Origin of the sequence: Rhizobium laguerreae, assembly GCF_019778565.1 — a bacterium.
GTDB lineage: Bacteria > Pseudomonadota > Alphaproteobacteria > Rhizobiales > Rhizobiaceae > Rhizobium > Rhizobium laguerreae.
The window spans coordinates 1-219,324 of record NZ_JAAXQT010000006.1 but is presented as its reverse complement, the minus strand read 5'-3'; the positions used below and the strand labels follow the sequence as shown (position 1 = coordinate 219,324).

227 protein-coding genes, 1 tRNA gene and 6 pseudogenes (1 of these 234 only partly in view) are annotated in these 219,324 nt (G+C 61.6%); 81 read left to right on the top strand and 153 right to left on the bottom strand.

From position 1 onward, the window contains the following. The 8 genes from HFO71_RS19900 to HFO71_RS19865 all read right to left on the bottom strand — a co-directional run. A protein-coding gene (locus HFO71_RS19900) for a LysR family transcriptional regulator (protein ID WP_168337772.1) crosses the window boundary here: on the bottom strand, nucleotides 1–417 show its beginning. Its footprint begins 504 nt before the window's first position; 417 of the gene's 921 nt are visible here — the first part of the coding sequence; the start codon lies at nucleotides 415–417; its stop codon lies off the left edge, out of view. 110 nt (nucleotides 418–527) lie between these two features. Then, nucleotides 528–1,523, bottom strand: a complete 996-nt coding sequence (locus HFO71_RS19895) for a P1 family peptidase (RefSeq protein ID WP_221988331.1) — start codon at nucleotides 1,521–1,523, stop codon at nucleotides 528–530. A 237-nt stretch (nucleotides 1,524–1,760) separates the two neighbouring features. Continuing rightward, the gene (locus tag HFO71_RS19890; RefSeq protein WP_003544544.1) at nucleotides 1,761–1,955 is read right to left on the bottom strand and encodes a hypothetical protein; all 195 of its coding nucleotides are present in this window, start codon (nucleotides 1,953–1,955) and stop codon (nucleotides 1,761–1,763) included. Nucleotides 1,956–2,476: 521 nt separating this feature from the next. Further along, nucleotides 2,477–5,398 (bottom strand): aminotransferase, encoded by a 2,922-nt coding sequence (locus HFO71_RS19885; RefSeq protein WP_221988389.1) that lies wholly within the window; start codon nucleotides 5,396–5,398, stop codon nucleotides 2,477–2,479. Nucleotides 5,399–5,510: 112 nt separating this feature from the next. After that, nucleotides 5,511–6,395: a formyltetrahydrofolate deformylase gene (gene purU, locus HFO71_RS19880; protein WP_065281836.1), complete on the bottom strand. Its 885-nt coding sequence runs from the start codon at nucleotides 6,393–6,395 to the stop codon at nucleotides 5,511–5,513. Nucleotides 6,396–6,611: 216 nt separating this feature from the next. Next, nucleotides 6,612–7,631 (bottom strand): acyltransferase family protein, encoded by a 1,020-nt coding sequence (locus tag HFO71_RS19875; protein ID WP_221988330.1) that lies wholly within the window; start codon nucleotides 7,629–7,631, stop codon nucleotides 6,612–6,614. A gap of 57 nt (nucleotides 7,632–7,688) precedes the next feature. Beyond that, complete coding sequence (locus HFO71_RS19870) at nucleotides 7,689–8,969, bottom strand: hypothetical protein (protein WP_077977225.1); 1,281 nt, start codon at nucleotides 8,967–8,969, stop codon at nucleotides 7,689–7,691. A 2-nt stretch (nucleotides 8,970–8,971) separates the two neighbouring features. Further along, nucleotides 8,972–10,021, bottom strand: a complete 1,050-nt coding sequence (locus HFO71_RS19865) for a glycoside hydrolase family 5 protein (RefSeq protein WP_077977705.1) — start codon at nucleotides 10,019–10,021, stop codon at nucleotides 8,972–8,974. Nucleotides 10,022–10,156: 135 nt separating this feature from the next. Between HFO71_RS19865 and HFO71_RS19860 the strand changes: the two genes are divergently transcribed. Beyond that, complete coding sequence (locus tag HFO71_RS19860) at nucleotides 10,157–11,764, top strand: GumC family protein (protein ID WP_077977226.1); 1,608 nt, start codon at nucleotides 10,157–10,159, stop codon at nucleotides 11,762–11,764. A 160-nt stretch (nucleotides 11,765–11,924) separates the two neighbouring features. Further along, a complete protein-coding gene (locus HFO71_RS19855) occupies nucleotides 11,925–12,257 on the top strand; it encodes a hypothetical protein (RefSeq protein ID WP_131640016.1) in 333 nt (110 codons plus the stop codon). A gap of 13 nt (nucleotides 12,258–12,270) precedes the next feature. On the opposite strand, the gene HFO71_RS19850 is transcribed toward HFO71_RS19855, so the two are convergent. The 5 genes and pseudogenes from HFO71_RS19850 to HFO71_RS19830 form a co-directional block, all read right to left on the bottom strand. Continuing rightward, the gene (locus HFO71_RS19850; RefSeq protein ID WP_077977228.1) at nucleotides 12,271–12,924 is read right to left on the bottom strand and encodes an LbetaH domain-containing protein; all 654 of its coding nucleotides are present in this window, start codon (nucleotides 12,922–12,924) and stop codon (nucleotides 12,271–12,273) included. Between the two features lie 10 nt (nucleotides 12,925–12,934). Beyond that, on the bottom strand, nucleotides 12,935–13,768 hold the full coding sequence (locus HFO71_RS19845) for an NAD-dependent epimerase/dehydratase family protein (protein WP_131640015.1): 834 nt from the start codon (nucleotides 13,766–13,768) through the stop codon (nucleotides 12,935–12,937). Between the two features lies 1 nt (nucleotide 13,769). Continuing rightward, entirely contained in the window at nucleotides 13,770–14,261 is a 492-nt protein-coding gene (locus HFO71_RS19840) for an acyltransferase (protein WP_131640014.1), read from the bottom strand. 38 nt (nucleotides 14,262–14,299) lie between these two features. Beyond that, nucleotides 14,300–15,547, bottom strand: coding sequence for a glycosyltransferase family 2 protein (locus tag HFO71_RS19835; protein WP_221988329.1), 1,248 nt, complete (start codon nucleotides 15,545–15,547; stop codon nucleotides 14,300–14,302). A 248-nt stretch (nucleotides 15,548–15,795) separates the two neighbouring features. Next, a pseudogene (locus tag HFO71_RS19830) lies at nucleotides 15,796–16,115 on the bottom strand (methyltransferase C-terminal domain-containing protein); the annotation flags it as partial. A 196-nt stretch (nucleotides 16,116–16,311) separates the two neighbouring features. Here HFO71_RS19830 and HFO71_RS19825 point away from each other — a divergent pair. After that, entirely contained in the window at nucleotides 16,312–16,677 is a 366-nt protein-coding gene (locus HFO71_RS19825; protein WP_312876017.1) for a hypothetical protein, read from the top strand. 6 nt (nucleotides 16,678–16,683) lie between these two features. On the opposite strand, the gene HFO71_RS19820 is transcribed toward HFO71_RS19825, so the two are convergent. The 10 genes from HFO71_RS19820 to HFO71_RS19775 form a co-directional block, all read right to left on the bottom strand. Then, complete coding sequence (locus HFO71_RS19820; protein WP_077977233.1) at nucleotides 16,684–17,358, bottom strand: GNAT family N-acetyltransferase; 675 nt, start codon at nucleotides 17,356–17,358, stop codon at nucleotides 16,684–16,686. 24 nt (nucleotides 17,359–17,382) lie between these two features. Then, nucleotides 17,383–18,141 carry a cephalosporin hydroxylase family protein gene (locus HFO71_RS19815; RefSeq protein WP_027669193.1) on the bottom strand — a complete coding sequence of 253 codons (759 nt, stop codon included), beginning with the start codon at nucleotides 18,139–18,141 and terminating at the stop codon, nucleotides 17,383–17,385. Between the two features lie 32 nt (nucleotides 18,142–18,173). Then, nucleotides 18,174–19,322, bottom strand: coding sequence for a DegT/DnrJ/EryC1/StrS family aminotransferase (locus tag HFO71_RS19810; protein WP_077977235.1), 1,149 nt, complete (start codon nucleotides 19,320–19,322; stop codon nucleotides 18,174–18,176). A 76-nt stretch (nucleotides 19,323–19,398) separates the two neighbouring features. Then, nucleotides 19,399–20,637, bottom strand: coding sequence for a glycosyltransferase family A protein (locus HFO71_RS19805; protein WP_131640011.1), 1,239 nt, complete (start codon nucleotides 20,635–20,637; stop codon nucleotides 19,399–19,401). After that, entirely contained in the window at nucleotides 20,634–21,176 is a 543-nt protein-coding gene (gene rfbC / locus HFO71_RS19800; protein ID WP_131640010.1) for a dTDP-4-dehydrorhamnose 3,5-epimerase, read from the bottom strand. Before rfbC ends, HFO71_RS19805 begins: the two co-directional genes overlap by 4 nt. After that, entirely contained in the window at nucleotides 21,173–22,408 is a 1,236-nt protein-coding gene (locus tag HFO71_RS19795; protein ID WP_077977238.1) for a class I SAM-dependent methyltransferase, read from the bottom strand. The genes rfbC and HFO71_RS19795 overlap by 4 nt, the downstream gene beginning before the upstream one ends. Continuing rightward, nucleotides 22,405–23,469 (bottom strand): CDP-glucose 4,6-dehydratase, encoded by a 1,065-nt coding sequence (gene rfbG / locus HFO71_RS19790; RefSeq protein ID WP_221988388.1) that lies wholly within the window; start codon nucleotides 23,467–23,469, stop codon nucleotides 22,405–22,407. Before rfbG ends, HFO71_RS19795 begins: the two co-directional genes overlap by 4 nt. Beyond that, entirely contained in the window at nucleotides 23,460–24,233 is a 774-nt protein-coding gene (gene rfbF, locus HFO71_RS19785) for a glucose-1-phosphate cytidylyltransferase (protein ID WP_077977240.1), read from the bottom strand. Before rfbF ends, rfbG begins: the two co-directional genes overlap by 10 nt. A gap of 545 nt (nucleotides 24,234–24,778) precedes the next feature. Next, the gene (locus HFO71_RS19780; RefSeq protein ID WP_131640008.1) at nucleotides 24,779–25,066 is read right to left on the bottom strand and encodes a poly(hydroxyalkanoate) granule-associated protein; all 288 of its coding nucleotides are present in this window, start codon (nucleotides 25,064–25,066) and stop codon (nucleotides 24,779–24,781) included. 239 nt (nucleotides 25,067–25,305) lie between these two features. Continuing rightward, nucleotides 25,306–25,392 (bottom strand) — tRNA-Leu (locus tag HFO71_RS19775). A 167-nt stretch (nucleotides 25,393–25,559) separates the two neighbouring features. Here HFO71_RS19775 and HFO71_RS19770 point away from each other — a divergent pair. Beyond that, complete coding sequence (locus HFO71_RS19770) at nucleotides 25,560–25,982, top strand: BA14K family protein (protein ID WP_131662034.1); 423 nt, start codon at nucleotides 25,560–25,562, stop codon at nucleotides 25,980–25,982. 4 nt (nucleotides 25,983–25,986) lie between these two features. Here the strand turns inward: HFO71_RS19770 and HFO71_RS19765 are convergent, their stop codons facing one another. Next, entirely contained in the window at nucleotides 25,987–26,280 is a 294-nt protein-coding gene (locus HFO71_RS19765) for an Rdx family protein (protein WP_003544579.1), read from the bottom strand. Between the two features lie 89 nt (nucleotides 26,281–26,369). Here HFO71_RS19765 and HFO71_RS19760 point away from each other — a divergent pair, with 89 nt between their 5' ends. From HFO71_RS19760 to HFO71_RS19750, 3 genes are all read left to right on the top strand, one after another. Continuing rightward, nucleotides 26,370–27,146 carry a type 1 glutamine amidotransferase gene (locus HFO71_RS19760; RefSeq protein ID WP_183594491.1) on the top strand — a complete coding sequence of 259 codons (777 nt, stop codon included), beginning with the start codon at nucleotides 26,370–26,372 and terminating at the stop codon, nucleotides 27,144–27,146. A gap of 11 nt (nucleotides 27,147–27,157) precedes the next feature. After that, nucleotides 27,158–27,706, top strand: coding sequence for a sugar O-acetyltransferase (locus HFO71_RS19755; RefSeq protein WP_077977244.1), 549 nt, complete (start codon nucleotides 27,158–27,160; stop codon nucleotides 27,704–27,706). An 87-nt stretch (nucleotides 27,707–27,793) separates the two neighbouring features. Further along, nucleotides 27,794–28,246: a GFA family protein gene (locus HFO71_RS19750; protein ID WP_077977245.1), complete on the top strand. Its 453-nt coding sequence runs from the start codon at nucleotides 27,794–27,796 to the stop codon at nucleotides 28,244–28,246. 2 nt (nucleotides 28,247–28,248) lie between these two features. On the opposite strand, the gene HFO71_RS19745 is transcribed toward HFO71_RS19750, so the two are convergent. The 4 genes from HFO71_RS19745 to tenA all read right to left on the bottom strand — a co-directional run bounded on the left by HFO71_RS19745 (nucleotide 28,249) and on the right by tenA (nucleotide 31,543). Continuing rightward, nucleotides 28,249–28,548 carry a CcdB family protein gene (locus HFO71_RS19745; protein WP_077977246.1) on the bottom strand — a complete coding sequence of 100 codons (300 nt, stop codon included), beginning with the start codon at nucleotides 28,546–28,548 and terminating at the stop codon, nucleotides 28,249–28,251. A gap of 98 nt (nucleotides 28,549–28,646) precedes the next feature. Further along, on the bottom strand, nucleotides 28,647–28,877 hold the full coding sequence (locus HFO71_RS19740; RefSeq protein ID WP_077977247.1) for a type II toxin-antitoxin system CcdA family antitoxin: 231 nt from the start codon (nucleotides 28,875–28,877) through the stop codon (nucleotides 28,647–28,649). Between the two features lie 58 nt (nucleotides 28,878–28,935). Continuing rightward, complete coding sequence (lepA, locus tag HFO71_RS19735; protein WP_003544593.1) at nucleotides 28,936–30,768, bottom strand: translation elongation factor 4; 1,833 nt, start codon at nucleotides 30,766–30,768, stop codon at nucleotides 28,936–28,938. Nucleotides 30,769–30,844: 76 nt separating this feature from the next. Continuing rightward, nucleotides 30,845–31,543: a thiaminase II gene (gene tenA / locus HFO71_RS19730; RefSeq protein ID WP_077977249.1), complete on the bottom strand. Its 699-nt coding sequence runs from the start codon at nucleotides 31,541–31,543 to the stop codon at nucleotides 30,845–30,847. A 138-nt stretch (nucleotides 31,544–31,681) separates the two neighbouring features. Here tenA and HFO71_RS19725 point away from each other — a divergent pair, with 138 nt between their 5' ends. Both HFO71_RS19725 and HFO71_RS19720 read left to right on the top strand, forming a co-directional pair. Beyond that, complete coding sequence (locus tag HFO71_RS19725; protein WP_077977250.1) at nucleotides 31,682–32,248, top strand: helix-turn-helix domain-containing protein; 567 nt, start codon at nucleotides 31,682–31,684, stop codon at nucleotides 32,246–32,248. Between the two features lie 24 nt (nucleotides 32,249–32,272). Further along, nucleotides 32,273–32,791 (top strand): GNAT family N-acetyltransferase, encoded by a 519-nt coding sequence (locus HFO71_RS19720; protein WP_077977251.1) that lies wholly within the window; start codon nucleotides 32,273–32,275, stop codon nucleotides 32,789–32,791. 15 nt (nucleotides 32,792–32,806) lie between these two features. Here the strand turns inward: HFO71_RS19720 and HFO71_RS19715 are convergent, their stop codons facing one another. Beyond that, entirely contained in the window at nucleotides 32,807–33,418 is a 612-nt protein-coding gene (locus HFO71_RS19715; protein ID WP_077977252.1) for an HAD-IA family hydrolase, read from the bottom strand. A 133-nt stretch (nucleotides 33,419–33,551) separates the two neighbouring features. On the opposite strand from HFO71_RS19715, the gene HFO71_RS19710 reads away from it, so the two are divergent. The 3 genes from HFO71_RS19710 (at nucleotide 33,552) to HFO71_RS19700 (ending at nucleotide 36,143) form a co-directional block, all read left to right on the top strand. Beyond that, nucleotides 33,552–34,577, top strand: a complete 1,026-nt coding sequence (locus tag HFO71_RS19710; protein WP_077977253.1) for a histone deacetylase family protein — start codon at nucleotides 33,552–33,554, stop codon at nucleotides 34,575–34,577. A gap of 9 nt (nucleotides 34,578–34,586) precedes the next feature. After that, nucleotides 34,587–35,162, top strand: coding sequence for a recombination regulator RecX (gene recX / locus HFO71_RS19705; protein WP_077977254.1), 576 nt, complete (start codon nucleotides 34,587–34,589; stop codon nucleotides 35,160–35,162). Nucleotides 35,163–35,234: 72 nt separating this feature from the next. Continuing rightward, nucleotides 35,235–36,143 carry an EamA family transporter gene (locus tag HFO71_RS19700; RefSeq protein ID WP_077977255.1) on the top strand — a complete coding sequence of 303 codons (909 nt, stop codon included), beginning with the start codon at nucleotides 35,235–35,237 and terminating at the stop codon, nucleotides 36,141–36,143. A 6-nt stretch (nucleotides 36,144–36,149) separates the two neighbouring features. Here the strand turns inward: HFO71_RS19700 and HFO71_RS19695 are convergent, their stop codons facing one another. Next, nucleotides 36,150–36,617 (bottom strand): group III truncated hemoglobin, encoded by a 468-nt coding sequence (locus HFO71_RS19695; protein WP_020052469.1) that lies wholly within the window; start codon nucleotides 36,615–36,617, stop codon nucleotides 36,150–36,152. A 170-nt stretch (nucleotides 36,618–36,787) separates the two neighbouring features. Between HFO71_RS19695 and mbfA the strand changes: the two genes are divergently transcribed. Beyond that, on the top strand, nucleotides 36,788–37,771 hold the full coding sequence (gene mbfA / locus HFO71_RS19690; protein WP_025396747.1) for an iron exporter MbfA: 984 nt from the start codon (nucleotides 36,788–36,790) through the stop codon (nucleotides 37,769–37,771). 473 nt (nucleotides 37,772–38,244) lie between these two features. Here the strand turns inward: mbfA and HFO71_RS19685 are convergent, their stop codons facing one another. After that, entirely contained in the window at nucleotides 38,245–38,844 is a 600-nt protein-coding gene (locus HFO71_RS19685) for a transglutaminase-like cysteine peptidase (protein ID WP_077977256.1), read from the bottom strand. Nucleotides 38,845–39,009: 165 nt separating this feature from the next. Then, nucleotides 39,010–39,864 carry an alpha/beta hydrolase gene (locus HFO71_RS19680; RefSeq protein ID WP_131662025.1) on the bottom strand — a complete coding sequence of 285 codons (855 nt, stop codon included), beginning with the start codon at nucleotides 39,862–39,864 and terminating at the stop codon, nucleotides 39,010–39,012. 177 nt (nucleotides 39,865–40,041) lie between these two features. Here HFO71_RS19680 and infC point away from each other — a divergent pair, with 177 nt between their 5' ends. The 5 genes from infC (at nucleotide 40,042) to pheT (ending at nucleotide 45,208) form a co-directional block, all read left to right on the top strand. After that, nucleotides 40,042–40,578: a translation initiation factor IF-3 gene (gene infC / locus HFO71_RS19675; protein ID WP_072640862.1), complete on the top strand. Its 537-nt coding sequence runs from the start codon at nucleotides 40,042–40,044 to the stop codon at nucleotides 40,576–40,578. Nucleotides 40,579–40,889: 311 nt separating this feature from the next. Next, the gene (gene rpmI / locus HFO71_RS19670; protein ID WP_003544621.1) at nucleotides 40,890–41,093 is read left to right on the top strand and encodes a 50S ribosomal protein L35; all 204 of its coding nucleotides are present in this window, start codon (nucleotides 40,890–40,892) and stop codon (nucleotides 41,091–41,093) included. Between the two features lie 38 nt (nucleotides 41,094–41,131). Then, nucleotides 41,132–41,536, top strand: a complete 405-nt coding sequence (gene rplT, locus HFO71_RS19665) for a 50S ribosomal protein L20 (RefSeq protein WP_003544622.1) — start codon at nucleotides 41,132–41,134, stop codon at nucleotides 41,534–41,536. Between the two features lie 149 nt (nucleotides 41,537–41,685). Further along, complete coding sequence (gene pheS, locus HFO71_RS19660) at nucleotides 41,686–42,768, top strand: phenylalanine--tRNA ligase subunit alpha (RefSeq protein ID WP_077977258.1); 1,083 nt, start codon at nucleotides 41,686–41,688, stop codon at nucleotides 42,766–42,768. Between the two features lie 16 nt (nucleotides 42,769–42,784). Continuing rightward, on the top strand, nucleotides 42,785–45,208 hold the full coding sequence (pheT, locus tag HFO71_RS19655; RefSeq protein ID WP_221988328.1) for a phenylalanine--tRNA ligase subunit beta: 2,424 nt from the start codon (nucleotides 42,785–42,787) through the stop codon (nucleotides 45,206–45,208). Between the two features lie 54 nt (nucleotides 45,209–45,262). Here pheT and HFO71_RS19650 read toward each other — a convergent pair whose 3' ends face one another. Then, entirely contained in the window at nucleotides 45,263–45,622 is a 360-nt protein-coding gene (locus tag HFO71_RS19650) for a nuclear transport factor 2 family protein (RefSeq protein WP_017962862.1), read from the bottom strand. Between the two features lie 107 nt (nucleotides 45,623–45,729). Next, the gene (locus HFO71_RS19645) at nucleotides 45,730–46,725 is read right to left on the bottom strand and encodes an aldo/keto reductase (RefSeq protein ID WP_221988327.1); all 996 of its coding nucleotides are present in this window, start codon (nucleotides 46,723–46,725) and stop codon (nucleotides 45,730–45,732) included. Nucleotides 46,726–46,852: 127 nt separating this feature from the next. On the opposite strand from HFO71_RS19645, the gene HFO71_RS19640 reads away from it, so the two are divergent. Next, the gene (locus HFO71_RS19640; RefSeq protein ID WP_221988325.1) at nucleotides 46,853–47,761 is read left to right on the top strand and encodes a LysR family transcriptional regulator; all 909 of its coding nucleotides are present in this window, start codon (nucleotides 46,853–46,855) and stop codon (nucleotides 47,759–47,761) included. Nucleotides 47,762–47,806: 45 nt separating this feature from the next. On the opposite strand, the gene HFO71_RS19635 is transcribed toward HFO71_RS19640, so the two are convergent. After that, complete coding sequence (locus HFO71_RS19635) at nucleotides 47,807–48,304, bottom strand: YciE/YciF ferroxidase family protein (RefSeq protein ID WP_131621138.1); 498 nt, start codon at nucleotides 48,302–48,304, stop codon at nucleotides 47,807–47,809. 146 nt (nucleotides 48,305–48,450) lie between these two features. Between HFO71_RS19635 and HFO71_RS19630 the strand changes: the two genes are divergently transcribed. Then, nucleotides 48,451–49,068 carry a hypothetical protein gene (locus tag HFO71_RS19630; protein ID WP_221952973.1) on the top strand — a complete coding sequence of 206 codons (618 nt, stop codon included), beginning with the start codon at nucleotides 48,451–48,453 and terminating at the stop codon, nucleotides 49,066–49,068. On the opposite strand, the gene HFO71_RS19625 is transcribed toward HFO71_RS19630, so the two are convergent. Both HFO71_RS19625 and HFO71_RS19620 read right to left on the bottom strand, forming a co-directional pair. Next, on the bottom strand, nucleotides 49,058–49,501 hold the full coding sequence (locus HFO71_RS19625; protein ID WP_221988323.1) for a GNAT family N-acetyltransferase: 444 nt from the start codon (nucleotides 49,499–49,501) through the stop codon (nucleotides 49,058–49,060). The genes HFO71_RS19630 and HFO71_RS19625 overlap by 11 nt on opposite strands. Nucleotides 49,502–49,515: 14 nt before the next feature. Next, the gene (locus tag HFO71_RS19620; RefSeq protein WP_025396756.1) at nucleotides 49,516–50,463 is read right to left on the bottom strand and encodes an aldo/keto reductase; all 948 of its coding nucleotides are present in this window, start codon (nucleotides 50,461–50,463) and stop codon (nucleotides 49,516–49,518) included. Nucleotides 50,464–50,641: 178 nt separating this feature from the next. Here HFO71_RS19620 and HFO71_RS19615 point away from each other — a divergent pair, with 178 nt between their 5' ends. Then, the gene (locus HFO71_RS19615) at nucleotides 50,642–51,628 is read left to right on the top strand and encodes a Gfo/Idh/MocA family protein (RefSeq protein ID WP_025396757.1); all 987 of its coding nucleotides are present in this window, start codon (nucleotides 50,642–50,644) and stop codon (nucleotides 51,626–51,628) included. A 16-nt stretch (nucleotides 51,629–51,644) separates the two neighbouring features. Here HFO71_RS19615 and HFO71_RS19610 read toward each other — a convergent pair whose 3' ends face one another. Both HFO71_RS19610 and HFO71_RS19605 read right to left on the bottom strand, forming a co-directional pair. Next, entirely contained in the window at nucleotides 51,645–52,022 is a 378-nt protein-coding gene (locus tag HFO71_RS19610; protein WP_025396758.1) for a GtrA family protein, read from the bottom strand. Beyond that, nucleotides 52,019–53,026 carry a glycosyltransferase gene (locus tag HFO71_RS19605; protein ID WP_025396759.1) on the bottom strand — a complete coding sequence of 336 codons (1,008 nt, stop codon included), beginning with the start codon at nucleotides 53,024–53,026 and terminating at the stop codon, nucleotides 52,019–52,021. The genes HFO71_RS19610 and HFO71_RS19605 overlap by 4 nt, the downstream gene beginning before the upstream one ends. A gap of 159 nt (nucleotides 53,027–53,185) precedes the next feature. On the opposite strand from HFO71_RS19605, the gene HFO71_RS19600 reads away from it, so the two are divergent. Then, the gene (locus HFO71_RS19600; RefSeq protein WP_221988322.1) at nucleotides 53,186–55,054 is read left to right on the top strand and encodes a hypothetical protein; all 1,869 of its coding nucleotides are present in this window, start codon (nucleotides 53,186–53,188) and stop codon (nucleotides 55,052–55,054) included. A gap of 67 nt (nucleotides 55,055–55,121) precedes the next feature. Here the strand turns inward: HFO71_RS19600 and HFO71_RS19595 are convergent, their stop codons facing one another. After that, a complete protein-coding gene (locus HFO71_RS19595) occupies nucleotides 55,122–55,367 on the bottom strand; it encodes a hypothetical protein (RefSeq protein ID WP_025396761.1) in 246 nt (81 codons plus the stop codon). Nucleotides 55,368–55,709: 342 nt separating this feature from the next. On the opposite strand from HFO71_RS19595, the gene xseA reads away from it, so the two are divergent. Then, entirely contained in the window at nucleotides 55,710–57,290 is a 1,581-nt protein-coding gene (gene xseA / locus HFO71_RS19590) for an exodeoxyribonuclease VII large subunit (protein ID WP_221988320.1), read from the top strand. Nucleotides 57,291–57,292: 2 nt separating this feature from the next. Continuing rightward, entirely contained in the window at nucleotides 57,293–57,886 is a 594-nt protein-coding gene (locus HFO71_RS19585; RefSeq protein WP_221988318.1) for an NAD(P)H-dependent oxidoreductase, read from the top strand. A gap of 3 nt (nucleotides 57,887–57,889) precedes the next feature. On the opposite strand, the gene HFO71_RS19580 is transcribed toward HFO71_RS19585, so the two are convergent. Beyond that, nucleotides 57,890–58,390 carry a MarR family winged helix-turn-helix transcriptional regulator gene (locus HFO71_RS19580; RefSeq protein ID WP_168337752.1) on the bottom strand — a complete coding sequence of 167 codons (501 nt, stop codon included), beginning with the start codon at nucleotides 58,388–58,390 and terminating at the stop codon, nucleotides 57,890–57,892. Nucleotides 58,391–58,471: 81 nt separating this feature from the next. On the opposite strand from HFO71_RS19580, the gene HFO71_RS19575 reads away from it, so the two are divergent. Beyond that, nucleotides 58,472–59,383 (top strand): EamA family transporter, encoded by a 912-nt coding sequence (locus tag HFO71_RS19575; protein WP_221988317.1) that lies wholly within the window; start codon nucleotides 58,472–58,474, stop codon nucleotides 59,381–59,383. On the opposite strand, the gene HFO71_RS19570 is transcribed toward HFO71_RS19575, so the two are convergent. Together HFO71_RS19570 and HFO71_RS19565 are read right to left on the bottom strand one after the other, a co-directional pair. Then, the gene (locus HFO71_RS19570) at nucleotides 59,331–60,584 is read right to left on the bottom strand and encodes an aminopeptidase (RefSeq protein WP_221988316.1); all 1,254 of its coding nucleotides are present in this window, start codon (nucleotides 60,582–60,584) and stop codon (nucleotides 59,331–59,333) included. The genes HFO71_RS19575 and HFO71_RS19570 overlap by 53 nt on opposite strands. 128 nt (nucleotides 60,585–60,712) lie before the next feature. Then, nucleotides 60,713–61,393 carry a glutathione S-transferase family protein gene (locus HFO71_RS19565; RefSeq protein WP_221988315.1) on the bottom strand — a complete coding sequence of 227 codons (681 nt, stop codon included), beginning with the start codon at nucleotides 61,391–61,393 and terminating at the stop codon, nucleotides 60,713–60,715. Between the two features lie 82 nt (nucleotides 61,394–61,475). Between HFO71_RS19565 and HFO71_RS19560 the strand changes: the two genes are divergently transcribed. Further along, the gene (locus tag HFO71_RS19560; protein ID WP_221988314.1) at nucleotides 61,476–61,919 is read left to right on the top strand and encodes a MarR family winged helix-turn-helix transcriptional regulator; all 444 of its coding nucleotides are present in this window, start codon (nucleotides 61,476–61,478) and stop codon (nucleotides 61,917–61,919) included. On the opposite strand, the gene ybaK is transcribed toward HFO71_RS19560, so the two are convergent. The 4 genes from ybaK to HFO71_RS19540 all read right to left on the bottom strand — a co-directional run bounded on the left by ybaK (nucleotide 61,920) and on the right by HFO71_RS19540 (nucleotide 64,650). Beyond that, nucleotides 61,920–62,393, bottom strand: coding sequence for a Cys-tRNA(Pro) deacylase (ybaK, locus tag HFO71_RS19555; protein ID WP_221988313.1), 474 nt, complete (start codon nucleotides 62,391–62,393; stop codon nucleotides 61,920–61,922). A 32-nt stretch (nucleotides 62,394–62,425) separates the two neighbouring features. After that, nucleotides 62,426–62,776 carry an ArsC family reductase gene (locus HFO71_RS19550; RefSeq protein ID WP_017962882.1) on the bottom strand — a complete coding sequence of 117 codons (351 nt, stop codon included), beginning with the start codon at nucleotides 62,774–62,776 and terminating at the stop codon, nucleotides 62,426–62,428. Between the two features lie 119 nt (nucleotides 62,777–62,895). Then, entirely contained in the window at nucleotides 62,896–63,957 is a 1,062-nt protein-coding gene (locus HFO71_RS19545; protein ID WP_221988312.1) for a M14 family metallopeptidase, read from the bottom strand. 75 nt (nucleotides 63,958–64,032) lie between these two features. Beyond that, nucleotides 64,033–64,650, bottom strand: coding sequence for a 2'-5' RNA ligase family protein (locus HFO71_RS19540; RefSeq protein ID WP_221988311.1), 618 nt, complete (start codon nucleotides 64,648–64,650; stop codon nucleotides 64,033–64,035). 240 nt (nucleotides 64,651–64,890) lie between these two features. Between HFO71_RS19540 and HFO71_RS19535 the strand changes: the two genes are divergently transcribed. After that, on the top strand, nucleotides 64,891–65,454 hold the full coding sequence (locus tag HFO71_RS19535) for a methylated-DNA--[protein]-cysteine S-methyltransferase (protein WP_131662008.1): 564 nt from the start codon (nucleotides 64,891–64,893) through the stop codon (nucleotides 65,452–65,454). A 111-nt stretch (nucleotides 65,455–65,565) separates the two neighbouring features. Here HFO71_RS19535 and HFO71_RS19530 read toward each other — a convergent pair whose 3' ends face one another. Genes HFO71_RS19530 through HFO71_RS19520 form a run of 3 tightly spaced genes read right to left on the bottom strand, consistent with a single transcriptional unit; the run spans nucleotide 65,566 to nucleotide 67,640 of the window. Further along, nucleotides 65,566–66,300, bottom strand: coding sequence for an SDR family oxidoreductase (locus HFO71_RS19530; protein ID WP_221988310.1), 735 nt, complete (start codon nucleotides 66,298–66,300; stop codon nucleotides 65,566–65,568). A 55-nt stretch (nucleotides 66,301–66,355) separates the two neighbouring features. Beyond that, nucleotides 66,356–67,207: an oxidoreductase gene (locus tag HFO71_RS19525; RefSeq protein WP_170269627.1), complete on the bottom strand. Its 852-nt coding sequence runs from the start codon at nucleotides 67,205–67,207 to the stop codon at nucleotides 66,356–66,358. 58 nt (nucleotides 67,208–67,265) lie between these two features. Beyond that, entirely contained in the window at nucleotides 67,266–67,640 is a 375-nt protein-coding gene (locus tag HFO71_RS19520; RefSeq protein ID WP_131639973.1) for an Atu4866 domain-containing protein, read from the bottom strand. A 107-nt stretch (nucleotides 67,641–67,747) separates the two neighbouring features. On the opposite strand from HFO71_RS19520, the gene HFO71_RS19515 reads away from it, so the two are divergent. The 3 genes and pseudogenes from HFO71_RS19515 to HFO71_RS19505 all read left to right on the top strand — a co-directional run bounded on the left by HFO71_RS19515 (nucleotide 67,748) and on the right by HFO71_RS19505 (nucleotide 70,282). Beyond that, complete coding sequence (locus HFO71_RS19515) at nucleotides 67,748–68,644, top strand: LysR family transcriptional regulator (RefSeq protein ID WP_131639972.1); 897 nt, start codon at nucleotides 67,748–67,750, stop codon at nucleotides 68,642–68,644. Nucleotides 68,645–68,844: 200 nt separating this feature from the next. After that, nucleotides 68,845–69,678: pseudogene (locus HFO71_RS19510) on the top strand (helix-turn-helix transcriptional regulator); the annotation flags it as partial. Between the two features lie 58 nt (nucleotides 69,679–69,736). After that, nucleotides 69,737–70,282 (top strand): YbhB/YbcL family Raf kinase inhibitor-like protein, encoded by a 546-nt coding sequence (locus HFO71_RS19505; protein WP_132610923.1) that lies wholly within the window; start codon nucleotides 69,737–69,739, stop codon nucleotides 70,280–70,282. Nucleotides 70,283–70,385: 103 nt separating this feature from the next. Here HFO71_RS19505 and HFO71_RS19500 read toward each other — a convergent pair whose 3' ends face one another. Further along, nucleotides 70,386–70,877 (bottom strand): GNAT family N-acetyltransferase, encoded by a 492-nt coding sequence (locus HFO71_RS19500; RefSeq protein WP_077977282.1) that lies wholly within the window; start codon nucleotides 70,875–70,877, stop codon nucleotides 70,386–70,388. 288 nt (nucleotides 70,878–71,165) lie between these two features. Between HFO71_RS19500 and HFO71_RS19495 the strand changes: the two genes are divergently transcribed. Further along, nucleotides 71,166–72,047 carry an AraC family transcriptional regulator gene (locus HFO71_RS19495; RefSeq protein WP_131639968.1) on the top strand — a complete coding sequence of 294 codons (882 nt, stop codon included), beginning with the start codon at nucleotides 71,166–71,168 and terminating at the stop codon, nucleotides 72,045–72,047. A gap of 220 nt (nucleotides 72,048–72,267) precedes the next feature. Then, a complete protein-coding gene (locus HFO71_RS19490) occupies nucleotides 72,268–72,798 on the top strand; it encodes a dihydrofolate reductase family protein (RefSeq protein ID WP_221988309.1) in 531 nt (176 codons plus the stop codon). A gap of 253 nt (nucleotides 72,799–73,051) precedes the next feature. Here the strand turns inward: HFO71_RS19490 and HFO71_RS19485 are convergent, their stop codons facing one another. Continuing rightward, nucleotides 73,052–73,699: a hydrolase gene (locus HFO71_RS19485; protein WP_077977285.1), complete on the bottom strand. Its 648-nt coding sequence runs from the start codon at nucleotides 73,697–73,699 to the stop codon at nucleotides 73,052–73,054. 152 nt (nucleotides 73,700–73,851) lie between these two features. On the opposite strand from HFO71_RS19485, the gene HFO71_RS19480 reads away from it, so the two are divergent. After that, nucleotides 73,852–74,745 carry a LysR family transcriptional regulator gene (locus HFO71_RS19480; protein WP_221988307.1) on the top strand — a complete coding sequence of 298 codons (894 nt, stop codon included), beginning with the start codon at nucleotides 73,852–73,854 and terminating at the stop codon, nucleotides 74,743–74,745. A gap of 162 nt (nucleotides 74,746–74,907) precedes the next feature. Here the strand turns inward: HFO71_RS19480 and HFO71_RS35865 are convergent. The 12 genes and pseudogenes from HFO71_RS35865 to HFO71_RS19425 form a co-directional block, all read right to left on the bottom strand. Continuing rightward, nucleotides 74,908–75,017 (bottom strand): annotated as a pseudogene (locus tag HFO71_RS35865) (LysR family transcriptional regulator); the annotation flags it as partial. A gap of 312 nt (nucleotides 75,018–75,329) precedes the next feature. After that, on the bottom strand, nucleotides 75,330–76,058 hold the full coding sequence (locus HFO71_RS19475; RefSeq protein WP_338150487.1) for an NrsF family protein: 729 nt from the start codon (nucleotides 76,056–76,058) through the stop codon (nucleotides 75,330–75,332). An 84-nt stretch (nucleotides 76,059–76,142) separates the two neighbouring features. Then, a complete protein-coding gene (locus HFO71_RS19470) occupies nucleotides 76,143–76,700 on the bottom strand; it encodes a chlorite dismutase family protein (RefSeq protein ID WP_244735303.1) in 558 nt (185 codons plus the stop codon). Between the two features lie 6 nt (nucleotides 76,701–76,706). Next, on the bottom strand, nucleotides 76,707–77,342 hold the full coding sequence (locus HFO71_RS19465; RefSeq protein ID WP_077977289.1) for an NrsF family protein: 636 nt from the start codon (nucleotides 77,340–77,342) through the stop codon (nucleotides 76,707–76,709). Continuing rightward, a pseudogene (locus HFO71_RS19460) lies at nucleotides 77,339–77,894 on the bottom strand (sigma-70 family RNA polymerase sigma factor). Before HFO71_RS19460 ends, HFO71_RS19465 begins: the two are co-directional and overlap by 4 nt. A 108-nt stretch (nucleotides 77,895–78,002) precedes the next feature. Further along, nucleotides 78,003–78,617, bottom strand: a complete 615-nt coding sequence (locus HFO71_RS19455; protein WP_221988305.1) for a TetR/AcrR family transcriptional regulator — start codon at nucleotides 78,615–78,617, stop codon at nucleotides 78,003–78,005. Nucleotides 78,618–78,734: 117 nt separating this feature from the next. Then, a complete protein-coding gene (locus tag HFO71_RS19450; RefSeq protein WP_221988303.1) occupies nucleotides 78,735–78,944 on the bottom strand; it encodes a hypothetical protein in 210 nt (69 codons plus the stop codon). Further along, on the bottom strand, nucleotides 78,941–79,711 hold the full coding sequence (locus tag HFO71_RS19445) for a hypothetical protein (protein WP_221988301.1): 771 nt from the start codon (nucleotides 79,709–79,711) through the stop codon (nucleotides 78,941–78,943). The genes HFO71_RS19450 and HFO71_RS19445 overlap by 4 nt, the downstream gene beginning before the upstream one ends. Further along, nucleotides 79,711–80,808: a Rieske 2Fe-2S domain-containing protein gene (locus tag HFO71_RS19440; RefSeq protein ID WP_221988300.1), complete on the bottom strand. Its 1,098-nt coding sequence runs from the start codon at nucleotides 80,806–80,808 to the stop codon at nucleotides 79,711–79,713. Before HFO71_RS19440 ends, HFO71_RS19445 begins: the two co-directional genes overlap by 1 nt. After that, a complete protein-coding gene (locus HFO71_RS19435; protein ID WP_221988298.1) occupies nucleotides 80,805–80,969 on the bottom strand; it encodes a hypothetical protein in 165 nt (54 codons plus the stop codon). Before HFO71_RS19435 ends, HFO71_RS19440 begins: the two co-directional genes overlap by 4 nt. Nucleotide 80,970: 1 nt before the next feature. After that, entirely contained in the window at nucleotides 80,971–81,186 is a 216-nt protein-coding gene (locus HFO71_RS19430) for a hypothetical protein (RefSeq protein WP_077977294.1), read from the bottom strand. Between the two features lie 7 nt (nucleotides 81,187–81,193). Further along, on the bottom strand, nucleotides 81,194–81,913 hold the full coding sequence (locus tag HFO71_RS19425) for an SDR family NAD(P)-dependent oxidoreductase (RefSeq protein ID WP_245006946.1): 720 nt from the start codon (nucleotides 81,911–81,913) through the stop codon (nucleotides 81,194–81,196). 250 nt (nucleotides 81,914–82,163) lie between these two features. Between HFO71_RS19425 and HFO71_RS19420 the strand changes: the two genes are divergently transcribed. The 5 genes from HFO71_RS19420 to HFO71_RS19400 all read left to right on the top strand — a co-directional run bounded on the left by HFO71_RS19420 (nucleotide 82,164) and on the right by HFO71_RS19400 (nucleotide 88,098). Continuing rightward, nucleotides 82,164–83,492 (top strand): tetratricopeptide repeat protein, encoded by a 1,329-nt coding sequence (locus tag HFO71_RS19420; protein WP_168257132.1) that lies wholly within the window; start codon nucleotides 82,164–82,166, stop codon nucleotides 83,490–83,492. A 25-nt stretch (nucleotides 83,493–83,517) separates the two neighbouring features. Next, nucleotides 83,518–84,000, top strand: a complete 483-nt coding sequence (locus tag HFO71_RS19415) for a hypothetical protein (protein ID WP_077977296.1) — start codon at nucleotides 83,518–83,520, stop codon at nucleotides 83,998–84,000. A gap of 116 nt (nucleotides 84,001–84,116) precedes the next feature. After that, nucleotides 84,117–85,748 carry a thiamine pyrophosphate-binding protein gene (locus HFO71_RS19410; protein WP_221988296.1) on the top strand — a complete coding sequence of 544 codons (1,632 nt, stop codon included), beginning with the start codon at nucleotides 84,117–84,119 and terminating at the stop codon, nucleotides 85,746–85,748. After that, nucleotides 85,720–86,877 (top strand): OpgC family protein, encoded by a 1,158-nt coding sequence (locus tag HFO71_RS19405; RefSeq protein ID WP_077977298.1) that lies wholly within the window; start codon nucleotides 85,720–85,722, stop codon nucleotides 86,875–86,877. Before HFO71_RS19410 ends, HFO71_RS19405 begins: the two co-directional genes overlap by 29 nt. Before the next feature lie 9 nt (nucleotides 86,878–86,886). Continuing rightward, a complete protein-coding gene (locus HFO71_RS19400) occupies nucleotides 86,887–88,098 on the top strand; it encodes a CaiB/BaiF CoA transferase family protein (RefSeq protein WP_077977299.1) in 1,212 nt (403 codons plus the stop codon). Here HFO71_RS19400 and HFO71_RS19395 read toward each other — a convergent pair. From HFO71_RS19395 to HFO71_RS19370, 6 genes are all read right to left on the bottom strand, one after another. Next, nucleotides 88,095–88,319, bottom strand: a complete 225-nt coding sequence (locus HFO71_RS19395; RefSeq protein WP_077977300.1) for a hypothetical protein — start codon at nucleotides 88,317–88,319, stop codon at nucleotides 88,095–88,097. The two genes, HFO71_RS19400 and HFO71_RS19395, sit on opposite strands and share 4 nt — an antisense overlap. 58 nt (nucleotides 88,320–88,377) lie before the next feature. After that, complete coding sequence (locus tag HFO71_RS19390; RefSeq protein ID WP_077977301.1) at nucleotides 88,378–88,836, bottom strand: YHS domain-containing (seleno)protein; 459 nt, start codon at nucleotides 88,834–88,836, stop codon at nucleotides 88,378–88,380. A gap of 184 nt (nucleotides 88,837–89,020) precedes the next feature. Then, entirely contained in the window at nucleotides 89,021–89,557 is a 537-nt protein-coding gene (locus HFO71_RS19385) for a class I SAM-dependent methyltransferase (RefSeq protein WP_276522908.1), read from the bottom strand. 45 nt (nucleotides 89,558–89,602) lie between these two features. Further along, nucleotides 89,603–90,058: a DoxX family protein gene (locus HFO71_RS19380; RefSeq protein WP_077977302.1), complete on the bottom strand. Its 456-nt coding sequence runs from the start codon at nucleotides 90,056–90,058 to the stop codon at nucleotides 89,603–89,605. A 65-nt stretch (nucleotides 90,059–90,123) separates the two neighbouring features. After that, complete coding sequence (locus HFO71_RS19375; RefSeq protein WP_221988294.1) at nucleotides 90,124–90,666, bottom strand: hypothetical protein; 543 nt, start codon at nucleotides 90,664–90,666, stop codon at nucleotides 90,124–90,126. Nucleotides 90,667–90,798: 132 nt separating this feature from the next. After that, nucleotides 90,799–91,608 carry a CE1 family esterase gene (locus tag HFO71_RS19370; RefSeq protein WP_168337747.1) on the bottom strand — a complete coding sequence of 270 codons (810 nt, stop codon included), beginning with the start codon at nucleotides 91,606–91,608 and terminating at the stop codon, nucleotides 90,799–90,801. 873 nt (nucleotides 91,609–92,481) lie between these two features. On the opposite strand from HFO71_RS19370, the pseudogene HFO71_RS19365 reads away from it, so the two are divergent. Continuing rightward, a pseudogene (locus tag HFO71_RS19365) lies at nucleotides 92,482–92,759 on the top strand (helix-turn-helix transcriptional regulator). A gap of 61 nt (nucleotides 92,760–92,820) precedes the next feature. Here HFO71_RS19365 and guaA read toward each other — a convergent pair. Continuing rightward, a complete protein-coding gene (gene guaA, locus HFO71_RS19360) occupies nucleotides 92,821–94,383 on the bottom strand; it encodes a glutamine-hydrolyzing GMP synthase (protein WP_020052549.1) in 1,563 nt (520 codons plus the stop codon). A gap of 284 nt (nucleotides 94,384–94,667) precedes the next feature. On the opposite strand from guaA, the gene HFO71_RS19355 reads away from it, so the two are divergent. The 3 genes from HFO71_RS19355 (at nucleotide 94,668) to HFO71_RS19345 (ending at nucleotide 98,897) form a co-directional block, all read left to right on the top strand. Further along, nucleotides 94,668–95,750, top strand: a complete 1,083-nt coding sequence (locus tag HFO71_RS19355) for a substrate-binding domain-containing protein (protein WP_026265552.1) — start codon at nucleotides 94,668–94,670, stop codon at nucleotides 95,748–95,750. A 116-nt stretch (nucleotides 95,751–95,866) separates the two neighbouring features. Further along, on the top strand, nucleotides 95,867–98,122 hold the full coding sequence (locus tag HFO71_RS19350; protein WP_221988292.1) for an ABC transporter permease: 2,256 nt from the start codon (nucleotides 95,867–95,869) through the stop codon (nucleotides 98,120–98,122). Next, complete coding sequence (locus HFO71_RS19345) at nucleotides 98,115–98,897, top strand: ATP-binding cassette domain-containing protein (RefSeq protein ID WP_077977306.1); 783 nt, start codon at nucleotides 98,115–98,117, stop codon at nucleotides 98,895–98,897. Before HFO71_RS19350 ends, HFO71_RS19345 begins: the two co-directional genes overlap by 8 nt. Before the next feature lie 334 nt (nucleotides 98,898–99,231). On the opposite strand, the gene HFO71_RS19340 is transcribed toward HFO71_RS19345, so the two are convergent. Both HFO71_RS19340 and HFO71_RS19335 read right to left on the bottom strand, forming a co-directional pair. Next, on the bottom strand, nucleotides 99,232–99,870 hold the full coding sequence (locus HFO71_RS19340; RefSeq protein WP_018485266.1) for a 5'-methylthioadenosine/S-adenosylhomocysteine nucleosidase: 639 nt from the start codon (nucleotides 99,868–99,870) through the stop codon (nucleotides 99,232–99,234). Continuing rightward, nucleotides 99,867–100,316 (bottom strand): PaaI family thioesterase, encoded by a 450-nt coding sequence (locus HFO71_RS19335; protein WP_003544704.1) that lies wholly within the window; start codon nucleotides 100,314–100,316, stop codon nucleotides 99,867–99,869. The genes HFO71_RS19340 and HFO71_RS19335 overlap by 4 nt, the downstream gene beginning before the upstream one ends. Before the next feature lie 270 nt (nucleotides 100,317–100,586). Between HFO71_RS19335 and HFO71_RS19330 the strand changes: the two genes are divergently transcribed. Next, complete coding sequence (locus tag HFO71_RS19330; RefSeq protein ID WP_077977307.1) at nucleotides 100,587–101,663, top strand: DUF2252 family protein; 1,077 nt, start codon at nucleotides 100,587–100,589, stop codon at nucleotides 101,661–101,663. Between the two features lie 17 nt (nucleotides 101,664–101,680). Here HFO71_RS19330 and HFO71_RS19325 read toward each other — a convergent pair whose 3' ends face one another. The 9 genes from HFO71_RS19325 to HFO71_RS19285 all read right to left on the bottom strand — a co-directional run bounded on the left by HFO71_RS19325 (nucleotide 101,681) and on the right by HFO71_RS19285 (nucleotide 111,846). Next, a complete protein-coding gene (locus HFO71_RS19325) occupies nucleotides 101,681–102,760 on the bottom strand; it encodes a DUF1513 domain-containing protein (protein WP_077977308.1) in 1,080 nt (359 codons plus the stop codon). Nucleotides 102,761–102,764: 4 nt separating this feature from the next. Continuing rightward, nucleotides 102,765–103,865 (bottom strand): imelysin family protein, encoded by a 1,101-nt coding sequence (locus tag HFO71_RS19320; protein WP_221988290.1) that lies wholly within the window; start codon nucleotides 103,863–103,865, stop codon nucleotides 102,765–102,767. Further along, nucleotides 103,865–105,403, bottom strand: coding sequence for a di-heme oxidoreductase family protein (locus HFO71_RS19315; RefSeq protein WP_168286197.1), 1,539 nt, complete (start codon nucleotides 105,401–105,403; stop codon nucleotides 103,865–103,867). Before HFO71_RS19315 ends, HFO71_RS19320 begins: the two co-directional genes overlap by 1 nt. Before the next feature lie 47 nt (nucleotides 105,404–105,450). Continuing rightward, the gene (locus tag HFO71_RS19310; RefSeq protein ID WP_168286198.1) at nucleotides 105,451–106,728 is read right to left on the bottom strand and encodes an imelysin family protein; all 1,278 of its coding nucleotides are present in this window, start codon (nucleotides 106,726–106,728) and stop codon (nucleotides 105,451–105,453) included. Between the two features lie 179 nt (nucleotides 106,729–106,907). Then, on the bottom strand, nucleotides 106,908–108,197 hold the full coding sequence (locus tag HFO71_RS19305; protein ID WP_221986038.1) for an RsmB/NOP family class I SAM-dependent RNA methyltransferase: 1,290 nt from the start codon (nucleotides 108,195–108,197) through the stop codon (nucleotides 106,908–106,910). A gap of 144 nt (nucleotides 108,198–108,341) precedes the next feature. After that, nucleotides 108,342–108,704: a septal ring lytic transglycosylase RlpA family protein gene (locus HFO71_RS19300; RefSeq protein WP_017962911.1), complete on the bottom strand. Its 363-nt coding sequence runs from the start codon at nucleotides 108,702–108,704 to the stop codon at nucleotides 108,342–108,344. A 407-nt stretch (nucleotides 108,705–109,111) separates the two neighbouring features. Next, nucleotides 109,112–109,984 (bottom strand): SDR family oxidoreductase, encoded by an 873-nt coding sequence (locus tag HFO71_RS19295; RefSeq protein WP_221988289.1) that lies wholly within the window; start codon nucleotides 109,982–109,984, stop codon nucleotides 109,112–109,114. After that, complete coding sequence (gene queG, locus HFO71_RS19290; protein ID WP_221988288.1) at nucleotides 109,984–111,141, bottom strand: tRNA epoxyqueuosine(34) reductase QueG; 1,158 nt, start codon at nucleotides 111,139–111,141, stop codon at nucleotides 109,984–109,986. Before queG ends, HFO71_RS19295 begins: the two co-directional genes overlap by 1 nt. Before the next feature lie 12 nt (nucleotides 111,142–111,153). Next, on the bottom strand, nucleotides 111,154–111,846 hold the full coding sequence (locus HFO71_RS19285) for a glutathione S-transferase family protein (protein ID WP_020052564.1): 693 nt from the start codon (nucleotides 111,844–111,846) through the stop codon (nucleotides 111,154–111,156). 230 nt (nucleotides 111,847–112,076) lie between these two features. Between HFO71_RS19285 and HFO71_RS19280 the strand changes: the two genes are divergently transcribed. Further along, nucleotides 112,077–112,874, top strand: a complete 798-nt coding sequence (locus HFO71_RS19280; protein WP_131621190.1) for an undecaprenyl-diphosphate phosphatase — start codon at nucleotides 112,077–112,079, stop codon at nucleotides 112,872–112,874. 247 nt (nucleotides 112,875–113,121) lie between these two features. Here HFO71_RS19280 and HFO71_RS19275 read toward each other — a convergent pair whose 3' ends face one another. The 8 genes from HFO71_RS19275 to dnaN form a co-directional block, all read right to left on the bottom strand. After that, complete coding sequence (locus HFO71_RS19275) at nucleotides 113,122–113,274, bottom strand: hypothetical protein (RefSeq protein WP_003544729.1); 153 nt, start codon at nucleotides 113,272–113,274, stop codon at nucleotides 113,122–113,124. Between the two features lie 304 nt (nucleotides 113,275–113,578). Then, nucleotides 113,579–114,559, bottom strand: a complete 981-nt coding sequence (locus HFO71_RS19270; RefSeq protein WP_221988287.1) for a complex I NDUFA9 subunit family protein — start codon at nucleotides 114,557–114,559, stop codon at nucleotides 113,579–113,581. Between the two features lie 112 nt (nucleotides 114,560–114,671). Continuing rightward, nucleotides 114,672–114,959, bottom strand: a complete 288-nt coding sequence (locus HFO71_RS19265; RefSeq protein ID WP_003544731.1) for a DUF1330 domain-containing protein — start codon at nucleotides 114,957–114,959, stop codon at nucleotides 114,672–114,674. A 29-nt stretch (nucleotides 114,960–114,988) separates the two neighbouring features. Next, nucleotides 114,989–115,696, bottom strand: coding sequence for an orotidine-5'-phosphate decarboxylase (pyrF, locus tag HFO71_RS19260; protein WP_012759833.1), 708 nt, complete (start codon nucleotides 115,694–115,696; stop codon nucleotides 114,989–114,991). A 6-nt stretch (nucleotides 115,697–115,702) separates the two neighbouring features. Then, nucleotides 115,703–116,284, bottom strand: a complete 582-nt coding sequence (locus HFO71_RS19255) for a histidine phosphatase family protein (RefSeq protein WP_131661988.1) — start codon at nucleotides 116,282–116,284, stop codon at nucleotides 115,703–115,705. 1 nt (nucleotide 116,285) lies between these two features. Continuing rightward, nucleotides 116,286–116,885, bottom strand: coding sequence for a phospholipid N-methyltransferase PmtA (pmtA, locus tag HFO71_RS19250; protein ID WP_077977318.1), 600 nt, complete (start codon nucleotides 116,883–116,885; stop codon nucleotides 116,286–116,288). Between the two features lie 95 nt (nucleotides 116,886–116,980). Beyond that, complete coding sequence (locus tag HFO71_RS19245) at nucleotides 116,981–117,892, bottom strand: DUF72 domain-containing protein (RefSeq protein WP_221988286.1); 912 nt, start codon at nucleotides 117,890–117,892, stop codon at nucleotides 116,981–116,983. A 54-nt stretch (nucleotides 117,893–117,946) separates the two neighbouring features. Then, on the bottom strand, nucleotides 117,947–119,065 hold the full coding sequence (dnaN, locus tag HFO71_RS19240) for a DNA polymerase III subunit beta (RefSeq protein WP_077977319.1): 1,119 nt from the start codon (nucleotides 119,063–119,065) through the stop codon (nucleotides 117,947–117,949). A gap of 93 nt (nucleotides 119,066–119,158) precedes the next feature. Between dnaN and HFO71_RS19235 the strand changes: the two genes are divergently transcribed. The 9 genes and pseudogenes from HFO71_RS19235 (at nucleotide 119,159) to HFO71_RS19195 (ending at nucleotide 125,665) form a co-directional block, all read left to right on the top strand. Continuing rightward, nucleotides 119,159–119,329 carry a hypothetical protein gene (locus HFO71_RS19235; RefSeq protein ID WP_165503850.1) on the top strand — a complete coding sequence of 57 codons (171 nt, stop codon included), beginning with the start codon at nucleotides 119,159–119,161 and terminating at the stop codon, nucleotides 119,327–119,329. Next, entirely contained in the window at nucleotides 119,326–120,243 is a 918-nt protein-coding gene (rsmI, locus tag HFO71_RS19230) for a 16S rRNA (cytidine(1402)-2'-O)-methyltransferase (RefSeq protein WP_131661985.1), read from the top strand. The genes HFO71_RS19235 and rsmI overlap by 4 nt, the downstream gene beginning before the upstream one ends. After that, entirely contained in the window at nucleotides 120,233–120,601 is a 369-nt protein-coding gene (locus HFO71_RS19225; protein ID WP_025396805.1) for a YraN family protein, read from the top strand. The genes rsmI and HFO71_RS19225 overlap by 11 nt, the downstream gene beginning before the upstream one ends. A gap of 114 nt (nucleotides 120,602–120,715) precedes the next feature. Then, nucleotides 120,716–121,219, top strand: a complete 504-nt coding sequence (locus tag HFO71_RS19220; protein WP_025396806.1) for a cupin domain-containing protein — start codon at nucleotides 120,716–120,718, stop codon at nucleotides 121,217–121,219. A gap of 85 nt (nucleotides 121,220–121,304) precedes the next feature. Continuing rightward, nucleotides 121,305–122,252, top strand: a complete 948-nt coding sequence (gene gshB / locus HFO71_RS19215; RefSeq protein WP_221959014.1) for a glutathione synthase — start codon at nucleotides 121,305–121,307, stop codon at nucleotides 122,250–122,252. 183 nt (nucleotides 122,253–122,435) lie between these two features. Next, nucleotides 122,436–123,968 (top strand): YifB family Mg chelatase-like AAA ATPase, encoded by a 1,533-nt coding sequence (locus HFO71_RS19210; RefSeq protein WP_020052577.1) that lies wholly within the window; start codon nucleotides 122,436–122,438, stop codon nucleotides 123,966–123,968. An 11-nt stretch (nucleotides 123,969–123,979) separates the two neighbouring features. Then, nucleotides 123,980–124,276 (top strand): annotated as a pseudogene (locus HFO71_RS19205) (magnesium chelatase domain-containing protein); the annotation flags it as partial. Between the two features lie 123 nt (nucleotides 124,277–124,399). Then, nucleotides 124,400–125,383 carry a hypothetical protein gene (locus HFO71_RS19200; RefSeq protein WP_312895123.1) on the top strand — a complete coding sequence of 328 codons (984 nt, stop codon included), beginning with the start codon at nucleotides 124,400–124,402 and terminating at the stop codon, nucleotides 125,381–125,383. Between the two features lie 144 nt (nucleotides 125,384–125,527). Then, nucleotides 125,528–125,665 carry a hypothetical protein gene (locus HFO71_RS19195; RefSeq protein ID WP_221988392.1) on the top strand — a complete coding sequence of 46 codons (138 nt, stop codon included), beginning with the start codon at nucleotides 125,528–125,530 and terminating at the stop codon, nucleotides 125,663–125,665. Nucleotides 125,666–125,739: 74 nt separating this feature from the next. Here the strand turns inward: HFO71_RS19195 and cysK are convergent, their stop codons facing one another. Beyond that, a complete protein-coding gene (gene cysK / locus HFO71_RS19190; RefSeq protein WP_163882336.1) occupies nucleotides 125,740–126,702 on the bottom strand; it encodes a cysteine synthase A in 963 nt (320 codons plus the stop codon). Between the two features lie 144 nt (nucleotides 126,703–126,846). After that, nucleotides 126,847–127,464 carry a LysE family translocator gene (locus HFO71_RS19185; protein WP_221940778.1) on the bottom strand — a complete coding sequence of 206 codons (618 nt, stop codon included), beginning with the start codon at nucleotides 127,462–127,464 and terminating at the stop codon, nucleotides 126,847–126,849. A 277-nt stretch (nucleotides 127,465–127,741) separates the two neighbouring features. Between HFO71_RS19185 and HFO71_RS19180 the strand changes: the two genes are divergently transcribed. Then, nucleotides 127,742–128,260, top strand: coding sequence for a Dps family protein (locus HFO71_RS19180; protein ID WP_221940777.1), 519 nt, complete (start codon nucleotides 127,742–127,744; stop codon nucleotides 128,258–128,260). A 90-nt stretch (nucleotides 128,261–128,350) separates the two neighbouring features. Here the strand turns inward: HFO71_RS19180 and HFO71_RS19175 are convergent, their stop codons facing one another. Next, the gene (locus HFO71_RS19175) at nucleotides 128,351–129,265 is read right to left on the bottom strand and encodes a DMT family transporter (protein ID WP_221988285.1); all 915 of its coding nucleotides are present in this window, start codon (nucleotides 129,263–129,265) and stop codon (nucleotides 128,351–128,353) included. Nucleotides 129,266–129,364: 99 nt separating this feature from the next. Between HFO71_RS19175 and HFO71_RS19170 the strand changes: the two genes are divergently transcribed. Continuing rightward, nucleotides 129,365–129,829, top strand: a complete 465-nt coding sequence (locus HFO71_RS19170; RefSeq protein WP_168314644.1) for an Lrp/AsnC family transcriptional regulator — start codon at nucleotides 129,365–129,367, stop codon at nucleotides 129,827–129,829. 86 nt (nucleotides 129,830–129,915) lie between these two features. Here the strand turns inward: HFO71_RS19170 and HFO71_RS19165 are convergent, their stop codons facing one another. The 3 genes from HFO71_RS19165 to dut are packed head-to-tail and all read right to left on the bottom strand — an operon-like array spanning nucleotide 129,916 to nucleotide 132,104. Beyond that, on the bottom strand, nucleotides 129,916–130,686 hold the full coding sequence (locus HFO71_RS19165) for a hypothetical protein (protein WP_221988284.1): 771 nt from the start codon (nucleotides 130,684–130,686) through the stop codon (nucleotides 129,916–129,918). 48 nt (nucleotides 130,687–130,734) lie between these two features. After that, nucleotides 130,735–131,634, bottom strand: coding sequence for a GNAT family N-acetyltransferase (locus HFO71_RS19160; protein ID WP_221988283.1), 900 nt, complete (start codon nucleotides 131,632–131,634; stop codon nucleotides 130,735–130,737). Then, the gene (gene dut, locus HFO71_RS19155; RefSeq protein ID WP_077977330.1) at nucleotides 131,634–132,104 is read right to left on the bottom strand and encodes a dUTP diphosphatase; all 471 of its coding nucleotides are present in this window, start codon (nucleotides 132,102–132,104) and stop codon (nucleotides 131,634–131,636) included. The genes HFO71_RS19160 and dut overlap by 1 nt, the downstream gene beginning before the upstream one ends. 91 nt (nucleotides 132,105–132,195) lie before the next feature. On the opposite strand from dut, the gene HFO71_RS19150 reads away from it, so the two are divergent. Continuing rightward, nucleotides 132,196–133,779 (top strand): peptide chain release factor 3, encoded by a 1,584-nt coding sequence (locus HFO71_RS19150; protein ID WP_221959005.1) that lies wholly within the window; start codon nucleotides 132,196–132,198, stop codon nucleotides 133,777–133,779. Nucleotides 133,780–133,893: 114 nt separating this feature from the next. On the opposite strand, the gene HFO71_RS19145 is transcribed toward HFO71_RS19150, so the two are convergent. The 4 genes from HFO71_RS19145 to HFO71_RS19130 all read right to left on the bottom strand — a co-directional run bounded on the left by HFO71_RS19145 (nucleotide 133,894) and on the right by HFO71_RS19130 (nucleotide 142,189). Next, nucleotides 133,894–135,228 (bottom strand): HlyD family type I secretion periplasmic adaptor subunit, encoded by a 1,335-nt coding sequence (locus HFO71_RS19145; protein WP_221988282.1) that lies wholly within the window; start codon nucleotides 135,226–135,228, stop codon nucleotides 133,894–133,896. A 20-nt stretch (nucleotides 135,229–135,248) separates the two neighbouring features. Further along, a complete protein-coding gene (locus HFO71_RS19140; protein WP_221988281.1) occupies nucleotides 135,249–136,973 on the bottom strand; it encodes a type I secretion system permease/ATPase in 1,725 nt (574 codons plus the stop codon). 80 nt (nucleotides 136,974–137,053) lie between these two features. After that, nucleotides 137,054–140,599: a DUF5801 repeats-in-toxin domain-containing protein gene (locus HFO71_RS19135; RefSeq protein ID WP_221988279.1), complete on the bottom strand. Its 3,546-nt coding sequence runs from the start codon at nucleotides 140,597–140,599 to the stop codon at nucleotides 137,054–137,056. Nucleotides 140,600–141,298: 699 nt separating this feature from the next. Further along, the gene (locus HFO71_RS19130; RefSeq protein ID WP_221949574.1) at nucleotides 141,299–142,189 is read right to left on the bottom strand and encodes a LysR substrate-binding domain-containing protein; all 891 of its coding nucleotides are present in this window, start codon (nucleotides 142,187–142,189) and stop codon (nucleotides 141,299–141,301) included. Between the two features lie 114 nt (nucleotides 142,190–142,303). On the opposite strand from HFO71_RS19130, the gene HFO71_RS19125 reads away from it, so the two are divergent. Continuing rightward, nucleotides 142,304–143,011, top strand: a complete 708-nt coding sequence (locus HFO71_RS19125) for a glutathione S-transferase family protein (RefSeq protein WP_221988277.1) — start codon at nucleotides 142,304–142,306, stop codon at nucleotides 143,009–143,011. A 45-nt stretch (nucleotides 143,012–143,056) separates the two neighbouring features. On the opposite strand, the gene HFO71_RS19120 is transcribed toward HFO71_RS19125, so the two are convergent. Then, complete coding sequence (locus tag HFO71_RS19120; RefSeq protein ID WP_221988276.1) at nucleotides 143,057–143,443, bottom strand: RidA family protein; 387 nt, start codon at nucleotides 143,441–143,443, stop codon at nucleotides 143,057–143,059. A gap of 27 nt (nucleotides 143,444–143,470) precedes the next feature. On the opposite strand from HFO71_RS19120, the gene HFO71_RS19115 reads away from it, so the two are divergent. After that, nucleotides 143,471–144,052 carry an Lrp/AsnC family transcriptional regulator gene (locus tag HFO71_RS19115; RefSeq protein WP_025396821.1) on the top strand — a complete coding sequence of 194 codons (582 nt, stop codon included), beginning with the start codon at nucleotides 143,471–143,473 and terminating at the stop codon, nucleotides 144,050–144,052. 26 nt (nucleotides 144,053–144,078) lie between these two features. Here HFO71_RS19115 and HFO71_RS19110 read toward each other — a convergent pair whose 3' ends face one another. The 4 genes from HFO71_RS19110 to HFO71_RS19095 all read right to left on the bottom strand — a co-directional run bounded on the left by HFO71_RS19110 (nucleotide 144,079) and on the right by HFO71_RS19095 (nucleotide 148,145). Further along, a complete protein-coding gene (locus HFO71_RS19110) occupies nucleotides 144,079–144,480 on the bottom strand; it encodes a GFA family protein (RefSeq protein ID WP_221978750.1) in 402 nt (133 codons plus the stop codon). A 66-nt stretch (nucleotides 144,481–144,546) separates the two neighbouring features. After that, a complete protein-coding gene (locus HFO71_RS19105; protein ID WP_221988275.1) occupies nucleotides 144,547–146,079 on the bottom strand; it encodes a S10 family peptidase in 1,533 nt (510 codons plus the stop codon). 99 nt (nucleotides 146,080–146,178) lie between these two features. Further along, nucleotides 146,179–147,471, bottom strand: a complete 1,293-nt coding sequence (locus HFO71_RS19100; RefSeq protein ID WP_221988274.1) for a CynX/NimT family MFS transporter — start codon at nucleotides 147,469–147,471, stop codon at nucleotides 146,179–146,181. After that, nucleotides 147,468–148,145, bottom strand: a complete 678-nt coding sequence (locus tag HFO71_RS19095; RefSeq protein ID WP_221988273.1) for a FadR/GntR family transcriptional regulator — start codon at nucleotides 148,143–148,145, stop codon at nucleotides 147,468–147,470. The genes HFO71_RS19100 and HFO71_RS19095 overlap by 4 nt, the downstream gene beginning before the upstream one ends. A gap of 522 nt (nucleotides 148,146–148,667) precedes the next feature. On the opposite strand from HFO71_RS19095, the gene HFO71_RS19090 reads away from it, so the two are divergent. After that, entirely contained in the window at nucleotides 148,668–149,480 is an 813-nt protein-coding gene (locus HFO71_RS19090; RefSeq protein ID WP_077977341.1) for a class II glutamine amidotransferase, read from the top strand. 49 nt (nucleotides 149,481–149,529) lie between these two features. On the opposite strand, the gene coaBC is transcribed toward HFO71_RS19090, so the two are convergent. Continuing rightward, entirely contained in the window at nucleotides 149,530–150,735 is a 1,206-nt protein-coding gene (coaBC, locus tag HFO71_RS19085; protein WP_131661811.1) for a bifunctional phosphopantothenoylcysteine decarboxylase/phosphopantothenate--cysteine ligase CoaBC, read from the bottom strand. A gap of 140 nt (nucleotides 150,736–150,875) precedes the next feature. Continuing rightward, a complete protein-coding gene (locus HFO71_RS19080) occupies nucleotides 150,876–151,640 on the bottom strand; it encodes an SDR family oxidoreductase (RefSeq protein WP_206987549.1) in 765 nt (254 codons plus the stop codon). A gap of 126 nt (nucleotides 151,641–151,766) precedes the next feature. On the opposite strand from HFO71_RS19080, the gene HFO71_RS19075 reads away from it, so the two are divergent. After that, complete coding sequence (locus tag HFO71_RS19075) at nucleotides 151,767–152,672, top strand: LysR family transcriptional regulator (protein WP_206987552.1); 906 nt, start codon at nucleotides 151,767–151,769, stop codon at nucleotides 152,670–152,672. A 1-nt stretch (nucleotide 152,673) separates the two neighbouring features. Here HFO71_RS19075 and HFO71_RS19070 read toward each other — a convergent pair whose 3' ends face one another. Next, on the bottom strand, nucleotides 152,674–153,552 hold the full coding sequence (locus HFO71_RS19070) for a LysR family transcriptional regulator (protein WP_131661812.1): 879 nt from the start codon (nucleotides 153,550–153,552) through the stop codon (nucleotides 152,674–152,676). Nucleotides 153,553–153,643: 91 nt separating this feature from the next. Here HFO71_RS19070 and HFO71_RS19065 point away from each other — a divergent pair, with 91 nt between their 5' ends. Together HFO71_RS19065 and HFO71_RS19060 are read left to right on the top strand one after the other, a co-directional pair. After that, nucleotides 153,644–154,894 (top strand): MFS transporter, encoded by a 1,251-nt coding sequence (locus HFO71_RS19065; protein WP_206987554.1) that lies wholly within the window; start codon nucleotides 153,644–153,646, stop codon nucleotides 154,892–154,894. After that, the gene (locus tag HFO71_RS19060) at nucleotides 154,891–155,277 is read left to right on the top strand and encodes a VOC family protein (protein WP_131661814.1); all 387 of its coding nucleotides are present in this window, start codon (nucleotides 154,891–154,893) and stop codon (nucleotides 155,275–155,277) included. Before HFO71_RS19065 ends, HFO71_RS19060 begins: the two co-directional genes overlap by 4 nt. Before the next feature lie 142 nt (nucleotides 155,278–155,419). Here the strand turns inward: HFO71_RS19060 and HFO71_RS19055 are convergent, their stop codons facing one another. The 9 genes from HFO71_RS19055 to ubiE all read right to left on the bottom strand — a co-directional run bounded on the left by HFO71_RS19055 (nucleotide 155,420) and on the right by ubiE (nucleotide 165,629). Continuing rightward, nucleotides 155,420–155,638 carry an antitoxin gene (locus HFO71_RS19055; protein ID WP_131639902.1) on the bottom strand — a complete coding sequence of 73 codons (219 nt, stop codon included), beginning with the start codon at nucleotides 155,636–155,638 and terminating at the stop codon, nucleotides 155,420–155,422. Nucleotides 155,639–155,685: 47 nt separating this feature from the next. Then, nucleotides 155,686–157,347: a urocanate hydratase gene (locus HFO71_RS19050; RefSeq protein ID WP_131661816.1), complete on the bottom strand. Its 1,662-nt coding sequence runs from the start codon at nucleotides 157,345–157,347 to the stop codon at nucleotides 155,686–155,688. 33 nt (nucleotides 157,348–157,380) lie between these two features. Then, nucleotides 157,381–157,710: a TfoX/Sxy family protein gene (locus HFO71_RS19045; RefSeq protein ID WP_025396834.1), complete on the bottom strand. Its 330-nt coding sequence runs from the start codon at nucleotides 157,708–157,710 to the stop codon at nucleotides 157,381–157,383. A 3-nt stretch (nucleotides 157,711–157,713) separates the two neighbouring features. Then, nucleotides 157,714–158,811 (bottom strand): DUF917 domain-containing protein, encoded by a 1,098-nt coding sequence (locus HFO71_RS19040; RefSeq protein ID WP_131661817.1) that lies wholly within the window; start codon nucleotides 158,809–158,811, stop codon nucleotides 157,714–157,716. After that, nucleotides 158,792–160,072: a Zn-dependent hydrolase gene (locus tag HFO71_RS19035; RefSeq protein WP_221988272.1), complete on the bottom strand. Its 1,281-nt coding sequence runs from the start codon at nucleotides 160,070–160,072 to the stop codon at nucleotides 158,792–158,794. Before HFO71_RS19035 ends, HFO71_RS19040 begins: the two co-directional genes overlap by 20 nt. Next, complete coding sequence (locus HFO71_RS19030; RefSeq protein ID WP_131661819.1) at nucleotides 160,069–161,448, bottom strand: dihydroorotase; 1,380 nt, start codon at nucleotides 161,446–161,448, stop codon at nucleotides 160,069–160,071. Before HFO71_RS19030 ends, HFO71_RS19035 begins: the two co-directional genes overlap by 4 nt. 23 nt (nucleotides 161,449–161,471) lie before the next feature. Further along, nucleotides 161,472–163,058: an aromatic amino acid lyase gene (locus HFO71_RS19025; RefSeq protein ID WP_131661820.1), complete on the bottom strand. Its 1,587-nt coding sequence runs from the start codon at nucleotides 163,056–163,058 to the stop codon at nucleotides 161,472–161,474. A gap of 151 nt (nucleotides 163,059–163,209) precedes the next feature. Continuing rightward, complete coding sequence (gene ubiB, locus HFO71_RS19020) at nucleotides 163,210–164,784, bottom strand: 2-polyprenylphenol 6-hydroxylase (protein ID WP_077977354.1); 1,575 nt, start codon at nucleotides 164,782–164,784, stop codon at nucleotides 163,210–163,212. Nucleotides 164,785–164,852: 68 nt separating this feature from the next. Continuing rightward, complete coding sequence (ubiE, locus tag HFO71_RS19015; protein ID WP_077977355.1) at nucleotides 164,853–165,629, bottom strand: bifunctional demethylmenaquinone methyltransferase/2-methoxy-6-polyprenyl-1,4-benzoquinol methylase UbiE; 777 nt, start codon at nucleotides 165,627–165,629, stop codon at nucleotides 164,853–164,855. A gap of 149 nt (nucleotides 165,630–165,778) precedes the next feature. On the opposite strand from ubiE, the gene mutM reads away from it, so the two are divergent. From mutM to HFO71_RS18990, 5 genes are all read left to right on the top strand, one after another. Next, the gene (mutM, locus tag HFO71_RS19010) at nucleotides 165,779–166,684 is read left to right on the top strand and encodes a bifunctional DNA-formamidopyrimidine glycosylase/DNA-(apurinic or apyrimidinic site) lyase (protein WP_221988271.1); all 906 of its coding nucleotides are present in this window, start codon (nucleotides 165,779–165,781) and stop codon (nucleotides 166,682–166,684) included. A 38-nt stretch (nucleotides 166,685–166,722) separates the two neighbouring features. After that, nucleotides 166,723–167,496, top strand: a complete 774-nt coding sequence (locus HFO71_RS19005) for an enoyl-CoA hydratase (protein WP_077977357.1) — start codon at nucleotides 166,723–166,725, stop codon at nucleotides 167,494–167,496. Between the two features lie 192 nt (nucleotides 167,497–167,688). After that, complete coding sequence (gene rpsT / locus HFO71_RS19000) at nucleotides 167,689–167,967, top strand: 30S ribosomal protein S20 (RefSeq protein ID WP_003544819.1); 279 nt, start codon at nucleotides 167,689–167,691, stop codon at nucleotides 167,965–167,967. 858 nt (nucleotides 167,968–168,825) lie between these two features. Beyond that, nucleotides 168,826–170,376, top strand: coding sequence for a chromosomal replication initiator protein DnaA (dnaA, locus tag HFO71_RS18995; protein WP_017958684.1), 1,551 nt, complete (start codon nucleotides 168,826–168,828; stop codon nucleotides 170,374–170,376). A gap of 137 nt (nucleotides 170,377–170,513) precedes the next feature. Further along, on the top strand, nucleotides 170,514–171,596 hold the full coding sequence (locus HFO71_RS18990; protein ID WP_221988270.1) for a saccharopine dehydrogenase family protein: 1,083 nt from the start codon (nucleotides 170,514–170,516) through the stop codon (nucleotides 171,594–171,596). A 64-nt stretch (nucleotides 171,597–171,660) separates the two neighbouring features. Here the strand turns inward: HFO71_RS18990 and hemW are convergent, their stop codons facing one another. Genes hemW through rph form a run of 4 tightly spaced genes read right to left on the bottom strand, consistent with a single transcriptional unit; the run spans nucleotide 171,661 to nucleotide 174,659 of the window. Next, complete coding sequence (gene hemW / locus HFO71_RS18985) at nucleotides 171,661–172,863, bottom strand: radical SAM family heme chaperone HemW (protein WP_221988268.1); 1,203 nt, start codon at nucleotides 172,861–172,863, stop codon at nucleotides 171,661–171,663. A gap of 9 nt (nucleotides 172,864–172,872) precedes the next feature. After that, a complete protein-coding gene (gene rdgB, locus HFO71_RS18980) occupies nucleotides 172,873–173,517 on the bottom strand; it encodes an RdgB/HAM1 family non-canonical purine NTP pyrophosphatase (RefSeq protein WP_020048178.1) in 645 nt (214 codons plus the stop codon). After that, on the bottom strand, nucleotides 173,518–173,943 hold the full coding sequence (locus HFO71_RS18975) for a VOC family protein (protein WP_025392887.1): 426 nt from the start codon (nucleotides 173,941–173,943) through the stop codon (nucleotides 173,518–173,520). Beyond that, on the bottom strand, nucleotides 173,940–174,659 hold the full coding sequence (rph, locus tag HFO71_RS18970) for a ribonuclease PH (RefSeq protein WP_025392888.1): 720 nt from the start codon (nucleotides 174,657–174,659) through the stop codon (nucleotides 173,940–173,942). The genes HFO71_RS18975 and rph overlap by 4 nt, the downstream gene beginning before the upstream one ends. A gap of 128 nt (nucleotides 174,660–174,787) precedes the next feature. Here rph and hrcA point away from each other — a divergent pair, with 128 nt between their 5' ends. Both hrcA and grpE read left to right on the top strand, forming a co-directional pair. After that, entirely contained in the window at nucleotides 174,788–175,876 is a 1,089-nt protein-coding gene (hrcA, locus tag HFO71_RS18965) for a heat-inducible transcriptional repressor HrcA (protein WP_012755759.1), read from the top strand. Between the two features lie 110 nt (nucleotides 175,877–175,986). Further along, nucleotides 175,987–176,619, top strand: coding sequence for a nucleotide exchange factor GrpE (grpE, locus tag HFO71_RS18960; protein WP_003544834.1), 633 nt, complete (start codon nucleotides 175,987–175,989; stop codon nucleotides 176,617–176,619). 39 nt (nucleotides 176,620–176,658) lie between these two features. On the opposite strand, the gene HFO71_RS18955 is transcribed toward grpE, so the two are convergent. Continuing rightward, nucleotides 176,659–177,603, bottom strand: coding sequence for a nucleoside hydrolase (locus tag HFO71_RS18955; RefSeq protein ID WP_025392889.1), 945 nt, complete (start codon nucleotides 177,601–177,603; stop codon nucleotides 176,659–176,661). A 277-nt stretch (nucleotides 177,604–177,880) separates the two neighbouring features. On the opposite strand from HFO71_RS18955, the gene HFO71_RS18950 reads away from it, so the two are divergent. Further along, nucleotides 177,881–178,306 (top strand): Hsp20 family protein, encoded by a 426-nt coding sequence (locus HFO71_RS18950; RefSeq protein WP_017958691.1) that lies wholly within the window; start codon nucleotides 177,881–177,883, stop codon nucleotides 178,304–178,306. A gap of 47 nt (nucleotides 178,307–178,353) precedes the next feature. Further along, nucleotides 178,354–178,611, top strand: coding sequence for a BQ00720 family protein (locus tag HFO71_RS18945; RefSeq protein WP_003544838.1), 258 nt, complete (start codon nucleotides 178,354–178,356; stop codon nucleotides 178,609–178,611). A gap of 53 nt (nucleotides 178,612–178,664) precedes the next feature. Here the strand turns inward: HFO71_RS18945 and HFO71_RS18940 are convergent, their stop codons facing one another. The 17 genes from HFO71_RS18940 to HFO71_RS18860 form a co-directional block, all read right to left on the bottom strand. Continuing rightward, nucleotides 178,665–178,931 carry a DUF2277 domain-containing protein gene (locus HFO71_RS18940; protein WP_017958692.1) on the bottom strand — a complete coding sequence of 89 codons (267 nt, stop codon included), beginning with the start codon at nucleotides 178,929–178,931 and terminating at the stop codon, nucleotides 178,665–178,667. A gap of 234 nt (nucleotides 178,932–179,165) precedes the next feature. Then, the gene (gene trmB, locus HFO71_RS18935) at nucleotides 179,166–179,867 is read right to left on the bottom strand and encodes a tRNA (guanine(46)-N(7))-methyltransferase TrmB (protein ID WP_221988266.1); all 702 of its coding nucleotides are present in this window, start codon (nucleotides 179,865–179,867) and stop codon (nucleotides 179,166–179,168) included. Continuing rightward, nucleotides 179,864–181,117, bottom strand: coding sequence for a methionine adenosyltransferase (metK, locus tag HFO71_RS18930; protein ID WP_025392891.1), 1,254 nt, complete (start codon nucleotides 181,115–181,117; stop codon nucleotides 179,864–179,866). The genes trmB and metK overlap by 4 nt, the downstream gene beginning before the upstream one ends. 177 nt (nucleotides 181,118–181,294) lie before the next feature. Beyond that, nucleotides 181,295–181,711, bottom strand: coding sequence for a helix-turn-helix domain-containing protein (locus tag HFO71_RS18925; protein WP_020048186.1), 417 nt, complete (start codon nucleotides 181,709–181,711; stop codon nucleotides 181,295–181,297). Nucleotides 181,712–181,863: 152 nt separating this feature from the next. Further along, entirely contained in the window at nucleotides 181,864–183,468 is a 1,605-nt protein-coding gene (lnt, locus tag HFO71_RS18920; protein WP_221988265.1) for an apolipoprotein N-acyltransferase, read from the bottom strand. 80 nt (nucleotides 183,469–183,548) lie between these two features. Next, nucleotides 183,549–184,682, bottom strand: coding sequence for a hemolysin family protein (locus tag HFO71_RS18915; protein ID WP_072639865.1), 1,134 nt, complete (start codon nucleotides 184,680–184,682; stop codon nucleotides 183,549–183,551). Next, the gene (ybeY, locus tag HFO71_RS18910) at nucleotides 184,679–185,194 is read right to left on the bottom strand and encodes an rRNA maturation RNase YbeY (protein ID WP_017958697.1); all 516 of its coding nucleotides are present in this window, start codon (nucleotides 185,192–185,194) and stop codon (nucleotides 184,679–184,681) included. Before ybeY ends, HFO71_RS18915 begins: the two co-directional genes overlap by 4 nt. Next, a complete protein-coding gene (locus tag HFO71_RS18905) occupies nucleotides 185,194–186,243 on the bottom strand; it encodes a PhoH family protein (RefSeq protein ID WP_025392894.1) in 1,050 nt (349 codons plus the stop codon). Before HFO71_RS18905 ends, ybeY begins: the two co-directional genes overlap by 1 nt. Nucleotides 186,244–186,261: 18 nt before the next feature. Then, the gene (gene miaB / locus HFO71_RS18900) at nucleotides 186,262–187,671 is read right to left on the bottom strand and encodes a tRNA (N6-isopentenyl adenosine(37)-C2)-methylthiotransferase MiaB (protein ID WP_221988264.1); all 1,410 of its coding nucleotides are present in this window, start codon (nucleotides 187,669–187,671) and stop codon (nucleotides 186,262–186,264) included. Nucleotides 187,672–187,767: 96 nt separating this feature from the next. Beyond that, a complete protein-coding gene (olsA, locus tag HFO71_RS18895) occupies nucleotides 187,768–188,565 on the bottom strand; it encodes a lyso-ornithine lipid O-acyltransferase (protein WP_221988263.1) in 798 nt (265 codons plus the stop codon). 27 nt (nucleotides 188,566–188,592) lie between these two features. Continuing rightward, nucleotides 188,593–189,021, bottom strand: coding sequence for a Fur family transcriptional regulator (locus tag HFO71_RS18890; RefSeq protein ID WP_003544875.1), 429 nt, complete (start codon nucleotides 189,019–189,021; stop codon nucleotides 188,593–188,595). 83 nt (nucleotides 189,022–189,104) lie between these two features. Next, complete coding sequence (locus HFO71_RS18885) at nucleotides 189,105–189,605, bottom strand: GNAT family N-acetyltransferase (protein WP_206116856.1); 501 nt, start codon at nucleotides 189,603–189,605, stop codon at nucleotides 189,105–189,107. After that, a complete protein-coding gene (gene tsaB / locus HFO71_RS18880) occupies nucleotides 189,602–190,264 on the bottom strand; it encodes a tRNA (adenosine(37)-N6)-threonylcarbamoyltransferase complex dimerization subunit type 1 TsaB (protein ID WP_221988262.1) in 663 nt (220 codons plus the stop codon). The genes HFO71_RS18885 and tsaB overlap by 4 nt, the downstream gene beginning before the upstream one ends. 88 nt (nucleotides 190,265–190,352) lie before the next feature. Next, nucleotides 190,353–190,919, bottom strand: a complete 567-nt coding sequence (locus HFO71_RS18875; RefSeq protein WP_012755783.1) for a NifU family protein — start codon at nucleotides 190,917–190,919, stop codon at nucleotides 190,353–190,355. A gap of 218 nt (nucleotides 190,920–191,137) precedes the next feature. Beyond that, on the bottom strand, nucleotides 191,138–191,629 hold the full coding sequence (locus HFO71_RS18870) for a universal stress protein (RefSeq protein ID WP_003544884.1): 492 nt from the start codon (nucleotides 191,627–191,629) through the stop codon (nucleotides 191,138–191,140). Nucleotides 191,630–191,736: 107 nt separating this feature from the next. After that, on the bottom strand, nucleotides 191,737–192,801 hold the full coding sequence (gene trpS / locus HFO71_RS18865) for a tryptophan--tRNA ligase (RefSeq protein ID WP_221988261.1): 1,065 nt from the start codon (nucleotides 192,799–192,801) through the stop codon (nucleotides 191,737–191,739). A 130-nt stretch (nucleotides 192,802–192,931) separates the two neighbouring features. Next, a complete protein-coding gene (locus HFO71_RS18860; protein WP_025392899.1) occupies nucleotides 192,932–193,330 on the bottom strand; it encodes a VOC family protein in 399 nt (132 codons plus the stop codon). A 188-nt stretch (nucleotides 193,331–193,518) separates the two neighbouring features. On the opposite strand from HFO71_RS18860, the gene HFO71_RS18855 reads away from it, so the two are divergent. Then, entirely contained in the window at nucleotides 193,519–193,947 is a 429-nt protein-coding gene (locus tag HFO71_RS18855; protein ID WP_025392900.1) for a YcbK family protein, read from the top strand. 82 nt (nucleotides 193,948–194,029) lie between these two features. Here HFO71_RS18855 and HFO71_RS18850 read toward each other — a convergent pair whose 3' ends face one another. Continuing rightward, nucleotides 194,030–194,623, bottom strand: a complete 594-nt coding sequence (locus HFO71_RS18850) for a TetR/AcrR family transcriptional regulator (protein WP_221940754.1) — start codon at nucleotides 194,621–194,623, stop codon at nucleotides 194,030–194,032. Between the two features lie 108 nt (nucleotides 194,624–194,731). Here HFO71_RS18850 and HFO71_RS18845 point away from each other — a divergent pair, with 108 nt between their 5' ends. Further along, the gene (locus HFO71_RS18845) at nucleotides 194,732–195,814 is read left to right on the top strand and encodes an SDR family oxidoreductase (RefSeq protein WP_077977367.1); all 1,083 of its coding nucleotides are present in this window, start codon (nucleotides 194,732–194,734) and stop codon (nucleotides 195,812–195,814) included. 165 nt (nucleotides 195,815–195,979) lie between these two features. Continuing rightward, entirely contained in the window at nucleotides 195,980–196,384 is a 405-nt protein-coding gene (locus HFO71_RS18840) for a nuclear transport factor 2 family protein (protein ID WP_221956159.1), read from the top strand. Between the two features lie 20 nt (nucleotides 196,385–196,404). Here the strand turns inward: HFO71_RS18840 and murJ are convergent, their stop codons facing one another. From murJ to mutS, 4 genes are all read right to left on the bottom strand, one after another. Further along, the gene (murJ, locus tag HFO71_RS18835; RefSeq protein WP_221988259.1) at nucleotides 196,405–197,985 is read right to left on the bottom strand and encodes a murein biosynthesis integral membrane protein MurJ; all 1,581 of its coding nucleotides are present in this window, start codon (nucleotides 197,983–197,985) and stop codon (nucleotides 196,405–196,407) included. A gap of 24 nt (nucleotides 197,986–198,009) precedes the next feature. After that, on the bottom strand, nucleotides 198,010–200,916 hold the full coding sequence (locus HFO71_RS18830; RefSeq protein WP_221988258.1) for a [protein-PII] uridylyltransferase: 2,907 nt from the start codon (nucleotides 200,914–200,916) through the stop codon (nucleotides 198,010–198,012). 135 nt (nucleotides 200,917–201,051) lie between these two features. Beyond that, nucleotides 201,052–201,327, bottom strand: a complete 276-nt coding sequence (locus tag HFO71_RS18825) for a hypothetical protein (protein WP_017958713.1) — start codon at nucleotides 201,325–201,327, stop codon at nucleotides 201,052–201,054. A gap of 12 nt (nucleotides 201,328–201,339) precedes the next feature. Next, entirely contained in the window at nucleotides 201,340–204,066 is a 2,727-nt protein-coding gene (gene mutS, locus HFO71_RS18820; RefSeq protein WP_077977371.1) for a DNA mismatch repair protein MutS, read from the bottom strand. 113 nt (nucleotides 204,067–204,179) lie between these two features. On the opposite strand from mutS, the gene HFO71_RS18815 reads away from it, so the two are divergent. Then, entirely contained in the window at nucleotides 204,180–206,462 is a 2,283-nt protein-coding gene (locus HFO71_RS18815; protein WP_077977372.1) for an NADP-dependent malic enzyme, read from the top strand. Nucleotides 206,463–206,604: 142 nt separating this feature from the next. Here HFO71_RS18815 and olsB read toward each other — a convergent pair whose 3' ends face one another. From olsB to HFO71_RS18785, 6 genes are all read right to left on the bottom strand, one after another. Then, nucleotides 206,605–207,483, bottom strand: a complete 879-nt coding sequence (olsB, locus tag HFO71_RS18810; protein ID WP_077977373.1) for a l-ornithine N(alpha)-acyltransferase — start codon at nucleotides 207,481–207,483, stop codon at nucleotides 206,605–206,607. A 108-nt stretch (nucleotides 207,484–207,591) separates the two neighbouring features. Then, on the bottom strand, nucleotides 207,592–209,874 hold the full coding sequence (locus HFO71_RS18805; protein ID WP_077977374.1) for a PAS domain-containing hybrid sensor histidine kinase/response regulator: 2,283 nt from the start codon (nucleotides 209,872–209,874) through the stop codon (nucleotides 207,592–207,594). Nucleotides 209,875–209,929: 55 nt separating this feature from the next. Further along, nucleotides 209,930–210,433 (bottom strand): signal peptidase II, encoded by a 504-nt coding sequence (gene lspA, locus HFO71_RS18800; RefSeq protein WP_077977375.1) that lies wholly within the window; start codon nucleotides 210,431–210,433, stop codon nucleotides 209,930–209,932. Then, a complete protein-coding gene (locus HFO71_RS18795) occupies nucleotides 210,430–211,290 on the bottom strand; it encodes a TrmH family RNA methyltransferase (RefSeq protein ID WP_168337735.1) in 861 nt (286 codons plus the stop codon). Before HFO71_RS18795 ends, lspA begins: the two co-directional genes overlap by 4 nt. Beyond that, nucleotides 211,287–212,384: a class I SAM-dependent methyltransferase gene (locus tag HFO71_RS18790; protein ID WP_132610817.1), complete on the bottom strand. Its 1,098-nt coding sequence runs from the start codon at nucleotides 212,382–212,384 to the stop codon at nucleotides 211,287–211,289. The genes HFO71_RS18795 and HFO71_RS18790 overlap by 4 nt, the downstream gene beginning before the upstream one ends. Before the next feature lie 186 nt (nucleotides 212,385–212,570). Next, a complete protein-coding gene (locus tag HFO71_RS18785; RefSeq protein WP_132610815.1) occupies nucleotides 212,571–213,161 on the bottom strand; it encodes an NUDIX hydrolase in 591 nt (196 codons plus the stop codon). Between the two features lie 124 nt (nucleotides 213,162–213,285). On the opposite strand from HFO71_RS18785, the gene HFO71_RS18780 reads away from it, so the two are divergent. Both HFO71_RS18780 and HFO71_RS18775 read left to right on the top strand, forming a co-directional pair. Then, nucleotides 213,286–213,741 (top strand): SRPBCC family protein, encoded by a 456-nt coding sequence (locus HFO71_RS18780; protein ID WP_131661829.1) that lies wholly within the window; start codon nucleotides 213,286–213,288, stop codon nucleotides 213,739–213,741. 37 nt (nucleotides 213,742–213,778) lie between these two features. Further along, nucleotides 213,779–214,213 carry a GNAT family N-acetyltransferase gene (locus tag HFO71_RS18775; protein WP_077977380.1) on the top strand — a complete coding sequence of 145 codons (435 nt, stop codon included), beginning with the start codon at nucleotides 213,779–213,781 and terminating at the stop codon, nucleotides 214,211–214,213. Nucleotides 214,214–214,251: 38 nt separating this feature from the next. Here HFO71_RS18775 and HFO71_RS18770 read toward each other — a convergent pair whose 3' ends face one another. From HFO71_RS18770 to sppA, 3 genes are all read right to left on the bottom strand, one after another. Beyond that, entirely contained in the window at nucleotides 214,252–214,584 is a 333-nt protein-coding gene (locus tag HFO71_RS18770; RefSeq protein ID WP_017958728.1) for a LapA family protein, read from the bottom strand. Between the two features lie 160 nt (nucleotides 214,585–214,744). Beyond that, nucleotides 214,745–215,044, bottom strand: a complete 300-nt coding sequence (locus HFO71_RS18765; protein WP_003544934.1) for an integration host factor subunit beta — start codon at nucleotides 215,042–215,044, stop codon at nucleotides 214,745–214,747. A gap of 29 nt (nucleotides 215,045–215,073) precedes the next feature. Then, nucleotides 215,074–216,024, bottom strand: a complete 951-nt coding sequence (gene sppA / locus HFO71_RS18760; RefSeq protein WP_221988257.1) for a signal peptide peptidase SppA — start codon at nucleotides 216,022–216,024, stop codon at nucleotides 215,074–215,076. A gap of 225 nt (nucleotides 216,025–216,249) precedes the next feature. Here sppA and lptC point away from each other — a divergent pair, with 225 nt between their 5' ends. The 4 genes from lptC to HFO71_RS18740 all read left to right on the top strand — a co-directional run. Then, nucleotides 216,250–216,915, top strand: a complete 666-nt coding sequence (lptC, locus tag HFO71_RS18755; protein ID WP_131639893.1) for an LPS export ABC transporter periplasmic protein LptC — start codon at nucleotides 216,250–216,252, stop codon at nucleotides 216,913–216,915. A gap of 15 nt (nucleotides 216,916–216,930) precedes the next feature. Then, on the top strand, nucleotides 216,931–217,569 hold the full coding sequence (locus HFO71_RS18750; RefSeq protein WP_017958731.1) for an LptA/OstA family protein: 639 nt from the start codon (nucleotides 216,931–216,933) through the stop codon (nucleotides 217,567–217,569). A 40-nt stretch (nucleotides 217,570–217,609) separates the two neighbouring features. Beyond that, a complete protein-coding gene (gene lptB / locus HFO71_RS18745; protein WP_003556077.1) occupies nucleotides 217,610–218,386 on the top strand; it encodes an LPS export ABC transporter ATP-binding protein in 777 nt (258 codons plus the stop codon). Nucleotides 218,387–218,559: 173 nt separating this feature from the next. Continuing rightward, the coding region (locus HFO71_RS18740; RefSeq protein WP_478385035.1) for an RNA polymerase factor sigma-54 at nucleotides 218,560–219,324 on the top strand (765 nt) is incomplete at its 3' end.

Genomic DNA, 219,324 nt, shown 5'->3' with positions numbered 1-219,324 from the left:
GGCGCTGTTGACGGCATCGACCGCCTGCCGCGCGCTGGTGATCGTCACGTTAAAACGCAGTTTTGGATATTTCAGGCTGAATTCGGCAAGCGCAGGCGCCAACAGATTGGCGACGGTGGCGCCATTGGCATAGATGCTGACACGGCCGCGCTGCAGGCCCTTCAGGTCTTCGATCAACTGCTGCACATGATCGAGCTCGCGCAGCGTCCGGCCGGCGCGGGCGGCAAGCAGCTCGCCGGCGGCCGTCAGCTTGACGCCGCGGGCGCTGCGTTCGACGAGCGGCGCGCCGAAATGATATTCGAGGTTCTCGATCTGCCGACTGATCGCCGTCGGCGCGACATTGAGGTTCTCGGCCGCCTGGCGCATCGAATTGGTCCTGACCAGCTCGTCGAAATACATCAGCGCCCGGATCTGCATTCACGTCTCTCCGCCATTCGGCACGTTGTGGGGTCCGGTTCCGACCCTAATGCATGTCGCCCAAAAGTGCGCAGCGGTTTGGGCGACAGGCATAAAAACAAAGATCTCAATCAACGACCATTCGGATAGCGGTCGCGCCATGCCTTTTGCGCGCCCTCGACCGGAAGGGCGGTCGCCGCGTAGACGCCACGGGCGATCGCCCGCGCCATGACGATGGTGGCAAGGTGGCACAGCTCCATCAGGCTTGCCATGTCGTCTCTTCGATGCTTGGCCGTCGAAGCGGCAAAGACGGTATCGCCGTCGAGCGGCAGGTGCGCCGGCAGCAATGCCCTAGCAAAACCGTCATGGCCGGCAAGCGATAGCCGGTGCGCCTCGGCCTTCGTCAGCTGCGCATCGGTCACCACTGCGCCGATCGTCGTTGCCGGCGTGTTCATGCCCTTGAGCCGCATCCGATGGTCGGCCACCGCAGGCATGCCGAGCCCGCCGAATTCCGCGTCTTTTTCAAAGGGTGCCGCCCAGAAATGCGCCCCGTCGCCGATCGTTGCCGAACCGAGCGCATTGACGGCGACGATCGCCGCGACGCGATGCCCGGCGCTGCTGACGGCGCTGGCAGAGCCGAGCCCGCCCTTGACGGTGGCCGTCGTCGCTCCCGTCCCGGCACCTGTCGTGCCGAGCGCGAATGTGCCCTTGGCCGCAGCCTGCAGTGCCGTATAACCCATGTCGCGATAGGGCGAGTGAAGGCCCCAATCCTTGTCGCCGCCGTTCAGCAGGTCCATCAGGATCGCCTGCGGCACGATCGGAATGCGCACCGACCCGACGGCAAAGCCGCGGCCGAGTTCGCGCAGGCCCGCCTGCACGCCGCCGGCGGCATCCAGCCCGAAAGCCGAGCCGCCGGAAAGCACGAAGGCATCCACGGCATTGACGGTCATCGACGGATCGAGCAGGCCGGTGTCGCGCCCGCCGGGCGCACCGCCGAGCACCGTGCCGGATGCGACGGCCGGTTCGTCGAAAACGATGACCGTGACGCCGGAACCGAGCGCAAGGTCGGTTGCATGGCCGACGGAAACGCCTTCGATGTCGGTGATGAGGTTCAGAAGATCGGGCACGGGCGGATCCTTATCACGGAAAGGCTGCCGATAGGACTGTACTGCATAATTTTATCCTTAAATCGGAATCGATTTAAGGATAAAATTATGCAGCAATTCAAAGTGTTACAGCGTCCTTTGCGCGTCTGATAAAGACCCGCGGCGCTGTAATGCCCTCAAAAAACAAGACCGGCCCCATTTGGCGGGACCGGTCGGACATCGGGAAAAGCCGCGAATGCAGATCGCGGCCTCATGCCCTCAGGCATGAAGCGGCTTCGGATGACGGCGGGTCATCAGGTCATGGATGGCCAGCCGCACCTCGTCCGGCGAGCCGAAACGCTGCTCGTCGAGGTCGTGGACATGAAATTTCACGGCGATGAATTTCAGCCGGTCTTCATCGGGAATGACGATCCCGACGGGAACGCCTGCATATTCGATAACTTGCTTCTTCATAGATAGAACTCCTGCCGCACAATATGCGCAGCCATGGCGAATTGACTTGTCTGGTACCGTTGAAAGGAGGACGAACGTCACATTCGACAGTTCGGGCGGGAGAGGGCGCCCGGACGGTCATTGCCAAGCACAGATCGCCTAAGGAGATCGGCGAGAATATCGATGTCTATCATGCTCGTTCCTTGTGTTGGCGTTGCACTTGAGTGGTCCCGGTTGAGCCCGGGGCCGGTGAAGGTTGCTTTCGATAATCCACTAACTTGGTAGAGATTACCCGGCAGCCTATCAGAAACATATTCCGAAACGTGTCAAAATATCGACGATCCGAAAAAATTCATTCCGTCAAAGCCCGAACTTACAGAAAGAAACATATCAGCTCTTCGTTAAATTCGTATGACAGAATCGGAAGTTCGATTGATCACAGCGGCAGACATAGGAAGCCTTGCTGTATCCGGCAATGGCCGTTTCATTAAAAATCGACATGCCTCGAAATGACCGATTTGGTTAATGTTGGAAGCCCTGTGTCACCAGCCTTCTTCGAGCACTTTCTCCAGCATGTCCGCGAAGAAATCGGCGCTGTCGATGCTGAGGCAGAGCGGTGGTTTGATCTTGAGCACATTTTGGTGATCGCCGGTCGGCTGCATGATGACGCCGAGTTCGAGAAGCCGGTCGCAGATTGCAGCCGTCTCTTCCGTCGCCGGCTCCAGCGTCGTTCTGTCGCGGACGAATTCGAGGCCGAGATAGAGGCCCATGCCGTGCACGGCGCCTGCAATCGGATGGCGGTCGATCAGCGCGGCAAGCCGCGCCTTCAGGTGATCGCCGACCGTCCGGGCATTTTCCTGCAGCTTTTCCTCGGCCATGATGTCGAGCACCGTCATGCCGGCGACGCAACTGACCGGGCTGCCGCCGGTGGAGGAAAAGAAAGTGCCCTCCTTCTCCAGCGATTGCGCGATCTCCCGCGTTGTGATGACGGCGCCGAGCGGATGGCCGTTGCCCATGCCCTTGGCGATAGTGATGATATCGGGCACGACCCCTTGCTGCTCGAAGCCCCAGAAATAATGTCCGAGCCTGGAATAACCGACCTGCACCTCATCGGCGATGCAAAGGCCGCCGCGGGCGCGCGCTTGCGCATAGATTTCCCTGAGATAACCGTCCGGCAGTGGAATGCCACCGGCATTGCCGTAGACCGATTCGGCGATGAAGCCTGCAAGGCCTTCGCCCGCAGCATCAATTGCCTCCAGCACCGGCGTCGCCATGCCGAGATAATCCGCTGCCGTATCGGGACCACGGAAGTCGCCGCGATAGGTATTCGGCGAAACGACGGTATGCACCCAGTCCGGCCGGGTGGTCGGTGCCTGCGGATTGTCGGCGATCGAGGTGGAGACGGCATCGCTCGCCGCCGACCAGCCATGATATGCTTCGAGCAGGCAGAGCATGTTACGCGCGCCGCTATGGGCTTGCGCGAGCCGAAGCGCCAGATCGTTCGCCTCCGAGCCGCTGTTGACCAGGAAGACCGCGTCGAGCCCATCCGGCGCCAGGGCGGCGAGGCGTTCGGAAAATTCGGTGATCGCGGCATAATGGAAGCGCGAATTCGTGTTGAGCCGCAGCCATTGCGCGCCGATCGCCGCCGCGAGCTTGGGATGGCCATGGCCGAGAATGGTGACGTTGTTGACCATGTCGAGATAGGCGCGGCCCTCGACATCGAACAAATGCTCCTTCCAGCCGCGCTCGATCTGCGGCGGCGCCGCATAATAATTCTTCTGCGGTCTTGCGAGATGCGCCTTCCGCCTGGCGAAGAGCGTGGCGGTTTCAGGTTGCGGCGCATCCGCTTGCGGGCTGAGAAGCAACGAAGGCGAAGGGCAGAGCACCGACCAGGCCGCCGCCGCGCGCGGTGAGGCAAAGAGCGGCGGTTCGAGACCGGCGACGCTGCAAAGCTGGACGCGCAGCCCGCCGAGCGACGACGCCTCTCCGAAAACCGTGCCGAGCGAATCGCCGGCGGCAATCTCGGCTCCATCCTCGACCGAGAGGTCGAGCCCATCGAGATGCAGGGTCATGTTGTCGCCGGCGAGCGTCAGATGCTGGTCCTTCCAGCCGATGCGGCCGGCAAAGGGCGCGGCAATCGCGCTGCCTGCGGCAAGGCATATGTCGACATGCAGGGCGCAGGTCGCCTGTCCCTTCGCAGTTCCCGCGCGGGAAAGCCGATATTCGCCGTAGCGCGTCGCTGCCGTACCGTTTTCGGTTGCCATGCGGGCAAGCAACCGCCAGTCCATGTCGGTATTCAGCCAATTGCCGGCGGAAAAAAGCGGGCTCCGCACCCCAAGATCGACATAGGCGATTCCGGCGGGATCGATGTCGGGCAGCAACGGCAGCCATCCCGATGTTTCCGGCGCGGCGACATCTGCGCCGGCTGCCTTGAGGATCGCCGCTTCCATAAGATCGAAGGGAACCGACATCGCCGTATCGAAGATCGCCCGCTCGCGGTCGAGATTGTCGCGGACATAGTCATTGTCGGGATCGACCGAAATCTGCTGTTCGCCGCTGGCGACGAGAATGACCGCGCGGGCGACGATCAGTGGCCAGAGCGCCTTCAGTTCCTCGTCGCTCAGCGGATAGATCGCCTGATAGGCGGTGACAGCGGGCAGGATATGAAAAGGGTCGCCATCTGCCTGATGCAGCAGCGAAGCGCAGGTGACGGCGAGGTCGCCGACCAGCCAGCCGCGGATGATGTCGCCGAAATCGATCACCCCGTCGGGGATGATATGGCCACGGGCGTCACGGTGGCCGACGACATTGTCGCCGGTGACGTCGTGATGGACGGCCTGCAGCCGAAGCGACGGCGCCAACGGCTGAATGCGGCGAACAGCCATCACCATGGTCTTGGCAATCCGGTCGCGCGCGGCGCTGTCGGTGATGGCCGAAAGCAGCTGCACCGCAACGGGACCTGCCCGTCTGAGGTCCCATTGCAGGCTGCGGTCGAGACCGGGATGATCGAAATCGGCAAGCGCCTGCGCCAGCCTGGCGCAGAGCGCGCCGAGGGCTGCAACGGAAGCCGGCGCCACATAGGTCAGCTCCGTCAGCCCCTGGCCTTCCAGATATTCGAGCAGCCGGACCTGATAACCCTGCCCGCGCACGGTAAGGACGACGATCTCCCGCCCGTCATTGGTGGCGATCACCTTCGGACCGCGCGGCGCATCTTGCTTGCTTTTGAGATGATGGATCGCCGCATTCTGTACTTCGAGCTCGCGGGTCTCGTAGGCTGCATGGCAGATCTTCAGGACGTAGCGGCCACGATCGCTATCGACGCGATAGTTCCTATCCTGCTGGCTGCCGAGTTCGACAAGCGTGCCGGAGAGGCTGTAATGAGCAAGGAGGATCTCTTCCGCGTCGCTGGAGGTCACGTCGGGGCGCGGCAGCGCCATGCGATCAACAAGCGCCTCGTCGGTCACGACACCCTCCCGCAGCATGATTCGATTACCTATTGAAGGCGATAATCAAGTACTTGCCGCTGGCAGGCAACGGGGATTGTTCATTTGCCAGCAAAAGAGATGTTGGCGGCGCTTACCCCATGCGTTCGGAGGCGTAGCCGCCGGGGCTGGCCGGGAAGACCACGGTGCGGTTGCCGTTCAGGAAGGTGCGGTGATGGATATGGGCGTGGATGGCGCGCGCCAGCACCTGGCTTTCGACATCGCGGCCGATCGAGACATAGTCGTCGGGCGATTGCGCATGGGTGATGCGCGCCGTGTCCTGCTCGATGATCGGGCCTTCGTCGAGATCGGCGGTGACGTAATGCGCCGTTGCTCCGATCAGCTTCACGCCGCGTTGATAGGCTTGCTTGTAAGGATTGGCGCCCTTGAAGCTCGGCAGGAAGGAATGGTGGATGTTGATGATCTTCCCAGACATCTTCTGGCACATCGCATCCGAAAGCACCTGCATGTAACGGGCCAGCACGATCAGTTCGGTGCCCGTCTGTTCGACGATCTCCATGATCTGGCCTTCGGCCTGCAGCTTGTTCTCCTTCGTCACCTTGATGTGGTGGAAGGGGATGTCATGGTTGACCACGACCTTCTGGTAGTCGAAATGGTTGGAGACGACACCGACGATATCGATCGGCAGCGCGCCGATCTTCCAGCGGTAGAGCAGATCGTTCAGACAATGGCCGAAGCGCGACACCATCAGCAGCACCTTCATGCGGGCATTGCCGTCATGGATCTCGGCATCCATGGCGAAGCGTTTGCAGATCGGCTCGAAACCTTCCTTGAGTTCGGCAAGCGGTACGCCTTCCTCGGAGATGAAGCTGACGCGCGTGAAGAACCTGCCGGTATCGAGATCGTCGAACTGCGAACTATCGACGATGTTGCAGCCCTTGTCGGCCAGATAGCTCGAAATCGCCGCCACGATGCCGCGCGTCGACTTGCAGGATACCGTCAATACGTAACTTGTCATGTCTTTCCCTCTTCCCTCTCCAAGGCCGCCGCTGTGCTTAGATCAAAGCCCGGACCGCGAATAGGCCGGCGCACTTTCATTCATGCGACAAATTGCAAGATAAACCATCACGTTTGTGCAAGTTCTGTCATTGCTCAGTCTGAAGCTTAGGAGAAGTTGCGCGAAAAACTGTACCGTCAGCGCCGCTTGGATGCGTATTCTCGCCTTCGACGCGCTTTAGGCAGGCGGCCGGCTCGCCACCGCAACCTTCCGGCGGCGCGGCGAGGTGATCTCATGGATGATCGCACCGCCGATCGACGAGAGCACCAGCGAGAGGATCACGAAGAGCACCGGCTGCTGCAGGATGCCGATCGGCAGGCGGTCGGCGGCGACCCTGAGAAAAGCCAGCGTGAAGGCGTGGGTGATATAGATGCTATAAGAGCAGTCGCCGAGATAGTTCAGCCATCCGATCAGCGGCAGCCTGGAAAAATCGGTGGAGATCGCGCCGTAGACGATGAAGATCGCCGGGATTCCCCAGGCATAAAACCGGCTTTCCGGTGGCATCAGCGCCTCGTTGATGGAGAGAAACGCAAAGCCCATGGCAAGGGCCGCCCAGGCCCAGCGGTTCGGCAGAAGCACCTTCTGTCCGTAGAGCCAGCCGAGCACGACGCCGGCGAGGAATTCCAGCATGATCGGCTCGCGGTAGAACCGGGTCATAGTCGTTTCCGGCAGCAGCCGGCAAGTGATCAGGATGACGGCAAAGACGGCAAACATCGCCGGGATGCGCCGTACTTCCTGTAGCGGCAATAGCAGCGCGAAGACGAAGTAGAAGAACATTTCGTAATTCAGCGTCCAGCCCGGAACGACCACCGGCGTGATCGTGCTCGGATCGGCAGGATTGGCCCATGGCAGGAAGAACAGCGAGGCGATGAGATGCGGCAGGTCGAACACCGTCGATTTGAGCAATGACGGTGCCACAAGCGCCACCGTCGCTGAAAACAGCGTTGCCAGCCAGTAGAGCGGCACGATTCTCTTGATGCGCCGCCGGGCGAAGTCGATCGGGCTCATCGCGCGTCCGCTCGTCGTCAGCCACATTACGAACCCGCTCAAGACGAAGAAGATGTCGACGCCGGTTTCGCCATAGACGAAGGCGGTGGCGTCGACTGCGGGATTGACCTTGGCAAGCTGCAAGACCGCGTGGAAATAGACGACCATCAGCGCCGCTATGGCGCGCAGATATTGAAGCTGGACAAGCATCGAGCGTCTTGCTCCCTCGGGCTCGCGCGGGCGTCGGTCTCAGCCGCGCCGCTGCGGTCAACTCAGTACATCTGCCGGACGATCCTGCCGGATGCGCGGGCTGTCGTGGAAACGCATATATCCGACGACGAACCAGAGGAGACCGGCGATCTTCATCGAGAAGACCGCGGTTCCTCCGATCATCATATTCAGAAAAATGAAAAGAGAAAGTGAATGGGCGCAGCGCCGCTGCGCTGCCGTGCGCCCGGCGGGAAAGAGGCAGACGAACAGCCACAGGGCGATGACGCCGAAGATCGTCGCCGCGTAGATCAGGTAGACATAGCCGCTGTCGGCGAATTCCGCGACCCGGTCGACCGCAAGCCCAAGGACGGCGAGCGCATCGAGCTCCATGATCTTCTTCATCGTCAGGTTGATGCGGCCGGTGAAATTGTCGCCGGTCGCGTTGGGTTTCAGGACATAGACGAGGAAGCCCGCGGCGACGATCAGCGGCATCAGCGCCAGATTGAAATTCTTCGGGATCTTCGGGAAGATGAAATAGCCGACGATGCAGGCAAAGCAGAAGATCAGCATTGTGCGCGTGTCGTTCGTCACCAGGATCAGCACGGCCGTGCCGATCATCAGCAACCGGTCCCCGCGGCCGAGCTTTTCCCACATGGAAATCAGGTAAACGGCGATCACGCCGCAGAAATTGGCAAGCGACACCTGCTCGAGGAAGATCGAGGAGGAACGGTGGTCGATGATGCCGAAGGAGAAGCGCTCGGGAAAGCCGAGCGCGTTTTGGAAGAGGCCCGTCGTGTTGTAGCTCAGCGGCAGCAGCCCGCGCGTATTGGCGAAATAATCGGACGGATGGACGATGCTGACGTAGAACGGCACGCTGACGATCTCGAAGATCAGGAAGATCATGACGGCAAGGCTTGCCCAGCGAAAGGCGAGCTTCATCGTTTTCTCGTTGCTCCAGCCCCCGAGTCCGGTAAAGCAGAAGATGATCAGCACGTTGCGGAAGTGATCGATGAACAGCATGCGGTTGAGTACGCTGACATAGATGGTCACGATCAGCGTGAACAGCAGGAACAGGAAGGCCGGCAGGTCGGTCTCGTAGATGCCCTTGTGCAGGATATAGATGATGGCGCTCGCCATGATCAGGCCTTCGCTGGCGGCGACATGCGTCATCGAGAGCGGCACGATGTTGTGGTTGATGAAGGCGAGAATGCCGTTGTAGAGCACGGAGAGCAGGCCGAGCCAGAGCACCGTATGATCGGTGCGCGATGCCCTGCCGGCGGCATCGAGCCGGTTACCGGCTACAGTGAATGTCGCTGCCCTGTGATCGACGACCGCCATGCTCATTTCCCCGCAGGCTTAATGGCGGAGCAAGTGCCGGCACCGGCTTTTGCCACCTCGGCAAGAAGCCGCATCTGCGGCCGCTCAGGGCCTTCGCGCGGCTGGACGTTGAACGGCTCGTTCGCCGGCCACCAATCGCCGGCGGCCCAATAGGACCAGCCGAGCCAGACATCGCTATTATCAGACATGGTGGTGTAGATTTCGGTCAACCCGCTCATGCAGTCCTTGTCGGCGGAGGCGCCGAATTCGCCGAGAAAGCCGCGCTTGTGGTTCCGCTTCAGCCAGGCGGTTACCCCAGCGATCGCCTCGACCGCAGCAGTCGAGCCTTCGCAGGTCGGATGGGTGCCGGAGGAGTCGGCGTCGAGATACTGGTGGACCTCATAGGCGTAGAAATCGAGCGGATCGCGCACGCCGAGCATCACCGTGCCATTGGCGCCGCCGATCACATCCTTTTCCCAGCTGCCCGCGCCACTCCATGCCGTGCCCGGCACCAGGATGAGGTTGCGCGCGCCGACGGCGCGGATACTGCGGATCGCGGCATTGGCGGCATCCAGCCAGTCCGTCGCCTTGATGTCGTGCGGTTCGTTCATCAGGCCGAAGAGAACGCCATCCTGATTGGCGAATTCGACGGCGAGCCTTGCCCAGAAATCCCCGAAGGCGGCATCCGTCGCCGGCGCCGTGCCGACCTGGGTCTTGTCGTAATAGCCGAAATTATGCGGGTCGAGCAGAACCGCCATGCCGTGTTTGCGGATCAGGCCGATCGTATCTTTGATCCGCTTGAGCTCATCCTCGTCGAGCCGCCCGCCGAGCGCCGGCTGCAGCCGTTCCCAACGGAAGGGCAGCCGGACGATCGTCATGCCTTTTTCGGCGAAATAGCCAATCGTGGATTCGCTCGGATAGGTGTAGTTGGTGCCGTAGATGCCGCCGCGCTCGCCATATTCGCCGCCGGACAGATTGACGCCGCGATAGCAGGGCGCACCAGTCGCAAGGGCCGGCGACGGGATCAGAGCGGCTGCAAGCAGCAGCGCTGTCAGATGTCGTGTCGTCTGCATGGCCATCCTCGCTATCGCGGCAAATCGCAACATCGGCGTCGCTGAGCTTATTTTAACGGTCCGTTAGCTAAGAATTTCTAAAGTATCGGCACCTCGGCTTCAGTCTTTCACGCTGGGCAGGACACGAGTGCGCGTATGAACCAGTATGACAGGAACAGGGTAAGCCGGCTCCCTGGCTGGCGCAGTTTTGAGCCATCTCAGACTGCGCCGGAAGGCGTGCGCATGCGCAGTCCTGTCATCCGCCCGGATGATTTCGTCCGGCCATCGCCCGAACCCGCCCCGCCCCCCTTCGTGCCGCCGGCAAGCATTGCGGAAACCCGCCAATATGAGCGTCCGGCTCCTCCGCCTGAAAAACAGCCTGTCGTGGACGCGCCGCCGAATGCAGCGTTCGCACCTGCCGCACCGCTTCTCGACCTCCGCTCGAGTATCGCCGCGATCTGGAGCCGGCGGCTGATCGTGTTTGGCCTGGCGCTTCTCGGAGCCCTCGCCGGCGGGGCGATGGCGCCGCTCATCGCCCAGAAATTCACCGCCGTCAGCAGCCTCTATTTCGACCCGCGCCAGATCGGCCTTGCCGATGCGGGAGCGCAATCGTCGGGTCCCTCGCCGGAAATGATCTCGGCGCTGATCGACAGCCAAGTGCAGATCCTGACCTCGGGCAATGTGCTGCGCCGCGTCGCCGAAGCAATGAAGCTCGACCAGGACCCCGAATTCACCGGCGGCCGGACCGATGGTGCCGCCGTGATCGGCACTCTGCAGAAGGCGCTTGTTATCACCCGTGAGGCCAGCACCTATGTCGTCTCGCTGGCTGCCACGACCAACGATCCCGAAAAATCCGCAAGGCTTGCCAATCAGGTCGTCACCTCCTTCACCGAGGAAGAAAACAGCGCCTCGAACGGCATTTACGAAAACACCTCCTCGACGCTCGATGGACGCCTCGACGACCTGCGCCAGAAGGTGCTGGAAGCCGAGCAGGCCGTCGAAACCTTCCGCGCCGACAACGACATGGCCGCGACCGAAGGCAACCTGATCTCCGATCAGCGGCTCGTCTCGCTGAACACGCTGCTGGTGACGGCGCAGGAAAAGACCATCCAGGCAAAGGCGCGCGCCGATGCCGTCGCCAATCTACGCGTCGAGGACATCGTCGCAGGCAACCAGATGGAGGGCGGAGTCACCTCGCCGCTCGTCAGCCTGCGTCAGCAATATGCCACCCAGGCCGCCGCCGTCGGCAGCCTCGAAAGCCAGATGGGCACGCGTCATCCGCGCCTGCAGGCGGCCCGCTCGTCGCTGCAGAGCATATCAGTCGAAATCAAGGGCGAATTGCAGCGTCTCGCCACCTCGGCAAGGGGCGAATACGAGCAGGCCAAGGCCGCCGAGGACAGCATTGCTAAGGAGCTTGCCGTGCAGAAGGCGCTGCACGCGAGTTCGTCCGACAAGCAGGTAGAATTGAACGAATTGCAGCGCAAGGCGACGGCGGCGCGCAATATCTACGAGACGGTGCTGAAGCGCTCCAGCCAGACGAGCGAGGAGCAGAGCCTCAACCAGAGTAACATTCGCGTCATCTCGCCGGCCGAGCCGCCGGTCAAGGCCGACGGTCCGGGAAAGAAAATCCTGCTGGTCGCCGGCATCATCGGCGGTTTTCTCGCCGGTTTCGTCGTCGGCGCCGGCTTTGCGATCCTCGCCGGCCTCTTCAGCCATCCCGTCATCAGAAGTTATTTCAGGAAGTCACCCGCTGCGGCCGCTTGATGACGGTCGTCGGTTTCCCTACATCGGGGAAGCGGCCTATAGAGCAATTCCAGGAAAAGTGCGAAGCGGTTTTCCGTCCGGAATTGGGTAAAACAAAACGTTAGAGCGGTTCTGCGTTTCCGTGAAAAGCTGAACCGCTCTAGCCGGCAGGAGAGTTACCATGCGGCTGTTGATGATGCTTCTGATATCGCTCGTCGCCGTGTCTGGCCTCGCCCCGGCCTCCGCCCTTGCCGTCGACTGGACGAAATCCGTCGATTCGGGCGTTCAACCCCTCTATCCCTACAAGGGTCTTCCCGGCGTCAAGGCGCAGCCGGACAAGAAGGAAGAGGAATCCTACAATTGCCGCACCGAAACCGTCCAGGTCCGCCGCCGTTACGACGAGATCTTCCGCTCGGGCGGCATGCCGACGCTGATGTATGTCTGCGAACGCGACGGCTTCGTTACCAAGGGTGGCAAAGTTCCGCTCCGAGGCCACTATCAGCCGGTGCGGTGAGGGGTAGGACCTGTCAGACGCTGCGGAAGAAGTCGGAAAGAATGTCGCGCCTGCTTTCCCTGAACACCAGCGTGTTTTCCGCTCCCTGATAAACGATCCTTTTTGGCTCCGTGTCACGATTTATGACGCTTACGCCCTGCGCAATGATGCTGCGCTCGCGCACTCGGCTGCCGCCGATCACCGCTGTATTCGGATAGAGGATGACGCCATCCTCAATCACGGGCGCAACGCCATTGTTCTTTCCGACGGTCGAGTTTTGATAGAGCACGAGGTGGTTGCCGTAGGTAGCCTTGGCAAGAACTATTCCCACAGAATGACCGATGAAGAAAATTTCGGGCATTTCGATTTCATAGAACACGTCAATGGCATTCAACTGCTTGTTCAACAGAAACAGCTTGGTGCATATCGCCGTCGCCTTTTCCTGCTTCCAGATCGTATTGGAGAGATAGTAGAGGAAAATGCAGTATTGCGAGGAATGCAGGATATCGAAGCGGCCGGCTTTCCAGATGGCGACGTTCGAGACGCAGTGATCGAGCCTTTGCAGCGCTTCGGGGAGGTGTTTTTCGACGAGCCCGAATTCGGTCTCGTCGCCGAACGGGATAAGCCTGCGGATCTGTTCGCAGCAATAGGCCGCAAGCCTGCCGGCTTCCAGGTTGACGATCTCCATCTTCGCTCCTTCAGTCCAAACCGGAAAGCAGCGGTGAAAGTTTACCGGCCACCGAATCCGGGCGCCAGCCGAATTCGCCGGCCATGCGTGTGACGTCTATGACAGGCGGATCGACCGGTGCATTCCCGGGTTCGAACCGGATGCGCCTTCCGCTTGTTTCTTGTATCAAGGAAGCCAGTGCGCCGTTCCGGAGGTTCTTGCCGGATGCGACATTGTAGATATCGGCTTTGCCTTTGGTTGCAATGTGAACGAGGCCCGCCACGACATCGTCCATATGGACATAGTCCCGCGAGAATGCCGGCGAGGAGGCAAGGCGGATTTCTCCGCCGCGTCGAGTCACGGCAATCTTGTCGAGAAGTTGCGGTAGGAATCCGTCATCGCCGCCGCGGCTGTCATAGACCGAGGCAAGCCGCGCAATCCGCGCACGTCCGGAGCCAAGTGCAAGGCAGGCGGCTTCGCCCATGAGCTTCGAAAGATCGTAAAGATGGCGCGGTTCCCGCGGAGAGACTGGGAAGCATAGATCTTCCGTCGCTTCGACGCCGGCAGGAAGGCCGTCGTAGAGCCTGGTGGACGAGAGATAGACGAGCGAATCATATTTTTCCGATTGCAGTACGCGCGACACGAGGCTCACATGGGCCTCGATCGTATCCGCAGGCCGTCGTGCGAAATCCGCCGTCAGCCCGGCACAGTAGAAGATATGGCCGTGCAAAACGCCACACTGCGGCCAAGCCACGTCGCGCGAGGGCAGGTGGCAGGTCCAGCCCGCGGCCTGCAAATGACGCGTGAGGGCCTGTCCGATGAAGCCGCCCGAGCCTATGATCGTGGCCGTACTGCGCTCGCCCATTTCAATGCCTCCAGCCGATCTGCCGCAGCGGCGAACCAATATTGACCGAATACGCTTCGACGTGGCCGCGAATGAGCGACATGGCGCCGATCACGGCTCCATCCTCCACGACGGCGCCGTCAAGAAGAACGCATCCCGCACCGATCCAGACATCCTTGCCGATGACGATACCGCCGCGCGATGGCTTGAATCGCTGGTCGCGGATCAACATGTCGCGCCGGCTGTACTCGTGATTGACAGGTGCAAAGACGCAATTTGCCGCTATCGCGCAGTCATCGCCGATGACGATGCCATTGCCGGTATACAGAACGCAGCCGGAATTTATCACCACGCGCTCGCCGATGAGGAGATCACCGCAGCCGCCGGCAGGCTTGATCTTAACGAAACTGTCGATGATCGAACCCGCGCCGATTGCGTACCGGGTTCCGCGTTGGCTCTCCTCAATGTCGGCGAGAGCCGAAATGCGGCTTGTCGGATCGGCGATTAAAGGCATCGGATATTCCTTGTATACCGCTTGACCGGCAGGCGAGGTTAGATCGCCAGCGGCTGGATGAGGTCTTCTTCACTGAAGACGAGGTTTTGCGGATGGCCCTTCTGTAGATAGATGATTCGATCTGCAGCATTTGGGACGAAGACGGCGGCACGCTCAGGCTCTGAAGGAGACGGTTCGTTTCCCCCGTAAACGACCTCGATGTCGGCTCTCAGCCCCAGTTCCCGGAGTAGCCCCTCGATTGACGCCGGATCTGCCATACCGTGAAGAACGAGCCGATTCACCTCCGCTGCGGAATTCGTCGCCCAGGCAAGCGTCTGCACTGCCGCCATCAGCGGCAATTGGCCCTGTACCCCGGTCACGTCGGGATGATCGCCGAAGCCACCGAAGCAGAGCCGGGAATAGAGCTCATATGATCTGAGATACTCCTTTCTTGCGAACCAGAAGCGCAACGCCACAGCCATTCTGTTCAGCGTAAAGTGCTTGATGAGCGACTCGTACTGAGCGATGAACTGCTGGTCGAAACGCAGCACGCCACGCTTGACGCCGAGATTGACGAAATATTCGAGTCCGCCCCGATAGCGGTCCCACGCTGTCAGCAGTTCGTCGTTGCCAGCCTGCGGCCGATCGCGTGGAATGGTTGACACCGTCACGGCGCGATAGAACGGCTTCTGGCGGAATGTCACTGCCCCTAGGTCCAGATAGTGCGCGAGATGGGAGAATGCCCAATAGGAAAAGTAGCGCGGCACCCAGGCAGACCGCAGGGCGGATGCGCGATAGATGCCGATTTCGGGAAAGACGTGACTTTCGACGAGGAAGGCGAAAACCCCGAGGAAGTCCCGCCGCTCATATTTCCGGTCGGCCTTCACGGTATAGAACAGCGTCTGGTCGACCTTCTGCACTTCGTCATGCAGATACCATGGAGCATAGCAGGCGGTAACATCGGGATTTGCATCGAGATATTTGATCGTGTCGACGATACCGTCAATGATGAGCATGTCGTCGTCTGCGAGATAGACGTTGTACTCTCCGCGGGCGTGACGGAACGCACTGGAAAGGTTTGGTTCATAACCAAGGTTTTCCGTGCGGCGGAAATACCGGATCGGCAACCCCTCGCTGATATAGGCATCCACGATTTCCCGCGTATTGTCTGTCGAGGCGTTGTCCGAGATCACAATCTCATATTCAAATGGAATCTTGTAGTCGGTGACGAAATAGGCAAGCGCCTTGTTGAGGAATACCGCACGGTTGAACGTCGGCAGGCAGATGCTGAGTTTTATGGCGCTCACGATTTTTCTCCGCTGTCGTAGAGGTCGTAGCTGGAATCGCGAGCGTTCATGGTGACGGGCTCGAAAGGCCAGTGGATTGAAAATGAGGGGTCATTCCAACGGAAGCCGCGTGAGAGTTCCGGTGCGTAGACCTCAGACAGCGGCGAAAGTTTCCGCACAGAAGGTTCGCGCAAACAGCCCGCAATCATCGGCGCGTTCCTCGACTTCAACGACCAGGGCTCCCGTAACCGCGGTCGGAATGAACTTGATCCCAGCACCGTCAATTCAGGCACGGCGACGGCGAAGCGACCGCCCCAACTGCCGACACTGCTGTTGCCAAAACTACCTCGTTCTTGGTTTCTTCCATCTTCTCAGGCGTATACATCTGCAGCTTGCAGCCAGGCAGGAAATGGCCCTGCTTGTGCGGGTTGCGGTCGACGACATATTCGATGAGATCGGTGCCCACGCCACAGAAATTTAGCAGCGTGTTGCCCTTGGCGGCCGCGCCATCGGCGGCGACTTTCTTGCCACTGCGTTTGGCTTGTTCGAGGAAGGCGATCAAGCCATCCTTGATCGACGTCACCAGCGAGAATTACGACTTTCATCTCAAGCGGACTCCAGAGTGTCTAGCCAGGTTTACCGACCACTCTCGGAGCCGCCCGGGCTCTTTACAGGCGGAACGGCCGTATGTTCATCCTTGTCCCGGTATCCGATTTCGTTCTTGTGCGAGGCTTACGGGGTGTCGGAACGGGCAGCCGCGCGTTTCGCAGGTCGTACGTTGAGCAATGGAACAGCTTGCCGTTCGGACATTCCGGTTTGGCCGAGGGCACGTCCTTCCAGTTTGCGAGGAGCGCCAAGCCATCCCGTCATCAGAAGCTATTTCAGGAAGTCGCCCGCTACGGCCGCTTGATGATTCGGGCGTTCAACCTCTCTATCCCTATAAGGGTCTTCCCGGCGTCAAGGCGCAGCCGGACAAGAAGGAAGAGGAATCCTACAATTGCCGCACCGAAACCGTCCAGGTCCGCCGCCGCTATGACGAGATCTTCCGCTCGGGCGGCATGCCGACGCTGATGTATGTCTGCGAACGCCACGGCTTCGTTACCACCGGTGGCAAAGTTCCGCTCCGCGGCCACTATCAGCCGGTGCGGTAAGACGCTTCAGGCGATCAGCAAAGCCGCTGGATGCGCCTGCCGGAAACGTTCGATCGGAAGCTCCATCCTCAGATAGTCGAAGCCGGCATTTGCTTCCGATCGATCGACGATCGAATATTTGACCACGCCTTCTTCCTCGGTGCGCCGCAGCGGCAAGTTTGCGGCCACCGCAAAGCCCAGCCGCTTGTAAAGGCCGATCGCTTTTTCATTGTGGGAGAACACATGCAGCTCGGCGGTTTCGACCCCAAGCCCGGAGAACATCCACTCCAGCAGTGCCATGCCGCAATGGAACATCAGATTGCGGATATCGCTCGCCCGCCCGCGGATGACGTTGTCGAATTCGGCCGAGCCGGGCTGGATGTTGCAGATGCCGAAATTGCCGAACCGGTTTCCGCCGGGATCGCAAATGACGAACAGGATTCGGTCGGCGGCGGGCAGTGAGATGGTTTCGAGCCACCGCCGCGTGCGTTCCTCGGTGGCGCTAAACTGGGTGAGGAAAAACGGCATCGACTGGTTGCGCCACGTCGTCAGATCGTCGATCAGGCCGGGCTCGTCGAGCATAGACCTGTCGATGCATTGCAGGTCGCCCACATGCCTGCCGTTATCGTCCCTGATCGGAAGTCGGAGCCGCCTGGCCGGATCCGCATTGTCCTTGAGGCTGACGATGTCGACCTGTGTCATGAACGACTATCCCCGCTTGTTCTCTCACGCCTTTCGGCAGATGCAGTAGCCGCCCGGCGAGGAAGACAGCACGAGCTTGCCGTTCAGAACCGGATCGACTTCGAAGCGGTCGGTTTCCGCCAGATAATCGGTGACTGCCTTCAGCGGCTCGTTGCCGCGCAGCCAGACCTTGGAGCGCTTTGTGAAGGCCTGTTCCTCGGTCAGGTGGCCGATGAGCGTGTCGGCGACGACGAGGTAGCAGCCTTCCGTCACCAGCGGACCGTAGGCGCGGCATTCCGCCAGAACATGCTCGTAGGAATGGTCGCTGTCGAGCACCACCATCACGCGGGCGCCCGGCGGGATCTCGGCCTTCACGGCGGCAAGCACGTCGTCGTCGACGGAACCGCCCTGGATCATCTTGATCCGGCTCGACATCGGATGGGATTCGATCGACTCGCGATTATGGGCGCGGATGTCGATGTCGACACCGACGACCTTGGCCTTGTCGTTGCCCATGGCGGCGAGGATCGACGCCATGAAGATCAGCGAGCCGCCGCGCGCAATGCCGGTTTCGATGATGACATCGGGCTTAGTCGCCCAGATGACCTCCTGGGTCGCCAGGATATCGACCGGAAGCTGGATGATCGGCACGCCCATCCATGACCAGAGATAGAAATAGTCGAACTTGTCGAGCCCGATCAGCGTGTTCAGCGATTGTTGGAAACTTGCCTCGTCCTTGCCGAGTGCAAGCGACATTTCCCGCTTGTGGGCTTCGAATTCGAGACGATCGTCCTTCGTGGTCATGACTGTTCTTTGTCCTTCGCTGTAGGGCTGTCTTAGACCGACTGCCGCAATGCCGTGCTGTTGTGGTAGATCCGCCCGGCCGCCATATCGAGCAGCGTTGCCGCTACCCGGTCGATATCGGCTTCGCTCATGTCGTGATAGCTCGGCAGGTTGATCGCACGGCCCGGAATGCTCCAGGCGTTCACGTTCTCGGGCCGATCTTCGAACATGGAGAGGCTGGAGAGGGGATAGAAGAAGACGCGCGCGTCGATATTGGCGGTCTCGAAGGTCTGCTGCATCATCTCGCGGGTAACGCCCGTCGACGGATGGAAGACGGCGGTCGGCATCCAAGCGCCGTTGATCGTGCCGGTGTATTCCGGGTTCATCGTGATGCCGGGCAGGGCCGAAAGCCGGATCATGTAGGAGGCCAGAATTTCGCGCTTGCGGTTGACGAGTTCCTCGATGCGCTCGAGTTGGGCGCAGCCGATGGCAGCCTGGATGTTGGACATCTTGTATTTGAAGCCGATCGCATCCGGCCAGAACTGCTTCGTCTGTCCGCGAGCCCGGCCGTGATTGCTGAGCGTCAGCACCTTTTCGTAAAGGGCGGCGTCATTGGTGACGAACATGCCGCCTTCGCCTGTCGTCAGCGTCTTGGTGCCATGGAAGGAGAAGGTGCCGAACGCGCCCATCGAGCCGGCGCGGCGGCCGTGCCAGAGGGAGCCGACCGCTTCAGCCGCGTCTTCGATCACCGGAATGCCCGTCCTCTTGCCGATCTCCAGCAGCGCATCCATGTCGCAGAGGTTGCCGTAGAGATGCGTGGCGATAATGGCCTTGGTCTTCGGCGTGATATGGCGCTCGACCTCCTCGGGATCAATGCACCAAGTGTCGGCGCGCACATCGACGAAAACGGGTCTTGCGCCGAGATGGACAATTGGGGAGACGGTCGCAACCCAGTTCGTATCGGCGAGGATCACTTCATCGCCAGCGCCGACGCCGAGCGCTGCAAGCCCCATGTGCATGGCGCCGGTGCAGCTCGAGGTCGCAATCGCAAAGCCGCTGCCGAGGTAGGTCTTGAAGTCGCGTTCGAAGCGGTTGAGATAGTCGTAGCAGCGCGCGCCCCAGCCGGTGGCGGCGGCATCGGCTGCATAATCCGTTTCGAGCTGGGTGATCGAAGGTTTGGTGTAGAAGATCCGGTTTGTCATGCCGCTAATTTCTGTTGAATTGAGATCGAGACCCAGGCGTCCGCAACGATGCTAGTTTTTGAAACTGGCGCGAGGCTCACATGATGATGTGCCGGGCGAGATCGTGCTCGTGGAACACCAGATTGGGCAGGTAGCCGAGTGCCACGAAATATTCTCGGTCGCTGTCGACGCTGACGAAGACGGCGGTGCTTTCCAGTGGACTGTCGCCGAGTTTCACCGTCACCTTGACCTTTTCGTTGAGGCCGAGCTCGCGCATCAGGCCTTCGAGCGCCGCGATATCCGTGAAACCGCCAAGAAGCAGCGTATCGATGCCGATTGCCGCATTCACTTCGCTCACCAGCGTCTGGATGGCGACCATCAGGGGCAGCCCTTCAAGGAACCTGCGGATTTCCGGGTGGTCCTGCATCCCGCCCCACGCGAGGCGGGTATAAAGCTCATAGGCCTTGATGAAATTCTTCCTCTCCGCCCAGAAGCGGAAGGCGACCGCCATACGATTGAGCGTGAAGATCTTGCACATCTCGTCATACTTGAGACGCGTCTCGGGCGTGAGCTTCAGCGCCCCGCGCCTGACGCCCGTATAGAGGAAGTACTCAAGCCCCCCCCGATAGCGATCCCAGCTCGTCATGACGTCGTTGGCGCCTTCCTGCGGGCGGTCGCGGACGATCGCCGAATTGCCGATGGAGCGGTAGAAGGGCCGCTGTAGGAAGGCGACCGCCCCCTGATCGAGGAAATGCGCAAGGAACGGGAACGGGTAGAAGCAGAATTCCCGCGGGATCCAGGCCGACCGCAAGGGTGACGAACGATAGATCGCGATTTCCGGAAAGATGTGGCGTTCGAAAATATACTGGAAGACTTCGCCGAAGCTGCCGTGCGGAAACTTCCGATCCTCCTCGACATCGTAGAATTTCGCGATGTCGGTTTTGGCGACTTCGTCGTAGAAGAACCACGGCGCATGGGCGCAGGTCACCTCCTGATTGTTGTCGAGATATCTGATGGTGTCGGCCACTGCATCGGCGATCAGGATGTCGTCGTCCGCGAGGTAGACGACGTATTCGCCCTTGCCGAGGCGCAGAGCGCTCGTGACGTTTGCCGCGGCGCCGGCATTGCTTTCGCGCTTGTAGTAGCGGATTGGCAGCCCGCGACCGATGAATTCCTCGACCACCTGCTGGGTGCCGTCCGTAGAGGCATTGTCGCAGATGACGATTTCGAAGGGAAAGTCGAACTTGTAGTCGTTCTCGCAGTAGATCAGCGAGTTTCTGAGAAAGGCTTCGCGGTTGTAGGTCGGAATGCAGATGCTGAGTTTGATGCCGCTCAAAGGTTTGTCTCCTGGCTGTAGCTCTCAAGCGCGGCGTCGCGCTCGCTGATGACGCTCGGCGGGAACGGCCAGGCGATGGAAAAGGCGGGATCGTCCCAGCGGACGCCACGAGCAAGTTCCGGTACGTAGGCTTCCGACATCTGGTAGAAGAGCTCGCAGTCGTCGTCGAGCGTCAGGAAGCCGTGCGCGCATCCGGCAGGTATATAGAAGGCGTTGTGACTGATGGCATCGAGCTCGACTGAGGCCCATTTGAGATAGCTCGGCGAATCCCGCCTGAGATCGAGCGCCACGTCGAAGACCTTGCCGCGCGTGGCACGCACCAGCTTGATCTCCGGCCGCGGCTCGGCCTGAAAGTGCATGCCGCGCAAGGTTCCGCGCTTGTGATTCTGCGAGACGTTGCACTGCGGGTAGGAGGGTACGAGACCATGGTCGGCAAAGCTCTTGGCGTCGAAGGTCCGCGCGAACAGTCCGCGCTCGTCTGAGCGGGCCTCGACCTCCACGACAAAAGCACCCGAAACCGCGGTCGGAACGAATTTCATCCGAGCACCGTCAGTTCCGGCACGGCAACGGCGAAGCGTCCGCCCCAGGCGCCGATCCTGCTGTTGGCCGCAACGACCTCGTTCTTGATGTTCCATGGCAGGATCAGAATGTAGTCGGGCCGCGTCTCATCCATCTTTTGCGGCGCGTAGATCGGCAGCTTGCTGCCCGGCAGGAAGTGGCCCTGCTTGTGCGGATTGCGGTCGACCACGTAGTCGATGAGGTCGGTGCCTACACCGCAGAAATTCAGGAGCGTATTGCCCTTGGCGGCAGCGCCATAGGCGGCGACCGTCTTGCCGTTGCGCTTGGCTTCGTTGAGGAAGGCGAGCAGTCCGTCCTTGATTGGCGCGACGCGGCTCTGGAAGACCTCGTAGGTTTCGACCGTGTCGAAGCCGGCGGCTGCCTCGTCGGAGCGCACCTTGGCAAGGCCGCGGCCGGTTGCATGAGCCGTGGATGTTGCTCGGGAGGCGAGCACGCGGAGACTCCCGCCATGGGTCGGCAATTCCTCCACGTCGAAGACTTTGAGGCCGTGCGCCGCGAACACCTTTTCGACGGCCAGCAATGACAGATAGTAGAAATGCTCGTGATAGACGGTGTCGAATTGGATGTTTTCGATTAGCCGCAGCAGATGCGGGAATTCGACGCTGACGACGCCATCAGCCTTCAGCGCGGCCGAGAGCCCGCCGACGAAATCGTTGATGTCAGGGACATGCGCCAGGACGTTGTTGCCGATGACGATGTCGGCGGCAAGGCCGCGCGAGACGAGATCGGCAGCAGTTTCCTTGCCGAAGAAGCGCGCTTCCGTGGGAACGCCGATCTGCCGTGCCACTTCCGCGACGTTCTCAGCCGGCTCGATGCCGAGCACCGGCACGCCGACTTCGACGAAATGCTTCAGCAGATAACCGTCATTGCTCGCCACTTCGATGACCTGCGATGCCTCGCTGAGGCCGAAGCGCTCGCGCGCCATGATGGTAAACTGGCGGGCATGCTCCACCCAGCCGTCGCTGTAGGAGGAGAAATAGGCATAGTGGCTGAAGATATCCTCCGGCGGAACGAAGGCGTCGGCTTGCACCAGCCAGCATTCCGTGCAGACGAAGGCGCGCAGCGGGTAGGAGGGTTCGGGTAGTTTAAGCTGCTCCTCCGTCAGATAGGCATTGGCGAGCGGAGTCGAGCCCAGATCGACAAAACGATGCTTCAGCGGAGTGTTGCAGAACCGGCAATTATGCGCTGTCATGATACTGTTTCCTCATAGGCCGCGATCTGCCCGAGCGAGAAGGCGCGCATGTCGGCTCCCTCGCGGTTGGCCTTGTACCAGGCGGCTGTCCAGTCGATTGTCTGCTTCAGGCCGAGGCGCGGACGCCAGCCGATGGCGGAGAGCGCCAGTGCCGAACTCAAGGTAAGGGCAGGCGCTTCCGGAAGATGTTTTCCGGGCGCCGGCTTCCAGACGTCGTTCACGCCATGAGCCAGGCCGAGCGCCTCGGCAAGTTCGGAGACTGTCGCGAAGCTCTGCGGGTCTGGGCCGAAATTGAGTGCTTCGGGCAGCTCCTGCTCGCCGGCAAGTGTCAAGGCCTCGGCGAAGGCGAGATAGCCGCCGAGCGGCTCCAGCACATGCTGCCAGGGGCGGATCGCTTCGGGATAGCGCAGCAGGATCGGTTGGCTGCTTTCGAAGGCGCGGATGAAGTCCGGAATCAACCGGTCTTTCGACCAGTCGCCGCCGCCAATGACATTGCCAGCACGTACCGTCGCAAGCCTGATATCGCGCCCCTTGAAGAAGCTGTCGCGGTAGCTCTGTACGACCAGTTCGGTGCAGGCCTTGGAGTTGGAGTAGGGGTCCTTGCCGCCCAGCATATCCGTCTCGACGAAGGGTACGCCGCCGCCGTTGTTGGCATAGACCTTGTCGGAGGTGACGACGAGAGCCGTCTTGACCGAGGGCGTTTCCCGCACCGCGTCGAGCACGTTCGCCGTTCCCATCACATTGGTCGCGAAGGTTTCGGTCGGGTTTTCGTAGGAGCGCCGCACCAGCGCCTGCGCTGCCATGTGGATGACGACTTCGGGCTGGAAATCGCTGCAATGTTGCTTGAACGCTGCCGCGTCGCGGATGTCGGCGATGTGATGGCCCTGTCCATTCCAGGGTGCAAGCCGCGCGTAGAGCGAGGGATTGGTCTCGGGTTCGAGCGAGACTGCCGTCACTTCCGCGCCGAGCTTCTCCAGCCACAACGACAGCCAGGATCCCTTGAACCCAGTGTTTCCCGTCAGGAACACGCGCCTGCCATTCCAGAAGTCCGTCAGGCCCATAGCTTCCACGGCGCCTTTCCGGAACTCCAGAGCTCCTCAAGGTGGTTGCGCTCGCGGAGCGTATCCATCGGCTGCCAGAAGCCGTCATGCCTGAAGGCGGCGAGCTGGTTGTTGGCGGCGAGCCATTCCAGCGGCCCGCCTTCCCAGACCGTGTCGTCGTCCGGGATGAGGTCGACCACCGAAGGATCGAGCACGAAGAAGCCGCCGTTGATGCGCTGGCCATCGCCTCTCGGCTTCTCGACGAAGGAGGTGATGTACTGCCCCTCGATATTCGTCGCACCGTAGCGTCCTGGGGGCGTTACCGCGCACATCGTCGCCTTGAGGCCATGGCTGCGATGGAAGGCGACTTCGGCGGCGATATCGACGTTGCCGACGCCGTCCCCATAGGTCAAGCAGAAAGGCTCGCCGGGTGTCAGATGGTCGCGAATGCGCGCAATACGCCCGCCGGTCATCGAATGTATGCCGGTATCGACCACGGTCACGCGCCAGTTCGGCCGCGTGCCGCCGTGATAATTGATGCTGTTGGAGGCGAGATCGACGGTGATGTCGTTGTGGTGCAGAACAAGGTTTACGAAATACTCCTTGATCATATAGCCCTTGTAGCCGGCGCAGATGATGAAATCATTGAGCCCGTGATGAGCATAGATGCTCATGATGTGCCAGAGGATCGGCATGCCGCCGATTTCGACCAGAGGCTTGGGTCGGATACTGGTTTCCTCGGCAAGACGAGAGCCGAGGCCACCGGCGAGAATTACGACTTTCATCCCAAGCAACTCCAGAGTGTCTAGTCAGGTTTCCCGACCACCCTCAGAGCCACCCGGGCTCTTTACAGGCGGAACGGCCGTATATTCATCCTTGCCCCGGTATCCGATTTCGTTCTTGTGCGAGGCTTACGGGAGTGTGGAAACCGACAGCCGCGCGTTTCGCAGGCCGTGCGTTGAGCAATAGAACGTCTGCCGTTTGGATATCGGTTTGGCTGAAGGCACGTCCTTCCAGTTTTGCGAGGAGTGCCAAGCGGGCGTAATTGATCCGACCAGACGCGGCCGATCCTGATAGGAAAGCGTCAGATAGCCGGCCGATTGCCCCCCGGCAAAAGCCCGGCGCGTCGGCCCGAAGAAAAAAATCCCACTTCGGAATCCCGAAATTCCCCCGCTTCGGGATTCCGAAATTCGACGCCTTTCGCGGGCTGTCGCCGCCGAGAAACATCCAATGATTTCAGGCCCGCAACCAATTTCGGGATTCCGAAGTGCTATATAGATTATGGTGGGAGTTCTCTACGCGCCGCCAAACCTTGGCCGGATCGTTGCGTCTAAGCCTCTAGATTAAGCTGGAGTGGAGTATCTGCCTCGGCGACCTTGGGCTTACGTTTGGTTGCCGCACGGCGTGGTGGTTTGGTGGTCTTCTGCAGAGTGTCGGAGCCGAACTCATCTGACTCGCCGCTGGGCAGCAGCGGGTAAGCAGCAAGCGCCGCGCCGGCAGAAGCTACCTCAATGACCGGCTTGGTGCGCGGCATTTCAATGGCCGGCTCGGTGGCCGACACCTCGCGTGCCTTTGATGGCTCGGGTTTGCTGGGTGCGGATGTGGCGAATCGGATCATTGCAAGACTCCATTGCGTTCTCTTTATGTTCGCATTTGGGGGTGAGGGAGTCAATGTAGGCGAGCTATCAAGAGCGGCGGGAATAAGCGTCTAAAAATGAGGATTTCGGAGAGTTCTTGGGAGCTGCTGAGCGAACAAGCCTTTGAGCGCATTGGGGCTGAGCCTTTGTTGCAAGGCACCTGCGCAACTTTAGTTGAAAAGGCTTAACTCCTTGATCTTGGTAGCGATCAAGAATGGAATGGTGCCCAGAAGAGGACTCGAACCTCCACACCCTTTCGGGTACCAGCACCTGAAGCTGGCGCGTCTACCAATTCCGCCATCTGGGCGACGGAGAGCGATGTAAGGGGGTGGCTCCTGACTGTCAACTGGGTTTTTGAAGTTTTTCTGACAGTTGGCGAGAAAGCTGCCGATCAAATGGGCGGGAGTGGCCCAAGGCGACATAGCGTTTCGGCGGTCACGCCCTATATAAAGGAAATATCGAAAGGAATGCCTCATGTCCGTTGCTCGCACGCTTCTGCTCGCCGGCCTTCTCGCCATTCTTGCGCCCGCAATCGCCGGGGCCGATTCGCTGAAGCTGGGCAAGCCGGGGGTCGGGCCGCTGAACACGGGATCGACGCTCTGCGATTTTCGCGGCTGCTTCGGTTTCGGGCCGCAGCAATGGCATCGTCCCGCCTATGTCCAGCCGAACTACCGTCCACGCGGCGCGACCGGGCCGACTTATTACCAGCCGGGGGCTGCCGGCCGGCCGCAGCTGACCTATGATCCGCCGCCGGTGCAAAGGGTGCAGCCGAAGGCGCGCGACATGAACAGCCATGCCGCCTGGTGCAGCAATGAATATCGCTCCTACAATCCGCGTACCGACCGTTTCCTCACCTATGAGGGCATCTACAAGACTTGCCGCTCGCCCTATCGCTGAGCCGTCAGCTTTCGAGCGAGGCGCGGTCGACATGGCCGAGATCGCGGCCGGGCTCGACGATGTCGCGGACCCGCTGTTTCAGCTCCTTTGGCCCGGGAAAACCGCCGTCGCGCTTGCGCTCCCAGATCAGATCGCCATTGACGCGGATCTCGAAATTGCCGCCGGTGGCGGGGATCAGCGCCACTTCGCCAAGACTGTCGGAAAAGGTGTGCAGCAGCTCCTGCGCCATCCAGCTGGCGCGCAGCAGCCAATTGCACTGGGTGCAGTAGAGGATCGTGACGCGTGCTTTCTCGGTCATGGTGATGTCCTTTCGTTTGCTGAGATTTAAGCCCTGTCGCGCGTCGGCGCAATCGCCTTACATAAGCGTCTTGCGCGCCGCCCTCCGCCATGGTCTCTTCCCGTGGTCGGCCATACCAGGAAGAGCCCATGCGCGTCGCAGTCATCGAAAACATGCGGAATACCGGCCTCGGCGCGCTTGCCGCGGCCCTCGACGAGGTAGGCGCGGAGATCGAGTGGTTCCAGGTGTGGCAGGACGGCATCCTGCCGAAAGATATATCCGGCCATGACGCGCTGGTCGTTCTCGGCGGTGAGCAGAGCGCGCTGGATGATGAAACGCACCCCTACCTCCCGGAACTCGTCCGGCTCACGCGCCGCTTCGGCGATGCCGGCAAGGCCGTGCTCGGCATCTGCCTCGGCAGCCAGATCCTCGCCCGCGCTTACGGCGCCGACAATCACTTAGGAATTGCCCGCGAATTCGGCTGGCACGGGATCGGCGTCACCGCCGAGGGCCGGGCCGATCCGCTTCTGTCGGCGCTTGGCGGCGAGTTCACCATCTTCGAATGGCATGCCGATACGTTCTCCCTGCCTGAAGGCGCGGTCCGTCTCGCCTCGAGCTCCGTCGCCGAAAACCAGGCCTTCCGCATCGGCCGCGCCGTCTATGGCACCCAGTTCCATTTCGAGGCCAACTCAGCTGTCGTCGCCCAATGGAAAGCCGAATTTCCCGATACGATCGCGCGCATCGCGCCGGGCTGGCTGGAGAACCATGCCGAGCTGGCCGCAAGACACGCCGGTGCCGCCGATGCCGCAGGCCTTGCCATCGCGCGCGCCTGGGTCGGCCTGATCGAACCGCAAGAGGTCGCGATGCTGTCGCAGGCCTCGGCGTGAGGGGTGAGGCGATGCCGGTGACCGAACGCGAGAAGATGGCGGCAGGCGAATGGTACCGCTGCCTCGATGACGAGCTCGATCTCTTGCGCCGTCAGGCGCGTGCCGCCGTCCATGCGCATAATTCGCTGCCGCCGGATGAGCGCGGCGCCGTCGCGCCGGCCCTCAGGGCACTCTTTGCGCAGGCAGCACTCAATGTCTTCATCGAGGCGCCGTTTCACTGCTCCTACGGCATCAATATCGTTCTCGGCGAACGCGTCTATTTCAATGCCGGCTGCACCATCCTCGATTCCGGCCGGGTGAGCATCGGCGACCGCAGCATGTTCGGCCCCGGCGTGCAGATCTATTGCGCCGAGCATCACAAGGATCCGGCACGTCGCAGCACAGGTATCGAGATCGCCAGGCCGGTCACCGTCGGAAGCGATGTCTGGATCGGCGGCAGCGCCATCATCCTCGGCGGCATCACCATCGGCGACGGCGCGATCGTCGGCGCCGGCGCGGTGGTGACCAGGGATGTGCCGGCCGGCGCAACCGTAGTCGGCAATCCAGCCCGCATCCGCTAACGCCGGCAAGACCGCCATTCCGCGATGATCTGCCATCTCGACAGCAGCGATCATTCCGCTAGATGAGAGGACAAACGGGAGGGAAGCATGAGCGAACTGAATTTACCCATGGAAGGCGGCTGCCGTTGCGGCCGGGTGCGATTGAAGGTCAGCGCCCCGCCGCTGCTCACCATGGCCTGTCATTGCACCGGGTGCCAGAAAATGACCGCGAGCGCCTATTCGCTGAGTGCGGCCATCCCCAGCGAAGGCTTCGAGGTCACACAAGGCGAGCCTGTCATCGGCGGCCTGCATGGCGTCACGAAGCATTATTTCTGCCCGCATTGCATGAGTTGGATGTTCACCCGCCCGGAAGGCATGGACTGGTTCGTCAATCTGCGCGCGACCATGCTCGACGACCCCAACTGGTTCACGCCTTTCATCGAGACGTGGACGGGCGAGAAGCTGTCATTCGCCGAGACTGGCGCGGTGTACAGCTATGAGGCGCTGCCTGCGATGGACGCGTATGAGGGGCTGGTGAAAGAGTATATGGCGCGGAGTTGATCTCAGAAGCCCTGGAAGACAAAATCGACGGCAGCGATAATGCGATCGCTGTCGGCGGTAAGATCCGCCACCGCTTTTCCAATTTCCGCGGTCGGGACCGATGCCATACGCTGGGTGGCCATGACATAGGTTTCACCCTCAATAGGAAAGCGTGGGTTCAGTCGCGAGATCGACCAGCTCAGTTCCTGCACTGGATGCAACGGAACCATGACGCGCGAAGGCAGATCGTCGAGCAGATTGGCCTGAAGATCGATGGCCAGGAGATTGCCGCTTTTAAGGTGATAGACGTGAAAGCGTGCCACTAGAGCATTCCAGGAAAAGTGCGAAGCGGTTTTCCGTCAGGAATTGCGTAAAAGCAAAACTTAGAGCGGTTCTACGCTTCCGTGAACGTTGAACCGCTCTAAAACTGACGGTATTTGTCGAAGGGCAAGCCGTGCTTTTCAACATATTCGTTTTCCAGACGGATAGCCTCGGCGTTCTCGATACGCCAAAGCCGCTCGCGCTCCGCCTTTATGGCCTTTGCAATGCCGTCCTCCGCCGCCCGGGATATGTTGATCTGGAGCTCGCGCGCCTGGGAGACGAGACCTTCGTCAAGAGACAGGTTCGCTGCTTTTCTCGTCTGCTGAGCCATAACGATCTCCTCAATCTTATGCGCAGATGATATGCGCATAAGATGACTTTGAGAAGCGTTATTCGTCGCCCATCTTCAGCGCTGCGATGAAGGCTTCTTGGGGAATCTCCACCTTGCCGAACTGGCGCATGCGCTTCTTGCCGGCCTTCTGCTTGTCGAGCAGCTTGCGCTTGCGGGTGGCGTCGCCGCCGTAGCATTTCGCGGTCACGTCCTTGCGCAGCGCCGAGATCGTCTCGCGGGCAATGACGTTGCCGCCGATCGCCGCCTGGATCGGGATCTTGAACATGTGCTTCGGGATCAGCTCCTTGAGCTTCTCGCACATATCGCGGCCGCGCTTTTCGGCCGCCGTCCGGTGCACCATCATCGACAGCGCGTCGACCGGCTCGCCGTTGACCAGGATCGACATCTTCACGAGGTTGCCCTCGCGGTGGTCGGTGAGCGTATAGTCGAAGGAGGCATAGCCCTTCGAGATCGACTTCAGCCGGTCGTAGAAATCGAACACGACTTCGTTGAGCGGCAAGTCGTAGGTCAGCATCGCGCGCGTGCCGACATAGGTGAGCTCGATCTGGATGCCGCGCCGGTCCTGGCAGAGCTTCAGGATGCCGCCGAGATAATCGTCAGGCGTCAGGATCGTCGCGCGGATCCACGGTTCATGGATTTCCGAGATCTTGACGACATCGGGCATGTCGGCCGGATTGTGCAGCTCACGCTCCGTGCCGTCGGTCATGTACATCTTGTAGACGACGGAGGGTGCGGTGGCGATCAGGTCGAGGTCGAACTCGCGCTCCAACCGTTCCTGGATGATTTCCAGATGCAGCAGGCCGAGGAAGCCGCAGCGGAAACCGAAGCCGAGGGCCGCCGACGATTCCATTTCGAAGGAGAAGGAGGCGTCGTTGAGGCGAAGCTTGCCCATGGCGGCGCGCAGATCCTCGAAATCGGCGGCATCGACCGGGAAGAGGCCGCAGAACACCACCGGCTGGGCCGGCTTGAAGCCCGGCAGCGCTTGCGCTGTCGGCCGCTTATCCTCGGTGATCGTGTCGCCGACGCGGGTATCGGCCACTTCCTTGATCGAGGCCGTGATGAAGCCGATCTCGCCGGGGCCAAGGCGGTCGATATTGACCATCTTCGGCGTCAGCACGCCGACGCGCTCCACCTGGTATTTCGCATCGGTGCCCATCATCCGCACCGTCTGGCCCTTGGTCAGCACGCCGTCGATGACGCGGACGAGAACCATGACGCCGAGATAGGCGTCGTACCAGCTGTCGACCAGCAGCGCCTTCAGCGGCGCCTTTTCGCCGCCGGGGCTCTTCGGTGCCGGCAGCTTGTGGACGATCGCTTCCAGCACGTCGGGAATGCCGAGGCCGGTCTTTGCCGAAATCAGCACGGCCTCCGAAGCGTCGATGCCGATCACTTCCTCGATCTGTTCCTTGATGCGGTCGGGTTCGGCCGCCGGCAGGTCGATTTTGTTGAGGACGGTGACGATCTCGTGATTATTGTCGATCGCCTGATAGACGTTGGCGAGCGTCTGCGCTTCGACGCCCTGGCTGGCATCGACGACGAGCAGCGAACCCTCGCAGGCCGATAGCGACCGTGAGACTTCATAGGCGAAGTCGACGTGGCCGGGCGTGTCGATCAGGTTGAGAATGTATTTCTCGCCGTTGTTCGCCTGGTAATGCAGGCGCACGGTCTGGGCCTTGATGGTGATGCCGCGCTCGCGCTCGATATCCATATTGTCGAGCACCTGCTCGGACATTTCGCGCTCGGCGAGGCCGCCCGTCGTCTGGATCAGGCGGTCGGCCAGCGTCGATTTGCCGTGGTCTATATGGGCCACGATCGAAAAGTTGCGGATATGGGACAGCGGAGTGGTGGAATTGGTGCTCATGCGCGCCATATAGCAGCGCCGCCCCCTGCCGCAAAGCGGTAATTATCCCGCCGTTTACGCTATTTCGTCCTGTATCGGGCGCGTATCAGACCGGCCACGTCTCCAGCCGCCAGGCCGAATCCCAGAACATCCATTCATATTGCGAGGCGCGCACGAAGACATCGGTCATTTGCGCCCGCTCCACCGGTGACGCGGCGCGGGCGGCGATGTCGGTCAGCGCGATCACCTCGCGGGCACCGGCGGCAAATTGTGGATCGCCATAGGTGTTGATCCAGGCCTGGAAGGCATTGCCTTCGATAACAGGCCGGTTCTTGATCGCTTCCCCGACGTGCCAGTAGATCCAGAAGCAGGGAAGGATGGAGGACAGCGCCACCGCGTAGGAACAGTGATAGGCGGTGGCGAGCAGGAAGTTCGTATAGGCAAAGCCGGCAGGCGAGGGCTCGGCGGATGTGACGTCGGCGGAGGTGATGCCGAATTGGGTGAGGAAGCCGGCATGCAGGCCCTGCTCGACAGTGATCGCCTTCTGCGCCGAACCGAGGAAGCGCAGGACCTGCGCATTATCGGGCGCCTTGGCCGCAACGATCGCAAGGCATCGCGCATAATGCTTCAGATAGAGCGCATCCTGCAGGATGTAGTGCCGGAAAATTTCCGGCGGCAGCGTGCCGTCCGAAAGGCGCTGCAGCAATGGCAACGCTTCGATCTCGGCCATGATGGGCGCGATCCTGTCCCAGGCGGCAGCCGTGAAGCTTCCCGTCAGTTCCGTGCTCTGTGTACTGGCGTCCATCACTCTCTCCTCGGATTAGGCCGCCATATAGGGACGGCGCAGCGGCGAAAGCAAGGCGCGTTTGGCCGCTTTTGTTAGCCACTTGATTCCATCATCAGATACTGTATTTCTCTTATAGTGGAATCAGGGGACTGGAAAATGGAACCGGAACTCGAACAGGCGATCGGCATCCGCATCCGCACGCTGCGGCAGGAAAAGGCTCTGACGCTCGATGATCTGGCTGCGGCCTCCGGCGTCAGCCGGGCGATGATCTCGCGCATCGAGCGGGCGGAGGCGAGCCCGACCGCCTCGTTGCTGGCAAGGATCTGCGCCGCGCTCGGCCTGTCGCTGTCGGCCTTCTTTGCGGAAAAGGGGCAGGCCTCGCCGCTCGCCCGTCGGCAGGAACAGCAGGTCTGGCGCGATCCGGAGACGGGATATATGCGTCGGTCTGTTTCGCCCCCGGGCACGGCTTCCGATGTCGATATCGTCGAGGTCGAATTCCCCCCTGGCGCCCGCGTCAGCTTCCCCCCGCATGCGAGCGCCCATAGCATGACGCAGCATATCTGGCTGTTCGACGGCGAGCTGGAGATGACGGCGGCTGAGATCGTCTACCGGCTGCGCCCGGGCGATTGCCTCTTCATGCCGGTCGGCGAGGGTCACGTCTTCCAAAATCCCGGCAACGCGCCGGCGCGTTACTGCGTCGTGCTCGATCGCGGCGGCCGATAGAAGCATTCATTTCAGGAGAACAGCATGCCTGCTATTCGTACCCTTTCCGCCGAGGAGGCCCGCGCCGCCGTTCCGGCCCTTTCGGAGGTGCTCGTCGATTGCGTCGCGGGCGGCGCCTCCGTCGGCTTCATGCAACCCTATCGGCCTGAGGATGCCGAGCCCTATTGGCGTGATGTCGCCGATGCCGTTGCCACCGGCGGCAATCTGCTGCTGATCGCTGAACTCGACGGCAGGATCGTCGGCACGGTGCAGGTGGGTGCCGCGCAGATGCCGAACCAGCCGCATCGCGGCGATCTGAAGAAGTTGCTGGTGCATCGCTCCGCCCGTGGCAAGGGGCTCGCCCGGCTGCTGATGGATGCCGCCGAGCGCGAGGCGGCAAGCCGCGGCAAAACCCTGCTCGTGCTCGATACGGCAACCGGCAGCGATGCTGAGGCGATCTATCCGCGCCTGGGCTGGCAGCGCGTCGGTGTCATTCCGGATTATGCGCTGTGGCCGGAAGGCGGTTTCTGCGCCACCACCCTCTTCTACAAACGGCTCGCCTGATTGCGCCGGCCCCGCTCAAGCCGGCTTGGCGAAGACAGCAAGCGCGCCGCCAAGCGTCGCGCCCGCCGTCCATTGCGCGGCGTTCCAGCCGAACTGTCGAGCCGCTTCGATGTTTGCCGCCATATCGTCGATGAAGGCGATCTCGCCGGGCAGTACGCCGGCCCGCTCGGTCGCCAGCCGGAAGAAATCGAGAGAAGGCTTGCTGTGCCCGAGTGCTGCGGAATAGATGATGTCGTCGAAATGCGCGCTAAGGCCGATCTGCTCCATCAGGTAGCGTGCCCGCCTATGCTCCTGGTTGGTCGCCAGCAGGAGAGTGATGCCGCTTTGCCTAAGAGGCGCGAGTTCTTCCAGCAGATTGAGATCGAGGCGCGAATCGTTCTCGAACCAGTAATCGATCAGTGCTTCGGCGCTGAGGTGGGGCGCGATCTTTGCGAGAACGCCGGCGAGCTTCGGCTCCAGTGCCTCGCGGCCGATGATGATATCGCCCCAGTGCGTCTGGAAGAATTCCTGCTGCAGCAGGTCGAGGCGCAGGCCGAGATCGCGCTCCAGATAGGTGAAGAGAGGCAGGCCATCGGTCGGACGACCATGAATGAGCACGCCGTCGACATCGACCATCAGCACTTTCATGCGGAAAATTTCCTCGTTCTCAAAACACCGGCGAAGGTGGCGTCATTATTCCAGACGATCAAGGGCCCGCGCCGCTTTTTTGTCAGGGCCGAGCCGTGTAAATCTCCATTGTCAATCAAGGACAGGATCTGAAATGCGCGTCATCTATTCCGAGGATCACAAGCTGCGCGATGCCAGGACGGAGCTGCACGCCGGTCAGCTGGTGACGCCCTTCGAGGCGCCGTTCCGCGCCGAATGGATCCTCGCGGCGGTCAAGGAGGCGGGCTTTACCGACGTGGTGGCACCGGATGCGCACGGGTTGGGAACGGCTCGAAAAGTGCATGATCCCGCCTATCTGGACTTTCTCGCCACCGTCTGGGACCGCTGGGTAGCGGCCGGTTTCACCGGCGAGGCGATCGCCAATTCCTTCGCCGTTCGCCGCACCAGCCAGCGCGTGCCCGACAATATCGTCGGTGCGATCGGCCACTATGCCAATGCCGCCGACACCTCGATCACCAAGGGTTCCTACGAGGCGGCGATCGCTTCCATGCGCTGTGCCGTCAGCGGCGCCGACTGGCTGGCAGAAGGCAATCGTTTCGCCTTCGCGCTCTGCCGCCCGCCCGGCCACCATGCCGGCATCGATCTCTTCGGCGGCTATTGCTTCATCAACAATTCGGGCGTCGCCGCACAGCGGCTGCTCGATCATGGTGCGAGGAAAGTCGCGGTGCTGGATGTCGATTTCCATCATGGCAACGGCACGCAGGATCTCTTCTATCGCCGCGGCGATGTCTTCACCGCCTCGCTGCATGGTGATCCTATGCACGCCTTTCCCTATTTCCTCGGCCATGCTGACGAGGAAGGCGAGGGGGAGGGTGTCGGCGCCAACCGCAATTATCCGATGCCGCCGGGCACACCTTGGCATGTCTGGTCTTCGGCCCTTGCCGATGCGCTCACCCGCATCAAGACCTTCGGCGCCGAGGCGATCGTCGTGGCCCTCGGCGTCGATACCTTCGAGCGCGATCCGATCTCCTTCTTCAGCCTCACCTCCGACGATTTCACCCGCATGGGCGCGATGATATCAACCGCCGGCCTGCCGGTGCTCGCCTGCATGGAGGGCGGCTACGGTGTGCCGGAGATCGGCCTCAACGTTGCCAATGTCCTCAAGGGTCTGGAAGCCTGATCACCACCGATGACCGACGAGACCGTTCCATCCGATATTCCGACATCACGCATGCTGAGCTGGGCGCGCAATTCCGCTATCTATCGCCTGGAGCGGCGGATGATGACGGAAAAGCAGCTCTTTGACGCCATCACCCGCAAGGCGAAGGAGAAATTCGAGGATATCAGCGCGGCGCAACTCAAGGCCATCGCCGATTTCGCGGTCAAATTTGCCTATGACAACAAGGTCCTAGACGATCGCGCCTATGCGGAGATCAGCACGCGCTCGGCCGTGCGTGGCGGTAAATCGAAGCGCGCGATCGCCCAGAAGCTTGCTGCCAAGGGCGTCTCCAGGGACAAGGTCGAGGCGGCGCTTGAAGAGGCTGACGATCTCCATGCAGCGGCGATATTCGCCCGCAAGCGCGCCTTCGGCCCCTTCCGCCGGGTCCAACTTGACGAAAAGCGAAAGGCGAAAGAGCTCTCGGCTTTCGCCCGCAACGGCTTCAGCTTCGATATCGGCAGGAAGGTCTTCGACATGAGCGCCGAAGACGCCGAAGAGATCATCCTTGCCGGCCGATCCTTGGCGCTTGAGCATCAGCGCTCTTGATCCCGGCATGAAAAGATTGAATTTGGTTCTCACACGTCTTCGGCCTAGAACCGAGCCAGGATCGGGGGCCACATGGACATCAAGAACTTCGAGAACACGGACGGCGCAGCCTTGATCGCGCAGCCGGGTGTATCGCCGGCTTCGGGCGGCTTGGCGGCCGGTGTCGCCATGTGCCTGATGTCGATGTCGTCGATCCAGTTCGGCGCGGCACTATCTTCGTCAGCCATTGCGACTTATGGCGTTGCCGGCGCCACCTGGCTGCGGCTTGCTTTCGCGGCGATCATCCTTGCCGCTATCGTCAGGCCTTCGGTGCTGCGTTATAGCGGCGCCCAATGGCGGGCGACATTGCTGCTCGGAACGACGACGGCTGCCATGACGCTGTGTTTCTTCGCGGCGATCCAGCGGCTGCCGCTCGGCCTGGCGATCGCCATCGATTTCCTCGGGCCGCTCTCGGTCGCCGTCTTCGGTTATGGCCTCACCTGGCGGCTCACCTGGCCGTTGATCGCTGCGGCCGGCATTCTCTTCCTCGCCCATGACGGCGAAGGCTGGGTCGGCAATCTCCCTGGGGTCCTCTTCGCTCTCGGCTCGGCTGTGGGATGGGCGGTCTATATCCTGCTGACCAAGAAGGTCGGCGCTGCCTTCAAGGGGCTGGAAGGTCTCTCCATGTCGCTGATCGTTGCCGGCCTCGTCGCGACCCCCTTCGGCCTGGCCGAGACAGGGGGCGCCTTCACGCTGAAGGGACTGGTCGAGGTTCTCGGCCTTGCCATCCTCGTGCCGCTTTTGCCCTATGCGCTGGAGATGGTGGCGCTGCGGCGCATGCAGTCGGCATCCTTCGGCATCCTGATGAGCCTCGAACCGGCGCTCGGCGCTCTCGCCGGCTTTCTGATCCTCGCCCAGCCGATGACCGCGTTGCAGATGCTGGGTACCGCGCTTGTGGTGGCGGCCAGCGCCGGCGCCACCGCCTCGGCGGAAAAGGCCTAAGATTTCTTAGGCGAGTTTCCGCGCGGGATCGTCGAGTGCCGGATTGTAGAAGAGCGACAGTGTCAGGCTTTTGGCGATCCGCTCCGCCGTTGCCATGAACCACGCCTTGGCTTCCGGCGTTGGGGCGATATCGTCGAGTGTTGCGGCAAACAGCGACAGCCACTTCGGAAAGAGATCGGGCGTCAGGTTCTGGACACCCGTGTGCGCCTGCACCGGCTTGCCGCCATAGGCGCCGCTGCGGAAGGCGACGGCCGACCAGAAGCTCTTCATTTTCGCCATATGCTCCGGCCAGCGGCCGGACAGCCGGGCGTCGAACACCGGGCCGAGATCGGGATGCGTCAGCACGCGGCCGTAAAAGGTCTCGACCAGCCTGTCGATGAAGGCCGCGTCGACGCCCATCTCCCGCATCTCGGCCTCCGCCCTTTCGCGGATCGCCGCGACATGGGCAGGGCGGCCCTGAATCTCATTGTCCATTCCAAAACCCCGGCGCCGCGTGATGCGGCGCCCTCCCATATAGGTGTTTATCGCAGCGTGCCAAAGTCCTCCGTGCCGCTTGCGGCAATCTGTCAGTTGGCTTGCACGCGCACTTGACCGCTATCACCACGTTCTTTAGATTTAGAATAATTCTAAATTTGGAGAAAGTCATGCTGGCGCGATTTTTCAGATCCTCGAAACGATCTTTCGAGTCGCTGTCCGAGCAGGAGATCCTCGCCCTGGCGATTGCTTCCGAGGAAGACGATGCCCGCATCTATCTCGCCTATGCCGACAGGCTGCGCCGCGAATTTCCGGCCTCGGCCAAGGTCTTCGAGGATATGGCCGAGGTCGAGGATACGCATCGCAAATCGCTGATCGAGATCCATCGCCAGCGTTTCGGCGAGCGCATCCCGCTGATTCGGCGCGAGCATGTGCAGGGCTTCTATGAGCGCAAGCCCGACTGGCTCAGGGCAAACCTTTCATTGGATGCGATGCGGGAAGAAACCGAGGCGATGGAGGAGCAGGCCTATCGTTTCTATGTCGAGGCGGCAAAACGAACCTCGGACGCCTCGACGCGTGAGCTTCTCGGCGATCTCGCCCTTGCCGAACAGGGGCATGAGGATATCGCCCGCATGCTGGGCGACAAACATACGCCCGAAGACGTCAAGCACGACGAGGACGCGACGGTGCACCGGCAATTCGTGCTGACCTATGTGCAGCCGGGCCTTGCCGGGCTGATGGACGGCTCGGTCTCGACGCTGGCGCCGATCTTCGCCGCCGCCTTCGCCACGCAGGATACCTGGCAGACCTTTCTCGTCGGTCTTTCGGCCTCCGTCGGCGCCGGCATCTCGATGGGTTTCACCGAGGCCGCCCATGACGATGGCAAGATCTCCGGCAGAGGCTCGCCGGTCAAACGCGGCCTTGCCTGCGGCATCATGACGGCGCTCGGCGGCCTCGGCCACGCACTGCCCTATCTGATCCCGCATTTCTGGACGGCGACGATCACCGCCGCCATCGTCGTCTTCTTCGAACTCTGGGCTATCGCCTTCATCCAGAACCGCTACATGGAAACACCCTTCCTGCGCGCCGCCTTCCAGGTGGTTCTCGGCGGCGGCCTGGTTCTCGGCGCCGGTATCCTGATCGGGAATGGGTGAGTTGCGGTCGGGCGCAGCCCGAGCAATCGATCCAGTGAATCGATTGCAGCAACGAACGCCCTGAGCCCGAAGCGAAGGGCCGGGAGACGGTGCGTCATACTCGGCATCAAGCCGGCCCTTGCCCTTCGCTTACGCTCTGTGCACTCGCGGCTTCGCCGCTCACCCCCCCATCTGCCTGCCGGCATCTTCTCCCCGCTGGGGAGAAGCGGAGTCGTGGCAGCGCCTCGGTCTCCTTGAGACCTTCTATCGGAACGACGATCGTACGTCTTGCTCCCCCTTCTCCCCAGCGGGGAGAAGATGCCCGTAGGACAGATGAGGGGGGTGAGGAGCGGTAGCGACGAACGCCTTGAGCGCAAGCGAAAGGCAGGTCGCGAACACCTTTCCTCCAATAACAGACCTGGTGCAAACGGAGAGACCCAAAAACAAAAAGGCCGGCAAAACCGCCGGCCTTTCCACATTCTCTGTTGTAACCCTTACCGCAGCGCGCCGACCAGGACGTCGCCGCCGTTCTCGATGGTGACCCAGCGGCCGGCGTTGTAGCTCGACTGGCGCTTGACGAAGGAATAGGGGGTGCCGAACCACGGCTTGACGTCGGCGGCGAGGTTGTCGAGCACGAAATCGCCCTCGGCGGTGCGCAACGTCAGCACCGCATGGCCTTCACCATCCGGCTTGCGCACGACGGTCATCAGCAGATCGGCAGCCGGAAAGCCGCGCTGGATCAGCATGCGGCGCTTCAACAGCGCGAAATCCTCGCAGTCGCCGGCGGTGGTCGGATAGGCCCAGACCTCATCCTTGCCGTAGATTTCCTTGTCGGTCATCGGCGTGATCGTGCGGTTGACCGTGGCGTTGAGCGAACGCACCAGCGACCACTTCCCCGGGGTCATGGCAACGGGGCCGGCGTTGCGATTTGCGCCGCATTCAATGCGGTGAATCTGACAGAAATCATAGTGCCCGATCGGCTGTGAGGTGGCATTGCCTGTCACCATGGAAGCATTTCTGCTGGGGGCTGGTATGGCGGCCGTCGCCATCGCAAACATGGCCATCATGGCCACAAAGATACCCTTGATCCGCACGCCCGCTCTTTCCTTGCATCGCCCTTATTTATTAACAAAGTGTTAATGGAGAGGGCCGGAAAGAGTCAATCGTTACTTCTTGGGAGGACCTTACGACCCGCCGATATGGTTAAAATGCAACGGGTTGGGGGACCTGCATCAGGCGAATTTATTCGCCTCTGCCGTTCAAGCGGGCATCTGCCTATTTGTTGATGAACGGATGATGCCTTTGACGGCACTCAGGAGAAGCGCGATATCGCCGGGGCGGGAAAGGCGGTGGTCGCCGTCGCGGACGAAGGTCAGCACAACGTCGTCGGCGGGAAGATGTTCGACCAGTTTCATCGCATGCGCATGCGGCACGTCGGCGTCTTTCATGCCCTGGAGAATGTGCACCGGGCAGCCGGTTTCGATGATGCCGTCGAGCACCCGGTTCTTTCGGCCGTCCTCGATCAGCGCCCGCGTATAGATGTTGGGTTCCGGGCTATATTGCGAACGCTCTTCGAAATAGCCGCGCTCGGCCAGCGATTTGCGTTCTTTGGCCCTGAGGTTCGGCTCGATCAGCTCGGAGGTGAAATCGGGTGCCGGCGCGATCAGCACCATCCCTGCGAGTTTTGGGCCTGCGAGCTTTGGGCCGTCGAGCGTCACGCCGCCCTGCCGCGCAAGCTCCTGCGCCAGCCTGAGTGCGATCCAGCCGCCCATCGACGAGCCGACGAGGATCACCCGATCGGGCGCGACATGACGGATGACGGCAAGCGCCTCCTCCAGCCAGCGCGAGATCGTGCCGTCGCGGAAGCTGCCGCCGGAAAGTCCGTGGCCGGAATAGTCGAGGCGGATGCAGGCGAGCCCAAGTTCTGCCGCCAGCCCATCGAGTTCTACCGCCTTGGTGCCGCTCATGTCGGAGCGGTAGCCGGACAGCCAAACAAGCGCCGGAGCGCCATTGCCGGCTTGCGCCGGGCGGACGAGCATGGCGATCTCACGCGCCGCCTCGCCCTCGCCGACCGTCAGGAACTGCGGCGCGGAATCGGGCATCTGATCGGACATCGGCGAAACTCCTGTTGTTTTGGCCTATAAAACAGATTCTTGGCAGGCTGACAGCGGGTGATTTTTCCGCTAAAGGATGATATTGACTCCGTTGCAGCGATGACGCGACACGTTTGTGCCCCTGATCGGGAGCGCGAGGCTGCAACGTTCCGAAAACAACGCGAGGAGAATACGACCATTCGCAGACCTTTTAAAACCGATGCGCCCGTGAAGGACGGACCGCGCTCGAACCGTGAAATCCGCATTCCCAAAGTTCAGCTGATCGGAGCTGATGGACAGAATGTCGGCATCGTGCCCACCGACCAGGCTTTGAAAATGGCGGAAGAAGCCGGCCTCGATCTCGTCGAAATTTCCCCCAATGTCGAACCGCCGGTGTGCAAGATCCTCGATCTGGGCAAGCTGAAATATGCCAACCAGAAGAAGGCTGCCGAGGCGCGCAAGAAGCAGAAGATCGTCGAAGTCAAAGAAATCAAGATGCGCCCGAACATCGACACCCATGATTATGAGGTGAAGATGAAGGCGATGGGTCGCTTTTTCGACGAAGGCGACAAGGTCAAGGTGACGCTGAAGTTCCGCGGCCGTGAAATGGCCCACCAGGAACTCGGCATGAAGCTTCTGCAGCAGGTCAAGGCCGATACGATCGAGTTCGCCAAGGTCGAAGCCGAGCCCAAGCTCGAAGGCCGCCAGATGATGATGGTGCTGGCGCCGAAATAAGCGCCAGGCAGTTTTTCGCCCAGGGCCGTCCGCAAGGGCGGCTTTTGTGCTTTCTGCCACTGTATTTCGGGAGCAGCGAAGATTCCTCCGCCGCCCCGTTGCACTTTCATGACGCTGCGGTTATAAGCGCGCGTCCGAACTGACCGGCAGGGCATGCCGTGGCAGTTTCGAATGCTTGCGGAACGGTTCGTCGCCGATGCCGCAGATCAACAACAAACGCTCCCGCACCTTGTTGCGACGGCCGGAGAACCGGACTTCGCGAGAAGGGCTTTTTTGATGAAGCGCGCAGGGAGGACAGAAGGAGTAGCAAAATGCCCAAGATGAAGACGAAGTCCTCTGCCAAGAAGCGGTTCAAGATCACCGCAACCGGTAAGGTCAAAGCTGCCGCTGCCGGCAAGCGCCATGGCATGATCAAGCGTTCCAACAAGTTCATTCGCGATGCACGTGGCACCATGGTTCTCGCAGAACCGGATGGCCGCAAGGTTATCAAGAATTACCTGCCGAACGGTCTCTGAGACTCGTCCGCGAACGCTAGATTTAAGGAGATCATGATATGGCACGTGTAAAAAGAGGCGTCACCTCTCATGCCAAGCACAAGAAGGTTCTGAAGGCAGCAAAGGGCTTTTACGGCCGCCGTAAGAACACCATCCGTACCGCCAAGGCTGCTGTCGATCGTTCGAAGCAGTACGCCTACCGCGACCGCAAGGTCAACAAGCGCAACTTCCGTGCGCTTTGGATCCAGCGCATCAACGCCGCTGTGCGTGAATTCGGCCTGACCTACGGCCGCTTCATCGACGGCCTGAACAAGGCTGGCATCGAAGTCGACCGCAAGGTTCTCTCCGACATGGCGATCCACGAGCCGGAAGCATTCGGCGCGCTTGTCAGCGCTGCCAAGAAGGCTCTTGAATACCTCAAGGAAGCCGGCACGGCGAACGAGTTTGAAGGCGCGGTCAAGTAACCAGCGCTTCCCAAGCTTTTGAATTTATGATTTGGGAAACCCGCGCTGGTTTGGGCTAGCGCGGGTTTTTCTTTCTTTATATTCCTGGCGCCGGCCGGCGCCGCCTACCTCCCGATCGCCCGCCTGATACTGGACGGAAAGAAGTGACAATGTCAGATATCGACCAGCTCAACGCATCGCTGCTCGCCGAAATCGCCGCCGCCGATGACGAGACGGCGCTCGAAGCCGTGCGCGTTTCCGCCCTTGGCAAGAAGGGCTCCGTCTCCGAACTGTTGAAGACGCTCGGCGCCATGACGTCGGAAGAGCGCCAAAGCAAGGGTGCGGCGATCAACGTCCTGAAGAACGCGGTGACCGAGGCGCTCACCGCCCGCAAGACGACGCTCCGGCAAGCGGCGATCGATGCGCGGCTGAAGGCCGAGACGGTTGATGTCAGCCTGCCGGTGCGCTCTTCGCCGGCCGAGCGCGGCCGTATCCATCCGATCAGCCAGATCGTCGACGAGATCACTGCGATCTTCGCCGACATGGGCTTCTCGATCGCCGAAGGTCCCGACATCGAGACCGATTATTACAATTTCACCGCGCTGAATTTCCCCGAGGGCCATCCGGCCCGCGAGATGCACGACACCTTCTTCTTCAACCCGGATGAGAATGGTGAGCGCAAGGTGCTACGCACCCACACCTCGCCGGTGCAGGTGCGCACCATGGAGGCGCAGACGCCGCCGATCCGTATCATCATTCCCGGCAAGACCTACCGCCAGGACTCGGACGCTACGCATTCGCCGATGTTCCATCAGGTCGAGGGCCTGGTCGTCGACAAGAAGGCCAATGTCGCCAACCTCCGCTGGGTGCTGGAAGAATTCTGCAAGACCTTCTTCGAGGTCGACAGCGTGACGATGCGTTTCCGCCCGTCCTTCTTTCCCTTCACCGAGCCCTCCTTCGAGGTCGATATCCAGTGCGACCGCTCCGGCCCGATCGTCAAGTTCGGTGAAGGCACCGACTGGATGGAGATCCTCGGTTGCGGCATGGTTCACCCGAACGTGTTGCGTTACGGCGGGCTCGATCCGGACGAATATCAGGGTTTTGCCTGGGGCATGGGCCTCGACCGCATCGCCATGCTGAAATACGGCATGCCCGACCTGCGCGACTTCTTCAACGCCGACGTCCGCTGGATGACGCATTACGGCTTCCGCCCGCTCGACATGCCGACGCTGTTCGGCGGCCTCAGCGCTTGAACGGAGAATTGGGACGATGAAATTCACGCTCTCCTGGCTGAAAGAGCATCTGGAAACGGATGCCGGCCTCGATGAAATCTGCACGCGCCTCACCGAGATCGGGCTGGAGGTCGAGGATGTCGACGATAAGGCGGCATTCAAGCCCTTCGTTATCGCCAGGGTCGTCTCGGCCGAAAAACATCCGCAGGCGGATCGCCTGAAGGTGTTGATGGTCGACACCGGTTCCGGAGCACCGGTCCAGGTCGTCTGCGGCGCCCCGAATGCGCGCGCCGGCCTCGTCGGCGCCTTCGCGGCGCCCGGAACATATGTTCCCGGTATCGACGTGACGCTTGCCGTCGGCAATATCCGCGGTGTCGAAAGCCATGGCATGATGTGCTCCGAAAAGGAGCTGCAGATCTCCGACAGCCACGACGGCATCATCGATCTGCCCGAGGATGCGCCGGTCGGCCAGAGTTATGCCGCCTATGCTCATCTTGACGATCCTCTCATCGAGATCAACCTGACGCCCAATCGGCCGGACTGCACCTCGATCCACGGCATCGCCCGCGACCTCGCCGCCTCCGGCCTCGGCACGCTGAAGACGCGGCCCGCCCCGTCCTTCGCCGCCGAAGGCGAGACGCCGGTGAAGCTGACGCTCGGTCTCGACGATCCGAAGCTCTGCCCGGGCTTTGCGTTGCGCCTCGTGCGCGGCGTCAGGAACGGCCCGAGCCCGCGCTGGATGCAGCAGCGGCTGCTCGCCATCGGCCTGCGCCCGATCAATGCGCTCGTCGACATCACCAATTACATGACCTTCGATCAGGGCCGGCCGATGCACGTCTTCGACGCCGCCAAGGTCAAGGGCAACCTGACTGTGCGCCGCGCCAAGGAAGGCGAAACGGTGATGGCGCTCGATCAGCGCGAATATAAGCTCGGCCCGAACAACGTCGTCATCGCCGACGAGAATGGTATCGAATCGATCGGCGGCATTATGGGCGGCGAACATTCCGGCTGCGACGAGAACACCGTCGACGTGCTGATCGAATCCGCCCTCTGGGATCCGATGAACATCGCCAAGTCCGGCCGTGCGCTCGGCATCATCACCGATGCCCGCTACCGCTTCGAACGCGGCGTCGATCCGGAATATATGGTTCCGGGTCTTGAGCGCACGACGGAGCTGGTGCTGGAGCTTTGCGGTGGGACGGCTGCCAGGCCAGAGGTCGTCGGCTACAAGGGTTACGAACCGAAGATCGTCGATTTCCCCTATTCGGAAGTCAAGCGTCTGACCGGCCTCGACGTCTCGAATGAGGAAAGCGCCACGATTCTGACGCGCCTCGGCTTCACTGTCTCCGGTTCCGGCGAGCGCGTCTCCGTCTCTGTCCCCTCCTGGCGTCCCGATATCGACGGCAAGGCCGATCTCGTCGAGGAGGTCATGCGCATTCACGGCGTCGACAATATCAAGCCGGCGCCGCTTGAAAGCCATGCGGCCGTCAACGGCAAGATTCTGACGACGCTGCAGATCCGCAGCCGCCTCGCCAAGCGCGCGCTCGCCGCGCGCGGCATGCTCGAAGCCGTTACCTGGTCCTTCATTCCGGAAGACCAGGCAAAGCTCTTCGGCGGTGGCTCGCCCGCCCTCAAGCTCGCCAACCCGATCGCCGCCGAAATGTCGGATATGCGGCCGTCGCTGCTGCCTGGCCTACTGACCGCTGCCCAGCGCAATGCCGATAAGGGTTATGGCGACGTCGCGCTTTTCGAGGTCTCCGGCACTTATGAGAACGACAGACCGGACGGTCAGCGCCGCGTGGCCGGCGGCATCCGCCGCGGCACGGCCTCGCTTGCCGGCGCCGGTCGCGCCTGGTCGAACGCCGCCAAGGGCGGTGGCAAGCCGGTCGACGTCTTCGACGCCAAGGCCGATGCGCTCGCCGTCATCGAAGCTTGCGGCCTGCCGATGGGCAATATCCAGATCGAGCAGGGTGGACCGGAATGGTATCACCCCGGCCGCTCCGGCACGATCAAGATGGGACCGAAGGTCGTCCTCGGCTATTTCGGCGAATTCCATCCGCTGACGCTGGAATCGCTTGATGTCTCCGGCGCTCTATGCGGCTTCGAGGTCTATGTCGACGCCATGCCGGAGGCCAAGCGCAAGGCGACGCGCACTAAGCCGGCGCTTGAGCTGTCGCCCTTCCAGGTGGTGCGGCGCGACTTCGCCTTCGTCGTCGACAAGACGGTGGAAGCCGGCGCCATCGTCAAGGCCGCCTCCGGTGCCGACCGCAAGCTGGTCACCGGTGTCAATGTCTTCGATATCTTCGAGGGTGCATCGGTTGGCGACGGCAAGAAATCGGTGGCGATCGAGGTGCAGATCCAGCCGGTCGAGCGCACCCTGACGGACGAGGATTTCGAGGCGCTGACGCAGAAGATCGTCGCCAGTGTGATGAAATTCACCGGCGGTGTCCTCAGAAGCTGAGCTTCATCCAACGTCGCCAGATAATGGACCGGTCGCGAATGGTGGCCGGTCTTTTCACCGATGCAGGTGGAAGAGTTTGCTGACGATCGTCCAGCGGCCGTCGATCTTCAGCAGCGAGAGATAATCGGTAAAACGCATGCCGGCGAAATCGTCGGTGACCTTGACGCTTGCCGCTTCGCCCTCGACATCGACACTCTGGATGTCCATGTAGGGCTGCGTGCCGGGCGGGGCCGGCTCCTCCTGCAGGATCGCGGCGATGAATTCGTCCCGCGTCAGCCATTCGACCGCATTTTCGTAATGGCCGATGATCGAGCTTTTCGGATGAAAGGCCTTTTTCAAGGCTGCCTCATTGGCGAAGGCCATGCCTTCGACATAAAGATGAACCGTCTGTTCGACTGCCTGCCTGTCCGACATATTGTCATCCCGTTCTCAGAGATGGCGTTAAATAGTTTCGCCAGCCCCGAAGGCAAGCCCGGCCGGTGGTGACCGACCGGGCTTTCGCTCTTTGTTTCGGTAGGGGGTCAGATGTTCGTCATGGCAAGCGAGGCGTCCGAATAGCGCTTGCCGGCCACCTGTCCGGCGGGGATCGCTTCGCTGAGCTGCTCGAGGTTCGCCGGACTCAGCACGATATCGGCGGCGGCCACATTCTGTTCGAGATGATGAAGCTTGCGGGCGCCGGGGATCGGCACGATGTCGTCGCCCTGGCTCAATACCCAGGCGAGCGCGAGCTGCGCCGCCGTTACGCCCTTCTCGGCAGCAAGCCGCTCGAGCGTTGAGACGAGGGCGGCATTGGCGTCGAAATTTCCCCCCTGGAACCGCGGCACCTGACGGCGGAAATCGTCGGCAGCGAGATCCTCCACTTTGCGGATCGACCCGGTGAGGAAGCCGCGGCCGAGCGGGCTGTAGGGCACGAAGCCGATGCCGAGTTCGCGGCAGGTGGCAAGCACCTCCTCTTCGGGATCGCGCGTCCAGAGCGAATATTCGCTCTGCAGGGCTGCGATCGGATGGACTGCATGGGCGCGGCGAATGGTGGCGCTGCCGGCTTCCGAAAGCCCGAGCGCCCGGACTTTGCCTTCCTTCACCAGTTCCGCCATGGCGCCGACGGTCTCTTCGATCGGCACGTTGGGATCGACCCGGTGCTGGTAGAAGAGGTCGATGGTCTCGATGCCGAGGCGTTTCAGCGAGGCCTCGGCCACGACTCGCACATGTTCGGGGCGGCTGTCGACGCCGGCGATGGCGGCAGCGCCCGGCTTGCTGGCATCGATCTTGAAGCCGAATTTGGTGGCGATTACCACGCGGTCGCGGAACGGCTTCAGCGCTTTGCCGAGAAGAACCTCGTTGGTAAAGGGACCATAGACTTCGGCGGTGTCGAAGAAGGTGACGCCGAGATCGATGGCGCGATGCAGTGTCCTGATCGATTCCGCATCGTCGCTGGCGCCATAGGCAAAGCTCATGCCCATGCAGCCGAGACCGACGGCAGAGACGGTCAGATCGTTTCCGAGTTTCCGGGTTTTCATGATGTGCTCCTCTGAGCTGATTTTGAGCCGCTTGATCGGTTGTTGCGGTTACGGGCAGACTTTATCGCTGCGCTATCCTTCAGAAAATACATGCGGTTTCTAACGGGTTGTTCTATCATTTCGATCAATGAACAGAACCCAGCTTTCGCAACTCGCCGTTCTCGCCGCAGTCTCGGAGCATCGCAGCTTCCGGGCGGCGGCGAAGGAACTCCTCGTCGCGCCCTCGGCCATCAGCCATGCGATATCGAGCCTCGAGGAAAGTCTGGGGGTGCGGCTTCTGGCGCGCACCACCCGCAGCGTCGCGCCGACGGAAGAGGGCCGCCTGCTGCTTGAAAGACTTCGTCCCGCACTCGAGGAGATCGATATCGCCTTGGAGGCCGTCCGCGATACGCGCGCCAGGCCGGCGGGAAACCTGCGCATCACCGCGCCGCGCTTCGCCTCCGATCTGCTGCTTGCTCCGCGGCTCGGCGACTTTCTCAACCTCTATCCCGATATCACCCTGGAGATCGCCAATGAGGATGGGTTCACCGATATCGTCAAGGAGGGTTTCGATGCCGGCATACGGCTGGAAGAGAGCCTCGAGGCCGATATGATCGCCGTCAAGGTCTCGCCCAATCTGACGACGGTGATCGCCGCTTCGCCCAATTATTTCGAGCATCATCCGAAGCCGGAGCATCCGCGCGATCTCGTCCATCACCGTTGCATCAAGCGGCGCTTCACCAATGGCTCGATCTATCGCTGGGAATTCGAAAAGGACGGGCAGGAGCTTGTCGTTTCGGTCGATGGGCCGCTGATCGTCAGCGAGGACCGGCTGGCCCTGCTTGCGGCGCTGAACGGCGCCGGACTTGCCTATCTTTTCGACATGCGGGTCGATGACGAACTGGCGAGCGGCAAGCTTGTGCGGGTATTGGAGGATTGGTGCGCTCCCTATGCCGGACCGTTTCTCTCTTATCCCACCCGGCGGCAGATGCGGCCGGCGCTACGCGCCTTCATCGATTTCTTCAGATACAGCGAAAAGGATACGGGCGGCCGGTAAGGAATGGAAACCGGGCCGCCCGTTCTCGTTAGGGCGCCTTATGCATCAGGCAGCCTTTGCCTTCTGGTTTGCCGCCGTAGTGGCGAGCTGAGAGAGGGTCTTGTCGGTCGCCGTTTCCTCCTGCAGCGTCTGGTCGAGCAGGCTGACGGCATCCTTGAGGCCGAGGGTCGCGGCCCAGGTCTTCAGCGTGCCGTAACGGGCGATTTCATAATGCTCGACGGATTGGGCGGCCGAAATCAGGCCGGCATCGAGAGCCGCCGTGCCCTTGAATTCCTCCATGATTTCCTCGCCCTCGGCGATAATGCCCTGGATCGCCTCGCAAGTCTTGCCCTGGGCGCGTTTGCCGATCAGCTCGAAAACCTGCTGCAGGCGCTCGACATGTCCTTCGGTCTGCTCGCGGTGCTTTTCAAGGCCCGCCTTCAAATCGGGGGATTGGGCAGCACGCGCCATCTTCGGCAGGGCGCGCAAAATCTGCCGTTCGGCGAAGTAGATGTCCTTCAGCGTGTCGTAGAAGAGATCTTCCAACGTCTTTTCCTTGGCCATTTTCTCAATCCTTGTTCTGGGAAAAACCGCGAATGCGGCGACACATTAAGAAGCGAGGATCGCGCCAATTGTTCCCGATCGATTTCGGGTGGACTGAAAATTGGTGCGGGGCGATGATTCTTACCGTCGACATGGGAGGTAAAGTCATGCGAAAGCCGGGTTCGATGAAAGGTCTGGAGGATCTCGGCCGCGTGCGGCTGTCGCAAAACTTCTTCCTCCGCGATTTCCTGCATTCCGAAATCGCCGATTTCCATCGCATCCCCAATATCCCCGAAGATCCCGATCTAGCGATCGAGGCGGGCAAGAGGCTTTGCGAGGAATTGCTGGAGCCACTGGAAGCGACGTTCGGGCGCCTGCACATCCGTTCCGGTTATCGTTCGCCCACGGTCAACAGGTTCGGCAACGAGAACAAGCTGAACTGTTCGACCAATGCCGCCACATCAGCGCATCACATCTGGGATATGAGGGATTTTGACGGCTGCATGGGTGCTGCCGTCTGCATCGCCGTGCCATGGATGATCGACCACTACCACGATGAAAGCGACTGGCAGCGGCTCGCCTGGTGGATTCACGACCACCTGCCTTATGCCTCGCTCTGCTTTTTCCCCAAGCTCTGGGCCTTCAATATTCAGTGGCACGAACGGCCGAAGCGGGTGATCCAGAGCTATATCAGCCCGCGCGGCATACTCACCAAACCGGGTATGGCCAATTGGAAAGGCGATCATTCCGAATGGTATGGGAATTTTCCATCGCTCAAAAGGTGATCCTATAGCGGATATGGCCGTCGCTCTCGACATAGCTGTCATAGAGCGCTCGCGCGGTTCTGTTCTGCTCGCTCGTATGCCAGTAGAGCCGCGACCAGCCCTTGGCTCTGCAGGTCGAAACGAGATCGTCCATCAGCGCCCGCCCGACGCCTTTGCCACGCGCATCGGCATTGACGAACAGGTCTTCGAGATAGCAGTCCCTGCCGTGGATCCACGTGCCCTCATGGGTGAGATAGAGCGCAAATCCCATGATCCTGCCGTCGACGTCGGCGACACGCATCGCGATTGCCGACTCCGGATCGAAGACCCGGCGCCATGTGGAATCCGTGATATCGGCATCGACCGTGACGTCATAAAAGGCGAGATAGGCCGCCCACAGTTCGCGCCAGCGGGCTTCGTCCTCGGGGCGGGCATCACGTATCGTCACGGTCATGGCGTCTCTTTCTTTCAGGCGCCGGCTTCGTCGAGCAGCGCCATCGCCTCATCGGAAAGCGCCAGTGTCGCCGATTTCGCCAGGCTTTCAAGCTGCGAAAGACTGGTCGCGCTGGCGATCGGCGCCGTCACGCCCTTCTTGCGCAGCAGCCAGGCGAGCGAAATTTCTGCCGGCGCTGCACCGGTCTCGCTTGAAACCGTGTCGAGCGCGGCCAGGATGCGCAGGCCTTTGTCGTCGAGATATTGCGAAACTCGGCCCTCGCGTGCGCGGCCCTGCGTATCGGACTTGCTGCGGTATTTGCCGGTGAGGAAGCCGGCGGCGAGGCTGAAATAGGTGATGACGCCGATGTCTTCCTTGACGCAGAGATCGGCAAGCGGCCCCTCGAAGCTTGCGCGCTCATAGAGATTATATTCCGGCTGCAGCACATCGTACCGCGGCAGGCCGGCCTTCTCGGCAGCGGCGAAGGAAGCCTGAAGCAGTGTCGCATCATAGTTTGAGCAGCCGATGGCGCGGATCTTGCCCTGCTGCTTCAGCTTGGCATAGGCGCCGAGCGTTTCCTCGTGCGGCGTATCTTCATCCGGCCAGTGCGAGAGATAGAGGTCGATATAGTCGGTCTGCAGCCGGCTGAGCGAATCCTCGACCGCCTTCAGGATATAGGTCTCCTTCAGCGTCTTTCCCTGCCCCATGTCGGAGCCGACCTTGGTGACGATAACGGCCTTGTCGCGGGAGACCTTGGCTTGGCTCAGCCAGCGCCCGATAATCTCCTCGGAATCGCCGCCCTTGTTGCCCGGAACCCACGAGGAATAGACATCGGCCGTATCGATCGTATTCAGGCCCGCGTCGAAGAAGGCGTCGAGAATGGCGAAGGATGTTTTTTCGTCGGCTGTCCAGCCGAAGACATTGCCACCGATAACGATCGGCGCGACCGAAAGACCTGTTTTTCCAAGCCGGCGCATTTCCATGACGCTCTCCAGAAGTGTGAAGGAATTGAAATCGCGGATACGGCAGAACGCCGCCCTGACCAACTTAGTGCGATCCGCGCATCCGGGAAGGCAAACTTCCGTGATTTCGGGCCGCGCCATTGCGCCGCAGCTAAGGCCTGAATATGGTTTGCGGAAATCAGTTCGGGAGACTTGGATCATGCTGCGTTTCGGTATCATTTCAACGGCGAAGATCGGCCGCGACAATGTCGTTCCGGCGATCCAGGATGCGGAGAATTGCGTCGTCACGGCGGTTGCCAGCCGCGATCTGGCGCGCGCAAGGGAGATGGCCGACCGCTTCTCGGTGCCGCATGCCTTCGGCTCCTACGAGGAGATGCTGGCCTCCGACCTCATCGACGCCGTCTACATCCCGCTGCCGACCTCGCAGCATATCGAATGGTCGATCAAATCAGCCGATGCCGGCAAACACGTGCTCTGTGAAAAGCCGCTGGCGTTGAAATCAGGCGATATCGACGATCTGATCGCCGCCCGCGACCGCAACCGGGTGGTGGTCACCGAAGCCTATATGATCACCTATTCCCCGGTCTGGCAGAAGGTGCGCTCGTTGATCGAGCAGGGCGCGATCGGGTCGCTCCGGCATGTGCAGGGCGCCTTCACGTATTTCAACCGCGACCCTGCCAACATGCGCAACGTCCCCGAGCTCGGCGGCGGCGGCCTTCCCGATATCGGCGTCTATCCCGTCATGGGCACGCGTTTTTCCACCGGCAAGGAGCCGCTCTGGATCCAGGCGATCACCGAGCGCGATCCGGATTTCGGCACGGATATCTATTCGAGCGTCAAGGCCGATTTCGGCGATTTCGAGCTGAGCTTCTATATCTCGACGCAGATGGCCAACCGCCAGGTCATGGTCTTCCACGGCACCGAAGGGTACATTGAGGTCAAGTCGCCGTTCAATGCTAATCGCTGGGGCTCGGAAGAAATCGAGCTTGCCGACCGCAGCCACTCTGAATCGCGCATCTTCCGCTTCCAGGACAGCCGCCAGTACAAGCGGCAGGTCGAGGCCTTCGCCCGGGCGGTGACGAACGGCAAGGAAGAGATCGTCACCCTCGAAAATTCGAAGCTGAACCAGAAGGTGATCGACGCGATCTACCGGGCCAGCGAGAAGGATGGCTGGGAAGCGGTCTGACCAGGAAATACTCTAACTATTCCGCCCGGAAGACGAAGCGCGAATAGCCGAAGAAGCTGAAGATCATCGAGGCGACGCTGGCGATCACCATGGCTGCCAGCGGCTGAAGCGCCGGCAACGACAGCAGAAGCGCGGAATAGAGCCCGTAATTGACCAGCGCTGCCGTCACCCCGACCGAGCCATAACGGAAGCCTTCGGCGGCAAGCGAACGGCCGGAGCGATCGAAGGTGAAGCTCCGGTTGAAAGCCCAGGTTGCGGCCATGGCGAAGGCGATCGCCACGAGCCGCGCCAGAAACGGCCCGAGCGGCGTCAATGCGAGCAGCGCCGACAGGATGCCGGCATCGACGAGAAAGCCGATGCCGCCGGCAATGGTGAAGCGGACAAGCTTCCTCATGCCGCATCCGCCTTGCCGGGACGCGCGCGAGAGACCGGCCCCGCGTCGCTGAGCGGTGCCTTCAACGCGCTCGGCCTTTCCAGGCTCATATAGTGAATACGAAGCTGTTCGGCGCGGGCACGCGCGACGGAATCCAGGATGACGCCAGCGGTGAACAGCATGAAGGAGATCATCATCAGCGCCGTTGACAGCACCCAGGTCGGCATACGGCTGACGAGACCCGTCTCGAAATATTCCGCCAGCACCGGCGCCATGAAGCCGAGGCTCGTCAGCATGAAGGTGGCGCTGATCGCGCTGAAAAAGGCGAAGGGCCGGGTTTCCTTCATCAGCATCGCGAACATCCAGAGGATCCTGGCGCCGTCGCGGAACGTCGAAAGCTTGGAGTGCGAGCCTTCCGGCCGGCGGCCGTAGTCGAGCTCCAGCTCGCTGACCGGCAGCTTCAGCCGCGAGGCATGCACGGACATCTCGGTTTCGATCTCGAAGCCGCCTGATACCGCCGGGAAGCTCTTGACGAAGCGGCGCGAAAACGCGCGGTAGCCGGAAAAGATATCGGTGAAGTCGGGGCCGAAGATCATCCGGTAGAGCAGGTTGAAAAGCCGGTTGCCGAGCGCATGGCCCTGACGGCCGGCATCGGCGTGCACGCCGCGCCTGGTGCCGACCACCATGTCGGCACGCTCGGTGAGCAGCGTGCGCACCAGTTCCTCGGCATCCTCAGGTGCATAGGTGCCGTCGCCGTCGGCGATGATGTAGATGTCGGCGTCGATATCGGCAAACATGCGGCGCACGACATGGCCCTTGCCCTGACGCCGCTCGCGCACGACATGCGCGCCGGCAAGCATCGCCTGCAGCGCGGTGCCGTCGGTGGAATTGTTGTCGTAGACGTGGATCGCAGCATCGGGCAGCGTCGCCCGGAAACCCTGCACGACAGCGCCGATCGTCGCGGCTTCATTATAGCAGGGGAGTAGGACGGCAATATTCAGATTATCGGTACGCGATCGGGCCATGACTCTACTCGTTACACTGAAAGCCGCGCTCAGCCTAAAGCATGCGCCGTTAATAAGACCCTATGACGCGGGCAATATCGGCAGCTGCCACAAACGGCTTTACACTTTCTTGATCGGCGGCGGCTAAAGTTCGGGTATCGAAACGAACCGCTAACCACAATGAACGCTGTGCTGCCGATCCCTCATGCATCCTCCGCGATCGACGCTCCCAGGGGCGGGCTGCCCGCTCCCAGGGGCGGGCTGCGCGAGCTGCTGACGCGTCTCTGGCCAAGCGTCATCGCCTATTGCGTCATCCTTGCTGCCGCCATCCTCATCACCAAGGTTTCCGGCGCCACCGATTACGTCGGCCCCGACAATGATGACGGAATGCGTCTCGTAGAGGTTCGCGATTTTCTGGCTGGGCAGGGTTGGTTCGATCTGATGCAATATCGTCTCGGCCTCGACGGCGGCACGCTGATGCATTGGTCGCGGCTGATCGATATGCCGATCGCCTCGCTAATCTGGTTCTTCGGCCTGTTTGCGCCCCGCGAGACGGCCGAAGCGCTGGCGCTCGCCGCCTGGCCGGTATCGCTCATCCTGCCCGCCATGCTCGCCATGGCGGTCGCCGGCCGGCGCATCGGCGGGGTTGCCGCCATGCATATCAGTCTCGGCTTGACCGGTCTTGCGATCTACACCGGAAATCGTTTCGCGCCGGGCGCCATCGATCATCACAATGCGCAGCTGGCGCTGGTCGCGACGATGGTCGCGATGCTGCTGGATCCAGAACACCGCGCCTGGAGCTATGCGGTCGCCGGCATCGCGGCGGCGGTCGCCATTGCCATCGGCGCCGAGACGACGCCCTTTGTCGCTACCGTCTGCCTGATCGTCGCCCTGCTCTGGGCATGGGAGGGCGAAAATTTCGCCGTCGCCGCGAGGGCCTTCGGGCTGGCGCTGGCGATTGCGATCAGCATCCTTTTCTTCGCAACGGTGCCGCCCCGGCTTTATTCGACGGTCACCTGCGACAATCTCTCGCTCGGTTATTACAGCCTGGCGGCGATCGGCGGCGGGTTGCTGTTGTTTTCGGCGGTCTTTGCCAGCCGTTTGCGCCGGCCCCTGCGCTTTGCCGCACTCGCCGTCGTCGGCGCCGGCGTTCTCGGTTCGGTGGTCGTCATCGCACCGCAATGCCTGAGCGATCCGCTGGCCGGTCTCGACCCGATGCTGGTCGAGCTCTGGCTCAGAAATGTTTCGGAAGCGCAGTCGATTTTCGCTCTCGCACGCACCGATCCCTTCTCGATCGGTGCCTTCTATGCGGCCGGCCTGTTCGGCATCGCCGTCTGCATATTCCGCGTCATCAAGCGTGACCGCGTGCAAATCCACCTGGTCCTGCTCTTCCTGCTGATGACGAGTTGGACAATCGCGCTGGTCCAGGTGCGCGGTTCCACCTTCTCGAACCTGATCTCCATCCTGCCGCTTGCCCTGTTGATTATAGATGTCCGCCGCATCTCCAATGGCGACAGCGAGAATGTCGCAGCCGCCTTCGTCTATATCGTCACCGTGCTCGCCAGTGCTCCGGCCGCCTGGGCCGTCGGCGGTGGATTTGTCTCGCTGCAGATGCAGAATGCTGTACAGAAAAAGGCGGCAGAGCCGGCAAAGAAGATTTCCTGCACATCGCAAGCGGCGCTGGCGCCGCTCGCCGGGCTACCGGCCGGACTGGTCTCGGCGCCGTCGGAAATGGGCGTGCCCATCCTCCGCTTCACCGCGAACCGGGTTCTCTCCGCGCCCTATCATCGCAATCAGGGCGGCATGCTGACGGAGCTGCATATCGGCATGGCCGAGCCGCGGGAGGCGGACGCTTTCCTGAAGGGGACCGGCGTGACGGTGCTTGCCTTCTGCCCCGGCGACCTGCAGACCCGCGAGATCGCCAAACTGAAGCCGGATGGGCTCTATGCTGAGCTCGGCAAGGGCAATATCCCGCCCTATCTGGAACCGCTTCCGAAGGCGGCGGAGGCGGGCGTTCAGTTCTATCGCTATCGGCCGACGACGAATTGACGCCGGCGATCTTCAGGATGGGATAAGCAAGCGCGGGAAGCCGATCTGAAAGGCCGCGACGCACTTGTCAGTTTGAAACGCGCATGGCGCGACGAAGGCGCTGACTGGCGTAGAGCCCGAGCACGAAGAGCATGAGGCCGCCATTATAGCCGAGCACGGCATAGACGAATGCGAGAATAGACACCGGCCCGGGCGAGGTTATCGCTGCCAACACAAATGTCATTCCGATCAGCGCGGCGACCAGCGCGATCACGCCAGCCGAACGCGTTTGCCCGGCGCTGACGCCCAATGCTGCTGCTGTGAGAATAATCATTTCAGCACCTTCCCAGAGAGAACGAGGGGAAGCATAGGAAGCGCCAGCTAACAAAGTTTTACCGACGATCTTCGCCGAAAAGCCTTTGTATTGCGGTGGTTAGCAATCCCTTTCGGGTAAAACGCGCATTCTAACTATCCGTTCCGCAGCAAAACATATTTACACGATTTTGTTGTTTGTTTGCCCGGCTGCAACGAGTGCATGTGCAGCATTCCAGGGGATGAGCGCGCTCGAAGCAATGGCGACGAACCCCGCGCGCGACCTATCTCAATGGCCGGGAAAACCGATCCTAATGCCAGTGCCGATCTTTCCGTTTGCCGCCGTTAGACATAGAAAGAGGGGATGAGCAACGTCTTCGACGGCGATTCGCCGACCAACCTTGCCGAATATTCGGTTTCGGAACTTTCCGGCTCGATCAAGCGCACGGTCGAAACCGCCTTCGACCAGGTTCGCGTGCGCGGCGAGATTTCCGGCTATCGCGGGCCGCATTCCTCGGGCCATGCCTATTTCGCGCTGAAGGATGATCGCGCCCGCATCGACGCCGTCATCTGGAAGGCCACCTTCTCGCGGCTGAAGTTCCGCCCGGAAGAGGGCATGGAAGTCATTGCCACCGGCAAGGTCACCACCTTTCCGGGCTCCTCGAAATATCAGATCGTCATCGAGACGCTGGAGCCCGCCGGCGCCGGCGCGCTGATGGCGCTGATCGAGGAGCGCAAGCGCAAGCTCGGCGCCGAGGGCCTGTTCGATGCCGCCCGCAAGAAGCGGCTGCCCTTCATGCCGAGCGTCATCGGCGTCGTCACCTCGCCGACCGGCGCCGTCATCCGCGATATCCTTCACCGCATCTCCGATCGTTTTTCCGTGCATGTCCTCGTCTGGCCGGTGAAGGTCCAGGGCGAGGGCTCCGGCGAGGAGGTGGCGAACGCCATCCGCGGCTTCAACGCGCTGCAACCTTCAGGCGCCATCCCGCGCCCGGATGTGCTGATCGTCGCACGTGGCGGCGGCAGCCTGGAAGACCTCTGGAGCTTCAACGACGAAATCGTCGTGCGTGCTGCGGCCGAAAGCGCAATACCGCTGATCTCGGCCGTCGGCCATGAGACCGACTGGACGCTGATCGACTATGCCGCCGATGTCCGTGCGCCGACGCCGACGGGGGCCGCGGAAATGGCGGTGCCGGTCAAGGCGGAACTCGAGGCGCAGGCCGCCGCTCTTGCGGCGCGCCTGCAGGGCTGCATGAACCGGCAGATGGATCAGCGCCGCCAGTCGGTGCGTGCCCTGATGCGGGCATTGCCGTCGCTCGATCAGCTTCTCGCCTTGCCGCGCCGCCGTTTCGACGAGGCGGCAATCGGCCTCGGCCGCGGACTGGAGCTCAACACCATCAACAAGCGTCGCGGCTTCGAGCGTGTCGCCGCGCATCTGCGTCCTGATGTGCTGTCCAATCGCATCGCCGAGCGCCGCCAGACGCTGAACGAGCGCATGGCCCGGGCCGAGCGCATGGTCGAACGGCTGATCGACCGCTCGAAATCACGCGTCGACCGCGCCGAAGCCATCCTCGCCTCGCTGCCAGCCCGGCTGAAGACCCAGACCGACCGCGGTCGCGAACGCATCGGCAATCTTTCGCGCCATGCCGATACGGCGGTCCGCCACCAGCTGACCCGCGCGCGCGCCGAGCTTTCCGCGCAGGACCGCGTGCTCCAGTCGCTCTCCTATAAGAATGTGCTGAAGCGCGGTTACGCCGTCATTCGCGATGAGGATAACAGGCCGGTCTCGCAGGCTGCTCACCTCTCCGCCGGCATGGGCATCGCCATCGAATTTGCCGACGGCCGTGTCGGCGCGATGACCACGGAAGGTGGCACACCGCCGGCCGGTGCCAAGAAGCGCAGCGCAAAACCCGCCGAACCGCCGAAGCAGGGAAGCCTGTTCTGACGATGCGAATCCTGCTGGTGCTTGCCCATCCGTTGGAGGACAGTTTCGCCGCCGCCGTGGCAAGGACTGCGCGTGAGGCGCTGGAAGCAGCAGGCCATACGGTCGACCTGCTTGATCTCTATGCCGAAAATTTCGATCCACGCCTTTCGAAGGCCGAGCGCAGCGGTTATTTCGATCAGCCCTACGATACCTCAGCCGTTGCCGATATCGTCGCCCGCCTGAAGGCTGCCGAAGGCCTGATCTTCGTCTTTCCGCAATGGTGGTTCAATTTCCCCGCCATCCTGAAGGGTTTCTTCGACCGTGTTTTCGCTCCCGGCGTTGCATTCAGCCATGACGCCGCCGGCGGCCGTATCGTGCCGCAGCTGACCAATATCAGGCTGCTCCATGCGCTGACGACGACAGGTTCGCCCTGGTGGCTGGTGCGTCTCTATATGGGCGATCCGGTGCGCCGGCTGTTGAAGCGTGGCATCGCCGCCTTCTGCTCGAAGGGACTGAACTTCCGCATGCTCAGCCTGCACGACATGGACCGGGCCACCGATGCCAAGCGCAGGGCGCGTCTCGATCGCGTGCGCAAGCTGCTATCGGCAATTCGATAGGCGCTATTCGAAGTCCGCAAGAAACTTGCGCAGCAGCCTGTCGAGTTCCGCCTTGTCGGCCGAGCTCAGATTTTTCGACAACCGGTGCTGATTGGCGACATGCGCATCGACGGCGGTCTCCACCGTCGCAAGCCCTTTTTCTGTCAGCGCGATGAGCACGCTCCTGCGATCCTCCGGATTGAGGATACGCTCGACGTAACCTGCCTTCTCCAACTGGTCGATGCGGTTCGTCATCGTGCCGGAGCTGACCATAGTCATCTCCAGAAGCTCCCCCGGCGAAAGCCGGTGGGGCGCCCCGGCGCGGCGCAGCGTCGCCAACACGTCGAAGGCGGAGGACGAAAGCCCCTGCTGCATGAGCACGGCCTCCACTTCGCGACCGAGATGGGTACTCAAGCGTTTCAGACGTCCGAGGATGCCCATCGGTTCGACGTCGAGGTCCGGCCTCTCCCGTCGCCATTGCGCCAGGATCTTGTCGACATGGTCCATCTTGCCGTCTTCGCTCATGCTCCATCGATACCATTCATTATCTTGACGTCAAGATAAGAAGGTGTAGGGTGAATTTATCTTGAAATAGAGATTCTTGATATGAAGACAAATTCACGCTATGTCGCCGATCTTATGGCAACCGCGCTCGCGCCCGCCATTTGGGGAAGCACCTATATCGTCACCACCGCTTTCCTGCCGGCCGGATATCCGCTGACAGTTGCGATGCTGCGCGCCCTGCCGGCCGGCCTGCTGCTTCTCTTCCTGGTCAGAAAGCTGCCTGTCGGCATCTGGTGGGGAAGGGCTTTCGTTCTCGGCGCGCTGAACTTCTCGTTCTTCTGGGCGATGCTCTTCGTCTCGGCCTACAGGCTGCCGGGCGGGGTTGCCGCAACGGTCGGCGCGGTGCAGCCGCTGATCGTCATCGCTTTGTCGCGGCTTTTTCTCGGCAACCCGATCCGGCCGCTGGCCGTGCTGGCCGGTCTCGTCGGCATGGCCGGCGTCGGACTTCTGGTGCTGACGCCGAAGGCGGGGCTCGATCCGATAGGTGTCGCTGCCGGTCTGGCCGGCGCAGTCTCGATGGCTTTCGGCACGGTGCTGACGCGCCGCTGGGCGCCGCCGGTCTCAAACCTCACCTTTACCGCCTGGCAATTGACGGCGGGCGGCATGCTGCTGGTGCCTTTTGCCTTTTTCCTGGAACCGGCGCTGCCGATGCCGACCGCCGCAAACATTGCCGGCATTGCCTATCTCGGGCTGATCGGCGCAGCCTTCACCTATCTGCTCTGGTTCCGTGGCCTGTCGCGCATCGAGCCCTCGGCGGTTGCCTCGCTTGGCTTCCTTAGCCCGCTGGTCGCGACCCTGCTCGGCTGGCTGGCGCTCGGCCAGAGCCTGACGCCAGTGCAGATCGGCGGTTTCGCCATGGTGCTTGCCAGCGTCTGGCTCAGTCAGCGCACGATGATGCCACTCAGGCCCATTCGCCCTGCCGTATCACCGGAACCCGTGAACCATCCGGCTTGATGCCGTCGATATCGACCTTGTCGGAGCCGATCATCCAGTCGATATGGATAAGGCTGGAATTGCCGCCCTGTGCCTTGATCTGCTCCTGGCTCAGTGTCGCGCCATCGAGGAAGCATTTGGAATAGCACTGGCCGAGCGCAATGTGGCACGAGGCGTTTTCGTCGAACAGCGTGTTGTAGAACAGGATGCCGCTGGCCGAGATCGGCGAGGAATGCGGCACCAGCGCCACTTCGCCGAGCCGGCGCGCGCCATCGTCGGTATCGAGCACCTTGTTCAACACCTCTTCGCCGCGCGAGGCCTTGGCCTCGACAATGCGCCCGCCCTCGAAGCGCACCTGGATATTGTCGATCAGCGTGCCCTGGTGCGAAAGCGGCTTGGTGCTCGAAACATGGCCTTCGACGCGCAGCGCATGCGGCGTGGTGAACACTTCCTCGGTCGGGATGTTCGGATTGCAGGTGATGCCGTTCTTGGCAGTGGAAGCGCCGCCATGCCATTCATGTCCGTCGGCAAGGCCGACCGTCAGGTCGGTGCCCGGTCCCTGGAAATGCAGCGAGGCGAAGCGCTCGCCGTTCAGCCAGGCGCTGCGCTTGCCAAGATTGGCATTGTGCTCGGCCCAGGCGGCGACCGGATCGCTGACATCGACACGCGAGGCGGCAAAGATCGCCTTGGCGAGCTTGGCGATCGCAATCGGTTCCGGATCGTCGGGGAAGACCACCTTGGCCCAGGAGGGGTTCGGGTAGGAGACGATGTTCCAGTTGATGTCGAAATTCGAGATCTTCTCCAGTGCCGGCTTGTAGGCGGTGGAGTTGGCGCGATTGGCACGGCCGACCTTGCCGGCATCCTGCTCGGAGAGCAGCATCGGATTGTCGCCGGCAACCGCAAGACGGGCCGCCCCGTTGGCATAGGCCTTGGCCATGCCCTCGTAGAGCCAAGCGGAGGCGCGGTCGAAGCTCTCGTCGCTGCCATACTGATAGCGCGCCAGCGTCGTTTCCTCGTCGGAATAGAAGGCGGAGACCAGCCCGGCGCCGGCCAGATAGGCGTGTTTGGTGATCAGTCGAACGAGCGGCAGCGCCACGACAGGCGCGGTGATCACCAGGTCCTGACCCTTCTGCAGCTGTAGCCCAACCTTGACGGCGACTTCCGCAAGCTTTTCCAGCTTGACGGGATCAACGGTGCTCTGGCTCTGGGGCATGAAAGTCATGATTCAACCTGCCTTCTGTCATCGACGGTGGGAGGCTGGAAGACTTAGACCCGTTTGCGGCGAAAATGAAGCGTATTGCCGCCGAATTGCAAGCTTGCCGGATGAGAGGTCCGGCCGCCGGGCGCGCTTCAGGCGGCGGAAGGCAGCCTGAGCAGGATCGAGTTATGTTTTTCGAGGAATTCCATCAGCCACTGCGGGTAGTCTTCGCCAACGGCGGCCTTGACGCTCGCCCGTTCGGAGAGCGCCTTGCGCCAGCGCTTTACACGCTCAAGCCCTTCGAAGATGTCGCCGTCGCCGAGCGTCTCGAAGAGATCGAAATACCGAAAGACCGGCGCGAAGACGGCGTCGACGAGGCTGAAGTCGTTGCCGGCGAAATAGGGGCCGTCCGTCAATACGTTCTCGAGCGTTGCGAATTTGGAGATGAGCGCCGTGCGCTTGGCGTCCAGCTGGTCCGCAACCTGCGCCGTCTCATAGCCCCAGAGATCGGAAAGCACGGATGAGCCGAATTCCATCCAGCCGCGATGGCGGGCACGTGTCAGTGGGTCTTTTGGATGCAGCGCCACACCTGGCTGCGTTTCCTCCAGATATTCGCAGATGACGCTGCTTTCGAACAGCACGGCCTGACTGCCGTCCTCCTCGATCCGCAGCAGCGGCACCTTGCCGAGCGGCGAGATCTTCAGGAACCAGTCCGGCTTGTCGGCAAGATCAATATTGATTCGCTCGAAGGGCACGCCCTTTTCGAGCAGCGCGATCGCGGCGCGCTGCACATAGGGGCAGAGATGATGGCTGACGAGGGTAAGCTTGCTCATGGCGCTCTCCTTGGCAATAAGATAGATGTAAATGCATCTAATATCGGTTGTAACAGAATTCAAGATAGATGTAACTGCATTTATGTCTGAAAAACCGTCGAATCCGAGCGAAGCGGTCACCTCTGCCTGGACGAGCATCATGCGCGCCCGCGAGCGGTTGCTTGGCGTCTTCGAAGCCGACCTGAAGGCGGCCGGCATGCCGCCGCTTGCCTGGTACGACGTGCTGTGGGAATTGGCGCGCTCGCATGACTGCAAGCTGCGCCCTTACGAGATCGAGGAGCGGACGCTGCTGGCCCAGTATAATCTTTCCCGGTTGATCGACCGGCTGGAACGGGAGGGCCTGGTCAGGCGGGAGGTCTTCGCCAAGGATGGACGCGGCCGCTGGGTGGTGATCACAGATGCCGGCCGAAGGCTTCGCGAGCGCATGTGGACCGTCTATGCCAGATCGATCGAGACCCACATCGGCTGCAAGCTCGCCGAGAGCGAGGCGAAGACGATCGCCCGGCTGCTCGAACGCTTCCTCTGATCAGGCAATCAGTGGCGCGGCGACGGCCTTCAGCGCGTTCAATGCATGCTTCGGATCGAGCCGCACCTGCAGCCCGCGCTGCCCGCCATTGATGTAGACCAGCGGTTCGCCAAGCGCGGCCTCCTCGATCGCCGTCGGCACGGTCTTCTTCTGGCCGAAAGGGCTGATGCCGCCGACATGATAACCCGTCAGCCGCTCTGCATCGGCAGGCTTCATCATATTGGCCGATTTACCGTGAAAGGCGCTGGCAAGCATCTTCATGCTGACTTCACGATCCGATGGCACGACGACGCAGACCGGTTTGCCGTCCACCTCCGCCATCAGCGTCTTCAGCACCCGGCGCGGCGCCTCGCCGAGCGCTTCGGCCGCCTGCAGCCCGACGCGCTCGGCGTTGGGGTCGTAGTCATAGGCATGAACGGTGAAGGCGACGCCTGCTTGCGAAAGAAGCTGTGTCGCGCGCGTGGTCTTGGACATCTCTTTCCCTCGTGAGCTCAGCGGGCCGTCTGTCAGCCTCCGAACGTACCGGCGTAAATCTCCGGCTTGAAGCCGACCAGCAGCTTGCCCTTCGCCTCCAGCACCGGCCGCTTGATCATCGACGGCTGGTCGAGCATCAGCTGGATCGCCTTCTCCCGGTTGAGGTTCTCGCGCTCGGCGTCGGGCAATTTGCGGAAGGTGGTGCCGGCGCGGTTGAGGACGGTGTCGAGGCCGGCTTGGTCGATCCAGGTTTCGAGATGGGCGAGGTCGATACCGAGCGCCTTGTAATCGTGAAACTCATAGGCGACGCTATGTTCTTCCAGCCAGCTGCGGGCCTTCTTCATCGTGTCGCAATTCTTGATGCCATAGATGGTGACGGCCATGCCCGATCGATCTCCCTGTGATAGTAGCGAGATAACATGCACGAAGGCCGGCGCAAACGCCGTGCGACGTTTTATCCCCGAGCGCGTCGACGATCGCAGCACGACAAAACCGGCCCCGTTCAATTCTCCAGCGTGCCGGCCTTGCGCGAAGCCTTGCTGGGTTCGTCGCAGGCGATCTTCATCAGGTCGCCGCGCCGCCGCACCAGCCGGTCGGAGGTTCGGGTCAGGATCAGCCCGTCCTGCGGCGCGGTGAGGTCGATGCTGCCGCCCGGCTGCCCTGGCCGGGTGACGATCGTCACTAGGCGGTCGCCTTTCGCAACCCTCTCGCCGATGTCGCGATGAAAAAGCACGGCGCCGCCTTCCGGAGTGCGGATGATCTCGACATTGTCGAGCGGTACGGCCGGACCAGAAAATACCGTTGCCGCCGGCTTTTCGTCGCCGACGATCCCGCGTGTCGCAAGGAAGTGCCAGAGCCCGTCCGCATCCTTTTTCGCCAGCACCGGATCGACGTCGCATTTGCCGCGCAGCTCGACGGTGACGGAGAGTTTGCCGAGCAGACGTGGCCGGCGTTCGCCGGGAACTTCATATTTCCATGCAAAGCCGACGGCCTCCTCGAAGGCCGAGCTTTCGCCATCCGAAAGCAGCACGGCCTCCATCTCGAGTGCAGCGGCGAGATCGGCCGCCTCCGGCCAGAAGGCCTCGTCGATATAGGCATATTGCAAGGATTCATCGTCGCAATGCAGGTCGAGCACCAGATCGGCGCCAAGCGCCATATGCAGCAGCTGCCTCTTCAATCTGTCGGTAGCCGGGTAATCATCGAGATCTTCGATCAGCGTGGCGCGATCGACAATGGAGATCAGCGGGAAATCCCGGTTGAAATTGGTGCGTGAACCCAGGTCGAAACGGCCCTGCAGCTCGCCGAAATGCGATTGCGCCGCACCGATCGGATTGGCCTGCGGCACGATGGTGATGTCGCCGGCGATCCCACCTTGGCTTTCCGCCTGCCGCAGCCTTTCGCAGAGGAAATGCAGCAGCACCGTTCCCGGCAGCTCGCCGGCATGCAGTGCCGCCTGGATATAGATCTTCGGCGCCTTCGGATCGTGGCCCGTAAAATGCAGCACCGGCAGCCGCCATTCCGTTCCCGGCGTATCTCCAGGGATGATAATCTCTGAAACGTCCATGCTGATTTCGCTCCGCACGTAGCGCATTGGGGTGGGAAGTCTTATGCGAATCCTACGCCGCTACGCAAGCGAGCTTCAGTCGAGCAGCGGCCAGCGACCAATTAGCTGGTGCTTGCTGCTGCCATACTCACTATGGATCAGAAGGAATTCTCTCACCTTCCACCGGACGGGACGGTTGAGCCTTTCCGCAGGAACGGTCTTGCGGTCATAGAGAAGCGTCATGTGCGGTGTCAGGTGGCCGCTCCGATCATAGGGGAGGCCTGCCTCGTACATGCCCTCTCGAAGCTGCTTGTAAAGATACATCAGCGCCTCGTTTTCCCAACTGCTGCTGAGAACAGAAGCTTGCGGCTCGTATTGATGCTTGAAGCTCATGGTCTGGTCCAGCGTAAGCTCGAAGGACCGGGCGCGGACGGTTGCGGCCACTTGCGCTGCGCCGAAAATCACATCGTCAGGCAGTCTGCGATAAGCACCGATCCCGTTTAGTGTCAAATGCAACAATTCGCTCGGACGGAGCCTGCCGGTGAGGGAATGAGCGGCTTGGCGAGACTGGGCGATCTCAATCGACTCCGATACCGCTTCCGCAGAAGGGCGAAACCCAAAGAATAGTCGATGACGATACTCTTCATTGCGTGTGGACCTCTTCTCGGGATCTTTCCAGTCGAATGAAAGCTGTGACATTGAACTCCAGACCATTTGGCAGCCTCCTCGTTGCACGAGAAGAAGCTTATCGCATATTCAGGTGGCGTCAAGAACAAAACGAGAACATAATCAGCGGGCGCTAAGGCGGAAACGGCTCGGTTGAAGTGGAGTTCGACCGACATTGCAGGGGTGCACCGCAATATTTCTTGGAAGCGCGGCGCGCGCAAGAAACGGGTTGAAACAGCGGCCGTCCCATACGATTTTGAGGGTTATCGAAAACGCGGAGGCTGTGTCATGGCTGAGACAACGCACCACTATCTCATCTTCGAAACCGCGGGCGGTTTCTGCGGCATCGCCTGGAGCGACGCCGGCATCACCCGCTTCCAGTTGCCGACCAAATCATCGGAAGCGACCGAACGGCTCCTGCTGCGCCGCCTGCCGGATGCCGAAGCCGGCGCGCCGACGCCCGCTGTGCTCGAGACGGTCGCCGCGGTGAAGCGCTACTTCCAAGGTGAGGAAACCGATTTTTCCGGCGTCGAACTCGATCTTGCCGGCCAGGATACCTTCTTCCTGGATATTTATGCGGCGGCAAGGCGTGTCGGCTGGGGCCGCACCACCACTTACGGCGCACTGGCCAAGGAACTTGGTGTCGGGCCGGAAGCCGCCCGCGACGTCGGCCAGGCGATGGCGAAGAACCCGGTCGCTCTGATCATCCCCTGCCATCGGGTGCTTGCGGCCGGCGGCAAGATCGGCGGCTTCTCCGCTCCCGGCGGTTCTTCATCGAAGACCCGCATGCTGGAGCTCGAAGGCGTCAATCTCGCACCGCCGCCGCCCGCCCAGCAGTCGCTGGGTTTTTAGGCGGCGGTGGCTTTTTCGTTTTCCGCAATTCCCGGCAAAATCGCTTCGCGCTTTGCCTGGCAAAACCGCTCTGCACTTTTGCTGGAATTGCTTTGGCAAAATCTCAGCCACTCAATGCGGGCTGGCAGTCGGCCGGATGATGATCTCGCTGACATCGACGTCACCAGGCTGGTTGATGGCGTAGAGGATCGAATTGGCGATCGCCTCGGGGCTGATCGTGATCGCCCTGAAAGCCGTCATGGCGTCCCGCGCCGTCGGATCGGTGATCGTGTCGGCCAGCTCCGATGTCGTCGTGCCGGGAGAGATGACAGTCACCCGGATACGATCGGTCTCCTGCCGCAATCCGTCCGAGATGGCACGCACTGCAAATTTTGTCGCGCAATAGACGGCCGCCGTCGGCGAGACGCTGAGGCCGCCGATCGAAGACAGGTTGATGATCTGCCCTGATCCCTGCGCCTTCATGATCGGGAGCGCCGCCGCAATGCCGTAAAGAACGCCCTTGATGTTGACGTCGACCATCCGTTCCCATTCGTCGACCTTGAGAGCCTCCAGCGGCGACAGCGGCATCACGCCGGCATTGTTGACGATGACATCCAGTCGGCCGAATTCGGAGCAGGCAAAGCCTGCAAAGGCTTCCACCTGGGAACGGTCGGTGACATCAAGCTGTCGCAGGCGCACCGTCCCGCCCTTTGCGGCGATTTCGCCGGCGAGTTCCTCGAGGCGCTCGGTGCGGCGGGCGCCGATCACGATATGGGCGCCTGCGGCAGCCAGCACCTTTGCCGCCGCCTCTCCGATGCCGCTGCTGGCGCCGGTGATGGCAATAATTTTTCCTTTGATATCAGACATTTCAAGCTCCGTTGTACGCCGCTCGCCTGGCGATGCGGCTGAGGGTTTTTGGCGGTCAGCCGGGAAAATCAGCACCGAGCGATGTCTCCGCCCAGGCGTCGAAGTTTGCGCGCAGCGCATCGAGCCGTTCGCGGGCGATCTTCAGGGCAGGTGCGCCGAGCAGCAGGCGCAGCGGCGGTTCATCCGCTTCGAACGCCGATATGATCGCGGTTGCCGCGCGCGCGGGATCGCCCGGCTGGTTGCCGGAGATCGAGCGGGTGGCTCGGCGCCGCTTGCCGGATGTTTCCGCATAGTCTTCGATGATCGTGCTGGATTCGACCATCGACCGGCCGGCCCAATCCGTGCGGAAGGCGCCGGGTTCGAGGATCGTCACATCGATGCCGAGCGGTTTGACCTCATGGAAAAGCGATTCCGACAAGGCTTCGACCGCGAACTTGGTGGCGTGATAGTAGCCGGTTGCGGCAAAAGCGACGAGCCCGCCAAGCGAGGAGACGTTGAAGATATGCCCTTGCCGGCGTCGGCGCATGCCCGGCAGAACCTGCTTGGTGACATCGATCAGTCCGAAGACATTGGTCTCGAACTGGGCGCGTATCTCCGCATCGTCACCCTCTTCGATCGCCGAGAGATAGCCGTAGCCGGCATTGTTGACGAGGACGTCGATCGCACCGAAATGGGTTTCGGCGTCACGAACCGCGCTGGCGATGGAGCGGCTGTTCGTCACGTCCAGTGCAAGGGCAAGCGCGCGGTCTCCGTGCTCTGCCGTGAGATCTGCCAGGGTCTCGGGTCTGCGTGCCGTCATGGCGGCGCGCCAGCCGCGGGAGAGGACGGCTACGGCAAGTGCCCGGCCGAGGCCGGACGATGCGCCTGTGATGAACCAGATGGGGGTTGGGAAAGACATGATCGTCATCCTTTCCGGCCGGCAAACGCGGCCTTCTTCTGTGTGGTGTTGCCTTTCGGGCGGCACGTCATCTGCGCCGAAGCACCATGCCGCCATGATGGAGGGTATTGTCGTCGACGAAATCGCCGTCGGCCGTGAAGCCCGTGTCATCCCAATATTCGATGTGGCTTCCGGTGACTTCGTAGCGTCCCCGGTAGGCGCTTTCCCTGCTGCCGCGGGCCTCGTCGTAGCGGCCGTTGGGCAGAAGTTCGTGGCGGACGCGGCCGTCATCCGTCACCCACATGCCGACATAGGGATGTTGCTGCATTCTGTACTCGCTTGTTTGTTGTTGCTGATTTTCTCGGTCGTTCACGGTATCGGCGCCGAACGAACTGGTCGCCGCGCAAGCCAGGGTGACCGCCGTGAAAAACCGCAGGAGGGGGCTTGTGAAAATCCTTCGCATTGCCTTTGCCTTTCGAAGGCTTCGTTGACCTCGACCTGAAAGATAGTGCGCTAATCCGCGGCGATTAAGTTGCCAATCCAGGATGACTTGGTTAGAAAAACTAACCAATGGTCGATGATCTCGAAGGCATTTCGGTTTTTCTTGCGGTGGCGGAGGCGCGCAACTTCCGGCTCGCCGGCGAACGGCTCGGCGTCACCCGCTCCGCCGTCAGCCAGGCCCTGCAGCGCCTGGAGGATCGGGTTGGCGTCGCCCTGGTCCAGCGCACGACGCGCAGCGTCAGCCTGACCGAAGCCGGCGAAGTGTTCTTCGACGCGGTTCGCCCATCGGTCCGCCAGGTCAAGGATGCGATGCAGACGGTGCGGGAAATGCAGGCGCGCCCGAGCGGCCTGCTGCGGATCACCGTTTCCTCGATCGCCGAGAACTTCCTCTCCGGCACCTTGCTGGCCGGCTTCATGGAAGCCTGCCCTGATATCAAACTCGATATCACCATCACCGATGACGAATTCGATATCGTCGAGGCGGGCTTCGATGCGGGTGTCCGGCTCGGCGAAGTGATCGAAAAGGACATGATCGCGATTTCAGTCTCCGAAGAGCAGCGACAATGCGCGGCAGCTTCCCGCAGCTATCTCGAGCGCCGCGGCTACCCCCGCCATCCCGGCGAGTTGCAGAACCACGCCTGCATCGGATGGCGGCCACGCCCGGATACGGCACCCTATCGCTGGGAGTTCACCGAAAACGACCGCGACTTCGACGTCTCCGTCGATCCCACTGTTACGACCAACGACATGGGCATGATGATCCGCATGGCCTGCGCCGGAGCCGGCATCACCTTCGGCATGGTGGAAACCTTCCAGCCCTATATCGACCGCGGGGAACTCGTACTGCTGCTGGAGGATTTCTGTCCGCCCTTCCCGGGCTTCTATCTCTACTATCCCCGGCGCCAGAGGCAGCCGCTGAAGCTGCGCGCGCTGGTCGACTATGTCAGGAGGTCCGGCAGGCGCTAATGCTGCTTTGGCTCAGGCCTGCCGCTTGTAAGCCATGACGGCGATTTCAGGCCTGTCGGACGGGCTCAAAGCCTGCCGCTTGGGCTGAATGTTGCCGCTGACATTCGGTTTTGATATCCCCGATCATCGAGGCCAGCGAGCCAGGGCGTTCAATAAAGGTCCATCGGTTGCCGCGCGTCCATCCTTTTGCCGGAGAACATATGCTCGACGACGTCTTTCCCGTTCCGGCCAGGGCCTTGATCCGTCAGGGTGGGCGGGCCTGTTTTTATCGTCTGGTCAATACGATCCCCTTGTTAATACAGGTGCAATCGGGAACGAAGATTGTCATGGCCGATGACAAGGCTTTGCGCCTCGAGGCGGGCGCCTACGGCTTGCTGCCAGACTATCGACCGCTGACGATGGAGAACATTCCCAAGGCGCCGCAGAAGTATCAAACCCTGGCGCTGCCCGTTCCGCGACAGCTCTTCGAGGAAGCCTATATCAGGATGGGATCGATTGCCGTTCCATCAAGGCCTGTCCCCGCAGGCACCTCGAAGCTGCCGGAGGAAGCCGCGGCGCTGTTTGACTATTGCTGTCAGCCCGGCAATCTGATGAGGCTTCCCAGCGCCATTGCCAAGGCTCGTTTGATAGAGCTGATCACCTGGTTTGCGCTCTGCGGAGCGGTGCTTGGCCAATGCCAAAGCCGTCGGTTCGAGGACCGGCTGCGGCAGATGATCGAAAGCGATACGGCCTTTGATTGGACGCTGGGGCACGCGGCGCGCTCGTTCAACATGAGCGAAGCGACGCTGAGGCGTAAGCTCGCCGCCGAAAGTACCGGCTTCAGTGAGATCTTGAGCGATACAAGGATGAACCGCGCCTTGGGGCTCATTCAAACCACAACCCTGCCGATGGCGCAGGTTGCGCTTGAAGTCGGTTACGACTCCCCTTCTCAATTCGCGGCGCGGTTCAAGGACCGGTTTGGCGTCAATCCGCGCCATGTGCGGGGCGGCTCCGAGCGTTTTGAGCGGATCGGGGCAGAAGTTGAGCGTAGTGGGCAGATGCGCTTGCGCAGTGACGATAGTTTTCCGGCATTATCAACCGCAGGAAAACAGCATGCGTTTCATCACAGCAGTACTTTTCGCCGCCTCCGTCTTCGGCGCGACGGCCGCACAGGCCGAAATGAAGCTCACCTCGAAGGATCTGGCCGCCGGCAAGTCCATGGCCGACGCGCAGGTCTTCAACAGCTTCGGCTGCGCCGGCGAGAACATCTCGCCGGAACTGACCTGGTCGGGTGCTCCGGAGGCGACCAAGAGCTTCGCCATCATGGCTTACGATCCGGATGCTCCCACAGGCTCGGGCTGGTGGCACTGGTCGGTGTTCAACATTCCCGCGGATGCCTCGAAAGTTGCCACTGGCGCAAGCGGTGACAAAAAGCTTCCCGCAGGCGCTGTCGAAGGTCGCACGGATTTTGGCATGTCTGGATATGGCGGCGCATGCCCGCCGGCGGGTGATCAGCCGCACCACTACCAGTTCACGGTCTACGCGCTCTCGGTGGACAAGTTCCCGCTTCCCGAGACCGCCCCGGCCGCCATGGTTGGCTTCTATGTAAGGGCCAATACGCTTGCCAAGGCCTCCGTCGAGGTCACCTACGGCCGCTGAAGCCGGCTTCAGATCCGCAGTCGTCATTTCCTTCATGACAACGGCCGGCCGAGGTGACTGAACCTCGCCGGCCGTTTCCTGTTTGGGCTCCCTCGCCTGCAACCTAAACGGTCATTGCTTCCCAGCAGATCAACGGACCGTCTTCGGCATCGATACGCTCGCCGATCCGGATAAAGCCATTGCGCTTAAGAACGCGCTGGGACGCGATGTTGTCGACTCCGGTCTCCGCAGAGACCAGGGCGACGCGAGAGTCGTTCCGCGCCCACGCGAGCAACTGCCCTATGGCTCGCGTGGTGCATCCGCGGCTTTGGCGGGTGGGCGCAACCCCATAGCCGATATGCATCCTTCCATCCTGAGGAACCTTGAGGACAGAGCAAAGGCCGACGATCTCGTCATCCTCCACGATCATCCAGGCCGACGGCGAAAATTCCGCGCCGATGTCAGCCGCGAGGCGGTTCAACATCGCCAGCACTTCAGGAGGCGCAATGGCGCTGTCTTGGACAAGGCGCAGATGACGTGGCGCGATGCCTTTCAGCAGCGCTTCAAAATCATGAGACGTTAGTTCGATAATCATAGTCTTCTCGACATTAGACATGCGCCAGCACTGGCGCGCTAAAGGCCGAGCGATAGAGCGAGGATCAGCGCTCGGTCACGATGCCGAGCGCCTTTATCCCTACCGCCGCAGCCGGTGAGTTATGGATCGTTGCGACGGCAAACAAAGGCATTCTCCTCTAAGACGGAAATGCGAATAACAGCGTCGGCCGAGGATCGCAAGATGCGCCGATCGGGCGGCACGCCTGCTGATGCATGCCAAACCGCAAGATCGGTCGAGCGCTGCGTTGCCTGAGGGATCTAGTTTGAGCTGCCACGGAGACCAAGACGAATGACCGCAGCGCTTCGGAACTATCATCAGCGGATGCAGCGAGTGCTGGATTATATCGACCGGCACCTCGATGACGATCTCGATCTCGATGTTTTGAGCAGTGTCGCAGCCTTCTCGAAGTTTCATTTCCACCGGCAGTTCACGGCGACCTTCGGATTGTCCGTGCATCGCTATATCCAGCTTGCCCGCATGAAGCGCGCTTCATACCGGCTGGCTTACAGGGACGAAGAACGCGTCACCGATATAGCGATGGATGCCGGCTACGATGCGCCGGATGCCTTCGCCCGCGCCTTTCGGCAACGGTTCGGTCAATCGCCTTCGTCGTTTCGGAAGTCTCCTGACTGGGAGCCGTGGCTTGCCGCCTTCGGGCCTCTCGACAATGCAAGAAGCAAGCTCATGCAGAAGACTTTTACCACTGACGACGTGATAATTCGCAATGTGCCTACCACGCCGGTGGCGATCATGGAGCATCGGGGCGACCCGGCGACGCTCGGTGCCACCATCCAGCGGTTCATCGCCTGGCGCAAGGCCGCTGGCCTGCACCCCAGGACAAGTCCGACTTTTAACGTCTGGCGTTCCGAGCGGCGTCCTCAGTCGCCTGCCGATTATAGCGTCGACCTTTGTGTCGGGACCGACCAACCGATCCAGGCGAACGGCGAAGAGATCAAAGCCGGCGAGATCCCTGGCGGACGCTGCGCGGTGCTGCGCGTCGTCGGCAACACCGACAATCTGGAGCCCGCCGCGCTCTACCTTTATCGCGACTGGCTTCCGGCCAGCGGCGAGGAAGCACGCGACTTCCCGATCTATTGCCAGCGGCTGAGCTTCTTCCCCGAAGTGCCGGAGCATGAGGCGGTGGCGGAGTTGTTTCTGCCGTTGAAATAGCGCCCTCTGACGATGGCTTGTCCATTTCGGATCGCTGGAAGCGGACAGGCCGTTGTCCACCCAGGCAGCCTTGACAGGCAAGATTAGTCGGCAGCCTGAGCGTGGGCGTTCAGGCTGCTCCAAAAACAAATTGCGATTTAAAACCAGTTGAGTTAAATCGCAACCGATTGCATTCTGCAATCAGATCTGCGGATATGCCGTTTAAGGAAAGGAAGTGAGGATGGCTAAGCTCGTATTCGGAATGAATCAGTCCCTGGACGGCTACGTCGATCATATGGCGTTTGGATCAAGCCCGACGCTCTTCCGCCACTTCATCGAGGAGGCAGAGCGGCAGGCGGGCAGTGTGTACGGTCGCCAGATGTATGAGGTCATGCGTTACTGGGACGACGAACATCCTGAATGGGATGCAGAGCGACGGGCTTTCGCGGCGGCGTGGCGGAACCAGCCGAAATGGGTCGTCTCGCGCTCGTTGAAGTCGGTCGGTCCCAAAGCCAGGCTTGTTGGGGAAGACCTTGAGGCCGCGATCCGCGAGCTTAAGGCGGAACGTGACGGGGAGATCGAAGTTGCCGGCCCCAATTTGGCGCAAAGCCTCACCGAACTTGGCCTGATCGATGAGTATCGCATCTACCTGCACCCCGTCGTGCTCGGTCACGGCAAGCCATATTTCGCCGGACCCCGGCCGCCGCTCCGCCTGATGGCTCATGACCGGATTGGCGAGGATGTGATCAGGTTGACCTACGTTCCGGCTTGATCTCGGGACTCGCCAGATGGAAATCGCCGCGAAAGTCTGGTCTTGGTTTGGGTCAAAGCGACGGAAACAGCCCGTTTGGCGGCGCCGTCGTGCCGTCGACGGAGGTGACGGCGCGCAGCCTACGAATTCATAGGGGCGCCCGTCGCAAAGGTGATGCCTGCGATAGCGGACGGGCGCCTGATCCGGGTGCAGATCATCCTGTTCTAAAAGTTAGAGCATGATGTCGCCCGAAAACCGCTGACACTTTTCGGCATCATGCTCTAGGCACAGGCGTGTTGAGCAGCTGCTGCTCCCACAGGTACGCGATACCGCTACCGGCGGCGTGCTGCTTGAGAACCTCCGTCAGCTCACCGGCGTGCTCGGTCCGGGCCCAGTCGCGCTGCCATTCGGACGCCAGCGCCAGCCAGGTCATCATGTTCGCGCCAGCCGCGATCATGCGCTGGATGGCGACCTCGTGGGCCTCGACCGAAGTGCCGCCCGACGCGTCGGTGATAACGGTGACATCCCAGCCTTCGCCGAGCGCCTGGATCACCGGCATCGCGACGCATATCTCGGTCCACAGGCCGGCGATGATCAGCTGCTTGCGGCCGGTCGCCTTGACCGCGTCCACGACCTTCCTGTCTTCCCAGGTATTGATGAACGTCCGGTCGATGACCTCCTGGCCGGGAAATACGTCGGTGATTTGCGGGAAGATCAGACCACCCCGATCGGCGATCACGCTCGTCAGGATGGTGGGAACACCGAAAGCCCTCGCGGCCTTTGCCAAGGCCGTCGAGTTGTTGACCACTGCATGCGGATCGTGGCTGTTCAGGTTCGCGAGCTGGTAGGGCTGGTGGTCGATCAGAACGAGTACCGAATCTTCGGGACGAAGAAGCGAAGCAAGGCCATTACGAAAGGTCATTATTACTTCCTTTGCTGCCGCCCATGAGCGGCATTGGTTTTGCGGGAGACATGCGCCAGGGGCGACGTTGCCTGGAAGCAGTATTGCCGTTCCTACTCAAGATGCGGTAGCACCCTTTCATGGCAATCTGTGTCGCGAAAAGGGGAACGCTAATGGACATCGAAGAACTGCAGACCTTCGTGGAAGTGGCTGATGCCGGGGGCGTTTCGTCGGCTGCGCTCCGGCTCGGCGTCTCCAAGTCAATCGTCAGTCGGCGGCTCTTCCGGCTTGAAGCGGAACTTGGTGTCCAGCTTCTTGCACGGACCACTCGAGGCGCCGCTCTCACGGAAGCAGGGGCCACGTTCCGAGATTATGCGGCGAGAGTCTGCGCCGAGATCGACGTGGCCAAGGAAACGATCCTACCCGCCGGTGACCTTCGCGGCCGCTTGCGAGTTGCCGTGCCGCTTTCCTTCGGCCAGACTCACTTCGCTCCCATCCTCGCGGAAATGGCGCGCCGCCACCCCCAGCTCCACATCCACACCTGCTACAGTGATCGCTTCGTCGATCTCATCACAGAGGGTTATGATTGTGCGATCCGGGTTGGCTATCTTCAGGACTCCAACTTGATCGCAAGACGCGTCGGACCGATCTATGGGAAGTTCGTCGCGAGCCCGGACTACATCAAGGCGCATGGGTCGCCCGAGACGCCGGAGGAACTCGTCGCTCACGAGGCCCTCATGCAGGGCACCGAAGCCTGGCAACTCATGGATGGGGACAAGATCATCACGGTTCGTCCGCAGGGGCGCTTTAAAGCCGACAACGGCACCGCTCTAGTCGCCGCTGCGGCAGCAGGATTAGGGATCGCTTACCTGCCCGATTGCCTTACCCATGAATTTATAGCCTCCGGCGCGCTTGTGCCGGTCATGACGCATTATCCACCACCCCCGGCAGGTGCATATGTCATCCGCCCGCCAGGTCAGCATCCCGCACGGAAGATACGGGTCCTCGCCGAATTGCTGATTGAGTATTGCGAACCGGCTCCGCCCTTTGCAGGTGTCGGTCGCTAAAGCGCAAACGGCGCAACATTCGCGGATTGAACAACGTCGCTTCAAGCAATCGCAGCTCGGCTTCCGGCCGGATGACGGTAAGCGTCGCCGGCGACCTACCGAGCGTCAGTCGCGCGATATGGACAGCCCCGCGAGAAGCGGAGCGTACGCGGTGAGCCTTCTTATGACGATCCACCGGATGGGATCGGCGCGCCCGCATGCCACGCGGCCAGTCGATCGCGAGACATGTAGACGCCGCTGAACAGCTCCGGTCCCTTCAGACCGTGAAGATGCGCTATTCCCCTACTCCCACTCTATTATTTTTTCTACACCAAGCATCTGTTTTTATTGACGAAAATTAATTCATGCGCTCCACACACCGTGGACGGGAACGTCAAAAGTTAACATTTTGATTTTAAAGCATTTTTCGACGCAGCTGCAGCACTAAAAATTCTGTGGACTATCGATATCTATCGACCATTTCGCGGCGTGCCGTAGGCGGCGAAGGTCGAATCTAGCCCGCCAACAAAGTACCGTCAAAGGATGACGACGGTTTCTCGCGAACAACTTTACGAACAGGAATAGCCAAAGCTGTCGGCTTGCAATCAGCGGCCCCGTTCCAGACGATTGTTCATAATGAACGCCATCGACTTTCGCCGGACGGATAGGGCCTGGCATTGCAACTGCTTCGTCGCAACTACCACCTTAGAAAGCGTCGGCCTTGCAAAATAGCCCGCAACGGCCACAATGAGTATGGCGATTGGATACCAGGTTGCGACGAACAACGGACTGTCGTCGGGGCAATTGGAGGCGTAAAGCGTAGCGGCAATACCGGCGGAAGCCAATGCCGCGATTGCCCCAGCCTGACCGGGGTGATCCGGCGCACCATGGCGCATCACCAGAAAGAGGAACACGGTCGGCGCTAGCGAGAGGACCGGGATGACTGTCAGGCAATGCAATGCATTGTGACCAACCAGTCTGCTTTCCCAAAGACCGGCCGGGGTGACGACCAACTCGATGGTAGCGGCGGCGATCAACAGCGCTGGTGCCAGCAGCAACAACCAGCGCCGAGCCGTTGTGCCCTCCCCTGGACGGATAAGGCTCTCCATCAGCGATGCCGCCACAAAAAACAGCGCCAAGGTGGCGATGAACTTGAATGCGAAGCGCACAGTCACGATTGCTTGAGCAAAATCAGGTCGAACACCCAGGACCGAAAAGAACACCAATCCCGCCACCAATGCGCCAGCAGCTGTCGCCAGAGCAAGCGCCTTCGAGAGGTTGACGGGCCGCCGTGTGTCCTCTGATATCAGATTGATCAGGTCTTCCGTGTTCACTCAAAGTACTCCGTTTGCGGCTGGCCTGACGAGACCGTCCCGCTTTGTTGGGCAACCTTACCAGGATTGGCTATCTTCGCATCATCAACCATGTTGCCATATCCGCAAGCGGATCTCGACCTCGCGTTCGACAAAACGCCATTCTTCAGTCGCACGCAATCGAAAGAGCATGGCCTCAAATTGAGGGGCACTTTCCTCCGCGAATTCGAACCAGGTGAGAAAATCGAAAGGCTCGCCAAGATCACGGCTGTGATAGAGCCGTCGAGCGACAGCAGGCAAATAGTCCATCCCAATCTGAAAATGCGCCGACCTCTCCTGAATGATGGCCCGGCGTTCGTCCTGCGCAAGAGACCACCAAAGCTCCGACTTGCGGATCGGGATTAAGACCGCGAGGCAGGCCGTTGCGCGGCCCAACGGTGGTTGGCGTTCTCCAAGCTGATCGAGTTCGACACGGGTCGTGTATCGCGCGCTGCCGGCCGTTCCGCGCAGAACCCAGGCCGCCGAATCGGGTAATATGACCTGATCGGTGTCCATGACACTAAGACGAGGCGCAACATCTAGACCCTTGCCAATAATGGCGCGCGTTGCCTCGACCTGCCATTGGCCACTCTCACCAGCCACGAAGTATGTCGGTTTCACCATCGTGACCTACCAGCGCAACAGTCTGTGGCCAAGCAAAGCACCGGTTCCGGCAACTATCGAAATGGCAATCGGATACCATAGCATTACAAAGAGCGGGCTGTCGTCATCGCAATTGGCTGCGTAGAATGTCGCCGCAATCCCTGCCGCTACGAGCCCGGCAACAGCTCCGGCGACCGCGGGTCGGGTGGGGGCAGCGGATCGAAGCGCGTAGAGAAAACAGGCAAGAGGACCCACCGATAAGAAAGGGATAATCGTCAGGCAGAGGCTGGAATTGCGCCCGATCATGCGCGTCACCCATGTCTCCGACGGCATGACCAACAGTTCAAAGATCGCCGCTGCACTCATCAACAGAGCTGGAACCGTTAAGCCCAATGCCGTCAACCGAACCGGGACCCCCGGTCTTCCAATCCGGAACATGACCATCCCACCGGTCAAGCTGAGAGATCCCGTGATCACGAATTTGAACAGGAAGCGGCCGGTCTCGATGGCCGTGCCGAAGTCCGCACGCAAGCCGATGACCGCGAAGAACAAAATGGCGGCGATCAATGTAGCGGCAGTGGCAGCATGCATCAGGGCATGATCAAGATTCAGTCGAACCGGGGTATCCTGCACGAGCAGTTCGATCAACTCATCAGTTTTCATGTCACCCGCCCCGAATAGAGAGCAGCCAACCCCTTCAATGCCCTATGCAGGGAAACACGTACCGCCACCTCTGTCATTTCCAGCCGATCGGCGGTTTCCCGAACACTCGACCCTTCAATCGATATCGATTGAACGATCGTTCGTTGCGGATCCTTGAGCTTGCCCAAAAATCTGTTCGATATCGATGCGATCGGAGGCTGCGATGCGTTCGTCTGCTTTAAGTGTAGCAACGACGTCCTCGAGTGGTACTGACTGACTGCCACGGCGCCGCAGGCTATCGACCACCTTGTTGCGAACGATTGCCGATAGCCATGGCCCCAAAGGCCGTGACGGATCCCATGTCCCCCGCTTGAGATGGATAGTAAGCAGCACTTCCTGAACCACGTCCTCAGCCTCGCTGGCCGGCGCACCGAACTGGTCACAACGCTTCCGCGCCATCACCCGTAAATGTGGTGTGAGGGCCGTCAGAAATTTGTGATAGGCATGGCTGTCGCCCGCAATCGCGGAACGCAGCCAGGATGCCCATTCCTTTTCACGCGCCAGATCTTTCATCCGACATATCCTTCTTCGGCGGTTCTCGTGCAATTGTTACAGAGACCAGCCGCATTTTTTTGCGTGTGGGATATCGGGCCGAAACGTGCAAGCGTTTGAACGTTCATGTCATCGATCATGAGATAAGATTGTCTGACTGTGATTGGGTTCCAGCAGTGCAAAAATGGGCCGGATAAGACCTTCCAGAAGGTCTCTTTCTGGACGCGTGCGCGCTAGCACACGAATACCAAGCAGTGTGCCGAGGAGCGTGCCGGCCATGTCCGATGCTTTTTGGCAACGATTGATCGATCCGTCTTTCTGGCCTCTTTCGACGCAGCGCTTGAAGAAAGCCTCAACCTGCACCAGGACTTGTGCAACCACCCGCTGAAACTCATCATCATGTGGTGCTACCTCGAGCGCGGAATTGACCAACATGCAGCCTTTTCGCTTTGTATCGCTCAACGACCGCTCAATGATCTCGTTGAAGAATGCGCCGATCGCCTCATGCGGCGGCTTCGTCTCAAACCGGCCGACACGGTCGCCGAAGCTCCGTTCGACATAGAATTCGAGTGCTTTGCGATAAAATGCGCGCTTGTCGCCAAAGGCATTGTAGATGCTTGCGGTGGTAAGCCCGATTGCCTGGGCCAGATCACGGATTGACGTTCCCTCATAGCCGTGTTCCCAAAAGCGCTCTACAGCCAGCAGCAATACCCTTTCTTCATCAAATTCTCTGGGTCTGGCCATATATCCTGTCTCCCCGAACATTGATCGGAACGGGCGACTGCCCAAGGCTATTGCCAATCCATTTTAGAACATACGATCTAAAACTCAACCCTATGCGGTTCAACCCTTGACTGCTTTCTACTTCATTAATCTCAGCGTCAGGCTATTAAGGGCGGAGAGCAACCCGACAACGGCAATCCCGAAGATCACGTAGCGCAGCTCCTCGAACGGGGTGCCGCTCAGATAGCCCAGACCATATTGCCATGCGAGGATGATCACGATGGTAGCAATCAGCGCCAGCAAAAGGCCGAAGAGATGGCGCCAGAATCCTCTCACATTCTGGGTCATACTCCCGCATCCTCGCGGAAACTGTCGATCTTGAAAATTAGCAGATCGTCGCGGCGTTCGATATTGCCTTCGAGCACCACCGGCAAACCGGTCTTGTCGAGCAAGGCGGCCGGCATCGGTCCTCCGTCCTTGGAAGCGAGAAGGAAGAAGATGTGGCCGTCCACGGGTGCCGTGGAAACGAAGACCGGTGGAACACCTCCAGAAATACACAGATTGGCGCAGGCCTTGTGCGCGAGGCCGGTTCCCGGCTTCATGGCGCCAGCACTGCATTTTCCATCGCAGATCTCGCCCGTCAAACGCCACCGACCGAGATTCTCCGGCACGGACGTGACCGGCAGGGCCGGCATTTGCGGTTCGGCTGCTTTCAGGTCGTCTTCGCCACCGATCAGCAACATGACCAGGTCTCCACGCTTAACGAAGATGCCACCTGCCTGTGCGGTTTTGCCCGCAAGCGGCAGCGCCCTGTCGTCAACCCCGAACTTGCCCGAGCCCGCCAGCATGACAGCGCGCGCGGGCTTTGTGCCGTCGGCGGGAACACGAAGAATCGGATAGGGTTTCACCTCCAGGGTGCCGATCAGATGCTCTCCGGAGAGCTCATCGGCATAGCTGCCAGCGCCTGGACTTCCGGTATTCAGAGACAGCAACGCCGAAGTCGTCGCCATGGTGGCAATGAAGAACAAGATGAACCCGATCATCAGCACCCTGACATCGGCTGGAACCGTCTTGAAGTAACCGACAAAAAATCCACGTCCTATGGGTCTCAGCATCAAACCGTTCCTTGCTTTTTCGGCGTGGCAGCCGCGGGAAGCAACTCCGCGGGGATCGCCAACGGCTCCAGCTTTGTGCCAAGAGCCAAAGGTTCCGGATCGACCAGAATTCTCGAGCCTTCCATGCGAAGGCGATATTTGCGGATCCGCTCGCGGAACGGCGGTGGTGAACAACCGTCCTCGGGGCGATACTGATAGCCATGCCATGGGCAGGTGATGAAGCCGAGGACGACTTTGCCTTCGCCGATAGGCCCGTTCTGGTGCGAGCAGATATTGGATACGGCTGAAAGACCACCCTTTGAACGGAAGACGGCGATGCGCTCACCGCCCGGTGCCGCCCCGATAATCGCCCTGCCTTCGGCAATCTCGCTGAGGTCACCGATGATCACCCAAGGCGCCTCCGGGGCGTCTTGCGATCCAGCCGCGTCGGCCGATGTCTCCCGCCGACCTGCGACAAGGTGCAGGACGCACAGTGCAGCCAATCCGCCGATCAACAGGAACGCCAGAGCAAGATCCCGGCGATCGATCAGAGCGCCGAGCGCCACATGCAGGATGACTGCAGCATAGGCGACGTAGACGCTCATGTGGATCGCCTTCCACACCGGAGGCGTCAGGAAGGAAAGCCAGAAATCGTGGCTCGTTACTGCAAGTACCGCCAGAATGACGAGCGCGAGGACGCCGAAGAGTTCGAACGGAAAGCCGGCGATACTGGTGAAGCTGGTATTGCTGGTGAAGAGTGCGGTGAGCTGTGGCGACGGACTAAAGGAGAAATACCATCCGAGCACATAGTAGGCGTGCGTGGCTGCAATGATCGTGGTCATCACGCCAAAATGGCGGCGATTGTAAAGGAGCGGAATGAAACGGGCATCGCTCCGCGCCAGTGGCCCGATTGCGAGGACGATGGTCAGCATCAGCAGGGCCAGAGACCCAAAGGCACGCATCCGCTGGATCGGCAGGTCGGTATCCCGGAGCGCAGAGGATATGACTGGGCCGGTCCGCAGGAAAATGAGGATGTAGATGAAGATCCCGGCCAGCATGACCGCGTCATAGATGATCTTGGTCTTGTTCCAGATGACCGGCTTGTAGGATACGCTCACGGGTTGCCATCTCCCTGGGCTGCAATGGCTTCAAGGCGCACAGCCGGTGCATCGACCGGCAGCTTCGGAACGCTCGCGAAGATGACGACAAGCATGATCGGGAGAACGACAGCAATGCCTGTCCATATCACTGCGTGAGCGCGACGATGGCGACGCTGCATACTACGGTTCTCCCCTGGAAAGCCTGATCCACCGCCAGACGACCAGCGGCCAGAGGAGAACGAGCCCGGGGATAAGGAGCGGGCGGACCGCATAAGCGTCACGTGCTCCCGGATCGACCTTGTCGAATCCGAACAGCAGAAAGGCGACGGCGACGGCAAGACCGATGCCGGCCCAAAGCATCAATCCTGCGGAGACGGGATCGGACACAGAAACCATCGGACCCTCAGATGCGGCCGGTTGCCGGTATGGCCGCGCCGGTGACGATGCCTGCTGCAGGCGAAACGAGGAAACCTATGAGCTTGGCGATATCCGTTGGCTGAACCCAGTTGTCCATCTTCGCATTCGGCATCGCCGAGCGGTTTTGCGGCGTGTCGATCGTGCCCGGCAAAATACAGTTGGCCGTAATGCGCTTATCGCGGTTTTCCGCGGCGATCGCTTCGGTAAGCCGGATCACCGCCCCTTTCGATGCTGCATAGGCGGCTTGATTGGCGCCGGCCTTTAGTCCCGGCGCTGCCGCGACAGGGACGATGCGGCCGTAACCTGCGTGCTGCATCGGTTTCAGGACTGCCGCACTAATTGCATAAGCGGTTCTGGCGTTCATGTGAAACAACTGATCCCACTGGTGTACGCCCGTCTCGTCGACCGGTCCTGTCTGGAAGCCGCCGACGGTATTGGCGAGCGCGTCGAGCCGGCCAAATCGCGCCAGCGTTTCTTCGACCGCCTCCTGGCATGACGTCAAATCGGCGAGATCCATGCCACCGATCAGCAGGGTTTCGCTACTCTCGGGCAGGCAATCTGCCAATTTTTCCAAGGCTTCCGAATTGTGCTCGACACAGACGAGCCGCGTACCGTTCGCCGCAAGCTCTCTGACGACGGCGCTTCCAAGGTTTCCTGCTGCGCCCGTAACCATGACAACGGTGCTTGTTCCGGTTGCTTCACTCATGATGGTCCCGCCCTTTCGAGTTGAGGCCGCCTGCAAAGGCTCTCTCGTAATTCGCGGCAGCGCATCGTTTTGTTACTTATGTTTTTAAAAAAACTCCCGCCGCTATGCGCAGCCCAGAAATATTGACGCGGCTGCGAAAAATTCAGGACCGGCTGTAACGAACTACCTGACGCGACCGTAAAGGTCTCTGTCGGACGAAGGGTAATGGGATCTTCAGGGTTCTATTTCGTCCTCCTGATGGAGCAAACGAATGAAGCGCGATGCTTATGGTCTCATGACCAGCACTGACAGCAACGAGGCACAACGGGCATTCGAGAATGCCGTTTTTGGTCTGGCGGCGCATCGGCCAAGTACTGGCGTGGCCATCCAGTCGACATTGGCAGCCGACCCCCATCACGTTGCCGGCCATGCGCTGAAGGGCTTTGCAAATCTGATATTGGCGCGGTCGGAGCTTGACGAACCTGCCGCCAAGGCATTCGTCGATGCGAAGGCAGCGCTGGCGGTGAGAGGCGGAGGAACCGGTGACGAGCGCACCCTTGTGAAAGCATTGGAGGCCGCCGTCGAAGGCTCGTTTTCGCGTGCGGCGGATATTCTCGATGACGGTTTCGAGGATCGGTCGGTGACGTTCTTGCCCTTTAAGATTTCGCAGGCGCTACGTTTCATGCTTGGAGATGCCCGCGGCATGCTGCGGGCAAGCACGCGTGCAGTCGCTCGCCTTGACACCGGCACAACGGCGAGAGGCTTTGTTCTTGGTTGCCACGCGTTTTCGCTTGAAGAGCATGGTCGGTATGCCGAGGCGCTTGCCGCGGGGCAGCTTGCGGTTGCTCTGCAGCCCGATGATTCCTGGGGCCTTCACGCCGTCTCGCATGTCTTCGAGATGCGTGGCAATACGGCAGAAGGTATTGACTGGCTCGAGGCCAGCCGCAAGGCCTGGTCGCGCTGCAACAATTTCTCCTTTCATATGGCCTGGCATCTCGGTCTGCTGCACTTGGAACGCGGCGATCATGATCGGGTGCTGCAGATCTACGACGACGACGTTCGCCCACAGCAAACCGACGATTTCCGAGACATGGCGAATGCCGTCTCGCTTCTGTGGCGGATGGAGCAATCGGGAGTTCACGTCGGTGATCGCTGGACAGATCTGGCAGAGATAGCCCATCGTCGAAAGGCGGACACGACCTTGATTTTTGCAGCTCTGCACAATCTTGCCGCCATGGTTGCCGTTGGTGACCGCGATGGAGCAGTGGAGCTTGTATCGCATATAGAAGCCAAAGCGCTTCGTATGGATGACCAAGGCCGCGTCGCCGCCGAGATCGGTGTACCGATGGCGCACATTCTCACAGGTCTCCATGCTCCGGCGGACCGCCACATGCTCGAACGCATGGTGGCGAACCTGCCGAAGATCGGCGGCAGCAACGCACAGCGCGACTTCTTCGTGCTCGCGCTGGCCAGGGCGATGGCGAGCGATGGCAATAATGTCGGTGTCTCGCGTATCGGCCAGATTCGCCAACAGCTGAAGGCCGACGACCGATTGTTCAAATCGATCGAACATTCGGTTGGCGTGAGTTTGCCTGCCTGATCTCACCTCAAAGAAGGAAAACACGATGTCTATGATGGAAATCCAAAAGACAAGCATCTTCCCTGAAATGCAACCGAGCCTCGGCCGGACGATTATTCTTTCCGGACTTGCCGCGAGTATTACCTGGGAAATCTGGGCGCGGCTGATCACGCCCCTGTGGGTTGGCGGACCGCTGGAGCCGGCCGCTCTCGTTCAATCGGTGTTCGGGTTCAACAATTTGTTGCTGGCCGAAGCCATCCACGCGATCGTGGGTATCGTTTTCTATCCGATCGGCTACCTGTTCATCGCCCGGCCGTTGCAGCGGCTGATCGTCCCCAAGCTGCCGTTGCTATTGACAGGTATCGGCTTCGGCATCGGTCTTTGGATCTTCGCCCTTTACGTCATGGCACACCTGTTTGGCGGCCAACCGGCGTTTCTCGGTTTTGTTACTCTCACCTGGGCATCGCTGATCGGGCACATGCTGTTTGGTATGGTTGTCGCGTTTGTCGTCCGCCGCATGGAACGTTAGACCTGTTGTGGGACTAGGCCTGCCCGGTTCCGCGGGCAGGTTTTCTACCCGTGCAAGGTTTCAGTTACCAGTGAGCGCTGAGCACAGCCCATTTCACCGGATTCGAGAGATTGATAGTGACCGCTGAGAGCTTCGTAACGCCGAGAGTTGCCGACATCGTCGCCAGGACGCTTCATGCCCATGGCGTCCGTCATGCCTTTGGCATGCCGGGCGGAGAAGTGGTCACGCTGATAGACGGCCTGGAGGCCTCAGGCATCGTCTTTCACCTAGCACGCCATGAAACCGCGGCGGCGATCATGGCGGCAGGCGCGAGCGCGATGACGCAAAACCCGGAACTTCTCGTGACGACCGTGGGCCCGGGCCTTGCCAATGCGGTCAACGGCATCGCCGACGCTGCCCAGGAGCGCGTCCCTCTGATCGTCATATCCGGCATTGTCGACCGTCCGACCCGTGCGCGTTACACCCATCAGGTGATCGACCATGCCCAGTTGCTCCGCCCGTTGGTCAAAGCTTCTTTCGAAATCGAGCCCGAGAGCGCTGCTTCCGCGGTCGCTCGTGCCCTTGCGCTTGCCATGACGGAGCCGATGGGTCCCGTCCATCTCGACCTGTCTCCGGCGACTGCTGCCGCGGTGTCGCCAGCCTTGAATGTCATTTCGCCTCCGAAGCTTCTGAAGCCCTCGGTGACAATGACGGATCCGGCCGTTCACACACTGTCTGAAAGGATCGGCCGGGCGCAACGACCGCTTTTTATCGCTGGTCTTGACGCCGTGCGAGATCACGCTGGTCCGGCACTCCAGCACCTGATCCAAAAAATTGGCGCACCGGTTATCACGACCTATAAGGCCAAGGGCATCATTCCCGAGAACCACCCGCTGTCGCTTGGTGCGGCCGGATTGTCACCGCTGGCGGATCAAATTCTTCTGAACCTGGTCCGGGATTCGGATCTGGTCCTGTTGATTGGCTACGACCCAATTGAAATGCGGCTCGGCTGGCTGGATTTCGTCGGAGATCCAGCCAAGCTTGTGGAGATTTCCGATACTGCCCCGGACCACGGCATGCATCATGCCGGAACCAGAATCCACGCTGCACCTCGATCCTATCTACTGGCGCTGGCCGATATTCACGCGGGGGACAAGACCTGGACGGACGGCGAACCCGCCGCCGTGAAAAACGAACTTGCCTGTTTATTCGCAAGCAATGGCAGTTGGGGACCGCACGCAATTATCGAGGCGCTCAATGCCGTCACCGGTCAGGAAGCAATCGTCACAGTCGACAGCGGAGCGCATCGCATTCTCCTGTCGCAAAAATGGGTTGCGCCACGGGCCATGTCATTGCTGCAATCGGCGGGCTTTTGCACCATGAACGCCGCCTTGCCGCTTGCGATCGGTGCCAAGGTCGCCGATCCATCACGTCCGGTTTTCGCCGTGATGGGCGACGGCGGTCTTGAGATGGGAATCGGCGAACTAGCTACGCTACGCGATCTTAATCTGCCGATCACCATCGTGCTTTTTCAGGATCGCAGCCTGGCATTAATTGCTCTGAAGCAGGCATCCGCCGGTCTGAAATCGGCCGGCGTCACGCTCGGCGAAACTGACTTTGCCGCTGTCGCGCGAGGTTTCGGCGGTTATGGTTTCAATGTGGAGAATTGTGATGACTTCCGTAACGAGCTTGAGGCAGCCCGCGAGCGCGAAGGCTTCACCCTCATCGCCTGCAAATTCGATGCAAGCGCCTACGACGGTGCCTTCTGAGGCCAACCAGGCGGCAGGTTCAGCCCCTCAGAAGGTCAAGCGCGCCCGTGATCCGCGGCTCGACTTTTTCCGTGGTGTCGGCATGCTGATCATTCTTTTGGCCCATATCCCAAACAACGGATGGGCGCTGTGGATTCCGGCGCGCTTTGGTTTTTCCGACGCCACGGAAATGTTCGTCTTCCAATCGGGAATGGCCTCGGCCATCGCCTTCGGCTCGACCTTCGACCGCAGCGGCGCACTTGCCCTCATCGCCCGCGTTGCACAGCGGATCTGGCAAATCTTCTGGGCCCACATTGTTGTCTTCATTGTCGTCGCCGCCATCATGGTTGTTGCCGGAACCCGTTATGACGGCGTCACCTATGTCGACAGCCTGAACCTCGTGCCTTTCATGGAGGACCCCGGCAACCTCCTCGTCGGTTTGCTGACGCTGACTTACGTGCCGAATTATTTCGATATCCTGCCGATGTACATCGTCATCCTGGCGCTGATGCCGGTGATGATCTTCGCGTCGAAAATCCAGCGATTCCTGCCGTTTGCGCTCATGACAGCGTTGTGGCTGGCGACGCAGTTCGGCTTTACGGGGCTGCCCGCCGAGCCCTGGTCGGATCGTCCGTGGTTCTTTAACCCCTTCGGATGGCAGTTGCTGTTTTTCACGGGTTTCTTCCTGATGCGCGGCAGCCTTCCAGCGCCCGGCTTCGATCGCAGGTTGATGGCGCTCGCGATTGCCGTCGTGATCCTGACTGTGCCGTTTGCCTGGGTACGGTTCCACGATGCGCATCCAGCCTTCCAAATGGCCGCTACCACGCTTTTCCCCCTCACCGACAAGACCGACTTCGGCCTGTTGCGCTTCGTTCATTTCATGGCGCTCTGCTACATCGCCGTACATCTCGTCGGCAAGAAGGGTTTCCGGCTGCGCGGCCCTGCCGTGCGCGTTCTGACGGTGGTAGGCCAGCAATCGCTCGCCGTCTTCATCACCGGTATCGTGATTGCTCAGCCGATCGGTATTGCGCTTGATCATGCCGGTCGCACCACTTCTGCAGAGGCAGTTGGAAACCTGATTGGCTTCGGCGTGCTCGTAGGAACCGCCTATCTCGTACGCTGGTTCAAGAGTTCCCCCTGGAAATCGTGAGAATCACTAATGTCTGACCATCAAAAACCCGCCAGCCTGGACGGTCTGCGCATCCTCGATCTGTCGCGGATTCTCGCCGGACCGACCTGCACGCAGCTGCTCGCCGATCTCGGGGCCGATGTCATCAAGGTCGAGCGGCCTGATACTGGCGACGACACGCGCAGCTGGGGACCGCCCTTCGTGCCAGGTGCCGATGGCGGCGACAGTGATCTCAGCGCCTATTTCCTGTCCGCCAACCGCAACAAGCGATCGATAGCCATCGATCTCGCCAGCGATGAAGGTGTTGCGCTTGTCGAGCGGCTGGTGGCTATCTCGGACGTGGTGATCGAAAACTACAAGCCGGGCGATCTCGACCGGCGCGGACTGGGCTATGAGGATATTCGCAAGATCAAACCGAATATCGTCTGGTGTGCGATTTCCGGCTTTGGTCAAACCGGACCCTATGCCGAGCGAACCGGCTATGATTTTCTCGTCCAGGCGATGGGCGGCATCATGAGCATCACGGGCGAAAGCGACACGGCCGGTGGCCGGCCCCTCAAGGTCGGCCTCGGTATCGCCGATGTCATGTGCGGCATGTATGCGACCGTCGGCATCCTCGCCGCTCTCCGCCATCGCGACCGCACGGGCGAAGGCCAGTATATCGATCTGGCGCTTTATGACGCGCAAGTTGCCTGGCTTATCAATGCCGCGACGAACCATCTGGTTTCGGGAAAGGTGCCAAATCGGATCGGCAACCGGCATCCCAACATCGCCCCCTACCAGACCTTCGCAACGGCTGCCGGTGAAATCGCCATCGCAGTCGGAAACGATCAGCAGTTCGCCCGCTTCTGTACGGCGATCGGCTGTCCCGATCTGGCGGGCGACGAGCGGTTTCGCCGCAACCGTGATCGCGTTGTCAATGTCGATGCATTGGACCGGCTTGTGAGCGAGGCTCTGCAAGCCGACACCGCCGAAAGCTGGGAGCAGCGCCTTGTCCATGCCGAAATCCCTGCAGGCCGGGTCGCCACGATCGACCAGGTCGTGACCAATCCGCATACCTTGGCGCGTGAAATGATCATGCCCATGGAAACAGTGGACGGACAAACCGTCCGCCTGCTCGGCAACCCGCTCAAAATGTCCGCAACCCCCGTTCGTTTCGATCGGGCGCCGCCGCATGTCGATCAGGATAAGGACGCCATCCTTCGCGAGCTCGCGATGCTCGAACTTACTCGCCGGACTTAAAACTGTCGCTTGATCACGTCGTGCAAGTGGTTTTTGCCAAGGACGCCGGTATGAGTTGTCTTGCCGATGACAAGGGCGACGTAACCGGCAAAGTTGAGGGCCAGAGTTTGATTGTCATCTTGTTTCTGACGCACTGCATTCGCAACCGCGCCGAGCCTGGCGGCAATCAGACATTTTCCGGCGGCCTCTTTGCTCGGCTCGGCAGGCGTCGCCGTCGTCAACTTGAAAAGGGACCTATCCGCAAACGAGCGGATAGGTAATTCATGTCGGCATCGGGATTTACGGATCAGGTTGTACCCTGACCTTATCCCAGTTTGCTTCGGCCTTTTTGATATACCCGCTGACGTCCTGCCTCCACGTCTTGAGGACGCTGTCATTGTAGTTGAGGTAGAGCTTGTTATCGACCACGGTAAAGGCTTGCGGTTCGGTCGACGCCTTGTGGCCCTGCGCCGTTCCAAAGGCGCAATAGCCGCCATACTGCGGAGCAAAGTGCCCGGGGTTGGCGGCGAAAACATCGCGATGTGCGGCGGATGCAAAGTGAAACTTCGCCCCTCGGTAGGTTGCCGTGTATTTGTCCGACCCTTTCACAGGCTTGTGGTCGGTGAAATAGGCGACCGGATCATAGCCGTTTATGGCCACACCATTCGTCGTAAAAATCTCGGCGGCAAAGCCGACAGAGGCGAAGGAAAGGGTAAGAGCCGCTGCAAGTGGCAGAATGGGGCGTAATGAGATCGTCATGGTGTTATCCTTCCGTTGAACGAACGCGACCTGCCTTCTTCGTCACGGGCTGCGTAGACGTTACATCCAGGCTGTTCACACTTTTGTGTGGAGAGGGATAAACCGATTGCAGAACGAAGCGCAGGCCTTACGCGCCAGGGTTTGAAACAGTCTGCGCAACCTTTGCGACAATTCGAATGAGTGATCACTGTCTCGTTCCCACGGCCAGAACCGCAGTCGAGCACAGCACAACCCGGTTGTCCGTTGCAATCCGGTCGACCACCGTTAAGATCGCGCCATCCACCCGGCGACGTTCATTGTCATCGAGCGTGGCATAAGCACCCATGTAGCCGTGCAATTCCCGAACGTCGTCAAAGTAGGACTGGCCAGCAGGCACTTCCCAGACGACCTCGATCTCTTCGATCTCGAGCGCAGAGAGGCCTGCTCCCTTGAGCTCCGCGCCCAGTCGGTCCGGCGTTGTGAACCCTTCGGGCGGCGCTGGCGGCGCCATATTCGGATAAACGGCACGAAGCGCTTCCGCCATAACAAGGAAGGGGCCACCGCCAGGCAGCTTGCGCCACGTCGCGACGCATGCTTTGCCGCCCGTCCGGGTCACGCGAACTTGTTCCGCAAGCCCTCGCCGCCAGTCAGGAAAGATGCTGGCGCCAATCAGCGAGAAAGTCGCGTCAAAACCTTCATCCTCCAAGGCGAGCATCTGCCCGTCCGAGCCGTGACATGACATGAGCCTGGGAACGTGAAGGGGAGAGCGTTGACGACCTTCGTGTCCTCAGTCGCGGTCGACAGGGATCTTGCTGGCCAGCGCCGCGTTCTGGTCGCGATGCGCCCAGGCTACCATCACGCTCAGCGCGAAGAGCACGATCGCGGGGACGGGCGAGCCCGGCAGCACGAAGAGATGGGTCAAGGTGGCGCCGACCATGATCGCGGCGAGCAGAAGCGCACCGAGCGAGGCCACAGCCGGGACGAGTAGCGCGGCCGCGCCGATCAACTCGAGTGTTCCGGTGAAATACCGAAACCACTGCCCGAGCCCGATCTGCTCGAAGTTCTGAACCAACATCGGCAGGCCGTAGAGGTTGGCGCTGCCGGCGGCGATGAAGGTCGCAGCAAGGAGAAGCTTGACGCTCCACAGTCCGATTTGACGCCAGCGCGGTGCGGGCTGCTCTGCCCGGGGGATCCAGGTTGATTCCGCCTCATTCTTTATCGTCGGCCTGTCTGAATTCTGCATGGTAAACTCCCTCCTATGGAACAATCAATTCTACGACTGCGTACGCATCTGGCTGAACATCAGGCTCATTGCGAACACATTGAGAGCGCCGCCTTCTCTTCCAGTTCCCGGATTTTGCGATCTTTCTCGGAAGCTTCCCCGATCATCTGCTCCATGCGGGCGTCAGGTGCGCGCGAGATCTCCCAGAAGGCCACGGTGAAAATCACAGGTACGGTGGCGGCATCTTTATCGTCGGCAGCTAGCAAGTGATCTGACCGCTGCGATGCGACGCGTCCCCAAAGCTTGAGAGTGCATTCGGCGCCTGCATCGCAGCGGATGAAGGCTTCCACCGCCGCTTCGCGTCGAACAACGGTTCGGCGAAACGCCGTGCTTTCGACGTGCGCGCGAAACGTGGATCCATCGATGACATGGGGAAGCATCGCAACACTCGATACGGTCTCGAACACAATCCCGGGGCGTATCCGGGAATAATCGATCGCCAACTCCCGCTGCGCCTGAACCAGATGAGCAATGCTCGGAGTAATCGTCTGCCCCCAGACGGCCGCGCCCTCTCCGAAGTGATGAACGATATCATGGCCGATATTTGGACATGTGATTGACTGCAGCATGAGGGTGTTCCTTTGTAATCCTCGAACGATCCGTTAGCATCGCGTCGGACCAGGTTTTGCGACCTTGCTGCCTGCTAATTCGTGGGAATGCAGGCGGTTGTTACAAAGGATCTTCTTTTTTTGCAGCCCGGCTCACTTGGGAAAACCCATCGCTGTCAGGCCAGCGTCGAGCATATCGGACCGGGCCTCGTGGCCACCGTTGTGGATGCACATGATACTGTCGCCCCGAATGCAGTCCGGTACATCGTCGCACTCGATGCTATCCAGCGTGACTTTCTTCGCAGCCTTCATGTCGCATTTGGCGCGCTCACGCAGAATGGCCAAGCTCTTGAGAGCATCGCCCTGATGGAATTCGGTGCCAATCGCCCGACCGGCGAGCGGAAATGTCTGATCCGCGGTCCCATGAAAATGTGCCATTGGAGGAAGATCGGCAACGCAGTCCTCCGGTTTTGGAAGAGGATTCCAGAACACGCCGGAGAAAGTCACCATCGCCGCGGTTTTCTCCCCCTGCTGGCAGGCGGTGTACCAAGCCATCGATGCGCCGATGGAAAAACCACTGATCACCGTCCGGTCCGGGGTAAAACCGTAACGTTGCCGCAGGTCATCAAAGACATTCGTGATGAACGCCTTTTCATCGCGACCCTGGTTGGGACCGTGGGCAAAAGACCAACTCCCGTCGATGCCATCGACGGCTACATAGGCCAGATGATGCGCGAGCGTCATCTCGACCAGGGAGCGTTGCTGCATCTGCAACCTGGCGGAACTTTTGAAACCATGGAAATAGACAAAGACGCCGCGAATGTCGCCATCTTGCGGCAACTCGATCCGATAGTTTCCGTCCTTGACCGTACAAGCAGTCTGCACTCCGCAGAGCATTGCGGAAGAAACAGTAAGAGGCATGACGGCGATGAGGAGGAGAGGAGCGAGTGGGCATGTGCGCATGAAGGGTATCACCGGTGTTTATAATGAGAAGTCTGCCAGAGTCCTGGTGGGTGGTGAGCAGTTTGCGCAAGGCATATTGCAATAGCGTGCGAGCGCAGCAGACGGGGTCACGTCTGGGAATTTTTTTTGGACGTTGCCGGAAGGGAAATACGCTCCTTTTTGCATAGGGGAGTAAGGACGCTTCGACCTGTCCTGTGGGCGAGCGCAGCGAGATTGGTGCCCATAAGTTATTCCTTCAAGTTGCGGTGAATCTGCGCACGGCCCAAAAAGGTTCCGGCCCCCCGGTGATCGGGAAGGAGGTAGGAAGACCGAGTCACAGCAGATATTTCGCACTCGGGTCTCTGATTGTTACATCGGACCGTAAAAATAATGAGGACGTTCGGGCGGAATTTTGGTCGATGGGCTGAACGGCGACGCCGCGGCCATGCGGTATCGTCGCGTTCGCTCGTTCCTATCGACGCATGCGCTGCTCTGACAACCATATCGAAAATCTGGTGCAACCTGCGCTTCTGCCTTGGCGACGTCCTCCAATCCCTGATGCACGGCATCCTCATGCAGGGAGGGGCCGGCGCAAACCAACGTGAGCTTGAGGCGTTGGTTGAAAGCAGCTTGGCTATGTGGACCGCATCCGCTCAATTACCGGTCAGTAAAGATTAGGCAAGGCTAATCTTCAAAGATCTTTACCGATCGGTATGGCGATCTTCTCTCGGGCGTGCCGTGGTTGGATGTCCTAGACGACGCCTGCCCCTTGAGACCGCCCGTCCGATTTGCACGCTATGATGCGATATTCCCGCACGCAGCGCTGTGGGACCTTCCATCTTCCTCGATCTATTGCTTTCTATCTCGGGCCCCCCGAGCAGCAGGAGGCAAAGCATGGCCAAGGCAAATGCCGACGATGCACTACGCCGGACTATACGGCGCCATCAGCTGCGCGAGATGATCCCACTCGCTGACAGCACCATCTACGAAATGGAGCAGCGTGGTGAATTTCCGCGCCGTTTTGCACTATCGCCTAGATGCATCGTCTGGGACTTAGCTGAAGTTGAGGCCTGGCTGCTGGCGCGCCGCGCCGACGCGCTCAGCAGCCGGACGTTTCAAAGCGTAAAACGCGGCCAGTCAAAGGGCGGGATCAAGCTCCATCAGAGGCATAGCCGGCGGCAAGAGCCCGGGTGTGTGTTTACGTCCCGCCACCCACGCGTCAATGATGTCCGATTATTCCCACTCGATCGTACCGGGCGGTTTCGACGTAACATCGTAGACCACGCGGTTGATGCCGCGCACCTCGTTGATGATGCGGGTGGCGGCGCGGCCGAGGAATTCCATGTCGTAGTGGTAGAAATCGGCCGTCATGCCGTCGACGGAGGTGACAGCGCGCAGCGCGCAGACGAATTCGTAGGTGCGGCCATCACCCATGACGCCGACGGTCTGGACGGGCAGCAGCACGGCGAAGGCCTGCCAGATGGCGTCGTAAAGGCCGGCCTTGCGGATTTCGTCGAGATAGATCGCATCGGCCTCGCGCAGGATCTCCAGCTTTTCGCGGGTGATGCCGCCGGGGCAGCGGATCGCAAGGCCGGGGCCGGGGAAGGGGTGGCGGCCGATGAAGCTGTCGGGTAGGCCGAGTTCGCGGCCGAGCGCGCGCACTTCGTCCTTGAAGAGCTCGCGCAAGGGTTCCACGAGCTGCATCTTCATGCGCTCCGGCAGACCGCCGACATTGTGGTGCGATTTGATCGTCACCGACGGGCCGCCGGTGAAGGAAACGCTCTCGATCACGTCGGGATAGAGCGTGCCCTGGCCGAGGAAGTCGGCGCCGCCGAGCTTTTTTGCCTCTTCCTCGAAGGTCTCGATGAACAGCCGGCCGATGATCTTGCGCTTGGTTTCCGGGTCGCTGACGCCCTCGAGTTCGCCGATGAAGCGATCGGCGGCATCGACGTGCAGCAGGTGCAGATTGTAGTGTTCGCGGAACATGGCGACGACGCCGGCCGCCTCGTCCTTGCGCATCAACCCGTGGTCGACGAGGATGCAGGTCAGCTGATCGCCGACGGCCTCGTGGATCAACAGCGCTGCGACGGAACTGTCGACACCGCCCGAAAGCGCGCAGATGACGCGTTTGTCGCCCACCTGCGCACGGATCTGCTCGACGGCCTTCTGGCGGTAGGCCGACATCGACCAGTCGCCCTTGATGCCAGCAATGTTGTGAATGAAATTGCCGATCAGCTTGGCGCCATCAGGCGTATGCACGACTTCCGGGTGGAACTGCACGCCGTAATATTTGCGCTTCTCGTCAGCGATGAAGGCATAGGGCGCGTTGGAGGAGGTGGCGACCACCTCGAAACCATCCGGCAGCGCGGTGACGCGGTCGCCATGGCTCATCCAGACCTGATGGCGCGAGCCGGAGGACCAGAGGCCCTCGAACAGCTGGCAGTCCCTGTCGACATCGAGGAAGGCGCGGCCGAATTCGCGATGATGGCCGCTCTCGACCTTGCCGCCGAGCTGCATGCACATCGTCTGCTGGCCGTAGCAGATGCCGAACACCGGCAGGCCGCTGTCGAAGATGATCTGAGGCGCTCGCGGCGATCCCTCGTCCACCGTGGAAGCCGGGCTGCCGGACAGGATCACGGCCTTCGGCTGCAGGCGGTGGAAGCCTTCTTCGGCCGATTGGAAGGGGACGATCTCGCAATAGACGCCGGCCTCGCGCACGCGTCGTGCGATGAGCTGGGTCACCTGGCTGCCGAAATCGACGATGAGAACGGAGTCGGGATGTGCTGTCTGGGTCATGGCGAGGCTTTAATGAAAAGCGCTTCGCCTGGCAATCCGGGAAATCGAAGGCATCGGGTTTTTATTGTTCCAATTGTCCCGACCCCACCAACCTGTCACCTGCCATTCAAAAACGGTTATCGGACGCTTCCAAAAGCAAAAAATTCACAAGTAGGATGGGTTTGCGGTTTACTTGAACCAGAATTGCGCGGAATATTAGCAAATGGGAGGATAAGCCTTCGGCCCACTCTCGATACATTGCGCCGGAACGGCTTTCCTCCCTTGGTTTCAAGGGAGGACCAATCATGAGGCGGGTATTGTTCTACGCGGCATCGGCCGCGATACTGTCGCTCGGTGTCTCGCATGCATTTGCGCAGTCGGGCGGCGTCGAGAAAGCGGTTGGCGGCTATAACTTCGAGGAAGCGGCAAAAGAGGCCCCCGGCACGAAGGATTTCCATTCGGCTGACGGTCATTTGACCTTCGCGATCGTGACGCACACGGCAGGCAATGGCTTCTTTGACCCTGTCTATGTCGGCGCGACCGTCGCCGGCAATATGATCGGTGCCAAGATATTGCTGCTCGGTTCGGAATCGCCGGTGGACGACCCCGCCCGCGAGATCGAGATCCTGAACCAGATCGTTCAGGACCCGACGATCGACGGCATCATCATGACGACGCCGCAGGTCGGCGCCTATAACGACATCGTCAAGGCTGCCGAGGCGGCCGGCATCCCGATCGCGACGACCAACTCGTTCGACGGCACCATACTGCACCGGAGCGCGATCAGCCATACCGGCCAGGACGCGTCGGCCGCGGCAATCGGCGGCGAGGCGCTCGCGACTTGCGTGCTTGCCAGTGGCGCGACCAGCGGCTCGATCGTGCTGCCGTCCTCCACCGCGATGGGCAACATCGAGGTGAACAACCGAGTCACCGCCGCCTTCAATGCCATCGTCAAGACGTTGAAGGACGCCGGCAAGCTCGATGCCTTCAAGGTTGACGCCGGTCCGGAGAACGTCGGCATCGACACGAACCCGAACGACCCTGTCAACGCACTTGTTTCGCTCTTCGAGTCCCGTGGAGACGTGGTCGGCGCCTTCACAGCCAACAACGTCTTTACGCCGCCGCTCGTCAAGGCGGTTGCCCAGATGGGGCGGACAGGCAAGTTGTGCGCTTATGGTTTCGATCTCGGCCCGGCGCAGCAGGAAGGCATCGCAGCGGGGAACCTGACCGGCTCGCTCGGCCAGCAGCCCTTCCTGCAGGGCTTCTGGCCCGTCATGCAGCTTTATCTGCAGATCGATCGCGGTATCGCGGCTGCCAATCTCGACACGCGTGCCCAGCTTGTGACGAAGGAAACGGTCGCCAACGTCGGCAAGCGCTTCGAGAACTGACTGCCGTTCGAAACGTCTGAAATCAAGGCGGGAGGGTGCGAGCCATCCCGCCACGCGAAGGCAAGGATCGGTCGGTAGAAACTCATTCGGTAGAAATTCATTTTCGGTAGAAACTGATGGAGCCCGCCACGACGACATCGCTCGGCCGTGCGCCGCCCCAGCTCGTCGGCGGCTGGGAGGCGGGGCTCCTCGTGTTCCTTGCGCTGCTCTATTTCGGCGGGGCAATCGTCAATCCGGCCTTTTTCGGATCGACGGAGGCCCTTCACGCGCTTCTGCGCGATACGTCCCGTGTGGGCATCATCGCGGTCGGGATGACTTTCGTCATCGTCAACAGGGATCTCGATCTTTCGGTCGGTTCGACCTACGGCCTGATCGCGGTGGTCTTCGCCAGGCTTTTTGCCCCGAGCTTTCTCGATTTCGGCGTGATCCAGTCAGCGATCCTCTGCGTGCTGCTGGGCACGGCGATCGGCCTGATCAACGGCGTGCTCGTCACCGTCCTGAAAGTGCCGGCCTTCATCGCGACGCTGACGATCCTCTTCATCGGCCGCGGTTTCGTGCTGGCGCTGACGCATGGCCAGGCAATCTATTACTCCGACAAGGCGAACGACTATCCGCTGTTCTTCCACCTGGGCGAGACGAATATCCTCGGCTTCAACAACCAGATCGCGATCTTCTTCCTCATCGCCATGGTTGGGGCCTATGTGCTTGCCAAGACCCGCTGGGGCTATGAGACTTTCGCCACCGGCGGAAACGAGCAGGCGGCGGCCTATGCCGGCATTCGCACGCGCTGGGTGCGCATTCGCGCCTATCTGCTCTCCTCGCTTTGCGCGACCCTTGCAGCTCTCCTGTCGGCCGCGCAAGACAAGGGCGTCACCCCCCTCTATGGTGTCAGCTGGGAACTCACCGTCATCGCATCGGTCGTCATCGGCGGAGCGTCGATCCTTGGCGGGCGCGGGCGCGTGATCGGGTCTTGCCTGGGGGCTGCGGTCGTCGTGCTGATCGACAAGGTGCTGCGCGAGGGATGGCCGATCACGCGCATCGTGGTGATCGACGGTGAAAGCATCGCAGTCGGCGCCAAGTTCACCCTGCCTGCAGGCGCCGTGCTGGTTTTCCTGGGTCTCCTTCTCGTCATCGCCGTCCTTATCGAGCCCTTCCTCATTCGGCGCCAGATTGCGGCCCGGCTATGGGCATGGCTGCGCGGCCGGCCACCCCCGCCGGCCTATGAGATCGGCGGCGTGGCGATAGAAGGTGTGCAGACCAAGGGGGCGATGGCGGCCGACATGGCGCTGTCTGCCACCGGGCTCGGCAAGTTTCTCGCCCGCCGCGACGCACTGGCCATCATCCTGACCGTCGTGTTGTGGCTGACGGGCCTCGTGCTCAGGCCGGACTACTGGTGGAACCTGCCCAACACCTTTGCCATCCTGCTCAACTATACGGAATTGGCCCTCATCACCGTCGGGCTCACCTATGTCATCGCAGCCGGCGATATCGATCTCTCCGTAGGCGCGGTGCTCGCTCTTGCCGGCAGCACGGCGGCCTATTTCCTGAAGGTGCTCGGCGCCGACCCGCTCACTGCCGTGACGATGGGCCTGTTTGCGGGGATGACCGCCGGGGCCGTCAACGCCATGGTCGTCGTCGGCTTCAAACTGCCTGCCTTCATCGCCACGCTCGGCATGTTCTACATTGCCCGCGGGCTCGCCGCCTGGTTCGTCGCGGGACAGCAGCTGACCGGCTGGCCCGAGGGCTATAACCTGTTCGGACGCAAGGTGAATGACGTTCTCCTGCATTTCGGCCTTGCATTGCCGCCGGGGATCATTCGCTCGGTGGCCGAGGTCGTCAGCGTCCAGACGATCTGGATGTTTTTCGTTGCCGTGATCGCCGGTATCGTGCTTGCCTATACGCCGTTCGGGCTGAAGGTCTGCGCGGCCGGCGGCAACGTGCGCGCCGCCGCTTATGCCGGCATCAACACCAACCGCGTGCGCATCATCGCGCTCATGCTGTCGGCGCTCTGCGCCACCATGGCCGGGATCATCAACGTCGCCTATTTTCGCAGCTTCAACCCGGTTGCCGGCCAGTTTCGCGAGCTCGATGCGATCGCTTCTGTCATCATCGGCGGCGGATCGATCTTCGGCGGTTACGGCACGATGGTCGGCTCGCTTGCGGGCGCCGCCGTCATCACGCTCGTGCGGGCGCTGCTTCAACTCAACGTTCAGGGGTTCAGCATGCCGCAGCACTGGATCAACGTCTTTATCGGCGTCATCCTCATCGTCGCGGTGCTGATCGATATATGGGTGCGCCAGGCCAATATTTTCGGGCGCCTGCGCACCCGGCTGAGAAGAGGTGCGCCAACAGGGGACAGCAGTCATGGCTGACGCGACACCATCCGCGCCGATCGTGGAAATGCGGGGCATCGAAAAAGCCTTCGGGGCCGTGCAGGCGCTTCGCAAGGTCGATCTGACGCTTTATCCCGGCGAGATTCTCGGCCTGGTCGGCGACAACTCGGCCGGCAAATCGACGCTCATGAAGATCCTGACCGGTGCTTATCAGCGCGATGCGGGCGATATCCTCGTTGCCGGGCAACCGGTGCGGTTCAAGAGCCCGCACGAGAGCCGCGACGTCGGCATCGAGATGATCTACCAGGATTTCGCGCTCTGCGGCAACATGGATGTCGGCCAGAATATCTTCCTTGGCCGCTGGCCGCTCAAAGGCCCTTTCGTTAACAGGCGGAAGATGTATGCGGAAGCCGACAGCGTGCTGAAACGGCTCAAGGTCGACGTGAACTCCGTCTATCAGAAGGTCGAAAGCTTGTCGGGCGGCCGCCAGCAATCCGTCGCGATCGCCCGCGCAATCTCGTTCGAGCCCCGCGTCGTGATCCTCGACGAGCCGACCGCCAACCTTTCCGTGATGGCGACGGAACGGCTGCTCGAAACCATGCTGGAACTGAAGAAGCAGGGCGTCGCCCAGATCATCATCTCACACCGCCTTATCGATATTTTTGCCGTGGGCGATCGCGTCATGATCCTCAAGCGCGGCGAATATGTCGGCGATCGCTACATCAGGAATACCGACGAACATGAAGTGCTGGAGATTATCGTTTCCGGCACGCGAGAGAATGCGCTGACAGCCGATGAGGCAAGATCCATTTGAATAGCCACTGTGAATCAGAAGCGAAGGTTGACACCGGTCTGGTAAAACGCATCATATTGATTGTCAATCGTAATTCGACGCGCAGGTGGGGTCACGACCGGCGCCGATGGAGCATCATGTCAGCCCGGAAACGCTCGCGGCCCTGAAGAGGTTCACAGTGCAAAGACGTTCCTGAGCAAGCGCCGGTCAGAAACGGCTTGTTTCGGAGAGGCGTGGCTGGCGAACGCCCAGGGTAACATCGCACCGATCTCAAGCCTTCCTACTGGACTGCAGCGCCACGATGACGCGTTCAGCCATCGATGGCCACCTGCCGGGACACGATCCATTCAGGGGCTCAGAACCAGAAAACCCCGTCCTCCAGCGCCGTGAACAGGCTGTCGACGCCATAGGAGAGCTTGCGGTCGACGATGTGCAGATATTCGGTCCAGCCCGAAATATGCTGCAGCTCGACGGCGCCGTCGGAAATGCCGCGCAGGCCGATCAGCGGCAGCTTGTAGCCCTGGCAGGCGCGCAGCACCGCATAGGTCTCCATGTCGACCATGTCGGCGTCGATATTGGTATAGGCGGCGCCCGAGATGATGTTGCCGCCGGTGGAAAGGCTTGCTTCGGCAATGCCGGGAATGCGCAGCGGCAGCTCGAGCGTTGCCGGCAGGTCGAGAAAGGGTGTCTTGCCCTTTTCGAAGCCGAGCGGCGAGGCGTCCATGTCGCGGTAGGAAACCGAGGTCACCTGATAGATTTCGGTCTGCTCCAGTTTCGCGGAGCCGGCCGAGCCGAGGGAGACGACGAGATCGGGCAGGTCGTCGACGGCATCCAGCCGCGCCAATGTCTTGCTCAGCGCGATGGCTGCTTCGACCGGGCCGACACCGGTCATCAGCGGTTCGATGCGCGAACGCAGGAAGGGACCGTATTCGGCCTCCGCCGCCATGACGAAAAGAATGGATTTCCCCGCGACCGATTTCAGTTCGAACTTCATCCCGTAATGCCCTCTCTACCGCGGATCACCATCATCGTTCCGGTCATGGAGGCGATGAGTTTCGCCGGCCCGTCGCTGATCGCGTAGCCTCGTCCGTCGGCGACGATGATGGTGGAGCCGGGTTTGGTGATTTCCCCGCGAAACAGGAAACGATCGCCGCGCCCGGGCGACATGAGGTTGACCTTGAACTCGATCGTCAGGATCGAGGCTTCCGGGTCGATGACGCTGTAGGCGGCAAAGCCGCAGGCCGAATCGAGCGCTGCGGAAATGATGCCCGCATGCAGGATGCCGTGCTGTTGTGTCAGTTTGACGTCGAAGGGAAGCTCGATCTCGACGACGCCGTGCTCGACGCGCGTCAGCTCCGCGCCGATCGTCTCCATCGCCGCCTGCCGCGCAAAATTGCGGCGGATTCGCGCGCGGAAATCGCCCCTGTCAGTCTCGCTCATGTCTGCCCCTCTTGCAGCCGCGAAAGTGGCATGGCGCGCCGCATTCGACAAGCTGGACATTGCTGAAATCGGTCCGGGCGCCGATGGAAACCCGGGACCGTGTCGCCGCGGCAACCCTTCACCTTTCCGTCGCCGTGCAAGCCGGCACAGCTGGCCGGCACCGCTCGCCAGTACCGCTGGATTGTGGCGTTCCGATGCGAAGACGATTGCAGCTTCGCGCGGTGCGCGTATTCTCCGCACCGGGTCGCGAAATGATGGAGCGCCGGCGGCATGACGACGATATCGCAATCGGTGCGGAATTTCGAGACCTGGCTGGCCGGTGAACTCGGCGACGATCTCGTCAAGGACGATCTCCGGGAGAAGCACGAGAAGATGCGGAGCGACGATTTCGTCTTCCTGCGCGCCACCTATTGGCGCTGGTGCGAGATCATCCTCGATATCTGCCCGGAACTGACGGGCGCGCCTCAGGTACTGGCGATCGGTGACACGCATCTGGAGAATTTCGGCACCTGGCGCGATGTCGAGGGCCGGCTCGTCTGGGGCGTCAATGATTTCGACGACGCGGCGGTGATGCCCTATGCGCTGGATCTCGTTCGCCTTGCGGCAAGCGCCGTGCTGGCCCGCGGCGGCGACGGTCCGTCGGTTCGCATGATCGGCGAACTGATCTTGAGCGGCTATCGCCGGGGCCTTGAAAATCCGCTGCCCGTCATCCTCGAGCGCGACCACAAATGGCTGCGCAAGGCGCTGCTGCTGCCGAATTCCGAGCGCCGGGAATTCTGGGAGAAATACGAAATGCTGCAGCCCGGCAAGAAGCCGCCACCGGCAGCCTATGTCGAGGCGCTCGCAGACGCGCTGCCGTTGGGGGCAGGACCCTTCGCGGCGAAACCGCGCAGCGGCGGCACCGGCAGCCTCGGCCGGCCGCGTTTCGTCGCCTATGCCGAATGGCAGGGTGGGCCGGTGCTGCGCGAGGCAAAGGCGCTGGTGCCGTCCGCCTGGTCGCTTCGCCACAACCCGCGGGACGTGGCGATCCATGCAAGCGAGATCGCCAATGGGCGGGCGCGCTCTGCCGATCCGCATTACCGGGTCTCCGGCCGCACCCTCGTGCGCCGGCTCTCGCCGAACAGCTGCAAGATCGAAATCGACCGGCACCCCGAGATCCTGCTTTCGCCGACGATGCTGGAATTGATGGGATTCGAGATCGCCAATTGCCATTCCGACGATGCAGCGGCGGTTGCAGCGATCCTGAAGGATTTGGCGGCGCGGGGAAACGAATGGCTGCACGAGGTGGCAAGAGCCGCGGCATCAAGCGTCAGCGCCGAGCAGAAAGCCTATGCGCGTTCCGGTTAAGCCCTGCCTTCCCTGATCTAGATCCGCACGATGTGCTGATCCCAGGCGACGTCGCTGCGGGTCGACAGGAAATCGCCGTCATAGGAGGAGACGGCAAAGCCGCTTCTAGCCGGCGCGATGCCCGCCGCATCCGGTACGGAAGTCTCGGCCAGCATCTTGCCCGTCCTAGCGTCGATGGTCACCGAGGCGCCGCCCTTCGGCGAGGTTATGCCGACGAGACCTTCGCTGCGATTGACGGCGATCGCCCCGACGTAATTGGCGAGCCTGCGCGTCGTTTCCTCCGGCAGGTCGATGAAAGTAAGATCCTCCCCCTTAGCGAAATGGCCGACAAGCGGCGGCAAATCCTTGCGGTGGCCTTCATACTGGCAGGCGAACCAGATGCGGCCGGCGCCGTCGAGATCGACGTGGCGAGTGGAGAGTTCTGCCCATTCCGCCGGCAGCACATGTTTTTCGACCAGAGCACCGGTTGCCGCATCGATCAACGCCAGCGACGGCTGCATCTCTCCGAGATTGAGCTTGGTCCGCCCGAAATCCGGATGCGTCTCGATGCCGCCATTGGCGACGATCAGCAGGCGTCCGTCTTCGGAAACGGTCATGTCGTGCGGGCCGATGCCGTAGGTTTCGAATTCGCCGATGCGGGTGAAGCGGTCGGTGGCGTCGTAGAGGCCGATCATGCCGCGATTGCCGTCGAAGTCGTTCTCGCTGGCGTAGAGCAGACGGCCGTCGGGAGAGAAGGCGCCGTGGCCGTAGAAATGCCGGTCTTCCCTGGAGCTGATGACGATCGGCTCGCTTTTGTTCCAGGGATCGAAGATCATCGCATAAGTGCCCGGCCGGCGCGCGAAGGCGACAGTCTTGCCGGTACTGGCGCTGAAGGCCATGCCGTGGGCGCGGGCGGGAAGCGCCACCTGATCGACGATCTCGCCGCGCTCGGTCACGGTCGCAATGGCAAAGGAGCCGTCGGCTGCCCGAATGCCCGAGGCATAGACCACATCAGTCCCCTCCAGCGCCATCAGCGATCTTGGCGTCAAGGTGGCAAGGAAGCCGAGCCCCGCCGCCTTGACGAAGCTGCGTCGGTTGATCGCGGCACTTTGCATCATCGTCTCAGTCTCCGTCCGAAAAGGAAAAGCCGGCCGAAAGGCCGATGGCTGCGCCATATTCGTCGCTGATCCGGGTGATCAGGTCGCGGCTTTCGGCAAGCAGCGTATCGAGCTTGGCCTTCTCCGCATCGCTTGTGGCGACGTCGATGTCGGGGTTGAGCTTCGGCACGCTGTCGAGCAGTGATTTGAAATCCTCGTCGATCGAGGCGGCGATCGGCTGTTTGTCCGGCGGCAGAAGTTCGGCCATGCCGGCCTTCTGCCAGAGCGTGCGCAGGCCTTCCAGATTGGCGGCCATCGATTTCCAGGTGTTCTTGGAACGCCAGTAGATCGCCATGCGCGGCCGCGGCGCGGTGTCCTTGCCCTTGTAGAATTGCTCCAGCCGCTGGTCGCGGACATTCTCCGCGCCATGGACGAGAATGCCGAGCAGCGCGGTCACCGCTTCCTTGTTATCCATGAAATCGTTGCTCTGCGGGCCTGGATGTTTCCAGCTCGCCTGCACGCCGTCGGGCTTTTCCCAGGCGGCGACGACTTCGCCGGCCTCACGCTGGATATTGCCGGCGACCGCCTCGCCGTAAAGGCAACGGAAGCCGTTTTTCTGCCCGACGAGATCGTTGGAGCCATTGCCGTAGAGCACGTATTCCAGCGCCGTCAGGCCTTGCAGCGCAACACTCTTGCCGGCGATCGCATCGACAGTCGCATCCTTTGGATCGGCCTTGGCGATCAGCGCCTGCACCTGCTTGAGGCCGACGCCCTTGCGGTCGGGATAAAACAGGATGTGCTCGAAGAGATTGTCCTGGATGACAGGCCCGGTCTGGACGATCTCGATGATCGACCAATAGCGGATCGTGTCGTCGAAGGTGGACTTCGCTTTGTCGAGCGTCTGCTGCGTGCCGTCGGCGCAAAGATCCTTCATCGCCGTCGTCAGCCGGGCGGCGGATTGCTGCATGTTGCGATAGCCGGGACGGATCACCTCGTCGACGGCGCGCTGCATGACGGCGGGAACGGCATCCTCGTTCAGCCCTGCCGGGGGAGCAACAGTCTGGGCGGCCGCGGATGTGGCGAGGCCGATCAGAGTAAGGCAGAGCAGGGGGTGCCAAAGGCGCATCAAAGTGACTCCAGGAATGTAATCAGGGCCGCCCTGTCGTCTTTCGGCAGGGAGGAGAAAGCGTTGCGGGCCTTTTCAGCTTCGCCGCCATGCCAGAGGATCGCTTCGGTGAGGCTCCGCGCACGGCCGTCATGCAGGAAAAAGCTGTGTCCGCTGACAGTCCGGGTCAGTCCTATACCCCATAGCGGCGGCGTGCGCCATTCACGTCCGCTTGCAAGGCCGACCCGCTGCCCGTCGGCAAGCCCGTCGCCCATGTCGTGCAGAAGAAAGTCGGAATAGGGCCAGATCAGCTGGAAGGACTGCGCTTTTTCTTGCGTATCCCGCCGGGTGACGAATTTCGGCACGTGACAGGAAATGCAGCCGCTTTCGTAAAAAATCCGCTTGCCCTGCAGCGTCTCAGGGAAACTCGCCTTGCGCCGTGCCGGAACGGCAAGATTTCCGGAATAGAAGGTGACGAGGTCGAGAATGGGACCCGGCGCTTCTTCTGCGCCCAGCCGTTTCTGCACGCCGGTCGGCATATCGAGGCATGTCTCTTCCGCCTTGGTGCAATCGCCCTGCGCATCCGGGTGATCGGGCGTCGAGATGCCGATATCGTTGGCGAAGGCATCCGCACTCTGGTCGCGCACCGTGGCGTTCTGCGCCTTCCAGCCGAAGCGGCCGAGCGCGATCTTGCCGCTGCGATGGTCGCGCACAACCGCAGCCTTCCCCGAAATGCCGTCGCCGTCGGCATCGTCAGGATCGGCATGGGCAAGGATATCGGCCTCGGGAATGGCCTCGATCAGTCCGAGGCCGATCATCGCCGAGGCGACACGCGGTGAAATCGTCGTCGCGGGATCGAGCGGCCCATAGCCAAGGTTCGTCACCGCATAACTCGGCCGGCGCAGCGATACGGTCTCGCCGTCGCCAAGCGTCACCCTCTCGTCGCGGTAGCTGATCGCCATCTTCCCTTCGGCGGCAAGCCCGGGAACGGCGAGGTCCTGCAGCTGATGGCCGTAGACTGGATCGGGAAAATTGACGACATCGGCACGCGCGACCGCCGTTTCTTCCTCCGGCGTCGTGGCGGCGCGCGAAAGCCTCAGGAACATCGAGGTGGCGCTCGGACCTCCCTCCGGCGGTCTGCCGCGGCCGTCATTGACATGGCAGCTCATGCAGGAGCGGGCGTTGAAAAGCGGCCCGAGACCATCGGAAGCCTGCGTCGAGGAAGGAGCGGAGACCCAGAGCTTGCGGAAGAGCGCATTGCCGAGCTTGAAATTCTGCTCTTCCTCGAAGGGAATATTGGCCGAAATATGCGAGAAGCTGTCTTCGGTGACGGGATCGATCGAGGTTGTCGCACCCGCCTGCATCGCTTCGTATTGTTCGGCCTTGGAAAAATCCGCTGTCGGCCGCGTCACATCGGCGACGCGTTTCAGATCGGCCTCGGAGAGGTCGGTGCGTTTGCTCGGCAGATCGAAACCGGCGGCGATGCTGACGGAAAAACCGGCAAGCGTTGCGCAGAGCGTTGCGCTGGCAAAAAATCGGCGGGCCGGGGCATGCGACATTTCAGGGTCCGGGCCGCTCCGGCTTTCGAAGCGGCCCGCCTTTTTGCTTATTGGAAGACGGCGTTAGGATTATCCAAGCTGTCGGAACCTTCAAGCTGAACCGTGCCGAGATCGAGTGTGGCAATAACGCGCTGCACCGATTTCGTCTGGTCGATTAGACCGTCGATGGCGGCCTGGACGACGGCGTTGCCTTCCTTGTTGCCTTCGCCGATCATCTGGTCGTACTTTTCGACCGTTTCGCCGCGCTTTGCCATGGCATTCATCGCATCGAGCGTCTTGTTGAGCTTGCCTTCCACTTCGGCATCGAGCGCCTTGTCCTTGGCGGCCACCAGATCGTGCAGCGACGGGCCGCTGAGCTTGGTGCCGTCGACGCGGGTATAGTTGCCGGTATAGGCGGCAGCGATGCCGATCGCGTCGTTGAGATGCGAGTTGTAGGTATTGTCCGAGAAGCAATCATGCTCTTCTTCCGGATCGTGCAACAGCAGGCCGAGCTTCATGCGCTCGCCGGCAAGCTCTCCGTAGGAAAGCGAACCCATGCCCGTCAGGATCGCCACGAGGCCGGCCTTCGGATCGGCTTCGACGTTCTTCGTCGCAGCGCCATCCGGCTTCCAGTTGTCGGTCATTTCCTGCAGGTCGGAAACGAGCAGGGTGGAGGCGGACTTCAGATATTCGGCGCGGCGGTCGCAATTGCCGTGCGTGCAGTTCTTGAGGTCGTAATCGGTTGCCGGACGGTCGCCGGCGCCGGGACCCGTGCCGTTCAGATCCTGACCCCAGAGCAGGAATTCGATGGCATGATAGCCGGTCGCGACATTGGCTTCGATGCCGCCTGCCTCGGCGAGCGTGCCGGAGAGGAATTCCGGCGTCAGCTTGGAGGCGTCGACATCCTTGCCGTCGATCTTGATCGTCTTGTTGGCGATGACATTTGCCACATAGAGAGAATTTTCGTCGCTCTCGGTGCCGTAGGAAGCATCGACATAATCGATCAGGCCTTCATCGAGCGGCCAGGCGTTGACCTTGCCTTCCCAGTCGTCGACGATCGGATTGCCGAAGCGATAGACTTCCGTCTGCTGGTAGGGGACGCGCGCCTTGATCCAGGCGTCTCTGGCGGCCTTGAGCGTCGCGTCGGTCGGCGCCTTCAGGAAGGCGTCGATCGCGGCGTCGAGCGCCTTGGCCGTCGTCAGCGAGTCCTCGTATTTCGCATGCGCCACATCGGCATAGTGTTTCACCACGCTAGCAGCGTCGGTCTCGGCATGCGCGGGAAGGGCGAGCAGGGCTGCGGGGGCGATCGCCAGCACGGCTGCGCGGAATTTGCGGTTGAGCTTCATGATCCTCTCCTCTGACGGGATTTTCCGTCTAATCGGCTTCGTCTCTTCGCGCAAAAGCAAACTGGTGTCAAATTCTCTAGTTTGGAATGATTTTAAGAATAGACAGGCGCGGCTAACCGGTCATTTTGACCGGCATTTGCTTGAAAAACCGGCAGCTGCGCAGGCCTCTGTAAGCCGCGTCAGCCCTTCCGCTGCATGCGGCAGAAGAAGAAGCCGTCGGTATCGGTGGAGGCGGGCGTCAGCGTTACCGTCAGGCCGTCGGACGAATGTGGACGCGGGGCATCCTTGCCGAACAGGGCTTCCCAGGCGGGCAGGGCGCTGACGATCTGAAAATCGGGATTGTCGGCCGTGAAGCGGCGCGCCTGCTCCTCGTTTTCCTGGGGCAGGACCGAGCAGGTCACATAGATCAGATCACCGCCTGATTTGACGAAGCCGCTCGCCTGCGCCAGCGCGTCCTGCTGCTGGGCGGTGCGCTCGTCGAGGTTCTTCGCCGTCAGCCGCCACTTCGTATCGGGGCGGCGGCGCCACGTGCCGGTGCCGGTGCAGGGCGCGTCGACCAGCACCTTGTCGCAGCGTCCGGCAAGGGCGGAGAGCGCCCTGGCGTCGTCATGCACCTGGACATTGCGTGTGCCCGCCCGCTTCAGCCGCTCGATGATCGGCGCCAGTCGTTTGCGGTCGGCGTCATAGGCGTGAACCTGTCCCTTGTTCTGCATGGCCGCCGCCATGGCGAGCGTCTTGCCGCCGCCGCCGGCGCAATAGTCGAGAACCTGTTCGCCGTCGTGGGCGAGCACCAGGTCGGCGACGATCTGCGATCCCTCGTCCTGAACTTCGAACCAGCCTTTCTGGAACGAAAGCTCGGCTGTCACGTTGGGAAGACGCGAGGCGCCTTCGCCAGCGGCAATCCGGATGCCGTAGCGGGCGATCTTCGCTGCATGCGCGTTGGCTCTTTCGAGCGCCTTGACGACCTTGTCGCGGGAGGCCTTGAGGCTGTTGGCGCGCAGATCGAGCGTCGGGCGGGCGGCGAGCGCCTGTGCCTCCGCAAGCCAGGCGGCGCCGAAGGCCTGTTCGAAGGAGGGTTGGACCCATTCGGGAATATCGCCGCGGATATGCGGCGGCGCATCGTCGAGCGAGCGGCTTTGAAAGGCCGCAACAGCGTCGGTCGAAAGCGGTGCCGGCGCAAACTTGTCATCCGCCAGCTCAGTGGCAAGACTGTCAGGTGAAAAACCCCATTGGCGGAACATGACGGCATGGGCAATGGCCGCGGCACTGTCGTCATCCATCAGCCAGGCATGGGAAAGCCGCATGCGCAGTGCGTCATAGACGATGTTGCCGATCGCAGCACGATCGCCGGAGCCGGCGAAGCGGTGCGCGAGGCCCCAGTCCTTCAGCGCGTCGGCGACGGGCCGCTTGCGGGCATCGATGTCCGCGAGCACAGAAATCGCCCCTTCGAGGCGGCCGCCCAGACGCATTCACATGTCTCCTGTTGCCGTAGCGTGTGAACGACCAGCGCAAACGCGAGTGTCACGCAGTCAATTGTTCACAAGTCTCAACCGGGTGGTAACCGCGATTGACGGCAAGAGCAAGCGCCGCTTCCGGCGCAGTCAGTGCCGGCCTCAGCCGATGACCTGGTAGCAGACTTTCGCAGTGCCGGAGCTCACCATGCCGATATTCTGCGCGGCGGCGCGCGACAGGTCGATTACACGACCACGGATGAACGGACCACGATCGTTGATACGAACGACGACGGTGCGGCCATTGTTGCGGTTGGTGACCTTCACCTTGGTGCCGAAAGCAAGCGAACGATGCGCGGCAGTCAAGATGGCAGGATTCATACGTTCCCCGGAAGCAGTTTTGGAGCGAAGTGCGTACCATGAAGCACCGCCACAACCATTGCCAGCAAAACCTTCCGCCGGAAGCATGGAAGAACAGGCTGCAATAGTTACAGCGGCGATAATAGAACGACGTATTTTCTTCAAAACAGAGTATCCCTCAACTATTGAACTCAACGCCCTTGCAGGCGGCGGGGCTTAAATCTGTGAAAAAGTGGCGAAAAAGTGCCGCGTCTGTTCACGGAATATTACAATCGGTAACATTCGTGAGTGTGATGCCGGGATTTCAGGATTGCGCGTCGCGCCCAAGTGTGGAAAAAACCCAATAAAATCAGTTAGAATCCGAACGAATTTTCCAAAGGGATAGTTAACGCAATGGCGTTCACGAAAATCGCGAAAATATTTTTCTGATTTCGCCATATTTGCTGCCACATTTGGGCAAATTCAAAGGCCGTTAACCATAAGATGCGGCGAAAATTGTCCGGCCAAAGCGGGAAAGTAGGAATTTCCTACTCATTATGGGTGAGCGTATCCGTCGCAAACAGGACTGAGTTCTACTCCCCACGCCAGCGGCCATCCTGCCACAATTGCGCAAGCGACATAGGATAGTTCGGGAAGGAGAATTCGAAGCCGGCAGCCTTCAGTTTCGCATTCGAAACCCGCTTGTTCTCGCCGTAGAAAGTGCGCGCCATCGGCGTCAGTTCGGCGGTCTCGAATGCCTGCTCCGGCGGCGGTTCGACGCCCATCAGGCGGGCGGCCTCGACGATCACATCCTGCGGCGGGCCGGGCCGGTCGTCGGTGACATTATAGATGCCACCGAGGCCGCGCTCCGACAGGAAGCGTGTCGACGCGCCGATATCCTCGACGCGGATGCGGTTGAACACCTGGTCCTTCTTGATCAGCCGTCGCGCCGTACCCTTGTCGAGATTGCAGAAGGCGTTGCGGCCCGGCCCATAGATGCCGGAAAGGCGCAGCACCGCCGCCGGCACGCCGCGCTCCCGGCCCATTGCCAGCCAACCCTCTTCCGCCTCGAGCCGCTCCTTTGACCGCCCGGAAACCGGCAGGCACGGCTTTTCCTCGTCCACCCAGGCGCCCTGGTGATCGCCATAGACGCCGACGGTCGAGAGGTAACCGATCCATTCCAGCTTCGGCAGCAGGCTTGCGCCGTCTTTATCAAGCAGCCGCAGCAGAGGGTCGGCCTTTCCAGGGGCGATCGACTGCACCAGATGAGTGACGCCTTCCAAAGCCTGGCGCAACTCCTCTTCCATGGTCTCGCCGTCGAAAAGGAATGCTTCGACGCCGTTCTGGCGGAGCACGTCCATCTTGTCTGGCGAACGCGTAGTGCCGGAAACCCGCACGCCGTCGCCGGCAAAGGCCTTGGCGATTGCCGTGCCGGAATAACCGCAGCCAAATATCATCACATGCATCAGCCGACCCCCGCTAATCGCCATTCGTTCAAAACGTCGTCGTCTCTCTCATCCGTCCTTCGTGCGGCAAAGGCCGCAAATTCGCCAGCCTCCATCAGCCGCGAAAGCGCCCAGACCGCCATGCCGCGCACCACGGGCGAGGGATCGTCCGAAAGCAGGCGACATGGCCCGACGAGCACCTTGTCGCCGGAATTGCCGGCGGCGATCAGCACATTGCGGATGAAACGGTCGCGGCCGATCCGCTTCACCGGCGAGCCGCTGAAGAAAGCACGGAAGGCGGCATCCTCGAGTGTCAGCAGAAAGGCGATCGACGGCTCCTTCAGATCTTCCCGCGCCTTGAGTTTCATCTCGGAGGCGGAGCTTGCGAACTTGTTCCAGGGACAGGCGGCAAGACAGTCGTCGCAGCCATAGATGCGATTGCCGATCAGCACGCGCAAATCGGCGTCGATCGGCCCCTTATGCTCGATGGTGAGATAGGAGATGCAGCGCCGCGCGTCGATCTGGTAAGGCGCCGGAAAAGCAGCCGTCGGGCAGATGTCGAGACAGGCGCGGCAGGAGCCGCAATGATCGGCTTCCGGCGCGTCGACGGCAAGATCGGCGGTGGTGAACATCGTGCCGAGGAACAGCCAGGAGCCATGAACGCGGCTGACGAGATTGGTGTGTTTGCCCTGCCAGCCGAGTCCGGCTGCCTCCGCCAGCGGTTTCTCCATGACCGGCGCCGTATCGACGAAGACCTTCACATCGGCGCCCGCCCGCGCCGCAAAGCGCGTGGCGATCTCCTTCAGCCGGCCCTTGATGACGTCGTGATAATCGCGGTTGCGGGCATAGACCGAAATCGCTGCCTTGTCCGGCTTGTCGAGAATGCTGCGGGGATCTTCATCCGGCGCGTAATTGAGGCCGAAGACGACGACGGAGCGCACCTCGCTCCAGAGTGTGCGGGGATCGCCGCGCCGATCGCGCGTCTCCGCCATCCAGTCCATCGTCCCGTGGCGCCCGCCATCGATGAACTGGCCGAGACGCTCTTTCGCTTGCGGGATCGCGTCCGGGCGCGTGATGCGGCAGAGATCGAAGCCCTTGGCGGCGGATTCCGCCCGGACGAACTCGGTCAAATTGTCGCGGCGGCGGCGCTCTTTGTCGTCATTGCCAGGTTCGGGCATGAAGAGCCCTCGTCAGAAATCCAGATCGGCATAGTGTGAAACCGGTGTCAGTCCGCGCACGCGCTCGGTCAGCATCGGCCGGAAGGACGGACGCGACTTCAGCCGCTGGTACCAGTCCTTGACGACGGGCGAATCCGCCCACTCGATCTCGCCGAGATAATCGAGGATCGAGATCGAGGCCGCAGCGGCAAGGTCAGCATAGCTCATCCGCTCGCCGGCCAGCCACTGACGCGAGCCGGCAAGCCACGTCAGATAGCGCATATGCTGGCGGATATTCGCGCGAGCCGTGCGCAAAACCTTCGAATCCGGCGCTCCGCCGCCCTGATCGGCGCTCATCTGCAACTTATAGACACGCTCGCGCGCGAGCGGCTTGGTCACGTCGTTTTCCATCTTCTGCATGAACCATTCGGTCAGCCGGCGGATTTCCGCCCGCTGGAAAGGGTCTTCGGCGAGCAGCCGCCGGTCGCGCTTCAAGACGCCGTGCGTCTCGTCCAGATATTCGGAAATAACGCTCGCGCCGCAGAGCGCGCGCATGCTGTCGTCGACATAAACAGGCAGCGTACCGGCCGGATTGAGCGCCAGGAAATCCCGGCGTTTCTCCCATGTCTGCTCTTCGATCAGATCCGCCTGATAGCCGTATTCCGCCAGGATCAGCCGGACGAAGCGAGATGCGGATGACATGGGATGATGATAAAGCGTGGGCATCGATACTCGGGCGTTGTGATTGCTGTTACAGGACTGTGTGGCAGCTCGATTATAGCGCCCTAGTCATGACTCATTGGTTGAAGCTATAGGAGCTTGGCCCCGCCAATACAAGCGAATCGGATTTTACCCCGTCTGACGATGGCGAAACACGGTCTAACGAATGATTGGAAACGGCGGCCTGATCGACCCAAGCGCTCAGGCCCGGCCGAACTTTAAACCGGAGACAATGTATGGATTATATAAGTGCTATCATTCTCGGTATCATAGAGGGGATCACCGAGTTTCTGCCGATCTCGAGCACCGGTCATCTCATCATTGCGGAGCAATGGCTCGGCCACCGGTCGGACATGTTCAACATCGTCATCCAGGCAGGCGCCATCCTCGCCGTCACCATCATTTACTGGCGTCGTCTGGTGGATCTGGTGCTCGGCTGGCGCGACCCGGTCAATCGCGATTATGCCGCCAAGCTGATCGTCGCCTTTCTCATCACCGCCATTCTCGGGCTGGTCGTCAAGCGGCTCGGCTTTGAACTGCCGGAGACCGCAACACCGATCGCCTGGGCGCTGATCATCGGCGGTATCTGGATGATCTTTGCCGAGTGGGCCGCCGCCCGCAGACCGCCGCATAAAGAGATCACCTGGCTTGTCGCCATCCTGGTCGGCATCGCCCAGATAGTTGCCGGCGTCTTCCCGGGAACCTCGCGCTCCGGCGCCACCATTTTCGTCGCCATGCTGGCAGGCACGGGCAACCGCGCTGCGGCGACCGAATTCGCCTTTCTCGTCGGCATTCCCACAATGTATGCCGCAAGCGGCTATGAATTGCTGAAGACGTTTAGAGATGGCGGAGCGGCAGGCGAAGACTGGACGGCGCTCGGCATTGCCTTCGTCGTCTCCACAGTCGTCGCCTTCATCGCCGTCAAATGGCTGCTGGCCTATATCAGAAGCAACCGGTTTACGCTGTTTGCCATCTACCGCATCATTCTCGGTGTTTTGCTGCTCGGCATGGCCGCGACCGGCTTGATTGCCTGAGATATCCGTCCTGCATTGCATTCGCGCAACTCCCGGCGCGAATGCAAATGCCCCCGTTGGGCTCTCCGAACAGACACTCTGTTGCCGGCAGAAGCCGCCAATCTTTCAGATAGGCGATATTGAGAGGATAAGTGCCCGCCGCCGCTTGAAGCAGGCAGGGCTGAGCGTTCATTGTGGACGCGCTATTTCAGGCGTTCCGATGACTGCTTGCTGGGAGCAGGATGCCGGCGCAGGGCCGGGCTTTTCGTCAATGGATGATCGAGGCCGTAGAGCAAGGATCGACGCCGTAGGCCGGCGAGCAATCGCCCTTTACCGCCGCGACCGAACCGGGCGCAACGAAAGAGCCTGCAAGGATAACCAGCGCCGCACACGCAAACAGGAGCGCGATTGACTTGCCCATTGAGAATTGCCTTTCACAGTGATTGCCGCGCGCGACCGCAGGCGTTGAGTCCGTTGGGAGACGCGCGGGTTTGGTAGTCAGTGGAATGGCAAATAGCAATAAACGTTCCTGCTAAATTTGGCGTTAATTTCACAAAAAATCCGATGCGTCTTTTATGCAACGCTACTGAATATGCCGAGCACCAAAACACTTCAAACTTGCGCCGGGTTTTGCAGGACACGGCAAGGCCAAAGGGCCGCCCGCGGCATCCGCAGACGGCCAAGTCTCATCGGCTGAGAAAAGCCTCATCGTCTGGAAAAGATGGTCAGGCGGCCTTGCCGGTGCCGGTGTACTGGCCGTGAGGACGATAGTGCACGAGATAGGAGCCGAGTACCGATGCCACCATCGTGGGCGCAATGCCGAGGCCCTTCAGCGTGCGGCCTTCCGCCTCGGCTTCCGGGGAGACGACATTGTCGCGCTTCAGCATGCGCACCTGGTCCGGCGTGATCGGCGGCGTGATAAAGGGGACCAGCGAAGCGATGCTGCCGATCATCGAAGCGATGCCGAAGGGCAGGGATACCAGCGGGTTCTTGCGGCACGTTACCTTCAGCATCGTCTCGAGACATTCGCGGAAGCTCAGCACCTCAGGCCCGCCAAGCTCATAGACCTTGCCGCCGGCGACCTTGCCGTCGACGGCGCGGGCGACAGCCTCGGCGACATCCTCGACATAGACAGGCTGGAATTTCGTCTTGCCGCCGCCGACGAGCGGCAGGATCGGCGACATGCGCGCCATCTCGGCAAACTTGTTGAAGAAGCTGTCCTCCGGTCCGAAGACGATCGACGGACGGAAGATCACCGCATCGGGCTTGACCGAGAGGATGGCCGTTTCGGCACGACCCTTGGTGCGGCCATAGTCGGAATCGGATTTCCCGTCGGCGCCGATCGCCGAAATATGCGTCAGCGTCGCACCTGCGCCGCGCGCCGCCTCGGCAATCGCACGGCCGCCGAATTCCTGCACGGCGTCGAAAGTGTTGCGGCCGGTCTCATGCAGAATGCCGACGCAGTTGACGACGTGGCTCGCACCGTCGACGGCGCGGTCGATCGAGTTGCGATAGCGCAGGTTCGCCTGCACGAAGGAGATCTGGCCGACATTGCCGAGCGGCTGCAGGAAACCGGCGAGATCGGGACGGCGCACGGCGACGCGGATGTTATAGCCGCGCTTGGCCAGCGCCCGAACCACGTGCCTGCCCACGAAGCCGGACCCTCCGAACACGGTGACGAGCGGCGGCAGGTTGGCAAGGGTCATGGCAGGCTCCTCGAAAGGCTTTGCGGGATGCTGAATTGGCTCTCGTCTTAGCCGAATCCCTGCGCGACGGGAAGGCCCATCACGCCGTCAGTTTTTGCGAACGCGAAGTTGCTCAGACGCCTTCGACGACCACCATTTCCGCATCCGCGACTTCCTGGCGGATTTTCGCGGCGATCTGGTATTCCGGCGAATTATAGCAGTCGACCGCATGTTGCATCGAGGGGAATTCGATCACCACATTGCGGACGCGCGCCTTGCCCTCGAGCTCGGTAAAGGCGCCGCCGCGCGCCAGAAAATTCGCGCCGTATTTTTCGAAGGCCGGCTTGGCCGCTGCTACGTAATCCTTGTAGCGCTCGGCATCGCGAACGTCGACGCGGGCGATCCAGTATCCTTTGGCCATGGTCTTCTCCCTTTTGCCGTTGAATCTGGTTAGCGATTTGCCGGCCAGAGCGCGCTCACCATTTCGCTGAGGATCGCGCGGGCGGCATCTCGGGGATCCGGCGCCTTGACGACAGGCCGGCCGACGACGAGATGCGTCGCTCCCGCTTTCAGTGCGTCGAAAGGCGTCATCACCCGCTTCTGGTCGCCCTTGTCGCTACCATCAGGGCGAATGCCGGGGGTGACGATTGCCATGTCGGGTCCGACGATCTCGCGCACCGCAGCCGCTTCCTCCGCCGAGCAGACGATACCGCCCATGCCGGCCGCGCGCGCCTGTTCGGCGCGGCGCAGCACCAGGCTGTGCGGATCCTGGCTGTAGCCGGCCTCGGCAAGGTCATCGGCATCCATCGAGGTCAACACGGTGACGCCGAGGAGGCAGAGGCCGGAGCCGGCCGCGGCCTCGACCGCCGCCTTCATCGCCTTCGGATAGGCGTGCAGCGTCAGCATCGACATGCCCATCTTGGCGATGTTCTCGACGCCGGAGGCAACGGTGTTGTCGATGTCCAGCAGCTTCATGTCGAGAAAGATCTTCTTGCCGCTAGCGGCAAGATCGCGGGCGAATTCCAGGCCGCCGGCAAAGACCAGCTGATAGCCGATCTTGTAGAAGAGAATGTCGTCGCCGAGCGTGGAAACCAGTCTTTCCGCCTCGCCGATCGTTGGAACATCCAGGCCGACGATCAACCGCTCGCGTGCGTCCATCTGAGGTCACCCCTGCCAGTCTTCGATGGGTGTCCAGTCGCATGATAAGCGGCGATCCGCAAGGCCGAAAGCATAGAGATTGCCGCCGCCGCCCGGCTGGTCGCGGTCGCGGGAGATCGGCCGGCCCGCCAGATGGCATTTGAGCAGCGTGCCGACGCCGCCATGGCCGACAAAGGCGATCGGCGCCGTCGCATCATGCGTGGCAAGAACGGCGTTCACGGCTTCGACGATGCGGGCCTGCGCATCGACGGCGCGCTCCCAGCCTTTGAAGCTCTGTTCCGGATGGGCAAAAAACCGGTTTGCTGCTTCTTCGAATTGCGGCGGCGGCAGGAAGCCGGTGGCCGAGCGGTCGTTTTCGTGCATGGCACGGACGATCTCGACGGTCACGCCGGAAGCTTCCGCCAGGATTTCGGCCGTTTCGATCGCCTTCGTCTCGTCGCTGGAGACGATGCGCTGCAATTGCTTCGCCCAGCCGCTGTCGGCTGCTTTGCGGGCGCGCGCCGCGCCGACATCGGAAAGCCCCCATTTCGGCACGGGCACGTTGGCGTCGATCCTGACCTGCGGATGGGTGATGTAGATCCCGAACATCTCAGCCGCGCTTATAGATCCAGAGCTGCGCCGGCGGAATATTGCGCATGACGAAGTCGAAATGCTGGATATGGTAGCGGTCGGGATTGGCGGCGATCGGCGAGATCGCGCCATAGGAAATCTGCACCATCGGCCGGCCGGCCGGCAGTCGATCGAGCAGGCTTTCCAGCAGCGAGATCCGCTTCGCCATCGGGAAATTCAGCAGCGGAATGCCCGAGACGACGGAATCGAAGGTGAGGCGGCTGAAATTGCCAAGGGTGGCCTGAATATCGAAGGCATCGCCGTTGATGAAGTGCACGCCGGGATATGTCCGCTGCAGATGTTTATGAAAATCCGTCGAATATTCGATTGCGACGAGATTTTCCGGACGGACGCCGCGGCCGAGAATGGCCTTGGTGATGGCGCCCGTGCCCGGTCCTAATTCAAGCACCGGCAGCCCGGAATGGATGTCGACGACGCTTGCCATGCGCTTGGCCGTGATCGAGGACGTCGGCACGATCGAGCCCACCGTCTTCGGCCCCTGCATCATGCCCCGGAAGAAGCGGATCTCGTCGTCGAACCTCTTGCCCAGCCGTTCCTTCACCTTGACCCGTAAGCTCATTCTCCACCCATCCGCATGTTGATCGAATGCCTTAATATGCCGCTTGTCGCTTAAGGGACAAGGATTTTCGCAACAAGGACATCGGCATCAACAGTTCATGCGGCTTTCGGCGCCGAACCCGGCATGAGATCGGCGAGCCTATCCGCCAAGTGATCGGCGTCGACAGGTGCGCGCAGTTTCACATCGGTATTGTCGAAGTAGAGATAGACGTCGCGGCCCTTGCTGCGCACCGGTAGGGGCGCCAGCACTCGCGTCGCATTCTCAGGTTCTCCACCCGTGGCCCAGGCGCGGATGCGTTGCGCCCATAGGTCGAGTGCTTCATCCTCGTAGCCGCTGACATAGAGCTTTTCGGAGCCATGCAGGCGGCAGTAGATGAAATCGGCGGTGATATCCATCAGCAGCGGCCATTTCACCGTGTCGGCGCAGACGAGAGCGACCTTGTGCCGCCTGAGCATCTCGATAAAGGCGGGTGAGCGGAAGCTCTCGTGACGAATTTCCAGCGCATGCCGGATCGGCTGATGCCCGTCGCATGTAAGCCAGGCCGGTCCCTTGATATGCCAGTCGTGCCGTTTCGCCAGCGCTATTGCCGCGTCGCGGGTGTGCGGCAGCAGCGACAAAAAGCTTTCGAAAAGGGATGGGTCGAAGACCATGTTCGGCGGGAATTGCCAGAGGATTGGTCCGAGCTTGGGGCCGAGCCGCAAAACGCCGGAAGCGAGGAAATTGGCGAGCGCCGTCTGGATATCCTGCAGCCGCAGCATATGGGTAATGAAGCGCGGTCCCTTGACCGCGAAGACGAAATCCTCCGGCGTTTCCTCCCGCCAGCGGCCGAAGCTTTCGGGCCGCTGCAATCCGTAGAAGGTGCCGTTGATCTCGATCGACCGGAAGTGCCGGGCGGCATAGGAAAGTTCCTGCTTCTGCGGCAGGTCGTTCGGGTAGAATTGGCCGCGCCAGGGCGCATACGTCCAGCCGGATATGCCGATGCGCACCGCTCCCGTCTTTTTGGTCATGGGATCCTCCGTTTTGACAGGAGGAAAAACGGCAATGGGCGGCCTTCGTTCCGCTCAGACGCGCATCGGCATCAGCACGTAGAGCGCATCGTCGCCCGCCGTGTCGCGGATCAGCGTCGGCGAGCCGGCATCGGCAAGCAGGAAGATCGCTTCCTCGCCGGAAAGCTGGGCGGTGATGTCGAGCAAGTACTTGGCGTTGAAGCCGATTTCCATCGCATCCGTGTCGTAGCCGACGGCGACTTCTTCCGTCGCGCTGCCGGAGTCTGGATTGTTGACGGTCAGCATCAGCTGCCCCTCGGAAAGCGCCAGCTTGACGGCGCGGCCGCGCTCGGAGGAGATGGTCGAGACGCGGTCGACGGCCTGTGCGAAGCTCGTGCAATCGACGCGCATTTCCTTGTCGTTGCCTGTCGGGATAACGCGCTGATAATCCGGGAAGGTGCCGTCGATCAGTTTCGAGGTCATGACGATCGAACCGATCGTCAGCCGGATCTTGGCGTCGGACACCTCGACGGTCACCATCACCTCGGGATTGTCGACCAGCTTCTGCAGTTCGCCGACCGTCTTGCGCGGAATGATGATGCCGGGCATGCCCTCGGAGCCGGAGGGCGCATCGACATCGGCGCGCGCCAGCCGGTGGCCATCGGTCGCAACCGCCCTGAGTTTCAGCTGGCCGTTGCTCTCGATCGTGTGGAAGAAGATGCCGTTCAGATAATAACGCGTCTCTTCCGTCGAGATCGCAAACTGCGTGCGGTCGATCAGCATCTTCAGATCGGTCGCCTTCAGCTTGAAGGAATGCGTGAAGGTGCCGGCCGTGAGATCCGGAAAGTCCGATTCCGGCAGGCACTGCAGCGAGAATTTCGAGCGGCCGGACTGCACGGTCATCGAACCGCCATCGGTGCTGGTGGCAAGCAGCACTTCCGAGCCGTCGGAAAGCTTGCGCACGATATCGTAGAGAAGATGGGCGGGAACGGTGGTGGCGCCGGGCTGCTCGACGTTAGCAGGGGTCGCCTCGGTGATTTCGAGGTCGAGGTCGGTCGCCTTCATGTCGAGCTTCTGGCCGTCGGCCTTCAGCAATACGTTGGACAGGATCGGGATCGTGTTGCGACGTTCGACCACGCGGTGGACGTGGTTCAGCGATTTCAACAGGTTTGACCGCTCAATAGTAATACGCATGGGATGCTACCGCTTTCGACCGTGACTGTCCGGGCGCGTCGAGCACCCGAAGAATGCTGTCCCGGCTTGAGGCCGGGGGAGTGGACGGGCAAAATGGCAGACTTCAGCATTGCTTTGCAAGAGGCATGGACGCCGGCACCCCTGCATTTGCGGTTTTCCAGAGCAATGCTCACAGAAATCCGAACCCTTGCCGAAGCGGTGCGGCTCGCCCATAAAGGCTTCGATGCCGGCGACGAGCTGGCGGGACGAAAGCAAATGGCATGAATGAGGAAACCACAGCGGACGCCGCCAGCCGGCGAAGCTTCCGCCTGCACAATATGGCGGTGCCGGCGCGGCCGCTGGAGCCGGCGCTCTATCTTGTCGCCACCCCGATCGGCAATCTCGGCGACATCACCCTGCGCGCGCTCGAAACGCTGGCCGGCGCCGACGTGCTTGCCTGCGAGGATACGCGCGTCACCCGCGTGCTGCTCGACCGCTACGGCATCCAGAACCGCCCCTTCGCCTATCACGAGCACAATGCCGATGAGGCCGGGCCAAGGCTGCTGCAGGCGCTCGAAGCCGGCCGCTCGGTGGCGCTGGTTTCCGATGCCGGCACGCCGCTGGTCTCCGATCCCGGCTATCGGCTGGCGCAACAGGCGATAACGGCAGGTTACCGCGTCATTCCCATTCCCGGGGCGTCGGCGCCGCTCGCAGCCCTTGTCGGCTCCGGCCTGCCGAACGATGCGTTTCTTTTCGCCGGTTTCCTGCCGGCCAAGGACAAGGCCCGCCGCGACCGTCTCGGTGAACTTGCTAAGGCTCCCGCGACGCTGATCTTCTTTGAATCGCCGCATCGCATCGGCGCAACGCTTCTGGCCGCCGCCGATGTGCTGGGCGGCGCTCGGCCCGCCTCCGTTTGCCGCGAGCTGACCAAGACCTATGAAGAGTTCCGTCGCGGCTCGCTTGCCGACCTCGCAGCCCATTATCAGCAGGTGGAAAACGTCAAGGGCGAGATCGTCCTGGTGATCGGTCCGCCGGAGCCGGCCGAGACGGATGAGGCCGATGTCGAAGCCATGCTGGCCGACCTGTCGAAGACCATGCCGACGGCCGGCGCCGCGACCGAGGCCGCCCGCCTCACCGGCCTGCCGCGCAAGGTGCTCTATCAGCGCCTGCTGGAGATCAAGAACGCCGATGGGCGATAATGATCTCACCACGATCAGAAGGAAGGCGCTGCGCCGGGGCCGCATGTCGGAATATGTCGCGGCCGCCTTCCTGATGCTGAAGGGTTATCGCATCCTGGCTCTGCGCCACCGCACCAAGCTTGGCGAGATCGACATCATCGCCCGCAAGGGCGATCTCGCCGTCTTCGTCGAGGTCAAGGCCCGCCATGGCGAGGCCGCGGCGGTCGATGCCGTCTCTGTCATCGCGCAGAAGCGCATACGGGCGGCAAGTGATCTCTGGCTCGCCCGCCAGAGGGATCAGGCCCGCCTTTCCCAGCGTTATGATATCGTCGCGATCATGCCGGGCCGGCTGCCGCGGCATTTTATTGATGCTTTCTGACCTCCCTTCGCCCCATCGGATTTCCGGATCGTTAAACTTTTAGTCCCCACTTGAACCAGGTCCTTACGACTCTCTGCTATCGACTCGGTGGGGATAACAATTGGGGGTTGTTTCATGGCCTGGAAGCTGATGTTTGCAAGTGCGGTCGCCATGGCCGCGCGCTCGGTGCCGTATGCGGTGGCGAAGCCGGCCGGAAAGTCCTTCGTCGCGCATGCGAGCGATCTGCTGCCGCTGAAATCCACGCCGATCAATCCGGACTGGATCGTCAGCGGCAATCCGCAGGCCCGCACCGCCGAACATTCGCGCGGCCATGACGAGGCCTCGCTGACGGCGATCTGGGATTGCACGGCGGGCGAATTCCGCTGGTATTTCGGCTGGGACGAGACGGTGATGATCCTCGAAGGCGAGGTCCATATCACTGCCGAGGACGGCACCGAACGAACGCTCTGCGCCGGCGATGTCGCCTTTTTCGCCGGTGGAACCTGGGCGAGCTGGCGGGTCGACAATTACGTCCGCAAGGTCGCCTTCCTGCGCAAGCCCTTCCCTAAGCCGTTGGCGATCGCCTACCGTCTCCGCAACATGCTGCGCAACAACGGCAGCCAGGGCATCGCTGCCTGAAAACTGCGACCGGAAGCCCTTGATTGACCGTTGCGTTTGATATCTGGCCGACCTACATCTGTCCGGCATTCAGCGAGGGATGGAAATGGCCAAGATCACCAATGTAGCGGTCCAGATGGACCATGTCGCAGGCATCAATATCGCAGGCGATTCTACCTTCGCCATGAGCCTGGAGGCGCAGGCGCGCGGCTACAAGCTTTTCCATTATACCCCCGAGCGCCTGAGCTTCCGCGACGGCAAGCTCTATGCCAACGTCGAGCCGATGGTGCTGCGCGACGTCAAGGGCGATCACTTCGAGCTTGGCGCGCCGGAGCGCGTTGATGTCGCGACCATGGACGTCGTGCTGCTGCGCCAGGACCCGCCCTTCGACATGGCCTATATCACCTCGACGCATCTGCTCGAGCGCATCCATCCAAAGACGCTCGTCGTCAACGATCCGGCCTGGGTGCGCAATTCCCCGGAAAAAATCTTCGTCACCGAATTCTCCGACCTGATGCCGAAGACGCTGATCACCAAGGATGCCTCCGAGATCCGCCGCTTCCGCGACGAGATGGGCGACATCATCCTGAAGCCGCTCTACGGCAATGGCGGCGCCGGCGTCTTCCATTCGACCCGCGACGACCGCAACCTCTCTTCGCTGCTCGAAATGTTCGGCCAGCTTTTCCGCGAGCCCTTCATCGCCCAGCAATATCTGCCCGACGTGCGCAAGGGCGACAAACGCATCATTCTGGTCGACGGCGAATTCGCCGGCGCCATCAACCGCGTGCCGGCCGAGCACGACAGCCGCTCCAACATGCATGTCGGCGGCCGCGCCGAGGCGACCGAGCTGACGGCGCGCGAACAGGAAATCTGCGCCCGCATCGGCCCAGCGCTGAGGGAACGCGGCTTCCTGCTCGTCGGCATCGATGTGATCGGTGATTACATGACCGAGATCAACGTCACATCGCCAACAGGCATCCGCGAGGTCAAGAAGTTCGGCGGCGCCGATATCGCGAGCCTGCTTTGGGATGCGATCGAGCGCAAGCGCGGCTGAGCCTGCTGTCCATGACCGTTTTGGTCCCGCGACCGAGCACAACCAAGGTCACAGCGGATGCCTGACTACGTTCTTTGATTGTTCTTGTTTTATTCCGGCTTCCATGCCAGATTGCAACCGCTGGCCTAGCCTTCAAGGGTCGGAGGGCGGTACGGTGGAGTTTGCGGGACAGAGGATGGGCATATGGTCGCGCGTGTCAGTACGGTGGCATTTCAGGGCATCGAAGGTGTGCCGGTCGAGGTCCAGGTCATGGTCGCACCCGGCAAGGTCGGCATGCAGATCGTCGGCCTGCCCGACAAGGCGGTTGCCGAAAGCCGCGAGCGCGTGCAGGCCGCCCTGCACGCCTCCGGCCTAGCGCTGCCGGCCAAGCGCGTGACGGTCAATCTGGCGCCGGCCGACCTGCCGAAGGAAGGCTCGCATTTCGACCTGCCGATCGCCCTTGCCCTGATGGCCGCCCTCGGCGCCATTCCCGCCGATGCGCTGTCGGACTTTGTCGTCGTCGGCGAGCTCAACCTCGACGGAACGATCGCCGCCATATCGGGCGCACTGCCGGCTGCGATCGGCGCCAATGCGCTCGGCAAGGGGCTGATCTGCCCGGCCGAAAGCGGCGCCGAAGCCGCCTGGGCGGGCGCCGAGGTCGATATTCTCGCCCCGCGCAGCCTGATCGCCCTTGCCAATCATTTCCGCGGCACGCAGGTCTTGTCCAGGCCGGAAGCGTCGATCCGCGCCAATGCCGCAAACCTGCCGGATCTCGCCGAGATCAAGGGCCAGGAAAGCGCCAAGCGGGCGCTCGAGGTCGCAGCCGCCGGCGGCCATAACCTTTTGATGGTCGGTCCTCCGGGCTCCGGCAAGTCGATGCTGGCGGCCAGGCTGCCATCGATCCTGCCGCCGCTTTCGGCCGCCGAGCTGCTGGAGGTGTCGATGGTCCATTCGATCGCCGGCCAGCTCTCCGGCGGCAAGCTTTCCGATCGCCGGCCCTTTCGCACCCCGCATCATTCCGCCACCATGGCCGCCCTCGTCGGCGGCGGCCTGCGCGCCCGTCCGGGCGAAGCCTCGCTTGCCCATCATGGCGTGCTCTTCCTCGACGAGTTTCCCGAATTCACGCCGCAGGCGCTCGATGCGCTGCGCCAGCCGCTCGAAGGCGGCGAATGCGTCATTGCCCGTGCCAATCACCGCGTCTCCTATCCGGCGAAATTCCAGCTGATCGCGGCGATGAACCCCTGCCGCTGCGGCATGGCGGGAGAGCCTGGCCATACCTGTGCCCGTGGCCCGCGCTGCATGAGCGATTACCAGGCCCGCATCTCCGGCCCGCTGATGGATCGCATCGATATCCGCATCGATGTGCCGGCCGTCTCCGCCGCCGATCTGATCCGGCCGATGGCGGCCGAAACCAGCGCCGACGTCGCCCGCCGCGTCGCCCGCGCCCGCGAGATCCAGCAGGAGCGCTTCGAAAGCACCGGCGCAAAGGGCATCGGCACCAATGCCCGCTGCTCCACCGCGATGATCGAGAAATTGGCCGAGCCCGATGCCAGCGGCCTGCAGCTGCTGCGCGACGCCGCCGAGAAGATGAAATTCTCCGCCCGCGGTTACCACCGCGTGCTGAAGGTCGCCCGCACCCTGGCCGATCTCGACGGCAAGCCGACGGTCGGCCGCATCCATCTCGCCGAAGCGATCTCCTACAGGATCGCGGGTGAGAGGTTGACGGCGGCGGCGTAAGAAAAGGGGCAATTGTCGGACTGTTTGACAAGGCGGTTGCCGAAAGCCGCGAGCGCGTGCAGGCGGCCCTCCACGCCTCCGGCCTGGCGCTGCCGGCGAAGCGGGTGACGGTCAAGCTGGCGCCTGCCGACCTGCCGAAGGAAGGCTCGCATTTCGACCTGCCGATCGTCCTTGCCCTGATGGCTGCCCTCGGCGCCATTCCCGCCGATGCGCTGTCGGATTTTGTCGTCGTCGGCGAGCTCAACCTCGACGGAACGATCGCCGCCATATCAGGCGCGCTGCCGGCTGCGATCGGCGCCAATGCGCTCGTGGTTAGTTAGCCCAGGACGTGCAGGTCGCCGATCTATCAAATGGAGGGTTCAGAATTTATGGATGTGGGTCGCCGCCACCGGTCGTTTCGCGGCGAGATGATTTGCATGCGGAGATTCAGCGTGGAACCCGAGGAATATGAACTGCTCAAAGCGGCATGCGAAGCCACGGCAGCAAGTCACCCTGATTTACAAAGGAGCCAACGAGAATCCCCAGACGAGAGTGCAAAATCAATTGAGGATGAGATATCGGGTTTCCTCGGAGCGATATGGCAGAATCGTAAAACCGTCTATGATTCCGCTGAACAAGCGCTACAGCCCCTGTGCCTCCTATATGATTTGGCGCTGTTGCAGGTCTGCGACCTGTCACACTTTGGGCTGAAGAATGCACATCATCGAAGCCGAGTGATATGGCCAGAAGCCCAATTACCAGTCCAGCCATCTCCTAATGCGGTTTTCTATGTTTTGGCCTCTAACCTAGCCCAATCCATGCAGGCCTTTCGTCTACTGGTTCTTCATGGATTCGAAGGGCAGGCCCGAGCAACCTTCAGAGGAGTGATCGAGACTGCGGACTTGCTGATTATGGTCTTGGCAAGTGAAGCGACGTATCGAGAATTCATAAAATCCTTTGAAGACCCTAACGAGAGCTACAAACACTGGAGAAGCCATCTATCTCCATCGAAAATTAGGGCTGCCGTTTCGCTGCTGGAAGACGACGATCCGCTTTCCATCCCAATCGATCAGACGCCGAACGAAGTCAGAAAGGATATGTATCAGTGGCTTTCCAACTTCGTTCATGTGAATTTTGTTGCTCACATTGTTGCAGCTCATCCAGAAGATTTTGCTGGAAACTCTCGACCGCTCGCGATGCTCGGAGACGTAGGTGAGGCGTCGAGGGCGACACTTGCCCACGGCCTGCTATACCTTTGGATTGCCTTGCTGAGGATTGAGAAATTGCTTTGGGAACAGCATCGCTGGAAAGGTTTCCGGGGAAAGCGCTCCCGAAAATGGTTCAAATATCGCTGCCGTGCATTGGACGAACTGTTCCTGTCCTATCTGCCGACGTATTGGGAAAAGAACCCTGTAGCTGGCACGCAGTCCAAATAGGCGGCCCCTTGAATGTGGGGCCCGGTGTTAGTGATAGTGACCGATTACTGCTAACTTCGTAAGCATCGGTCACTCCATGCGGGACGATTTCATCGAGAACCCTCCTCCGGTGGACCCCTCCATGATCGGGGAGGCCAAACGCGGATGAGCTATGCAGCCATCCGCTTAAAGGAAATGCGCGGCGACGAGGCGAAAGATGTCAGCGAGGAAAAGGTCCTCGCGATCGAATATCTGTTTATCGAGCAGCATCGCCGGCGAGAGAGACTGACGGCTGCGGCGTAGCAAATAGGGGCGCCAAAGCGCCCCTAGACTCTGCGAAGATGAACGTCCGGGAACCCCCCGGTCAAAGCCCTACCTCAGCTCCCAAGCCCTTCAAACAACGCCGTCGAAAGATAACGCTCGGCGAAGGAGGGGATGATGATGACGATGTTCTTGCCGGCATTCTCGGGACGGACGCCGACCTTGATTGCGGCCGTCAGGGCAGCACCCGAGGAGATGCCGACCGGCACGCCTTCGAGCCGGGCGACCAGGCGCGCCTGTTCGAAGGCCTCGTCATTGGTCACGGTGACGACCTCGTCATAGATGCCGGTATCGAGGATCTTCGGCGCGAAGCCGGCGCCGATGCCCTGGATCTTGTGCGGGCCGGGGTTGCCGCCGGAGAGGATCGGCGAATCGGCCGGCTCGACGGCGATGATCTTGATCTCGGGCTTGCGGCTTTTCAGCACCTGGCCGACGCCGGTGATCGTGCCGCCGGTGCCGATGCCGGAGACGACGATGTCGACCGTGCCGTCGGTATCGTTCCAGATTTCCTCGGCCGTCGTCTTGCGGTGGATTTCGGGATTATCAGGATTTTCGAACTGCTGCGGAATGACGGCATCGTCAAGTGATGACGCCAGTTCCTCGGCCTTGGCGATGGCGCCCTTCATGCCCTTCGGTCCCTCAGTCAGCACCAGCTCGGCGCCGAGCAGCGCCAGCATCTTGCGGCGCTCGACCGACATTGTTTCCGGCATGGTGAGGATCAGCCGATAACCCTTGGCGGCGGCGGCAAAGGCGAGCGCGATGCCTGTGTTGCCGGAGGTCGGTTCGATCAGCACCGTCTTGCCGGGAGTGATCTTGCCTTGCGCTTCGAGGCCCTCGATCATCGCGACGCCGATGCGGTCCTTCACCGAGGCGATCGGGTTGAAGAATTCGAGCTTGCCGATCAGGTTCGCCACGACGCCCTTTTCCCGCGCCAGCTTGTCGAAGCGCACGAGCGGCGTGTCGCCGATGGTCTCGGTGATCGAGGAATAGATACGGCCGCGGCCGGGCTTGTGCGACATGGGTGCTCTCCCTTTGAAATCCTGCTCCTGAAATCGAGGGGAGAATAGGGTCAAAGGCCCGTCTAGGCCAGACCGCGTTCGACCTGGAGGAGCGATCAGGAGAGAAAAAAACCTTTGAAAACCGTTTCTTGCCGAATGTTTATTTCAGGCCGCCCGCGTGGCGATGAAGGCTGCGGTGCCGGCGAGGATGCCTGATGCAACCCGGTTCAGCGCCTGCAAGGCCCGCGGCTGCTTCAGCATCGTGCGGGCCCGCGAGGCAAGCAGCATATAGGGCACGAGCACGACGATCAGCACCACGAAGGTGGTGGTCAGCAGGAGTGCATAGTCTCGCAGGCCGATATTGCCGATATCGATCAGCGTCGGCACCAGGGCGACATAGAAGAGCATGGTCTTCGGATTACCAAGCGTCACCAGCAGGCCGGAGAGGAAGGACAGGCCGATATTGGTGGATTTCCGCGCCGCGATATCCTGCGGCAACAATCCCGCCGTCCAGAGTTTCCAGGCGATGTAGCCGAGATAGAGGACGCCGGCGATCTTGATTGATATGAACACTTCGGTGAAGGTTTGCGCCACGAAGGCCAGGCCGAGAATGACCGCTGTCAGATAGGCCATGTCGCCGAGCACAAGGCCGAGACCCATGAAGAAGGTCTCGCGGAAATTCGAGCCGAGCGCGCGTGCGACAATCGCGGTGATCCCCGGTCCCGGAATGGCCGCGGCGATAAACAGCGCTCCGGCATAGGTCAGCAAGGCGGCAAGGCTCATGATGCGCTCCCTTCTTTTTCCTCGCTGTTTTATATCCGGGGCCTGCAACCATCAATCCGCCGGCGTTGATGGTTGCATCACCGGCAGGAATGCTTGGCCCTACCGGAAACAATGCTTGCTCGCCGGCTGCCCACGACCTTGAAGAACCGCGAGCCTCCCGTATTTGTTGCGGTGAAGAACTCCGCCGGGCACTCATTGTCACGGCCGTCTTCATCAACATGTCATCGTCGCCCTATCAGGTCCCCCATATCGCTTCGTCACCCCAAGGAGAAAACGGATGTCCGCCACACAGGCCGAGAAGACCAGACTTGCGCCCCTGAAGACCCCTTCGGATCTGCCGACCAATGCCATCACCGATATTTCGGCAGCGCTGACGGCGCTGCTCGCCGATGTCTTTGCGCTCTATCTCAAGACCAAGAATTTCCACTGGCACATGTCCGGCCCGCATTTTCGCGATTATCATCTGCTGCTCGACGAACAGGCCGAGCAGATCTTCGCCATGACCGACGACATTGCCGAGCGTGCCCGTAAGATCGGCGGCACGACGTTGCGCTCCATCGGCCAGATTGCTCGCCAGCAGCGCATTTCGGACAATGACGCGGATTTCGTCACGCCCGAGGACATGTTGTCGGAACTGCGCGAGGATAACGCTCAGCTCGTTTCGCTGCTGCGCGAGGTGCATGACCTCTGCGACGAGCATAATGATGTCGCAAGCGCCAGCCTGATCGAAAACTGGATCGACGAGGCCGAGCGCCGTACCTGGTTCCTGTTCGAAACGACGCGCGGGCAGAAATAATATCGGCATATCCCCGGGCATGCTTGCCATGCCCAGGCATGCTTGCCATGCCCGGGCGTGCTTGCCATGCGCGGGACAGGTGTCCGGTTCTCAGCTCTCGAGCGCCCGCGGCCGTAGCCACCGCGGCGTCCAGCCGAGATTCATGCCGGCGGCGGCAAGCAGAATGATCGCCGCACCCAATATCTGCATCGGCTGCAGCGCGTGGCCGAAGGCCAGCCGGTCGACGACGATCGCCGCGATCGGATAGATGAAGGACAGGGCGCCGGTGAGATGCGTCGGCAGCCGCTGGATCGCGCCGTAGAGCAGCACATACATCAGCCCGGTATGGACGACGCCGACGGTAGCTAGGATCGCCCAGCCCCTGACATCGCCTGGCGGATGGGAAAAATCGGTCATCGGCGCCAGCATCAGCATGCCGGTTGCGACCTGGATGAGCGCGATCAGATGCGGCGGCGTGCCCTTCAGCCATTTCGCGGCAAGGGCTGCGAGCGCGTAGAAGAAGGCAGCACCGAGCGCCATCAGGATGCCGAGGCCGTAGCCGTCGAACGCAGCGCCGCCCGCACCGGGTTTCCCTTGGACGATCGCCACCATGCCGGCGAAGGCGAGCGCCAGCCAGAACAGCTTGGTTGCGGTGATCTTCTCACGGAGAAAGAGCGCCCCGAGCACCAGCAGCATGAAAGGCTGGGTGTTATAGACAGTCGTCGCGATCGAGATCGTCGCATGCGAATAGGAGGCAAACAGCAGCAGCCAGTTCAAGACGATGGCGATCCCGCCGAAAATGGCGATGCCGAAGGCGCGTAGCGTGATGATGCCGGGCCGCAGCAGCCCGAGCGCGCCGCAGATGACAAGCAAAGTCAGCGCGCCGAACAGGCAGCGCCAGAAGACCACGCCGCTGACTGGCTGGCCCGACATGACGACGAACCAGCCGATCGTCCCCGAGATCAGCATCGCTGCCGTCATTTCCGCCGTGCCTCTTTTGATATCGCTGCTCATGATTGCCTCCATTTCGATGACATAAGAATATTGCGGCGAGAGGCGATTTTATATAAAGATAAGAAGGAGAATTATCGGTATCGCCTAATCATAAGAGGAAAAGAGATCGCCGTGGCTAATGATGTGCAATCGCTCGATGAAATCGATCAGGCCATTCTGGAGGCGCTGGCCGGCAATGCGCGGATCTCGCTGAAGGAACTGGCCCAGCAGGTCGGCCTCTCTTCGCCGAGTGCTGCCGAGCGCCTGCGCCGGCTGGAGGAGCGCGGCGTCATCAAGGCCTTCACCATCGACCTCGATCCTGCCGCCGTCGGTTATCCCCTGCAGGCGATCGTGCGCGTGCGTCCGCTGCCCGGGCAGTTGCACATCGTCGAGCGCATTATCCAGGAAATTCCCGAAATCATCGAATGCGACAAGGTGACGGGCGAGGATTGCTTCATTGCCCGTCTGGTCATCCGCTCCATGGCGGACCTCGATGGCATCCTGGACCGCGTTGCCGAAAGGGCGGAGACCAACACCGCGATGATCAAAGCCTCACCCGTCAAGCGCCGCCTGCCGCCGCTTTCCCGGAAAAGGTAGGTATTGGCTGAGCAGGAGCCCTAGAAATTCGCCATCGACGGCGTCTCGCGCGGGAACTCGAGGCTGTATCGGCCAATCCGCGGTCCTTAGTTCCCTTCCTTGAGAACGCCTCTCAGGCATTTCTCAAGCTGGTCTTTTTTATCGACGACAGATCGGCACTCGCGAATGGCGTATGCTGCCGCCATTTCGGCATTGCGCCTGAAGCCGGGAACGTCCCCGGCGCGATATGTTGCTGCAACCCCGCCGAAGGGTCCCTTAATCCCGACCGACTGCAGCAGGACTGTGTAAAGGCAGCCTACCGGATTGATATCGCGGTCGATGACGACGTTGATAACCGGGTATCCTATTCGGCGCTCATGGTAGCATTCTAATGTGTCCGGCTTGCTTCGAAGCGTGTCTATATCGTGCACTGCTATCTGGCCCAATTTTGCCAGCTTGAGCGCATCACGATCAACGAACACTTCGACGGTCTGGGTGTTTGACGGCTGGTTCTGATCACCGAAAGGGGCATATGGCGCTCCAACTGAGTAATCTATCGACTGGCTGGCGTTGAAATTGAGACGAACGTCTGCGTAAGCCATCAGCCTAAAAAACACGCGGAAAAACTCTAGCTGCAAAGCTTGAATATCGCTCCTCTCCATGCCCTTCACATTGATGACGATGTTCACGTCGATTGGATTGTCGATGTCGAGAATCGGCGCTGTTGATTTCGAAACGGCAAACGCGACGATCTCTTCCAAAGACAATGATGAGCGAATCGACTGAAGCTTTGTTGAATCGATCGCAAGCGTCGGTGTCGCGATCAACGCTGTGGCTAGTCCCGCAATCAAGCGCCATGGCGCTTTCCTAAATGACATAAGCGCCTCCAACAAACACCGCTCCCGCCGTTCATCAACCGAACTGCTCTAGAATTCCGCCATCGGCGACAGCATTGCCGGAAAATCCGGGGTGGTATCGCCGAGCCCGCGCAGCATCAGCCTCGTGCCGCTTTGCAACGATTGTGGAACGCCCTCCCAGCCGAGCTTGTCGGGACGGAAAAGCACCTCGACGGAGGCGGGGGCGATCTGCAGTCCGGCGAGGATCGCTGCAAGCGGCGGGATATCAGCCGCCACGATATCGAGAAGGCTGAAGCGGCCCGCCTCATCGATCTTCCAGGCGATCACCGCCTGTTTGTCTTCGAGGAAGCTGATGCGGATATCGGGATCGAGCTGGGTGTTGATCAGAAACATCGCCGCATTGACTGTGACCGCCAGCGAGGTCGAAACCGGGCTTCTTGCCTTCAGCAGCGATTGCAGTAAGGCAAGGTCATCCGCGTTTGTTGGCAATAGCGGCCGGGCGAGTGCGGCGGAAGCTGAGGGGGCAGGTGCTGCTCCCTCGTATCGGTGCAGCGGTATCGCGCGGAAACCGTAGGGCTCGTAGAGCGACGGCTTGTCGGTATAGAGGATGATGGCTTCAAAGCCCTGCTTCTCGCACCAGTCGAGCGCTTTCACCGTGACGTCTCCATAGAGCCCGCGGCCGCGCCATGGCGGCCGGACAGCACCAGATTGCAGCCCGGCGGCATGGACGATCCTGCCATTGAGGACGAAGGGCAGCGCGAAAGCTGAGATATTGGCCGCAAGTTCGCCTTCGGCATCAAACCAGCCGAAGGGCATGCTGGTGGGATCAGGGCCGCCCAGCTGTTGCAGCGGCCCGACATCGATGCCGAAAATATCCTTGAGCAGGCAGACCAGTGCCGCCCAGCCGGCGGGATCGCCGAAATAGTCCTGCCGGAAGATCAGGCCGGCACTGTCGAGGCGCTCTGTCATCAGGCGCCGGTGGAGCCGAAGCCGCCTGCGCCGCGCACCGTTTCGCTGGCCGCGGTGATCTCGGCCACTTGCGCCTGGGTGACCGGCGCGATCACCATCTGGGCGATGCGCATGCCGCGCGAAATGACGAAGGGCTCCTCGCCGAGATTGATGAGCAGCACCTTCACCTCGCCGCGATAATCGCTGTCGACGGTGCCCGGTGAATTCAGGCAGGTGATGCCGTTTTTGAAGGCGAGGCCGGAGCGCGGCCGCACCTGTCCCTCGAAACCTTCGGGGATCTCGAAGATGAAGCCGGTCGGCACCAGCGTCCGCTTGCCGGGCAGAAGCGTCAGCGGCGCTGCCTCGTCGACGGCGGCACGCAGGTCCATACCGGCAGCTCCCTTGCTTTCATAGGCGGGCAGATCTAGGCCCTCGCCATTGGCTAAGCGGATCAGGTTCAGCGTCGGGCGCGTATCGTGATGAATGGTCATGGCCCATTACTTTGCGCCCGAGGGCCCGAGGTCAATTGCATTGCCGGGCTTTAATCGCTAGATACGCGGCAATTCCACAGGATTTACAAGCATGGCCGAAAGTCTCGCCGAGGCGGTCTCCCGCCGCCGCACATTCGCTATTATCGCCCACCCGGACGCGGGTAAGACGACGCTCACCGAAAAGCTCCTGCTGTTCGGCGGCGCCATTCAGCTTGCCGGCGAAGTCAAGGCGAAGAAGGATCGCATGCAGACGCGCTCCGACTGGATGAAGATCGAGCGCGAACGCGGCATCTCCGTCGTCACCTCGGTGATGACCTTCGAATATAACGATAATGTCTTCAACATCCTCGATACGCCGGGACACGAGGACTTCGCCGACGATACCTATCGCACGCTGACGGCGGTCGATGCCGCCGTCATGGTCATCGATGCCGCCAAGGGTATCGAGCCGCGCACGCTGAAGCTGTTCGAAGTCTGCCGCATGCGCGATATCCCGATCATCACCTTCATCAACAAGATGGACCGCGAAAGCCGCGATCCCTTCGAGATCCTCGACGAGGTGGAAGAGAAGCTGGCGCTGGATACGGCGCCGATCACCTGGCCGATCGGCCGCTCCAAGACCTTTTGCGGCTCCTACAATATCGCCGCCAACACGGTGCGCGGTTCGGATACCGAAATCGAGGGAACGCCGGTCAATGGCCCGCAAAGCGTCGCCGGCAGGCTGCCGGAAAACGAGCGCCAGGTCTTCGTCGAGGAGACCGAGCTGGCGATCGAGGCCTGCCGTCCGTTCGACCGTCAGGCCTTCCTGGAAGGCCATATGACACCTGTCTTTTTCGGCTCGGCGCTGCGCAATTACGGCGTTCGCGACCTCATCAACGCTCTCGGCGATTTTGCGCCGCCGCCGCGTGACCAGATCGCCGATACCAGGACCGTGCATGCGACCGACGACAAGATGACGGCCTTCGTCTTCAAGATCCAGGCGAACATGGACCCCAACCACCGCGACCGCATCGCCTTTGCCCGCATCTGCTCCGGCAAGCTCGAGCGCGGCATGAAGGCAAGGCTTGCCCGCACCGGCAAGCAGCTCGGCCTGACGGCGCCGCAATTCTTCTTCGCCTCGCAGCGCCAACTCGCCGACACGGCCTATGCCGGCGACGTCGTCGGCATTCCGAACCACGGAACGCTCCGGATCGGCGATACGCTGACCGAAGGTGAATCGCTGGTCTTCCAGGGTGTGCCGAACTTCTCGCCGGAGATCCTGCGCCGCGTGCGTCTGGAAGACGCCATGAAGGCGAAGAAGCTCAAGGAAGCCCTGCAGCAGATGGCCGAAGAAGGCGTCGTCCAGCTGTTTTCGCCGGAAGACGGCTCGCCGGCGATCGTCGGCGTCGTCGGCGCCCTGCAGCTCGACGTCTTGAAGGAGCGGCTGATGGCCGAATACGGCCTGCCGGTGTCCTTCGAAATGTCGCGTTTCTCGGTCTGCCGCTGGATCTCGGCCGATCAGCCGGCCGATCTCGAAAAATTCCTCACCGTTAAACGCGGCGATATCGCCCGCGATCTCGACGGTGATCCGGTCTTCCTCGCCCAGGACGGTTTCTCGCTGCGTTACGAGTCAGAGCGCCATCCGGCGATCAAGATGGTCGCCATCAAGGAATATCACGCCGCCAAGGCGGCGTGATAATTAAGCCCCGAATGCTGTGGTGAGGCTCGCTGGTAAGCGGTCGCTGCGGCATTGACATTTGCGCGTCATCGAGCCCAGTCAGGCAGCGAAAAAGCCGTTGGGGGCCTGCGGCTATTTTTCCCGCATCGCTCGGCGGAAGTTCTGGGCGATCGGCTCAGCCAGATATGAAAGCACGGTGCGAGCACCCGTCCGGATCATCGTTTCGCTCGACATGCCGGGCATCAGCTTGCGGCCCTCCAGCTTGGCGAATTCGCTCTTGTCGATCACCACGGTCGCGGCGAAATAAGGTGCACCGCTACGCTCCTCCGTCATCCGGTCAGCCGACACGACCTCCACGACGCCGTCGAGCGGCGGGAGGCTGTAGCGGGCGAAGGCCGGGAAACTGACGCGCGCGAGCTGTCCGGGGGCGATCGTTTCGACGTCCTCCGGCCTGACCATGGCCTCGACCACGAGTTGCTGTCCGAGCGGCACGACGGTCATCAGTGTCTCGCCGGGTTTTACGACACCACCCGCCGTGTGGACCTTCAGGTCCATGACGATGCCGTCAACGGGGGCGACGACATTGGTACGGGCAAGCACGTCCTTGGCGGAACGCTCCTCCTGTCTGAGGTCGAACAACTCCGCCTCGACCTTGCTCAACTCTTCGACAGCCTCGTTGAGCCGCACCGTGCCGAGGTTCAAGATCTGCATGTCGATCTCGGCCATGGCGCTTTTGGCGCGAGCGATGGCCGCAACGTTGGTGGCGCGCTCCCCCTCGATCTCCCGCTGTTGCCGTCTGAGCATCAGGTTCCGCTCGCGCGTGACCAGCCCACGCTTGATCAGGCTTTCAAGGTCTTTGGTTTCGCCCTCGAGTGCTTCGATCTGCTTGTCCTCGGTGACGATAAGCCCCTCCAGTCCCGTTATCTCTTCCTCGGTCTGGTGACGGCGCTGGCTGAGAATTTCCCGCTCGTCCTTCAGGTTGTCGTGCTTCGCGGCGAACACGTCACGCTGTGAGGCCACCGCGTCCTTTGCGGCTTTGTCGCGGTTTGCGAGCAATGCCGGATCAAACTCGATCTCGGCCTTGCCGTCACGCTCAGCCCTGAGACGAGCGGCAAGCGACTCACGCGTTGCTATCCGGTTCTGGATCAGGTCAAGCCTCGCCTTTGCCGGTGTGTTGTCGAGCTGGATGAGGACTTTGCCCGCCTTGACGATATCACCGTTGGCGGCGTGCAGCTCTGCGATGATGCCGCCCTCGAGGTGCTGGATGAGCTTGCGGTCGCCGGCAACCTTGATCACGCCCGGTGCCACGGCGGCGCTATCCAATGGTGCAAGCGTCGCCCAGCCCCCCGCCATGCCGAAGAACAGGAACATGATCGCGAAGCCGGTGAACGTCACGCCGGTGAGACGCAGGGGGACCGGTGCGGCGGGCGGCGAAACGGGTAGCGGAACGACCTTCATATCCTGCATGTCGGTTTTCTTTTCCTGGCTTATTTCGCCACTATGGTCGGCATCTGGCTAACCTTGCGGGCGCGCGCGGCGAGCTCATTGAAGACATAGTCGCGTGGACCGAAGAGGTCCTGTTGGCCCCGGTTGAGGATCAATATCTTGTCAACCGTCTCCATGATGTTCGGTCGGTGCGCGATCAGGATGACAGTCGTGCCTGTCGCCTTGACCGTGCTGAGCGCTGCGATCAATGCCTCCTCACCCTCGCGGTCGAGGTTGGAATTGGGCTCGTCCAGGATAATGAGGGCCGGGTCGCCGTAGAGTGCTCGCGCCAACCCGATGCGTTGGCGCTGTCCGCCTGATAGGACCGCGCCGGATTCGCCGATCTCTGTGAGGTAACCTTTCGGCAGTCCTTTGATCAGTTCGTGAACTCCCGCCAGCTGTGCGGCCTTAACCACCTTGTCGAAGACCACTGGGCTGAGCTTTGCGAAGCGGCAGATGTTTTCGGAGACGGTACCGGCGAAGAGCTCGATGTCTTGCGGCAGGTAACCGACATAATGGCCACGATCTTCCGCCGCCCATTGGGCAACGTCCATGCCATCAAGCAACGCGCGCCCTCCAGATGGACGCCAGGCACCGGCCAGTATTCGCGCCAGACTCGTCTTGCCGGCCGCGCTCTGGCCGATCAGCGCCATCGATTCACCCGGCTCGAGGTGGAAGTCGATCCCTTTCAGGATAGGCTCGCCGCCCTGTCGGGCAAGCACAATATTGTCGGCCTCAAACTTACCTTTCGGTCGTGGGAGTGGCAGAACCGGTGTGGCCTCCGGGTGCTGGCCGGCGACTGCGGCGAGACGCTTGTAAGCGGCACGCGCGCCGACCGTCGCCTTCCACGTGCCGATCGCCTGTTCGACAGGCGACAACGCGCGACCCATGAGGATGGAGGCGGCGACCATGATGCCGGGTGAAGCCTCGTTGCGCAGGACGAGATAGGCCCCAAGGCCGAGTATCCCCATCTGCAGGGCCAGCCGGTGACAGCGGGCGATGGCGGAGATGATGCCGCCGCGGTTGGCGGCAAGCACCTGGCCCCTGTTTGCCTCGTCCTGCTGCGTTTTCCAGCCCTCCATCAAGGGCTTCAACATCCCCATCGCCTGGACGACCTCGGCATTGCGGATTGCGGCCTCAGCCTGGACATAGGCGCGCGACTGTGCGCCTGCCGCCTCGATCAATGGCTTGCGGGTCAGCCATTCGTTGAGCAAGGCCAGCGCAAAGAGCACCGCCCCGCCGCAAAGCGCCAACCAGCCCAGCCACGGATGCATGAAGAATATGGCGGCGAAAAACAGCGGCGCCCAAGGCGCGTCAAGGATCGGGAAGATGCTTGGGCTGGTGAAGAAATTTCGGACTTGATCGAGGTCGCGCAGCGGACGGGCGTTGACCTGGCCGGGCGCTGAGGCGGCATATTCCACCGATGCCGTCAGCAGAACCGGTGCCAGACGCGCGTTCATCCACGATCCGACGGTTGCCAGAAGGCGGCCGCGCACCACCTCCAGCCCCGCCATAGCCGCAAGTGCGCCCGCCGCCATCAGCGACAGCATTGCCAACGTCTCCAGACTGTGGCTGGACAAGACGCGGTGGTAGACCTGCAGCATGTAAAGTGCCCCGGTCAGCATCAGCACATTGATGCCGCCGCTGAACCAGATAAGCGGTCGGATCGCCCGCCTGGCTTCTTTCATCACCACCTGAAGCGCCGGGGGCGGCTGTTTGGTTTTCATCTTTCCAGCTCTGGTACTCGAGATGACACGTCATGCAATGGCAGAACGGGGGCAGCTTTCGCTGCCCCGCTGGTCGTATGTCAGGCGACGTCAACAAGGATGTGCTGCATCGCTGTCTGATCGCCATCGGCGTCCTCCACCTGGAAGGCGAAGTCGAGGTTGGCGTTCGGCGTCTCGGTCACGGTCGAGGTGAAACCGATGTCGGTGATCTTCAGCACGTCATTATCGGTGGCGTCGAAGTTTACCAGACCGCCGGTCGCATTGCTGCCGCCATTGGCGCCGGTCGCCTTCACCAGGTCGATCGCCGTATTGTTGCCGGTGATTCCGTTGCCGGACTGCATGATCTGCGCCCCCTGCAGTACGTAGTCTTCGCCGGCGGCGTTGTAGTCGTTCTGCTCGACGATCACGAGGCCGTCATTTTGGTCGAGCGTGAACTCGCTGCTGTAGGCGGTCGGCACCTGGCCTGTCTTGTAGATGTCATCATTCGACACGTACATGGCCCGGGTGATGGTCGTGTTGTCGTCCGCGGTGCCGGCGATATTGTCGGCGCCGTTCTTGTCGATCAGGTTGAGGATCAGCATCAGGTCCTCGCTGTTGCCGATGCCGTCGAACTTGATGGCCATCGTGCCGGCGGTCGCCGTCGGGGTCGTGGCCTCGTTGGCAATGCCGACATTGCTGTTGAAGAACCGCAGCGTCAGCAGTTCGTCTTTCTGGATCGTATCGCCGGCGACACCGTTGGTGCTCTGTGTCGCAGACACCCACGTTGGATTGTTGTTGCTGACCATCTCGTGACCACCGATGGTGAAGGTGGAGTCGGCGGATGACCCCTGCCCATTGTTCGTCAAGCTGAACGGGTTGCCTCTGTTGATCGCGTTGCCCGTGAATTGCACGTAGAAGTCTTCATCGTCAGGTGTGTTCGCGTCATCCGCCTGCAACCGTTCCAGCACGATCTGCGGGTGGCCGGTATTGCCGGTGGGCTCCTTGGACAAGAGCTGGCTGGTGTGGAGAACGTCGAAGCTGAAGCCTTCGAGCGGGTCGGTGAGGTTGACCGTATAGGTATCGCCGGCCTTGTCGATGACGAGGGTGCCGCCCGCCGTGCCCGCCTGGACGCCGGCTGCCGGATCCTTGTCATAGGTGAAGGTGAAGTTGAACGTCGCAGAGGTGAGGCTCTCTGACGCCAGCGTCACATTCGAGGTGACGAGATTGCCGCCGCCACCGCCGGTAATCGTGCCGGTCAGTCCGATCTGGACACTGGCCGTCCCGCCATCCTGGTCGATAAAGTCGGATCCGCCACCGGTATAGAAAGCCGCCGCGTGGACATCCGCCCCGATATTGTAGCCGAAGGCGCCGCTGGCCGAGGCGTTGAGCACGTTGGCCAGGGTTTCGTGTTGGATGCCTGCGAGAGCCGGGTTGCCGTCAAACGGCACTGTGATCGTCGGCCCGTCATCCTTGAAGTAGAGGCTCTGGCCGATAGAGCTGGTGGAGGTTGCCTGATCGCCGTCGCCGTCGGTGATGGTCGCGGTCAGCGTGACGAGGTCGGCGGCCGCCAGGGTCCTGCTGTCATCTGGGTTGGTTGCGTCGGCATGGACGACCGCCCGCGCCTGGTCGAGGGTGATGACGCCGGCAGCGCTGACGCTGACGGTGAAGACGACCGGACCGCCGGCTCCGGCGCGGCCGACGACATTGCCGCCTTCGAGGAAGAGCAGCACGGACTCGCCGGTTTCGGTGTCGGTGAGGCCGCTGACATTGGTGATCTGGTTGATGCCGAGCGCATAGGTGATTCCGTTGCCAACGCCATCGGCCCCGGGGAAGGCGACGAAGGCGGCCCCGAGGGCGCTGACATTGGTCGTCAGGTCGGTCTCGTCGACGATCAGTGGAAGCGGGCCGCCTTTAATCCCGATTATCGGCGCGTCATCCTCGAAGTTGAAATTCTGAGCGATATTGTGGGTGGCTGCGGCGTGATCGCCGTCGCCGTCGGTGATGGTCGCGGTCAGGGTGACGAGGTCGGCGGCGGCCAGAGTGATGCTGTCGTCCGGGTTGGTTGCGTCGGCATGGACCACGGCCCGCGCCTGGTCGAGGCTGACGAGGCCGGCAGCGCTGACGCTGACGGTGAAGACGACCGGGCCGCCGGCTCCGGCGCGGCCGACGACATTGCCGCCTTCGACGAAGAGCAGCACGGACTGGCCGGTTGCGGTGTCGGTGAGGCCGCTGACATTGGTGATCTGGCTGATGCCGAGCGCATAGGTGATGGCGCCGCCGTCGGCCCCTGCATTCGAGGTGAAGAAGGTCGCGAAGTCTCCGCTGGCATCGGTGGTCAGGTTGGTCTCGTCGACCGTCAGTACCGGCGGGGTGCCGGTTGCCGTGATCGTCGGCCCGTCGTCGTCGAAGTTGATGAAGGAGCCAACCTCTTCGTTGTAGGCGTTGCTCACCTCACCACCATAATGCACCTCTTTGACATCGAAAAAGTCTTTCTCGGTGTCGATATTCCTGATGGTGAAGCGATCGAATGTTCCGCCAACTCCGCCTGCGGTCGTGAAGTCGATCGTCACGCCCTCGCCGACATCCTCGAGGATCAGTCCGGTGCCGGCCAGATTGACCGTGATGCCGAGCTCAGCGGCTGTTTTTGTCACGCCGTTCAGCTTGAACGTCACGCCGGTGATATTGATCTCGGCATCGTTGTCGTCAGTGGGGAAGTCAGCGCCTTCAACATTGTCGTCATTATTATAGGCGTGGATCTCGATGTCGGCGACGGTGCTGGTCGGCGTCGACTGCGAGATCGAGAAGCCGGCGGTGGAGACGTTCTCGAGGTGGGTGCCGTAGTCGGGCGCGGTTGGCGTGTTGGTGAAATCCTTGCCGGCGCTCTGGGTGCCGCCGGTGATTAGGTCAATCTGGAGCTCGCGGCCGAAGCGCACGTCTTGCGATGCGACACCCAGGCCTTGGGTGCTGACGTTGACTTCCGCCTGCACGCCATTGTCGTGAGCTGTGACGAGGATCTTCTGGGGGCTGGCTGCGTCGGCGTCGAGAATATACCAGTTGTTATGTCCGGACGGTGCGTCGCCAAGCTGGCTGAAATTGACCACCGAGGTTCCACTGACCGACGCGAACACCTTGTTCGTCAGATCGATGCGGTCGTCGGCATTGGTCGCATCCGTATGGAACAACGGCACGTACTGGACCGTGTACAGGTCCGCAGCGGCGCCACTGCCGATCAGCGCCAGCGAGAAGGCGAGCGGCCCGGTTTCAACGGGCTCGGTGAGCGGGTTAGAGGTACCGATGACGCCGATCACCACGTTTGGACGTGTCGGATCTTGGAACAGCCAGACGTAATCGCCGTCAACGGTGCGAATGCCGCTGTTGACGCCGACCGTGGTGGAAAACGGAGTCCCGGAGGCGCTCTGGGTGAGAACGACCGAGGTGATGGTTTCCCCGGCGCTCGCCGAGGCCACGACGAAATTGCTCTGGTAGGCGACCTCCGGTGAGGTCAGCCCGCCGGTAACGTCAAGACCTAACAAATATTGCAGCGTGGTATTGGCGTTGTGCGGCGGTGTGGCAGGGTTGATATCGTCGTCGGTCAGACCGGTGGTCTCGTCGATGATGATGTCCTGGGTCGTGATGTCGAGTGCCATGGAGTTTCTCCCTCGGTTTCAATCGCATTGAGAGAAGGGACCAAGTCCGGATGCCGGAATGCACCCGCTTAGTCTACCTCCTTGCGCATTGATTTTAAGGCGCTCAATGACGACTATTGATTCGCCGATCGAGAGCGCTGGTCCATTCTCAGTTGGAAGGTATTAGGACTAAAGTCCGTAACTACGCTAAGACTAAAGTCCATACGCATAGCTGAATAATAACAACTCTGAAGTTAATTACGCAAATGCGCAAGACAGAGTTGGTAAAATTCAGAAAAGGCCGTTGAATACTATATCGACCTATCGCGTCCGTGACGCGAATCTCTCCCCAACTCTATCTATACTGCAAATTAACCTAATATGCACTTAGCCAGTTTGAGCTACAGACCGAAGCTGTATCAAACTACATTGGACCCTTCTATTTGTTCGTAGAGGAATACATCGCATTTCATGTTTTACTGAGTGCTGGTGGGAGACCCGGGGGCGGGGCGGATAGTCGAACAAACGAGGCGATGGTTGGGATAGGAAGAGGCGAAAGTGGGATTTGAAGCACGAGCGAGCGACGACTTGCAGTCTCGCCGGAAGACGCCTCGCCGGCGATCGTTGGTGCCCTGCAGCTCGAAGTGCGGCTGATGGCCGAATACGGCCTGTCTCCTTCGAAATGTCGCGTTTCTCCGTCTGCTGCTCATGGGCGGAGCGTTATCCGCCAAACCGCTCCGCCAGGAAGTCGACGACGGCGCGCACTGCCGGCAGCTGGCCGCGCCGGTGCGGCATCAGGATCGTCGTTTCGATGCTGCCGGCCGTCCATTCCGGCAGCACCCTCACCAGCCGCCCGTCGGCCAGCGCCTTGCGGCAGACGGATGCCGGCAGGCAGGTAATGCCGAGCCCCGAGATGGCCATTTCCATCAAGACATAGGGCTCATCCGCCGCCATGACCGAATGCAGCGTGACAAGAGCCTCGTCGCCACCCGAATAGAGCCGCCACTGGTCCTCCGTCAGGCTGGTCATGATCGTCGCATGCTGTGCCAGCTCCTCCGGCCGGCGCGGTTGGCCATGGGCACTCACATAATCCGGCGAGGCGAGGATGAAGAAGGGGTGACTGGCGAGCTTCCTCTGCACGAGCGCCGAATCCGGCAGTGGCCCGCGGTGGCTGCGCAGCGCGATGTCGAACCCTTCCTGGACGATATCGACGAAACGGTCCGTCACATGCACGGAGAGCCTGAGCTTCGGATAGCGCACAGCCAGCGCCGGCAGATGCTCCGTCAAGGTAAACTGCGCCGTCGGCACCGAGGCGGTCAGGCGAACGCTGCCGGCGGGTTCGGCCAGATGCCGCCGCACGATGCCCTCGGCCATCTCCGCCTCGATGATCGAGGCCTGGGCATGCTGAAAGAATTCCCGGCCGAGCTCGGTCAGCGCGAAGCTTCGCGACGTGCGCTGGATCAGCCGCACGCCAAGCCGTGCCTCCAGTTCTGCAACCCGCTTGCTCACCGTCGATTTCGGAATGCCGAGATGTCTTGCGGCGGCGGTAAAGCTGCCGCTGTCGACGGCCTGCACGAAAAGATGGAGGTCATTGAGGTTGAAAAGCGCCATCGTCAGCTTCCAGATATGTGGACATTGCGATGCATTTATAGCCTCTACCGCAAGATCGTCCACATCCTCACATTGATCGTGTCCAAACGGGTTCAATTCTGAAAGGAACGATTGATGTCACCCATATTGTTTTACGGCGTGCCGGAAGGCTGCTCCTTCGGCTCGATCGTCGCGCTGGAATGGTCCGGCCTGCCATATCGGCTCTGCCGCGTCGAGATGCCGGAAATAGTCTCCAGCGAAGACTATAAGCGGATCAACATGGTCGGCGAAACGCCGTCGCTGCTGCTCGAAGATGGCAGGACGATCAGTGAAAGCATGGCGATCTTGCACCATATCGGCGCCCGCACGATCGGTAACGGTCTGGGCTTTGCGCCGGGCTCAGCGGATTTCGATCGGCTGAACCAGATGCTCGCCTTTCTCAATACCACCTTCTTCCAGGCCTTCGGCCCGCTCTGGTATGCGATCGAGCATCCGCTGGAGCCGCAGCAGAAGCAGGCACTCACGGCCTATGGCACCGCCGCGGTCGAAAAGGCGCATCATACGCTGGAGCGTCTGCTCGATGGCCGCGAATGGCTTCTCGGCAATGGCCCGAGCCTGGCGGACGCCTATTTCGTCGGCATCGCCCGTTGGAACGATTTCCACAAGGTCGTCGACCGCCGGCAGTTTCCCGGCCTGCATCGCCTCTATGAGCGCATGCAGCAGGAGCCGGCCGTGCGTTTTGCCCATGCGATCGAGCATCGGCAGGAGGCGAAGAGCAGCGGCGGTTTCCGCGGCGAGGTCGATCTGGCCGAGGCGCTCGGCCTGTTGAAACAGGCGGCCTGATTGCCGCAGCCGTCGCACCTTTGCGGTGCGACGGCCAATCTGCCGTCAGCCGGCGGCGATGATCTCGATCTCAACGAGCCAGTCGTCGCGCAGCGTTTCGACGATGATCGCCGTGGTCGGCACGGCGCGGCCGCCAAGCGCCCGAAGACGGGCATTCTGGTTCGCTTCCATAAAGGCGCCTTTGCGCAGATAGCTCGTCAGCCGCACGATATGGTCGACCGTCATATCAGCGGAGGTGAGGATGGCGCGCAGATTGGACCAGATGAGGTCCAGCTGTCCTTCCAGATCGGCCGCCGCCATTCCCTGTTGATCGAGACCCATCGTACCGCTGACGAAGAGCAGCCGGGACGTTTGCCTGACCTCCAGCGCATGGATGTAATCAGGGCTGGCTGCATAGATCCCGTTTGCCGGATTGTGCGCGATCATCTCCATGAAATTTCTCCCATTCCGAATATTTTGTTGAATAACGCGAGTATCGGCGATTATTCTTCGGCAGAAAGGGGAGTTTGCGGAATGGTCAAAAATACAGAGGATCTTCGGCACGGACGCGGGCTGCAGGCTGGCATCGATGCATTCGACCGAAGAATATTAGCCGCGCTCGCCGCCGACAGCAGCCAAAGCTATGCCAGGCTTGGCGAAACGGTTGGTCTGTCGGCGCCGGCCGTGCATGAGCGTGTGCGCCGCTTAAGACAATCCGGCGCCATCAAGGGCGTGCATGCCGCACTCGATGGCGCGGCCCTCGGCAAACCGCTGCTTGCCTTCGTGCATGTGGAGGCGGCCGGCTGGGGCAAGAGCGAACGGCTGATGCAGGTCCTGCAGTTTCCCGAGGTCGAGGAGATGCATTCGGTCGCCGGCGACGCCAGCATTCTCTTCAAGGTCCGCACCGCCAGCCCGCAGGCATTGGAAGCTTTTCTCGCCCAGATCCACGCCGTTCCCGGTGTCACCGGCACCCGCAGCTATATTGCGCTTTCCACCTATCTGGAGCGTCCGGTACAGGCCGGCGTCACCGATAGCTGGCCGGACATGCCTCTGCCGGAATAGAGGCGGGATGTTAAGCCGCGGCCAGCCTAATCCTCACCCTCGAAGCGCGGAAGCGTTTCGATATTCTCCACCCCGGGCAAGGCTGAGCGGCACCATATCTGTTTCTTCGGCACCAGTTCCTGCCGCTGGTCGATGCTGCCGACGCGGATGCCGAACCCGCCGCCGTCGCCGTCCGTGCGGTAGAGCGGCGATCCGCAATTCGGGCAGAAGAATTGCCGGCTGAGGCCACCGCTGTCGCCATATTTTGCGTAGCCTCTCGGCTCGCCTGAAGTGAGCGTGAAACGTCCCGGCCTCGCAGGCGCGGTGATGCGATAGGCCGAGCCCGTCAACCGCTGGCAATCGGTGCAATGGCAGATCGACACCCGCTCCGGGTCGATCTCCGCCTGATAGCGGATCGCGCCGCAGTGGCATCCTCCGGTAATATGCATCGGCAAGTCCCCAAAGCATGTTGCGCAAAACTGTAGAGCGGTTAGCGACAAAGACATCGCCACGCTTTAGTCCGCTGGCTGAGCGGCCAAATGTGTGGCGTAGAAGGCCTTTGCATCGGCCGTAAAGGCGGCCCGCTGATCAGCTCTTGTATAGAACATATGGCCGCCGCGATAAAGCTTCAGTCCGACACGGCCGCCGGCGAGCGAGGGCGGCAGACGGTCGACCACATAGCGGCTGACGCCATAAGGCGTCACCAGGTCGCTGTAGCCATGTGCGATCAGCAGATGGAAGGCGGGGTTCGCGGCGAGCAGCTGCCGGATGTCGTCGGTGGCACTGGCCTGGAAGCGCGATCCGCCGCCACGCCCGCCGCCCCATTCCCAACGCCGGCTGATATCGCCGTCGAGTAGCGAATAGGTCATCTCGGTCCTGAAACCGAGTTCGTTGCGGGCGTAATCGGCAAAGGCGCCGCCATAGGCGCGGGTGAAACCGTCGAGGATGGCGTCGTCGCCGCGATCGTAATCCGATTCCGGATAGGGATCGGGAGCTGCAAAGGAGGCGTCGTAAGAGCTCATCACCTCGTCGCTGCCCCCATCTGAATGTTTGACGAAGGAACTGCCGAGGAAGCCGCGGTTGCGCGTGACGATATCCTCGGGAATGCCGGTCAATGTGGCGATCCTGCCATAGAAGGCGGCGGCCTCGGCGCCCGTCGGCGGCGGCCCGGCGAGCGTCGTCAGATAGTCGCCGAGCGCGAAGGCCTCGGCTGCCTTCTGCTTCTCTTCGTCAAATGCGTTATGCCGGTCGAGTTCGGCGGCGGCCAGCGACGGCAGCTCTAGTGCTGCGCCGAGCGGGAACTGATCGGCATTGAACATCAGCTGGCCTTCGAGCAAGGGAGAAAGCATCACCGCACCGGCGACGATGATGCCCTGGCTTTCCTGCAGTGCCGTGGCGACCTTGGCGGCGCGGAAGCCGCCATAACTTTCGCCGAGAAGATATTTCGGCGAGTTGGAACGGTTGTTGTGCGCGACATAGAGCGCGATCGCCTTGGCGATGCTCTGGGCATCTGAGTTGACGTTATAATAGTTGGAGGCGTCGTCCGCCTTTGCCGTCCGGCTCCAGCCGGTGCCGATCGGATCGATCAGCACGAGATCGGTGAAATCGAGCCAGCTTTGCGGGTTGTCGACGAGTTTCGCATTGGCGCCGTCGCGTCCATCCGGCCCGAAATCGAGCACCTTCGGCCCGACCAGCCCGAGATGCAGGAAGGCGGAAGCAGCACCCGGCCCGCCGTTGAAGGCAAAGGTCAGAGGCCGGTTCGCCCCGTCATCCCTTGCAACATAGGCGGTGTAGAAGATCGCGCCGGTCCGCGCCCCGTCCTGGCCGAAGAGATCCAGTGTGCCGGCAGTGGCGGTATAGGCGATCTTCCGGCCACCGATCGTCAGCGCGTGTTCGGTGATGGAATCGGCCGGCAGCAGCTTCAGCACGCCGCCGCGCGCGCCGCTCTGGACATTCGCCCTCGGTGGATCGCTTTCCTGCGCATGAGAAAGGGCAGGTGCCAGCGACGCCATAAACGCGGCGAGCAGAAACAGGGTTCGTATGCGCAAGATGTTTCCTCCGGCGGTCGGGAATGCGAGGCTGAGATAGCGTAGCATCCGCGGCCGACGACCGGCATCAAGAGATGGTGATGGATAGGTGAGCGAGCTTCAGCTGACCTTTTCGACCGCGTGAACGTTGATCTCGACCGCCCGCCCGGCCTTCCAGCCGTTGATTGCCGCACCCAGTCCGAGTGCGACGAAGAGGGCGGCGCACCAGGAAAAGCTGCCGGTCCAGCCACGGATGAGGCCGACGATGAGCGGGCCGATGGCGGCAAGCAGATAACCGACGCATTGCGCCATGCCGGAAAGATGGGCGGCGACATCCGGATCGCGCGAGCGCAGCACAATCGTCGTCATCGCCGCTGCGATCAGCCCGCCCTGGCCGATGCCCTGCAGCACCGCCCACAGCCAGACCGTCGAAAGCGGCGCGAAGAGCAGGCCGAGCAGGGCGATGACGGCGACGCCGCAGAGGCTCGCATTGATCAGCCGCTGGTCCCGGCCGCGCACGGCGATATGCGGCACGATCAGGCAGGATGCCGCCTGCACCATCACCGACAGCGAAACGATCGCCCCGGCGGTGACGCCGTCGAGCCCGCGTTCGCGTAGGATCGGAACCAGCCAGCCGAAGACGCAATAGGCAAGGGCCGATTGCAAACCCATGAACAGTGTGACCTGCCAGGCGAGCCGGTCGCGCCAGAGGCCTTCGACGCGAATGCCGTTTCGTCTTGCCTGTTTGCCGCTGCGAAGAACCTCAGGCAGCCAGAGCAGGCTGACCGCGAGCGCCGGCAGCGCCCAGACGGCAAGCGCGCCCTCCAGAGAGCCGCCGAGTGCGTGCTCGATCGGCAGCGTCAGCCCGGCGGCACTTGCCGCGCCGGCGCAAAGCGCCATCGTGTAGAAGCCGGTCATCAGCGCCGCGCGCCCGGCGAAATCCCGCTTCACCAGCCCCGGCAGCAGCACATTGCCGACAGCGATGCAGGCGCCCGCAAGGGCGGTGCCGATGAAGAGCAGCGGTATGGAGGAAAGCCCGCGCAAACCAGTACCGAGGGCCAGAAGCAGGAGAACACCGAGCAGCGTGCGTTCAGTCCCGAAGCGCTGGGCAAGACGAGGCGCAAGCGGCGAGAAGGCGCCGAGGCAGACGACCGGAAGCGTCGTCAGCAGGCTGGCGCCAAGCGCGCTGAGGCCGAGTTCGGAGCGGATTTCCGGCAGCAGCGCCGAGGCGCTCGAGAAGACCGGGCGCAGGTTGAAGGCGATCAGCACCAGGCTCGCGCCCAGCAGAAAACGATCCGCCGCCCCCCGCACCGACGTTGCCTGCGGCGGCGGAAGGCTGCCGGCCTCGGCGTCTACAAGCAGTTCGTCGGCCGCCTCAAGCGTGCTGACGGCATGGTTGGCAGGCGTGTTCATGACAGGATCATCCGCTCGAGTGCGGCAAGAACCGGCGCCATGAAGCGGCGCACCGCCGCATCCGCCTTGTTGGGATCGCCGGTTTCGATGGCGTCGACGATATCGGCATGCGCCTGCATATCGGGTTCCGGAATGTCCTTGCCGAGCGTCACCGCGATGGTGTCGGCGATCGAGGCCGAGAAGAAATCATAGATCTCGATCATCGCCCGGTTGCCGGAGGCGGCGATGACGGCCTTGTGGAAGGCGAGATCGCGCTCGATGAAGGCGGCCTGATTGCCGCCGTCGAAATTGCCGCGTTCGGCAAGCAGCCGGCGAAGCCCGGCAACCGTCTCCGGCGTCTTGCGGATAGCCGTCAGCCGGGCGGCCTCGACGTCGAGCGCCAGGCGTGCTTCGAACTGGTCGCGCAGGCTGGCGCGCCGCGCCATCGTCAGCGGCCGGCCGGCATCGCTGGTCGAGCGGACATAGGTACCCGAACCCTGCCTTGTTTCGAGGTAACCCTGGGAGACAAGAACGCGCACCGCCTCGCGCACCGTGCCGCGGCTGACGGAAAGCATGGCAGACAGCGAGGCTTCATTCGGCAATTTCTCGCCGACCGCCCAGCGTTTGCCGAGAATGTCGCCGCGGATCGCCTCGATCGCCTCATCGGCGAGATTGGTCTTGCTGAGCGCTCGCATCCCACTACTCATAAGGTCATCCGATGACTTTATGAGTAGTGGGATTTCGATCTTCCGTCAACGCCTGGCATCAAGACAATGAAGCATCAAGACAATAAAAAAGGGCCGCCTCGGCGACCCTTTCCATGAGTTTGGCCTCAAACTGGCCTGGACTGTCTATGCAGCCCCAGGAAGGCGGGGATTAGAGCGAGGGCTGCCTCGCCTTCGTCACCTCTTCCATGCCCGTTACGAGGTCCGAAATCTCATTAGACATTGGATCACCTTCCTTTCGTTCTGTTGCTGATGGCTTAAAGTTAGGCTGATTCTTCTGAGATGCAAGCAGAAATGCACGCATGCCCTGCTTTCGGGAACACGGGTGTTCACGAGAGAACACAGTGTTTTGCCGAATTTGAAGACGCTATACGTCAAGAAACCGTCATGTTTGGCTTGCAAACCGGCCGCGCGTTAAGCTGTTGTTAGTCGCGTCGTTCGACAATTTCAGCATTCCCGCCGATGCGGCGGCGGGTTCCGGAGCAAAGAGCCATGTGTCGCTGGGCAGCCTATCGCGGAGACCCTCTTTATCTCGAGGAGCTGGTATCCTCGCCCGCCCACTCGCTGATCGAGCAGTCCCATTGCGCCACCCGCGCCAAGACGGCGACGAATGGCGATGGCTTCGGCATCGCCTGGTATGGCGATAGACCCGAGCCCGGCCGCTACCGCGATATCCTGCCCGCATGGTCGGATTGCAATCTGAAGAGCCTGGCGCGGCAGATCCGTTCGCCGCTTTTCCTCGCCCATGTCCGCGCTGCCACAGGCGGCGGCACGCGCCGCGACAACTGTCACCCCTTCACCCACGGCACCTGGTCCTTCATGCACAATGGCCAGATCTCCGGCTTCGAGCGCCTGCGCCGGCCGATGGAGGCGATGCTCGACGACGAGTTGTTCAATGCCCGCGGCGGCACGACCGATTCCGAGCTGATGTTCCTGCTGGCGCTGCAGTTCGGCCTGCGCGAGGCGCCGGTCGCCGCGATGGCGGAAATGATCGGTGTGATCGAGGATCTGGCCGAAAGTGTCATCGGCTCGATCCTGCTGCGATTCACCGCCGCCTTCTCCGATGGCAGCACGCTCTATGCGATCCGTTATGCCACGGATCGCAAGGCGCCGACGCTCTACGCCTCTCCCGTCGGCGCGGGTTATTGCCTCGTCTCCGAGCCGTTGAATGACGATGTCGATGCCTGGGCCGAAATTCCGGACGGCAGCGCCGTCACCGTCGGCAAAGACGGCATCGACGTCGTCGACTTCCGGCCGGAGAAGCGCAGTGCCGCCAAGCCGCAGCGTCTGGCGATTCCTGCCTGAACCGCTCGCGATCAGCTGAGCCGCTCGCGATCAGCGGAGCCGCTCGCGATCAGCGGAGCTGCTTGGCGATCAGTGCCGCAAGCCTTTCGGCAACCTCTTCCTTCGTCAGATCAGGCCATTGCTCGACGCCGTCACGGCGAATGAGTTTGACGCTGTTGCGGCTGCCGCCCATGATGCCGGTCGCAGGAGAAACGTCATTGGCGACGATCATGTCGGCGCCTTTCCTTTCGAGTTTCGCCTTCGCATTGCTTTCCACGTCCTGCGTCTCGGCGGCAAAGCCGATCACCAGCCTCGGCCGCATCGTGTGATGGCCGACGGTTTTCAGGATGTCCGGATTCTCGGTCAGCGCCAGCGTCGGGATGGATTCGCCCGGATGTTTCTTCAGCTTCTGGTCAGCCGCCGAGGCGACGCGCCAGTCCGCCACCGCCGCGACCATCACGGCGATGTCGGCCGGCAGCGCCGCAAGCACGGCATCACGCATTTCCTCGGCCCGCTCGACATGCACGGTGCTGACGCCGACGGGATCGGCGATCGTCACCGGCCCTGACACCAGCGTCACCTCCGCCCCGAGCTTTGCCAGGGCTGCGGCGATCGCATGCCCCTGCCGGCCGGAGGAGCGGTTGGCGATATAACGCACCGGATCGATCGGCTCGTGCGTCGGTCCTGAGGTGACGATCGCCTTGCGCCCCTTGAGCGGCTTTTCTCCATCGTCGAGCATGGTTTCGGCCGCAGCGACGATCTCCAGCGGCTCCGCCATCCGGCCGAGCCCTGCTTCTCGGCTTTCCGCCATCTCGCCAGCCATCGGCCCGATGAAGCGGATGCCGTCGGCTCTCAGCATCGCCGCGTTGCGCCGCGTCGCCGGATGCGCCCACATGGCCGGGTTCATCGCCGGTGCGGCCAGTACCGGCCTATTCGTCGCCAGAAGCACGGTCGAAGCGAGATCGTCAGCAAGCCCGTTCGCCATCTTCGCCATCAGATCGGCGGAGGCAGGGGCGATCAGCACGAGGTCGCAGTCGCGCGCCAGCCGGATATGGCCGACATCCTGTTCGTCCTGACGCGAAAACAGATCGAGGAAGACATGGTCCGCCGCCAGCGCACCGACGGCAAGCGGCGTGACGAATTCCTGCGCGCCTTTGGTCATGACGGGGCGCACGCTCGCGCCGCGCTCGCGCAGCCGGCGGATCAGATCCAGGCTTTTATAGGCCGCGATGCCGCCCGAGATGATGAGGAGGATGCGTTTGCCGCTGAGAGCCATGGCCTTCTACCCGTCGCCTTTTCTGACCGTCCTCGACCCTAAGCCTTTGGCGGAGAACATGCAATCGCCCGGATCTACGCGACGTCCCCACGGGTCGGGGAAGCCCCCCAACCCGCAGCGAATAATCGCGCCGCGCCGTCTCAGCTGCGGGTGATCGAAGCGCCGCCATCGACCAGCGAGGCCGTGCCGCTAACGAAGCTCGCATCGTCGGAGGCGAGATAGAGAACCGAGCGGGCGAGTTCTTCGGGGGTTGCGACACGCTTCAGCGCATGCAGATTGGTGACGAAGGCCTGCTTCTCAGGCGTGTCGTTCATGTCCCGATACATGTCGGTATCAACAGCACCCGGCAGGATGGCATTGACGCGCACGCCCTGCTGGCCAAATTCGGCGGCAAGCGCCTGCGTCAGGCCGATCAGGCCGGATTTGCTGGCGGCATAGGCGGCAACGCCCGGAAAGGCGAAGCTATAGCCGACGAAGGTCGAGGTGAAGATCACCGAGCCGCCGCCATTCTCCACCATCGCCCCGATCTGGTGCTTGGCGGCGAGGAAGGAGGCCGTCAGATTGATCGCCAGCGCCTCGCTGAAGCCTGCTTCGGAAACGGCGGTGCTCGCACCGGCTTCGCCGAGCGTGCCGGCATTGTTGAAGGCGATGTCGAGCTTGCCGTAATTCGTCACGGCGGCGGCGACTAGCGCCTTGTGATAGGCTTCCGAGCGCACGTCGCCGGCAATGGCGATGGCGTCGCCGCCCTCTGCCTTGATCTCGGCGATGAGGCTGTCGAGTTCGCCCTGGCGGCGGGCGCCGACGACGACTTTGGCGCCTTCGGCGGCGAAGAGCTTTGCCGTGGCGCGGCCGATGCCGGAGCTTGCGCCGGTGACGATCGCGACCTTGTTGTTCAAGCGGTTCATGGTTCCATCTCCTGCGTTTAAGGTGAGGCGGCCCCTGCCGTCCCTTTCGATGAATGGAAGATGGCATTTTCCCTTCGTTCGGATTAGTCTCCAGATCGAGGAACTCGAATTCGGAAAAGCCGAACGATGATCAGGATCGAAGGTATTGCGGCTTTCGTCGCCGTGGTTGAGGCGGGCTCGGTCAGCGAGGCGGCCCGGCGGCTGCGGCTATCCAAATCCGTCGTCAGCGAAAGGCTGGCGGAACTGGAGAAGTCGCTGGGCGGTATGCTGCTGCATCGAACGACCCGCAAGCTTACCTTGACGGAGGATGGCACAGTCTTCCTCGGGCGCGCCGCGCGCATCGTGCGCGAGATCGAGGAAGCCGCCGCCGACATGGCCGAGCGGCGCGGGACGCTATCCGGACCGATCCGCATCGCCGCCCCCGTCACCTTCGGCCGCATGCATCTCGGTCCGGCGCTTTATCCCTTTCTCGCCGATCATCCCGAGATCGAACTGACGCTGGATATCGATGATCGGCGCGTCGATGCCGCCTCGGACGGTTATGATGCCATCATCCGCAACGGCCCAATCGCCGATAGCCGGCTGGTCGCCTGGAAACTCACGCGCAGCCGCCGCCTTCTCTGCGCCTCGCCCGATTATCTCGTTCGCCAGGGAATTCCGTACTCGCTCTCTGATCTCAACAGCCATCGCGGCATTTTCTACACCAATCGCGGCGTTGCCGACTGGCGCTTCCAGACGCCCGACGGTGCGATGGTCGTGCGCGCGAAACTAGCGCTCGGCATCAACAATGGCGATATGCTCCGCGACGCCGCGATTGCCGGCCTCGGCATCGCGCTGCTGCCTGCCTTCATCGCCGGCCCGGCCATCCGTGAGGGCCGGCTTGCCGAAATCGATGTGGGCCATAGGCCGGAGGCCGAATTCATCTATATGGCCCATCCCGAGGGCCGAAATCCCTCCGCCAAGCTCCGCGCCATCGCCGATCATTTGAAGAAGAGTTTTGGCGATCCGCCCTATTGGGATCCGGCGGGTTAACTCATGTACTCAGCAAGCTGATCAGGTTCTCGGTGACCGGCGAGCGATGTGTTTTCAGGATTGCCAGCGCCAGGCGCGCCACGGCCGGCGGCCCCTCGATCGGCCGGTAGGCCACACCTTCGAGCTTGATCTGCGAAATCGAGGCCGGCACGATCGAGACGCCGAGATCGGCCGCCACCAGATTGACGACCGAGGAAATCTGCGGCGCTTCCTGCGCCACGGTCAGCTCGAATCCCGCCTTGCGGCAGGCGAGCACGACATCGTCGTAGAGGCTCAAGCCCACGAGCCGCGGAAAGAGGATGAAGGGCTCGTCCGCCAGCGCCGCAAGCGGTAGCTCGCTGCGCCGTGCCAAGGAGTGGCTGGCGGGCAGGGCAATCACCATCGGCTCATCCGGCAGCCGCCGCAGCCGGATGCCCGTGGGATCGTCGAGGCTGGGGCGCATGAAGGTGGCGTCGAGCTCGCCGCGTTCGAGCTTCTGCATCAGCGCCAGCGTGTTCATTTCCGTCAGCGACAACTGCACCTCCGGCCAGCGCGCCCGAAAGCGGCGGATCGTCGTGCTGACCACGGGATTGAAGGCAGAGGAAGCGGTGAAACCGAGCGACAGCCGGCCGGTCTCGCCGCGATTGGCGCTTTGCGCCGCAAGCTTCGCCTTTTCTGCGGCCGCGACCGACGCCTTTGCCTCGCCGAGAAAGGCCGTACCCGCTGCCGTCAATTCGGCCCCATGCGGGACGCGGTGAAACAGCGCCGCGCCCACTTCCCTTTCCAGGTCGCGGATCTGCTGGCTGAGCGGCGGCTGCCCAATGCCGAGTTTGCCGGCGGCCCGGGTGAAATTGCCTTCCTCCGCCACTGCGAGAAAATATCTCAAATGCCGCAGCTCCATCGCCATCTCCAAAACCTATCGAAATCGCCAGTCTCATATATTGGACAAATGGAGCGGCGTTGACTAGATCGGAGGTCGGAAGGATGAAGAGATGCCGACGTCAGTGCATGCAATGAAGACCGCCGAGCCAGCCGCGATCCCAGGGCAGAAGCACTACCTGACCCGTGGCAGCGGCGCCTATCGCCGCGCCAGCCTGGCGCTCTTCCTGTCCGGCTTCTCCACCTTCTCGCTGCTCTATTGCGTCCAGCCGCTGCTGCCGATCTTCTCGCAGCAATTCTCCGTCAGTCCGGCCGAAAGTTCGCTGTCTCTCTCGCTCTCCACCGGTTTCCTGGCGGTCGCGATCGTCTGCGCCGCTGCCGTCTCGGAAGGCCTTGGTCGCCGCAGCCTGATGTCGATATCGCTGGTCGGCGCGGCATTGCTGACCATCGCCACGGCCTTTGCCCCCAACTGGCACCTTCTGCTCATCATCCGCGCGCTGCAGGGCCTCGTTCTCGGCGGCGTGCCTGCCGTCGCCATGGCCTATCTCGCCGAGGAAATCGACCCGCGCGGCCTTGGCGCCACCATGGGCCTTTATGTCGGCGGCACGGCCTTCGGCGGCATGTCCGGCCGTGTGCTGACCGGTATCTTCGCCGAATATCTCACCTGGCGTCCGGCGCTTATTCTCATCGGCGCCATCGGTCTTGCCGCCGCGATCGGCTTCATCGCCCTCCTGCCGCCGTCACGCAATTTTGTCCGCCGGCCGGGCTTCGATCCGCGCTTTCATGCAAAAGCCTGGTTCGGCCATCTTACCAATCCGGCGCTGCCCTTCATCTTCGCCATCGCCTTCCTGGCGATGGGCTCCTTCGTGACGATCTATAACTATGCCGGTTTCCGCCTGGTGGCGCCGCCCTACGGCCTCAACCAGACCGAACTCGGCCTGATCTTCACCGTCTACCTCTTCGGCATCGGCGCCTCCTCGATCGGCGGTCTGCTTGGAGACCGGATCGGGCACTTTTCCGTGCTTCTCTTCGGTCTGGCGCTTACCGCCGCCGGCAGCGCACTGACGCTCGCAGCCTCGCTCCCGGTTATCATCCTCGGTATAACAGTGCTGACGACCGGCTTCTTCATGAGCCATTCTATCGCCAGCGGCCTTGTCGGTAAGCTGGCGCATGGCACCAAGGGCCACGCCTCATCGCTCTATATGCTCGCCTATTATGTCGGCTCCAGCCTCATGGGTTCGGCGGGCGGCTGGTTCTACGATGTTGAAGGCTGGACCGCCGTGGTTATCTTCACGCTTGCCATGCTGGCGCTGGCCTTTATCTCCGCCTGTGTCGCCCAGCACCTCGCGAGGAGAAAAGCATGATCCGCATAGACCGCCTCGACCATCTCGTGCTGACCGTCGCCGATATCGCCATCACCTGCGATTTTTATTCCCGCATCCTCGGCATGTCGGTCGAAACCTTCGCGGAAGGCCGCAAGGCGCTGAAATTCGGCGGGCAGAAGATCAACCTGCACCAGGCCGGCCACGAATTCGATCCCAAGGCGAGACACCCCACGCCCGGCTCCGGCGACCTCTGCTTCATCGCCGAGACGCCGCTTGCCGATGTCATCGCTGATCTACAGGCCGCGGGCGTTGCGATCGAAGAGGGCCCGGTCGAACGCACCGGTGCGACGGGGCGTTTGCGCTCCGTCTATTTCAGAGACCCCGACGGCAACCTCATCGAAGTCTCCAATGTAATCGCCTGACGCGCTGCCCGGCTCCAACCGATCCATCGAAGACCTGCGGGTGTTTGCCCAGTTTTGCGACGAGACGATCGTTGCCCTTCATCGTTGGAATGACGGCACTCACGTCAACCAGCTACTTCATTTTGAAGAAGTCGAGTTCGGATCACTCCTGCCCAGCAGGCTGTTCTTCCACCGCTGTTGCAAAATCGGCATCGACCGGACCGGCCACGTCGGCAAGCCAGTCCCAATCATCGGAAATAGGCTCAAGAATGATCGCACGCCCCTGCCGTCGAATGGCGACGCTGTCGCCGTCGAGACGGAATTCCTTGGGCAGCAGGACGGCTTGAGAGTGCCCCGACCAGAAGATCTTTGCTGTTTCCATGTCATGGCTCCCGATGAGATGTGACAACGATATACAGCAATTTTTGATCAACCAAGCCGGATATAAGGCACGTCCTTCTTCGCCACCTCGTCGAGCGCCTCCTCGTAACCCGCATCGGCGTAACGCATGACGCCAAGCGCGGTATCGTTGGTCAGCGCGTGGTCGAGCCGTTCGTCGGCGGCGTCCGTGCCGTCGGCGATAACGGTGACGCCGCAGCTCGTCATGTAGCCGGCATAGCCGCCGCCGCCGGAATGGACGACGACGAGATCGGCCATCGAGGAGCAGAGCATCATCGCATCGATCAGCGGCCAGTCGGCGATCGCGTCGGATCCGTCCTTCATCCCCTCAGTCATGATGTTCGGATGCGCCATGGCGCCGGCATCGAGATGGTCGCGCGAGAATGCGACCGGGCCTTTGAGTTCGCCGCTCGCAACGAGCGCATTGACGCGGCGGGCGAGTGCAGTGCGTTCGCCATGGCCGAGCCAGGCGATGCGGGCCGGCAGCCCCTCGAAGGGCACGTGCTCGCGCGCCAGCCGGATCCAGTTGGTGATGATCTTGTTGTCGGGGAACATCTCAAGCAGCAGGTCGTCGATGCGAGCGATATCGCTCTCCTCGCCCGAAAGCGCCATCCAGCGGAATGGGCCGATCGCCCGGGCAAACAACGGCCTTAGATAGGCTTCGGTGAAGATCGGAATGTCGAAGGCGTGGGCGACGCCGCCCTCTTTGGCCTGCGTGCGGATCAGATTGCCGTTGTCGAAGACTTCCGAGCCACGCTTCTGGAATTCCAGCATCGCCGTCACGTGCTCGACGATCGAGGCCCGGCTTGCCGCCATCAATTGCCCTTGGCCATCGTCACGCAGGCCCTTGACCTGCTCGAGGCTCATGCCCTTCGGCACGTAGCCATAGACGAGGTCATGCGCCGAGGTCTGGTCGGTGACGATGTCGGGCACGATGCCGCGCCGGGCGATTTCCGGATAGACCTCCGCCGCGTTGCCGACGAGGCCGACGGAAAGCGCCCGCTTGTCCTTCACCGCCGCATAGATCATCTGAAGGGCGGTGTCGAGATCGGGCGCGATTTCCTGGAGATAACCGATCTGCTGGCGCTTGCGGGCCCGCTCCGGATCGATGTCGACGCAGAGGATCGCAGCGCCTGCCATGCGGCCGGCAAGCGGCTGCGCTCCGCCCATGCCGCCGAGGCCGGCCGTCAGCACGAACCGGCCGAGAAGGTCGCCGCCGAAGCGCCGCTCGGCGATGCGCATGAAGATCTCATACGTGCCCTGGATGACGCCCTGGCTGCCGATATATTGCCAGGCGCCGGCCGTCAGCCCGCCCCAGCAGATCAGCCCCTTGCGCTGCAGCTCGTAGAACACTTCGGCCTTTGCCCATTGCCCGACGATATTGCAGTTCGCCATGATAACCAGCGGTGCCTTGGCATGCGTTCGAACAAGTCCGATCGGCTTGCCGGACTGGATGAGCAGCGTCTGGTCCTCTTCCATCTCGGTCAGCGCCGTGACGATGCCCCTGTGCGCCGCCCAGTTGCGGGCCGCCTTGCCGAGAGCGGCATAGACAATCAGGTTGTCGGGGTCCTCGCCGACGCAGAGCACGTTTTCGAGTAGCCGCAGCAGCGCTTCCTGCCGCCAGCCCTTGGCGCGCAGTTCCGGCCCGCCGGGAATCGGAAATTTCGGATGACGTGGATTGGCCTTCGGCATCGTAGGTTCCTCGTTTTGCTCTGCCTTCGTTCGTTATTTGCTGGGCAGTGATTCCACATAGGCGAGTGCCGCATCGAGCAAACGCCGTCTCAGAGCATCGTCGCCATAAACCTCGGCATTGCCTCGCACCCAGCCATGCATGACACGTTCGCCCGACAGCATCTGGATCACGCCCGGCAGGGCCAGCGCCCAGCCGTCATTGCCCTTGCCGAGACGGATCAACATGCCGTCATGGCGCGCGCAGCAAAGAAGATTGCCGTTCAGCATGAAGGCCCAGCCGCCGAACATGGTTTTTTCGGCAAGGCCCGGCCGGCCTCCGAGTTCCTCACGCATAAGTTCTTCGAGACCGGGATCGCGCGCCATGGCTCAGGCCTTCGTTGCCAGTGCATAACGTGCGATCTCAATTCCCATCGCCTTTTCGACGACGGGGTAGACTGTCGGATCGAGAACGCTTGCCGACAGCGGAATGATATCCATCGGCACATGCAGGATGAAGACATGCATGCCCTGCTTGAGCTGGCCGACGCTGAGCGGCTCGCCCTCCGGGGAAAGCGTTGTGATGACGGCGGGAAAGGTCGCAAGCCGCCCGCCATCCGCATCGTCCACCGCCATATATTCGTTCATCACATGCAGCGTCACCGACTTTTCGCTCGCGCCGACGGTGATCGTGCCGATGTCGAAGGCTTCCTTGGTATAGGCGACGTCTTTCTGGGTGATGACGCCCTCGGCAAGGATATGTCCGCTCGTCGTCTTGCAGATCGCATCGATGATGGCAGATCCGCCGCGCTTCTCCGCCGCGATGATCGCCTCGCCGAGCGCAAGCGCCATCGAGATGCCGCCGAGCGCTGCATGGGTGCGGACATAGGCGGCCCGGAGCGGATTGCGGCAGCTGGCGATGAAGCCGCCGGATTGGTCGGCAGCGGCGCGCAGCACCGGCGAGATCTTCGCCGTCGCTCCCTTCACCACCAGTTCTATATAACGGTTCTCGGCGCGATTGCCGCCGACGGCGGTCTGGATCATCGGCTCGGGCGAACCGGCCATGCCGATCGAGCCCATGTCGCCCGTCGGATGGGCGCGGATATCGCCGACGGCGTCGACCACCTTGGTGCCGAGGATGGCCGACGGCAGCCAGCCGTTCAGCGTCGAGGATTTGCCGTTCTGGCCGATGATCAGCCCGGAGAGCTTTTCGCCGAGCGCCTCCTGCAGCAATTGCACGGATTTCACATAGTCGATGCCCTGCATTTCCCAGGGGGTGGTGGAGGCCGGTGCGCCGATCGCGGCTGCGGTGGCGATCCACTCCTCGTCCCGCAATTCGTCGATCGAGACCAGCTCCGGCTTGCCGACATTGACAGCGGCAAGCCCGAGCATCCGCCCGTGATCGGCCCAGCCGCCGCCGCCGGCGGCATAGACGGAGCCGCCCTTGACGGCAGCTTCCACGTCCTTCTCAACGAGTATGCGTCCCATTCGCCTTCTCCTCTTTCGAGTTCTTGTCCATCTCGCGCACCGCCTCGAACAGCACGGCGGCGCCGAGTGCGATATCGTCGTTTTCAGCCCACTCGTCGGCCGAATGGCTGCGGCCGTCGCGGCAAGGCACGAAGATCATCGCCGCCGGCGCCACCTTGGCGATCCAGGCGGTATCGTGTCCTGCGCCGGAGGCCATGCGCCGATGTTTTGCGCCGACCTGTTCGCAGGCAGCCTCCAAGATCGACAGCAGTCCGGCATCGCCAGGCGTCGGCTGATTGTCGGAAACCCGGTTCGGCGTCTTGATCGTCACGCCGTAGGCGCCTGCCAGCTTTTCGACATGGCCGTCGAGCCAGCGGCAGAATGCCTCCATGTCGGCGCGGATTTCGGCACGGCCATCGATCAGCAGCACCACCTTCGACGGCACGACATTGGCGGCATTCGGCTCGATCCTGAATTCGCCGACGGTGGCGGCGAAGTGCCCCGGCGTTCTGGCAAGCTCGGCGGCGGCATTGCGGATGTCGAGCACCAGCTGCGCCGCCGCCACCAGCGCATCCGCCCGCCGGTCCATCGGCGTCGTGCCGGCATGGTCGGCCCGCCCTTCGACGGTGATCTCGATGCGGGTGATGCCCGAGATCGCAGTAACGATGCCGATATCCTCCTTTTCAGCTTCGAGCACCGGGCCTTGTTCGATATGAAGCTCCAGAAAGCCTGCTATATCGGGCCTGTTCTGCTGCATCAGCACATCGGGTCTGCCACCGACCTGGACGATGCCCTCGGCCAGGTCGCGCCCGTCGCTGACGCGCGAAAGCCAAGCTTCCGGCAGTTGGCCGGTCATGCCGCGACTGCCGATGCAGGAGACGCCGAAGATGCTCACTTCCTCGGCAAGGAAATCGACGATTTCGAGATCGTGATCGAGTTCGATATTCTGATCGCGCAGCGCCCGCGCCACCTCCAGCGCCGAGATTACGCCGGCGATGCCGTCAAAGCGGCCGCCATCCGGCACCGTGTCGGAATGCGAGCCGACCATGATCGTGCCGAGCCACGGTTTTCGGCCTGTCCGCCTTCCGATCAGATTGCCGGCTGCATCGATCCGCGTTTCCAGCCCCGCCGCCTTCATCCGCGCTTCGATATAGGCCCGGCCATCGAGAAAGAGCGGCGAGAAGGCCCGCCGCGTCCAGGGATGCCCCGGCTCGGTGATCCCGGCCAGCGTATCGATATCGTCAGCGATCCGGCTGGCATTGACGGGAAGATTGCGGCTCATGTTTCAGCTCCCGCAATGACCTGGCGCGGCAGCGGCCCTACGAAGCGGCCGGCGCCGGGCTCGGCCAGCACCTTCGCGCCCTCGGCAATCTTTTCGCCGCGCAGATAGGTGGCCGAGACGGTCCAGGGCAGGCGGATGCCGTTATAGGGGCTCCAGCCGACGACGTTGTTGCCGCTCACGGCGGCGTCATAGACACTGTCGCGCGGCTCCAGCACGACGATATCGGCATCCTTGCCCGGGGTCAGCGCGCCCTTGATATGGTCGAGCCGGAAATGCTTCGCCGGGTTCTCCGCCATCAGCCTGGCTGCCCATGTCAGCGGAATGCCGCGTTCGACGGCGCCTTTGACAAAAAGCGGCACCATCACCTCGAGACCGGGAACGCCGGAGGCATTGGCAAGCATGTCCGGATTAGTCTTGCGGTTTTCCGACCAGCTGACGTGATCGGTCGAGACCAGCCAGACATCGCCCTCGGCCACCTTCCGCCAGAGCGTCTCCACCTCGGCGCGCGACCGCACGGGCGGATTGATCTTCGCCTTGCCGCCGAGGCGCTTCACGTCGTTTTCCTCGTCGAGCGTCAGGTAGTGGATGCAGCATTCCACCGTCGCCGCAAAGCCGTCGCGGCGGTAGGAACGCGCGATATCGTAGCCACGCCCGAGCGAGCAATGCACCACATGCGCCGGGCAGCCGGTATTGGCGCCGGTCTCGAAGATCGTATGCATCGCCAGCAGTTCGGTGATCGGCGGCCGCGACAGGCCGTGCGCCCGCCAGTCGGTGATGCCGCTCGTCTTCACCTGTTCCATGTAAGTGCGCACCGCCTCGTCGTCTTCATTGTGTACGCCCGCCGTCAGCCCCGTCGGCGCGATTGCCGCAAAGCAGGCGTCGAGCAGGGCAGGCGGAATGCGCGGAAAGCGCTTCGGATCGGTACCGAATGTCGAGAATTTGAAGGCCGCAACGCCTGCCTCCACCATTTCGCGGATCCGTGCCGGGCCTTCTTCCGGATCGACGGTGCCGTAAAGCGCGAAATCGACGCGCGCCTGCGGACCGGCATGGTCGATCTTCCGCTTCACCGCCGCCGCCGAGCAGACGAGATTGCCTTCATCATAAGGCATGTCGACAATGACAGTCACGCCGCCGGCCGCTGCCGATCGTGTCGACCAGAGGAAATCCTCCTGGTCCTTCTGGGAAAGCGAATGCACCTGCGCGTCGATCGCACCGGGCAGGATGAGCGCTTTTCCGAGCAGATGCCGTTCGCGCGCGCCAGGCGGCACGCCGAGGCCGACCTCGGCGATTTTGCCGTCGCGCACGGCGACATATCCCTCGTCGAGAATGCGGTCCGGCAGCACCACCGTGCCCTGCAGAACGAGATCGAAGTCCATGCTGCTTCCTCCGTAACTGGCAATCAGACCGCTGCCGGCTCGTGACGGGTTAGCCGTTCCTCGATGCGTTCCAGCGAGCCGAGGGCGAAGAAATCGTCGAAGGAGGCGATCGGAACCTGCTCGGTCAGCTTCGTAACGAATTCGTCCGAACCAAGTTCCTCCTCGATCGCCTCCACCTCGGCCGAAAGCGGCCGGTCGACGATATAGAAATCCGCATGTTTGCGCACGACCTCGTAGAGCATGCCCGCGACGCCCTTCGGTTCGTCGCCGAGAATGTCGATCGCCTGGGCAGACAGCAGCGCCTCGAGCGCCGCAAGGCGCTTCAGTGCTTGCATCTGCCGTTCGAAGCGCTCGATGACGAGCGGCAGGAAGGCTGCCTCGTCCTCCAGCCCGGCTGCGACGACCAGCGACTGGGCCGACACGGGATTGGACATCGACAGCACGCGCGAGAAAATCTCGCCGGCAAGCTTGATGATCGGCCCGAAACCGGTGGCGATCCGCCCCGGCGGCACGAGGTTGACCGGCAGGTCGCGCCGTTGGCCGTTGCCGAGAATGACGCAGCGGTTGAAGGCGTTGCGCGCCGCATGCGCCATGCAGAGTGCTGCCGATTCGAGCAGGATCGTCACATCGAGCGGAAGCGAACCCCCGGACGTCATCACCCGGCCTTCGACGACGACGGGATTGTCGTCCGAGCGGCCGGTGGCGGCAAGGATCTTATGGCCGGTCGATAAGAGGTTCTCGATCACCGCGCCGAACACCTGCGCGATCATGCGCAGGCTGAGCGGATCCTGCACATGTGTTGCGACGGGCCAGTTCCATTCGTCGGAGGCATTGCAGAGCCAGGCGCCGATCAGCGCCTCGCGCGCCGTTCCGACATGCCTGACCGCCTTCCACGGGTCGCGGGAAGCGCCGAGCGCGCCAGCGGCCATCATCGCCGTCGCCAGCAGGATGCGGATCGAGGCCGCAGCATTGCGTGTCGTTTCCGCCGCCGAGGCAAAGCTCACCGCATTGATGCTGAGCGAGGCGAGGCTGTCGCGCGGCGCCATCCGCACCGGTTCCAGCCCGGCCGCCCGGAAAGCCTCGGCAGCCTGCATCCGGTTGCCGCGATAGATCGCTTCGCCGACCCCCGTCAGCACCGCGCCGATCTGTCCCATCAGACCGATATCGGCACAGCCGATCGAGCCGGTGCGGCGCACGACCGGGATCAGATCGGCCTCGAGCATCGTCATATAGGCCTGGATCAGCTCCGGCGTGCAGCCGACCTGGCCGGTCAGCGCCGTGTTGATACGGATCGCCATGGCATTGCGCACGACATTGCAGGAAAAGGGGGTGCCGGTGCCGAAATGATGGGCACGCACCAGACCGAGATTGAAGGTGTCGAGTTCGTCGGCCGACCACTCCACATCCTTCATGGCGCCGACGCCTGTCGTCGAGCCGTAGACGGGCATGCCGGAGGCGATCGCGTCCTCGACGACCTCGCGGGCGATCGCGATGCGGGCCATGCCCGTCGCCGAAGCCGAAATCGCAGCCTTGCCCGCCCCGATCGTCACCATCTCGGCAAAACCGAGCGGCCGTCCGGAAAGTTCGATGCCAGGGCGTTCGTGCTTCATGTGCCTATCTCCCTAAAACAGGATTCAGAGCATGATGTCGCCCGAAAACCGCTCACATTTTTCGGCATCATGCTCGGAACGCGAGACTAAGCGAGCCATCCGTCACATGGGATATCCCAAATGCCGAACACAGCATGTTTTTGGCAGGCGGTCAGCTCAGCATCCAGGCAATGTAGAGAAGCGTCAAGGCGATGACCCATAAGGCGATTTTGGCCGAGCGGTTGTGCCGCGCTTCGGCCTTGCCGATCGCTTCCGCCGTCTCAGCGTCGAAACGTAAGCCGTGCTCGCTCATATGCAGCAGCTGGTGGTGGAATTTTTCGGTTTTTGCCGCGATTTCCGGCACGGCTTCGGCGAGCTTGACCGCCGCCTTCAGCCCGTCCTTGAGATCGGTGGCGATCCGCTTCGGACCGAGATTGGTGCGGATCCAGTCGCCGACGACAGGCTCGGAGGCCTTCCACATATTGAAGCGTGGATTGAGCATGCGCGACACGCCTTCGACCACGACCATGGTCTTCTGCAGCATCACCAGCTCGGGCCGTGTCGCCATGTCGAAGAGTTCGGTCACTTCGAACAGCAGCGTCAGCAGCTTGCCCATCGAGATCGTCTCGGCCGGCTGTCCATGGATCGGCTCGCCGATCGCCCGGATCGCCTGGGCGAAGCTTTCGACATTGTGGTGGCCGGGCACATAGCCGGCCTCGAAATGTACCTCGGCGACGCGGATATAGTCGCGGGTGATGAAGCCATAGAGGATTTCGGCGAGGAACCGCCGCTCCTTCTTGCCCAGCCGCCCGACGATGCCCATGTCGACGGCGACGATCATGCCGCCCGCATCGACGAAGAGATTGCCCGGATGCATGTCGGCATGGAAGAAGCCGTCGCGCAGCGTGTGGCGCAGGAACGACTGGATCAGCGTATCGGCAAGCAGGTTGAGGTCGTGGCCCGCCGCGCGCAGGCCCTCGACATCGGACATCCGCGTGCCGTCGATCCACTCCATGGTGATGACGTCGCGCCCGGTGCGTTCCCAGTCGACCTTCGGCACGCGAAAGCCGGGATCCCGTTCCGTATTCTCGGCGATCTCGGAAAGGGCGGCCGCCTCCAGGCGAAGATCCATCTCCACCTTGGTCGTCTGCTCCAGCGTCTTCGTCACCTCGACCGGCCGCAGCCGCCGGCTGGACGGCAGGAAACGCTCCTGCATATGGGCAACGAGATACATCGCCTCGATGTCATGGGCAAAGCGCTGGCGTACGCCGGGCCGCACGATCTTGACGGCGACCTTCTTCCGGCCCTCGGCGCTATCGACCTCGGCCGGATGCACCTGCGCGATCGAGGCGGCGGCGATCGGATCACCGAAGCTCGCATAAAGCTCGCTGATCGGCCGTCCGAGCGAGCCTTCGATATTGGCCTTGGCGGCGGCCGAGGGAAAGAAGGCCATCCGGTCCTGAAGCTGCGACAGGTCGTTGGCGAATTCGACGCCGACGACATCCGGCCGCGTCGCCAGGAACTGCCCGATCTTCACATAGGAGGGACCGAGCCGCTCGACGGCCTGCGCTAACCGGTCGCTGCGCTTCTGGTGCCGCGCCTTGCTTCGCTCGAAAATCGTGACGAAGGATTTGGCGAGCGCGACCGGAGGCGGCAGCCCTTCGGAAGGAAGGGCTGACACGACACCCTCACGCACGAGCACCCAGCCGACGCGCCAAAGGCGGAAATAGGCGCCGAAAGTGCTCATGCAGGCTGGCCTGCTTGCGAAGGGGCCACGGACAGGAATGAAGGAAAGCGTGTAGCCTGCATCATCCCTCAGAGCTTCCAGCCGGAATGGAGTGCGGCGATGCCGCCGGTATAATTGGTGTAGGTGACGCGTGAGAAGCCGGCCTGGCGGATCATCGCCGCGAAATTCTCCTGGTTCGGGAATTTGCGGATCGATTCCACCAGATATTGGTAGGGTTCGGCATCGCCGGTGATCGCCTTGCCGAATTGCGGAATGGCGTTGAACGACCAGGCGTCGTAGATCCTGTCGAGAAGCGGCATATCGACTTCGGAAAATTCCAGCACCAGCAGCCGCCCGCCACGCTTCAAGACGCGATAGGCCTCAGACAGCGCGACATCGATCCTCGGCACGTTGCGGATGCCGAAGGCGATCGTATAGGCGTCGAAGCTGCCTGCCTCGAAAGGCAGTTCCTCGGCATTCGCCTCGATGAAGGTGAGATTGCCCGAAAGCTTCCTCTTTTCCGCCCGCTCGGCGCCGACGCCGAGCATCGAACCGTTGATGTCGAGCACCGTGGCATGCGCCTGTCTGCCCGACGCCTCGACGATGCGGAAGGCGATATCACCCGTGCCGCCGGCAACGTCGAGTACCTTGTAGCCAGGCTCCTTGCGCGGGTTCAGCGCCGAGATCATCGCATCCTTCCAGGCGCGGTGCATGCCCATCGACATAACGTCGTTCATGATGTCGTAGCGCTTGGCGACCTTGTGGAACACCTGGTTGACCAGGCCCTGCTTCTGGCCGTCGGGCACCTCGCGGAAGCCGTAGGAGGTCTCCATGCCGCCATCGGCGGAAGTGCGGCTTTCTGACATCAGACTGCTCCGTTCCTGACGATTCGGGCGCGACGGCCATAGCGAAAGACCGCGCGCGACGTTATCTATGGGCCGCGTTTTCCGCGGCACACTGGCGCTATAGCGCACATCGTCGTCGGTTGAAACACGTTACAGATAGATGGGTTAAGATGCCGGAATTGCCAGAAGTCGAAACGGTGAAACGCGGCCTGACGCCGGCGATGGAGGGCACGCGCGTCACCAGGCTGGAGCTGCGCCGCGGCGATCTGCGCTTCCCCTTTCCCGACGCTTTCGCGGACAGGGTTTCCGGCCGCACCATCGTCGGCCTTGGCCGCCGCGCCAAATATCTGCTGGTCGATCTCGACGACGGCAACACGCTGATTTCGCATCTCGGCATGTCCGGTTCCTTTCGCATCGAGGAGGACCGCATCGAGGAGGGTGCGGCCCCCGGCATGCCCGGCGAATTCCACCATGCCCGCTCGAAGGACGAGAAGCACGATCACGTCGTCTTCCATCTGGAGGGCACAAGCGGCCCGCGCCGCGTCGTCTACAACGATCCGCGCCGTTTCGGCTTCATGGATATGGTGGGACGTGCCGATCTCGCCGCCCATCCCTTCTTCCGCGATCTCGGCCCGGAGCCGACGGGAAACGAGCTCAGCGCCGCCTATCTGGCCGAACGCTTTCGCGACAAGGCGCAGCCGCTGAAGAGTGCGCTGCTTGACCAGAAGAACATTGCCGGTCTCGGCAATATATATGTGTGCGAGGCGCTGTGGCGCGCGCATCTTTCGCCGATCCGCGCCGCCGGTACGCTGGTGACGGCGACTGGCCGGCCGAAGGCGCAGCTCGACCTGCTCGTCGCCTCGATCCGCGACGTCATCGCCGATGCGATCGCCGCCGGCGGATCGTCGCTGCGCGACCACATCCAGACCGACGGATCGCTCGGCTATTTCCAACATTCCTTCTCCGCTTATGATCGCGAAAGTCAGGCTTGCCGCACGCCCGGCTGCGGCGGTACGGTCGCCCGCATCGTCCAGGCGGGTCGCTCCACCTTCTATTGCGCCACCTGCCAGAAGTAAGCTTGCCAGAAGCAAGAGTGAGAAACCGGGAGAACAGCATGGCCTATGAGACCCTGATCGTCGAAACCCGAGGCAATGTCGGCCTCGTCACGCTGAACCGCCCGCAGGCGCTGAACGCGCTGAATTCCACCGTCCTGAAGGAACTGAAAGAGGCCTATGCCGCCTTCCACGCCGACGAGACGGTCGGGGCGATCGTGCTGACCGGTTCCGAGCGCGCCTTTGCTGCCGGCGCCGATATCAAGGAGATGCAGCCGCTTGAGTTCGCCGATATCTATAAGAGTGATTTCATCAGCGGCTGGGATGAAGTCGCCAAGGCACGCAAGCCGGTGATCGCTGCCGTCAGCGGTTTTGCGCTCGGCGGCGGCTGTGAGCTCGCCATGATGTGCGATTTCGTCATCGCCTCGGAGACGGCGAAGTTCGGCCAGCCGGAAATCACCCTGGGCGTCATTCCCGGCATGGGCGGCTCGCAGCGGCTGACGCGCGCCGTCGGCAAGGCGAAGGCAATGGATCTCATCCTGACCGGCCGCATGATGGATGCGGCGGAAGCCGAACGATCGGGACTCGTTTCGCGTGTGGTGGCGCCCGAGCGTCTCATCGACGAGGCGTTGGCGGCGGCCGAAAAGATCGCTTCGCTTTCGCGCCCCTCGGTGATGATGGCCAAGGAGGCGGTCAACCGCGCATTCGAGACCACGCTGGAGGAGGGCTTGCGTTTCGAGCGCCGCCTGTTTCACAGTCTCTTTGCCACGGACGACCAGAAAGAAGGCATGGCGGCCTTCGTCGAGAAGCGCAAACCTGCTTTTACGCACCGTTGAATGCTTTTAGGCGCTTGCCGGTGGTAAAGCTTGAAAATCCGCGTTGACGTGGGCCGGCTTTAGAGTTATATGCCCGCCCACGGTTCGGAAAGCCGGTTTGGTTTTCCGCGATTGCTCCCGCATTGCTGGATTTTGTGGCCGCAAGGCCCGCGGTAATGGCGGAGTTTGTTCGAATTCTTGAGAGAGGCATCCATGGCCAATACAACTTCGGCGAAAAAAGCGACCCGCAAGATCGCCCGCCGTACCGACGTCAATAAGGCTCGTCGCTCGCGCGTTCGTACTTTCGTTCGCCAGGTCGAAGAGGCCATCGCATCCGGTGACGCCGCCAAGGCGAAGGAAGCTTTCCTGGCTGCTCAGCCCGAGCTTGCCCGCGCCGCCAGCAAGGGTGTGCTGCATTCCAACACGGCATCGCGCAAGGTCTCGCGCCTGGCTGCTCGTGTGAAGGCTCTTTCGGTCACCACGACCGCGTAATCTTCCGTTAACGACTTCTTCTTTATGATTAGCCCGGTAATTTTACCGGGCTTTTTCGATTCAACCGATCAGCCCCTGCATGGTTAATCTCACGACTGTTTCGTGTCAGCGCCATGACAGGAAAAATTGTTAAAAAACAAAGGCTTGCGGAAGGATGCTTTTGCACTGCGCGACTCTCCCCCGAGCTTCCGGGACCACAGGGGAGTCAAGAGGATTTTATTTTTTTTCTTTCAATGCGTGTCAAAATAGCCCGAACGGGGGAATCTCTTTGATTCAACTGCGATTCTTTTTTGACGCTGGTGTGACGCCCGAAAAGGGCAGGCGGAGTCAATGGCCGCTTGTTAATTTTGCGTAAAATTCATCGTTGATATTGCCCTTTGATCCTGCCTAAATGGCTTCCAACAGAGGGCGCGGACATCACCTGCAGAGGCTCGGTTTTAACTGCCACGTCGGCAGGGCGATGAGTTTGTGCCTTTTGTTACGGAGCCTTGCGCTTCCGTCTTTTCAAGCACTCGACGGATTTGAGCCGTAACGTGGCTGTTACGGAGCGGGGATGTTTTGTGCCTTCAGTGGCCACACGTTTAAGGCGAGGCCGCCGGAGAAGGTAAAGTAATATTGGGTTCGGGCTGGTCGGCCGAAAACGAGGTTCGATCGCCAGCCTGACACGGAAGGCCGATGAAGGTTGCCGCATGAATACGGCCCCTGCAACGGAGTTCTGCGTCGGTCCCGTTGAGGGGCCAGTGTTTTGAGTGAACCGGCAGGCGAGCGGCTCATGAGGATCCGTCAGCCCGCCAAAGCGGGGATTGATCGGGCGGCTGTTTTAGCGGATGCCGCCCGGTGGAATTGAAAGGCGGCATTATGCAGATGAATACGATGACGACGGGCGGGCTCGACAATGGGGATGCGGCACCGCAGACGTTCGGATCCATTCGCCTCGAAGTGGGCGAAGCAAAGGCGGAAATGAAGCAGAGCATTTTGTTTGAGCGCGTCAGCGCGCGCTTGAAGGCCCAGGTCGGTCCTGACGTCTATGCCAGCTGGTTTGCCAGACTGAAGCTGCATTCGGTATCGAAGAGCGTCGTTCGCCTTTCGGTCCCCACGACCTTCCTGAAGTCGTGGATCAACAATCGTTATCTCGACCTCATCACCGGTCTGTTCCAGGCCGAGGATCCGGAAATTCTGAAAATCGAAGTCCTGGTGCGCACGGCAACGCGCCACGGCACCAAGGCGCTCGATGAGGCGGTCGCGCCGGAACCAGCCGCCCCCACGCAGATGCGCCGCCCGACAAGCGCGCAACCGGCCGGTCAGGCCGTCCAGCAGGCGGTTTCGGCTGTTGCCGCCGCAAGGCCAGCAAGCTTTGGCTCGCCGCTCTTCGGTTCGCCGCTCGATAGCCGTTTTACCTTCGACACCTTCGTCGAAGGCAGCTCGAACCGGGTCGCACTTGCGGCTGCTAAGACGATTGCGGAAGCTGGTCAGGGCGCTGTGCGCTTCAACCCGCTCTTCATTCATTCGACTGTCGGCCTCGGCAAGACCCACCTGCTGCAGGCGGTCGCTAATGCGGCAGTACAGAACCCGCGGGCTCTGCGCGTCGTCTATCTGACGGCCGAATATTTCATGTGGCGCTTTGCCACCGCGATCCGCGACAATGATGCGCTGACGCTGAAGGATTCGCTGCGCAACATCGACCTCCTGATCATCGACGACATGCAGTTCCTGCAGGGCAAGATGATCCAGCATGAATTCTGCCATCTCCTGAACATGCTGCTCGACAGCGCCAAGCAGGTCGTCGTTGCAGCCGACCGTGCGCCCTGGGAGCTGGAGTCGCTCGACCCCCGCGTTCGCTCGCGCCTGCAGGGCGGTGTGGCGATCGAATTCGATGCGCCGGATTACGAGATGCGTCTCGAAATCCTCAAGCGTCGCCTGGCTGTCGCCCGGCTCGAAGATCCGTCGCTCGATATTCCGGCCGAACTGCTCCAGCATGTCGCCCGCAACGTCACGGCCAGCGGCCGCGAACTCGAAGGCGCCTTCAACCAGCTGGTCTTCCGGCGCTCCTTCGAGCCGAACCTGTCGATCGAACGCGTCGACGAGCTGCTCGCCCATCTGGTCGGCTCCGGCGAGCCCCGCCGTGTGCGCATCGAGGATATCCAGCGCATCGTCGCAAGGCACTACAACGTCTCGCGCCAGGAACTGGTGTCGAACCGCCGCACCCGCGTCATCGTCAAGCCGCGCCAGATCGCCATGTATCTGTCGAAGACGCTGACGCCGCGCTCCTTCCCGGAGATCGGCCGCCGGTTCGGCGGGCGCGATCACACGACCGTTTTGCATGCCGTGCGCAAGATCGAGGAGCTGATTTCGGGAGACACCAAGCTTTCGCATGAAGTCGAGCTTCTGAAGCGCCTGATCAACGAATAATCGCCTAGTTTTTCCGAAAAATCCACGGCCGGAAGTGATTCCGGCCGTTTTCCTTTATAAGTTTTTTATTCTATACCTCCCGCGCATGACGTGCATGTCAAAGACTGAAGCGCCAAAACGGCGCGTGGGAGGAATGAATGAGTTTCGAAAAGATCGCCGTTCTCGGCCTGGGCAAGGTCGGACGGCTGGCGGCGACGCTTTTGCATGAAGGGGTCTTCGAGGTCATCGGCGTCGACGCGCAATTGCCGCTGAGCGACGTCCCCTTCAAGTGCCGCACCGGCGATATCTCCGATCCGCAAGTGATCGGCGAACTGCTCTCGAATGTCGAGGCGGTGCTCTCCTGTCTGCCCTATCATTTGAACATTGAGCTGGCGCGTGCCGCCCATCTTGCCGGTATTCATTATTTCGATCTGACCGAAGACGTTCCCACAACCAATTTCATTATCGAGCTGTCGAAGACATCACGCGGCCTGATGGCGCCGCAATGTGGCCTGGCGCCGGGTTTCGTCGGCATCGTCGGCGCAAGCCTGGCCGATGGCTTCGATCGCTGCCGGTCGATCCGCATGCGCGTCGGCGCTCTGCCCCAGCATCCGACCGGACTGCTCGGCTACGCCTTCAACTGGTCGCCTGAGGGCGTCGTCAACGAATATCTGAACGACTGTGAGGTCATCGAGGGCGGTGTGCGCAAGCTCGTCTCGCCGATGGAATGGCATGAGACCGTCTATGTCGGCGGCGTCAAGCTCGAAGCCTTCACGACGTCCGGCGGCCTTGGCACCATGTGCGACACCATGCTCGGCAAGATCGACAATCTCGATTACAAGACCATGCGGTATCCCGGCCATATGGAGCTGATGAACTTCTTCTTCCACGAGCTGTTGATGCGCGACAAGCGCAAGCTCGCCGGCGAGATCCTGACCAATGCCAAGCCGCCGGTTGAAGACGATGTCGTCTATGTCCATGTCGCCGCCGAGGGCACCGAGAATGGCGGCCTGCGCCGCAAGGAATTCGTGCGCGCATATTATCCGATCGAGATTGCCGGGGCGCGCCGCACGGCGATCGCCTGGACGACGTCAGCCTCCGTCGTCGCCGTCATCGAGATGGTCCGCGACGGCCTGCTGCCGGCGACCGGCTTCCTGCACCAGGAGCATATTCCGCTGGAGATGTTTTTGAAGACACCGACCGGCAGCCTCTTCAAGGCCGGTGCCACCAGCCACGGCTGAGACTGCCTTCCGGCACGGCAGCAACATCGATGCCGTCGCGCTGCAAATCCATTCGTCTTAGATATCAGCAGGCGAGATCGGCGACGACGGAATCGAGGATCAGCATGCCTGAGGGCGTGCAGCGCAGGCGTGAATTGCCGATCCGCTCGATGAATTTGTGTTCGAGCAGGAATTCCTCGCGTTTCGGGTCGAGGTCACGGCCCGATAGCTGCTGCCAGCGGGCGAGATCGACGCCTTCCCTGAGCCGCAGCCCCATCAGCAGCAGCTCGTCGGACTGTTCCTCGAAGCCGAGTCGCTCCTCGTCGAGAATGCCGTGCCCATCACGCTCGACCATGTCGAGCCAGGTTTCGGGCTTGCGCTCGGTCGCCGTCGCGAGCTTCTCCGGCCCACGCGTCAGCCGGCCGTGGGCGCCCGGGCCGATGCCGGCATAATCGCCGTAGCGCCAGTAGGTCAGGTTATGCCGGCTTTCAGCCCCCGGCCGGGCATGATTGGAAACCTCATAGGCCGGCATGCCCTCGCGCGCCGTGATCTCCTGCGTCGCCTCATAGAGCAATGCCGATTGCTCGCCGTCCGGCACGGTCAACTTGCCGGCCTTGTGCAGACCGTAGAACGGCGTGCCTTCCTCGATGGTCAGCTGATAGAGCGAAAGATGGTCGACCGCATAGGAGATCGCCTCTTTCAGCTCCTTTTCCCATTCCCCGATGGTCTGGTCGGGCCGGGCATAGATCAGATCGAAGGACATGCGCGGAAAGATGTCGCGGGCCAGCCTTATCGCCTTAAGCGCGTCGGCGACATCATGCAGCCGGCCGAGGAATTTCAGATCCCGGTCGTTCAGCGCCTGCACGCCGAGCGAGACGCGATTGACGCCGGCCGCCCGGTAGCCGCGGAAGCGTTCGGCCTCGACGCTCGAAGGGTTGGCCTCCATGGTGATCTCGATGCCATCTGGCACATGCCAGTGCCGCGCAATGCCGTCGAGAATGGCGGAAACCGTTTCCGGCTTCATCAGCGAGGGCGTGCCGCCCCCCAGGAAGATGCTCGTCACCGTCTTCGGGCCGCTGATCGCCCGGACTGCCGCCATCTCCTTCAGGAAGGCTGCTGTAAAGCGCTCCTGATCCACCGGCTGGTGGCGCACATGGCTGTTGAAGTCGCAATAGGGACACTTCGCCGCGCAGAAGGGCCAATGCACATAGACGCCGAAACCCGGCTCGCCGGTATCGGGCAGCAGAGCCGCGTCGCGCGAGCTGCTTGGCGTGTCGAAATTGACCACGGACCGTCCTTATGCCTCCAGGCAGGTTTCAACAAAGAGTTTGAAGGCGCGGGCCCGGTGCGACAGCGCTTGCGGCTTGCCGACGTTCCAGCCGTGTTTTTCCTCGCCGCTCATTTCGCCGAAGGTGATGTCGTAGCCCTCGGGCTGGAAGACCGGATCGTAGCCGAAGCCTTGCGTGCCGCGCGGCGGCCAGACGACGCTGCCTTCCACCTCGCCGCGAAACAGCTCCGTATGCCCATCCGGCCAGGCAAGGCAGAGCACACTGATGAAACGCGCTCTGCGCTGTTCCGGCTGTGTCGCGCCCACATCCTGCAGCGCCTTTTCCACCTTGGCCATCGCCATGTCGAAATCACGCGTGCCGTCGGCCCTCTCCGCCCAATTGGCGGTGTAGACACCGGGATCGCCGCCGAGCGCGTCGACCACCAGCCCGGAATCGTCCGACAGCGCCGGCATGCCGGCGGCATTGGCCGAGGCGATTGCCTTGATCGTCGCATTCTCCTCGAAGCTCGTGCCCGTCTCATCCGGTTCGACGAAATTCAGCTCGGCGGCCGATTTGGCGGTGAAGCCAAGCGGCCCGATCAATTCCTGGATCTCACGGATCTTGCCGGCATTGTGGCTGGCGACGACGATGGTCTTCGTTTCAAGCTTGCGCATTCAGATGTCCTGTTCGATGCCCCAGATTTTAGCCTCCGCGCATTCCAGGCTGTTGCCGGCAGGATCGCGGAAATAGATCGAGCGGCCGCCGTTCGGCCAGCGCACTTCGGATTCGATCGCCACGCCCGCCGCCGTCAGCCGTTCGGCCATGGCATCGATATTGCGGCCAGATACCCGGAAACAGGCATGGCCCTGGCCGGTCGTGCCGTGCGGCGGCACCTGCAGCGCTTCCGGCGCCGGCGGCTTCACCGTTTCCTCGGGATTGAAGATCAGGAGAACGCCTGGCCCGCAGCGGAAGAAGACATGCCGGTTGGCGGCGCGGGCGATCTTTTCAAGCCCGAGAACGTCTTCGTAGAACGTCTCGGCCTTATCCAGATCCCGCGCATAGAGCGCCGTTTCCAACATGCCTTCCAGCATGGGGTTCATCCTTCGACGACTTGCTTCTGCAGCGCCACGAGTTCGCCGATTCCGTTTCTGGCAAGCTGCATCAGCGAGGTGAATTCGCCTTCGCTGAACGGCGTGCCTTCGGCCGTGCCCTGGATCTCGACGATCCCGCCGGTGCCCGTCATGACGAAGTTCGCATCGGTCTCGGCCGAGGAATCCTCGAGGTAATCGAGATCGATCACCGGCTGGCTGGCGAAGATACCGCAGGAAATGGCGGCGACGTGATCCTTCAGGACCCGGTCGACCTTGATCATGTTCCGGCTTTCCATCCATTTCAGGCAGTCGTAAAGCGCGATCCAGCCGCCGGTGATCGAGGCGGTCCGTGTGCCGCCATCGGCCTGGATGACGTCGCAATCGAGCGTGATCTGCCGTTCGCCGAGCGCCTGCAGGTCGACGACGGCGCGCAGCGACCGTCCAATCAGCCGCTGGATTTCCTGGGTGCGGCCGCCCTGCTTGCCGGCGGCGGCCTCGCGCTTCATGCGTTCGCCGGTCGCCCGCGGCAGCATGCCGTATTCGGCCGTGACCCAGCCCTTGCCGGTATTGCGCAGCCATGGTGGCGTCTTTTCTTCGAGGCTCGCCGTGCAGAGCACATGCGTATCGCCGAACTTCACCAGGCAGGAGCCTTCCGCATGCTTGGAAAAATTGCGCTCGAACGAGACCTTGCGCATCTGGTCGATTTTTCTGCCTGAAGGCCGCATTCTTATCTCCTGGGGTTTATTTGACCGCTTCTACGATTGGCGGCGCTCATTTGCAAATTCCCTTTTGCCACGGGTGTTAGTTTGACTATATTTTCGGGAAGTATCATCAGCACGGGTTCGAAAGCTTCATGGGCATCAGGTCGACGTCGGTTTCGGATGCCGTAGCTGCGCTGGACGAGCGCTCCAGGGAAATTTTTCGTCGCATCGTCGAAGGTTATCTGGAAAGCGGCGAGCCGCTCGGTTCGCGCAACCTGTCCCGTATCCTGCCGATGTCGCTGTCGCCGGCCTCGGTGCGCAACGTTATGAGCGATCTCGAAGAGCTCGGCCTGATCTATTCGCCGCATGTCAGCGCCGGCCGGCTGCCGACCCAGATCGGCCTGCGCTTCTTCGTCGATGCCTTCATGCAGGTCGGCGACCTCTCCGCCGAGGAGCGCGCCAGCATCGACCGCCAGGTGCGGGCCGAAAGCGGCGGCAATCCCGTCGAATCGATGATGAACGAGGCAAGCCGCATGTTATCCGGCATTTCGCGCGGCGCCGGCCTCGTCATCACCTCGAAAAGCGATCCAGTGCTGAAACATGTCGAATTCATCCGGCTCGAACCGACAAAGGCGCTGGCCGTGCTCGTCGGCGATCACGATCAGGTGGAAAACCGCATCATCGAACTGCCGGCGGGCGTCACCTCCTCGCAGCTGACGGAAGCGGCGAATTTCCTCAATGCCCATATGTCCGGCCAGACCCTGCCGGAGCTCCGCAAACAATTAAGCCGGTTGAAAGACGACGTCCGTCACGAGCTTGATGCCCTGTCGCGCGATCTGGTCGAGCGCGGCATCGCTGTCTGGGCCGGCAGCCCTGACGAGGGAAAGCCGACGCAGCTGATCATCCGCGGTCGCGCCAACCTGCTCGAAGGGCTCGCCGGCGCCGAGGATCTCGACCGGCTTCGCCTGCTGTTCGACGATCTCGAGAAGAAGGACAGCCTGATCGAGATCCTCAATCTCGCCGAAAGTGGTTCGGGCGTGCGCATCTTCATCGGTTCGGAAAACAAGCTCTTCTCGCTGTCCGGCTCGTCGCTCATCGTCGCGCCCTATCGTGACGACGACGATCGCATTGTCGGTGCCGTCGGCGTCATCGGCCCGACGCGGCTCAATTATTCCCGCATCGTGCCGATGGTGGACTATACGGCCCAGCTCGTCTCCCGCCTTTCGCGCAATCAGCTTTGACGCGCAGCTATCAGTCACGCGGAATTTTCGCTTCTTTGTCACGCAGACTTGATTTTTTTCGGTCGAACCTCGATATCGGGCGCATCTGAAGACACCAACCGGAGACCGTCATGACCGATGACACGACGAAAAACGGACCTGACGCAACTGCGGCCGATGCCGCAGCCGACGCCGCCGCCTACGTCGAGAACGAAACTGCGCAGCAAGAGCCCGCCCAGCCGGACCCGATCGAGCTTCTGAAAGCCGAAAACGGCGAACTGCGTGACCGTTATCTGCGCCTTGCTGCCGAGATGGACAACCTGCGCCGCCGCACCGAGCGCGAGGTGAAGGATGCCAAGTCCTATTCCGTCGCGGGTTTCGCGCGCGACATGCTCGCCGTCTCCGACAATCTGCGCCGCGCCCTTGATGCCATACCTCCGGAGACCAAGGCGGCTGCCGATGCCGGCCTGAGCACGCTGATCGAGGGTGTCGAGATGACCGAGCGCGCCATGCTGTCGGCTCTCGAGCGCCACGGCGTTCGCAAGCTGGAGCCGGTTGGCCAGAAGTTCGATCCGAATTTCCATCAGGCGATGTTCGAGGTGCCGAACCCGGACGTGCCGAATAACACGGTCGTCCAGGTCGTGCAGGCAGGCTTCACCATCGGCGAGCGCGTGCTGCGCCCAGCCATGGTCGGCGTCGCCAAGGGCGGCCCGAAGCCGGCCGAAGCCGAAACCAACTCCGTCTTCGACGAGAAGGACGCTTGAGATCGTTTCCTTCCTCCTCGAGGAAGGGAAACCGAAGCTTTAGATGCGGGCGAAGCGTTCGATCAGCAGATTGAAGAAGCCGTCCGCATCGACATGGCGCATGACCCTGGCATTGCGCTTGCGCTCGGTCACATGCCACCAGTCGACGACGGTCATGCCGACCGTGAGTTCGGACTGGACCTCGATCTCGACATTGCACTCCCGGCCTTTGAAAAGCTCCGGCTTCAGCAGGTAGGCGACGACGGTCGGGTCGTGCAGCGGCCCGCCGTCGGAACCGTATTTCTCGATGTCGAAGCGTTCGAAGAATTCCAGCATCTCGACCATGGCCTTTGCCGGCGCCGTGCCGATCTCGGCCATGTGCTGCACCCGGTCCTTGCGGGTCAGCAACTGATGCGTCACGTCAAGCGGCATCATCACGATCGGAACGCCCGAGCGGAAGACGATATCGGCCGCCTCTGGGTCGACATAGATGTTGAACTCGGCCGCCGGCGTGATGTTGCCGCCCTCGAAAAAGCCGCCGCCCATCATCACCAGTTCGCGGATGCGGGGGACGATGTCGGGCGCCTTCTGGAAGGCCATGCCGATATTGGTGAGCGGCCCGAGCGTACACAGCGTCACCGTGCCTTCCGGCTCGCGGCGCAGCGTCTCTATGATGAAGTCGACGGCATGGCCGGGCTGCAGCGCCATCGTCGGCTCGTCGAGATCCGGACCGTCGAGGCCAGTTTTGCCATGCACATGTTCGGCGGTCACCAGCTTGCGAGCGATCGGCGCGTCGGCGCCGGCGAAAACCTTCGTCTCCGCCCGGCCGCAGAGCTCGCAGACGATGCGCGCATTGCGGCTGGTGAGCGAAAGCGGCACATTGCCGGCGACTGTCGTGATCCCCAGCACCTCCAGCTCATCAGGGCTGCCGAAGGCAAGCATGATGGCGGCCGCGTCGTCCTGGCCGGGATCCGTGTCGATGATGATCTTTCTTGCGCTTGCCATTCCGATCGTTCCATCCTCGCACTGCATGTTGTCGGCATGTACCGATTTCTTCACGTCCCGTCTCAAATCAGCACATTCGGCGCGGGCATGTTTTGATGCGAGGCAGCTGACGCTTTGTCAAGGAAAGAGCCTGACGCCATCACCTTAAAATCGAGAGGTGACGCCGGCACCTCGCGGCCGATGCCTTGCGGCGCCGGGATTCTGTCCCCATATTAGCGGCATCCGGATGCTGCACTTGAGGTCCGGGATGGTCGCTTGCATCAAGGACTTGAAAAAAATGAGCCGCATTACCCCTTTCGCCAGCCCGCTGCTTCTGGGCTTCGATGCCATGGAAAAGACGCTGGAGCGCATTTCCAAGGCGAGTGACGGATATCCGCCTTATAATATCGAACGCATCGCCGCCGACACCGGCGCGCCGGAACGTCTGCGCATCACCCTTGCCGTGGCCGGCTTCAGCGAGGAGGAACTCGATGTCTCCATTGAGGAGAACCAGCTGCTGATCCGCGGCCGCCAGGTCGAACAGGGTGAGCGGGACTATCTTTATCGCGGTATCGCCGCCCGTCAGTTCCAGCGTACTTTCGTTCTTGCCGACGGGATGCAGGTGTTGGGTGCGGCCCTGAAGAACGGTCTGCTCTCCGTCGATCTAATTCGTCCGGAACCCGCGCGCATGGTCAAGAAAATTAACATTTCGGTCTCAGAGTAGCACAACGGTTTGTCGAACCGTTGGTCCCTTCTCCCGGAGGAACAGGAATGTTGATGAAAGAAGCCACGTCTCACTTGACCAAATCCGAGCTTGCCCACATCGGCAACGGCGAGGTCGCCTATATCAGAAAAATGCGGACCGATGAGGTCGCCAAGTGCTTTCCCGAGGCGCCGGATATCGATCCGAACGTCGATCTCTGGGCACTTTTCGGCGCCGACGGCACGCCGATCCTTTTGACGGACAACCGCTCCAGCACCTTTTTCAAGGCTGCCGAGGACGAATTGAAGACGGTCAGCCTGCACTGACCGTCAAGACCACTTGAGCTTGATTGAGATCTCCTGTGCGTGACCGGGTTTCCTTAAGCGAACCGGACCGCCGTTCTCGCGCGCGCCTTTGCCGCTACCTCTTCGCGATCACGAGGAGGTTGAGACGTTTCCAGCGAATCGAGCAGCTCGCGGGCACATGCCGCGATGGAATTGACCGCGTGCTCGAATGCGACCTCATTGCGCTTCGACGGTTTAGTCGTTCCGCTCACCTTGCGCACGAACTGGAGCGCGGCATCGTGGATCTCGTCGTCCGTCGCTGGCGGATCGAAATTGAACAGGGGTTTTATATTTCGGCACATGACTTGCTCCCGGTCATTGTCTCTCTTCCATTGAGAGGAGGGTGGCCAGCACAGAAAATAGCCGCGTGAGCGCTAATGGCAACCGGTCCGACGGCGGAACTCTACGCGTCGCAAGGCAGGGCGCAACTCCTTCAGTTCGGTTTTTTGTCGCTGTCGGGAACCATCAGATCAGCGTCCTACGCGATTGCTCACGTGAGGAACATCATGGGCGCGTTTGCCGACTTGCCGGCTGCCTCAGATCTTCCTGAACGTCAGATAGGCCGAAGACCGGCCCTCGCGGCGCGCCTTGGCCTCGTAACGCGTGCTCGGCCAGCCCTCATAGGGCGTCAGCCAATCGGCTGCATTGTCGGCTATCCAGTCGAAACCGCCATGGTTGCGGCACTTGATCAGCGTCCAGTTTACATAGGTATCGATGTCGGAGGCGAAGCAGAACAGGCCGCCGGATTTCAGCACCCGATGAAAACGGTCGAGATTGGTTTTCGAGACGAAACGCCGCTTCCAGTGCTTCCGCTTCGGCCAGGGATCGGGATAGAGCAGGTCGATCTGATCGAGTGCGCCGTCCGGCAGCCAGTCGAGCAGCTGCGTCGCGTCGTCATTATAGACGCGGATATTGGAGGCACCCGTCTCACCGATGCGCGACAGCAGCTTCTGCATGGAATTGACGAAGGGTTCGACGCCGATGAAGCCGGTCGAAGGCGTCTCCAGCGCGCGGTGGATCAGGTGCTCGCCGCCGCCGAAACCGATCTCCAGCCGTAATTTTTCGACCGGAACCGGGAAGAGGGAAGTCAGCGGCTCCGGCGGAGCCGCCGAGAGATCGATCAGGAATGCCGGCAGGAGACTGTTCAGCGTCTCGGCCTGCTGTTCGCGCAGGGCCTTACCCTTGCGGCGACCGAAGAAGGCTTCGGTCGCCCGCCCCCGGCGTTCCATATCCGTCATGCAGCGGCTTTGGTCTTAACGGATTCCTTGAGCGCCTTCACGAGGTCGGTGCGCTCCCAGGAGAACGAGCCGTCGCGGCCGGCCTTGCGGCCGAAATGGCCATAAGCCGACGTCTTGGCGTAGATCGGCTTGTTGAGGTCGAGATGACGGCGGATACCGGTCGGCGACAGGTCCATGTTCTGGCGGATCGCGGCTTCGACCTGATCCTCGCTGATGCCATTGCCGGTACCGTGCAGGTCGACATAGATCGACAGCGGCTGAGCAACACCGATGGCGTAAGAGAGCTGGATTGTGCAGCGGTCAGCAAGGCTGGCGGCAACGACGTTCTTGGCAAGATAGCGGGCGGCATAGGCGGCCGAACGGTCGACCTTCGTCGTGTCCTTGCCGGAGAATGCACCGCCGCCATGCGGAGCGGCACCGCCGTAGGTGTCGACGATGATCTTGCGGCCGGTGAGGCCCGCATCGCCGTCCGGTCCGCCGATGACGAACTTGCCGGTCGGGTTGATGTACCACTTGCAATCGTCGGCGATCTTCAGCTCGCCGAGCGCTTCGCGGATATAGGGCTCGACGACAGCGCGGACCTTCTTCGAATCCCAGCTCTCGTCGAGATGCTGGGTCGAAAGCACGATCGAGGTTGCTTCCGACGGCTTGCCGTCGACGTAGCGCACGGTCACCTGGCTCTTGGCGTCGGGGCCGAGCTTGGCGACTTCGCCGTCGCCCTTCTTGCGGGCAACTGCGAGCAGCTGCAGGATCTTGTGGGAATAATAGATCGGCGCCGGCATCAGGTCCGGCGTTTCGCGGCAGGCATAACCGAACATGATGCCCTGGTCGCCGGCGCCCTCGTCGCCCTGCTGGTCGGCGGCGCTGTCGACGCCCTGCGCGATATCCGCCGACTGCGAGTGCAGGAGCACGTCGATCTTTGCCGTCTTCCAGTGGAAGCCGTCCTGCTCGTAGCCGATATCCTTGATGGCGCGGCGGGCGGCGGCCTTGAACTTCGAAGGATTGATGACGTCCTTGCCATCCTTGTCCTTCTTCATCAGGCTCGGCGGCAGGCGGACCTCGCCGGCGATGACAACACGGTTGGTCGTCGCCAGCGTCTCGCAGGCAATGCGCACGCCCCACGGATTGACGCCGGTCTTGGCCGCTTCGCGGTAGACCAGATCGACGATCTCGTCGGAGATGCGGTCACAGACCTTGTCCGGATGACCTTCGGCAACAGATTCGCTGGTAAAGAGATAATTTGCGCGCATTTCGGGATTCCCCTCAAAGAATAAAGCCAGCTAGTAGGTACTCAGTTCGAGGCCTGATGACAAGCGCAGAAGGACATAAATATATCTTTATATCTGCGGCAAAGTGACAAATTTTGCCCCAAAAACGCAAAAAAGGCGGCCTTTCGACCGCCTTTCGAATTCTGCGATGGTGGGTGGTCAGTCGGCGTCGGCTTCAGCGGCCAGGGCTTTCACCAACTCCACGACCTTGCGGCGAACCTTGGGATCGGAAATCTTGACGAAGGCGCGATTGAGCTGCAGTCCTTCCGAGGAGGAGAGGAAATCGACGACGTAATTCGAGCTGGAGGCTTCCATGCCGCCGCCGCCACTGGAATGTTCGCCGGGCGCGTCCTCGAAGAAAAACGACACCGGAACATTGAGGATGTTCGAGATATTCTGCAGGCGGCTTGCGCCGACGCGGTTAGTGCCCTTTTCGTATTTCTGGATCTGCTGGAAGGTGATGCCAAGGCTTTCGCCAAGCTTTTCCTGGCTCATGCCCAGCATCGTACGGCGGAGGCGAATACGGCTGCCAACATGGATGTCGATCGGGTTAGGCTTCTTCTTGTTTTCAATCATGGTCGTGCCCTAGCTAAGAATTTCAACCTGTTTCTAACCGGCATGCCCCTGATCCATCCCAAAACGCCACGTTGCAAGCGGTGAGGAACCCACCTTCAAACATACGTTAAGAACGCCGATTGACATCACTATGCAATTTTAGGGGTTTTTGGTCAATTCAACCCGGAAATAAAACCTCTGCGAGAAATTAGCGCAATCAAAATCAGCAGCGCCTCGATCAACCAGAAGTATGTTTGCCGGGGGAATGTCGTTCCGGCTCCATCGCTGATGCTATCGAGCGTTGCATCGACGAAACCGGTTTCTCCAAGACTGAGGCCCGCAATAATTTCCCCATGTGCATTCACCAGCGCTGAAATGCCGCTATTGGCGTCGCGAATCAGCGGCAGGCCGGTTTCAACAGCCCGTACCCGCGCCTGCTGGAAATGCTGGTAGGGGCCGGGCGTCACGCCAAACCAGGCATCATTGGTGATATTGAGGATCGCGTTGGCGTCTTTTATGTCACCGGTCATTTCGCCGGGAAAAATGATCTCGTAGCAGATCAGCGGATAGAGATTGAGCCCGCCGGGCAGCGCCAGCAGGTGCCGGCTTGCGGCGGCCGAGAAGCCGCCCGGTATCTCGACGACGTTCTGGATGCCGAATTCGGTGAGCACGTCCTCGAAGGGCAGATATTCGCCGAAGGGCACCAGATGCACCTTGTCGGACGCGGCGATGATCTGGCCGCGGCCGTCGATCACGTAGATGGAATTATAGTAGCGCGGCGGCGTGCCTAGTCCCATCTCCTCGGCGCGAACGGCGCCGGCGATCAGGATCTGATTGTCGTCGAGCGTATCGGCAATCCGGGTCAGCGCATCCTGATTGTCGGTCAGGATGAAGGGGATCGACGTTTCCGGCCAGACGATGATATCAGGCTTGCGCCCGCCATTGTCAGGCGCTTCGGCCGACAGCTTCAGATGCGTCTCGAAGATCGCGGCGCGGTCGACGTCGTTATCCATTTTCGCTGTCTGGTCGATCGCCGGCTGCACCAGCCGCACCACCGGCCGCTTGTCCTCAGGCAATGTGTCCGGCCGCGGCGCGAGATGGAGAGCATAGGCGCCATAACCGAGATGGGCGGCAAAGAAGAGGGCGGCGAGTGCGATGCCCGTCCGTGCCCCTTGCCGCGTCCCGGCAAGGGCAGGCGCAGAAAAGACGAAGACGGCAAGGGCCGTTACGCCCATCGCTCCGATCACATGCGCCGATTGCATCATCAGCGGAACCGGCATGATGCCGTAGCCGATGGCGTTCCAGGGAAAGCCGGTGAGGACGAAGCTTCGAAGCCATTCCATCAGCCCGAAGCCTGCCGCAAGCGCGGCGATCCGCCCCATGCCATCAGACCAGACGATGCGGGCAAGGGCGGCCGCCAGGCCGTAGAAGATCGCAAGACAGGCCGGCAACCCGAGGATTGCCAGCGGCAGCGCCCAGGCGAATTCTTCCTGATCGATCAGCAGCGCATGGCCGAGCCACCAGAGGCCGGCGACGAAATAGCCGAAGCCGAATAGCCAGCCGGTGGCAAACGCCGGCCACAGCCTGCCGATCAGACCGCTTTCAGGCGAAGCCGCCGCCCCGTCGATGAGCCAGACGAGCAGGGTGAAGGAAAGGAACATCGCCGCGAAAAAGCCGATGGGCGGCAGCGCCAGAACCGCGAATGCCCCGGCGGCGATAGCCAGCAGCGACCGTTTGAAACCCCAGACGAGGATAACCCTGTCCGCAAGCCGCTCCATGCGCACTCCCATCAAACCGCGAATCAACCCATTCGCAGTCTTTCAAAAAAGCGGCTCTTTGTCCCGTCAGTTGGGTCCTGTCAGTTGGCGGTCGATTCCGCCGGCCGGTCGTCGCCGGCCTCTGAGCCGCCATCCGCCTTGGCGCGGCGGCGGATCGCGTGGCGCTTGCGGGTGATGCGCAGCCGCTTGATGCGGCGCGGATCGGCGTCGAGGATGTGGAATTCGAAGCCCGGCAGCGCCTGGACGACCTCGCCGCGCACCGGGATGCGGCCGAGTGCCGAGAAAATCAGGCCGCCCAGCGTATCGACCTCGTCGACCTGCTCGCTGATGTCGAAATCCGGCCCGATCGCTTGGGCGATCTCTTCCAGCTCGACGCGGGCGTCGGCGATGAACATGTCCTCGGCGACGCGCTTGAACATCACCTCCTCGTCGTCATGTTCGTCGTCGATGTCGCCGACCACCATTTCGACGATGTCTTCATGCGAGGCAAGCCCGTCGGTGCCGCCATATTCGTCGATGACGAGCGCCATTTGCGTGCGGTTCACCTGCATCCGGCGCAACAGGTCGGACGCCAGCATCGACGGCGGCACGAACAGGATCTTGCGGATGATGCCGGCCTCGGCCAGCGTCTTTTGCAGGTCGACGCGGGCGAGATCGAAATTCGGCTTGGCCGAACGCGTGGTCTTCTGGATGTTTTCGGGCGCGACCTCGATCGCCGGCACGGCAACGGACGGCTTCGCCGAGGCGCGGCGCTTGTTGCGCGCCTGCTTGGCGACATAGGAGAGCAGGTCGCGGATATGCACCATGCCGCGCGGATCGTCGAGCGTATCGGCATAGACAGGCATGCGTGAGCGGCCGGATTCCTCGAAGAGGATCATCAGCTCGCCGATGGTGATGTTCTGGTCGACCGCCTCGATATCGGCGCGCGGCACCATCACGTCGGCGACGCGCACCTCGCGAAAGCGCAGGATGTTGTTGAGCATCGCCCGTTCGTCGGGCGAAAAGGCGTCGTCGCCGGCTGCATCTGTCATAAGCGCGTCGGCGAGATCCTCGCGCAATCGCGAGCCCTGCTGCGGGCGAAGGATGCGCGCGGCGCGCGACCAGAAGGATTGCGATCGGCCGGATGGCCGACTACTACTGCCTGCCTCGTCCGAAGAGGAGGATGGCTCGGAGTCCTTGGCGTCTGCCGCCGGCTTCGTCGTAAAGTCGCTCATGGTTCCATTTTAAGGTCTTGACCCTCGTAGGGATCAGATAGGCCGAGCTGCGCCAAAATGCGAGTCTCCAACCCCTCCATAATTTCGGCTTCGGCACTATTCATATGGTCGTAGCCGAGAAGATGCAAGAAACCGTGCACCAGAAGATGGGTCAGGTGGTCGTCGAAACTCTTTTCGAGCTCGGCCGCTTCCCGCTCCAGCGTCTCCCGGGCGATGATGATGTCCCCGAGCATCGGGCCGGGCATCTTGCCGGGCTGAACCGGAAAGGCCGGAAAGGAGAGCACGTTGGTCGCCTTGTCCTTGCCGCGCCATTCGGCGTTGATGTCCTGGATCGAGGCATCGTCGGTAAAAACAAGCGAAACCTCGGGCGGCATCGTCGGGAAAGGCTGCTTCTCGCTGTCGCGTAGATAGATCGTGGCGGCGCCGAGCACACGTTCGCAAAACGACAGCAGCGTCTCCTCGCCGGGCCAGCCGATATCCTCGACGCTGATCTGGATGTCGAGTTCAGCCATTAGCCCTGCCGGCTGACGTCTTCGGCGACGGCATAGGTGGAATCATAGGCCCTGACGATGCGCCCGACCAGCGGGTGGCGGACGACGTCGGTATCCGTGAAGCGCACGATCGAGATGCCCTCGACGCCGTTCAGAAGCTGCAGGGCCTCGACGAGGCCGGATTTGACGCCGCGCGGCAGATCGATCTGGCTCGGGTCGCCGGTGACGATCATGCGCGCATTTTCGCCGAGACGCGTCAGGAACATCTTCATCTGCATCGACGTGGTGTTCTGCGCTTCGTCGAGGATGATGGCGGCATTGGCGAGCGTGCGGCCGCGCATGAAGGCGAGCGGCGCGATTTCGATGACGCCGGCGGTGATCGCCCGGTCGACCTTGTCGGCAGGGATCATGTCGTAGAGCGCATCATAGAGCGGGCGAAGATAGGGATCGACCTTTTCCTTCATATCCCCGGGCAGGAAGCCGAGGCGCTCGCCGGCCTCGACGGCCGGGCGCGACAGGATGATCTTTTCGACCGCGCCGCGCTCCAGCAGCTGGGCGGCATGGGCGACGGCGAGATAGGTCTTGCCGGTGCCGGCCGGGCCGACGCCGAAGACAAGCTCGGCGCGTTCCAGTGCCCTGATATAGGCGTCCTGCATCGGCGTGCGGGCGATGATCGTCTTCTTGCGCGTGGAAACCTGCGCCATCGTCAGCTTGGCCTTGCGCTCCATGGTCGGCAGGCTGAGCTGATCGTCGGCGGCGACCGCCATGCGGATTGCACCCTCGACGTCGGATCTTTCCACGCTGCCGCCTTTCTGAAGTTTTTCATAGAGATAGTCGAGCGTGCGCCGCGCCTGATTGGTGGTCACGATATCGCCTGTGATGACGACCGAATTGCCGCGTGCCCGCGCATCGATGTTCAGCCGTTGCTCGAGCAGCTTGAGGTTTTGGTCGAATTGACCAAAGAGCTCGCTGGCGAACCGGTTGTTCTCGAACGTCAGGACGAAGTGATTGGTATCGCTCGGCGTGCGGGGGTGGCGCGGTGAAGAAGAAACCAATTCTTGTCCGTTCAAGCGGTCGGGCTCCTTGGGTTAGACCGCAGCCTCTGCGCGTTCGGCAAACAGGCTGTTTGTTCCGGTCCCTGTGATTCGCACTTTAATAATGTCACCGATTTGCGATGCTTTTGCATCAACATTCACCGATTGAAGCCAGGGAGAACGTCCGATTAGTTGTTCCGGCATGCGACCGGGCTTTTCAAGCAACAGGTCGATCTCTTTGCCGATGCAGGATTCGGCAAATTCCTGCTGCTGCTTCAGGAGAAGCATTTGCAGGCGTTCCAGCCGTTCTGCCTTGATCTCTTCCGGCACCTGGTCCTTCAGCTCCGCGCCGGGCGTGCCCGGCCGTGTCGAGTATTTGAACGAGAAGGCCTGTGCATAACGAACCTCCTCCACAAGCCTGAGTGTATCCTCAAAATCCTTGTCTGTCTCCCCCGGAAAGCCGGTGATGAAATCGCCCGACAAGGCGATATCCGGCCGCACGGTGCGGATGCGCTCGATCAGCGCCAAATATTCGGCCGCCGTGTGGCGCCGGTTCATCGCTTTCAGGATGCGATCCGAGCCCGATTGCACCGGCAGGTGCAGATAAGGCATCAGGGCCCTGAGGTCCCGATGGGCGTTGATCAGCCGGTCATCCATGTCGCGTGGATGGCTGGTGGTGTAGCGCAGCCGCGCAAGACCGGGGATCTCGGCAAGGCGATAGAGCAGGTCGCCGAGGCTCCATGCCTCGCCTTGGCTCCCGGCGCCGTGCCAGGCATTGACGTTCTGCCCGAGCAGGGTGATCTCGCGCACCCCGCTGTCGGCGAGCTTTTCGGCTTCCTCGACGATCTGGGAAACCGGCCGCGACGCTTCCGAGCCGCGCGTATAGGGCACGACGCAGAAGGTGCAGAACTTGTCGCAGCCCTCCTGCACCGTCAGGAAGGCGGTGACGCCGCGGGCTCGGATCCTTCGGCTCTCGGCGATCGGCAAATGCTCGAACTTGTCCTCGATCGCATATTCCGTATCGACGACGCGCTGGCCCTGTTTGGCCCGGCGCAGCGCCTCCGGCAGACGATGATAGGTCTGCGGGCCGATGACGACGTCGACGGCGGGTGCGCGGCGCAGGATCTCTTCGCCTTCGGCCTGGGCGACGCAGCCGGCAACGCCGATCATCATCTCCCGGCCGTCCGCCGCCTTCTTCTTTTTCATATCGCGCAGCCGTCCGAGCGCCGAATAGACCTTCTCGGCCGCCTTTTCGCGGATATGGCAGGTATTGAGGAGAACGAGGTCCGCCTCTTCCATATCTTCCGTCGGCTCATAGCCGTCGCGGGCGAGCGCATCGCTCATGCGCATGGAATCGTAGACGTTCATCTGGCAGCCATAGGTCTTGATGAAGACCTTGCGGCTGTTGCTGCCATCGCGGGGTGTCGATTCCGGGGCCTGGAGAAGGGCGCTGTCCTGTGTCATGGCGCGCTATTTAGTGGTTTTTGCCGCCGGAGAAAATCGAAATCTTGTTCTAGGGCCTTTCCTGGTCAGATTGCTGCAATTTGACCAGGAAAGGCCCTAGGAGATTTCCCGCCCGCGCAGGCGGCTGTTCAGGAGGTTGCGGATGCGCAGGGCGATCGTCGCGCTCACCTCCTTGCGGCTGGTCTCGGCGCGGTAATCCACCGCCTCGCCGAAGGAAACTTCGGCGTCGATGGCGCCGCAGCGGACGATATCGATGAGATGCGGCAGCAGCTCGATATCACCCGGCCAGGCGGCGAGCGGCCGATGATAGCGCCCCATGGCGATGCCGTGCACCCGGGTATAGGCAACCGCCACCGGCTGCACCACGACCGTTCCCGTCGGCGAATAAGGCACGGCCATCGCGGCAGCGCCGAACAGCGAGGACTTGACCTCCAGCAGCCGGTTGCCGTCCGAGGTCGTGCCTTCGGGGAAGAGCACGACGATCTCGCCGTCGGCCATGCGCCCGGCGATCTCGTTTGCCTGATGGCCGGTCTTGCGCCGCTCCTCGCGCACCACGAAGACGCTCTTCTGCAGCTTGGCGAGCGTGCCGAACATCGGCCAGTCGCGCACCTCGATCTTGGCGATGAAGACGACGTCGGCAACGGCCGACAGCACCATGATATCCAGCCAGGAGGAATGGTTGGAACAGAGCATCAGCGGCCGGCGATCTTCCAGGTTGCCCATGACGCGGACGCGGATGCCGAGGCAATAGCAGACGAGCCGGTGCCAGGCGCGCGGAAGCCGGCGGCGCAGCCGCCAGTCGAACCGCAGCGCCAGGACCTGCAGCGGCATGAGCACGATGCTGACGGCAAGGATGACGACCGCGGCGAAGGCGATGCGCAGCCAGGCGATCAAATGCTGGTCTCCCGGGCTGCCATTGCTTCAGAGATCTTCTTTCTTCAGCGGAACGCCGTAGAGCTCCAGCCGGTGGTCGACCAGCCGGAAGCCGTGCTCGCGGGCGATGCGCTCCTGCAGCGCCTCGATCTCCGGCGAGCGGAATTCGATGACCGTGCCGGTCTTCAGGTCGATGAGATGGTCGTGATGTTCTTCCGGCACCGTTTCGTAGCGCGAGCGCCCGTCGCGGAAGTCGTGGCGGGCGATAATGCCGGCATCCTCGAACAGTTTCACGGTGCGATAGACGGTCGAGATCGAGATCTTCGCATCAACTTTCACCGAGCGGCGGTAGAGTTCTTCGACGTCGGGATGGTCTTCCGAATCTTCCAGGATGCGCGCGATCACGCGGCGCTGCTCGGTCATGCGCATGCCGCGTTCGGTGCAAAGCTCCTCAAGGGTCTTGGCTACATCAGTCATCGCCGGCCTATAGAGATATTCGTGTTTCGACAACGCCGCTGGGGCATTTGCGCCGGCCTGCATGTTATCTCGCTGCCAGGGAACTACCGAAGAACGCGCTTCATGACAAGCGCCGTGGAGAGGGCGCCGTTTTCTTGTCTGTAGTAACCCTGACGTTCGCCGACCTTTTCGAAGCCGAGCTTGCGGTAGAGGCCAAGCGCTGCCGTATTGCCGTTGTCGACCTCGAGAAACATGCTCTCGCCGCCGCGCGACCGCGCTTCCCGCATCGCCGCCTGCATCAGTCGCCAGCCAAGTCCGGCACGGGAGACCTTCGCCTGCACGGCAATCGTCAGGATCTCCGCCTCGCCGGCGACATGGCGGGCGAGAATGAACCCCGGAAGCGGCTTTTTCAGGATGGCATTGGTCTGGCGCGCGACGAAGCCGAAGACGGTATCCTGCATCAGCAGCCCGTGAAATTCACCGTCGCCCCAGGGCCGGGCGAACCGCTCGCCGTGCAGGGCGGCAACATCGCGGCAATCCTCGCGCTCCATGGCGATGATCTCGAATTCCGGTTTCAGCGTCAGATAGCTTTCCAGCATCGTCATACTCGTCGCGCAATCGCGTACCCGGCCTGCGGCTTGGCATCGGGTCCGCGCAGATAAAGGGGCTTCGGCTTTCCGGCATCGGGGGAGGCGGCAGCGCCCAGGCGCGCCACGACGGAGATCGGGAACCTGTTGGTGTGATCGCCGAAGGCGTCGGCCTTGAGGAGCGGCGTCGCCGAACCGGTAATCTCGCCGTCAAAACCGGCGGCAAAAACCTGCGCTTCCGCAACGCTGACTGCCCGTGGCGCGTCGAGGGGCGAACCGTCGGCGGCGAAGGACTGGAGATAGATTTCGTCCCGCTTGGCATCCATCGCCGCCAGCACGGCGCGATGAGGCGTCTTGTCGCGCTGGGCTGATGCCATGACTTCGAGCGTGGTGACGCCGACGGCCGGCACATTGAGGGAAAGCGCAAAACCGCGGGCTGCGGCAACGCCGACGCGGATACCGGTAAAGGAGCCGGGACCGATGGTGACGGCAAGGCGGTCGACATCCGAAAGGGCCAGTCCCGCCTGATCGAGTGCGCGATCGACGATACCAATCAGATGTTCAGCATGCCCCTTGCCGATCATGTCCGATGCCTCCCCCAGCACCGTATCCCTGCCGCTGTCATAGACGGCGGCAGCGCAGTCCACACCTGCCGTGTCGAGCGCCAGAATGATCATGCCATCAATTTCCGAATAAACCAGTGTCGCCTATCGATAAACCCGTTCGGCCGAACCTGAGATGAACGGCTGGACGAATTCAGGATTTTTAAGCGGCAATCACTTCCTGCACTTCCGGAACGAAATGGCGCAGCAGGTTCTGGACGCCGTGCTTCAGCGTTGCCGTCGAAGACGGGCAGCCGGCGCAGGAACCCTTCATGTTCAGATAGACCTTGCCATCCTTGAAGCCGCGGAAGGTGATGTCGCCGCCATCCTGGGCAACGGCCGGGCGTACGCGGGTCTCCAGAAGCTCCTTGATGGTCAGCACGATCGATTCATCGCCTTCGTCGAAGAATTCGTCGCCGGCATCGGCGTCTTCGGAAAGGATGGAGGCATCGCCCATGACCGGCTTGCCGGACATGAAGTGCTCCATGATCGAGCCTAATATAGCCGGCTTAAGATGCTGCCAGTCGGCATTATCCTTGGAGACGGAAATGAAATCATAGCCGAAATAGACGCCGGTGACGCCGGATATTTCGAACAGGCGGGCAGCGAGCGGCGAAGCTTGAGCCTCCTCAGTGCTGCGGAACTCTGCCGTGCCGTTTTCCATCACCACCTTGCCCGGCAGGAACTTCTGCGTGGCGGGGTTCGGCGTGGCTTCGGTCTGAATGAACATCTGATTCTCCATGCGGCCGGCCCGTGGTCTCGGCCGTCTTTAGAATTCTTCAAAAGAAGATAAGCCGATTGATGGCTCTAATCAAGAGACTTGTACTCAAGAAATGCCAGAACAGGATGATTTTAGGCCCGTTAGCATAAAATCTGAATCCTGTTCTACATTATATAGTTAGAGCATGATGTCGTCCGAAAACCGCTTATACTTTTCGGCATCATGCTCTAGCAAAGGGCATCGATTTCCTCGTTGGTCAGCGTATCCGGCAGCACGGTGACCGGGATCGGAAACGCCGCCGCGCGACCGGCAACCGAGGAAACCAGCGGCCCTGGACCTTCCTTCGCCGAACCGGCGGCCAGAACCAGGATCGCTACATCGCGGTCTTCCTCGATCACGGCGTTGATCTGTTCGGCAGCGCCGCCCTCGCGGATGACGACCTCGGGCTCGATGCCGATGGTCTCGCGCACGATCTGGGCGATCTTGGCAACCACCGCCTCGGCCTCCTCACGCGCTTCGGCCCGCATGATCTCTTCGACGCCGAGCCATTGCTGGAAATCCCCGTCGGGGATCACATAGAGCAGCACCAGCCCGCCATTGGAATTCTTCGCGCGCCGGCCGGCATAATGAACGGCGCGTTGGCATTCGGGTGTACCGTCGATCACTGCCATGAATTTGCGGCGGTGACCTTCGAGCCGTGAGAGTCGCTTCGATACCATGGCGCGGACTCTGACACCCGAAGCGGAAAATATGCAAGTCCAGTTTTTGCCGTGATGCCCCAGAAGAAATCCTCTTCTACCGCGACAGGGAGAAGAGGAGATCTATCTCAATAGAGGAAGCCGATGATGTCGCGCACCTGGCGCATGGTCACCTCAGCGCGTGCCCTTGCGCGTTCGCCGCCCTTGCGCAGGATCGCGTCGATATGGCTGGTATCGTCCATCAGCCGGCGCATTTCGCCGGTGATCGGCGCGAGCACGTTGATTGCCAGGTCGACCAGCGCCGGCTTGAAGACGGAGAATTGCTGACCGCCGAATTCGGCGAGCACGTCTGCCTTCGACTTGTCGGCGAGTGCGGCATAGATCGCCACCAGATTGTCGGCTTCCGGACGGCCCTGCAGCCCGTCGATCTCGCTCGGCAAACCGTCCGGATCGGTCTTGGCCTTGCGGATCTTCTTCGAGATCGCGTCCTCATCGTCCATCAGGTTGATGCGCGAGAGATCGGAGGGGTCCGACTTCGACATTTTCTTGGTGCCGTCGCGCAGCGACATGACGCGCGGCGCCGGCCCGCCGATCAACGGCTCGACCATCGGGAAATAGGCATGCACCGGCTCGTTGCCGACGGTGATGTCGACGCCGTAGCCGGTCCTGCTGATATGCTCGGCATAGTCGAGGTTGAACTTCATCGCGATGTCGCGGGCAAGCTCCAGATGCTGCTTCTGGTCCTCACCAACAGGCACATGGGTGGCGCGATAGACGAGAATGTCGGCGGCCATCAGGCTCGGATAGGCGTAGAGCCCGAGCGAGGCCTGCTCGCGGTCCTTGCCGGCCTTGTCCTTGAACTGCGTCATCCGGTTCATCCAACCGATGCGGGCGACGCAGTTGAAGATCCAGGCGAGTTCGGCATGCTGCGGCACGGCCGACTGATTGAAGACGATATGTTTTTCCGGATCGATGCCGGCGGCGATGAAGGCGGCGGCGATCGAGCGCGTCTGGCTCGGCATGTCCTCATGCACGAGCTGGGCGGTGAGCGCATGCATGTCGACGACGCAGTAGATGCAGTCATTGCCTTCCTGCAGCGCCACGAACCGGCGGATCGCGCCGAGATAATTGCCGAGATGCAGATTGCCGGTCGGCTGCACGCCGGAGAATACGAGTTTCTTGAATTCGTTCATGTCGTCCTCAATAGGCTGGTGGAGGGCCCACGCTGTCACAGTTTAAATTGCTGCAGAATGCAGCAGGCCTTTTCGCCCATGTTGTTAACGCCGCGGCTTATGCACGGGCAACCGGTCGCAATCAAGGGGTTCAGGCGGCAGTGTGCTGGATCAGATCGAAAGTGTTGCCGTAGGGATCCGCAAACACCGCCACCGTGCCGTAAACCTCATGACGCGGCTCTTCCAGAAAGCGCACGCCGACTGCCAGCATCGCGGCATGGTCGCGGGCGAAATCGTCGGTCTTCAGAAAGAAGCCGACACGGCCGCCGGTCTGATTGCCAATGGCCGCGCGCTGCGTCTCGTCTGCCGCCTGCGCCAGCAGAAAGGCGGCTCCATCCCCACCCCTTGGCTTCACCACCACCCAGCGCTTGCCCTCCGGCTGTAGCTCGTCCTGCAGGCAGTCGAAACCGAGACCATCGCAGTAAAAAGCCTTGGCGCGGTCGTAATCGTCGACCACGAGGGTGACGAGAAAAAGAGACTGGATCGTCATGTGCTGCCTCGCGTTTGAGATGTTTATTCCAGTTGTGAGCGGCAATTCCCCGGCTTTTAAGCCGAATTGATCAGCCGCCTTACTCATAATTGAGTATAAAATTTCACAAAAAAGCTTTTTTTGAACCGAAAATCCTGCGCCTGGTGCCGGCGCCGTTGGGGTCGCTGGGATAGCCGATCGGAGCGACCATGCAGAACGCAATTTTGCTCGCCATGGCAGGCCTTTTCGCCCTACAATCAGCAACGGCTGCCGTCGGTCAAGACATGAAAAGGCATGCCATTCATCTTCCAAAACCTCAGGCACGTCTCGCCTACACGGTCCAGACCGTCAGCGTTCGTGCCAGCTGTTTTCCAGGGCGCCTGCGAGCGATCCTGTCGCATATCGCCGCGAAGACCGGGCGACGCCCGGTGATAACCTCTGGCCACAGGCCGCATCCCCGCCGCCATGGCTCCCTGCATGGAAAATGCCTGGCGGCCGATTTCAGGATGCCCGGCCTGTCGGAGCGCACGATCATTGCTGCCGCAAGAAGCGCGCCGGGCATCGGCGGCATCGGCAGCTATTGCAACGGCATCATTCATGTCGACGTCGGACCGCAGCGACGATGGGTGGATTGCTGAAGAATCATGCGGTCCGCCTTTTCCCATTCCGGTTTAAGGATCGCCGATTCAGGGGCGGCGAAAAGACCTGCCGCGACCAACTCTATTGGCCGCTCCGTGGCGTCACCGCCACCCGCAAGAGGCGCATGAATAGTTTTGTATCGTCATCGAGGCTGGAACCATTCCATTGCGCGTGTTTGATCCCATCCATTGCAGCCATCATGATATTGGCCAGTTGATGAGGCGAGGCCTGCAGTGGTTCGAGATCGATTTCCGTGGCTTCCGCAGCGGCATTCAGCGTCTGTGTCAGCATAGTCAATAGCCGTGTCCGCGCGTCGAGCGTGATATCCGCAGCCAAGGCCATATTGGCGGCAAACAGTTCTTCTGCATCGGAACTGCCGCCAAAAGGGGCGATTAACTCCCGCTGAAACACTGCTATGGCCATTTCCATGCGGTCAAACGCGTTCCCCTGTCCTGCCAGAGCCGCTCCCACCTCATCCAATGCGCGAGTATGCGCCCGCATCGAGCCGGCTCGGAAAAGCTCTTCCTTGCTGTTGAAACTCAGATAGAGCGATGCTCGCGAAATACCTGCGGCGCGCGCAATGTCGGCCATGGACGTCTTGCGAAAGCCGAAACGCACGAACACCGGCAGGGCGGCATCCAGGATTTGGGCGATTTTTCGATCAGTCTGCGTCATTTGGACAAACTGGCATTTTGTGACCATTCTGTCAAAAGACGAGTAGACAAATAATGTATACCTGTCTAAGTCGATGAAGGCGCATCGGTGCGCAGTCAGGAGATACCCATGAGTATCACGTCAGATAATTCTAATGGCGCCAACGTACTGGTGACCGGCATTGGCGGATTTCTCGCAGGCCACATTGCCTTGCAGTTGCTCAAGCAGGGGTATCGGGTCAGAGGAAGCCTGCGCAGCATCGGTACAAGCGCTGCGACGGTCGGTCTGCTTGGAGCGCACACTGACGGGCAACTGCAAAACCTCAGTCTGGTGCAGGCCGATCTTGATAGCGATGGCGGTTGGGCTGCGGCTGTCGAAGGATGCGACTATGTCATTCACACCGCATCGCCTTTCCCTCCGGGATATCCTGAAAATGAGAATGCACTGATCCAGACAGCCCGCGATGGTGCGTTGCGCGTGCTTCGCGAGGCGCATCGGGCACGGGTCAAACGTGTGGTTCTGACATCCTCTGTAGCTGCCACCAACCATGGCGACGGGCGGGCGCCCTTTACCGAAGAGAATTGGACCGACCCGGAAAGCCCGCGGGCGACGCCCTATTACAAATCCAAGACGCTGACTGAGCGGGCCGCCTGGGCCTTTGCTCATGAAGTCGGGCTCGATCTGGCCGTGATCAATCCAAGCACGATCCTCGGGCCGTTGCTCGGGCCGAATTTCGGGACGTCTGTTGGATTGATCCACCATTTGATGACGGGACGATTCAACGGTATCCCGCGCTTTGGCTTCTCCGTCGTGGATGTGCGCGATACCGCCGATGCCCACATTCGAGCGATGACCAATCCTGCTGCCAGCCGCCAACGGTTCATCATCGGTGGACGGTTTTTCTGGCTCAAGGACCTTGTGGCCATTCTTGCCCATTCCTTTCCCGACCATGCCTCCCGCCTGCCGTCAGGCGAAGTCTCTGACGAGATCGTCAGGGTCATGGCGCAATCCGACCCAGATGCACGAACCATTGTTCATGAGCTCAATCGCGACCTCAGTGTCAGTGCAGCAAAAGCCCACCGCGTCCTCGGGTGGCGCTCACGTCCAGATGAGCAATGCATCCGCGCCAGCGCCCAAAGCCTCATCGACTTGGGATTGGTGCCGACCTCGAATGGAGAACCGGCAACGCGACGGCCAGTGACTGCATCATAGCCGCCGCCTATGCCGAGAGAATTAACCGATCCTTGGAACAGGATGATTTCAGGCCGGTCGATCTTAGATAGAATCCTGTTATAAATCAAATTGTTAGAGCACGATGTCGTCCGAAAGCCGCCGAGGCTTTCGGCATCATGCTCCGGCTTCAATTGGAGAACGGACATGACAATCCCGACCGTCGACGCATCCCCATTGGCCAGAGAGGCCAACCTTCTTCGCGAAACGGAGCGCGCGAGGCTGCGTGCCCTGATCAACGCCGATATGGTTCGGGCACGACAGCTTCACGCTCCGGACTTCCAGCTGATAACGCCAATCGGTGCCGCGCTTTCAAAGGAAGAATATCTAGGTGCGATCGCCTCCGGGCAGATCAAATACCTGACCTGGCAGCCCGCTGACATTGCCGTGCGGCTTTATGACGGTGTCGCCGTTCTTCGGTATCGCGCTCAGCTGGAGGTCGTCTTCGGCGGCCACAAAGTCGCCCTCAACGACTACTGGCACACCGACACTTATGAGCGGCATGACGAACGATGGATAGTTGTCTGGTCGCAAGCCACAGCCATCAAGTAGCCAGAGTGGTACGACTGGCCTCACCCGTCCTTTGCCGGCGCCGGTTTGCGCTTCAGATTGCGTCGGATCATGCCGAGATTAGCCCCGCCGACCAGGAAAGCGGCGGCGAAATAGATCAGCATGGCGATTGCAATCAGCAGCCCGAGGGTGCCGATCTTGGTGAGAAGCGGCGCGCCGGAAGCAAGCCATGGCGCCCAATATTGCTTGAGGAAGACGATGGCCGCACCCATGACGGCCGCAGCGACGATCAGCAGGGCGGTGCGCTTTGCCAGCGCCCATTCCCATGTCAGGTGGCCACGGCGCAAAAGCGTGGCAAACAGCAGCACGGTGCTGATCCAGCCGGCCGTGGCTTCGGCAACGGCGATGCCGGGCGCGCCCATATAGGGAAAAAGAGTCAGCGCCGTAGCGCAATTGGTCGCGACCGCGATGGCCGAAAAACGCATCGGCGTCTTGGTGTCCTCGCGGGCATAGAAACCTGGCTGCAGCGCCTTGATCAGCACGAAGGCCGGCAGGCCGAAGCCGTAAATCGCCAGGATCGAGCCGACGACGGCGGTGTTTTCCTGATGGAAGGCACCGCGCTCGTAGAGCACGCGGATGATCTCGTCTGACAGGATCCAGAGCGCGAAAGCGGCGGGGATCGTCAGGAACAGCACGAATTCGATCGAGCGGTTCTGCAGGTTTCCGGCCTCGCGCAGGTTGCCGCCCTTCAGCGCCCGGGCAAGCTCCGGTAGCAGCACCACTCCGACGGCGACGCCGACGACGCCGAGCGGCAGCTGATAAATGCGGTCGGCATATTGCAGTGCTGCGATCGCGCCGTCGCGGGATGACGCAATCGCCTGGCCGATCAGCTGGTTGATCTGGGTGATGCCGCCGGTCACCGCCGCCGGCACCGCCAGGATCAGCAGCCGCTTGACATTCGCAGTCATCTTCGGGAAGCGGAAGCCGATGCTCATGCCGGCCGCAAGCACGCCGATATAGACGACGGCGAGCTGCAGGACGCCGGCGGCAAGAACGCCCCAGGAGAGGTACCACGCCGTCGCCAGCGGATCGGCGCCGGTATAGAGCGCATAAAACAGCGCCCCGATCATCACCACGTTGAGGAAGACGGGCGCGATGGCGGCCGCGAAGAAATGATGCAGCGAATTCAGCATGCCGCTCATCATTGCCGTCAGCGACATGCACATCAGATAGGGAAACATCACCGCCGCCATGCGGATCGTGATCGAGAATTTTTCGGGATCGTCGGCAAAGCCCGGCGCAATGACGAAGCGCACCAAGAGCGGCATGGCAAGCTCCATCACGATGGTGATGAGGAGCAGCACCGAAAACAGCACGCCGAACACTTCTTCGGAAAAGCGCTTGGCGCCATCCGTGCCGTTCGCCTCGATCTCCTTGGCAAAGAGCGGCACGAAGGCGGCGTTGAAGGCGCCCTCGGCAAACAGCCGGCGGAAGAGATTCGGAAAGCGGAAGGCGGCGTAAAAGACATCGGCCATCGGTCCGGTGCCGAGGGCAGCCGCCATCAGTGTTTCGCGGGCGAAGCCGAAGATGCGGCTGCCGAGGGTGGCGCCGCCGACGGTCGCGAATTTCTTGACGAGGCTCATGCGTTTGGGCTCATGCGTTTAGGCTCATATGGGGGAACCGGCCTTCTTGTCGGCGGCAGCCGGGGTCCGGGCGGTGGCGGCGGGTGCGATGATGCCGGAGGGCATGCGCTCGCGCAGCTCGTCTTCCTCCTCAGCCATGACGGCCTTCATCCGGGCGGTGATGTTGGCGCGCTTGCTGTCGCCTGATATTTTCTGGCCGACCAGATCGGTGACGTAGAAGGTGTCGATCACCTTCTCGCCGAATGTGGTGATGCGGGCCGATTGGATGTCGAGCGACAGATCGGAGAGCACGGCGGTGATCTCGGACAGCAATCCCGGCCGGTCGAGGCATTCGACTTCGATGACCGTGAACTTGTTCGACAGGCTGTTGGTGATGTTGACCGAAGGCGGAATGACGAAGGCCTTGCTCTTCTTGCGATTGCGTGCGCGTGTGGCGATAACCTCGGGCAGGCGCTTGCGGCCGGACAGCACGTCCTCGATCATCCGGCCGATCGTCGCGGCCCGGCGCAGCTCGTCGGCATCGTCGGTAAATTCGCGGCTGACATGGATCGTGTCGAGCGCCCGTCCGTCCGATGTCGTGAAGATCTGCGCGTCGACGATGTTGGCCCCGGCCGCGGCACAGGCGCCGGCAATGACGGCGAGCAGCCGCGGATGGTCGGGCGACAGCACGGTGATCTCGGTGATCGCGTGGAAACTGTCGGTACGCACCGTCGTGGCGAGCGCCTGACCCGCTCTATCCGCCTGGCGGATGAAATGGGCATGGCGGATCTGGTCTTCCAGCGGCACGGAGAGCAGATAGGGCTGGTAGTGCAGCTTGGTATAGATGTTGCGGTCCTTCTGGCTCCAGTCCGCGAGTGCGGCCCGCAGCGCGTCGGCGGCGGCATTGGCCCGCTCCTTGCGGGAGACCTCCGAAAAGCCGCCGGCGAGCAGCAGCTCGGTCTCATAATAGAGCGTGCGCAGCAACTGACCCTTCCAGCCGTTCCACACACCCGGACCGACGGCGCGGATATCGCAGATCGTCAGGATCAAGAGCATCTTCAGCCGGTCGAGAGACTGCACGCGGTCGGCGAAATCGGTGATTGTCTTGCGGTCGGTGAGGTCGCGGGTCTGCGCCACCATCGACATGGTCAGATGTTCTTCGATCAGCCAGACGACGATTTCCGTCTGCTTCTGCGACAGGCCGAAGCGGGCGCAGAGCTTGCGGGCGACGCGGGCCCCGGCGATCGAATGATCCTCCTGGCGGCCCTTGGCAATGTCGTGGAGGAGAACGGCGAGATAAAGCGCCTCGCGGTCTTCGATGCCAGGCATCAGCTTGTTGGCGAGCGGATGCAGGTCCTCGGCGCGCCCCTTGTCGATCTCGGAGAGAGTGTCGACGGTGCGGATCAGATGTTCGTCGACGGTATAGTGGTGATACATGTTGAATTGCATCATCGCGACGATCTTGCCGAAGTCGGGGATGAAACGGCCGAGCACGCCGGCCTCGTTCATCCGGCGCAGGATGAGCGCCGGGTCGCGTTTCGACGTCAGGATCGACAGGAACAGGCGGTTCGCCTCGTCGTTTTCCCGCAGGTCGTTGTCGATCAAGGCGAGGGAACGGGTGACGCGTTTCAGCGCGTCCGGGTGGAATTCCAGCCCATTGATGTCGGCGACGTGGAAGAGCCGAATGATGTTGACGGGATCGCGCTTGAAGACTTCGGGGTCGGCCAGCGCAATACGGCCGCGGTCTTCGACGAATTCGACGCTGCCGGCGATCTTGCGGTTGCGATGGGTGAAGCGGCTGATGACGCCGGTGAGGCCCGGGATCGACTTCGCCTGCTGGTCTTCAAGTGCGGCGCACAGGATGCGCGTGAGATCGCCGACATCCTTGGCGACGAGGAAATAGTGCTTCATGAAGCGCTCGACGGCCGAAAGGCCCGGGCGGGTGTGATAGCCGAAGGCTTCAGCGATCTCGCGCTGGATATCGAAGGACAGTCGCTCCTCGGCCTTGCCGGTCAGGAAGTGCATGTGGCAGCGCACCGCCCAGAGAAAATCGTCGGCTTTTTCAAGCAGGCGGTATTCGTGCTTGGACAGCACGCCGAGCTTGACCAGCTCCGCCTGGTCGCGCACGTGATAATAATATTTCGAGATCCAGAACAGCGTGTGCAGGTCGCGAAGCCCGCCCTTGCCTTCCTTGACGTTCGGTTCGACGAGATAACGCGTGTCGCCCGCCTTACGGTGGCGCTCGTCGCGCTCGGCCAGCTTGGCAGCGATGAATTCCGGCCCGGTGCCGGTGACGATCTCCTTGTCGAAGCGGGTCTCGAGCTCGGTTTCCAGCCGCTGCAGGCCGCAGATGTAGCGCATTTCCAGGATGGCGGTGCGGATCGTCATGTCGGACTTGGAAAGCGCAATGCATTCCTCCACCGTGCGGGTGGCGTGACCGACCTTGAAGCCCATGTCCCAGAGCACGTAGAGCATGAATTCGACCGCTTTGTGCGTCTCTTCCGCCGGCCTCGGCAGGAAGAGGAACAGCAGGTCGATATCCGAACCGGGCGCCAGCGTGTCGCGTCCGTAGCCGCCGACGGCGGTGACCGCGAACTTGTCCTTCTGCTGCGGAAAGATATGGGCGGTGGCGAAATTGTAGAGGACGGTGGTGATCTGATCCTGCAGCCAGGAAATCCGGTAGGCGCAATTGAGCCCGCCGCCATCGGCCATCAGTGCGGCGCGCGCCTTCTGCCGGCCTTCGATGCTCGCCTTCTTCAGCACCGCCAAAAGATCGGCGCGCAGGACGTCGGGCCGGTTCCGGTTGGCCTCGGCAACGGCGTCACACTGCTTCTGCAGGAGCTCGACGTCGAGGATATTGGAGAAATCGAGGTCGCGCATCGCTGTCGCCGGGGCGGTTTCCTGTTCATGCCGGACTGCCGGTTCACGGCCTGCCGCTTGTTTCGTCTGCATGCGCTATAGCCCCTTTGCCCGGCAATTGACACGGGCCTTCATACTGCAAGAACCTTTAAATTTGGCGAAATGGTGTTGCCAAGCGGCAAGAAGCGAGAGCGCTTTGATGCAAGGCGGGGACTGTTCCCGAAATGCTCAGGCTGCGGCCCGCGCATTCAGCAGATGCAGCACCTGCCGTGTCTCGCGCATGATCTCCTCGAGTGCCTGCCTGTCGCATTCGCGATAGCCGGCCTTGGCAATCGAGGTGCCGAGCTCTGAGATCACAGCGCAGCAGCGGGTGATTTTCAGCATGCCGATCGGCGACGTCCAGCCGCGGGCATTGCGGTCCTTATCGGCGCGCCGCATCGTATCGAGCATGGAGCAGATGAGCGAGAGGCGCTCGGTTTCGCGAACCAGTTTTTCCATGAACATGGCGCGCTACTCCTATTTCAGCTTCTTCTTGAGGTCGTAAAGCGCATCCATGGCCTCGCGCGGCGTCATGTCGTCAAGGCTCATCGCCTTCAGCGCCTCCTCAACCTTGGAAGGTCCGCGAGCCGTTTCCTCGCGGCGCACCGCCACCTGGAAGAGCGGCAGGTCGTCGATCAGCTGGCTCGCCGGGTTCTTACGGTCGGCATCTTCCAAGCGCGTCAGTACATCACGAGCCCGCGCCACGACCGAGGCCGGAAGCCCGGCAAGGCGGGCGACCTGGATGCCGTAGGAGCGGTCTGCCGCACCCGGCCCGACCTCGTGCAGGAAGATGACGTCGCCGTCCCATTCCTTGACGCGCATTGTCGCGTTCGATAGCCGGCCAAGCTTTTCCGAAAGCACGGTCAACTCGTGGAAATGCGTGGCGAAGAGGCCGCGGCAGCGATTGGCCTCATGCAGGTGCTCGACGGCGGCCCAGGCGATCGAAAGACCGTCGAAGGTGGCGGTGCCGCGGCCGATCTCGTCGAGAATGACGAGGGAACGGTCGCTCGCCTGGTTGAGGATCGCAGCCGTTTCCACCATCTCGACCATGAAGGTGGAGCGTCCGCGCGCCAGGTCGTCGGAGGCGCCGACACGCGAGAAAAGTCGGTCGACGATACCGATATGGGCTGATGTCGCCGGCACGAAGGAGCCCATTTGCGCCAGGATCGATATCAGCGCGTTCTGGCGCAGGAAGGTCGACTTGCCGCCCATGTTCGGGCCGGTCAGCAGCCAGATCGCCCCGTCCCGGTCGCCGGTCCTCGGCGACAGATCGCAATGATTGGCGACGAAGGGGCCGCCCGCCTGCCGCCGCAGCGCCTGCTCGACGACCGGATGGCGCCCGCCCTCGATGGCAAACATCTTCGAGCCGTCGACCTGCGGGCGGCAATAGGCCTGCTCCTCGGCGAGAAGCGCCAAGCCTGCGGCGACGTCGATGACGGCAAGCGCCCGGGCGCCCGCTTTGATCGCCTCGGCTTCGGCAACGACGGCCGCCGTCATCCTGTCGAAGGCTTCGAGCTCGATCGTCAGCGCCTGGTCGGCGGCATTGGCGATGCGGCTTTCGAGATCGGCAAGTTCGGTCGTGGTGAAGCGCATCGCGTTCGCCATCGTCTGGCGGTGGATGAAGCGGGCCTTCGCGTCGGCCGTCTCCGTCATCGGCGCGGCATTGCCGGCGGTGACTTCGATGAAATAACCAAGGACGTTGTTGTGCTTGATCTTCAGCGACCGGATGCCGGTCTCCTCGGCATATTGCAACTGCAGGCCGGCGATGACGCGACGCGACTGGTCGCGCAGGGCCCGGACCTCGTCGAGCTCGGAGTTGGCGCCGTCGCGCAGGAAGCCGCCATCGCGTTTCAACAGCGGCAATTCGTCGGCGAGCATCTCGGCAAGCAGCTTTTCCAGCGCCGCGGGAAGAGCCTGCAGCCCGGATAGCGCCTGGCCGAGCTCTTCGGGCAGCATCGCCTTGCCGAGCATCGCCGCAACTCCACCGGCCGCGTCAAGGCCCTGGCGGATCGCTGAGAGATCGCGCGGGCCGCCGCGGTCGAGCGCCAGGCGCGACAGGGCGCGCGGCATGTCGGGCACATGTTTCAGCGTGTCGCGCAGATTGCCGCAGAGCAGGGGTTCGTCGATCAGGAAGCCGATCGAATCGAGCCGCGCATTGATGCGGGCGGGGTCGGTCAGCGGCGACATCAGCCGCTCGGCAAGAAGCCTGGCGCCGCCGCCGGTGACGGTGCGGTCGATCGCCTTCAAGAGCGAACCGTTGCGATCGCCCGAAAGCGTGCGGGCAAGTTCGAGATTGGCGCGGGTGGCGGGATCGATGAACAGCGTCGAGGCCGCACTTTCCCGCTCCGGCTTTCCAAGCGGCGGACGCTCGGCAATCTGCGTTTTCTCGACATAGGCGACGGCTGCTGCTGCCGCCGCCAACTCGGCGCGCGAGAAGGTGCCGAAGCCGTCAAGCGTCGCGACGCCGAAATACCGCGCGATCCGGCCTTCGGCGCTGGCGCTGTCGAAGAGCACGGAAGGCTGCGGCACGGCTGTGCGGCCGAGCACGTCGAAGACCGGCTTGAGTTCGGGATCGTGGAAGATCGTGTCGGGCAGGATGAGTTCGCGTGGATCGATGCGCAGGATATCGGCAAGGAGGCGCGAGGCTTCGGTCTCGGCAAGCCGGAAGACGCCTGTGGAAATATCGATCCAGGCAAGCGCCAGCAAGGCCTCGCCGCTGGCGCGAATGCGGGTCAGCGCCATCAGATAGTTGGATTCCGAGGGCGAAAGCAGCTTTTCCTCGGTGATCGTGCCTGGAGTGACGAGGCGCACGACGTCACGCTTGACGACGGATTTCGCGCCGCGTTTCTTCGCTTCCGCCGGATCTTCGATCTGCTCGCAGACGGCGACGCGGAATCCGAGCGAAATCAGCTTCTGCAGATAATCGTCGGCTGCATGCACCGGAACGCCGCACATCGGAATATCCTGGCCCATGTGCTGGCCGCGCTTGGTCAGCGTGATACCGAGCGCGCGTGAGGCTTCCAGCGCATCCTCGAAGAACAGCTCGTAGAAGTCGCCCATGCGATAGAAGAGAAGCGAACCCGGATTGTTCGCCTTGATCTCGATATATTGCTCCATCATCGGCGTCGCCGAGGCACGGCTTTCCGCCGTGGCGAGCTCGGCCGCCGAAAAGGCTTCATTCCCTGTGTCTATTCGTGCGTTCACGGAGGTGCAGTTTTTCCCAAAAAAACAGGTGCCAACCCTATCCGCGCGCCGCTATAGATGACAACAGCATTTGAGGAAGAGCAAAGCGTCGCCCACAGGACGTTGGAGGATTTATGCCCGATATCGATAAGAAGGACCGGCCGGTGACCTCAGTTACCGACCAGGAGGCGCTCGATTTTCACGCAATGGGCCGGCCCGGCAAGCTGGAGATCAACCCGACCAAGCCGATGGCGACGCAACGCGACCTCTCGCTTGCCTATTCGCCGGGTGTTGCCGTGCCCGTGAAGGCAATCGCCGCCGATCCGCAGACAGCCTACGACTATACGGCGCGCGGCAACATGGTCGCCGTCATTTCCAACGGCACGGCGATCCTCGGCCTGGGCAATCTCGGCGCGCTGGCGTCCAAGCCGGTCATGGAAGGCAAGGCGGTGCTGTTCAAGCGCTTCGCCGATGTCGATTCCATCGACCTCGAGATCGATACGGAAAATGTCGACGAGTTCATCAACTGCGTGCGCTTCCTCGGTCCCTCCTTCGGCGGCATCAACCTCGAGGATATCAAGGCGCCGGATTGTTTCGTCATCGAAAGCCGGCTGCGCGAGCTGATGGACATCCCGGTGTTCCATGACGACCAGCATGGCACGGCGATCATCGCCGCCGCCGGCCTGATTAACGCGCTGGAGCTGACCGGCCGCGACCTGAAGACGACGAAACTCGTCTGCAACGGTGCGGGCGCTGCGGCGATCGCCTGCGTCGAACTCATCAAGGCAATGGGTTTTGCGCCTGACAACGTCATCCTCTGCGACACCAAGGGCGTCATCTACCAGGGCCGCACCGAGGGCATGAACCAGTGGAAATCGGCGCATGCGGCAATGACCGACACGCGCACGTTGGAAGAGGCGATGAAGGGCGCCGACGTCGTCTTCGGCCTGTCGCAGAAGGGCGCGTTTTCGGCCAAGATGATCCGCTCGATGGCGGAGCGGCCGATCATCTTCGCCATGGCCAATCCCGATCCCGAGATCACCCCGGAAGAGGTAGCCCGCATCCGCGACGACGCCATCATGGCGACCGGCCGTTCGGACTATCCGAACCAGGTCAACAACGTCCTCGGCTTTCCCTATATCTTCCGCGGCGCTCTCGATGTCCGCGCCTCCACAATCAACGACGCTATGAAGATCGCCGCCGTCAACGCGTTGGCAAATCTTGCCCGCGAGGACGTGCCTGATGACGTCGTTGCCGCCTATCAGGGCAACCGGCCGCGTTTCGGCTCGCAATATATCATCCCCGTTCCCTTCGATCCGCGCCTGATCTCGGCGATCCCGGTCGCGGTCGCGCAAGCCGCGATCGAAAGCGGCGTCGCCCGCAAGGTCATCACCGACATGGCCGGTTATGCCCGCGAGCTTTCGGCGCGCCGCGATCCGATCGCCTCGACGCTAGCCAGCCTTTACGAGCGCGTCCGCCGCCGTCCGAAGCGCATCGTCTTTGCCGAGGCCGAGGAAGAACAGGTCTTGCGTGCGGCCATGTCCTACGCCAACCAGCAGCTCGGCACCGCCATCCTGCTCGGCCGCGAGGACCTGATCCGGGCGACGGCGGAACGTGCCGGCATCGATCTCAACCGGCCGGGCCTCGAAATCGTCAATGCCCGGCTTTCGACCCGGGTCGAGGCCTATATCGACTATCTCTATGCCCGGCTGCAGCGGCACGGTTATCTCCACCGCGACGCCCAGCGACTGATCCATAACGACCGCAACCACTTCGCAGCCACCATGGTGGCGCTCGGCGATGCCGACGGCATGGTGACGGGGATCACCCGCAATTATTCGACGGCACTCGAGGATGTGCGCCGCTGCATCGACGAGAAGCCGGGCCACCGCGTCATCGGCGTGTCGCTGGCGCTTTGCCGCGGCCGCACGGTCTTTGTTGCCGATACCGCGGTGCACGACATGCCGACGGCCGAGGAGCTTGCCGATATCGCCGAAGAGGCCGCCGGTCTGGCGCGGCGCATGGGTTATTCGCCGCGGGTCGCCATGCTGGCCTATTCCACCTTCGGCCATCCCTCGGGCGAACGTTCCGAGCGGGTGCGCGAGGCGGTGAAGATCCTCGACAAGCGCCGCGTCGATTTCGAATATGACGGCGAGATGGCGGCCGACGTCGCTCTGAACCGCAAGGTGATGGAGCAATATCCCTTCTGCCGCCTTTCCGGCCCGGCCAACGTGCTCGTCATGCCGGCTTTCCACTCGGCCTCGATCTCGACCAAGATGCTGCAGGAGCTCGGGGGCTCCACGGTGATCGGCCCGATCCTCGTCGGTCTCGACAAGCCGGTGCAGATCACCTCGATGGGTGCCAAGGACAGCGACATCGTCAATATGGCTGCGATCGCCGCCTACGGGGCGGGCTAGTAGTCTTCTTCGCCTATAACAGAGATATGTGCCCGGCTAGCAGCGCGCCCGCCGGGCACATATTTTGAGACATGAGCCGGAGTTCAATTCGGTCTGGGGACCGTCAAGACCGACCCCTCAACGCTGCATCGTCTGAATTATCCTAACTGGCGAAGCGGCCGGCGTCGGCGCCGTAATAATTCAGATAACGGTCCGAAATGCTGGAGATCGGCAGCACGATCAGCACGTCGGTCGTGTTGAAGGCATGATCGACGACCGCGTCGGAGCCGACCATCGCACCGAGGCGCAGATAGCCCTTGATCAGCGGCGGCAGAGCCATCAGCGCCCGCTTCGGGTTGATAGCCTCGACCGGCATCAGGTCCATGTTGCGGGCCAGATGCGGCAAGGCGCCGACGGCCCATTCGTTCTTCGCCAGCACATTGTGGTAGAGGAAGGACAGCGCCAGCGCGTGGCTTTCGAGATAGACGCCGGGGAAAGACGCGCAGCCGAACATGGCGCTGACGCCGTGCTTCAGCGCGTAGGCCCAGTTGCCCTGCCACAGGAGCTCGACGGTGCGCTTGGTGCGGTATTCCGGCAGCACGCAGGAGCGGCCGAGCTCCATGAAGCGCTTGTCCGGATGTTTGGCGATGAGGCCTTCGATTTCGAATTCGGAAGCCGAGTAAAAACCGCCATTGGCGATGGCGACATCCTGACGCAGCAGACGGTATGTGCCCACGATCTGGTCTTCCGGGTCGCCCTCGATCGAGCGGTCGAGCACGAGAAGATGATCGCAGACAGCGTCATAGGCATCGACATCGCGCTGGCGGCGCATGGCGTCCAGCGGCAGCTGCGCCTTCATTTCGTCGACGAAAACGCGGTAACGCACGGCCTGGGCGGCATCGATCTCGCGTGCCGTGCGGGCAAGGCGGGTCTCCAGATTGCCGATGCGGCCGAGGATATCGCCGTCCTTCTGTACAGCAGCCGTCGAGGGCCGTGCAGCCTCCGCGGTGGTGTCACGATTCAGGATGTCGATGGCGGACATGACGATTCTCCCGTTACCGGCTTATCGACGCCATAAAACACTTCTCTACGACAGGAAAGTGACATTTTGAATTTCCAAGCGCAAGAAGCGTGCCGGTTTCTGAGGCGCTCACCGCGCCTCTGCCCGGCGGGCGGAAAGGGCGGCAACCGCCTGAACTTCGGTCAGCAGCCGCACCGGATCGACCGGCTTTATCATGACGCGATTGGCGCCGTTGAGCAAGACTTGGCGGCGTGATTCGTCGCTCTTGTCGGCGGTCAGTACGATCACCGGCACCGGCGCGAGATCGAGCCGCCGCTCGTGGCCGCGCAGGCGTCCTAGCATGTCGATACCGTTGCCGCCAGGCATCGAGAGATCGCTGATGATGATATCGGGCCGGGCATTGGCGTCGCAGAGCGCACAGTCGAGCAGTGTCTCGAAATCTTCGACATGGCGCACCTTGTGCCCGCCCTTTTCCAGAACGACACGCACCAGCATGGCATTGATCGGATCGTCTTCGCCGAGCAGGATGCTGAGCCCGCTGGCGGCAACCAGCGTCTCCGCCACCGAAAGCCCGAAACCCGGCTGGTTGTCGTTCAGCGCGTCGCGCTTCTCCATGCCGCGCATGCGCCCGCGCAGCACGTCGATCAGCGACTGTTCGCGCAGCGGCCGGATCAGCCAGGCATCGAAGAGGTCAAGCGGATGGGCGCTACGCTCTTCCGGATTGACGAGCAGGACCTTGCGCAAACCGAGTGCTGCGATTTCGGCGCGATCGGCAAGATGAGCGGAAAATTCCGCCGACATCCGATGGTCGATGATGATGTCGGTCGACCGCCGTCCGCCCTTCGCCAGTTCGAGCAGCGTTGCCCGCGCCATCTCGCCGTCGCCGACGAGATGGCAGAGACCGCCGAGCGCAGTGATCGTTTCGGCGATGGCAGTGCGCGCCGCACCTGCCGGCGCCAGCAGTACGACACTGTTGCCGGCAAGCAGCGTGTTTCGTCGGTCGGGGCGCTCGCTGCCGATATCGACAGGGAAGCGGATGGTGAATTCGCTGCCTCTGCCCATTTCGCTGGCAACCGTCAGCGCGCCGTTGAATTCGCGCATGATGCGGGCGGAGATGGCAAGGCCGAGCCCGGTCCCGCTGCTCTTGTCGGCAACGCTCCCGCCCTGCTCGAACTCGCCGAAGACGCGCGCCTGCTCCTCCGCCGTCATGCCGGGACCGCTATCGGTGACGGTGATCAGCAAGTCGCCGGCGTCGAGCGACACGCGGATGAAGACGCCGCCGACCTGGGTGAACTTCACGGCATTGCCGATGACGTTGAAGAGGACCTGGCGCAGCCGCGCCGGATCGAAGCTCATATTTTCGGGCACGTCGGATGACACGGTGGCGCCGATCTCGATGCCCTTTTCATGCGCCCGGTGGGCGAGCATCTCGACGACGCTTTCCAGCAGCTTGCGCAGCGATTCCGAGCGCGGGTGCAGCGCGAAGCGGCCGACTTCGATGGTGGAGAAGTCGAGCAGATCCTCGACGAGCTGCGTCAAGGCGTGGCCGGACTGGCGGATGTTTGCGAGATAGTTCTGCTGCTCCTGCGTCAGCCGCGTCTCGGCGATCAGATGCGTCATGCCGAGGATGCCGGAAAGCGGCGTGCGCACCTCGTGGCTGACGGTGGCAAGCAGCCTCGATTTGGCGGCGCTGTTATACTCGGCCTTCTGGCGAGCCTCCTCGCGGCCCTGTGCGATCAGCCGCTCGTCGGTCACGTCGCGGGCAATGCTCTGCAGCAGCAGGCGGCCGTTTGCCGGGTCGCGGGTGACGACATCGCGCCAGAGGAAGATGCGCTGACCCTCCGGCGTCGAAATCTCGACGTCGTAGCAATGCGGTACCGGGCCGGGGCGGAAGGCAATCCCGATCTCCTCGCAGGTGCGTCCTTCCGGACGCAGCCGCCCGGTCAGGCGGCTAAAAGTATCGTTGGCGGAGATGATACGCCGGTCCATGGTGCGACTGACCGTGATGTCGCCGAGCACGTCGTGCACGTCGGCGAACAGCTTTACGCCGGCGTTCCAATCCGGCATGGGTTGACCGGGGCGTTGCCCGGCCTTGCGCGAGCGAACCATCAGCAGGGCATAACTGGCGATGACGGCCAGGCCAAGGATGACGAGACCGCCCGAAAGCAGCAGCGGATCGCCGGCATGGGCAAGCAGCATCAGGATCGTTGCGGCAAGAAGGCCGGCGCCGCCAAGCCAATAGAACAGCAGGCGCCGTGTCGGTGCAGGCCCGCCCTGGCGGTCATCGGCGCCCCGGGGGGTCGCTGCGATGGGCCGTTGGGAAACGACCTCCATCCGCTTCTCATGCGGCTTGGCGGCGGGTCCACCGAAGGCGGCGGACAATCTTTCCTGCAACTGTCCCAGGTTCTGCATGCTATCTGACTAACATGAGGCCCGTTCCGAATGCCTTCAGGATTTCGATAAGATTTTAGCGGCTGGCCTTTTTCGGCAGCAGCAGTTCGTCGAGAATGACGCAGCCGGCCCCGATGGTGATGAAACTGTCGGCGAGATTGAAGACCGCGAAGGACCAGCTCTCGGTGTAGAAAAGAATGTAATCGATCACATGCCCATAGGCGAAGCGGTCGACGAGATTGCCGATCGCGCCTGCGATGATCAGCGCATAACCGAGATGAGCGATCCAGCGATCCTTTGCCGTGCGGTACCACAGCCAGATGACGAAGGCGACGATGACGAGCCGCATGCCGACGATGAACCAGCCATCCATGCCTGATAGCATCGAAAAGGCGACGCCGAGATTGTAGGTGCGGTAGAGCGCCAGCATCGGAATAACGGGCACCGCCTCCTGCAGCGGCAGGTAATGATCAACGGCGATCTTGACGGCCTGGTCGATCAGAACGGCGACGACGATGAAGAAGAGGATCGGCGCCGGGCGCGAAAACAGCGCCGGGCGTGCATGCGTCTGTTCGGTCATTTGCCCTCGGCAAGTGAGAGGAGATGGCGGCGTGCCTCGAAAAGCATGACGGCGGTGGCGACGGCGAGGTTCAGTGAATCGGCGCGGCCCTGCTGCGGAATGCGGGCAAGCGCGTCGGCCTCCCTGGCCAACTGCTCGGGCAGGCCGGATTGTTCGTTGCCCATCAACAGCACGACGGGCTTTTTCCGGTAGTCGATCGTCCGGTAATCGACCGCGCCGGCAAGATGCGTCGCGACGACGGAAACGCCGGCCGATTTCCGCCAGGCAATGAATTCCTCAGGCGTCGCCCGCGCCACAGGAACGGCAAAGACCGAGCCCATGGTCGCCCGCACCGTTTCGAGCGAGAAGGGATCGGTCGTTTCTCCGAGAAGTATGATGCCGGAAGCGCCTGCCGCATCGGCCGTGCGGATGATGGTGCCGAGATTGCCGGGGTCGCGTACCCGATCGAGCGCCACCCATGTCTCGCCCTCGCTCGGTCGGATACCCTTCAGCGGCGTCCAGCGCTGTTCAAAGATGCCGACGACCATCTGTGGATTGTCGCGGCGGGTGATCGAGGCGATCACCTTTTCGCTGACCTCGAGCACCAGCCCGCCCGAGGCGACGGTCTTTGCCGCCATCTGCTCGACCAGCGGCTTGCCCTTGGCGCCCTTGGCATAGACCAGCGTGCGGATCGCCCAGCCGAGTTCGATCGCATCGATGACGAGCTTCAGCCCTTCGGCCAGGAAAGTACCGCTTTCCTCGCGAGACTTCTTGTTCGTCAGCGCCTTGATATCCTTGATGATCGGATTGGCGAGCGAAGTGACTTCCTTCACCTGTCCGACCCTGCGCGGTCCCTGATCGTGGAAGTCCTTGCTCATTTCGGTACCCAGCGGGAAAAGAGGGAGGTGGAAAGCGCGCGGCCCTGCGTCTTGCCGTCGGTGCCGGCTTCGCGAATCACCAACTCGCCGGATTCGACCACACCGCCGGCGCCCCGCATCGTCTCGCGCATAAGCTCGTGGATCGAATAGAAGCTGGCGCGGATCGAATAGGCCGTCAGCACCAGGCCCACCGCCTTCGGCGACAGGATCTCGCGGCAGACATCGAGCATCAACGGCAGATGCTCGAAGAGATGCCAGACTTCGCCATTGGGGCCACGGCCGAATTTCGGCGGATCGGTGAGGATGATATCGTACTGGCTGCCGCGGCGTTCCTCGCGCAGGATGAATTTCATCGCATCCTCGCAGATCCAGCGGATCGGCAGCTTCTCCATACGCCCGAGCGCCTGGTTTTCCCGCGCCCAGCCGATCGCCTTCTTCGAGGCGTCGACATGGGTGACCTCGGCGCCGGCTGCGGCGGCAACCAGCGAGGCGACGCCGGTATAACCGAAGAGGTTCAGCACTTTCAGCGGCCGGCCGGCCTTTTCGACCTCATCCTTCATCCAGCTCCAGTGGACGATCTGTTCGGGGAAGACGCCGACATGGCGGAAGGAGGTGAAGCGGCCGAGGAAATCGACGCCGAGCAGATTGAGCGGCCAGGTCTCGCCGAGCGCCTCCTTCGGGAAACGCCAGCGGCCGGTGCCTTCCTCGTCGGTGTCGCCGGTGAAGGCGGCATCGACCTTTTCCCAGACTTGGGACGCCAGAGAAGGCCGCCACAGCGCCTGGGCTTCCGGACGGATGATGCGATAGGGGCCGTATTGCTCGAGCTTTTCGCCGTTGCCGCTGTCGATCAGATGGAAGTCGCCGGCCCCGAGCGATTCGAGGATGACGGGCACGCGCTCGGTCGGGCGCTCGCCGCTGCGTATCATTAGAGGACGCGCGACGGCGGCCGGCACGGCAGCCTCGCGCACCGCCTCACGGGTTGCAGCGGGCCGCGCGACCGGCTTCGGCGGCCGGCCTGCCCGATCGTCCCTGCGGCTTTCACCGGAAGGACCTGATGTTTTCTTCTGGCCCGGCCGGCCTTCTCTCTGTTTCAACGTGCTCTTCCGCGTCTCTGTCGGGGTGTCTTATCGGCTTTACGTCGGCTGCAGGCCCGCGCGTCTTTTGAAACGCGCAAAGCGCGCTGCGGCACTTTGAATATGCAGTAGCCCAGAAAAGCGGGGCGGATCAACTGCGCTGCCGGCCAGCCCGGGCAAGCGGACAGGGTTTTCCCGGCGCGGCGCCTATTTCAAGTCCTCGGAGGCCTGTGTGCGAAGCCAGCTTTCCGCCGCATAGAGGGCTGCCACATGCATAGACTGCATGATGACCGCGCCGGACTGCAGCTCGGCGAGGATGGCAGCAAGATCCGCAAACAGCAGCTCGACCTTCTCGCCGGGGTCGAAAGACGGTTCGCCGGCCCGGCTGAGACCAAGCGCCAGCCAGCTCGTCACCATATTGCTCTGGCTGGCGGCATTCGGATAGGAGGTCAGCAGCTTGACGAAGGTCGAGGCTTCATAGCCGGTCTCTTCCCGGAGTTCGCGCTGGGCAGCCGCCATCGCCGCATCGCCGGTCTTGCTGTCGCCGGGTTCGAGGCTGCCGGCGACCAGACCGAGCACGATCTCGCCGCGGCCGTGCCGATATTCCCGTGTCAGCAGCACGCGCCCGTCAGGCATCACGGGGATGACGTTGATCCAGTCGGGATAGTCGAGCACATGGAAGGGCGCGACGACGGTTCCATCGGCGGTGATGCAATCGTCGCTCCGGACGCGGATCCAGCGATCCTCATAGGTGATGCGGCTTGCCGTCACGCTCCAGGGCTTCAGTTCGTCGTTCATCGGCCCATCCCTATGTGTGTCAGATGTGTGTCAGATCGCAACCCGGCAGATAACATTCCGTGCCGCCTTGGCAAAGCGCTTTCCCGCTGGGATAAGATGAGCGAATCGAAGATGGGGCCATCGAATGGATTTCACCGGCGAAGAACGCATCGCCGCGCCGCGGGACGTCGTCTGGGCAGCGCTCAACGATCCCGAGATCATGCGCGGCTGCATTCCGGGCTGCCAGAGCATCGAGCGGCTGTCGCCGAGTGCTTTCGAGGCGACGATCAAGGTCAAGTTCAGCCTGCTGTCTGCCACCTTCCACGGGCTGCTGACGCTTTCCAATGTCGATGCGCCGAAGAGCTATACGCTATCGGCCGAAGGCAAGGGCGGTCTTGCCGGCTTCGCCAGGGGCAGCGCCGATATCGTGCTTGAGGAAAGGGGCGCCGAGACGATCCTGCACTACCGGTCGAAGGCTGAACTCGGCGGCAGGCTCGCCCAGCTCGGCGCCCGCCTGCTCGATTCGACCTCGCAGAAGCTCGCCGAAGGGTTCTTTTCGGATTTCAATGCCGCCGTCGTCGCGAAAATGGCGGCCGATTAGGCTTGGCGCGGGCGGAGGGTTTGTTTAAATCGGCACCATAATGTGGACCATCAGGCCGCCGCGGGCGGAAGACCAGGACGTGCTTGCGGAGATTTACCTTTCCGTGCGCCGCGAAACATTCGTCTGGGTCGATCCGGGCAAATTCCATCGCGAGGATTTCGCCGCCCATACCAATGGCGAAACGGTCTTCGTCTGCGCGCATGAAAGCGGCAGCGTCGCCGGCTTCCTGTCGCTTTGGCCGGAGGACGATTTCATCCACATGCTCTACCTAAAACCGGAATTCCAGGGTCAGGGCGCAGGCACGGCGCTGCTGCACGCCCTGCCGGAATGGCCGCAGCACCGGTATCGGCTGAAGTGCCTGGTGAAGAACCGGCGGGCAAAGGCGTTCTACCTCGCCCACGGTTTCCGCGTGACCGGCAACGGCGCGTCGCCGGAGGGCGACTATGAGGAACTGAGCTTTTTTCCGGTTTGACGGCCGCCGAACCCGAGCCAATCGAATATTGACCAGTTTTACCGCGCCGGCAGCTGCCCGGCAATTTCTTCTGCGCGGTTCTTGTGGCGGTCGGCCTCGCTTTGCCAACGGATGGCTTCCTTGGCCTCGGTGCGGGCGCGCTTGCGGTGTTTGCCCTGGCTGAACCAGGTGGCGGCCGCCCCGATCAGCATGCCCGTGATCAGCGCGACGACGAGGAAGACGAAGAAGGGCGCGGAAACTGCAAGCACCTGGTCTTCCGGCCGGAACGGATTGAAGGCGAGCGTGACGCTCTGCCGGTTGGCGACGCAGAAGACGATGAGGATGACGCCGAGCGGCAGCAAAATCAACAGGTTGACGATCTTCTTGGCCATTTGAGGTCTCCACGCGGCAGATTGCGCCGGTCTTTTTGAAAGGCGCGTTTCATGCTTGCAGCGCTATGTGTCCTTGTAGGACACGCGAAGCACGATGCGTTACCAGAATAGGAAAACGGCCCTCGAGTTCAAGTGCGGTTTCGCCGCAGGCAGCGACGGCTCAATCCTCTTCGTCGGCCTGGCCGGGATTAAGCCGCTCGCGCAGCTCCTTGCCGGTCTTGAAGAAGGGAACCCACTTCTCCTCGACGAAGACGGTATCGCCGGTCCGCGGGTTGCGGCCGGAGCGCGAAGGGCGGTTCTTGACCGAAAAGGCGCCAAAGCCGCGCAATTCGACTCGGTTACCCGCAGCCAGTGCATCCGTGATCTCGTCGAGAACCGCGTTGACGATATTCTCGACGTCGCGATGATAGAGATGCGGGTTGCGTGCCGCAACAATCTGCACCAATTCGGACTTGATCACTTTCGCCCCCTTAAATTATTGATTTCTTATCAATCGTGGCCAACCTGCCAAACTGAAAGCAGCCCGTCAAGAAGCAACTTTGGGGGCAGGATTCCATTGATATCCTGGGTTTTCATGAGATCACCATAACCGAAGATCGTAATCAACCGCCAAACAGCCCCAGCGAGCAGAAAGGGCGTATTGCTCTTCTTGTCCCAGTCTACCATCGGCAGATCGCTGTCGACGCCGCGTGACGTCAGATAGGCGCGGATCTCAGCCTCGCCGCCGATTGTATCGACGAGTTTCGCCTTCAGCGCCTGGCGCCCGGTGTAGATCGTGCCGTCGGCCAGTTTCAGCACCTCGTCGCGCGGCAGCTTGCGCCGGTCGGCGACCAGGTCGACGAACCAGTTATAGCTGTCGACCACCATGTTGCGGATCATCGCCTTGGCTTCCTCGCTCGCCTCGTGGAAGGGCGAGGGCTCGGCCTTCAGCGGCGAGGACTTGATCTCCTGCAGCGAGACGCCGATTTTGTCGAGCAGCGGCTGGATCTGCGGATACTGGAAGATGACGCCGATCGAACCGGTGATCGAGCTATCACCGGCAATGATCGTATCGCCGGCGGTGGCGATCATGTAGCCGGCGGAGGCGGCGAGCGTGCGCACGTCGGAGACGACAGGCTTCTTGGCTGATATCGCACGGATCGCCTTGAAGACTTTTTCGCCGCCATAGGTCGTGCCGCCGGGCGAGGAGATCGAAATCACCGCTGCCTTCACCTGGTCGCTGGTCTCGACCTTCTTCAGCCGCTCAAGAAGTTCGTCGTCATCGACGATCAGCCCGGATATCGTCACATGGGCGATGTGCGGGCGCTGCGTCCCGGCATCGCCGAGAGCAAAGCGGTAGAAGGCGAAACCAAGTGCCACGATGAGGGCCACCGCGATGAGGCGCCAGAAGCCCAGCTTGCGGCGCAACCGCCGGCGATCCGCGATGATCGAACTGTCCATAGAAACCTCCAGCGCTGGCACCGGCTTCGGCATGCCGCCGATGGATCCGGTGAAATAGAGTGGCAGCGGCCCGTACGAATGCCACTTTTAAATGTTTTTCCGTTTTGTTGCTTGTTGCAGAAAAAATTCCATATTGGCAAGCCAATGTAATAATGCGAAACGAACTGTGATTGGCGGCCGGCTTTGTTATCGAAGCGCGGCGATCACCGCACATGGACGAGGCCTATGCTCGATACCCTGAAGAACAACGGACATGCCGCCTATTCAGGGTCCGGCAGGAGCGCTTATGGCGATGCGTTGTTCCATTCCGCCCGCGTGCGGCGGCTGAAGATATTGCTGCCTGTGGCAGCCCTCATCATCGCGGCGAGCCTCACCACGGTGGCGTTGGTCAGCATCTATCTGCCCGAGAACATCAAGATGGAAGGCGCCAAGATCGAGAACGGCAAGGTCGTGATGGAAAAGCCGGCGATATCAGGCCGCAATTCCGACGGCATCAATTATTCGATGCTGGCCGAAAGGGCGCTGCAGGATATCCGCAATCCCGATCTCATCACCCTCGAGACCATCAAGGCCGCCGTGCCGATGAATGACGGCCTGATCGCCCGCGTCGTCGCCTCTACCGCCGATTACAACCGCGCCACCGACAATCTGCATATGACGGCTCCCTTCACCCTGGTGCTGAGCAGCGGCCTCAATGCGAATTTCCAGTCCGCGCAGCTCGACATCAAGGGCGGAAACATGCGGAGCGACGACCCCGTCACCATCACCAAGGACAATGCCTCCATTGTTGCGAAGACGCTTCAGATAACCGATAAGGGGCGGGTGATCACATTCGAGGGGAATGTTCGCATGAATGTCGATCCATCCACCATCCATAAACAGGGCACTTAACCAGCCGGGTCATCCATGACAAAAGATTGTCGCATTTCCACTTGCAAGACAGGCATGGCATTCATTGCCGGCGCATTTGCCCTTATTCTGACGGCCACGGGCGCCGGCGCGCAGGCGACGGCCACGATGCCGGGCATGAAGCTGTCCAACGACCAGCCGATCCAGATCGAAAGCGACAAGCTGGAGATCCACGACCAGGAACACACCGCGCTCTTCACCGGAAACGTCAAGGTCGTCCAGGGCACGACGACGATGCAGTCCGGCAAGATGACCGTCTATTACAAGGACAAGGCGGCAAAGCCGGCTGCTGACGGCGCGCAGCCTGCAGCGCAGCCGGAACAGTCGGCCTCGCTTGCATCGGGAAGTGCTGATATCGACAAGATCCTGGTGACGGACAAGGTCTTTTTGAGCTCGGGCACGCAGACGGCGACCGCCGATGACGGCAATTTCGACATGGCCTCGCAGACATTCATCCTCACAGCGGATGAGGGGAATAAAGTTATTCTGTCGGACGGGCCGAACGTCTTTACCGGCTGCAAACTGACGGTTCACATGCAGACCGGTCAGGCGCAGCTTGAAAGCTGCGGCGGGCGTGTCCAGATTCAGCTCGATCCGAAATCGCAGCCGAATGCGCAGCAGCAGAAGCAGAACTGAGAAGCCGGCCTCCCACGTGAAATTATCATCGCTATCCACCATGTTCGGCAAGCCCGGGCCACAAGCTGCGGGCGCCGCCGACAAGAGCCGCTATCAGGGAACGCTGATCGCACGGGGTCTGACGAAGACCTATGCGACGCGGCGCGTCGTCAACGGCGTCTCGCTGGTGGTGCGCCGTGGCGAGGCCGTCGGCCTGCTCGGCCCGAACGGCGCCGGCAAGACCACCTGTTTTTACATGATCACCGGCCTGGTGCCCGTCGATGAAGGCACGATCGAGATCGACGGCAACGATGTCACGACCATGCCGATGTACCGCCGCTCGCGTCTCGGCGTCGGTTATCTGCCGCAGGAAGCCTCGATCTTCCGCGGCCTGACGGTGGAGGAGAATATCCGCGCCGTCCTCGAAGTGCATGTGAAGGACAAGGCCGAGCGCGAGCAGAAGCTGAACGAGCTGCTGGAAGAATTCCATATCCAGAAGCTGCGCAAAAGTGCCGCCGTCGCCCTGTCCGGCGGTGAGCGCCGCCGCCTCGAAATCGCGCGTGCGCTTGCGACCGACCCGACCTTCATGCTGCTCGACGAGCCCTTTGCCGGCGTCGACCCGATCTCGGTCGCCGACATCCAGAATCTCGTTCACCACCTGACGGCACGCGGCATCGGCGTTCTCATCACCGACCACAATGTGCGCGAGACGCTGGGCCTTATCGACCGCGCCTACATCATCCATGCCGGTGAGGTGCTGACCCATGGCCGGGCAAACGACATCGTCAACAATCCGGAAGTGCGCCGGCTCTACCTCGGCGACAATTTCAGCCTCTGACCCCGGATCGGGATGATTTTAGGCCGGATCGGCAGAAATTCACCGTGCCGTCATAGTTCCGCTTGACCAAATACAATAAAAAAGCAATTTTTGGGCCAACTTGGATTTCCGTGGCCTGAAGCCTTGATCGGACGCGGTTTCCCGGAGGAATCGAGGGGAGTTTCGCGTCCGTCATGGCACTGTCCGCCAATCTTTTCCTGCGCCAGACCCAGTCCCTGGTGATGACACCGCAACTGATGCAATCCATCCAGTTGCTGCAGATGACTCATTTCGAACTCAACCAGTTCATCGCCCTGGAAGTGGAGAAGAACCCGCTGCTCGAATTTCCGTCGAATGACGGCGAGGCGGGCGGCGAACGCGGCGATGCCGAAGATGGAGAATATGCTCATCAGCCTGAGGATGCCGGCTCCGACGATGGCTATGACAACCGCGCCGAGGCGCTCTCCAGCGACTGGTATGACAATGGCGGCAGCGCCAGCACCAGTCGGCTGAACGACGAACTCGACGCCAATTACACCAATGTCTTTCCTGATGACGGAGCCCCGCAGCGCCTCGATGCGCCGGAACTCGTCAGCCAGTGGAAGTCGATGCCGGGCAGCGGTGAGGGCGCCGACTACGATCTCGACGATTTCGTCGCCGGTCAGGTGTCGCTGCGCGATCATCTCGCCCAGCAGATCCCCTTCGTCCTGCCTGACATGGCCGACCGGTTGATCGCGCAGAATTTCGTCGACCAGCTCGACGACTGCGGTTATCTGCAGGCCGATATCGTCGAGGCGGGCGAGAGGCTGGGCACGAGCCTCGCACAGGCCGAGCGCGTGCTTGCCACCCTGCAGAGCCTTGATCCGCCAGGTGTTTTCGCCCGTAGCCTCGCCGAATGCCTGGCGATCCAGCTCAGGCAGAAGGACCGGTACGACCCGGCCATGCAGGCTCTGGTCGAA

What these genes read in the sequence shown, in the direction of transcription:
- HFO71_RS19890 (WP_003544544.1), bottom strand. Translation starts at nt 1,955, where the DNA reads ATGAAGAAGCAAGTTATCGAATATGCAGGCGTTCCCGTCGGGATCGTC.
- purU (WP_065281836.1), bottom strand. Translation starts at nt 6,395, where the DNA reads ATGACAAGTTACGTATTGACGGTATCCTGCAAGTCGACGCGCGGCATC.
- HFO71_RS19875 (WP_221988330.1), bottom strand. Translation starts at nt 7,631, where the DNA reads ATGCTTGTCCAGCTTCAATATCTGCGCGCCATAGCGGCGCTGATGGTC.
- HFO71_RS19870 (WP_077977225.1), bottom strand. Translation starts at nt 8,969, where the DNA reads ATGGCGGTCGTCGATCACAGGGCAGCGACATTCACTGTAGCCGGTAAC.
- HFO71_RS19865 (WP_077977705.1), bottom strand. Translation starts at nt 10,021, where the DNA reads ATGCAGACGACACGACATCTGACAGCGCTGCTGCTTGCAGCCGCTCTG.
- HFO71_RS19860 (WP_077977226.1), top strand. Translation starts at nt 10,157, where the DNA reads ATGAACCAGTATGACAGGAACAGGGTAAGCCGGCTCCCTGGCTGGCGC.
- HFO71_RS19855 (WP_131640016.1), top strand. Translation starts at nt 11,925, where the DNA reads ATGCGGCTGTTGATGATGCTTCTGATATCGCTCGTCGCCGTGTCTGGC.
- HFO71_RS19850 (WP_077977228.1), bottom strand. Translation starts at nt 12,924, where the DNA reads ATGGAGATCGTCAACCTGGAAGCCGGCAGGCTTGCGGCCTATTGCTGC.
- HFO71_RS19845 (WP_131640015.1), bottom strand. Translation starts at nt 13,768, where the DNA reads ATGGGCGAGCGCAGTACGGCCACGATCATAGGCTCGGGCGGCTTCATC.
- HFO71_RS19840 (WP_131640014.1), bottom strand. Translation starts at nt 14,261, where the DNA reads ATGCCTTTAATCGCCGATCCGACAAGCCGCATTTCGGCTCTCGCCGAC.
- HFO71_RS19825 (WP_312876017.1), top strand. Translation starts at nt 16,312, where the DNA reads ATGGAACAGCTTGCCGTTCGGACATTCCGGTTTGGCCGAGGGCACGTC.
- HFO71_RS19820 (WP_077977233.1), bottom strand. Translation starts at nt 17,358, where the DNA reads ATGACACAGGTCGACATCGTCAGCCTCAAGGACAATGCGGATCCGGCC.
- HFO71_RS19815 (WP_027669193.1), bottom strand. Translation starts at nt 18,141, where the DNA reads ATGACCACGAAGGACGATCGTCTCGAATTCGAAGCCCACAAGCGGGAA.
- HFO71_RS19810 (WP_077977235.1), bottom strand. Translation starts at nt 19,322, where the DNA reads ATGACAAACCGGATCTTCTACACCAAACCTTCGATCACCCAGCTCGAA.
- rfbC (WP_131640010.1), bottom strand. Translation starts at nt 21,176, where the DNA reads ATGAAATTCGTTCCGACCGCGGTTTCGGGTGCTTTTGTCGTGGAGGTC.
- HFO71_RS19795 (WP_077977238.1), bottom strand. Translation starts at nt 22,408, where the DNA reads ATGACAGCGCATAATTGCCGGTTCTGCAACACTCCGCTGAAGCATCGT.
- rfbG (WP_221988388.1), bottom strand. Translation starts at nt 23,469, where the DNA reads ATGGGCCTGACGGACTTCTGGAATGGCAGGCGCGTGTTCCTGACGGGA.
- rfbF (WP_077977240.1), bottom strand. Translation starts at nt 24,233, where the DNA reads ATGAAAGTCGTAATTCTCGCCGGTGGCCTCGGCTCTCGTCTTGCCGAG.
- HFO71_RS19780 (WP_131640008.1), bottom strand. Translation starts at nt 25,066, where the DNA reads ATGATCCGATTCGCCACATCCGCACCCAGCAAACCCGAGCCATCAAAG.
- HFO71_RS19770 (WP_131662034.1), top strand. Translation starts at nt 25,560, where the DNA reads ATGTCCGTTGCTCGCACGCTTCTGCTCGCCGGCCTTCTCGCCATTCTT.
- HFO71_RS19765 (WP_003544579.1), bottom strand. Translation starts at nt 26,280, where the DNA reads ATGACCGAGAAAGCACGCGTCACGATCCTCTACTGCACCCAGTGCAAT.
- HFO71_RS19760 (WP_183594491.1), top strand. Translation starts at nt 26,370, where the DNA reads ATGGTCTCTTCCCGTGGTCGGCCATACCAGGAAGAGCCCATGCGCGTC.
- HFO71_RS19755 (WP_077977244.1), top strand. Translation starts at nt 27,158, where the DNA reads ATGCCGGTGACCGAACGCGAGAAGATGGCGGCAGGCGAATGGTACCGC.
- HFO71_RS19750 (WP_077977245.1), top strand. Translation starts at nt 27,794, where the DNA reads ATGAGCGAACTGAATTTACCCATGGAAGGCGGCTGCCGTTGCGGCCGG.
- HFO71_RS19740 (WP_077977247.1), bottom strand. Translation starts at nt 28,877, where the DNA reads ATGGCTCAGCAGACGAGAAAAGCAGCGAACCTGTCTCTTGACGAAGGT.
- lepA (WP_003544593.1), bottom strand. Translation starts at nt 30,768, where the DNA reads ATGGCGCGCATGAGCACCAATTCCACCACTCCGCTGTCCCATATCCGC.
- tenA (WP_077977249.1), bottom strand. Translation starts at nt 31,543, where the DNA reads ATGGACGCCAGTACACAGAGCACGGAACTGACGGGAAGCTTCACGGCT.
- HFO71_RS19725 (WP_077977250.1), top strand. Translation starts at nt 31,682, where the DNA reads ATGGAACCGGAACTCGAACAGGCGATCGGCATCCGCATCCGCACGCTG.
- HFO71_RS19720 (WP_077977251.1), top strand. Translation starts at nt 32,273, where the DNA reads ATGCCTGCTATTCGTACCCTTTCCGCCGAGGAGGCCCGCGCCGCCGTT.
- HFO71_RS19715 (WP_077977252.1), bottom strand. Translation starts at nt 33,418, where the DNA reads ATGAAAGTGCTGATGGTCGATGTCGACGGCGTGCTCATTCATGGTCGT.
- HFO71_RS19710 (WP_077977253.1), top strand. Translation starts at nt 33,552, where the DNA reads ATGCGCGTCATCTATTCCGAGGATCACAAGCTGCGCGATGCCAGGACG.
- recX (WP_077977254.1), top strand. Translation starts at nt 34,587, where the DNA reads ATGACCGACGAGACCGTTCCATCCGATATTCCGACATCACGCATGCTG.
- HFO71_RS19700 (WP_077977255.1), top strand. Translation starts at nt 35,235, where the DNA reads ATGGACATCAAGAACTTCGAGAACACGGACGGCGCAGCCTTGATCGCG.
- HFO71_RS19695 (WP_020052469.1), bottom strand. Translation starts at nt 36,617, where the DNA reads ATGGACAATGAGATTCAGGGCCGCCCTGCCCATGTCGCGGCGATCCGC.
- mbfA (WP_025396747.1), top strand. Translation starts at nt 36,788, where the DNA reads ATGCTGGCGCGATTTTTCAGATCCTCGAAACGATCTTTCGAGTCGCTG.
- HFO71_RS19680 (WP_131662025.1), bottom strand. Translation starts at nt 39,864, where the DNA reads ATGTCCGATCAGATGCCCGATTCCGCGCCGCAGTTCCTGACGGTCGGC.
- rpmI (WP_003544621.1), top strand. Translation starts at nt 40,890, where the DNA reads ATGCCCAAGATGAAGACGAAGTCCTCTGCCAAGAAGCGGTTCAAGATC.
- rplT (WP_003544622.1), top strand. Translation starts at nt 41,132, where the DNA reads ATGGCACGTGTAAAAAGAGGCGTCACCTCTCATGCCAAGCACAAGAAG.
- pheS (WP_077977258.1), top strand. Translation starts at nt 41,686, where the DNA reads ATGTCAGATATCGACCAGCTCAACGCATCGCTGCTCGCCGAAATCGCC.
- pheT (WP_221988328.1), top strand. Translation starts at nt 42,785, where the DNA reads ATGAAATTCACGCTCTCCTGGCTGAAAGAGCATCTGGAAACGGATGCC.
- HFO71_RS19650 (WP_017962862.1), bottom strand. Translation starts at nt 45,622, where the DNA reads ATGTCGGACAGGCAGGCAGTCGAACAGACGGTTCATCTTTATGTCGAA.
- HFO71_RS19645 (WP_221988327.1), bottom strand. Translation starts at nt 46,725, where the DNA reads ATGAAAACCCGGAAACTCGGAAACGATCTGACCGTCTCTGCCGTCGGT.
- HFO71_RS19640 (WP_221988325.1), top strand. Translation starts at nt 46,853, where the DNA reads ATGAACAGAACCCAGCTTTCGCAACTCGCCGTTCTCGCCGCAGTCTCG.
- HFO71_RS19635 (WP_131621138.1), bottom strand. Translation starts at nt 48,304, where the DNA reads ATGGCCAAGGAAAAGACGTTGGAAGATCTCTTCTACGACACGCTGAAG.
- HFO71_RS19630 (WP_221952973.1), top strand. Translation starts at nt 48,451, where the DNA reads ATGCGAAAGCCGGGTTCGATGAAAGGTCTGGAGGATCTCGGCCGCGTG.
- HFO71_RS19625 (WP_221988323.1), bottom strand. Translation starts at nt 49,501, where the DNA reads ATGACCGTGACGATACGTGATGCCCGCCCCGAGGACGAAGCCCGCTGG.
- HFO71_RS19620 (WP_025396756.1), bottom strand. Translation starts at nt 50,463, where the DNA reads ATGGAAATGCGCCGGCTTGGAAAAACAGGTCTTTCGGTCGCGCCGATC.
- HFO71_RS19615 (WP_025396757.1), top strand. Translation starts at nt 50,642, where the DNA reads ATGCTGCGTTTCGGTATCATTTCAACGGCGAAGATCGGCCGCGACAAT.
- HFO71_RS19610 (WP_025396758.1), bottom strand. Translation starts at nt 52,022, where the DNA reads ATGAGGAAGCTTGTCCGCTTCACCATTGCCGGCGGCATCGGCTTTCTC.
- HFO71_RS19605 (WP_025396759.1), bottom strand. Translation starts at nt 53,026, where the DNA reads ATGGCCCGATCGCGTACCGATAATCTGAATATTGCCGTCCTACTCCCC.
- HFO71_RS19600 (WP_221988322.1), top strand. Translation starts at nt 53,186, where the DNA reads ATGAACGCTGTGCTGCCGATCCCTCATGCATCCTCCGCGATCGACGCT.
- HFO71_RS19595 (WP_025396761.1), bottom strand. Translation starts at nt 55,367, where the DNA reads ATGATTATTCTCACAGCAGCAGCATTGGGCGTCAGCGCCGGGCAAACG.
- xseA (WP_221988320.1), top strand. Translation starts at nt 55,710, where the DNA reads ATGAGCAACGTCTTCGACGGCGATTCGCCGACCAACCTTGCCGAATAT.
- HFO71_RS19585 (WP_221988318.1), top strand. Translation starts at nt 57,293, where the DNA reads ATGCGAATCCTGCTGGTGCTTGCCCATCCGTTGGAGGACAGTTTCGCC.
- HFO71_RS19580 (WP_168337752.1), bottom strand. Translation starts at nt 58,390, where the DNA reads ATGAGCGAAGACGGCAAGATGGACCATGTCGACAAGATCCTGGCGCAA.
- HFO71_RS19575 (WP_221988317.1), top strand. Translation starts at nt 58,472, where the DNA reads ATGAAGACAAATTCACGCTATGTCGCCGATCTTATGGCAACCGCGCTC.
- HFO71_RS19570 (WP_221988316.1), bottom strand. Translation starts at nt 60,584, where the DNA reads ATGACTTTCATGCCCCAGAGCCAGAGCACCGTTGATCCCGTCAAGCTG.
- HFO71_RS19565 (WP_221988315.1), bottom strand. Translation starts at nt 61,393, where the DNA reads ATGAGCAAGCTTACCCTCGTCAGCCATCATCTCTGCCCCTATGTGCAG.
- HFO71_RS19560 (WP_221988314.1), top strand. Translation starts at nt 61,476, where the DNA reads ATGTCTGAAAAACCGTCGAATCCGAGCGAAGCGGTCACCTCTGCCTGG.
- ybaK (WP_221988313.1), bottom strand. Translation starts at nt 62,393, where the DNA reads ATGTCCAAGACCACGCGCGCGACACAGCTTCTTTCGCAAGCAGGCGTC.
- HFO71_RS19550 (WP_017962882.1), bottom strand. Translation starts at nt 62,776, where the DNA reads ATGGCCGTCACCATCTATGGCATCAAGAATTGCGACACGATGAAGAAG.
- HFO71_RS19545 (WP_221988312.1), bottom strand. Translation starts at nt 63,957, where the DNA reads ATGGACGTTTCAGAGATTATCATCCCTGGAGATACGCCGGGAACGGAA.
- HFO71_RS19540 (WP_221988311.1), bottom strand. Translation starts at nt 64,650, where the DNA reads ATGGTCTGGAGTTCAATGTCACAGCTTTCATTCGACTGGAAAGATCCC.
- HFO71_RS19535 (WP_131662008.1), top strand. Translation starts at nt 64,891, where the DNA reads ATGGCTGAGACAACGCACCACTATCTCATCTTCGAAACCGCGGGCGGT.
- HFO71_RS19530 (WP_221988310.1), bottom strand. Translation starts at nt 66,300, where the DNA reads ATGTCTGATATCAAAGGAAAAATTATTGCCATCACCGGCGCCAGCAGC.
- HFO71_RS19525 (WP_170269627.1), bottom strand. Translation starts at nt 67,207, where the DNA reads ATGACGATCATGTCTTTCCCAACCCCCATCTGGTTCATCACAGGCGCA.
- HFO71_RS19520 (WP_131639973.1), bottom strand. Translation starts at nt 67,640, where the DNA reads ATGCGAAGGATTTTCACAAGCCCCCTCCTGCGGTTTTTCACGGCGGTC.
- HFO71_RS19515 (WP_131639972.1), top strand. Translation starts at nt 67,748, where the DNA reads ATGGTCGATGATCTCGAAGGCATTTCGGTTTTTCTTGCGGTGGCGGAG.
- HFO71_RS19505 (WP_132610923.1), top strand. Translation starts at nt 69,737, where the DNA reads ATGCGTTTCATCACAGCAGTACTTTTCGCCGCCTCCGTCTTCGGCGCG.
- HFO71_RS19500 (WP_077977282.1), bottom strand. Translation starts at nt 70,877, where the DNA reads ATGTCTAATGTCGAGAAGACTATGATTATCGAACTAACGTCTCATGAT.
- HFO71_RS19495 (WP_131639968.1), top strand. Translation starts at nt 71,166, where the DNA reads ATGACCGCAGCGCTTCGGAACTATCATCAGCGGATGCAGCGAGTGCTG.
- HFO71_RS19490 (WP_221988309.1), top strand. Translation starts at nt 72,268, where the DNA reads ATGGCTAAGCTCGTATTCGGAATGAATCAGTCCCTGGACGGCTACGTC.
- HFO71_RS19485 (WP_077977285.1), bottom strand. Translation starts at nt 73,699, where the DNA reads ATGACCTTTCGTAATGGCCTTGCTTCGCTTCTTCGTCCCGAAGATTCG.
- HFO71_RS19480 (WP_221988307.1), top strand. Translation starts at nt 73,852, where the DNA reads ATGGACATCGAAGAACTGCAGACCTTCGTGGAAGTGGCTGATGCCGGG.
- HFO71_RS19470 (WP_244735303.1), bottom strand. Translation starts at nt 76,700, where the DNA reads ATGGTGAAACCGACATACTTCGTGGCTGGTGAGAGTGGCCAATGGCAG.
- HFO71_RS19465 (WP_077977289.1), bottom strand. Translation starts at nt 77,342, where the DNA reads ATGAAAACTGATGAGTTGATCGAACTGCTCGTGCAGGATACCCCGGTT.
- HFO71_RS19455 (WP_221988305.1), bottom strand. Translation starts at nt 78,617, where the DNA reads ATGGCCAGACCCAGAGAATTTGATGAAGAAAGGGTATTGCTGCTGGCT.
- HFO71_RS19450 (WP_221988303.1), bottom strand. Translation starts at nt 78,944, where the DNA reads ATGACCCAGAATGTGAGAGGATTCTGGCGCCATCTCTTCGGCCTTTTG.
- HFO71_RS19445 (WP_221988301.1), bottom strand. Translation starts at nt 79,711, where the DNA reads ATGCTGAGACCCATAGGACGTGGATTTTTTGTCGGTTACTTCAAGACG.
- HFO71_RS19435 (WP_221988298.1), bottom strand. Translation starts at nt 80,969, where the DNA reads ATGCAGCGTCGCCATCGTCGCGCTCACGCAGTGATATGGACAGGCATT.
- HFO71_RS19430 (WP_077977294.1), bottom strand. Translation starts at nt 81,186, where the DNA reads ATGGTTTCTGTGTCCGATCCCGTCTCCGCAGGATTGATGCTTTGGGCC.
- HFO71_RS19425 (WP_245006946.1), bottom strand. Translation starts at nt 81,913, where the DNA reads ATGAGTGAAGCAACCGGAACAAGCACCGTTGTCATGGTTACGGGCGCA.
- HFO71_RS19420 (WP_168257132.1), top strand. Translation starts at nt 82,164, where the DNA reads ATGAAGCGCGATGCTTATGGTCTCATGACCAGCACTGACAGCAACGAG.
- HFO71_RS19415 (WP_077977296.1), top strand. Translation starts at nt 83,518, where the DNA reads ATGTCTATGATGGAAATCCAAAAGACAAGCATCTTCCCTGAAATGCAA.
- HFO71_RS19405 (WP_077977298.1), top strand. Translation starts at nt 85,720, where the DNA reads ATGCAAGCGCCTACGACGGTGCCTTCTGAGGCCAACCAGGCGGCAGGT.
- HFO71_RS19400 (WP_077977299.1), top strand. Translation starts at nt 86,887, where the DNA reads ATGTCTGACCATCAAAAACCCGCCAGCCTGGACGGTCTGCGCATCCTC.
- HFO71_RS19390 (WP_077977301.1), bottom strand. Translation starts at nt 88,836, where the DNA reads ATGACGATCTCATTACGCCCCATTCTGCCACTTGCAGCGGCTCTTACC.
- HFO71_RS19385 (WP_276522908.1), bottom strand. Translation starts at nt 89,557, where the DNA reads ATGTCATGTCACGGCTCGGACGGGCAGATGCTCGCCTTGGAGGATGAA.
- HFO71_RS19380 (WP_077977302.1), bottom strand. Translation starts at nt 90,058, where the DNA reads ATGCAGAATTCAGACAGGCCGACGATAAAGAATGAGGCGGAATCAACC.
- HFO71_RS19375 (WP_221988294.1), bottom strand. Translation starts at nt 90,666, where the DNA reads ATGCTGCAGTCAATCACATGTCCAAATATCGGCCATGATATCGTTCAT.
- HFO71_RS19370 (WP_168337747.1), bottom strand. Translation starts at nt 91,608, where the DNA reads ATGCGCACATGCCCACTCGCTCCTCTCCTCCTCATCGCCGTCATGCCT.
- guaA (WP_020052549.1), bottom strand. Translation starts at nt 94,383, where the DNA reads ATGACCCAGACAGCACATCCCGACTCCGTTCTCATCGTCGATTTCGGC.
- HFO71_RS19355 (WP_026265552.1), top strand. Translation starts at nt 94,668, where the DNA reads ATGAGGCGGGTATTGTTCTACGCGGCATCGGCCGCGATACTGTCGCTC.
- HFO71_RS19350 (WP_221988292.1), top strand. Translation starts at nt 95,867, where the DNA reads ATGGAGCCCGCCACGACGACATCGCTCGGCCGTGCGCCGCCCCAGCTC.
- HFO71_RS19345 (WP_077977306.1), top strand. Translation starts at nt 98,115, where the DNA reads ATGGCTGACGCGACACCATCCGCGCCGATCGTGGAAATGCGGGGCATC.
- HFO71_RS19340 (WP_018485266.1), bottom strand. Translation starts at nt 99,870, where the DNA reads ATGAAGTTCGAACTGAAATCGGTCGCGGGGAAATCCATTCTTTTCGTC.
- HFO71_RS19335 (WP_003544704.1), bottom strand. Translation starts at nt 100,316, where the DNA reads ATGAGCGAGACTGACAGGGGCGATTTCCGCGCGCGAATCCGCCGCAAT.
- HFO71_RS19330 (WP_077977307.1), top strand. Translation starts at nt 100,587, where the DNA reads ATGACGACGATATCGCAATCGGTGCGGAATTTCGAGACCTGGCTGGCC.
- HFO71_RS19325 (WP_077977308.1), bottom strand. Translation starts at nt 102,760, where the DNA reads ATGATGCAAAGTGCCGCGATCAACCGACGCAGCTTCGTCAAGGCGGCG.
- HFO71_RS19320 (WP_221988290.1), bottom strand. Translation starts at nt 103,865, where the DNA reads ATGCGCCTTTGGCACCCCCTGCTCTGCCTTACTCTGATCGGCCTCGCC.
- HFO71_RS19315 (WP_168286197.1), bottom strand. Translation starts at nt 105,403, where the DNA reads ATGTCGCATGCCCCGGCCCGCCGATTTTTTGCCAGCGCAACGCTCTGC.
- HFO71_RS19310 (WP_168286198.1), bottom strand. Translation starts at nt 106,728, where the DNA reads ATGAAGCTCAACCGCAAATTCCGCGCAGCCGTGCTGGCGATCGCCCCC.
- HFO71_RS19305 (WP_221986038.1), bottom strand. Translation starts at nt 108,197, where the DNA reads ATGCGTCTGGGCGGCCGCCTCGAAGGGGCGATTTCTGTGCTCGCGGAC.
- HFO71_RS19295 (WP_221988289.1), bottom strand. Translation starts at nt 109,984, where the DNA reads ATGCATGTGATGATATTTGGCTGCGGTTATTCCGGCACGGCAATCGCC.
- queG (WP_221988288.1), bottom strand. Translation starts at nt 111,141, where the DNA reads ATGCCCGAACCTGGCAATGACGACAAAGAGCGCCGCCGCCGCGACAAT.
- HFO71_RS19285 (WP_020052564.1), bottom strand. Translation starts at nt 111,846, where the DNA reads ATGCCCACGCTTTATCATCATCCCATGTCATCCGCATCTCGCTTCGTC.
- HFO71_RS19280 (WP_131621190.1), top strand. Translation starts at nt 112,077, where the DNA reads ATGGATTATATAAGTGCTATCATTCTCGGTATCATAGAGGGGATCACC.
- HFO71_RS19275 (WP_003544729.1), bottom strand. Translation starts at nt 113,274, where the DNA reads ATGGGCAAGTCAATCGCGCTCCTGTTTGCGTGTGCGGCGCTGGTTATC.
- HFO71_RS19270 (WP_221988287.1), bottom strand. Translation starts at nt 114,559, where the DNA reads ATGACCCTTGCCAACCTGCCGCCGCTCGTCACCGTGTTCGGAGGGTCC.
- HFO71_RS19265 (WP_003544731.1), bottom strand. Translation starts at nt 114,959, where the DNA reads ATGGCCAAAGGATACTGGATCGCCCGCGTCGACGTTCGCGATGCCGAG.
- pyrF (WP_012759833.1), bottom strand. Translation starts at nt 115,696, where the DNA reads ATGGACGCACGCGAGCGGTTGATCGTCGGCCTGGATGTTCCAACGATC.
- HFO71_RS19255 (WP_131661988.1), bottom strand. Translation starts at nt 116,284, where the DNA reads ATGTTCGGGATCTACATCACCCATCCGCAGGTCAGGATCGACGCCAAC.
- pmtA (WP_077977318.1), bottom strand. Translation starts at nt 116,885, where the DNA reads ATGAGCTTACGGGTCAAGGTGAAGGAACGGCTGGGCAAGAGGTTCGAC.
- HFO71_RS19245 (WP_221988286.1), bottom strand. Translation starts at nt 117,892, where the DNA reads ATGACCAAAAAGACGGGAGCGGTGCGCATCGGCATATCCGGCTGGACG.
- dnaN (WP_077977319.1), bottom strand. Translation starts at nt 119,065, where the DNA reads ATGCGTATTACTATTGAGCGGTCAAACCTGTTGAAATCGCTGAACCAC.
- HFO71_RS19235 (WP_165503850.1), top strand. Translation starts at nt 119,159, where the DNA reads ATGGCAGACTTCAGCATTGCTTTGCAAGAGGCATGGACGCCGGCACCC.
- rsmI (WP_131661985.1), top strand. Translation starts at nt 119,326, where the DNA reads ATGAATGAGGAAACCACAGCGGACGCCGCCAGCCGGCGAAGCTTCCGC.
- HFO71_RS19225 (WP_025396805.1), top strand. Translation starts at nt 120,233, where the DNA reads ATGGGCGATAATGATCTCACCACGATCAGAAGGAAGGCGCTGCGCCGG.
- HFO71_RS19220 (WP_025396806.1), top strand. Translation starts at nt 120,716, where the DNA reads ATGGCCTGGAAGCTGATGTTTGCAAGTGCGGTCGCCATGGCCGCGCGC.
- gshB (WP_221959014.1), top strand. Translation starts at nt 121,305, where the DNA reads ATGGCCAAGATCACCAATGTAGCGGTCCAGATGGACCATGTCGCAGGC.
- HFO71_RS19210 (WP_020052577.1), top strand. Translation starts at nt 122,436, where the DNA reads ATGGTCGCGCGTGTCAGTACGGTGGCATTTCAGGGCATCGAAGGTGTG.
- HFO71_RS19195 (WP_221988392.1), top strand. Translation starts at nt 125,528, where the DNA reads ATGAGCTATGCAGCCATCCGCTTAAAGGAAATGCGCGGCGACGAGGCG.
- cysK (WP_163882336.1), bottom strand. Translation starts at nt 126,702, where the DNA reads ATGTCGCACAAGCCCGGCCGCGGCCGTATCTATTCCTCGATCACCGAG.
- HFO71_RS19185 (WP_221940778.1), bottom strand. Translation starts at nt 127,464, where the DNA reads ATGAGCCTTGCCGCCTTGCTGACCTATGCCGGAGCGCTGTTTATCGCC.
- HFO71_RS19180 (WP_221940777.1), top strand. Translation starts at nt 127,742, where the DNA reads ATGTCCGCCACACAGGCCGAGAAGACCAGACTTGCGCCCCTGAAGACC.
- HFO71_RS19175 (WP_221988285.1), bottom strand. Translation starts at nt 129,265, where the DNA reads ATGGAGGCAATCATGAGCAGCGATATCAAAAGAGGCACGGCGGAAATG.
- HFO71_RS19165 (WP_221988284.1), bottom strand. Translation starts at nt 130,686, where the DNA reads ATGTCATTTAGGAAAGCGCCATGGCGCTTGATTGCGGGACTAGCCACA.
- HFO71_RS19160 (WP_221988283.1), bottom strand. Translation starts at nt 131,634, where the DNA reads ATGACAGAGCGCCTCGACAGTGCCGGCCTGATCTTCCGGCAGGACTAT.
- dut (WP_077977330.1), bottom strand. Translation starts at nt 132,104, where the DNA reads ATGACCATTCATCACGATACGCGCCCGACGCTGAACCTGATCCGCTTA.
- HFO71_RS19150 (WP_221959005.1), top strand. Translation starts at nt 132,196, where the DNA reads ATGGCCGAAAGTCTCGCCGAGGCGGTCTCCCGCCGCCGCACATTCGCT.
- HFO71_RS19145 (WP_221988282.1), bottom strand. Translation starts at nt 135,228, where the DNA reads ATGCAGGATATGAAGGTCGTTCCGCTACCCGTTTCGCCGCCCGCCGCA.
- HFO71_RS19140 (WP_221988281.1), bottom strand. Translation starts at nt 136,973, where the DNA reads ATGAAAACCAAACAGCCGCCCCCGGCGCTTCAGGTGGTGATGAAAGAA.
- HFO71_RS19135 (WP_221988279.1), bottom strand. Translation starts at nt 140,599, where the DNA reads ATGGCACTCGACATCACGACCCAGGACATCATCATCGACGAGACCACC.
- HFO71_RS19130 (WP_221949574.1), bottom strand. Translation starts at nt 142,189, where the DNA reads ATGGCGCTTTTCAACCTCAATGACCTCCATCTTTTCGTGCAGGCCGTC.
- HFO71_RS19125 (WP_221988277.1), top strand. Translation starts at nt 142,304, where the DNA reads ATGTCACCCATATTGTTTTACGGCGTGCCGGAAGGCTGCTCCTTCGGC.
- HFO71_RS19120 (WP_221988276.1), bottom strand. Translation starts at nt 143,443, where the DNA reads ATGGAGATGATCGCGCACAATCCGGCAAACGGGATCTATGCAGCCAGC.
- HFO71_RS19110 (WP_221978750.1), bottom strand. Translation starts at nt 144,480, where the DNA reads ATGCATATTACCGGAGGATGCCACTGCGGCGCGATCCGCTATCAGGCG.
- HFO71_RS19100 (WP_221988274.1), bottom strand. Translation starts at nt 147,471, where the DNA reads ATGAACACGCCTGCCAACCATGCCGTCAGCACGCTTGAGGCGGCCGAC.
- HFO71_RS19095 (WP_221988273.1), bottom strand. Translation starts at nt 148,145, where the DNA reads ATGCGAGCGCTCAGCAAGACCAATCTCGCCGATGAGGCGATCGAGGCG.
- HFO71_RS19090 (WP_077977341.1), top strand. Translation starts at nt 148,668, where the DNA reads ATGTGTCGCTGGGCAGCCTATCGCGGAGACCCTCTTTATCTCGAGGAG.
- coaBC (WP_131661811.1), bottom strand. Translation starts at nt 150,735, where the DNA reads ATGGCTCTCAGCGGCAAACGCATCCTCCTCATCATCTCGGGCGGCATC.
- HFO71_RS19080 (WP_206987549.1), bottom strand. Translation starts at nt 151,640, where the DNA reads ATGAACCGCTTGAACAACAAGGTCGCGATCGTCACCGGCGCAAGCTCC.
- HFO71_RS19075 (WP_206987552.1), top strand. Translation starts at nt 151,767, where the DNA reads ATGATCAGGATCGAAGGTATTGCGGCTTTCGTCGCCGTGGTTGAGGCG.
- HFO71_RS19070 (WP_131661812.1), bottom strand. Translation starts at nt 153,552, where the DNA reads ATGGAGCTGCGGCATTTGAGATATTTTCTCGCAGTGGCGGAGGAAGGC.
- HFO71_RS19065 (WP_206987554.1), top strand. Translation starts at nt 153,644, where the DNA reads ATGCCGACGTCAGTGCATGCAATGAAGACCGCCGAGCCAGCCGCGATC.
- HFO71_RS19060 (WP_131661814.1), top strand. Translation starts at nt 154,891, where the DNA reads ATGATCCGCATAGACCGCCTCGACCATCTCGTGCTGACCGTCGCCGAT.
- HFO71_RS19055 (WP_131639902.1), bottom strand. Translation starts at nt 155,638, where the DNA reads ATGGAAACAGCAAAGATCTTCTGGTCGGGGCACTCTCAAGCCGTCCTG.
- HFO71_RS19050 (WP_131661816.1), bottom strand. Translation starts at nt 157,347, where the DNA reads ATGCCGAAGGCCAATCCACGTCATCCGAAATTTCCGATTCCCGGCGGG.
- HFO71_RS19045 (WP_025396834.1), bottom strand. Translation starts at nt 157,710, where the DNA reads ATGGCGCGCGATCCCGGTCTCGAAGAACTTATGCGTGAGGAACTCGGA.
- HFO71_RS19040 (WP_131661817.1), bottom strand. Translation starts at nt 158,811, where the DNA reads ATGGGACGCATACTCGTTGAGAAGGACGTGGAAGCTGCCGTCAAGGGC.
- HFO71_RS19035 (WP_221988272.1), bottom strand. Translation starts at nt 160,072, where the DNA reads ATGAGCCGCAATCTTCCCGTCAATGCCAGCCGGATCGCTGACGATATC.
- HFO71_RS19030 (WP_131661819.1), bottom strand. Translation starts at nt 161,448, where the DNA reads ATGGACTTCGATCTCGTTCTGCAGGGCACGGTGGTGCTGCCGGACCGC.
- HFO71_RS19025 (WP_131661820.1), bottom strand. Translation starts at nt 163,058, where the DNA reads ATGAAGCACGAACGCCCTGGCATCGAACTTTCCGGACGGCCGCTCGGT.
- ubiB (WP_077977354.1), bottom strand. Translation starts at nt 164,784, where the DNA reads ATGAGCACTTTCGGCGCCTATTTCCGCCTTTGGCGCGTCGGCTGGGTG.
- ubiE (WP_077977355.1), bottom strand. Translation starts at nt 165,629, where the DNA reads ATGTCAGAAAGCCGCACTTCCGCCGATGGCGGCATGGAGACCTCCTAC.
- mutM (WP_221988271.1), top strand. Translation starts at nt 165,779, where the DNA reads ATGCCGGAATTGCCAGAAGTCGAAACGGTGAAACGCGGCCTGACGCCG.
- HFO71_RS19005 (WP_077977357.1), top strand. Translation starts at nt 166,723, where the DNA reads ATGGCCTATGAGACCCTGATCGTCGAAACCCGAGGCAATGTCGGCCTC.
- rpsT (WP_003544819.1), top strand. Translation starts at nt 167,689, where the DNA reads ATGGCCAATACAACTTCGGCGAAAAAAGCGACCCGCAAGATCGCCCGC.
- dnaA (WP_017958684.1), top strand. Translation starts at nt 168,826, where the DNA reads ATGCAGATGAATACGATGACGACGGGCGGGCTCGACAATGGGGATGCG.
- HFO71_RS18990 (WP_221988270.1), top strand. Translation starts at nt 170,514, where the DNA reads ATGAGTTTCGAAAAGATCGCCGTTCTCGGCCTGGGCAAGGTCGGACGG.
- rdgB (WP_020048178.1), bottom strand. Translation starts at nt 173,517, where the DNA reads ATGCGCAAGCTTGAAACGAAGACCATCGTCGTCGCCAGCCACAATGCC.
- HFO71_RS18975 (WP_025392887.1), bottom strand. Translation starts at nt 173,943, where the DNA reads ATGAACCCCATGCTGGAAGGCATGTTGGAAACGGCGCTCTATGCGCGG.
- rph (WP_025392888.1), bottom strand. Translation starts at nt 174,659, where the DNA reads ATGCGGCCTTCAGGCAGAAAAATCGACCAGATGCGCAAGGTCTCGTTC.
- hrcA (WP_012755759.1), top strand. Translation starts at nt 174,788, where the DNA reads ATGGGCATCAGGTCGACGTCGGTTTCGGATGCCGTAGCTGCGCTGGAC.
- grpE (WP_003544834.1), top strand. Translation starts at nt 175,987, where the DNA reads ATGACCGATGACACGACGAAAAACGGACCTGACGCAACTGCGGCCGAT.
- HFO71_RS18955 (WP_025392889.1), bottom strand. Translation starts at nt 177,603, where the DNA reads ATGGCAAGCGCAAGAAAGATCATCATCGACACGGATCCCGGCCAGGAC.
- HFO71_RS18950 (WP_017958691.1), top strand. Translation starts at nt 177,881, where the DNA reads ATGAGCCGCATTACCCCTTTCGCCAGCCCGCTGCTTCTGGGCTTCGAT.
- HFO71_RS18945 (WP_003544838.1), top strand. Translation starts at nt 178,354, where the DNA reads ATGTTGATGAAAGAAGCCACGTCTCACTTGACCAAATCCGAGCTTGCC.
- HFO71_RS18940 (WP_017958692.1), bottom strand. Translation starts at nt 178,931, where the DNA reads ATGTGCCGAAATATAAAACCCCTGTTCAATTTCGATCCGCCAGCGACG.
- trmB (WP_221988266.1), bottom strand. Translation starts at nt 179,867, where the DNA reads ATGACGGATATGGAACGCCGGGGGCGGGCGACCGAAGCCTTCTTCGGT.
- metK (WP_025392891.1), bottom strand. Translation starts at nt 181,117, where the DNA reads ATGCGCGCAAATTATCTCTTTACCAGCGAATCTGTTGCCGAAGGTCAT.
- HFO71_RS18925 (WP_020048186.1), bottom strand. Translation starts at nt 181,711, where the DNA reads ATGATTGAAAACAAGAAGAAGCCTAACCCGATCGACATCCATGTTGGC.
- lnt (WP_221988265.1), bottom strand. Translation starts at nt 183,468, where the DNA reads ATGGAGCGGCTTGCGGACAGGGTTATCCTCGTCTGGGGTTTCAAACGG.
- HFO71_RS18915 (WP_072639865.1), bottom strand. Translation starts at nt 184,682, where the DNA reads ATGAGCGACTTTACGACGAAGCCGGCGGCAGACGCCAAGGACTCCGAG.
- ybeY (WP_017958697.1), bottom strand. Translation starts at nt 185,194, where the DNA reads ATGGCTGAACTCGACATCCAGATCAGCGTCGAGGATATCGGCTGGCCC.
- miaB (WP_221988264.1), bottom strand. Translation starts at nt 187,671, where the DNA reads ATGACACAGGACAGCGCCCTTCTCCAGGCCCCGGAATCGACACCCCGC.
- HFO71_RS18890 (WP_003544875.1), bottom strand. Translation starts at nt 189,021, where the DNA reads ATGACTGATGTAGCCAAGACCCTTGAGGAGCTTTGCACCGAACGCGGC.
- HFO71_RS18885 (WP_206116856.1), bottom strand. Translation starts at nt 189,605, where the DNA reads ATGACGATGCTGGAAAGCTATCTGACGCTGAAACCGGAATTCGAGATC.
- tsaB (WP_221988262.1), bottom strand. Translation starts at nt 190,264, where the DNA reads ATGATCATTCTGGCGCTCGACACGGCAGGTGTGGACTGCGCTGCCGCC.
- HFO71_RS18875 (WP_012755783.1), bottom strand. Translation starts at nt 190,919, where the DNA reads ATGTTCATTCAGACCGAAGCCACGCCGAACCCCGCCACGCAGAAGTTC.
- HFO71_RS18870 (WP_003544884.1), bottom strand. Translation starts at nt 191,629, where the DNA reads ATGGTATCGAAGCGACTCTCACGGCTCGAAGGTCACCGCCGCAAATTC.
- trpS (WP_221988261.1), bottom strand. Translation starts at nt 192,801, where the DNA reads ATGAACGAATTCAAGAAACTCGTATTCTCCGGCGTGCAGCCGACCGGC.
- HFO71_RS18860 (WP_025392899.1), bottom strand. Translation starts at nt 193,330, where the DNA reads ATGACGATCCAGTCTCTTTTTCTCGTCACCCTCGTGGTCGACGATTAC.
- HFO71_RS18855 (WP_025392900.1), top strand. Translation starts at nt 193,519, where the DNA reads ATGCAGAACGCAATTTTGCTCGCCATGGCAGGCCTTTTCGCCCTACAA.
- HFO71_RS18850 (WP_221940754.1), bottom strand. Translation starts at nt 194,623, where the DNA reads ATGACGCAGACTGATCGAAAAATCGCCCAAATCCTGGATGCCGCCCTG.
- HFO71_RS18845 (WP_077977367.1), top strand. Translation starts at nt 194,732, where the DNA reads ATGAGTATCACGTCAGATAATTCTAATGGCGCCAACGTACTGGTGACC.
- HFO71_RS18840 (WP_221956159.1), top strand. Translation starts at nt 195,980, where the DNA reads ATGACAATCCCGACCGTCGACGCATCCCCATTGGCCAGAGAGGCCAAC.
- murJ (WP_221988259.1), bottom strand. Translation starts at nt 197,985, where the DNA reads ATGAGCCTCGTCAAGAAATTCGCGACCGTCGGCGGCGCCACCCTCGGC.
- HFO71_RS18830 (WP_221988258.1), bottom strand. Translation starts at nt 200,916, where the DNA reads ATGCAGACGAAACAAGCGGCAGGCCGTGAACCGGCAGTCCGGCATGAA.
- HFO71_RS18825 (WP_017958713.1), bottom strand. Translation starts at nt 201,327, where the DNA reads ATGTTCATGGAAAAACTGGTTCGCGAAACCGAGCGCCTCTCGCTCATC.
- HFO71_RS18815 (WP_077977372.1), top strand. Translation starts at nt 204,180, where the DNA reads ATGCCCGATATCGATAAGAAGGACCGGCCGGTGACCTCAGTTACCGAC.
- olsB (WP_077977373.1), bottom strand. Translation starts at nt 207,483, where the DNA reads ATGTCCGCCATCGACATCCTGAATCGTGACACCACCGCGGAGGCTGCA.
- HFO71_RS18805 (WP_077977374.1), bottom strand. Translation starts at nt 209,874, where the DNA reads ATGCAGAACCTGGGACAGTTGCAGGAAAGATTGTCCGCCGCCTTCGGT.
- lspA (WP_077977375.1), bottom strand. Translation starts at nt 210,433, where the DNA reads ATGACCGAACAGACGCATGCACGCCCGGCGCTGTTTTCGCGCCCGGCG.
- HFO71_RS18795 (WP_168337735.1), bottom strand. Translation starts at nt 211,290, where the DNA reads ATGAGCAAGGACTTCCACGATCAGGGACCGCGCAGGGTCGGACAGGTG.
- HFO71_RS18785 (WP_132610815.1), bottom strand. Translation starts at nt 213,161, where the DNA reads ATGAACGACGAACTGAAGCCCTGGAGCGTGACGGCAAGCCGCATCACC.
- HFO71_RS18780 (WP_131661829.1), top strand. Translation starts at nt 213,286, where the DNA reads ATGGATTTCACCGGCGAAGAACGCATCGCCGCGCCGCGGGACGTCGTC.
- HFO71_RS18770 (WP_017958728.1), bottom strand. Translation starts at nt 214,584, where the DNA reads ATGGCCAAGAAGATCGTCAACCTGTTGATTTTGCTGCCGCTCGGCGTC.
- sppA (WP_221988257.1), bottom strand. Translation starts at nt 216,024, where the DNA reads ATGGACAGTTCGATCATCGCGGATCGCCGGCGGTTGCGCCGCAAGCTG.
- lptC (WP_131639893.1), top strand. Translation starts at nt 216,250, where the DNA reads ATGCTCGATACCCTGAAGAACAACGGACATGCCGCCTATTCAGGGTCC.
- HFO71_RS18750 (WP_017958731.1), top strand. Translation starts at nt 216,931, where the DNA reads ATGACAAAAGATTGTCGCATTTCCACTTGCAAGACAGGCATGGCATTC.
- lptB (WP_003556077.1), top strand. Translation starts at nt 217,610, where the DNA reads ATGTTCGGCAAGCCCGGGCCACAAGCTGCGGGCGCCGCCGACAAGAGC.